Raw genomic sequence first — 203,427 nt, 5'->3', positions numbered from 1 at the left:
CTAAGCCTAAATATTCCCTGGTGACCGATAGCGGATAGTACCGTGAGGGAATGGTGAAAAGTACCGCGGGAGCGGAGTGAAATAGTACCTGAAACCGTGTGCCTACAAGCCGTGGGAGCGTCGGACATCAGCTTGCTGGTGTCTCGTGACTGCGTGCCTTTTGAAGAATGAGCCTGCGAGTTTGCGGTGTGTGGCGAGGTTAACCCGTGTGGGGTAGCCGTAGCGAAAGCGAGTCCGAATAGGGCGTTTGAGTCGCATGCCCAAGACCCGAAGCGGAGTGATCTAGCCATGGGCAGGTTGAAGCGTGGGTAAGACCGCGTGGAGGACCGAACCCACCAGGGTTGAAAACCTGGGGGATGACCTGTGGTTAGGGGTGAAAGGCCAATCAAACTCCGTGATAGCTGGTTCTCCCCGAAATGCATTTAGGTGCAGCGTCGTGTGTTTCTTGCCGGAGGTAGAGCACTGGATAGGCGATGGGCCCTACCGGGTTACTGACCTTAGCCAAACTCCGAATGCCGGTAAGTGAGAGCGCGGCAGTGAGACTGCGGGGGATAAGCTCCGTGGTCGAGAGGGAAACAGCCCAGAGCATCGACTAAGGCCCCTAAGCGTACGCTAAGTGGGAAAGGATGTGGAGTCGCACAGACAACCAGGAGGTTGGCTTAGAAGCAGCCACCCTTGAAAGAGTGCGTAATAGCTCACTGGTCAAGTGATTCCGCGCCGACAATGTAGCGGGGCTCAAGCGTACCGCCGAAGTCGTGTCATTGCAGCATTACTCCCAACGGAGGCTGTGATGGGTAGGGGAGCGTCGTGTGCCGGGTGAAGCGGCCCTGTAAGGGAGTCGTGGACGGTTCACGAGTGAGAATGCAGGCATGAGTAGCGATACAAGAGTGGGAAACTCTTGCGCCGATTGACTAAGGGTTCCTGGGTCAAGCTGATCTGCCCAGGGTAAGTCGGGACCTAAGGCGAGGCCGACAGGCGTAGTCGATGGACAACCGGTTGATATTCCGGTACCCGCTTTGAAGCGCCAGCGCTGAACCCTCTGATGCTAAGCCCGTGAAGCCGCCCTTGATCTCTTCGGAGTGATGGGGAGTGGTGGAGCCGGTGACCCGAGGTGGTAGTAGGTGAGCGATGGGGTGACGCAGGAAGGTAGTCCAGCCCGGGCGGTGGTTGTCCCGGGGTAAGGGTGTAGGCCGAGTGGTAGGCAAATCCGCCACTCATTGAGGCTGAGACCTGATGCCGAGCCGATTGTGGTGAAGTGGATGATCCTATGCTGTCGAGAAAAGCCTCTAGCGAGTTTCATGGCGGCCCGTACCCTAAACCGACTCAGGTGGTCAGGTAGAGAATACCGAGGCGTTCGGGTGAACTATGGTTAAGGAACTCGGCAAAATGCCCCCGTAACTTCGGGAGAAGGGGGGCCATTGCTGGTGAGGGGATTTACTTCCTGAGCTGGTGGTGGCCGCAGAGACCAGCGAGAAGCGACTGTTTACTAAAAACACAGGTCCGTGCGAAGCCGTAAGGCGATGTATACGGACTGACGCCTGCCCGGTGCTGGAACGTTAAGGGGACCGGTTAGCTCCATTTCGGTGGGGCGAAGCTGAGAACTTAAGCGCCAGTAAACGGCGGTGGTAACTATAACCATCCTAAGGTAGCGAAATTCCTTGTCGGGTAAGTTCCGACCTGCACGAATGGCGTAACGACTTCTCGACTGTCTCAACCATAGGCCCGGTGAAATTGCACTACGAGTAAAGATGCTCGTTTCGCGCAGCAGGACGGAAAGACCCCGGGACCTTTACTATAGCTTGATATTGGTGTTCGGTTCGGCTTGTGTAGGATAGGTGGGAGACTGTGAAGCGGTGGCGCCAGCCATTGTGGAGTCGTCGTTGAAATACCACTCTGGTCGTGCTGGATGTCTAACCTCGGTCCGTGATCCGGATCAGGGACAGTGTCTGGTGGGTAGTTTAACTGGGGCGGTTGCCTCCTAAAGAGTAACGGAGGCGCCCAAAGGTTCCCTCAGCCTGGTTGGCAATCAGGTGTTGAGTGTAAGTGCACAAGGGAGCTTGACTGTGAGACTGACGGGTCGAGCAGGTACGAAAGTAGGGACTAGTGATCCGGCGGTGGCTTGTGGAAGCGCCGTCGCTCAACGGATAAAAGGTACCCCGGGGATAACAGGCTGATCTTCCCCAAGAGTCCATATCGACGGGATGGTTTGGCACCTCGATGTCGGCTCGTCGCATCCTGGGGCTGGAGTCGGTCCCAAGGGTTGGGCTGTTCGCCCATTAAAGCGGTACGCGAGCTGGGTTTAGAACGTCGTGAGACAGTTCGGTCCCTATCCGCTGTGCGCGTAGGAGTCTTGAGAAGGGCTGTCCCTAGTACGAGAGGACCGGGACGGACGAACCTCTGGTGTGCCAGTTGTCCTGCCAAGGGCATGGCTGGTTGGCTACGTTCGGGAGGGATAACCGCTGAAAGCATCTAAGCGGGAAGCCTGCTTCGAGATGAGGACTCCCACCCCCTTGAGGGGTTAAGGCTCCCAGTAGACGACTGGGTTGATAGGCCGGATGTGGAAGCCCAGTAATGGGTGGAGCTGACCGGTACTAATAAGCCGAGGGCTTGTCCATAGGTTGCTCGCGTCCACTGTGTAGTTCTGAAACAACGAACCCCGGCCCCTGCTGTTTTGTGGGGTGGCTGGTGCCGGTTCGTACAGTTTCATAGTGTTTCGGTGGTCATAGCGTTAGGGAAACGCCCGGTTACATTTCGAACCCGGAAGCTAAGCCTTTCAGCGCCGATGGTACTGCAGGGGGGACCCTGTGGGAGAGTAGGACGCCGCCGAACAAATATTGAGAGCCGTGCCCCCGGACCCAGTCCGGGGGCACGGCTCTTTGTCGTATCCACACCCGTTGTTCATGTTCAGATCAGCAACGCATCACCCGCTGCGGTGATCCTTGCGGGAACCGGGTAAGTGGAGGTGGGCCTGATGCAGCAGTTCCTGGTCCAGGGTGCTGAAGTAGCCGCGCTGGAGGACGAGTTCTCGTCCGCGGCGGACGGACGCCATGCCGTCGCAGTGGACTCGGCGACCTCCGGGCTGCAACTGGCGCTGCTCTCGCTCGGCATCGGTGCCGGCGAGGAAGTGATCCTGCCGTCGTTCGCGCCCGTGGAGACCGCGGCCGCCGTGCGGCGGGCCGGTGCGGTGCCGGTCTTCGCGGACATCGACCCGCTGACGTTCTGCCTGGACCCGGAGGCCGTCGCCGCCGCGATCACGCCCCTCACGGTGGCGATCCTGCCGGTGCACCTCTTCGGGCACCCCGCGGCCGTCGACCAGATCACCGACATCGCCGCCCGGCACGGCCTGGCGATCGTCGAGGACGCCACCCAGGCCCAGGCGGCGACGCTGGCCGGCCGCCGGGTCGGCACCTACGGGGTGCTGAGCGTGTTCGCCGTCGAGGAGGGCGCCGTGGTGACCACGGAGCACCCCGAACTGGCCGGAGCCGTCAAGCGGCTTCGGGACACCGCCCATGCCGAGGCCCGGATGGCCGACCGCAAGGCGTCCGTGGGCCGCGGGGCGCTGGCGAAGCTGGCCGGTGCCGTGGCCCGGCAGCGGGCCAACTGCCGTTACCTGGACTCGGCCCTGACCGGCGTCCTGGTGCCCTACGTGGAGCCCGGTGCCCACCACGTGTACCACCGCTACACGGTGCGCATACCGGGGAACGGCCGTCCGGACCGGGACGCCTTCGCGATGGCCCTGGCCGCGCGGGGCGTGCAGGCGAACGTGAGCATCCCGACGCCCGTGCACCGGATGCCCGAGTACCGGTCGAGTTCGTTCCTGCCCAGGACCGAGAAGGCGGCCGGCGAGACGCTGTCGCTGCCCGTCCACCCGGGCCTGACCGAGAGGGAGTTGGAGCGGATGGCCGCGGCGTGCAACACGCTCGGCGGTCTTCTCTGATCCCGGGCTGTTCCGGTCGGGCCGTACGTCGCGCGGATTTCCGAACCGGGGCGGGCATGGGTTAAGATCCTTCACGTCGACACGCCCCAATAGCTCAGTCGGCAGAGCGTCTCCATGGTAAGGAGAAGGTCTACGGTTCGATTCCGTATTGGGGCTCTGATAACAGGAAAGGCCCCCGCCTCACGGCGGGGGCCTTTCCTGTTTTTCGGTGCCTTCGGCGAACTGCCCTCCGTCAGGCGGGCAGTTCCAGTTCCGGGACGCGCATCGTGAGGATGGCCATGTCGTCGGAGGGCGCGTCCGACGCGAAGCGCTCGACGGCCCGCTGGATACGGGCCGCGACGGCACCCGCGGTGAGGCCCGTGCAGGTGGCCAGGACGTCGGCGAGGCCGTCGTCGCCGAGCATGCGGGTGCCCTCGCGGCGTTCGGTGACGCCGTCGGTGACGCAGAGCAGGACGTCGCCGGGGTCGAGGGTGACCGTCTGCTCGACGAGTTCGAGGTCCTCGATGACGCCGAGGAGCGGCTGCGGTTCCGCGGCCGGTTCCACGGCACCGCTCTGCCGCAGTCGCAGCGGCAGCGGGTGTCCGGCGCAGACGACCTTCAGGACGGCGCTGCCGTCGTTCTGCGGCCACATCTCGCCGTAGAGGAGGGTGAGGAAGCGGCTGCGGGCCCCCTCGTCCAGGATGGCCGCGTTGAGCCGCTCCAGGACGGACGGGCCGCTGAAGCCCTCGCGCGCGAGCAGACGCAGCGCGTGCCGGGCGAGACCGGTCACGGCGGCGGCCTCGGGGCCCGTGCCGCACACGTCGCCGATGGCGAAGCCCCAGCAGCCGTCGCGGATCGGGAACACGTCGTAGAAGTCGCCGCCGACCTCGTTGCCCTCGCCGGCGGCGCGGTACACGACCTCGACCTCGACGCCGGGGATCACCGGCAGGCCGGGCGGCAGCAGGCTGCGCTGGAGGGACTGGCTGATGGCCGTTCGCTCGCTGTAGAGGCGGGCGTTGTCCAGGGCGAGGGCCGCCCGGCGCGACAGGTCCTCGGCGAGTTCCAGGATCTCCTGGCGGAAGCGCTCGTCGGCGGACTTGCCGAGGGTGAGCATGCCGATGACGCGGTTGCGGGCGACCAGCGGGAGGACGACCGTCTCGCCGCCGACGGCGGCGGCGGTCGCCAGGGCCGTGCCCGGGCCCGTCGCGGGCCGCCCGGCATCCCCGAGGCCCAGGCTGCGCAGGGAGGCGCGCAGGGCGCTGGAGTGGGCGGCGTCGGAGGGCGCCGTCCACGCGCGGGCGCCGGGGGTGGGGTCGGGGTCGGGCGGGGCGAGGCGGGAGAGCAGGGCCTTGATGCCGTCGATGCGGTCCTCGTCCTCGTGCAGGACGAAGGCGAGTTCGGGTTCCGAGGCCTGGTCGGCGATCGTGTAGACGGCGCACCAGTTGGCCAGGGTGGGCACGGTCATCTGGGCCATCAGGGCCAGCGTCTGGTCGCGTTCGAGGGTGCCCGCCAGCAGGTCGGAGGCCTCCACCAGGAAGGACAGCGAGCCTCGGCGCAGGCGCTCGAGCTCGGTGAGGCGGGCGCTCTCCACCGCCAGCGCGATGCGGTCGGCGGCGAACTGCAGCCGCAGCGCCTCCTCGTTGGTGTAGCGGCCGGGGCTCTCCGCGGCGACGCCGAGCGAACCGGTGAGGCGGCCCTCGACCTTGAGGGGGACGGTGACGACGGAGCGCATGCCGGTGCCGGCGAGCAGCGGGACGGCGCCGGGGACCGCCGTGAGGTCCTCGTGGACGGCGGGCATGCGGGCGCTGCCGTAGCGGCCGGTGCCGGCCTCGACGGGGACGCGCGCGAAGCGCTGCCGGGCGGAGGGGAGGCCGGTGGAGGCGCGCACCTCCAGCTCGGTCTCGTCGTCGGTGGCGAGCAGGAGGTAGGCGGCGTCGCCGTCGAGCATGTCGCGGGCGCGCTCCACGGTGCGCTGCAGCAGCCCGTCGAGGTCGTCGGGGGCGGGGGAGCCGATGAAGGACTCGAAGGGGTCCACGGCCTTGCCGCGTTCGGCGCCGCGCTCGACGGCGACCATGCCGCGGCCGGGGTTCTGCAGGACGGCGCGCTCGTCCTCGCGCACCAGCAGGCACACGGTGGACGGCTCGCCGGAGGTGTCGCGGACCCGCAGGTGCGTGCCGTAGACGGGAAGGATCCGCCCGTCGGCGTCGCGGACGCCGTAGCTGCCCTCCCAGCGGGACAGCCGCAGGGCCTCGGCGATGCCGTGGCCGGTGCCGGGGGTCTGCGGCCAGGCGGCGAAGTCGCCGAGCGGCTTGCCGGTCACCTGGTCGCCGGGGTGGCCGAAGAGCTCGGCGGCGTCCTGGTTCCAGCGGGTGATGATGCCGCCCCGGTCGACCTGGACGACGGCGACGCGGACCCGCTCGTCGGCCAGCGGCAGTGCCTGGACGGGCAGGGCCGGGCCCGCGGAACGGGTGCCCGCGGGACGCTGGGGGAGGTCGAGGCGGAACCAGACGTGCTTGTTGGCCGCGGTGTACTCCACGCCCCAGCGGCTGGCCAGCGCCGAGCACAGGAGCAGGCCGCGGCCGCCCTCGTGGTCGGGGTGGATCTGCTTCTTGGCGTCGTGGAGAGGAAGCTCACGTTCCGGGTAGCGGTCGGCGACCTCGATCCGTACGGCGGACTCGAAACGCAGGCACTGGACGTCCGCGGCGGTGCCGGCGTGGACGACGGCGTTGGTGACGAGTTCACTGGTCAGGACGACGGCGTCGTCGACCACCTCGGAGAAGCCCCAGCCCTGGAGCGTGTCGCGGACGAACGCGCGTGCGGTGGCGACCGAACGTCCCACGGGTTCGAAGGTGGCCGCTGCCCGCGCCGTGATCACAGATCTCCTTGTTTGTCCCGGGACGTCACCATTCGTCGTCCGCTGTACTGTCACCACCGGCCCCCACTTCGAGGTGTACGCCCGGCCCAAGGTGGGCAACCGCATGCCAGGTTACTTACCCCCGGCGACCGCGTGTGTGCCGGTTGGGGGTGTTCCTGCCCCGATCATGACGCCGGTCATATGCGATGCTGCCGAACTGTTATGGCCGGGCCCGGGCATGGTGAAACACTGGTCATGCCTGAACGAGGCACATGCAGGTCGGTCGACCCTCCGGGAGGGACACGGTGGAGTCTGGCGCATCGGCGCGAGGCGGCGCGGCATCCGCGGCGAGGCAGGGCGGTTCCGCACGGGTCAAGAACGTGCGGGCGCGTACGAGCGGGGCCGGTTCGGGGACCGTCGAGGTCGACTCGGCGGCCCTGCACAGGCTGCTGTCGGCGTTGGAGTCCATGCGGGACGGCAACTTCCGCAAGAGGCTGACGGTCACCGGCGACGGGGTCATGGCGGAGATCTCCGCGGTGTTCAACGAAGTCGCCGACCGCAACCAGCACCTCACCGGGGAGCTGGCGCGGGTGCGGCGGGTCGTGGGCCGGGAGGGCAAGCTCGCGGAGCGCCTGGAGACGGGGGCGTGCGAGGGCGCCTGGGCGGCGGCCATCGACGCATCCAACGCGCTCGTGGACGACCTCGTGCGCCCCATGTCCGAGGTCGGCCGGGTGCTGTCGGCGGTCGCGGAGGGCGACCTGGAGCAGCGGATGGACCTGCGCGCGCAGGGCGCCGACGGTTCCGGGCATCCGCTGCGCGGCGAGTTCCTCAAGGTGGGCCGCACCGTCAACGGGCTGGTCGACCAGCTGTCCACGTTCACCGACGAGGTGACCCGGGTGGCGAGCGAGGTCGGCACCGAGGGCAAGCTCGGCGGCCAGGCGCGGGTGCGCGGCATGTCCGGCTCGTGGAAGGACCTCACGGACTCGGTCAACACCATGGCGTCCCGTCTGACGGCCCAGGTGCGTGACATCGCCCTCGTCACGACGGCGGTCGCCAAGGGCGACCTGTCGCGCAAGGTCACCGTGCACGTGGCCGGCGAGATGCTGGAGCTGAAGAACACCGTCAACACGATGGTCGACCAGCTCTCCTCCTTCGCCGCCGAGGTGACCCGCGTCGCGCGCGAGGTGGGCACCGAGGGCCAGCTGGGCGGCCAGGCCAAGGTGGCCGGGGTCGACGGCGTGTGGAAGGACCTCACGGACTCCGTCAACCTGATGGCCGGCAATCTGACGGCCCAGGTGCGTGACATCGCCCAGGTGACCACCGCGGTCGCCAACGGCGACCTGTCGCAGAAGATCACCATCGGCGCGCGCGGCGAGGTCGCGCAGCTCGCCGAGACGGTCAACGCGATGACCGAGACGCTGCGCACCTTCGCCGACGAGGTGACCCGTGTCGCGGGCGAGGTCGGCGCGGACGGCCGGCTCGGCGGCCAGGCGCAGGTACCGGGCGCGGCGGGCATCTGGAAGGACCTCACCGACTCGGTGAACACCGCGTTCCGCAACCTGACCGGCCAGGTGCGGGACATCGCGCAGGTGACGACGGCGGTCGCCAACGGCGACCTGTCGCAGAAGGTGACGGTGGACGTCTCCGGCGAGATGCTGGAGCTGAAGAACACCGTCAACACGATGGTGGACCAGCTGTCGGCCTTCGGTGCCGAAGTGACCCGAGTGGCGCGTGAGGTCGGCGTCGAGGGAGAGCTGGGCGGCCAGGCGCAGGTACCGGGTGCGGCGGGTCTGTGGAAGGACCTGACGGATTCGGTGAACACCGCGTTCCGCAACCTGACCGGCCAGGTCCGCAACATCGCGCAGGTGACGACGGCGGTCGCCAACGGCGACCTGTCGCAGAAGGTCACGGTGGACGTCTCCGGCGAGATGCTGGAGCTGAAGAACACCGTGAACCGCATGGTGGACCAGCTGTCCTCGTTCGCCGGACAGGTCACGCGTATGGCCCGGGACGTGGGCACGGAGGGCCGCCTCGGCGGTCAGGCCCGCGTCGACGGCGTGAGCGGCGTGTGGAAGGAGCTGACGGACTCCGTCAACTTCATGGCGGGCAACCTCACCTCGCAGGTGCGCCAGATCGCGCAGGTGACGACGGCGGTGGCCCGCGGTGACCTCTCCCAGAAGGTCGACGTCGACGCGCGCGGCGAGATCCTTGAGCTGAAGAACACCATCAACACGATGGTCGACCAGCTCTCCTCCTTCGCCGAGCAGGTGACCCGGGTGGCCCGCGAGGTCGGCACCGAGGGACGGCTCGGCGGCCAGGCGCAGGTGCCCGGGGTGGCCGGCGTGTGGCGCGACCTGACCGACTCCGTGAACGGCATGGCGGGCAACCTGACCGCGCAGGTCCGCAACATCGCCCAGGTGGCCACCGCGGTGGCCCGCGGCGACCTCTCCCAGAAGATCGACGTCGACGCGCGCGGCGAGATCCTGGAACTGAAGAACGTCCTCAACACGATGGTCGACCAGCTCTCCTCCTTCGCCGAGCAGGTGACCCGGGTGGCCCGCGAGGTGGGCACCGAGGGCATCCTGGGCGGCCAGGCCGAGGTGAAGGGCGTGTCGGGCACCTGGAAGGACCTGACGCAGTCCGTCAACTTCATGGCGAACAACCTCACCATGCAGGTCCGCAACATCGCCGAGGTCACCACCGCGGTCGCCCAGGGCGACCTGTCCAAGAAGATCACCGTCGACGCCAAGGGCGAGATCCTCGCCCTGGTCACCACCGTGAACACGATGGTCGACCAGCTGTCCGCCTTCGGTGACGAGGTGACCCGGGTGGCCCGCGAGGTGGGCACCGAGGGCCAGCTGGGCGGCCAGGCGCGGGTGCGGGACGTCTCCGGCATCTGGAAGGACCTCACCGACAACGTCAACCTGATGGCCAACAACCTGACCAGCCAGGTGCGTTCGATCTCCTCCGTCGCCACCGCCGTCGCCAACGGCGACCTCACCAAGAAGATCACCGTCGAGGCGCGCGGCGAGGTCGCCCAGCTCGCCGAGACCATCAACACGATGGTCGACACGCTCTCCGCCTTCGGTGACGAGGTGACCCGGGTGGCCCGCGAGGTGGGCACCGACGGCATCCTCGGCGGTCAGGCGCGCGTGCCGGGTGTGTCCGGCTCGTGGAAGGACCTCACCGAGTCGGTCAACAACATGGCCTCCAACCTGACCGGCCAGGTCCGCAACATCGCCATGGTCACCACCGCGGTCGCCCGCGGAGACCTGTCCAAGAAGATCGACGTCGACGCGCACGGGGAGATCCTGGAGCTGAAGACGACCATCAACACGATGGTCGACCAGCTCTCCGCCTTCGGTGACCAGGTGACCCGGGTGGCCCGCGAGGTGGGCACCGAGGGCCGCCTGGGCGGCCAGGCGCGCGTGCCGGGAGTCTCCGGCATCTGGAAGGACCTCACCGAGTCGGTGAACCTGATGGCGAACAACCTGACCCGTCAGGTCCGCAACATCGCCCAGGTGGCCACCGCGGTGACCCGCGGCGACCTCAACATCCGCACGGACGTGGACGCGGCGGGCGAGATCCTGGAGCTCCAGGACTACATCAACACCATGATCGTCCGACTCCGCGAGACCACGCTCGCCAACAAGGAGCAGGACTGGCTCAAGGGCAACCTCGCCCGCATCTCCGGTCTGATGCAGGGCCGCCGCGACCTCAACGACGTGGCGGCGCTCATCATGAGCGAGCTGACCCCGGTGGTCTCCGCCCAGCACGGCGCCTTCTTCATCGCGGAGGAGCCGGCCGGCGGGGAGGAGATCGACGAAGGCTACGAGCTGCGGCTGAGCGGCTCGTACGGCTTCTCCAAGCGGACGATGCCGACGGTGTTCCTGCCCGGAGAGGGGCTGATCGGCACGGCCGCCGTCGAGAAGCGCTCGATCCTGGTGGAGGACGTGCCGCCGGGCTACCTGCGGATCTCCTCCGGTCTCGGCGAGGCGCCGCCGGCCCATGTCATCGTGCTGCCGGTGGTGTTCGAGGACCGGGTGCTCGGTGTCATGGAGCTGGCCTCCTTCCAGCCGCTCACCCAGATCCAGAAGGACTTCCTCGGCCAGATCACCGACATGATCGCGGTCAGCGTGAACACCATCAGCGTGAACACCAAGACCGAGTACCTGCTGGAGCAGTCGCAGGAGCTGACCGAGCAGCTGCGGGAGCGCTCGGCGGAGCTGGAGAACCGGCAGAAGCAGCTGGAGATGTCCAACACGGAGCTGGAGGAGAAGGCGGAGCTGCTGGCCCGCCAGAACCGGGACATCGAGGTGAAGAACACCGAGATCGAGGAGGCCCGGCAGGTCCTGGAGGAGCGCGCCGAGCAGTTGGCCGTCTCGATGCGCTACAAGTCCGAGTTCCTGGCCAACATGTCGCACGAGCTGCGCACCCCGCTCAACTCGCTGCTCATCCTGGCCAAGCTGCTCGCGGACAACGCCGAGGGCAATCTCTCCCCGAAGCAGGTCGAGTTCGCCGAGACGATCCACGGCGCCGGCTCGGACCTGCTGCAGCTCATCAACGACATCCTGGACCTGTCCAAGGTCGAGGCGGGCAAGATGGACGTCAGCCCGACCCGCATCGCCCTGGTCCAGCTGGTCGACTACGTGGAGGCGACCTTCCGGCCCCTCACGGCGGAGAAGGGCCTGGACTTCTCGGTACGGGTCTCCCCGGAGCTGCCCGCCACACTCCACACCGACGAGCAGCGGCTGCTGCAGGTGCTGCGCAACCTGCTGTCGAACGCGGTCAAGTTCACCGACAGCGGCTCGGTCGAACTGGTCATCCGCCCGGCCGGCCCCGACGTGCCGCAGGCGATCCGGGAGCAGTTGCTGGAGTCCGGCTCGCTGCGGGGCGCGGACGAGCCGCTGATCGCCTTCTCCGTGACCGACACCGGCATCGGCATCGCGGCGAGCAAGATGCGGGTCATCTTCGAGGCCTTCAAGCAGGCGGACGGCACCACCAGCCGCAAGTACGGCGGTACGGGCCTGGGCCTGTCCATCAGCCGGGAGATCGCCCGGCTGCTCGGCGGCGAGATCCACGCCGACAGCCAGCCCGGCCGCGGCTCGACCTTCACCCTCTACCTGCCGCTCAACACCACCGAACTGCCGCCCCAGGGCTACCTGCAGCTCCCCGGCGGCGAGGCCGCCGAACTCGAGGGAGCACCGGTCGAGCCGCTCCACGCCCCCGCGCACGGCCATGTGGCGGTGCGCGGCCGGGGCGCGGGCAGCAGCCTGGCCCGGCTGCGCCGGCGTTCGGCGGCAACCCCGCGGCCCGCGGCGGCCGCCGGGCCGGTGGAACGCGCCGCGCTGCCCGAGTCGTGGGTGGAGGGCGCGCACAGCGACGCCTACACCGGCTTCGCGGGCGGGTTCAGCGGTGAGAAGGTGCTCATCGTCGACGACGACATCCGCAACGTCTTCGCCCTCACCAGCGTGCTGGAGCAGCACGGGCTGACCGTGCTGTACGCGGAGAACGGCCGGGAGGGGATCGAGGTCCTGGAGCAGCACGACGACGTCGCCGTGGTGCTGATGGACATCATGATGCCCGAGATGGACGGTTACGCGACCACGGCCGCGATCCGCAGGATGCCCCAGTTCGCCGGGCTGCCGATCATCGCGCTGACGGCGAAGGCGATGAAGGGCGACCGGGAGAAGAGCATCGAGTCCGGGGCGTCCGACTACGTCGCCAAGCCGGTGGACACCGACCACCTGCTCGCGGTGATGGAGCAGTGGATGCAGTCCAGGTGACGCCGCGTCGGGCGCCACGTTGGGTGGTCCGGCGGGCAACGGACGGTGAACGTCCATGACTCGGCGTGTGTGAAGAGGTGTGAGAGTGCGGGAATCTGGGAACCTTCTGGTCTCCGCTTGCGTTTCCGCTACGTGCACAGTGACATGGCGGTGACAGGGTGTGGCGGACAGCGGGGTGCGGCTACCATGACCGGCACAAGGACGGGCGGCGCTCAGGAGTCGTCCGTGGGGGCGGCGACCGGTGCAGTGCCGGGGCGAGGAGGGCGGGCCATGGTGCAGAAGGCCAAGATCCTCCTGGTCGATGACCGGCCGGAGAATCTGCTGGCGCTGGAGGCCATCCTCTCCGCGCTCGATCAGACCCTGGTGCGGGCATCGTCCGGGGAGGAAGCGCTCAAGGCGCTGCTCACCGACGACTTCGCGGTGATCCTGCTCGACGTCCAGATGCCGGGCATGGACGGGTTCGAGACCGCGGCGCACATCAAGCGGCGCGAACGCACCCGCGACATCCCGATCATCTTCCTGACCGCCATCAACCACGGGCCGCACCACACCTTCCGCGGCTACGCGGCCGGTGCGGTGGACTACATCTCCAAGCCCTTCGACCCGTGGGTGCTGCGCGCCAAGGTCTCGGTCTTCGTCGAGCTCTACATGAAGAACTGCCAGTTGCGCGAGCAGGCCGCCCTGCTCCGGCTGCAGCTGGAACAGGGCGCCCGCTCCGGCGGCAACGGCTCCAAGGAGCCCGTGGGCCTGCTCGCCGAGCTCTCCGCGCGGCTCGCCGCCGTGGAGGAGCAGGCGGAGGCGCTGTCCAAGCAACTCGACGAGTCCGCGGACGCGGCGGCGGTGGCCACGGCCGCCCACCTGGAGCGCAAGCTGACCGGGCTGCGCCGCGCGCTGGACGCGCTGGAGCCCGGCACGGGCGGCGGCGACAAGAAGATTCCCCCGCAGGAGTGAAGCATGTGCGCCACTTGACGCAAAGTCATCCTTGGCGCACCAGGGTCACGACACGAATGGCGGTATGCGTGGCCACGCGTGTCGTGCGCGGGGCGGAACGGTAACCTCACCATCATGGCCTCACGTACGCCCGGCACCGCCAAGAAGGCTGCCGCCAAACCTGCGGCCAAGCCCGCGGCGAAGAAGGCCCCCACGAAGAAGGCGGCGGCCAAGAAGCCGCCCGCCAAGGCGGCGGCGGCCAAACCCGCGCCGAAGCCGGCGCCGTCCCCGACCGGGGGTGTCTACCGGCTCGCGCGAGCGGTCTGGCTCGGCCTGGCGCACACCGTGGGCGCGCTCTTCCGCGGCGTCGGGCGCGGCGCGCGCGGTCTCGACCCGGCGCACCGCAAGGACGGCCTGGCGCTGCTGCTGCTCGGCCTCGCGCTGGTCGTGGCCACCGGCACCTGGTCGGATCTGCGCGGGCCGGTGGGCGACCTGGTCGAGATCCTGATCACCGGGCTGTTCGGGCGGCTGGACCTGCTCGTGCCCTTCCTCGTCGGCGCCGTCGTCTGGCGGCTGATGCGCCATCCGCAGAAGTCCGACGCCAACGGGCGCATCGTCATCGGCCTGACCACCCTCAGCGTCGGCGTGCTGGGGCTGGTCCACATCGGCTGCGGTTCCCCCGGACGGGGCCAGGGCGCCGACGCGATCCGCGACGCGGGCGGGCTCATCGGCTGGGCGGCGTCCGCGCCGCTCGGCTACACCGTCGGCGCACCGCTCGCGGTGGCGCTGCTGGCGCTGCTCACCTTCTTCGGGCTGCTCGTCACCACCGCGACCCCGGTCAACGCCATTCCTCGGCGGCTGCGCGAACTCGGCATCCGGCTGGGCCTGGTGGAGGAGCAGGCCCCCGCCGGGGCCGAGGACGACGCCGTGCCCTTCAGCGACCTGCTGGAGGAAGCCGCCCCCCAGGACGGCGGGGAGAGGGCGCGCCGCCGCTCCAAGCGCCGTCAGGAGCCGACGGAACTGCCCGATCTCACGCCCGGCGACGGCCTGGACGCGGTCGGCCTCGCCTACGGCGTGGCCGCCGACCTCGACGGCGCCCTCACCTACGGTGTGCCCGGCTCCTCGGTCGTCGCGGACCTCGTCAGCCACTCCCTGCCGCCGGCCCGGGACACCGGGGAGGGCGGCGCCGACGAGGACGCGGGCCCGTCCGTGCCCGACCTCACCAAGGCCGCGGCGCACGGCGAGGGCACGGCGCTGCCGCCGCGCGCCGAACAGCTCCAGCTGTCGGGCGACATCACCTACGGCCTGCCGTCCCTGGACCTGCTGGAGCGCGGCGGTCCCGGACGCACCCGCAGCGCCGCCAACGACGCCGTGGTCGAGTCGCTGACGAGCGTCTTCTCGCAGTTCAAGGTCGACGCGCGGGTCACCGGGTTCACCCGCGGCCCGACGGTTACCCGCTACGAGGTGGAGCTCGGCCAGGCCGTCAAGGTCGAGCGGATCACGGCCCTCGCCAAGAACATCGCGTACGCCGTGGCCAGTCCGGACGTACGGATCATCAGCCCGATCCCCGGCAAGTCGGCGGTCGGCATCGAGATCCCCAACAGCGACCGGGAGATGGTCAACCTCGGCGACGTACTGCGCTCCGCGGACGCCGCCGGCGAGGAGCACCCGATGACGGTGGCCCTCGGCAAGGACGTCGAGGGCGGCTACGTCATGGCCAACCTCGCGCGGATGCCGCACATCCTCGTCGCGGGCGCCACCGGGTCCGGCAAGTCCTCCTGCATCAACTGCCTGATCACCTCGATCCTGGCGCGTGCCACACCCGACGAGGTGCGGATGGTGCTGGTCGACCCCAAGCGCGTCGAGCTGACCGCGTACGAGGGCATCCCACACCTCATCACCCCGATCATCACCAACCCCAAGCGGGCCGCCGAGGCGTTGCAGTGGGTCGTGCGCGAGATGGACCTGCGCTACGACGACCTGGCAGCCTACGGCTTCCGGCACATCGACGACTTCAACGCGGCCGTGCGCAGCGGCAAGGCGAAGCCGCCCGAGGGCAGCGAGCGGGAGCTCACGCCCTACCCCTACCTGCTGGTGATCGTGGACGAGCTCGCCGACCTGATGATGGTCGCGCCGAGGGACGTGGAGGATGCGATCGTCCGCATCACCCAGCTCGCCCGGGCCGCCGGCATCCACCTGGTGCTGGCCACCCAGCGGCCCAGCGTCGACGTCGTCACGGGTCTCATCAAGGCCAACGTGCCCTCCCGGCTGGCCTTCGCGACCTCCTCCCTGGCCGACAGCCGGGTCATCCTCGACCAGGCCGGCGCCGAGAAGCTGATCGGAAAGGGTGACGGGCTGTTCCTGCCGATGGGCGCGAACAAACCGGTCCGCATGCAGGGCGCCTTCGTCACCGAGGACGAGATCCACGCCGTCGTCACCCACTGCAAGGCGCAGTTGACCCCCGCCTACCGTGACGACGTGGTCGTCGGCTCGGGCCCGAAGAAGGAGATCGACGAGGAGATCGGCGACGATCTGGACCTGTTGTGCCAGGCCGCGGAACTGGTCGTCTCCACGCAATTCGGCTCGACTTCGATGCTCCAGCGCAAACTGCGTGTCGGCTTCGCGAAAGCGGGCAGGCTCATGGACCTGATGGAATCGCGCGGGATCGTCGGCCCCAGCGAGGGGTCGAAGGCCCGTGACGTACTGGTCAAGCCGGACGAGATGGACGGAGTACTCGCCGTACTCCGCGGCGATGCCGGTTCGTAGCCGTTCCGTGGCTCACTCGTAAGTGGACTGGACGCAACCGTTGCTACCGCCCGCACGTCAAGTTATTGCAGGGGGAAGGCGTATGGCCGACTGTCATCGGCGCCGGGAAAGACGGCAATCCTGATGGCGGACAAACAACGCCCGCCCGCTTGCCCGTCCTTTTGCACACCCCCCTAGACTGAGTCTCCAGCAGGTGGCTGCACGCTCGAAAGGCGCCCCCGTGTCCATCGGCAACCCGCCCCCCGACGACCGGATCCCGGTCGGTCGTGCCCTCGCCCAGGCCCGCGTCGCCGCGGGTCTGACCGTCGACGAGGTCAGTACCACAACGCGTGTGCGCGCGCCCATCGTGCACGCGATCGAGCAGGACGATTTCTCCCGCTGCGGCGGCGACGTGTACGCCCGCGGCCACATCCGGGCGATCGCACGCGCCGTGGGCCTCGATCCCGAGGCCCTGATCGAGCAGTTCTCGGCGGAGCACGGCAGTGCGCCCGCCCCCACCCCCGTGGCGCCGCTGTACGAGGCGGAGCGGATGCGCTCCGAACCGCGCCGCCCCAACTGGACCGCGGCCATGGTCGCGGCGATCGTCGCCGTCGTCGGCTTCGTCGGCTTCACCCTCTTCAGCGGTGGTGAGGACGGCGGCAAGGAGCCGGTGGCGGGCAAGCCGAGTGCGGCGAGCCCGGCGGCCAAGCCGTCCGGCAGCGCCACGAGCACCGCGCCGAGGCCCGAGGAGTCCGACAGCGCGATCGCCGCCGCTCCGGCCGACAAGGTCACCGTCAAGCTCACCGCCCCGAACGCCAAGAGCTGGATCCAGGCGGTGGACAGCAACGGAAGGCAGCTCTTCCAGGGCAGTCTGGAGCCGGGCGACTCCAAGACCTTCACCGACAAGAGCAAGATCAACCTCATCATCGGCAACGCGGGCGCGGTCAATCTCTTCGTCAACGGCAAGGACCTGGGACCCGCGGGTGACCCCGGCCAGGTCCAGCGCCTCACCTTCACCCCCGGCGACCCGGAAGCGGGGTGACGCCCGGCCTCTCGGGCGCTCACGGACACCGCGGCGCCCGGCGCGGGACAACCGTCCCGTCGCCGGGCGCCGCTGTGCGTCGGAGCCTCGTCGGGGACAAAGTAGGCTGAGCCTATGTCCGAACCCCGTACCGTCGCTCTTGTCACGCTCGGCTGCGCCCGTAACGAGGTGGATTCCGAGGAGCTCGCCGGCCGGCTGGCGGCGGACGGGTGGCAGCTCGTCGAGGACGCCGCCTCCGCCGACGTCGCCGTCGTGAACACCTGTGGCTTCGTCGAGGCCGCCAAGAAGGACTCCGTCGACGCCCTCCTGGAAGCCAACGACCTCAAGGGCCACGGTCGCACCCAGGCCGTGGTCGCGGTCGGCTGCATGGCCGAGCGCTACGGCAGCGAGCTGGCCGAGGCCCTGCCCGAGGCGGACGGCGTGCTCGGCTTCGACGACTACGCGAACATCTCCGACCGCCTGCAGACGATCCTCTCCGGCGGCGTCCACGCCTCGCACACCCCGCGCGACCGCCGCAAGCTGCTGCCGATCAGCCCCGCCGCCCGGCAGGCCGCCGGCGAGGTCGCGCTTCCCGGCCACGCGCAGACCGCCCAGGAGCCCGCCTCGGCCCCCGAGGACCTGCCCGAGGGCGTGGCGCCCGCCTCCGGGCCGCGCGCCCCGCTGCGCCGCCGTCTGGACAGCAGCCCGGTCGCCTCGGTGAAGCTGGCCTCCGGCTGCGACCGCCGCTGCTCGTTCTGCGCCATCCCGTCCTTCCGGGGTTCGTTCATCTCCCGCCGCCCCTCGGACGTGCTCGGCGAGACCCACTGGCTGGCCGAGCAGGGCGTCAAGGAGGTCATGCTGGTCAGCGAGAACAACACCTCGTACGGCAAGGACCTCGGCGACATCCGGCTGCTGGAGACGCTGCTGCCGGAGCTGGCGGCCGTCGACGGCATCGAGCGGATCCGGGTCAGCTACCTGCAGCCCGCCGAGATGCGCCCGGGCCTGATCGACGTGCTGACCTCCACGCCGAAGGTCGCGCCGTACTTCGACCTGTCCTTCCAGCACTCCGCCCCCGGGGTGCTGCGCGCGATGCGCCGCTTCGGCGACACCGAGCGCTTCCTGGAACTGCTGGCGACCATCCGCTCCAAGGCGCCGGAGGCCGGGGTCCGCTCCAACTTCATCGTCGGTTTCCCCGGCGAGTCGGAGGCGGACCTGGAGGAGCTGGAGCGCTTCCTGGGCGCCGCGAGACTGGACGCCATCGGCGTCTTCGGCTACTCCGACGAGGAGGGCACGGAGGCGGCCGGCTACGAGGGCAAGCTCGACGAGGACGTGGTCGCCGAGCGGCTGGCCCGGGTGTCCCGGCTGGCCGAGGAGCTGACCGCGCAGCGTGCCGAGGAACGGCTGGGCTCGACGGTGCACGTGCTGGTCGAGTCCGTCGACGAGGAGGAGGGGGCGGTCGGCCGCGGTGCCCACCAGGCGCCGGAGACCGACGGCCAGGTCCTCCTGACCTCCTCCGCGGGCCTGGTGCCCGGAACGTTCGTGGCGGCGAAGGTGGTGGACACCGAAGGCGTCGACCTCGTCGCGGAGCCGCTCGGCACGACGGAGGGGGCCGGCAGATGACGGGAGTCCCGGCGTCCGCGGCCGGCGACCACCGGTCCGCACCCGCCGTCCCGGCGGCAGCGGTCCGGGGGCCCTCGCTGTGGAACATCGCCAACGTCCTGACGATGGTGCGGCTGCTCCTGGTGCCGGGCTTCGTCATGCTGCTCGTGCACGACGACGGGCACGACCCGGCGTGGCGCTCCTTCGCGTGGGCGGCGTTCGCCATCGCGATGATCACCGATCTCTTCGACGGCGAGCTGGCCCGGCGCTACGGCCTGGTCACCGACTTCGGCAAGATCGCCGACCCGATCGCCGACAAGGCGATCATGGGCGCGGCGCTGATCGGGCTCTCCGCCCTCGGCGACCTGCCCTGGTGGGTCACCGCGGTGATCCTCTTCCGTGAGCTGGGCATCACGCTGATGCGGTTCTGGGTGATCCGCTGGGGCGTCATCCCGGCCAGCCGCGGCGGCAAGCTGAAGACGCTCACCCAGGGCGTCGCCGTCGGCATGTACATCCTGGTCCTCACCGGGCCGCTGGCGACGCTGCGGGCGGTGCTGATGGGCGCCGCGGTGGTGCTCACCGTCGTGACCGGCCTGGACTACGTGCGCCAGGCGGTCGTCATGCGCCGGGCCGGGCTCGCCGCGCAGCGCACGGCCGCCGCGCGCCGGGCGCGCGAGGGGGCCGACGAGCCGGAGGACGGGCTCGCGCAGGACGTCCCGCCGGCGCTCCCGAAGGAGCAGGGACAGGGCGTGTGAACGCCGCCGCCGAGGTCCTGGGGCTGCTGGAGGCGCGGCGGCAGTGGCTCGCCGTCGCCGAGTCGCTGACCGGGGGCCTGGTGGCGGCCGAGCTGACCTCGGTGCCGGGCGCCTCCCGGTCCTTCCGGGGCTCGGTCACCGCGTACGCCACCGAGCTGAAGCGGGACGTGCTGGGCGTGGACGGCGCGCTGCTGGCCGAACGCGGCGCGGTGGACCCCGACGTCGCGCGCGCGATGGCGGAGGGCGTGCGGCGCGTGCTGCGCGCCGACTGGGGGCTGGCCACCACCGGTGTCGCCGGCCCCGACCCGCAGGACGGGCAACCGGTCGGGACCGTCTACGTGGCGGTCGCCGGGCCGACCGGCTCGTGGTGCGAGAGACTGCAGTTGAACGGCGACCGTGCCGCGATCCGTACCACCACCGTGAACGCCGTTCTGACCCTCTTGCAGCAGACGCTTCTGACGGGCCGGGGAACACCCGACGAATCCCCGACGGCGAAGGGTAGGGAAGAGAGCGGGGGGCAGGGATGTTTGCAGCCCTGAGTGAACACGTCATCGCTCCCCGCACGGCCGGTGTCGGAGGCGGTACGGTGGGGCAAGAAGGTTGCGAATTCGCGGTCCGAGGAGGGAGCCACCGATGATTCTGCTCCGTCGCCTGCTCGGTGACGTGCTGCGTCGGCAGCGCCAGCGCCAGGGCCGCACCCTGCGTGAGGTCTCCTCATCCGCCCGGGTCTCCCTGGGCTATCTGTCGGAGGTCGAACGAGGGCAGAAGGAGGCTTCCTCCGAACTGCTCTCCGCGATCTGTGACGCCTTGGACGTCCCGATGTCCGAGGTGATGCGGGAGGTCAGCGACGATCTGGCGCTTGCCGAACTCGCCGAGTCGGCTGCTGTCGAGTCGGCAGCCGCGCCTATGCGGCCGCTGCTGGGCGCGGTTCCGTCCGTACCGTCCGGTCCGGACGAGCGAGTCACCATCAAGGCGCCGAAGGCGCCCACCGAGGCCGTGAACGTCGTCGCGGCCTGAGCGACACCAAGCAGTTCCGAACCGTGGCCCCGGCCGGTGGAGAACCGGACGGGGCTTCGGCGTGTCCGCGTGTGGTCCGCGGATCCGGGGAAGGCGCCCATGGGGCGGGTCCGCCGTGGAGGTGGTCCCGCGACGCCAGGTGATTCCCGAGGAGGAGCAGCATGACCGTCGTGAAGAGCACGCTGCCCGAGGCCGACCGCAAGATCGTCGGCGAGGCCCTGCAGCACACCCTCACCGACCTGATCGACCTGTCGCTCGTGGCCAAGCAGGTGCACTGGAACGTGATCGGGGCACGGTTCCGGTCGGTCCACCTCCAGCTCGACGACGTGGTGACCACCGCGCGGACCTACGCCGACACCGTCGCGGAGCGGGCGGCCGCGATCGGGGTGACGCCGGACGGGCGTGCGGGGACGGTGTCCAAGAGCAGCAGGATCGACGAGGTGCCGGACGGCTGGATCAAGGACGAGAAGGTGGTCGCGGTCATGATCGCGGCGCTGGACGCCGTCATCAGGCGGGTGCGCCAGGGGATCGGGACGACGGAGAAGCCCGATCCGGTGAGCCAGGACATCCTGATCGGCCTCTCCGCCGAGCTCGAGAAGCACCACTGGATGTTCCAGGCGGAGAACGTCTAGACCCGTCTGGACCCCGTCCCGGGCCGGCCGGGGAGTCGACGGGCGCCTCGGCGTCCGGTCGCCCTGGGTTGCCCTCGAGCGGGGGAATGTCGCAGGTAGTAGCCGTACATGTCCTCCTTCCGGGTGAACGTTGTGCGGCGTGGGGCGGCTGAGGTCTAGCGATCTTGCCGGAAGGGGATCGCACCTGTGTACGGGGAAAGCCCGGGATTGGATCCCAGGTGATTCCCGCCGCAACCTCGGGGCTCCGAAGGAGGCGGCCATGCACGTTCTCCGCCTGTTTCACGAGCTGTGGGCCCGGCGGCCGGTCCGCTGGGCGATCGCATTCGTCGCGGGTGTGGTGTGGTGGTGGGCCCTGCTGAGGCTCATCGTCCAGCCCGCGCAGGCAGGCTCCTTCGAGGGCCTGGTCGTCGCCGGTGGCTGGGGGCTCAGCATCGTCCCCCTGCACACGGCGAGGTGGTCACGGGGATCGTCATCGGCCGCCCGGGCGGCGGTCCGCGAGGTTGAGGGCCCGGCGCCGGGAGAGCTGCCGGGAAGACTCCCGGGACCCCGAAGTCAGTCACTACCAGGGCATGACGACGCCCCCGTTGGGGCGCAGGATCTGGCCGGTCGTGAAGGCTGAGGCGTCGGAGGCAAGGAAGAGCACGGTGTGCGCCACGTCCAAGGGGTCGCCCACGCGCCCCAGGGGCGCGGCGCGCACCAGGGCCTCCTCGGCGCGGGCCTGGGCCCGCTCGTCGAAGCGGCCGTCGGGGCCGATGCCGTAGTGGCTCGTCATCGGTGTGCGGACGAAGCCGGGCGCCACGGCATTGGCCCGTACTCCACGGGGCCCCAGCTCCGTGGCGAGGGTCCGGGTCAGCTGGACCACGGCGGCCTTGGAGACGCTGTAGCAGAGCAGCCCGCGGGCTCCGGTGTCGATGGCGCCGGAGGCCATGGTGACGATGCTGCCGGCACCACGTTCGGCCATCGGGCGGGCGGCCTCGCGGGCGCAGTGCAGGACCCCCTTGAAGTTCACCGACAGCACCCGGTCCAGGTCGGCGTCGTCGGTGTCCAGGACGGTGCTGGAGTGCATGACGCCCGCGATGGCCGCCAGCACGTCCAGCCGTCCGTGGGCGGCCACGGTGGCCGCGACGGCCTCCGCGACCTGCGCCCGGTCGGTGACGTCCACGGCGCGTGCCTCCGCCGCGCCGCCGGCTTTCACGGCCAGTTCGGCGGTGTGCCGGGCGCCGGGTCCGTCCACGTCCGCGCAGACGACGGTGGCCCCTGCCTGGGCGAGCAGCAGCGCCGAGGCCCGGCCGATGCCGCCGGCGGCACCGGTGACCAGGGCGGTGCGCCCGGTGAGGTCGTACGCCGGTACGGTCATGCGGCGACGGTACGACCGGATCTGACGGTCCGTCAATCAGTGTGCCCGCGACGCGGACGCGGGTGCGGTCGACGGCGCGGGACCGCGCTGGCAGCGCGGGCACCAGTACGTCACCCGGGTCTGGCCGGGAGGCCCCAGCTCGGCGACGCGGATCGCCGTCCCGCAGCGCAGGCAGTCGTGCCGGCCGCGGCCGTACACCCAGTGCGTCCGGCCGCGCCGGGTGTCGCCGGTGGTGATGTGGCCGTGCCGGGTCTTGTTGGCCTGCAGCAGCTTCCTGGCGAGCGCGACGACCCGTTCGGGCTCGGGAACCTCGCCGACCGGCATCCAGGGTGTGACGCCGCGCAGGAAGCACAACTCGCACTTGTACACGTTGCCTATGCCCGCGAGATTGCGCTGGTCCAGCAGCGCGTCGCCGACCGGCCGGGCCGGGTCGGCGGTCAGCCGGCGCACCGCCTCCTGCGGATCCCAGTCCGGGCCCAGCAGATCCGGGCCGAGATGGCCGACGGCCCGGTCCTCCTCGGTGGTGCGCAGCAGCTCCAGCACGGGCAGCCGGTAACCGACCGCGACCCGTTCGGCATTGGCGAGGACCGCGCGGACCTGGTGGTCGGGGCCGCCCCGCCAGCGCTCGCCGGGCGCGTACAACTGCCAGGAACCGTCCATGCGCAGGTGCGAGTGGAGGGTCAGCCCGCCCTCGACCCGGATCAGCAGGTGCTTGCCGCGGGCCACGACCTCCTCCACGTGGCGTCCCGACAGGTCGGTCGTCGCCAGCCGCGGCACGCGCAGGTCCGCGCGGAGCAGGACGTGCCCTGCCAGCGCCCAGTGCAGCCGGTGCGCGGCCAGCCAGATCGTGTCGCCCTCGGGCACGGATCCCCCTGTTCCCGTCGTTCCTGTTCAGGCCCGCAGCCGCAGACCGCGGGGTGTCGCGTGGAAGCCCGCCGCCTCCAGGGAGCGGCCCAGCACCGAGGTGAGGGCGGACTCGCCGTTGGTGCGTTCCACCGTGAGCCGGCCGAGCGCGCCGTCCCGCACGGCCAGGGCGAGCGCGTCGGCGGCCGCCTGCAACCGCTCCTCGTCCGCGCCGCCGCCTCCCCGGCCGTCGCCCTCCGCCGGGGAGGGGCCGGGCCAGGCCAGCAGTGTCTTGCCGCCGCGTTCCACGTACAGCGTGAGCTCTCCGTCGACCAGGACGACCAGGGCCCCCGCCTTGCGTCCCGGCCGGTGGCTCACCCCGGCGGGCTGCTCGGGCCACGGCAGGGCGGCACCGTAGGCGTTGGCCGGGTCGGCGGCGGCCAGCACCACGGTGCGGGCCTTTTCGTGCCGGGTGTCCTCGCGGTCCCGCGCGTTGCTGATGGCCCGCAGCCGGTCCACGGCTCCGTCCATGGCGAACTGGGCCGCGCCCAGCCCCTCCACGACATAACCGCGGCGTGCCTGGCCGGTCTCCTCGAAGGCCGATAGCACCCGGTACGCGGCCGAGAAGCCGCCCTCCACGCCCTCGGCGGCCACCGCGCCGCGGGTGACCACGCCGTGCCGGTCCAGCAAGGTGTGGGTGAGCGCGTGTGCCCGGTGCGTCGCGTCGGCCGCCGCGGCCGGCACCAGGGACCAGCGGCCCGCGGTCGTCGGCGGGCCGCCCCGAGAGGCCGTCATCCGGGGCACGGGCCGGCCGGTGCGGGCCGTGAACGCGCCGTAGCGGCCGCGGGGCACCGCGCGGGGCGCCCGATGGGCGGTGGAGCCCGCCGTACGGCCGGAGCCGAGCAGCGCGCGCAGCGGCGCGAGGGTGTCATTGGTCAGCCGGCCTGACCAGGCCAGCTCCCAGACCGCCTCGGCCAGTTCCGGATCGGACACCTCGTGCCCGGCGGCGCCGACCTGCTCGGAGATCTGCCGGAAGAACAGCCCGTAGCCGCCCGAGAGCCCGTCCAGGACCGCGCGGTGCACCGGGGAGAGCTCCAGGGGCTGCGGCTGCGGCAGCAACAATGGCGCGGTGTCGGCGAGGTACAGCGACACCCAGCCGTCCTTGCCCTGCAGGGCGCCGGCCCCCGCCCACACGACCTCGCCCGCGGAGGTGAGTTCGTCCAGCATCGCCGGGGTGTAGTCCGCCACCCGGGCGGGCAGGACGAGCTTCTCCAGGGCCGAGGCGGGGACCGCCGCGCCCTGGAGCTGCTCCACGGCCCGCACCAGGCCGTCGAGGCCGCGCAGGCTGTGCGTGCCCACGTGCTGCCACTGCGGCAGGAAGGTGGCCAGGGTGGTCGGCGGCACGGGTTCCAGTTCGTGCCGCAGCGCAGCCAGCGAGCGCCGCCGAAGCCGCCGCAGCACACCGGCGTCGCACCACTCGTGGCCCGCGCCGCCCGGCCGGAACTCGCCCTGCACGACCCGCCCGGACGCGGCGAGCCGGTGCAGGGTGCCGTCGGCGACGGCGGTGCCCAGGCCGAAGCGCCGGGCGGCCTCGGCCGAGGTGAACGGCCCGTGGGTACGGGCGTAGCGGGCCAGCAGATCGGCCAGTGGGTCCTTGACGGGCTCGGTGAAGGCCTCCGGCACACCGACCGGCAGCGCGGTCCCCAGGGCATCCCGCAGCCGCCCGGCGTCCTCCACGGCGGCCCAGTGCTCCACGCCCGCGACGCGGACCCTGATCGCCCGGCGCGCGCCCTCCAGTCCGGCCGCCCAGCCCGGCTCCGCTCCGCGGGCGGCCAACTCGGCGTCGTCCAGCGGGCCCAGCACCCGCAGCACGTCGGCGACGCCCTCGGGGCCCTTGATCCGCCGGTCCTCGGTGAGCCACTGCAGTTCCCGCTCCAGCTCCACCATGACGTCTGCGTCGAGCAGTTCGCGCAGCTCGGCCTGGCCCAGGAGCTCAGCCAGCAGCCGGGAGTCCAGCGAGAGCGCCGCGGCGCGCCGCTCGGCCAGGGGCGAGTCGCCCTCGTAGAGGAACTGGGCCACGTAGCCGAAGAGCAGCGACTTGGCGAACGGCGACGGCTCGGGCGTCGTCACCTCGACCAGCCGCACCTTGCGGGACTCGACGTCGCCCATCAGCTCGACCAGCCCGGGGACGTCGAAGACGTCCTGCAGGCACTCGCGGACGGCCTCCAGCACGATCGGGAACGAACCGAACTCTGAGGCCACCTGGAGCAGCTGGGCGGCCCGCTGGCGCTGCTGCCACAGCGGCGTGCGCCTGCCCGGGTCGCGGCGGGGCAGCAGCAGCGCCCGGGCCGCGCACTCCCGGAACCGGGACGCGAACAGCGCGGAACCGCCGACCTGGTCGGTGACGAGCTGCTCGACCTCGCCCTTGTCGAAGACGACGTCGGCTGCGCCGACCGGCGACTGGTCGGCGTCGTACTCGGTGCCCTGCTCGGCCGGGTCCGCGTCCAGCAGGTCCAGGCCCATCAGGTCCGCGTCCGGCAGGCGCAGCACGATCCCGTCGTCGGCGTGCATCACCTGTGCGTCGAAGCCGTACCGCTCACCGAGCCGGGCGCCCAGCGCGAGCGCCCACGGCGCGTGGACCTGGGCACCGAAGGGGGAGTGGACGACCACCCGCCAGTCGCCCAGCTCGTCCCGGAAGCGCTCCACCACGATGGTGCGGTCGTCGGGCACATGGCCGCACGCCTTGCGCTGCTCCTCCAGGTAGGCCAGCACATTGTCGACCGCCCACGGGTCCAGGCCCGCCGCGGCCAGCCGTGCCCGGCCCTTCTGCGGCTCCAGGGCGGCGACCTCGCGCAGGAAGGCGCCCAGGGCGCGGCCCAGTTCGAGGGGACGGCCGAGCTGGTCGCCCTTCCAGAACGGCAGCCGTCCCGGTACACCCGGGGCGGGCGAGACCAGCACCCGGTCGCGCGTGATGTCCTCGATCCGCCACGAGGTCGTGCCCAGGGTGAAGACGTCGCCCACCCTGGACTCGTAGACCATCTCCTCGTCCAGCTCGCCGACCCGGCCGCCTCCCTTCTTCGGGTCGGCGCCGGCCAGGAACACCCCGAACAGCCCGCGATCGGGGATGGTGCCGCCCGAGGTCACCGCCAGACGCTGCGCGCCCGGCCGGCCCGCCACCGTGTTGGCCACCCGGTCCCACACCACGCGCGGCCGCAGCTCGGCGAAGGCGTCCGACGGATAGCGCCCGGCCAGCATGTCCAGCACCGCGGTGAACGCCGAGTGCGGCAGCGCCGCGAAGGGCGCGGCCCGGCGCACCACCGCCAGCAGTTCGTCGACGTCCCACGTGTCCAGCGCCGTCATCGCGACCAGCTGCTGCGCCAGGACGTCCAGGGGGTTGGACGGGACGCGCAGCGCCTCGATCGCGCCCTCCCGCATCCGCTCGGTGACGACCGCCGACTGCACCAGGTCACCGCGGTACTTGGGGAAGACCACGCCCGTCGAGACCGCCCCCACCTGGTGACCGGCCCGGCCCACGCGCTGCAGCCCGGACGCCACCGAGGGCGGCGACTCCACCTGGACGACCAGGTCCACCGCGCCCATGTCGATGCCCAGCTCCAGGCTGGACGTGGCGACGACGGCCGGCAGCCGCCCGGCCTTGAGGTCCTCCTCCACCAGGGCGCGCTGCTCCTTGGAGACCGAGCCGTGGTGCGCCCTGGCCAGTAGCGGCGGCGCCCCGTGCGCCGCGCCGGACTGCGCCATGATCTCCGCGGGGGGCGCGCCCTCGGGCAGGGGCCCGCCCGTGGCCCGCTCGTACGCGATCTCGTTGAGCCGGTTGCACAGCCGCTCGGCCAGGCGGCGCGAGTTGGCGAAGACGATCGTGGACCGGTGGTCCTGCACGAGGTCGGCGATGCGCTCCTCGACGTGCGGCCAGATCGAGGGCCGCGGGTCGTCGCCCTCGGTGGCGGGAGAGCCGCCGAGCTCGCCCAGGTCCTCGACGGGGACCACCACCGACAGGTCGAACTCCTTCTGCGACGGGGGCTGGACGACCGTCACCTTGCGCTGGGGCGACAGGAAGCGCGCCACCTCGTCCACCGGGCGGACCGTCGCCGACAGGCCGATCCGCCGTGCGGGGCGCTCCAAGAGCTCGTCCAGCCGCTCCAGGGACAGCGCCAGGTGTGCGCCGCGCTTCGTCCCGGCGACGGCGTGCACCTCGTCCAGGATCACGGTCTCGATGCCGCGCAGCGACTCCCGGGTCGAGGAGGTCAGCATGAGGAACAGCGACTCGGGGGTCGTGATCAGGATGTCCGGCGGCCGGGTCGCCAGAGCGCGCCGCTCGGCGGCCGGGGTGTCGCCCGAGCGGATCCCCACCCGCACCTCCGGCTCCGGCAGCCCCAGCCGGACGGACTCGTGCCGCAGACCGGTCAGCGGACTGCGCAAATTGCGCTCCACGTCGACGGCGAGCGCCTTCAGCGGCGACACGTACAGCACACGGCAGCGGCGCTTGGCCTCGGCCGGCGGCGGCGTCGACGCCAGCCGGTCCAGGGCGGCCAGGAACGCCGCGAGCGTCTTGCCGGAGCCGGTGGGGGCCACCACGAGCACGTCGGACCCGCCGGCGATCGCCCGCCACGCCCCCGCCTGGGCGGCGGTGGGCGCGCTGAAGGCCCCCGTGAACCACGCGCGCGTGGCGGGGGCGAACGCGTCGAGGGCCCCCGCGGGATCCTGCTCCTCCGGGGTGCCCCCAGTGCTCCGTCGCGACATGCCATCCATCCTGCCTCGCCGCACTGACAAACCGCCCCCCCGGTGCCCGCACCGCGTTTCCCGGGTGGGCACGGCGCAGAATGGGGGGATGGGGTCGGACGAGCGGGCACGGCTGTGGAGGCATCCGGGGTTGCCGGACGTCGACCTCCTGCGGGCCCGGTACGTGCGCAAGACCTTCGTCCGGCACACGCACGAGTCCTTCGTGATCGCCGGCATCACCAAGGGCGTCGAGGCCTTCCACCACCACGGCACCATCGAGCGGGCGGGGCCGGGGGCGGTGGCGCTGATCAACCCCGACACCGCGCACACCGGGCACGCCGGCGTGCCCGAGGGGTGGACGTACAGCGTGCTCTACCCCGGGGCGGACATCGTGGCCTCCGTCGCGGCGGAGACCACGGCGATCCGCGGGACGGCGGGCTTCGCCGTGGCCGTCGCCGAGGACCCCTACGCCGTGCACCTGGTCACCCAGGTGCTGCGGGCGACCGACCAGGCCAACGCGCTCGCCGCCGACACCATGATGCGGCTCGCCATCGCCCGCCTGCTGCGCGCCCACGGGGGCACGCTGCCCCAGCGCACCCCGCTCACCGCGGGCGCCCGCAGCGCCGAGCGCGCCCGGCAGATCCTGGAGGCGCGCCTCACCGACCCGCCGCCGCTGGCCGAGCTCGCGGCAGAACTCGGCACCAGCCCCTTCGCGCTGCTGCGCGGCTTCCGCGACCTCTACGGCATGCCGCCGCACGCCTGGCTCACCGACGCCCGGGTCCGCCGCGCGCGGCGCCTGCTGGACGGCGGGACGGCTCCGGCCGCGGTCGCGATCGCGGTGGGCTTCACCGACCAGCCCCATCTGAACCGCCACTTCACGCGGATCGTGGGGGTGCCGCCGGGCGCGTACCGGCGGGAGCGCAAGAACGTACAAGACGGCGCCGAGGGCGCGGCCTAGCGTCGGAAGAGTGACCGCATCGCCCCTGGAAGCCGGACAGCACCGGCAGCAGCCCCCACCGACCTCCGCCAAACCGCGTTCCGCGGTCGTCCGCGACGCCCTGGGCGTGGGCGTCGCCGTAGGCCTGTCCGGGTTCGCCTTCGGAGTGACCGCGGCGGGGGCCGGGCTGAGCCTGCCGCAGAGCTGTGCGCTCAGCCTGCTGGTGTTCACCGGCGCCTCGCAGTTCGCGCTCGTGGGCGCCCTGGGCGCGGGCGGCAGCCCCCTGGCGGCCGCCGCCGGGGCGTTCTTCCTGGGGGTGCGCAACGCCTTCTACGGGCTGCGGCTTTCCGGACTGCTGCGCCTCCCGCGCGCGGTGCGCCCCTTCGCGGCGCAGTGGGTGATCGACGAGACTTCCGCCGTCGCCCTTGCGCAGCCCGACCGGGCGAGCGCCCGGCTGGGCTTCACGGTCACCGGCGCCAGCCTCTACGCGCTGTGGAACCTGACCACGTTCCTGGGCGGACTCGGCGCCGCCGCACTCGGCGACCCGGCCGACTGGGGCCTGGACGCGGCAGGTCCGGCGGTCTTCCTCGCGCTGCTCGCACCCATGCTGCGGGGCCGCAGCGAGCGGGCCACGGCGGCCCTGGCCGTACCGCTCGCCCTGGTCTGCCTGCCACTGCTCCCCGCCGGGGTGCCCGTCCTGGTCGCGGCACTGGCCGCGCCCCTCGTCCTGGCCGTGGCCCGCCGCAAGGAGGCCGACCGTTGAGCACATGGATCGCCGTGGGCGTCACGGCCCTCGGCTGCTACGGGGTGAAGCTGCTGGGCCTGTCCGTCCCCGCGGGCTTCCTGGAACGCCCCGTCGTACGGCGGCTGGCCGCGCTGCTGCCCATCGCCCTGCTGGCGGCCCTCACAGCGCTGCAGACCTTCGGGGACGGCCGCCGCCTGGTGCTCGACGCGCGCGCCGCGGGCCTGGCGGCGGCCGGCGTCGCCCTGCTGCTGCGCGCCCCTTTCCTGCTGGTCGTCGCCGTGGCGGTGGCGGTGACCGGAGGGCTGCGGGCCGTCACCGGGTGACGGGTTACTGTGATCCGTCACAAAGGACGCGCGAGTGAACGCGAGTGGAGGGGCGACGATGGCGGCCGACACCCTGCCGATCCTCTCCGACGCGGCCCGCGCCCTCGCGGCGCGCTGCGAGCACAAGGTGAACGAGATCGCCCGCACCATGACGACGCGCGCCTTCACCGACCTCCCCGGCTGCGCCGAACTGCCCGCCGACGTCAAGGAAGGGGAGCTCGCCGCCACCGCGCGCCACGGCCTGCGGCTCTTCCTGCGCCGGGTCGTCCACGGCACCCCCGCCGAGCGGCCGGAGCGGGGCGACTTCGACCGCTTCAGGGAACGCGCCGCCCAGCGCGCCGAGGAGGGGCTGCCCCTGCACCTGGTGCTGCGCAGCCATCTGCGCGGCACCGCCGTGCTGTGGCGGGCGCTGCGCGAGGTGGCCCGGCCGGGCGAGGAAGCCGCGCTCGCCGAACTCGCCGACGTCCTCATCGGCATCCAGGAGGGCATCGTCGGCGCCGTCTCCGAGACGTACCTGGACGAGCAGAGCACCCTCGCCGCCGAACGCCGTGAGGAGCGCCGCGCCCTGGTGCGGGCGCTGCTGGACGGATCCCTGCCGCCGGAGCTGCCCGCCGGGCGGCTGGGTCTGGCGGACGGCGCCCTGGTGCTCGCCCTCCACTTCCCGCCCGAGGCCGCCGCCGGCCGCCCCTCGGCCGCCGCGCACCGCAGGCCGCGTCGCGTCCAGGCCGCCCTCGACCGTGCCTTCGGCACCGAGGTGCCGGCCCTGCTCGACGACACCGGCGGCCACGCCGTCGTCCCGGGCCACCGGGTGCCGCCGGGCGGTGACGAGGGTCTGCTGGCCCCGCTGCGCCGCGCCTGCTGCCCCGACGTACGGCTGGCCGTCGTCACGGCCGCCGCCCCCCGGGACATCCCCGGCGCCGCCCGCACGGCGTCGGAGGTGCTGCGGGTGGCCCGCGCCGGCGGGCTGCCGCCCGGGCTGCACCGGCTCGACGACGTGCTGCTGGAGTACCACCTGTCACGGCGTGACGCGAGCAGTGAGCGCATAGCCGCTCTGCTCGACCCGATCGCGGACCGCCAGGACCTGGTCGAGACCCTGCGGACCTACCTCGGCAGCCGGCAGGAACGCCGCAGCACCGCACGCCAGTTGGGGCTGCACCCCAACACCGTCGACAACCGGCTCGCCCGGATCTGCGAACTCACCGGGCTCGACCTCGCCGCGCCGCACGGCACGGCCCTGGCGCTGGCCGCGCTGCTGCTGCGCGACGGCGCCGGGTGAGCCGGCTCAGACCAGGCGTCCGTAGGCCCGCAGGGTGAGCAGCGCGTCGAGGGTGACGAGGGGCCGCCGCTCCAACACCGTCCCGGGCGCCCAGGCGGGCCGCCGCGCGGGCCAGCCGCCGTCGTCCATCTGGCCGGCCGCCAGGAAGTCCAGCGCGCGGTCCATCTCCGCGTCCGTGAACCATTCCCGCGCCGGGGACTGCGGCGTGCGCGCGTAGTCGTACGCGAAACGGTGCTCGCCGTCGGGCGCTCCAGGCGGAGGGGCGTGCTCCGGGTCCCGGCCGGGGTCCAGCACGACGAGCCGCTGCTCGCGCACGATCCGCCCCAGGCGCGCCGCCGCCTCCCGGGCCCGCGCGCGGTCGGGCGCGTGGTCCAGGAACGCCATCGCGGCCACGGCCTCGCCGGGATGGGTCTTGTCGAGCGTCTCGATCGCCGACCAGCAGAAGTCCGTGGCCCGGAACAGCCAGGCGTGCCACACCTCGTTGCGGTGCAACGTGCCCACCACGGGCCCGGTGGCCAGCAGGTCGCCGGGCGGGCAATCCACCAGCGGCAGCCAGGGGGCGACCGGGAAGCCGCGCAGCGAGGGGTGGAGCGCGGGCAGCGCGCCCTCCGGGGTCGACACGGCCGTCACGTAGCGGCAGATCCGCTCCGCGCGCTGGCCGCCGCACCTGCCGATCTCGTCGAGCACGCCCAGCGCGTGGGCCACGTGCAGCGGCTGGCTGACCGTGCCGCGCAGATCGGGGTCGAGGGCGTGGCCGTAGCCGTCGTCGGCGTTGCGGTACGCGGACAGCGCGGTCTCCACCGCGTCCGCCGGGCCGTTCCGGAAGTGGTACGCGAACCTGCGCTGCTCGAGCACCCGTGCGGTCAGCCACACGAAATGCTCGGCGCGTTCTAGCGGGATTGCTGGCATGTGCGCACAGTAGGCCTCCGTAAGCGCTCTGCACACAGAAGTGCGCAGGGAGCACCCTGGCGTGCGACCACGCGCCCCCGGTACGGGTCATGAGCCGCGAGGAGTTGACGGCAGCCCCGGCGCACGCCGGGCTCGATGTGCCGGAAGACGTGGGGGAGGGGCGCGATGGCCGGCCCCTCGGTGACGGGCGGACGGTCGCCGAGGCCGGCGTCCGGTGGCGGCACGGCCCGACCGGGCCCGGTGACGATGCGCGCGCGGGTCCCGGGGGGGTTTGAATGGGAGGGGGACCCACGACATCGGACGACCGGGTGACTACACACACCGACCTGGACAACCTCGGCTCGCCGCATGACGGCGGCGGCGCCCTGCTCGTCGTCGACGCGCACGGCGACGTCCTCATGTGCACCGGGTCGGTGCACGAGCTCACCGGACGGCCCCCCGCCGAGGTGTGCGGACGTCCCGTCGCCGAACTCCTCACGGCCCCCGAGGCATGGGCACACCACCTCCACGCGCCCGGCGCCGCCGGCGCGGAGTGCGACGCCGAACTGCGGCACCGCGACGGCACCGCGGTCCCGGTGCGGCTGCGCGTGCAGCCGATGACCGCGGGCGGCGGGCCGCCCGGGGGCCTGGTCGTGACCGCCACACCCCGTGCGGTGGCCGAACGGCACAAGGAGGACGAGGCCCTGCTCAGGGCGCTGTTCCGGCAGCGGCACGTGGGCCTCGCGATCCACGACCTGGCACTGGAGACCACCCGCTTCAACCTCGTCCCCGGCATCGATCTGCCGTCGGAGGTCGGCCCCCGCGTCGATCCGGTGGAGTGGAGCGTCGAGGACGTGCTGCTCCCCAAGGACGCGGCGGCGCTCCGGGAGCAGTTGAGGCATGTGGCCGAGACCGGGGAACCGCTGGTCGACTGGGTGCACAGCGCCCGGCGCCGGGGAGCGGCGGACGTGAAGCGGCTGGCGTCCTTCTCCGCCTTCCGGCTGCACGGAGCGAACGACCGGCCCGTCGGGGTGGCCGTCATCTTCACCGACGTCACCCAGGAGTACGCCGCCCGCCAGCGCATGGAGTTGCTGCACGCCGCCGCGGAGCGGATCGGCCGCAGCCTGGACGTCGCCAGGGTCGCGCAGGAACTGGTGGACGTGCTGGTCTCCCACCGTTTCGCGGACCTGGCGGCGGTGGACCTGACCCACACCGTGCTGATCGGCCAGGAGCCCGGCGAGTTCCGGCTCGGCGCCCCCTTCCGCAGGGTCGCGGTGGCCTCCGCCGACGGCGTGTGGCCCCGCGAGATCCACCCCCGGGGCGCCGGCTTCCGCCTGCGCAGCCTCGAGAGCGACCACCTGCGCCGGGGCGCCGCCGTCTTCCGGTCGGACCTGACCTCCTGGCGCGAGGGACTGGCCGGCGACGTGGAACGCAGCCGGCTGCTGCTGCCCGACGCCGCCGCGTCCTTCCTGAGCGTGCCGCTGATCGCCCGCGGCCTGGTGCTCGGCGTCCTGGTGATGTGGCGGACGGCCGGTCTCCCGCCGTACGGCCTCGGCGACGCCGGCCTCGCGGAGGAACTGGCCTCACGGGCCTCCCTCGGCCTGGACAACGCCCGCCGCTACACGCGCGAGCACCGCACCGTCGAGGCACTCCAGCGCAGCCTGCTCCCGCCGTCGATCACCGAGACCAGCGGGGTGCTGACCGCGGGCAGCTATGTACCGGCGGGCACGACCGAGGCGGTCGGCGGCGCGTGGTTCGACGTGATCCCGCTGTCGTCCAGCCGGCTGGCGCTGGTCAGCGGCGACGTCACCGGACACGGCCTGAACGCGGCGGCCACCATGGGGAGGCTGCGCACCGCGGTGCAGACCCTGGCCGACCTCGACCTGCCGCCCGGTGAACTCCTCGCCCACATGGACGACCTCGTGGTCAGGCTCGGCGACGTCGCCCCGCCGCAGGGCGAGGAGGACGGCACCGCGCGCAGCAGCGCGGTCGGCGCCACCTGCCTCTACTGCGTCTACGACCCCGTCGAGGGCCGCTGCGAGATGGCGAGCGCCGGGCATCCCCCGCCGGTGTACGCCGCGCCGGGCGCCCCCGCCGAGGTCATCGGCCTCAAGCCCGGTCCGGCGCTGGGCGTGGACAGCATGCCCTTCGAGCCGGTCGGCTTCGAGGTCCCCCCGGGCAGCGTGCTCGCGTTCTTCAACGAACCGCTCATCTCCCATCCCGACGGCACCGCGCAGGAGCGGCTGGAGCGGCTGTGCTCGGTGCTGGCCACGGACCCCTCCGGGACGCGCACGCCCACCCGGACCGGCCGCGCGATCCTCGAGGAACTCCTCGCCGAGCCGCCCGGCGACGACGTCACGCTGCTGGTGGCCCGTCTGCGCCCGCTGCCGCCCGGATCCGTCGCCACCTGGGAGTTCCCCGCCGATCCCGCCGTCGTGGCGCGGGCCAGAACCGCGGTGGAGAGCCAGTTGCAGTCGTGGGACCTCAAGCACCTGGCGTTCACGACCGAACTCATCACCAGCGAGCTGGTCACCAACGCGATCCGCTACGGCGGCGCCCCGGTCGGGCTGCGCCTGATCCGCGACGACACCCTGGTCTGCGAGGTGTCCGACCCGAGCCAGACCCAGCCCCGGCTGCGGCGCGCCCGGCTGTCCGACGAGGGCGGTCGCGGACTGTTCCTCGTCGCCCAGCTCTCCAGCCGCTGGGGCAGCCGCTACACCGCGGGCGGGAAGACCATCTGGGCGGAGCAGCCGCTGTCCGAGTCCTGAGCCCGAGGCCCGCGTCAGGCGTCAGGCGTCCGGGCCGTCCGGGTCGCCGGTTCGGGTCGTTCGCACTAAACCTGGGAGGACGACCGTAGGCGGCGTCCGTCCGGTGCCCCACCGCGCGTGCGCCGACGGAGGTGGTTCCAGTGGCGCACGGCGGCCCGCCCGCTCCCATGGGCGACGCGGAGGCGGCGATCCTGCGCGCCCTGTTCACCCAGTCGCCGGTCGGGCTGCACGTCCTCGACCCGGACCTGCGCGTGGTCCGCGTCAACATGGGCACCCCCGCCATGCGCGGGGTGCGGTCGGAGGACGTCCTCGGGCGGTACTTCCGGGACGCCTACCCCGTCGTCCGCCCCGCCGACGTGGAAGGACGTGTGCGCCGGGTGCTGGAGACCGGTGTGCCGCTGATCGAGGACGTCGTGCGGACGCGTCCGACGGCCGGGGACGGCGCGGAGCACTCCTACTCGGTCTCCGGCTTCCGCCTGGAGGACCCGGACGGAAGGGTCCTGGGTGTCGCGCTCGCCGTGGTCGACGTGACCGAGCGGGAGAAGGGGCGTGCCCGGCTGCGCGTCCTGAACATGGTGCGCGACCGCGTGGGCCGCACCCTGGACGTGGTGGTGACCTGCGAGGAACTGGTCGGCGCCCTGGTGCCGGCCTTCGCCGACGTCGTCGTGGTGGAGGTCGTCGACGACGTGGTGCGCGGGGACGACCCGCCGCTGTCGCCGCTGCCCCGCGGGACCCCGCTGCGGCGGGCCGCGTTCGGCAGCAGCGGCGGCCCCGGTCAGCCCCAGGCCTACCCGGTCGGCGATGTGCGCAGCCTGCCCGACCCGACCCCGTACACCCAGGCGCTGTCCGACCTGCGGCCCCGGGTCCTGCGGCTGCACGCCGGGCTGCCCTGGCTGGGCACCGACCCCGCCCGCGCCCAGGCGATCCGTGCCTCGGGGGCGCAGACGCTGCTCACGGTGCCGCTGACGCTGCGCGGGGCGGTGCTCGGGTTGATCAGCCTCTACCGGACGAAGCGGATGGAGCCCTTCACGGAGGACGACGTCGAGATCGGCCTGCAGCTGGCCGACCACACCGCCCTGTGCGTCGACAACGCCCGCCGCTACACCCGGGAGCACACCGTCGCCGCGACGGTGCAGCGGCAACTGCTGCCCCGCCGCCCCGTGTCGCACACCGCGCTGGAGACCGCCTACCTGTCGACGGCCGGGGAGAGCGCGGCGGGGTCGTGGTACGACACCATCCCGCTGTCCAGCGCCCGCACCGCGCTGGTCGTCGGGGACGTCGCCGGACAGGGCATCCACGCGACCGCCGGCATGGGCCAGTTGCGCACGGTCATCCGCTCGCTGAGCGCGTTCGACCTCGGGCCCGACGAACTGCTGGCCCGGCTCGACGACATCACGACCCACCTCGCCACCGAGCGCGCCTCGCTGCCGCCCGCCGACCCGCTGCACCGGGAGGCACTCACCGCCGCGTGCCTGTACGCCGTGTACGACCCGCTGACCCGCACCTGCACGATGGCCCGCGCCGGACACCTGGCGCCGGTGATCGTACGGCCGGACGGCAGCGCGCAGATCGCGGAGATCCCGGACGGGCCCCGGCTGGGCACCGCCGGGTGCGCGCCGTTCGCCGCCGCCGAGCTCGACATCCCCGAGGGCAGTGTCCTGGCCTTCACCAGCTCCCCGGTGCTGTCCCTGCACCTGGCCGGTGGTTCCACCCCGCTCAAGGGCGCCCCGCCGGGGCGGGGCCGTCCGCTCCAGGAACTGTGCGACGAGATCATGTACACGCTTCCCGCCGGCGTCGACCGGGGTGTGCCCATGCTCCTGCTGGCCCGTACGCGCGCCTTTCCGCCGGACAGCGTCGCCGCCCGGCCGCTCGGGGACGACACCACGGCGGTCGCCACCGCGCGGGCCTTCGTCCGCGAGCGGCTCGCGGTGTGGGGCGCGGACGAGGACACCGCCTTCAACACCGAGTTGATCGTCAGCGAGCTGGTCACCAACGCCATCCGCTACGGCAGCCCCCCGATGCGGCTGCGGCTGATCAACGACCGCATGCTGACCTGCGAGGTCCGCGACACCAGTCCCGCCTCCCCGCACCTGTTGCACGCGCGCACCGTGGACGAGGGCGGCCGGGGGCTGTTCATCATCGCCCAGCTCGCCGACATGTGGGGCACGCGGTACGCGGAGGACGGCAAGACCATCTGGACCGAACAGGCCCTCCCCCCGTCCCCGGCATGACCGGCCTGCCTGTGCACGGGCGGCGACGCCCGTTCAGGCGAACGGACCCGGTCCGTTTGACGCACCGTCCGGGGCGGCGGAACGTGGCGTTATCCCCGCTCGTAGAAAGGCCGGACGGCGATGGCGGACACCCGGGCCAGGCGCATAGCGAAGTTCATCGAGCCGCTGCGTGTGGAGCCGGGGTCCACCGTGGACCTGGCCGGGGACTTCGACCCCCGGTACAAGGGCAGCCTGAAGAAGCGGGACGGTGTCGGACTGCTGAGCACGGGCGTGTCGCTGCTGGCCGAGTACCAGGCGCGGCTGGCCGCCCAGGACACCTACGGGGTGCTGCTCTGCCTCCAGGCGCTCGACGCCGGGGGCAAGGACGGCACCATCCGCCACGTCATGAGCGGGGTGAACCCGCAGGGCGTGCGGGTCAGCAGCTTCAAGGTGCCGTCCACGGAGGAGCTCGACCACGACTACCTGTGGCGCTACGCCCAGCGGCTGCCCTCGCGGGGCGAGATCGCGATCTTCAACCGCTCCCACTACGAGGAGGTCCTCGTCGTCCGGGTGCACCACGAGGTCCTCCGGCGGCAGAAGCTGCCGGAGCGGCCCAAGGGCGCGGGCATCTGGGAGCGCCGCTACCGGGAGATCAACAACTGGGAGCGTTACCTGACCGACAACGGCTTCAAGGTCGTGAAGGTCTTCCTCAACCTCTCCAAGGAGGAGCAGCGCACCCGGTTCCTGAAGCGGATCGACCTCCCGGAGAAGAACTGGAAGTTCTCCGCCGCCGACGTGCGCGAGCGCCGCCACTGGGACGAGTACCAGAAGGCGTTCTCCGAGATGCTGTCGGCCACCAGCACCAAGCACGCCCCCTGGTACGTCGTCCCGGCGGACCGGAAGTGGTTCGCGCGGATCTGCGCCGCGGCGGTGCTCGCCCACACGCTGATGGAGATCGACCCGCAGTACCCCATGCTTGGTGAGCAGGCCCGACGCGACCTGCTCACCGCCCGGGGGGAGTTGGAGGCCGAGGCCCCCGGCGGGGCGCCGGCCGACCCGTACGCGGCGCGGCGGCGGACGAAGGGCGCGCGGCGCCCCTGAGCCGGGGCCCGCCGCACGGCCGGACGCAGCGACCGGATCGGAGGCACGACCATGACGGTGCAGCCCACCCCGGAGGGGGAACGCCCCGCGTCCCCTGAAGTCTGGTACGCGCGGTCCCCGCAGGACGTCGCCGTGGCCTTCGAGGTCGACCCGGACACCGGCCTGCCGACGGCGCGCGTGACCGAACTGCTGGCCGCGTACGGTCCGAACGCGCTGCCCGAGGAGAAGCCGCCGCCCGCGTGGCGGCGCTTCATCGGCCAGTACCGCAGCTACATGCAGATCATCCTGGTCGCCGCGGCCGTCGTCTCCTTCCTGATCGCCCAGTGGACCACCGGCATCCTGCTCGTCCTGCTCACCCTGCTCAACGCCGTCGTCGGGCTCCGTCAGGAGGGCAAGGCCGAGAGCGCGATGAACGCCCTGAAGTCGATGATGAAGGCGACCGCCCGGGTGCGGCGCGACGGAACCGAGTCGGAGGTGCCGGCCGAGGGCGTCGTGGTGGGCGACGTCGTGCTCCTCGCCGCGGGCGACCAGGTCCCGGCCGACGGGCGGATCGTGCGGGCGAACGCCCTGCAGATCGACGAGTCCGCGCTGACCGGCGAGAGCGTCCCCGCCGCCAAGGACGCCGGGACCCTGCCCGCGGCCGCCGCCCCCGTCGGGCCCGGCGACCAGACCAACATGGCCTTCATGAACACCCCCGTCACGCACGGGAGCGGGGTCCTGATCGTCACCGGCACGGGCGCCGGCACAGAGCTGGGCAAGATCTCCGGGATGCTGTCGGCCACTCCCAAGGAACAGTCGCCGCTGACCAAGGAACTGGACGACCTCACCCTGTGGATCGCCGCGGCCGCGGGGCTGACGATGGTCGTGATGTTCGCCCTCGGCCGCGCCCGCGGCCAGGAGTGGGACGCGCTGTTCGTCAGCGCGGTCTCGCTGGCCATCGCCGCCATCCCCGAGGCGCTGCCCACGGTGACGCAGGTGATCCTCTCGGTCGGCAGCCTCAACCTCGCCCGGCGCAACGCGATCGTGAAGGAACTGCCCTCGGTCGAGACCCTCGGCTTCACCTCGGCCATCAACTCCGACAAGACCGGCACCCTGACGTTGAACCAGATGACGGCCGTCGAGGTGGTCAGCCCCACCGACCGCTACACCGTCTCCGGCACCGGCTACGGCCTGGAGGGCAGGATCCACCACGCCGCGGGTTCCTCCGCGGGCATCGAGGACGCGATCCTGCCGTACGTGGTGGCCAGCGACGCGAAACTGGTGGACGGCAAGGTGGTGGGCGACCCCACCGAGGGCGCGCTGCTCGTCCTCGGCCACAAGGCGGGGCTGGACATCGAGGCCACCCGGGAACGGCTGCCGCGGCTGGCCACCCTGCCCTTCGACCCCGACTACAAGCTGATGGCCACCTTCCACTCGGCCACCGACGCCTCGGGCCGCCCGGTCGTGAGGTGTTTCGTGAAAGGCGCGGCGCCGGCCGTGACGGCGCGGGCCGCGACCGCCCTGTCCGCCGGTACGACCGTCCCCTGGGACGACGACCTCAGCCGGCGCGCCCAGGGCGCCGCCGAGCGGATGGGCGGCGAGGGACGCCGCGTCATGGCCGCCGCCACCCGCGACCTGGACCCGGCCGGCTTCGACCCCGCCGGCGACCTCCTGTCCCTCGTCACCGACCTGCGGATGACCAGCCTCGTCGGCATGATCGACCCGCCCCGTGAGGAGTCCCGGGACGCCGTGGCCGACGCGCAGTCCGCCCACATCAGGGTCCGCATGGTCACCGGCGACGACGTCACCACCGGCGCCGCCATCGCCCGGCAGCTCGGCATCCCCGGCGAGGCGATGCTCGGCGCGGACTTCGCCGCGCTGCCGGAGGAGGAACGGCTCGCCCGCATCGACGACATCGGCGTGGTCGGACGGGTCGCGCCCGAGCACAAGGTGCTGCTCGCCGACACCCTGAAGAAGAAGGGCGAGGTCGTGGCGATGACCGGCGACGGCGTCAACGACGCCCCCGCCATCAAGGCCGCGGACATCGGCATCGCCATGGGCAGCGGCACCGACGTCGCCAAGAACGCCGGCCGCATGATCCTCTCCGACGACAACTTCGCCACGATCATCCACGCCGTGCAGGAGGGCAGGAAGCTCTACGACAACCTCACCAAGTACATCCGCTTCGTCCTGCTGCTGCTGGTCACCTTCGTCCTGACCTTCCTCGGCGCGACCCTGCTCAACATCGCCGCCGGTGAGCCCTTCACCCCCGCCCAGGTCCTGTGGGTGCACTTCGTCGTCAACGCCCCCTTCGGCTTCGCCCTGGGCTTCGACCAGGAGAGCCCCGGCCTGATGCGCCGCACTCCCCGGCCCCGGGGGCAGTCCGTGCTGACCAGGCCGGTGCTGATCACCGTGGGGCTGAGCGGGCTGGCGATCACCGTCATCCTGCTGGCCCTCATCAAGGTGGGGGAGAGCCACTTCCACAGCGCCGCCGTCGGCAACTCGATGGCCTTCACCGCCTTCGCGCTCTGCCTGATCGTCGCCGCGTTCGAGTGCCGCAGCGAGACCGCGTCCGTCCTCACCACGGCCACCTTCGACAGCAGGCAGATGAACTGGGCGGCGCTGTCGGAGTTCGCCCTCGCCGTGCTGGTGACCCAGATGGACGGCTTCCGCCGCATCCTGGGCACCACCGAGATCAACCTGCGGCAGTTCGGCTGGGCCCTGCTGTCCGCCGTCGTCCTGCTGCTCCTGTGGGAGCTCGGAAAGCTGGCGGCACGCCGGGCACGGGCGGCGGCCGCGGCGCGGGGCCGGGCGGCGCCGCTTCAGGTGCCCGCCGCGGGCAGTTCCAGCCTGAGTTCGTAGCCGCCGTCGGCCGTCGGGCCCGAGGTGACGGTGCCGCCGAGCAGCGCGGCGCGCTGCCGCAGCCCCACGAGGCCGTAGTGGGCGCTGGGCAGCGGGAGCGCGGGCCGGGTGGGGGCGGTGTTGGTGACCGTGACCCGGACTGTGCCGCCCTGGCGGTGGATCCGGACCCGCGCGGAGGCCCCGGGCGCGTGCTTGCGCACGTTGGTCAGTGCCTCCTGGACGGTGCGGTAGACCGCGCGCTGCACCGTCGGCGGCAGGCCGTCCGGCAGGTCCGGCTGCAGTTCGGCCTCGATGCCGCTGCCGCTCACCAGCCGTTCCAGCTCGGCGAGGGAGGGCTGCGGGGTCAGCTCCGTGGGGCGGCCGCCGGCGGCGCGCAGCACGCTGACCATGTGCCGCAGCTCGTCCAGGGTCTGCACGCTCAGCCGCCGGATCGTCGCCGCGGCCTCCTTGACCTCGGCGTCCCGTGTGCCGACCTGGAGCGCCCCGGCCCGCACCGCGATCAGGCTGACCTGGTGGGAGACCACGTCGTGCATCTCCCGGGCGAGCTGGGCGCGTTCCTTGGCCAGCACGGTCTGGGCGGTGAGCAGCCGCTCGTGGTCGCGGGCCTCCGAGATCTCGGCGAGCCGCAGCGACAGGTCCCGCCGGGCCTGCACGAGCTGGCCCAGGAAGACCGGCGCGGCGGCCGTCGCCGCCGTGTAGCTCAGGGTGATCAGGGTCGAGGGCTCGGACAGGTCGAACTTCGGCTCGGGCCACGGCGCCATGTCCGCGATCGTGAAGGCCAGCGCGCACCCCGCCAGCAGCCACCGGCGCCGGGTGAACGAGGCGAGGGTGTACAGCGCGGCCAGCGTCGCGAAGGCCGCGTCCGAGACCAGCACGGCGGGCAGCGCCAGCAGGAAGGTGACCAGCGGCAGTCGCCGGCGCAGCAGCAGGGCCACCGCGCCGCCGAGGGCACAGCCGAGGCGCACCGGCTCCGCGGGGTCGACGTTGACCCAGATGTCGAACAGCGCGACCGCGACGACGACGAGGTCCACCACCACGGGAGACGGACGCCGGAACCTCATCCGCCCTCACCGTCCTGCGGCCGCTTGAGCAGCCCCGCGCGCTCCGCGAGCAGCGCGGCCTGCACCCGGCTGCCCACCTGAAGCTTGGTCAGGATGGCGCTCACATGGTCCTTCACCGTGCCCGTCCCCAGGTGCATCCGCCCGGCGATGTCCGCGTTCGACAGGCCCTCGGCGACCAGGAGCAGCACGGTGCGCTCGCGGTCGGTCAGCCGGGCCACGCCGCGGGTCGCCGACTCCTGCGGGCCCGAGCCCAGGTAGCCGTCCACGACCGTCCGGGTGACCTTGGACGACAGCACGGCGCCGCCGTCGGCCAGGGTCCGCACCAGGAACGGCAGTTCCTCGGGGTCGGTGTCCTTCAGCAGGAAACCGGCCGCGCCCGAGCGGAGCGCCGTGGCCACGTACTCGTCCATGTCGAAGGTCGTCAGCATCGCCACCACCGGAGGCTGCGGCAGCCGCCGGAGCCCGGCCAGGACGGTGAGGCCGTCCACGTCGGGCATCCTGATGTCCAGCAGGACGACGTCGGGCTGGGACTCCTGCGCCGTACGGATCGCCTGCCCGCCGGGCACCGCAGCCACGACCTCGATGTCGTCCGCCGCGTCGAGGATGCGCTGGAAGCCCGTACGGATCAGGGCCTCGTCGTCGACCACCAATACCCGGATCACGCGTGCTCCACTCGCCACGGACCCCTGTCCGATTCCTACCACGCCGCGGGCCGTCCGGCGGGGAGCCGGGCCGCGTCCGGCCAGGTGACGGGGGAGCGGGGGTCGGAAGGCGGAGGCGGTTCCGGACGACTGCCGGGTGGGGCGCCGCGGGTGGTTTCCACAACCCTGGAGCCATGACCAACGTAACACCGGGTGCGCCGCGGGCAGCGGCGCGCGCGGTGGGGCAGGGCCCGTCGACGGGGCGCCTGGTGGGGCTCGACCTCGCCCGCGGACTGGCGGTGCTCGGCATGTACGCGTCCCACGTGGGACCCGACCCTCCCGGGGGCGGGCCGGTGGGCTGGGCGGCGGAGATGTCCCGCGGCCGCTCCTCGGCGCTGTTCGCGCTGCTCGCCGGGTTCACACTGGTCATCCTCACCGGCCGGCCCGAGCCGCGGACCGGGCGGGCGGGACGGCAGGCCGCCGGCCGGGTGCTGATCCGCTCCGCCGCCCTCGTGGCGCTGGGCGGGGCGCTCACCGCCCTCGACACCTCGGTCAACGTGATCCTCGCCTACTACGGCCTGGCTCTTGCCCTGGCGCTGCCGCTGCGCCGGCTGCGGGCCGCACGCGACCTGGCCCTCGTCGCGCTGGCGGGCGCGCTCGTCCTGCCCCAGGTGCTGTACCCGCTCCGTGCGGCGGCCTACGGCGGCGGCTGGGCCGACACCCTGGCCGACCACGATCCGCTGGCCCGGCTCAGCGGCGGCGAAGGCCTCCTCGACCTGCTGGTCACCGGTGACTACCCGGTGCTCACCTGGCTGCCGTTCATCGTCGCCGGGATGGCCGTGGCCCGGCTCGACCTCGGCCGCCCCGGCGCACGGGCCCGGTCGGCCGTCTGCGGCGCCGCCCTCGCCGCGGCCGGTTACGGCGGCTCCTGGCTCGCCCTGCACCTGGTGCCGGGTGCGCTCGGCGCGGTGAGCGCCGCCACGGACGGGGGCCCGGCCGCGGCCGCCTGGTGGTCCGACGCCGCCGGCTCCCCCGGGGACACCAACCCGGCCTGGCTGCTCGTGGCCGCCCCGCACAGCCAGACGACCTTCTCGATCCTGGGCAACACCGGCGTCGCCCTCCTCGTGCTCGCCGGCTGCCTCGCCGTCGTCGACCGCTCGGCGGGGCCGCGCCGCCTGGCGGCACCCGTCGCCGCCGTCGGCTCGGTCTCGCTGACCGCGTACGCCGGGCACATCGTCGCCCTGAGCGCGCTCGGCCTCGATGACGAGGACCGCTCCTACACCGGCGCCGTCACGCTCTGGCTCTGCTTCACGGGGACCGCCGTGCTCGCCGCCCTCCTGTGGACGCGCGTCTTCCGGCGCGGACCCCTGGAGTACGCGCTGCACTCCGTCACGCTGCCCGCCCGCCTGATCAATTGACGCCGCCGGCCGGGAAACGGGCGAGCGCGATGGTCACCCAGCGACGGACGGTCTCGTCGGCGTCGTCCGCGAGTCGCCGGATCGCCGGCAGGGTCTCCGGGCGCCGTGCGAAACCGAGGCTGCTCAGCGCCGAGATCCGCACGCGCGGCGAGGCGTCGGAGAGCAGCCCGGTCAGGACGACGACGGCCCGCGGATCGGTCCCGCAATGCCCGGTCAGCGCCCCCGCCACCGTGCGGCGGACGCCCTCGTCCGGGTCCGCGGCGGCCCGCACGAGCCGTTCGACGTCGGACGCGTGCCGCACGTGGTCGAGCAGCCAGAACGCCGTCCGCCGCAGTTCCGGGTCCGGATCGAGGGTCCAGGGCAGCAGCAGCGCGCGGGCGGAGGCGGGGTCCTCCTCGGCGAGGCACGTCAGCTCCGTCGTCAGGGAGTCCTGGTCGTCCCCGAGGTCACGGGCGTGCGCGCGCAGCAGGGCCGGCAGCGCGGCACGGCCCGCCGTGCGCACGAGGATCCGGGCGAGAACGGCGCGCGCGTACCAGCCCCGCGCCTCCGCCGCGGCTGCGAGGTGGGCCTCCAGAGCCGGGACGAGGGCCGCGTCGCGGGCGGCGAGCACCCGCGCCTCCAGCACGTCGAGGGCGTCGAGGTCCGCGTCGGGGTCCGCCAGCCCGGTGGCGAGGGCCTCGAGGTCGGCGACCACCGTCTCGTCCATGGGGCGTCCCTCCCGGTTCGTGCTTGCGGTACCGGGAGCCTACGGGCCCGGCACGACAGTGCCCCGGGGCGTCAGTGGTGGAGGGCCGCCTTCGCGCGCTCCAGCGCGCCGCGGACCCCGGCCGAGAGGCTCTCGATGTCGTACGCGCGGTAGTGACGGCGGCCGTTGATGAAGAACGTCGGGGTCCCCGACACATTGCTCAGGTCCGCGGACTCGGCGTCCTCGGCGACCCGGACCGCGACGGAGCGGGTCTCGACGTCGCGCCGGAAGCGCTCGATGTCGAGACCGATCGCCGTGGCCAGCCGTTCGAGTCCCCGCGAGTCGAGCGCCTGGGGGTGGGCGAAGATCTGGTCGTGCATCTCCCAGAAGCGGTCCTGCGCGGCGGCGGCCTCCGTGGCGCGGGCGGCCTGGACGGCGTGGGGGTGCACGTCGGCGAGCGGCAGGTGGCGCCACACGTAACGGACGTCGCCGAAGTCGGCGAGCAGGTCGCGGATGACGGGCTCCGCCTCGCCGCAGTAGGGGCACTCGAAGTCGCCGTACTCGACGACGGTGACCAGGGCGTCGTGCGGGCCGCGGACGTGGTCGCGCTCCGGGTCCACGGGGACGGCCAGGTCCTCCAGTTGCTGCGACTTGCCGAGCAGCGCCCGCCGGCGCACCGCCCGGGGCAGACGGTTCAGGAGGAGCGTCACGCACCAGGTGAGCAGGAAGGAGAGGACCACCGCGGCGAGGATGCCGATCTTCGCCTCGGCGAGCCGTCCGCCCTCGAACGCGCGGTCCGCGATGAGGAGGGCGATGGTGAAGCCGATGCCGGAGATGGCGCCGCCGGCCGTCACCGCTCCCCAGCCGACCGCCGGGCGCAGCCGGCCGCGGCTGAGCCGGGTGGTCAGCGCGGAGGCGCCCACGATCCCGAGCGGTTTGCCCACCACGTACGCGACGACGATGCCGAGGGTGACGGGGGAGGTGAACGCGGCCGCCAACTGCCGTGCGTCGATGGTGATGCCGGCGTTGGCCAGGGCGAAAGCGGGGACGATGAGATAGCTGGTCCAGGGCCGGAACAGCTCCTGCAGCCGGGAGTTGAGCGAGACCGACAGCGCCAGACCCCGCCGGGCGCTGCGCTCCAGTGCGGGTGTGGGCTGCTCCCTGAAACGCAGGTAGAGCGTGCTGGCCCGGCGCAGGTCGGCGCCGCGCGCCGGGTGGTCGCAGGCCATGAGACCGAGCGCCAGCCCCGTCACCACCGGGTCCACCCCGGAGCCGAGCAGGGCGAACCACACCGCCACGCCGGTCAGCGCGTAGGCGGCGCCGCGGAACTCGCCGCAGGTCCGCACGATGGAGTTGGCCGCCCCGATCCCGACGGCGAAGAGGCCGATGGCGACGAACAGTTCGGGCCACGAGATGCCGCTGGTGTACGCGAACGCGATGACGGCGAGCGCGATGAAGTCGTCGACGACGGACGCGGTCAGGATGAACGCCCGGGTGGCCGCGGGGAGTCTGCGGCCCAGCAGGGCGTACATCCCGAGGGCGAACGCGGTGTCGGTGGAGATCACGGTGCCCCAGCCGCGCGCTTGCGGGGTGCCGTGGGTGAAGGCGAGGTAGAGGGCGAGCGGCACGAGCATCCCGGCGAGTCCGGCCATGGTCGGCAGGGTGATCCGGGTCCGTTCGCGGAACTCGCCGAGGTCGAACTCCCGGCGGGCCTCCAGGCCGACGATGAAGAAGAACAGCGTCATCAGCCCGCTGTTGATCCACTCCCGCAGGTCGAGCGACACTCCCCGTGAACCCAGCGTGAGCGACAGATGGGTGTGCCACACCGACTCGTAGTTGCCCGGCGCCAGGTTGGCCCAGGCCAGGGCGACGACCGTGGCGCCCAGCAGGAAACCGGCGCCCGCCGTCTCGGTGCGCAGGAACCGCAGGCGCGGAGTGGTCACGCCGGGGCGGCGCGGAGTCTGCCGCGTTGCTTGCAGTGACGAGAACGCGCTCACCCGCACATCGTGGCACGAGCCCGCGACGGCGGCCTGTCGCACGGCCGTCCCGGGCATACCGGCGTTCCCGTCGGCGCCTGCGCGGAGCCCGCGCACGCTACGCACGGTGACCGCTCCGCCCGTCGCGGGCCCGGCGGTTGGCGCCCCGGCGCCGGACGTTCGAGACTGCAAGGAGACGACTTCTTCCCGTACGGCCGGACAAGCGCCCACGACCTCGTGGCAGCGGGCCGCTGGGCCGCGGATGGTCGTAGACCCTCAGGGGATCACATGGTGGACAAATCAGCCGAGGTCCGTGGGCGCGATCAGGATGAGGCCTCGACCACCGGGGATGATCGCGCCGGTCCCGGGACCGGCACGGAAAGGATCCTCGCGGAGACCCTGGCCGGCGTCGTCCACGCCGATCAGGTCCGCGTCGACAGCCACTTCTTCGACGACCTGGGCGCCGACTCGCTGGTCATGGCGCACTTCTGCGCACGGCTGAGGAAACGCCCGGACGCGCCGTCGGTGTCGATGAAGGAGATCTACCGCCATCCCACCGTCCGCAGCCTGGCCGCCGCCCTCGACGACGCCCCGCCGGCCGCCACCGCCGCCGCCCCCAAGACCGCGACCGCGACCGCGTCCGGTCCGGTACGGGCCGCGGCGCCGCGGTCGGTGGCGGGACCGCCGACCGGAACCCCCCGCTACGTGCTCTGCGCGGTGCTGCAACTCGCCTTCTTCGTGGCGTACTCCTTCGGGGCCGCCCTCGTCCTCACCAAGGGCGTGGACTGGATCGCCGGGGCCTCGGGCCTGGTCGACACCTACCTGCGGGCGATCGCCTTCGGCGGCGTGGCCTTCGCCGCGGTGTGCGTGCTCCCCGTCGTCGCCAAGTGGGTGCTCGTCGGCCGGTGGCGCCCCCGGCAGATCCGCATCTGGAGCATGGACTACCTGCGCTTCTGGTGCGTCAAGACCCTCGTCCGGTCGGATCCGCTGGTGTTCTTCCACGGGTCGCCGCTGTACACGCTCTACCTGCGGGCGCTGGGCGCGAAAATCGGGCGCCGGGTCACCGTCCTGTCACGCCGCGTACCGGTCTGCACCGACCTGCTCACCATTGGCGACGACACGGTGATCCGCAAGGACGTGTTCTTCTCCGGCTACCGCGCCGAGTCCGGGGTGATCCGGACCGGCCCCGTCACGCTCGGCAAGGACGTGCTCGTCGGCGAGGTGACGGTGATCGACATCGACACGGTCATGGGCGACGGGACCCAGCTGGGGCACGCCTCCTCGCTCCACGCCGGCCAGCGCGTGCCCGACGGCGAGCACTGGCACGGGTCCCCGGCCCAGCCCGCCGACGTCGACTACCGGGCCGTCGGACCGGCCCGCTGCGGCGCCGCGCGCAGGGCGGGCTACTCCCTCTCGCAACTGCTGGGAGCGGTCCTGGTCTACGTGCCGCTGGCCGTCGCCGGCTCGGTGCTGCTGTTCGCCGCCGTGCCGCAGTTCGCCTCGCTCCTGGAGCCGGGCCCCACGGCGCTGACGACCTGGGGGTTCTACGCGGACGCCCTGGTCACCTCGATCGCCCTGTTCTTCGGCGCGGTGGTGCTCGGCCTGCTGTTCACGGTGACGGTGCCGCGCGTACTGAACCTCGCCGTCAGACCGGACACGGTCTACCCCCTGTTCGGCTTCCGGTACGGAATGCACCGGACCATCGGCTTCCTGACCAACCGGCGTTTCTTCAAGACCCTGTTCGGCGACAGCTCGGCCATCGTCCACTACCTCGGCGGCCTGGGCTACCGGCTCCCGCACGTGGAGCAGACCGGGTCGAACTTCGGCACGATCATGAAGCAGGACAACCCGTTCCTCAGCTCCGTCGGCCGGGGGACGATGGTGGCCGACGGGCTGTCGATCGTCAACGCCGACTTCTCCAGCTCGTCCTTCTGCGTCTCGCGGGCCACCATCGGGCCGCACAACTTCGTCGGCAACTACGTCGCCTACCCGTCGCAGGGCAGGACGGGGGACAACTGCCTGCTGGCGACCAAGGTCATGGTCCCGGTGGACGGAAAGGTCAGGGAGGGCGTCGGCCTACTGGGCTCGCCCAGCTTCGAGATCCCGCGGTCCGTCCTGCGCGACAGCAAGTTCGACCACCTCAAGAACGGCGACACCTTCCGGCGCCGTCTGGCGGCCAAGAACCGGCACAACGTCTTCACCATGGCGCTGCACCTGCTCGCACGCTGGGTCTTCTTCTTCTGGGTGGCGCTCGTGGTGTCGGTGGCCGCGGACCTGTACTCCGCGCTCGGTCTGTCGGTGATCGCCCTCGCCAACGTCCTCACCCTCGCCTTCACCGTCGTCGACATGGTGCTCTCCGAACGCATCGCCACCGGATTCCGGGGGCTGCGGCCGCTGTACTGCTCGATCTACGAACGCCCCTTCTGGCGGCACGAGCGGTACTGGAAGGTGACCAGCGTGAGCGAGGCGATCATGGTCTTCAACGGCACGCCCTTCAAGAGCGTCATCTGGCGCTGGCTGGGCGTCCGGGTGGGCCGGCGGGTCTTCGACGACGGCTGCTACTTCCCGGAGCGCTCCCTCGTCGCCATCGGGGACGAGTGCGTGCTGAACGAGGGCAGCCGGATCCAGTGCCACTCGCAGGAGGACGGCACCTTCAAGTCCGACCACAGCGCCCTCGGGGCCGGCTGCACCGTCGGCGTCGGCGCCCTCGTCCACTACGGCGTGACGATGGGCGACGGGACGGTCCTCGCGCCCGACTCCTTCCTGATGAAGGGCGAGGAGATGCCGCAGGGCGCCCACTGGGCCGGCAACCCCGCCCGGGAGATGCCGGACGAGCTGCCGGTGCCCGCGGCCCACCGCGACGACGCGGCCACCGCCCGGAACAGGACCGGCCGAACGGCGGCGCCGGACCGCGCTCCGTGACCGTCCGCGCACTGCGGTGGCACGCGCGTCCGATCGGGCCAACACTGGTGGAGTACGGGCAAATCGACTACGGCGGGCGCCACTCAGCCGTTGTGGGCCCGCCGGACGGGTGGGCAAGGTGACCACTTCCCCCTTCGGGTCCGGCGACCCGTTCTCCGACCTCTTCAACCGCTTCTTCGGGATGAGCCCGGCGGCATCGCCACCCGCCGTCCAGCGCGTCCCCATCGGGCGTCTGCTCAGCGACTCCTCGAACCAACTGCTGGCGGCCGCCGCGAGCAGGGCGGCCGCGGACGGCGCCGACCTCGACACCGAGCACCTGCTGTGGGCGGCCACCCGCGTACCGGCGGGCCGGCAACTGCTGGAACAGGCGGGTGTGGACCCCGACCGGCTGGCCGAGGACGTGGCCGCGGTCCTGCCCTCGGGCACCGGCGGCGGGGAACCCGCGCTCACCCCGGCCGCGAAACGCGCCCTGCTCGCCGCCCACGCGCGCTCCCAGGCCACCGGCGCCTCCTACATCGGCCCGGAGCACATCCTCGCCGCGCTCGCCGACGACCCCCGTTCCGGCCTCGAGATGCGCTCCGAGGGCGCCGATCCCACGGCTCTGGCGGGCAAGGGCGGCGGCACCCGGTCCGCGCCGACCGACACCCCGACCCTGGACGAGTACGGCCGGGACCTCACCGAGGAGGCGCGCGGCGGGCGGCTGGACCCGGTGATCGGCCGCGGCGAGGAGATCGAGCAGACCGTCGAGGTGCTGTCCCGGCGGACCAAGAACAACCCCGTGCTCATCGGCGACCCCGGTGTCGGCAAGACCGCCATCGTCGAGGGCCTCGCCCAGCGGATCGTGGCCGGGGAGGTGCCCCGGGCCCTGCGGGACCGCCGGGTCGTCGGCCTGGACCTGGCCGGACTCGTGGCCGGCTCCAAGTACCGCGGGGAGTTCGAGGAACGCCTGAAGAAGGTGATCGACGAGGTCACCGCGGCGAAGAGCAGCGTCATCCTGTTCATCGACGAACTCCACACCGTCGTCGGCGCCGGGGCGGGCGGCGAGGGGGCCATGGACGCGGGGAACATCCTCAAACCCGCCCTGGCACGCGGCGATCTGAGCGTGGTCGGCGCCACCACCATCGACGAGTACCGCAGGTACATCGAGAAGGACGCGGCCCTCGAGCGCCGCTTCCAGCCGGTGATGGTGCCCGAGCCCTCCGTCGACGAGACGGTCGAGATCCTGCGCGGGCTCCGCGACTCCTACGAGGCTCACCACCAGGTGCGCTACACCGACGAGGCGCTGGACGCCGCGGCCGCCCTGTCCGACCGCTACATCAGCGACCGCTTCCTGCCCGACAAGGCCATCGACCTCATGGACCAGGCCGGCGCCCGCGTGGGCCTGCGCTCCCTGGGCGGCCCGGGCCCGTCCGACGAGTTGGAGGAGCGCCTGACCAAGCTCCGCCGCGAGAAGGACGAGGCCGTCAGCACCGAGGACTTCGAACGCGCCGGCGGCCTCAAGGAGCGGATCCGGGAGCTGGAGAACGAACTCGCCGCGGTCGCCGGGGAACGGGAGCAGACCCCCGCCGTCACCGCCGAGGACATCGCCGAAGTGCTGTCCGCGCGCACCGGCATCCCCGTCTCCCAGCTGACCGAGACCGAGCGCGAGCGGCTGATGAAGCTGGAGGAGGACCTCCACAGGCGGGTGATAGGCCAGGACGAGGCGGTCGACGCCGTCGCCCAGGCAGTGCGCCGCGGCCGCGCCGGCATGGGCGACCCCGACCGGCCCACCGGCAGCTTCCTGTTCCTCGGGCCGACCGGCGTCGGCAAGACGGAACTCGCCAAGGCGCTCGCCGAGCTGCTCTTCGGCGACCCCGAGCGCATGATCCGCTTCGACATGAGCGAGTTCCAGGAGAAGCACACCGTCTCCCGGCTCGTCGGCTCCCCGCCCGGCTACGTGGGGTACGACGAAGCGGGGCAGCTCACCGAGGCGGTGCGCCGCAAGCCGTACAGCGTCGTGCTGTTCGACGAGGTCGAGAAGGCCCATCCGGACGTCTTCAACCTGCTGCTGCAGGTGCTGGACGACGGGCGCCTCACCGACGCCCAGGGCCGCACGGTGGACTTCCGGAACACCGTGGTCATCATGACCAGCAACATCGCCTCCAAGCACATCCTCGACCACGAAGGGGCGATCGACGACATCAGGGACGACCTGATGGCCGAGCTCCAGGCGCACTTCCGGCCCGAGTTCCTCAACCGCATCGACGAGATCATCGTCTTCCACGCGCTGACCCGGTCGGACCTCGTGCAGATCGTCGACCTGCTGCTGGAGCGCAGCCGCCGCAGGCTGCACGCCCAGCAGATCGGTCTCGAGGTCACCCCGGCCGCCAAGGAGTGGCTGGCCGACCGGGGTTACCAACCGGAGTTCGGCGCACGTCCGTTGCGGCGCACCATCCAGACCGAACTCGACAACAGGCTCTCCAACATGCTGCTCGACGGCACCCTCAACCCCGGGGACACGGTCGTCGCCGACGTCGGGGACGGGCAGTTGACCCTCGGCCTCGAGGAGCGCGAAGCGCGGGATCCGGCCGAGGAGGCGGCGGCGTCGGACGGCTGACGCCGGCCCACCAGGCAGCTCACGGGCGGGCATCCGCCCCCGGGCCCGCGCCCTCCCCGGAACCGTACGGGGCGGGCGCCGGGAGGAGACGGAAAATGACCGGTCACATGTACCTCGCCTACGACTACCCGGTCCTGGGCGCGTTCTGGACGATGATGTGGATCTTCCTGTGGGTCATCTGGATCTTCCTCATCGTCCGCGTCGTGATGGACGTGTTCCGCGACGACGCCATGAACGGATGGGCCAAGGCGGCATGGCTGCTCTTCGTGCTCGTCCTCCCCTTCATCGGGATCCTCGCGTACCTCCTCTTCCGCGGCTCGGGCATGGGCAGGCGCGAGGCGGAGCAGATGCGCAACCGCCAGAAGGCGTTCGACGCGTACGTCCGCGAGACCGCCGGCGGCGGCACGGCGGCGGGCGGGGTCGACGCGCTCGCCAAGCTGTCGGAGCTCAAGGCGAAGGGCGACCTGACGGAGGAGGAGTTCCGGCGCTTCAAGGAGAAGGTCCTGCACTGAGCCGTCCTCGTCGCGCGGCGGCGTGCGACGCCGCGCGCAGCGCCGGGAGACACCATGAACGCACCGTACGGACACGCCACGACGCAGGGGCCGGCCGACCCCGACGAGGTGCTCGGCAAACTGGGCGGCTCCTGGGGGTGGTCCCTGGGCTTCGCGCTCGCGACGCTCGTGGCGGGGGTGATCGTGCTCGTCTGGCCGGACGGGACGCTGCACGTGCTGGCGGTCGTCATCGGCCTCTACCTGCTCGTCGCGGGTGTCTTCCGCTTCGTCACGGCGTTCTCCCGCCGGGACGGCGGCAGCAGGGTGACGGCGGTGATCGTCGCGGTGGTCGCCGTGCTCGCCGGCGTGCTGTGCCTGCGGCACCCGCTGCAGACCACCGCCGGGCTCTCCCTCGTCCTCGGCGCGTACTGGCTGGTGTCCGGGCTGCTCGTGGGGTTCATCGCCATCGCGGGACGGGACATGCCGCACCGCGGGATGGCGTTCGCGGTGGCCGCGCTCGGGGTCGTCGCCGGGATCGTGGTGCTCGCCTTCCCCGTGCAGTCGGCGGTCGCGCTGGCCCGGCTCGTCGGGTTGTGGCTCGTCCTGCTGGGCCTGGCCGAGGCGGCGGCGGCGCTCGCGCTGCGCTCCCTCGCGAAACGGCCGGCGCCGGCGCGTCCGCCCGGGTGATCAGGACCCGGCGTCGTCGGCGGTCTGCGCGGGCGCCGGGGGCTGCAGCGGCTGCTCGGCCCAGATGGTCTTGCCCTCGGCGTGGTAGCGGGTGCCCCACTGGTCGGCGCAGCGGGAGACGATGAACAGGCCGCGCCCGCTCTCGTCCAGGGTCCGGGCGTGCTTCAGGTGGGGCGCGCTGGCGCCCGCGTCGCTGACCTCGCAGGTCAGTGTGGCGTCCAGGACGAGCCGCAGTTGCAGGGGCGGGGCCCCGTACCGCACCGCGTTGCCCACCAGTTCGCTGACGATCAGCTCCGTGGTGAAGGCCGTCTCCTCGTCGATCCCCCACTGCGACAGCCGGCGCCGCGCCATCGACCGCGCGATGGGCGCCGCCTCCGCGTCGCTCGGCAGCGGGCAGGTCAGCACCCGGTCGCCGGGGAACCCCCGGGTGCGGGCGAGCAGCATGAGCAGGTCCCCGGGCTGACTGCCGTTCCTGATGGCGTACGCGAAGGCGTCGCTGAGCTCCTGCAGCGGGCCCCGGCCGTACCGCTCCAGCAGGCCGTGCAGCGTCCCGGAACGCGGGTGGAGCAGGTCCGTCAGCGCGGAGGTGCCGAACAGCAGGGTGGTGTGCTCGGGGAGGGCGACCGTCGTGGCCGAGAAGGGGGCGTTGCCGGTTTCCGCCAGCAGGGGCCCGGGGGAGACGGGCAGCGACTCGATCGCGCCGTCGGGGAAGACGGCGATCGGCTGCGGGCGGCCCGCGAGGGCGATCGTGCAGGTGAGGTCGAGCGGGTCGTAGACGGCGATGACGCACTCCGCGGCCAGTGGCTCGCGGTGCAGGGGGTCCCCGGCCGGCAGCGCCGCCCGCTCCTCGGCCAGCCGGGTCGCGGTGTCGCTCAGCCGTGCCAGCAGTTCCTCGGGCTGCAGGTCGAGAGCGGCGAGGGAGTGGATGACCGTCCGCAACTGCCCCATGGTGGTGGCGGCCTCGACGCCCCGCCCCTTGACGTCGCCGGCGACCAGGGCGGTGCGCGCCCCGGGCAGCGGGATCACGTCGAACCACGCCCCGCCGCCCTCCATGCCCGGCAGGTGGAGGTGGGACGTCTCCAGCGCGATCCGCGGCGCCGGCCGCTGCGGCAGCAGCCGACGCTGCACGGTGGCGGCGATGGTGCGCTCACGGGTGAAGCGCCGGGCGTTCTCGATGCACAGCGCCGCGTGGGTGCACACGTCGAGCGCCAGCCGCACGTCGTCCTCGTCGAAGAGGTCCTCGTCGTCGTGCCGGTAGAAGCTGACCAGGCCCAGTGCCTCACCGCGCACCGCCAGCGGCGCCACGATCAGCGAGTGCACGTTCTGCCGGCGGATCGCGTCGGCCCGCGCCGGGTCCGCCGCCAGCCACATGCTGTCCGCGTCCACGGGGACGAGCCGCGGCCGCAGATCGGCCATCACCCGGGCGAACGGGGTGCCGTAGGGCAGGTGCCGGACGTCCCCCACCGGGTACGCCGAGACCTTCCCGCGGTAGGCGGCCCTGCGCAGCGGCACGTCGCGGTCGACGGGGACCAGCGGCGGCACCTCGCCCCGTACGACGTCCTCCACCACCTCCACCACCACGATGCCGGCGAACGCCGGGACCACCGCCTCCGCCAGCTCCTCGCAGACCGCGACCACGTCCAGGCGCTGCCCCACCCGCTCGCGCACCGCGTCCAGGACGGTCATCCGCCGGCGGCTCGTCTGCCGCTCGGTGACGTCGGAGGCCGCGGCCACCAGCCCCAGCACCTCGCCGTGCGGGCCCTCCAGACGGAAGACGGAGGTGAGGTACATGCGCCTGTGCGGCCGGCCCTCGCCCAGCGCCCCGCGCACCAGCCGGTTCAGCACCGGCTCCCCGGTCTCCAGCACCCGCCGGGCGACCTCCTCCTCCGTCACCGGGTCGTCCAGCCGGAACACCTCCCCGAAGCGCCGCCCGGGGCTGAGCGGCTCGTCGTGCAGCGCCCGCGTCGCGCTGTTCATCCGTACCAGGCGCAGTTGGTCGTCGAGGACGTGAAGGCCCACCGGGGCCTGCGAGAACATCACCTTCAGCAGCGCCGCGTCCCGCGCGGCGAGGTTGTCGCCGCCCGCGCGCACCTCCCACAGCACGGAGGCACCGCGCAGGATCGGCCTGACCAGCAGCTCGCTTTGGCCCAGCGCGGATCCGGGGGCGCGCACGAGGTCGGCGAAGGGCCGTCCCACGGCCCCGTCGGCGGGCAGGCCGAACAGCTCCTCGGCCTTCGGCCACCATTCCTCCACCCGCCCGCCCTCGTCGACGAGCAGGAGCACGCCACCGCCACCCGCCATCCGCACGCACCTCCCACCTCACCCTCTCCCACCCCACCAGCCCCCGCACCCCGGCGTTTTCCCCCGGGGACGGCGCCCGTCGCCGCGTCCGCGTTCAGGAGGTGAGGAGCCGCTCGTCGGACGGTGCCGGGGAGGGCGAGGGGAAGCCGTCGCCGTACTGCACCGCGATCATGGCGATGTCGTCGTCGAGCTTGATGGCGCCGCCGCCCACGTGCAGGGAGAGCCCGTCGAGTACGTGCTGGAGCAATTCCTCCGGACGGGAGCCCGGCCAGGTGGCCACGTGCGCGCCCAGGTCGTAGAACTGGCCGTCGTCGTTGCGGGCCTCGATGGCCCCGTCGGTGTAGAGCAGCAGCGTCGCCTCGCGGCCGAAGGGGAAGGTGTCGACGACGTAGTCCCCGGCGTCCAGGCTGCCCAGGCCGAGCGGGGGAGAGGGCGTGGCGGGGGACAGCAAAAGGGTGCCGGACCGCCGTGCCATGTAGGGCGGCGGATGTCCGCAGTTGACGACGTGGATCTCGGCGCAGTCGTCGGGGACCTCGAGGACCAGCGCCGTGATGAACCGTTCCACGGCGTCGCTGTCGGTCCGGCCCGTCTCCTCGAAGTGGCCGCGTATCGAGTGCTCCAGGTCGGCCACCAGCTCCGGGAGCGAGCCGAACCTGCGGGCCGCCCCCCGGAACGCCCCGAGCAGGGCCTCCGCGTCCTCGACCGCCGGCAACCCCTTGCCCTTGACGTCCCCGATCAGGAAGCGCACCCCCGCCGCGCTCCTGGCCACCGCGTACAGGTCCCCGCCGATCTGCGCGTACGGATGGGAGGCGTGGTACGCCGCCCGCACGAGCAACGGCCCGATGCGGGGGGGCAGCGGGCGCAGCAGGACGCGCTGGATGGTGTCGGACACGATCCGCACCTCCATCAGCTCCCTGACGCTGCGGTCGCGGATGCTGCGGGAGGCGATGACGAAGGCCGAGACGAGGAGGATCTCCAGCTGGTGCACGGCGGGGATGGACGTGCCCAGCAGGTTGTCGTGCACGTCCAGCACGAAGGCCGCGACGCAGGACAGGGCGGCGCTCAGGGTCGTCGTCCCCGGCCCCGCCAGCACGGCCGTGGTGGCGGGGACCACCACCATCAGCGAGGCCAGGTGCTCGGTGGGCGGCAGTATGAAGCCGGTGACGACGATGGAGATGATCATGAACAGGGCCAGTGCCAGCGGCCCGTGGCCCTGGGTGAGCAGTGTCACCCAGGAGGGGCCGGGCCCTGAGCCGTGCGGCGCCGCCCGCCGCCCGGGCAGCCGCCGCAGGCGGTGCGTGAGGCTGTCCTTCATCGCGGCTCCGGGTCCCCGACGGGTCCGGGGGCCGAAGCACGAAGGCCGTCCTCCAGCGCTGGCGATCGCATACACCGAATGTACGCCCCGCAAACATTCCGGGTCATCACGGTGCTTAATGGCACCATTCGGGAAAAGCGGACGAATCGGGGAAGGGTGGGGGCGGTGCGCCCGGCCCCAAGGCCCAGTGGACGTCGGCCCGTGAACGTCAGCCCGTGAACGCCTCGACCAGGGTCCAGACGGCCAGGCCCGCCATGCAGACGCCACCGACGCGCTGGATGGTCTTCAGCGGGACCTTCTTGGCGATGAACCGGCCCACTACCAGCGCGAGGGCGGAGACCGACATCAGTGCCGCGGCCGAGCCGATCGCGGTCGGCAGCCAGCCGTTGGTGGCGGCGAGGTTGGCGGTGGTGATCTGCGTGAGGTCGCCCCACTCGCTGATGAACACGGCCGTGAACGCGGTGGAGTACACGGGCCAGAACCCGGTCACGGTCCTGCCGGCCTCGTCGTGGTCGTCGTCGCCCCCGTCCCGCAGCAGCACCACGGCGCCGAAGGCGAACAGGGCGGCGGAGACCAGCTTCACCGCCATGTTCGGCAGCATGCTGATCAGGCTGCCCGCGCCCACCGCGATGGCCACATGCAGGATGAAGGCGGTCGAGGTGCCGAACCAGACGTAGAGCGGGCGCATGCGCGTGCCCATCGCCAGCGAGGCGAACATCGTCTTGTCCGGGAGTTCGGCGAGGAAGATCAGCCCGAAGGCGGTGACGAGCGCCAGGGGGTCGAAGGTCATTCCGTTGCTTTCTGCTGGGTCCGGACCGCGGACTCGACGGCACCCAGAGGGCGACGGGAAGCGCCAACGGCCCGGCACGACGGAGCGGCCCGCACGGCGGTGCGGACCACGTCTTGCCTTGGCCGAAGGTCTCGTCCACCCCCGCACCCGGTGCGGCGGCCCGGTGGCCGGGACGTCCACGGACGTCCAGTGTGTCGACCAGCCGGTATTGCGGGACTACTCCCCTTCGCTTCACCCAGTGTACTCAATGCCCCGGTCGGCTCCGCCGCCCCGGGCGCCCCGGACGGCGGACGCGTGCGCCCTTGTGCGACGCCCGCCCGTTCGGTCGGCGGCGCGGGATACTGGGCGCATGAAGCTGACGGTGTTCTGGGAACGGATGCGCGTGCACTTCGGCGAGACGTACGCCGACTCGTTCGCGCGCGACCACGTGATGTCCGAGCTCGGCGGCCGGACCGTCCACCAGGCACTGGACGAGGGCTGGGAGACCAAGGACGTCTGGCGGGCGGTGTGCGCGGCCGTCGACGTCCCGGCCTCGCGCCGCTGAGCACGGGGCGGGACTGAGGGCGTGACGGGAAGCGACGAGACGATAGCCGGGGCGACCGGGGGTCCGCGGTCCCCGGGGGAGCCCGGGGAACCGGGACGCGGAACGGGTGCGGGGGAGGGTGCGGGGGGTTCGGCGATGCCGCGCTGGCTGCCGAGGGCGATGGTGCTGGCGATCGCGCTGCTGGCCGCCTTCCAGCTGGCGAACTGGGCGTTCCACCAGGTCATCGGATTGCTGGTGAACATCCTGCTGGCCTTCTTCGCCGCCCTGGCGATCGAGCCGGCGGTGGACTGGATGGCCGCGCGCGGGATGCGCAGGGGGTGGGCGACCGGGCTGGTGTTCCTGGTCGTGCTCGCCGCGGGCGGGATCTTCGTGGTGCTGCTCGGCTCGCTGCTGGTGGACCAGATCACCTCGATCGGCAGCAATCTGCCGGAGTACGTCGACGACGTGGTCGTGTGGGTCAACCAGACCTTCGGCACCGACCTGTCCGTCGGCAAGCTGCAGGAGAACGTGCTGCACTCCGACTGGCTGCGCACCTATGTGCAGCGGCAGGCGGGCAACGTGTGGGGGCTGTCGGCGACGGTCCTCGGCGGGGTCTTCCAGGTGCTGACGATCGGCCTGTTCACCTTCTACTTCGCCGCCGACGGGCCCCGGATGCGCCGTGCCGTCTGCTCGGTGCTGCCGCCGGCCCGGCAGGCCGAGGTGCTGCGGGCGTGGGAGATCGCGGTGGCCAAGACCGGCGGCTACCTGTACTCGCGGGCCCTGATGGCGCTGATCTCCGCCGTCGCCCACTACGTGCTGTTCGTGGTCATCGGGGTGCCGTACGCGCCTGCGCTGGCGGTCTGGGTCGGCGTCGTCTCGCAGTTCGTGCCGACGGTCGGCACGTACCTGGCGGGGGCGCTGCCGATGCTGATCGCGTTCACGCAGGACCCGTGGGACGCGCTGTGGGTGCTGGGCTTCGTCGTGGTCTACCAGCAGTTCGAGAACTACGTGCTGCAGCCGCGGATCACCGCGCGCACCGTCGACATCCACCCCGCGGTGGCCTTCGGATCGGTGATCGCCGGCACCGCGCTGCTGGGGGCGGTGGGCGCGCTGGTGGCGATCCCGGCGACGGCGACGCTCCAGGGCTTCCTCGGGGCATACGTGAAGCGGTACGCCGTCACGGACCCGCGGGCGCACGGGCCGCAGCGGCGCCCGCTGTTCCGGTGGCGGTCGCGCGGGGCCGGCCGGGGCGGGCCGGGCACCGGTTCCGAGGGGGCCTCCGGGGACGTGCGGGACCGGCGGGACGGCCGGGGCGGGGCGGACGACGGGGGCACCTGAGGTCCGCGGGTCGCTTGACACGAAAATCGAACATCCATTCTCATGGATGTCCCGGGCCCGGTTTCCCAAGGGTTTTCACGGACTCCCGTGGGTTGTCCACAGGCCGGGGGCGGCGTCGGGACGCGTTGTCAGTGGCAGGCAGTAGCGTCATGGACGTGAAGCGAACGACTCAGACACCCAGGGTGGAACCCATGGCAGGAACCGACCGCGACAAGGCGCTCGACGCCGCGCTCGCACAGATTGAACGGCAGTTCGGCAAGGGTGCCGTCATGCGCCTCGGCGATCGGCCGAACGAGCCCATCGAGGTCATCTCGACGGGATCCACCGCCCTGGACGTCGCCCTCGGCGTCGGCGGTCTCCCGCGCGGCCGCGTGGTGGAGGTCTACGGCCCGGAGTCCTCCGGCAAGACGACCCTGACCCTGCACGCGGTGGCCAACGCCCAGCGGGCCGGCGGCAAGGTCGCCTTCGTGGACGCCGAGCACGCCCTCGACCCCGACTACGCCAAGCGCCTCGGCGTGGACGTCGACTCCCTGCTGCTGTCCCAGCCGGACAACGGCGAGCAGGCCCTCGAGATCACCGACATGCTGATCCGCTCCGGCGCGCTGGACCTCATCGTGATCGACTCCGTGGCGGCCCTCGTGCCGCGGGCCGAGATCGAGGGTGAGATGGGTGACTCGCACGTGGGTCTGCAGGCCCGTCTGATGAGCCAGGCGCTGCGCAAGATCACCGGTGCGCTCCACCAGTCCAAGACCACCGCGATCTTCATCAACCAGCTCCGCGAGAAGGTCGGCGTGATGTTCGGCTCGCCGGAGACCACGACCGGTGGCCGCGCGCTGAAGTTCTACGCCTCCGTGCGGCTGGACATCCGGCGTATCGAGACCCTCAAGGACGGCACGGACGCGGTCGGCAACCGCACCCGCGTCAAGGTCGTCAAGAACAAGGTCGCGCCGCCCTTCAAGCAGGCCGAGTTCGACATCCTCTACGGCCAGGGCATCAGCCGTGAGGGCGGTCTGATCGACATGGGTGTGGACCACGGCTTCATCCGCAAGTCCGGTGCCTGGTACACCTACGAGGGCGACCAGCTCGGCCAGGGCAAGGAGAACGCGCGCAACTTCCTGCGCGACAACCCCGACCTCGCCGACGAGATCGAGAAGAAGATCAAGGAGAAGCTCGGCATCGGTGTCCGGCCGGAGGCCGCGGCCGATGAGGCCGGCGCCGACGCGACCGCTCCCGCCGCTGCAGCGGCCGACCCGGCCAAGGCCGACGCCGCGACCGTCCCGGCGCCCAAGGCCGTCAAGGCGACCAAGGCCGCGGCCGCCAAGGCCTGACGGTGGCATCCCGGCGCAAGGACCGTGGTGACTCCTTCTCCCCCTCCTTGCCCGCACTCGGGCAGGAGGGGCCCAGGGCGGAGCAAGAGCGCCCACTTGACCCTGTGGAGCAGGCGCGGGCGCTCTGTCTGCGCCTGCTCACCGGGACCCCCCGCACCCGAAAGCAACTTGCCGACGCCATGCGCCGCCGGGACATCCCGGAGGCGGCGGCGGAGCAGGTGCTGGAACGGTTCGAGGACGTCGGGCTCATCGACGACCAGGCGTTCGCCCACGCCTGGGTCGAGTCCCGGCACCGCGGCAGGGGCCTCGCCCGGCGTGCCCTCGCCCAGGAACTGCGCACCAAGGGGGTGGACGCCGAGGCGATCGGCCACGCCGTGGGGCAGCTCGACGCGGAGCAGGAGGAGGAGACGGCCCGCGCCCTCGTCGATCGCAAGCTCAGGGCCACCCGCGGTCTGGAGAAGGAGAAACGGATCCGCCGGCTCGCCGGGATGCTCGCCCGCAAGGGGTACGCGGAAGGGCTCGCCCTGAGGGTGGTCCGCCGTGCCCTGGAGGAGGAGGGTGAGGACCCGGAGGCGCTGGAGTACTACCTGCCCGACTGAACCTTCGCTGAGGTTCCTTGACCGTGCCTCTGAGTCGACTTAGCCTCACAACGGGTGAGGGATCGCGTCCTCAGAGATACGGGAGTTGGTGCCATGGGCATCGCGCTGGGGACCGAATCCGTGTTCACGGCCGTGGCTGTGGCCGTCACCGCGGGCGTCGCAGCCACCGCGGGCGTGCTGCTCCGACGGCTCCGCGCGGAACGCGAACAGCTCAGGGCGGCGGCCGAGCGTGAGGCCCGGGAGATCCGGGCCACCGCCAAGGAGGAAGCCCGCGAGATCCGGGCCGACTTGGAGCGGCGTGAGCAGCGGCTCGCCGACCGGGAGGCCCGTATCGACGCCGAGTCGGAGCAACTCCACCGGCGCCGCCGTGAAGTGGCGGAGGAACGCGAGGAACTGGAGCGCCGCCGCGCCGAGCTCAACCGGCTGGAGGACGAGCGGCGCGAGGTCCTGGAGCGCGTCGCCGCCTACACAGCCGTCGAGGCCCGCGCCGACCTCGTGCGCTCCGCAGAGCAACAGGCCAAGCGCGAGGCGGCGGTGATCGCCCGCGACATCGAGCGGGCCGCCCGCGACCGCGGTGAGGAACGCGCCCGGCGGATCGTCGCCGGGGCCATCCAGCGGGTGGCCACCGAGCAGACGGCCGAGTCCGTGGTGTCGGTGCTGCAACTGCCCGGCGACGAGATGAAGGGCCGGATCATCGGCCGCGAGGGCCGCAACATCCGTGCCTTCGAGGCCGTCACCGGAGTCAACCTCATCATCGACGACACGCCCGAGGCGGTGCTGCTCTCCTGCTTCGACCCGGTGCGACGCGAGGTCGCCCGGCTCGCCCTGGACGCACTCGTCACCGACGGCCGCATCCACCCGCACCGCATCGAAGAGGTCTACGAGCGCAAGCAGGCCGAGGTCGAGCAGCTGTGCGTGCGCCACGGAGAGGACGCGCTCACCGAGATCGGCATCACCGACATGCACCCCGAACTGGTCACGCTGCTGGGGCGGTTGCGCTACCGCACCTCCTACGGCCAGAACGTGCTCGGCCATCTCCTGGAGTCCTCGCACATCGCGGGCATGATGGCCGCCGAGCTCGGCGTCGACCCGGCCGTGGCGAAGCGCGGCACGTTGCTGCACGACATCGGCAAGGCCCTCACCCACGAGGTCGAGGGCAGCCACGCCCTCATCGGCGCGGACCTGGCGCGACGGCACGGCGAGTCCGAGGACGTCGTCCACTCCATCGAGGCCCACCACAACGAGGTCGCCCCCCGCACCGTCGAGGCGGTCCTCACCCAGGCCGCCGACGGCATCTCCGGCGGGCGTCCCGGCGCCCGGCGCGAGACCCTGGAGAGCTACGTCCGCCGGCTCAAGCGGCTGGAGCAGATCGCCGCCGCGCACACGGGCGTCTCCAAGGTCTTCGCCATGCAGGCCGGACGCGAGGTCCGGGTCATGGTGCGCCCGGAGGACGTGGACGACATCCAGGCGCAGGTCATCGCCCGCGACGTGGCCAAGCAGGTCGAGGAGGAACTCACCTACCCCGGCCAGATCCGCGTCACCGTCGTCCGGGAGTCCCGTGCCACGGAGTTCGCCCGCTGAACGGACCGGGCCCGTCGGCCGGGGCCCGGTCCGTTCAGCGGACCCCGGCCGGGCCCGGGCCGGGGTCCGTCAGTGGGGGACGCGGTCCTGGACGGCGCTCGGGGGCCCGCCGCGGGCGAGGTCGGCGTAGGCGTACAGCTCGGTCGGCCGGCAGCCGGTCATCACGGTCACCAGGTGGCCGTCCGGGCGGATCAGCAGCACGCTGTGCGCCGTCGACCCCGGATAGGCCTCCGTGACGAGCAGTTCCGCCCGGGTGGGCAGGGCCGCCACCGCCTTGGCCAGCCGGGGCATCAGGCCCGCGGTGAGCCAGTGCCGGCTCTCCCACACCCCGGTGCCCGGCGCGACCAGGACGACCAGCAGGTCACGCCCGAGACGCTCGTACAGGTGCGCGCGGGAGCCGTCGAGCGCCGTGACCGGGACGTCGACGACCGCGCCGCCCGGGGGAGTGGCGCAGGACACCAGCAGCGGCGACGGCGCGGCCGCCGAGGAGGCCGAGGCCGCGGCGCCCGCCCCGCGAGGGGCGGGCAGCGCGAGCGGTGAGCGGGCGTAGACCGGCGGGGCGCCGAGCGCGCCCCGGCCGAGGTGGCCGTCGGTGAGCAGTTCGGCGTACCGCCGGGCGGAGCCGGACAGCACGGAGCGCCGCACCGTGTGCCAGACACCGCTCGTCCGCAGCAGCGGCAGCACCTGGTCGGTGGCCCGCAGCCGGGCGCCCACCGCGCCGCGCCGTTCGGCCTGGTAGCTGTCGAGCAGGGTGTCCGACGCCCCGTGGTGCCAGGCCAGGGAGAGCTTCCAGGCGAGGTTGTCGGCGTCGCGCAGGCCCTCCTCCAGGCCCTGGGCGCCCAGTGCGCCCATGAGGTGCGCCGCGTCGCCGGCCAGGAAGACGCGTCCGGCGCGCCAGCGCCGGGCCAGCCGCTGGTGCACCGGGTACTCGGCGGAGCCCAGCAGTTCGTACGGAGGAACGCTTCCGCACCAGGCCGTCAGGGTGCCGCGGACGCGCGAGACGAGCTCGTCGGAGGTGAGCGGTTCTCCGCGCGCCGGCAGCAGCCAGTCCAGCCGCCACACCCCGTCCGGCAGCGGACGGGCCGTCACCTCCGGGCCCGCGCCCGGCCCCGGCGGCTCGCGGTGCAGCAGCGCCACGCCCTCGTCGGGCAGCGCGACCCGCAGGGCGGCCACGGCGTGCCGGTCGACGGCCGTACGGCCGGGGAAACGCACGCCCAGCAGCTTGCGCACGGTGGAGCGCGGGCCGTCGCAGCCGATCAGGTAACTGCCGCGCCACCAGGTGGCGTTGGCACCCCTGGTGCGGACGCTGACACCGCGTTCGTCCTGCTCGACCGCCTCGATGCGGGCTCCCGGCACGATCCGCGCCAGTGCCTGTTCGGCGAGGGCCCCGCGCAGCCCGCGCTCCAGGCGCTCCTGCCCGATGTGCAGCGGGGAGGGGCCCTGCCCACCGGAGGCACGGTCGCCGAACTCCACCCGGACGGTCTCCTGCCGGCGGCGCAGCGTCCGCCACGCGTCCCAGGTCGCGCCGGACTCGTACAGCCGGCGGTGGCCGAGCCGGACCAGCAGCCCGGCGGTCTCCGGGCTCAGTACGGCCGTGCGCTCCGGGGAGAGCGCGGGCGGGTGGTCGTGCTCGTCGAGGACGATGCTCGGCACGTCGTGCCGGGCCAGGCAGAGCGCGAGGGCGAGCCCGACCGGACCCGCCCCCGCGATGATCACCGGGTCCACGGCCGGGTCCCGGGAAGTTGTGCAGTCACATTGCGTATGCAACCTACTGCGCGTGCGTGCGTCAAGTGACCACACCTGCCGCGCGGTGGTACGCCTGGCGCACCGTCACTCCGCTGCGGCCTCCACCGCCTTGATGTCGCCGGCCTTGGGCGGCGCGCCCTTGCGGCTGCGGCGGCCGCGCCGCTCGATCCAGTTGGCCAGCGCGCTGAGCGCCAGGCACATCAGGATGTAGATCGGCGCCACGATGATGATCATCGGGATGAAGGGGAAACCCGCGCTGTTCTTGGCGATGAGGTTGCCGGTGTAGAGCAGCTCCTCGTAGGTGATGATGTAGCCGAGCGAGGTGTCCTTCAGGGTGACCACCAGCTGGCTGATGATCGACGGCAGCATCGCCCGGGTCGCCTGCGGGATCAGCACGAAGACCATGACCTGCGTCTTGCGCAGGCCGATCGCGTACGCGGCCTCGCGCTGGCCCTTCGGCACGGCGTTGATGCCGGCCCGGAAGATCTCCGCCTGCACCGAGCCGTTGTACAGGGTCAGGCCGATCACCAGCGCCCACAGCGGGGCGGAGGTGAAGACGCCCACGTACAGCGCGAAGATCATGATCAGCAGCGGCATCGCGCGGAAGAACTCCACGACGACGGTCGCCACCCAGCGCACCGGGGCGTGGTCCGACAGCCGGCCCGCCGCCAGCGCCGCGCCCAGCACCAGCGAGAAGACCGCGGCGAGCGCGAAGGCCTTCAGCGTGGCGACCAGACCGTCGACGATGCGCTGCTGGATGTCGGTGTACTGGAAGGGCTCCCAGAGGTACGAGGCGAACTGCCCCGAGTCGTCGAGCCGCCGGTAGACGAACCACAGCAGCGCCAGGATCGCCAGGGCGGCGAGTGCGCCGAAGACGCGGTTGCGGATCCTGGCCCGGGGGCCGGGCGCGTCGAAGAGGACGTTCGCGCTCATCGGGCCACCGCCAGCCGGTTCTCGAGCAGTCGGAAGACCGCGCTGATGAGGAGGGTGAGGACCAGGTAGGCGACCGCCACCCAGATGAAGGTCGCGAAGATGTCGTAGCCCTCCTCGCCGAGCGCCTTCTGCACGCTGAACAGCTCGGTGACGCTGAAGCCACCGGCGATCGCGGAGTTCTTGGTGAGCGCGATCAGCAGGCTGCCGATGGGCGGCAGCACGGTCCGGGTGGCCTGCGGCAGGATGATCAGCCGCAGGGTCTGGGTGAAGGTCATCCCGAGGCTGCGGGCGGCCTCGGCCTGTCCGAGCGGGACGGTGTTGATGCCCGAGCGCACGGCCTCGCAGATGAACGCCGAGGTGTAGCAACTCAGGGCGAGCACGGCGAGCCGGAAGAAGCTCCAGGTGTTCAGCCCCAGCCGGGGCAGTACCAGCACCGCGATGAAGAAGAGCAGGGTCAGCGGGGTGTTGCGCAGCAGGGTCACCCATGCCGTGCCGAAGGCGCGCAGGGGCGGCACCGGGGACACCCGGAACGCGGCCATGATCAGCCCGAGCACCAGGGCGATCGCCCCGCTCAGCGCGGTCAGCTCGACCGTGCCGAGGAACCCCTCGCGGAAGAGCGCGAAGTTGTCCAGCAGTACGTTCATCGATTCTCCGAAGGGGGTGCGCCGACGGCCGCTCCCGGCCGCCGGCGCATCAGGCTCGGGCTGTGCCGGGGAGGGGGGACGGGACCCGGCTCAGGCCGGGTCCCGGCCGTTTCAGGACTCCAGCTGGGGGATCTCGGCGCTCGCGCCGGACTTGCCGAGCGTGGCGTCGTACGCCTTCTTCCAGTCGCCGTTGTCCTCGTGGTTCTTCAGGGCGGCGGTGAGCGCCTCCTGGAGGACCTTGTCGTCCTTGAGCAGGCCCACGCCGTAGGGCTCCTCGGAGAACGGCTTGCCGACGACCTCGAGGTTGGCCGGGTCCTGGGCGGCGTAGCCCTTGAGGATGGCGTCGTCCGTGGTCACCGCGTCCACCTGGCCGGAGGCGAGGTTCTGCACGCACAGCGAGTACGAGTCGTACTCGACCGGCTCGGCGCCGTAGCCGCCGTCCTTGATGCGCTGGATGGAGGTGGAGCCGGTCGCCGAGCAGACCTTCTTGCCCTTGAGGTCGTCCGTGCTCTTGATGCCGCTGCCCTTCTTGACCAGGAGGTCCTGGCCCGCGACGAAGTACGGGCCGGCGAAGGAGACGGACTTCTTGCGCTCGTCGTTGATGGTGTACGTGCCGACGTAGTAGTCGACCTGGCCGCCGGAGAGGGCGGTCTCGCGGTTGGCCGACTGGATCGTCTTGAACTCGATCTTGCTCTCGTCGAAGCCGAGGTCGGCGGCGATCATCTTGGCGATCTCGATGTCGAAGCCGGAGTACTTCTTGCTGCCCGGGTCCTGGTAGCCCAGGTTCGGCTGGTCGGCCTTGACACCGACGACGAGCTTGCCGTTCTTCTTGATGCGGTCCCAGGTCTTGGAGCCGGCCAGGTCCACGCCGGTCTTGACGGTGTAGGTGGGCAGCTCGGCGGCGGCGGCGCTGCTGGAACCGCTCTTGTCAGGGGTGCCGGAGGAGGAGGGCGAGCCCTCCTTGCCGCACGCGGTGGCGGTGGCGGTCAGCGCCAGGACGGCCAGAGCGGCGGCGGCAGTGGTACGGAAGCTCATCGTGATCATCCTTAGGTCGGCGAACCGTCGGTGTCGCTCTCAGTGGTGAAGGATCTTCGAAAGGAAGTCCTTGGCCCGGTCGCTCCGGGGATTGCTGAAGAACTGGTCGGGCGTCGCCTGCTCGACGATCCGCCCGTCCGCCATGAAGACGACGCGGTTCGCGGCGGACCGGGCGAAGCCCATCTCATGGGTGACGACAACCATCGTCATCCCGTCGCGTGCGAGCTGCTGCATGACCTCCAGCACCTCATTGATCATCTCCGGATCGAGCGCCGAGGTCGGTTCGTCGAAGAGCATGACCTTCGGCTCCATCGCCAGCGCCCGGGCGATCGCCACGCGCTGCTGCTGGCCCCCGGAGAGCTGTGCGGGGTACTTGTCCGCCTGGCTGCCCACGCCCACCCGGTCCAGCAGGGAGCGGGCGCGGTCCTCGGCGGCCTTCTTGCCGGCCTTGCGCACCTTGACCTGGCCGAGCGTGACGTTCTCCAGGACCGTCTTGTGCGCGAAGAGGTTGAAGGACTGGAAGACCATGCCGACATCGGCGCGCAGCCGGGCCAGCTCCTTGCCCTCCTGGGGCAGCGGCTTCCCGTCGATCGTGATCAGACCCGAGTCGATCGTCTCCAGGCGGTTGACGGCCCGGCACAGCGTCGACTTGCCCGACCCCGAGGGGCCGATGACGACCACGACCTCGCCGCGGCCGATGCTGAGGTTGATGTCCTGGAGCACGTGCAGCGCGCCGAAGTGCTTGTTCACGTCCTTCAGTACGACCAGGTCGTCGGGCGCCGTCACGGCGTCCTTGGTCACCGGCACTTCGGTCATCGGCGTGTGCTCCATCCTCGTCGGTTGACCAGACCTTGGCGATCACCCTATTGACGCTTGGCGAACGGAGTCAGCACATCTGAGGGGAACTTGAGCATTACGATCCGGTCACCGGCTGGCACAAATCCGGCACTGTGGGTGAGCCCGGCCGGTTGTGCAGCGTACCGGCTCCGTAACAGTCGCCGCACAGGGCCGGGCTGCGCTTGACGCGCACGTGGCCGATCGGCGTGTATTCGGTGGTAGAGCATGATTGCGGGAGTGTGAAGGGCCGAGCCGCGGGAGGTGAACGGATGAGACTGCTGCTCGTGGAGGACGACCACCGGGTCGCCGCCGCGCTGGCGGCCGTGCTGGCCAAGCACGGACTGCAGGTCACCCACGCCCGCAGCGGCGAGGAGGCGCTGCACGCGCTGCTGCCGGACCACGGTCCGGGTTTCGACGTGGTCCTGCTCGACCTCGGCCTGCCCGACCAGGACGGCTTCGAGGTGTGCAGCCGCATCCGGCTGCGCACGGCCATCCCCGTGATCATGGTGACCGCCCGCGCCGACGTGCGGTCGCGCATCCACGGACTCAACCTCGGCGCCGACGACTACGTGGTGAAGCCGTACGACACCGGTGAGTTGCTCGCCCGTATCCACGCCGTCTGCCGCCGCAAGGCGCAGGAGGCGTCCGCGGGGCCCGAGGCGGAGGGTGCGCAGGCCCCCGACGTCATCGGGCTCGGCCCGGTCCAGGTGGAGCTGGCCACCCGCAAGGTCACCGTCGGCGACGAGCCGGTCGCGCTGACCCGCAAGGAGTTCGACCTGCTCGCGATGCTCGCGCAGCGGCCCGGAGTGGTCTTCCGCCGTGAGCAGATCATCAGCGAGGTGTGGCGGACGAGCTGGGAGGGGACCGGGCGCACCCTCGAGGTGCATGTGGCGTCCCTGCGCTCCAAGCTGCGCCTGCCCTCCCTGATCGAGACCGTGCGCGGGGTCGGCTACCGCCTCGTCGTGCCCTCCGGCTAGGGGGCCGTTCCTCCGTGCATGCCCGGCTGCTGCCGCTGCTCATCGTGCTGATGGCCGGTGTGCTGCTGGCGCTCGGCTTCCCGCTCGCCGCCAGCCTGGCCGCCACCCAGCAGCAGCGGGTCGTCGTGGACCGCATCGACGACACCGCGCGCTTCGCCGCGCTCGCGCAGTACGTCAGCACCGACGGCGCCGGGGAACGGGAGAGCACGCTGCGGGCGGAACTGCTGCAGTACCAGGAGGTCTACGGCATCAGGGCCGGCGTCTTCGACCGCGACGGCAAGCCGATCGCCTCGGCCCCGCCCGGCTGGACACTGCCCACCGGCGGCGAGGCCTTCACCGCGTACAGCGAGGCCCTCGCCGGGCGGCGCAGCCACGACCCCACCCAGATCTGGCCCTGGCAGCACCGCTCCCTGCCGGTCGCCTCCCCGGTCGTCCGGGACGGCGACGTCGTCGCGGTGGTGCTCACCGACTCGCCGACCGGCGCCATGCGCTCGCGCATCCTGCGCGGCTGGCTGCTGCTCGCGGCCGGTGAACTGGCCGCCATGATCGTGGCCGTCATGGCCGCCTTCCGTCTCACCGGCTGGGTGCTGCGCCCGGTCCGGGTGCTGGACCGGGTCACCCACGACATCGCCACCGGCCGGATGAAGTCCCGCGTGGCCGTGTCCGGGGGGCCGCCCGAACTGCGGCGCCTGGCCCGGTCGTTCAACGAGATGGCCGACAACGTCGAGGAGGTCCTCGACCAGCAGCGGGCCTTCGTCGCCGACGCCTCCCACCAGTTGCGCAACCCGCTGTCCGCGTTGCTGCTGAGGATCGAGCTGCTGGGTCTGGAACTGCCCGACGGGCACGAGGAGATCGCCTCGGTGCAGGAGGAGGGCAAGCGCCTGGCCTCGGTCCTGGACGACCTGCTGGGCCTCGCCACCGCCGAGCACGCGGAGGCCAACCTCGCCCTCACCGACATCGCCGCCCTCGCCGCGGAACGCGTCGAGGCGTGGCGGCCGGTCGCCGAGCGCGACGGCGTCGAACTCGGCTACGGCGGCGCCGCAGCGGTGACCGGCTGGGCGGACCCGGTGGCACTGTCCAGCGCCCTTGACGCAGTGATCGACAACGCCGTGAAGTTCACACCGAGCGGCGGGCGCGTACTGGTCACCACCGAACTGCGGGGACGCCCCGGAGTCATCGACGTGACCGTCGCCGACGGCGGCCCGGGGCTCACGGGGGACGAACTGGACCGCATCGGCGACCGCTTCTGGCGCAGCCCGCGCCACCAGAACGTGGACGGCTCGGGCCTGGGCCTGTCCATCGCGCGGGTGCTGCTCGCCCAGGGCGGCGGCGGCATCGCCTTCGCCCCGAACGAGCCGCACGGGCTGCGGGTCACCCTGACCGTGCCGCGAACGGCTCCCTGAGCCCGGGGCCGGCCTGGCGGGCCAGCGGGTTGGAGCCGATCGAGTTGTGGATGCTGAAGTTGACCGCGTCCGAGCGGTAGCGGTCGTCCGACCACTCCACAGGGCGGCCCTTCTGCGTGGTGGTCACCCGGCGTACGCGCAGCAGCGGGCTGCCGCGCCGCACGCCCAGCAGCGCGCTGTCCCGGGTGCCGGCCGAGACGGCGTCGATCAGGTGCTCCCCGTAGGCGAAGACCAGGCCCATGTCGTCGTACAACCGCTGGGTGACGGACTCGCAGTCCGGCTCTATGCGCAGCACCGCGGGGGCGATCCAGTCGGCGTAGACCGTGCGCTCCACCAGGACGCACTCACCGTCGAGACCGCGTACCCGCAGTACGTACAGCACGTCCGTGCCCGTGCGCAGGTGCAGGCGCGTGGCGTCCTCCGCCGTGGCCGGCCTGGTCTCGGCGCGGACCACGGTGCCTGAGGCGGCACGGCCCATGGCCCGCGCCCACTGGGCGAAGCTGCGCAGCTCCGCGAAGCTCTGACTGCGCCGGCTGGCCAGCACGACGCGGCGGGCGCCCTGGCGGGAGCCGATCAGCCCCTCCACGGTCAGCGCGGCGACGGCCTGGCGCACGGTCCCGCGGGAGACGCCGTACCGGGCGGCCAGTTCCGTCTCCGGGGGAAGCAGGGCACCGACCGTGTACTCCTCGTCGTCGATGGCCCGCCGGAGCTCCTCGGCGATCTCCTCGTGCCGTGCCGCCACCGCGCCCCCTTCCGTTCATGCATCGTCTGCGCGCAACACCGTTCAGCGTAGACGAGCTTGGCGCCGATCGCGCGCAGGGGTTCACGGCTCCTCGGGCCTGCCACCAGGTCCTTGGCCGAAAGGGGACGACTGCCCTCTGCGGGCTTGCCGAGGTTTTCCCGCCGTTTACGGAAAGGCCATTGACGCCCGGCCTACTGAAGGCCAACTTGTTCGGACAAGTTGAAGCGCTCCCCGACCTCCCTGCCCTTCAGGACCCGACTTCCCCTCCAGGAGACTTCCGTGCCCGCGTCCCTTCCGAAGGCGGCCGCTCTCGCCGCCGGCCTCGCCGTGACCGCGCTGGCCCTCAGCGCCTGCGGCTCGGCCCCCACCACGCAGACCTCCGCCGACGGCAAGAACGGCAAGAGCGCGGCCACCGCGACCTCCGCCGAGGAATTCGGCGGCATGGACGCCCTGATCGCCGCCGCGAAGAAGGAGGGCACGCTCAACGCGATCGCCCTGCCTCGCGACTGGGCGAACTACGGCGCGCTGATCGACGGCTTCACCAAGAAGTACGGCATCAAGATCCAGAACGAGACCCCGGACGCCGCCAGCCAGGACGAGATCAACGCCGTCACCTCCCGCAAGGGCCAGGACCGCGCCCCCGACGTCCTCGACCTCGGCGCGGCCTTCGCGATCAGCGGAGCGCAGCAGGGCCTGTTCGCCTCGTACAAGGTCGCTTCCTACGACGACATCCCGGCCGCCCAGAAGGACGCCCAGGCCCGCTGGTACAACGACTACGGCGGCTACGTCTCCATCGGCTGCGACGCCAAGCGCGTCAAGAACTGCCCCACCACCTTCGCCGACCTGCTCAAGCCCGAGTACAAGGGCCAGGTCGCGCTGAACGGCAACCCGACCAAGTCGGGCTCGGCCTTCGGCGGCGTCTACGCGGCGGCGCTGGCCAACGGCGGCTCCTTCGACGACATCCAGCCCGGTATCGACTTCTTCGGCAAGCTGAAGAAGAACGGCAACTACAACCCCGTCGAGTCCACCCCGGCCACGGTCGAGAAGGGCGAGACCCCGATCAGCATCGACTGGGACTACCTCAACGCCGGTTACGCCGAGGAGTTCGCCAGCAAGGGCGTGGACTGGAAGGTCTCCGTCCCCAGCGACGGCCAGTACGCCCAGTACTACGCGCAGGCGATCAACAAGGACGCCCCGCACCCGGCGGCCGCCCGCCTGTGGCAGGAGTACCTCTACAGCGCCGAGGGCCAGAACCTGTGGCTCGCCGGCTTCGCCCGCCCCGTCCTGATGCCCGCCATGGACAAGGCCGGCACCCTCGACAAGGCCGCCGCCGCCAAGCTCCCCCCGGTCACCGGCACCCCGTCCTTCCCGACCGACGACCAGCAGAACAAGGCCAAGGGCGTGCTGGCCCAGGGCTGGGGCAAGGCCGTCTCCGGATGACCGACCCGATGACCGCCACCGCGGCGCCCGTCGCCGCCGCTGCCGGGGCCACCGTCCCGGCGCGGCGGCGCTCGGCCGGCTGGCTCGCGGTGCTCCCGCTGCTCGTCTTCGTGGCGATCAGCTTCGGGGCCCCCGCGGTCGCCATGATCAACGGCGCCTTCACCGTCAAGGACCCCGCGAGCGGGGCCTCCTCGTACACCACGGCCAACCTGACCACCTCCCTGCAGGGCGCCTACCTGACCGCCCTGTGGGGCAGCGTGAAGCTGTCCGGGCTCTCCGCCGCCATCGGCGCGGTGCTCGGGCTGCTGCTCGCGCAGGCCGTGGTGACCTCGCGGTTCCGCGCCCTGCGTGAAGCCGTGCTGACCGCCTCCGGCGTGCTCGCCAATTTCGGCGGGGTGCCGCTGGCCTTCGCCTTCGTGGCGACCCTGGGCAACGCGGGCGTCCTCACCCGCCACCTGGGTCTCGCCGACCACGGCTGGAGCCTCTACAGCTTCTGGGGCCTGGTCATCGTCTACCTCTACTTCCTCATCCCCCTCATGGTGCTGACCGTGACCCCGGCGCTGGACGGGCTGCGCGTCCAGTGGCGGGAGGCCGCCCAGAACAACGGCGCCACCAACGGCCAGTACTGGCGGCACGTCGCCCTGCCGGTGCTGGCCCCCTCGCTCCTCGGCGGCCTGGTGCTGCTCTTCGGCAGCGCCTTCGCCGCCTACGCCACCGCCGCGGCGATGGTCGGCAGCTCCGTGCCGCTGATCACCCTGCAGATCGCCGACGCCATCTCCGGCAACGTCCTGGTCGGGCAGGAGAACGTGGCGCTGGCCCTGAGCCTCGACATGATCGTCGTCGCCGGCCTGGTCATGGCGGTCTACCTGCCCCTGCAACGACGGAGCGCGCGATGGCTGGTCTGACGGACACACGGATCCGGCCCTGGCGCGGCATCGTCCTCGCCGGCGCCGGCCTCTACTTCCTGGTGCCGCTGGCCGCCTCGGTGATCTTCACCGTGGACGTCCCCGGCCAGGGCATCACCTTCGACGCGTACGGGCAGATCCTCAAGGCGGAGGGCTTCACCTCCAGCCTGCTGCTCTCCCTGGAACTCGCGGCCGTCACCATCGCCGTCGTCCTGCTGCTGATGGTGCCCGCCATGGTGGCCCTGCGCCTGTCCGCGTCCCGGCTGCGCCCGCTGGTCGAGGTGATCTGCTCGCTGCCGCTGGTGGTGCCGCCGATCGCGCTGGTCGCCGGGGTCAGCAGCGTGCTGCGCTGGGGCCCCGAGCACCTGGCCAGCACACCGTTCTTCCAGACCTTCGTGGCCATCCAGAACCCGTCCTTCCCGGTCGTCCTGGTGCTCACCTACGTCGTGATGGCGCTGCCCTTCGTCTACCGGGCCCTGGACGCCGGACTGCGGGCGGTCGACGTCCGCACCCTCGTAGAGGCCGCCCGGTCCTGCGGCGCGAACTGGCCGGCCGCCCTGATCCGGGTCGTGCTTCCCAACCTGCGCGGGGCGCTGCTCAACGCCTCCTTCCTCACCCTCGCCCTGGTGCTCGGCGAGTTCACCGTCGCCCAGCTGCTGGGCTTCCAGCCCTTCGCGGTGTGGATCGTCACGGTCAGCGGCTCGCAGGCCCAGCTGTCGGTGGCCGTCTCGGTGCTCAGCCTGCTGGTCACCTGGGTGCTGCTGCTCGTCCTGGCCGCCGTCGGCGGACGCCGCCCCACCTCATCCGCCTCCCGGAAGTGACCGACAGATGACCGACACCTCCCCCGCCCCGGTCGCCGACGCCGTGACCGCCGCGAGCAGCGGCGCCACCGTCGAGTTCCGGGCCCTGCGCCGCTCCTTCGGAACCACCACCGCTCTCGACGGGCTGGACCTGACCGTCCGGCCCGGCGAACTCGTCGCGCTGCTCGGCCCGTCCGGCTGCGGCAAGACCACCGCGCTGCGCATGCTCGCCGGCTTCGAGCACCCCGACTCCGGCCAGGTCCTGGTCGACGGCGAGGACGTCACCAAGACCCCCGCGCACCGCCGCGACGCGGGCATGGTCTTCCAGTCCTACAGCCTCTTCCCGCACCTGAGCGCGGCCGACAACGTCGCCTTCGGGCTGCGCATGCGCAAGGTCGGCGCCGCCGAGCGGCGCACCCGCGCCGCCGAACTCCTGGAGCTCGTCGGCCTGCCGGACCACGGGGACCGCTACCCGCACCAGCTCTCCGGCGGCCAGCAGCAGCGCGTGGCCCTCGCCCGCGCCCTGGCGCTGCGCCCGCGCGTCCTGCTCCTGGACGAGCCGCTGAGCGCACTGGACGCCAAGGTGCGCACCACCCTCCGCGAGGAGATCCGCCGCCTCCAGCGCGAACTCGGCATCACCACACTGTTCGTGACGCACGACCAGGAGGAGGCGCTGTCCATGGCGGACCGCGTCGCCGTCATGAACGCCGGGCGGATGGAGCAGTGCGCCGCGCCCGCCGAACTGTACGACCGTCCCGCGACCGCCTTCGTCGCCGAGTTCGTCGGCACCAACAGCCGCCTGCAGGGCCGGCTCACCGACGGCGGCCTCGTCGAGGTCCTCGGCCGGCGGCTGCCCGCCCAGGGCGACGTGCCCGCCGGCACCGAGGTGGACGTCCTGGTCCGACCTGAAGCGGTGAGCGTGGACGCCGACCCCACCGGCGACGCGCGCGTCGTGGCGACCGCCTTCCTCGGCGCCGTCACCCGGGTGACCGTGCGACTGGCCGACGGCACCTCGGTCAAGGCCGACCTGGCCAGTTCCGAGGCCGCTGCCCTCCCGCCGGGCGCGACCGTCACCGTGTCCCTGCCCGACCGGCCCGTCCTGGTCACCGCCCGCGCCGTCTGATCCCGACCGCACCCCCCATCCCCCCACACCGCTGATGAAAGAGAGCCCCGTGACCCACCCACCGCACCACCCGCTCCAGGCCGTCCTGTTCGACATGGACGGCACCCTCGTCGAGACCGAGGAGCTGTGGTGGGAGGCGGTCGCCGAGGTGGCCGCCGGGCTGGGGCACGTGCTCGGCGACGCGGACGTGACCGAGGTCCTCGGCCGCGCCGTCGAGCACACCGCCGCCCACCTGGCGTCCACGACCGGTACGGCGACGGGCGCCGGCGAACTGGCCGCCGTCCTGCACCGGGAGTTCGCCGAGCGGGTCCGCGTCCGCACGGTGCCCCGCCCCGGCGCGCTGGAGCTGCTGGACGAACTCGCCCGGCACGACATCCCGATCGCCCTGGTCTCGGCGTCTCCGCGCGAGGTCGTGGACCTCGTGCTGGCGGTGCTCGGCCCCGAGCGCTTCGCGGTCTCCCTCACCGCCGACGACACCCCCCGCACCAAGCCCGCCCCCGACCCCTACCTCGCCGCCGCCCACGCCCTCGGCGTGGACCCCGGCGCGTGCGTGGCCGTCGAGGACACCCCGACCGGTGTCGCCTCCGCCGAGGCCGCCGGCTGCCGGGTGCTCGCCGTGCCGTCCCTGGCGCCGATCGCCCCCGGCGCGGGCCGCGCGGTGCTCGGCAGCCTGGAACGGGCCGGCGTCTCCCTGCTGCGGGCCCTGGTGGCGCAGCCGCCGTCCTTCCTCGTGCCCGCCTTCACCAGCCGCCGCACCCGTGTCGGCGAGCCGTTCCGGGCCACCGTCGCCGGGCTGCTGCGCGGCGCCCCCGTCACGTACGCCAAGGCCGCGGGCCCCGGCTGGGCGCGGGTGTCGGCCGACGGCACCGTCACCGGGACCCCCGACGCGCCCGGCGCCGCGGAGGTGGCCGTCTCCGCGACGGACGCCGACGGGCGCTCCGCCACCGTCACCGTGCGTGTGCCGGTCGTCGCGGCAGGCGAGCCGATGGTGCGGCACTTGCGCGTCATGAGCTGGAACCTGTGGCTCGGCGGCGCCCGCGTCGACGACCACCGCGACAAGCAGCTGCGTGTGCTGCTCGACGCCGACGTGGACGTCGTCGGCCTGCAGGAGACGCGGACCCACTCCGCGAAGGAACTCGCCGAGGCCCTGGGCTGGGAGCACCACCAGGCGGGCGACAACCTCGGCGTCATCAGCCGCTACCCGATCGTCTCCCGCCACGGCCTGCCCGCGAGCGCGTTCTACGGCGGCCTCGGCGCCACCGTCCGGCTCGACGAGGGCCACGACGTCACGCTGTGGAGCGCGCACCTCAACCACACCCCGTACGGCCCCTACGACGCCCTCCACGACCGGCAGCCGGTCGAGGTGCTCGCCCGGCACGAGGCCGCCTCGGGACGTCTGGACCAGATCCGGGACATCCTGCACGACATGGCAGGCGACCTCGCCGCCCGCGACACCGTCCCGGTCGTCCTCGTCGGCGACTTCAACGTCCCCTCCCACCTGGACTGGACCGCCGAGGCGGCGCCCCTGCGAGGCGGGTACGGACCCGTGCCCTGGCCTGTCACCCTCGCCACCGAGGCCGCCGGACTGCGCGACTCCTACCGCGAGGCCCACCCGGACCCCGTGCGCGACCCCGGCACCACCTGGTCACCGGTGAACCCCGAGCCCGAGCCGCAGGACCGGATCGACTACGTCCTGTACGCCGGGTCCGGCCTGAAGGTGCTGGACTCCGCGACCCTGGTCACCGGGGAGCCCCGCCCCGAGCCGCATGTCGCGGGCAACGCCTGGCCCTCCGACCACGCGGCCGTGGTCACCACGTTCGCTCTGCGGTGACGGCCGCCCCGCGCGGCCGTCCGGGCCGCGCGGGGCCTAACCGCACTCGGACATCTCGTCCGGTCTCGGCCGCTGGTCCGCGAGATTCTGCGAGGCCAGCGGCTTGAGGTGCTTGACGTACGACGCGCGCCAGGCGCCCGAGGAGATCTCGCGCTTGATGGCGTCGCATATGGCGTGCTTCAGCTCGGGCTCGTTCTTCTGCAGCCCGACGCCGTACTCCTCGGTGCCGAAGGGAACGCCCAGCAGGCGCAGTTGCTTGGTGTGCTGGGCGCGGTAGCCGGCGAGGATGATGTCGTCGGTGGACACGGCGTCGACCTTGCGCGCGAGCAGTTCGTCGACGCAGAGCCCGTACGAGGCCTGCTGCTCGGTCTTTATCTGCGGGTACTCCTTGCGGAGCCGATCCGCGGGCGTCGAGTCGGTGACGGTGCAGACCTCGCGGCCGAACAGGTCCTGCACGCTGTGCACGGGGGCGTCCTCACGGACGAGGAAGTCCTGTCCGGCCTGGTAGTAGGGACCGGCGAAGGCGACGTCCTTCTTGCGCGCCTCCGTGATCGAATAGCTGGCCACTATGTAATCGACGTAGCCGGCCCGCAGGAAGTACTCGCGGGACTGGGTGTCCACGACCGTGAACTGCACCTTCTTGAAGCCCAGATGCTCGGCGATGGCCCGCGCCAGATCGATGTCGAAGCCCTCGTAGCCGTCCTCGGCACCCCTGGTGGCCTCGCTGAGGCCCGGCTGGTCCTTCTTGACGCCGACGATGAGGTAACCGCGCTCGCGCGCCGTCCTGATGGTCGGGGAGTCGGACAGGTCCGGCCCGTCGTCCCGCAGCCGGTCGACGGCGAACCAGCCGGCCGCGGCCAGGACCGCGAGACCCACCCCGCCCGCGACGAGGGTGTACCAGCGGCGGCGCCACGTCCGGCCCCCGGGCTCGTGCACCGGCGGCGTACCGGCGCCGGGCTCGGTCGTGCGCGGCGAGGGCAGGGCGCCCGCGTCCGTCCGCGTGGCGTCCGGGTCGTAGTCCGGGTGGACGGCGACCGGGAACTGCGGGGTCTCCTGCGCCACGTGCTGCAGCAGTTGCTCGGCGCGCTCCGCGGACACCCGCCCCCCCGGCTCCTTGACCAGCAGCCCGTCGATCAGCGGGCGCAGCGGCCCCGCGTGCGCCGTCGGCGGCGGCTCGGCCGTGCGGACGGCCTCCAGCACCTCGTACGGCGTCGGGCCGCGGAAGGGGGCCCGGCCCTCGACCATCTCGTAGAGCGTGACGCCCAGCGACCACAGGTCGGCGGCGGGCGTGGGCGTCAGCCGGCTGGCCAGCTCCGGCGCCAGGTACTGGGGGGTGCCGACGGTCTCGTGGATCCGCGTCACCTGGGCGGCGCCCTCGAAGGTCGCGATCCCGAAGTCCATGAGCACCGCCCGCCCGTCCCGGCGGAAGAGGATGTTGTGCGGCTTCACATCCCGGTGCAGCACCCCGGCCGCGTGCACGGCGCGCAGCCCGCGCAGCACCTCCAGGCCGATCTGCGCCGCCTGGAGCGCGGGGATCCGGCCCTGCTCGCGCAACTGGTCGGCCAGCGAGTGCGGGTTGACCTGCTCCATGACGATCCAGACCTGGCCGTCGGCCTCGATCACGTCGTGCACCGCGACCACGTGCTCGTGCCCGATCCGGGCGATGGCCTGCGCCTCCCGGCGCGCCCGCTCCACCCACTGGGCCTGCGTCTCCGGGTCCAGCGCGCCCCGGAACAGCAGTTCCTTGACGGCGACCTGACGGCCGAGCCGGTTGTCGTACGCCTCCCACACCACGCCCATACCGCCGCGCCCCAGTTGGCGGCGCAGCTCGTAGCGGCCGTCGACGAGGGTGTGCGGCGTACCCCCAGAACTCATGCGTGTGCCCCCATCGGTACGTGGTCCGCTACAGGTTAGGGGGCTCTGACGGGGATGAACATCGCCCCCGGGGCGCGGAACGATCACATGTCGGGCGGAATGGTCCGTACCGGCGCCGATGGCACCTACGGCTTCACGGACCGGTAGTAGCGCTCGGCGCCCGCGTGCAGCCGCAGGGGGTCGGTGAAGACCGCCGTCCGCAGGTCCATCAGCTGGGCGGCGTGCACCTCCTGACCGATCCGGTCGCGGCTGTCGATCACGGTCCGGGTGAGGCGGTCCACCAGGCCGGTGTCCGTCCGGTCGGTGGTGATCAGCAGGTTGGCCACGGCGATCGTCTGCACCGCGCGGCCGCCCTGGACCATCGGGTAGGCGTCAGCCGGCATGACGGCCTGCCGGTAGTACGCCGACTCCTCGCTCTCGGCGTGCAGCCGGGCCACGAGGTCGCCGAGCTGGACCAGCTTCACGTCGGTGGTCTCCGCCAGGTTCGCGATGGTCTTGGTCGGCAGTCCGCCCGACCAGAAGAACGCGTCCAGCTTCCCCTCGCGCAGCATCTCCGGCGCCCGGTCGATGCCCACCGTCCGGCGCCGCACGTCGCCGGGCTCCCCGAGGTCCGCGGCCTCGAGCAGCCGCTGCGCTATCAGGTTCACCCCGGAGCTGGGCTGGCCGATCCCCACCCGCAGCCCGCGCAGGTCCTTCGCCGACCGCACGGGGGAGTCGGCGGGCACCACGAGCTGCATGTAGTCGTCGTACAGCCGCGCGCAGGCCCGCAGCCGCCCCGCGCCCGGGCCGTCGTAGTCCGCGACGGCGTCGGCCGCGGCGATCGCGAAATCGGCCTCGCCGGTCGCCACCCGCCGGACGTTGTCCACGGACCCCTCGGACCGCACCAGGCGCACCGGCACCCCGGGCAGGTCCGTGTGCAGATAGGGCTGGAGCCGCTTCCCGTACGTGTCGTACACGCCGTTGCGCACACCGGTGGCGAAGTCGACCCTGTCCTTCGGGTACGACGGCCCGTCGGAGGGCAGCACCCACCACAGCAGCAGCGCGACCGCCGCCGCCACCGCCAGCACGGCCTGCACGGCCCGGCGTCTGCCGATACGGGGGAGCTCCATCCCCGCGATAGTGCCAGGCCCGGCGCCGCACTGGCCAGCGCCGTCCCGCGGCCGGCGGCTCCCGGACGTTCAGGTCCGCCCCACGGGGAACACTCATCCCAGGGCGCGCCCCGCCGAAGGGAGGCCCGCATGGCACGCTCGGTGACCTGGACGGTGGGCGACCTCGTCGTGCACCGCGTCGACGAGACCACGCTGCCCCCGGGGACCGGACGGCGGCTGCTGCCCGCCGCCACCCCGCGGGTCGTGGCGGGGGCGCCGTGGCTGCGTCCGGACTTCGCCGCCGCCGACGGCACGCTCCGCCTGGCGACCCACACCTTCGCCGTGGCGGCCGGCGGCCTGCGCGTCCTGGTCGACACCGGGATCGGCAACGGCAAGACGCGGTCCGACCCCGCGTGGCACCGTCTCGCCACCGACTACCCGCGACGCCTGGCGGAGGCGGGTTTCCCGCCGGACTCCGTGGACCTGGTGATCCTCACCCACCTGCACACCGACCACGTCGGCTGGAACACCCGCGACGACGGCGGCACCTGGGTGCCCGCCTTCCCCCGCGCCCGCTACCTGGTCACCCGCGCCGAGTGGGACCACTGGGCGGGCACGGACCTGGACGACGACCACCGGCAGGTGTTCCGCGACTCGGTGCTGCCGGTCCGCGACGCCGGACTGCTCGACGTGGCCGACGTCACCGGCGCCCCCGTGGAGGCGGCCCCCGGGATCCGCCTCCTGCCGGTGCCCGGGCACACCCCGGGGCAGGTCGCGGTCGAGCTGCGCGGCACGGGCCGGTCGGCACTGGTGACCGGCGACAGCTTCCACCACCCCGTGCAGATCGCCGACCCGGCGATCACCAGCACCGCGGACTCCGACCCGGCTCTGGCCGTGCGTACCCGCCGCGCGCTGCTCGGCGGGTACGCGGGCACGGACACCCTGCTGCTGGGCACCCACTTCCCGCCTCCCACCGCGGGCACCGTCGTCCCGTGGGCGGACGGCCACCGCCTCCTCCCCGAGCCGCCCGCCACCTGACGCGGCGGGTGCCGCCCGGCGTCGCCCGGTGCCGTCCGGTGCCCGCCCGCACGGGGGCGGGCGCGGTCACGAGCGCGTGCGACGCGCCCCTTACCCTGGACGGGTGCAGCGTGAAGAGCAGGATGTTAAGAGCTACGAGATCCGCACCTACGGGTGCCAGATGAACGTCCACGACTCCGAGCGGCTGGCAGGCCTCCTGGAGGCGGCCGGCTACGTCCGCGCGCCCAAGGGCGAGGACGGCTCGGTGTCCGCAGATGTTGTCGTCTTCAACACCTGCGCGGTCCGGGAGAACGCCGACAACCGCCTCTACGGCAACCTCGGCCGCCTGGCGCCGCAGAAGGCCGCCCGGCCCGGCATGCAGATCGCCGTCGGCGGCTGCCTGGCGCAGAAGGACCGGGACACCATCGTCAAGAAGGCCCCCTGGGTCGACGTCGTCTTCGGTACCCACAACATCGGCAGCCTCCCGGTGCTGCTGGAGCGCGCGCGGATCGCCGAAGAGGCGCAGGTCGAGATCGCCGAGTCGCTGGAGACCTTCCCGTCCACGCTGCCGACCCGGCGCGAGTCGGCCTACGCGGCGTGGGTGTCGATCTCGGTCGGCTGCAACAACACCTGCACCTTCTGCATCGTCCCCGCGCTGCGCGGCAAGGAGAAGGACCGCCGTCCCGGCGACGTCCTCGCCGAGGTCGAGGCGCTGGTCGCCGAGGGCGTCATCGAGGTCACCCTGCTCGGCCAGAACGTCAACGCCTACGGCTCCGACATCGGCGACCGCGAGGCCTTCAGCAAGCTGCTGCGCGCCTGCGGGAAGATCGACGGCCTGGAGCGGGTCCGCTTCACCTCGCCCCACCCGCGCGACTTCACCGACGACGTGATCGCGGCCATGGCCGAGACCCCGAACGCGATGCACCAGCTGCACATGCCGCTGCAGTCCGGCTCCGACGCCGTACTGCGCGCGATGCGCCGCTCGTACCGGCAGGACCGTTACCTCGGCATCATCGAGAAGGTGCGCGCCGCGATGCCCGACGCCGCCATCTCCACCGACATCATCGTGGGCTTCCCCGGCGAGACCGAGGAGGACTTCGAGCAGACGCTGCACGTGGTGCGCGAGGCGCGCTTCGCGCAGGCCTACACCTTCCAGTACTCCAAGCGTCCGGGCACGCCCGCCGCCGAGATGGAGGGGCAGGTGCCGAAGGCGGTCGTCCAGGAGCGCTACGAGCGGCTGGTCGCGCTCCAGGAGGAGATCTCCTGGGCGGAGAACAAGAAGCAGGTCGGCCGCACCCTGGAGGTGCTGGTCGCCGAGGGCGAGGGCCGCAAGGACGACGCCACGCGGCGCCTGTCCGGCCGCGCCCCCGACAACCGCCTGGTGCACTTCGCGCCGCCCGCCGAGCCGGTCCGTCCCGGCGACGTGGTGATGGCGGAGATCAGCTACGCCGCACCGCACCACCTGCTCGCCGAGCACCCGGCGTTCGGCGTCCGCCGCACCGCGGCGGGCGACGCCTGGGAGCGGCGCACCTCGGCCGCGGCGGCCAAGCCCGCGGGTGTCATGCTGGGCCTGCCGACGATCGGCGCGCCCGTGCCGGCACCGGCGGCGGCCGCGCCGGGCTGCGGCTGCGACTGACGGAGCGGGGACCGCGGGGACGCGGGGACAGGGGGGGCACGGATGGCTCGTTGGGGGCTCTTCGCCGAGGAGACCGTGGGCAGCGGCGACGCCAGGCGCTGGGAGTTCGAGCTCCTCGGCCACGCCGACGGCACCCGCGAGGAGGCGCTGCGCAGGCTGGAGGAGGCCGCGCTTGCCTACCGGCCGAGCAAGCCGTTCACCGTGCGGCGCAGCTGGCTGTACCGCTCGGGGGAGGGCTTCGTCCAGGTCAACGAGGGTGTGACGACGACCTACATCTGCCGTTTCACGGTCGCCGAACTGGTCCGCGACAGCAAGGACCCGAAGGTCGCCGCCATGGCCGAACCCTTGGACCGCGTGCCCGAGGGCTTCTGAGACGGCGGACGGTAGGGTTCCGATCATGCTGGTCGCCGCCGCCGTCTGCCCCTGTCCGCCGCTGCTCGTGCCCGACGTCGCGTCGGGCGCGGCGCCGGAACTGGACCCGCTGCGCGCCGCCTGCGCGGACGCCCTGGGCGTGCTGGCCGCTGCGCGCCCCGATCTGCTCGTGGTGGTGGGCGCCGCGGACTCCGCGCACGTCTGGGAGGGCGGTGGCACGGGCTCACTGCGCCCCTACGGCGTGAACCTCGCGGTGCGGCTGGGCGACGGCAGCGACCCCGAGCCCCTGGCCCCGTCGCTGACACTCGCGGCCTGGCTCCTGACGCGGGCCGGCTCGACCGCGCCGCTGCACGCCGCCGGGGTGCCCGCGTCCGCGCCGGCGGCCAGGATGCTGGAGCTGGGGCAGGGCCTGGCGGAGCTGGCCGACCGGGTGGCGCTGCTCGTCATGGGCGACGGCAGCACCTGCCGTACGCTCAAGGCGCCCGGCTACCTCGACGAGCGCGCCGAGCCCTTCGACGCCTCCGTGGCGCGCGCCCTGGGCGCCGCGGACACCAAGGCGCTGGCAGCCCTGGACGCGCCGCTGGCGACCGAACTGGGTGCGGCCGGACGCGCCCCCTGGCAGGTGCTCGCCGGAGCGGCCGACGGCGCCGGGCTCAGCGGCGACCTGCTGTACTACCAGGCGCCGTACGGAGTCGGCTACTTCGTGGCGGCCTGGTCGTAGCAGGGGCGGGTCCCGGGGCCCGGACCGTCCTCAGGGCGTGTCCTTGGAGCCGCCGTCCTTCAGGTGCTCCATGGCGTCCTTCGTCTTGTCCACGCCCTTGTGGATCTTTCCGCTGTACTTGTGCTTGGTCTTCTCGTCGACCGTGTGCGCGACCTTGTCCAGCCGGGAGCCGATCGCCTCGCCGTGCTGCTCCACGAAGTCGCCGGCCTTGGCGCCGGCCCTGGCCCTGGCGTGCTCGGCCTTGGCCTTCAGCGTGTCCTTGAGGCTCATGCGTCACCGTCTCCCATGGATGCCTTTGTCGGAAATGACCCTTTTCCCGTAACGATCTTACTCGTCCACAGGTGAAACCGCGCCGCCGGAATTTGCGAAACTGTACACGTGAGAAACGACGTCCCCCACGTGATCGCCGTCGTCGGCCCCACCGCGGCCGGCAAGTCCGACCTCGGTGTCGCCCTTGCCCAGGCCCTCGGCGGAGAGGTGGTCAACGCGGATTCCATGCAGCTCTACCGGGGCATGGACATCGGCACCGCCAAGCTCACCGAGGGCGAGCGGCAGGACGTGCCGCACCACCTGCTCGACATATGGGACGTCACCCTGGCCGCCAGCGTCGCCGAGTACCAGCGCCTGGCCCGCGCCGAGATCGACCGGCTGCTGGCCGCCGGGCGCACCCCCGTGCTCGTCGGCGGCTCCGGGCTCTACGTGCGCGCCGCCATCGACGCCCTGGAGTTCCCCGGCACCGACCCGCAGGTGCGGGCCCGGCTGGAGGCGGAGCTCGACACGCTCGGCTCCGGCCTGCTGCACGCCCGCCTGGCGGCCGTGGACCCGGAGGCGGCCCGCGTGATCCTGCCCGGCAACGGCCGGCGGATCGTCCGCGCGCTGGAGGTCGTGGAGATCACCGGCCGCCCCTTCACCGCGAACCTGCCCGGTCCCGACTCCGTGTACGACACCGTCCAGATCGGCGTCGACGTCCCCCGCCCGGAACTCGACGAACGGATCACGCTGCGCGTCGACCGCATGTGGGAGGCCGGACTGATCGGCGAGGTGACCGCCCTGGAGAGGGCCGGCCTGCGCGAGGGGCGCACGGCCTCCCGGGCGCTCGGCTACCAGCAGGTGCTGGCCGCGCTGGCCGGGGAGTGCACCGAAGCGGAGGCGCGCGCCGAGACCGTGCGCGCCACCAAGCGCTTCGCACGCCGCCAGGATTCGTGGTTCCGCAGGGACCGCCGCGTCCAGTGGCTCAGCGGCCGCGGACAGGAACTGGTGACCCAGGCGCTCGCCCTTGTCGGCCCCGCCAGGTCGGGCGGTCACAGCCTGATCACGTGATGGCATCGGGACGCCTCAGCGGCACTTGACGCCTCTTCGCCCGTGCCATCATCGAGCATCGGAGCTACGGTGTCGGACTTCTTGGGAGGGCGCGTGGCGATGGAGGCCGGCCCTCGCAACGGACCACAGCCGGATCACACCGAGCGCGCCTCAGGCGAGGAGCTCGAGCCGCGCGACCGGCTCGTGGTCGACGGCCCCCTGGAGGACCCGCTGGACGAGCAGACCCTCGCTGAGGAGGAGCAGTCCTTCCGCGAGCTGCGTCCCGAGCGGCGCCTGCGCGCGTGGCAGATCGCCCCGATCGTCGCCCTCGGCGTGCTCGGCTCGCTCATGTTCGCCTTCCCGCTGGCCTTCGAGACCGGTGACGGCGGCGCCGTCGTCGCGATGCTCGGCCTCCTGCTGGGCTGCTGCTCCGCGGGCTGGGGGATCATGGCCGCCCGCCGGGTCGGCTACACCTGGCCGGGGCTGCCGGCCCGCGGTTCCGGCCGCCGTCCGGACTGGCGCTTCGTGGCGCTGTACGCGGCGATCACGGTGGTGCTGGCGCTGCTCGCCTTCTGGCGGGTCGCCCGTCTGCGCTGACCCGTAGACTCGGCGCATGACCAGCGCAGCACCGCAGGGCCTGCCCTTCCTCAAGGGGCACGGCACGGAGAACGACTTCGTGATCATCCCCGACCCCGACGGGGCGCTCGACCTGACCCCGGCGGCCGTCGCGCGCCTGTGCGACCGCCGCGCCGGGATCGGCGGCGACGGGGTGCTGCGGGTCGTGCGGTCGGCGAAGCACCCGGAGGCCGCCGCCGTGGCCGCCGAGGCCGAGTGGTTCATGGACTACCGCAACAGCGACGGCAGCATCGCGGAGATGTGCGGCAACGGCGTACGCGTCTTCGCCCACTACCTCCTGCGCGCCGGGCTCACCGGCGCGGGCGACCTCGCCGTGGCGACCCGCGCGGGCGTGCGCCGGGTGCACATCGACAAGGACGGCGACATCACCGTCGACATGGGCCGTGCCGCGCTCCCCACCGGCGGGGTGGAGGTCGCGGTCGGCGAGCGCAGCTGGCCCGCCCGCAACGTGAACATGGGCAACCCGCACGCCGTCGCCTTCGTCGACGACCTCGCCGACGCCGGCAAGCTGCTGGACGCACCGGCATGGGCGCCCGCCGCGGCCTACCCGGACGGCGTGAACGTGGAGTTCGTCGTCGACCGCGGCGACCGCCACGTCGCCATGCGGGTCCACGAGCGCGGCTCCGGCGAGACCCGCTCCTGCGGTACCGGGGCCTGCGCCGTCATGGTCGCCGCGGCCCGGCGCGACGGCCGCGACCCGGCCGTGACCGGCCGTCCCGAGACGTACCGGGTCGATCTGCCGGGCGGCACCCTGGTGATCACCGAACGTCCCGACGGGACGGTCGAGATGACCGGCCCCGCCGTCATCGTCGCCGAGGGCGTCATCGATCCGGCCTGGCTCGGCGACGGCGGCTGAGGATACCCGCTCCAAGGGCCCGGTATTCGCTCGAACGGGTGATGCCGATCACGCTGGGCGAGAGCGTGGCAGCGGCACGTGATGGGCTCGGTAGCATCAAGCACCGGCACGGAAGCCATCCCGCCGGTGGGTGACGCTGCCGGAGGTGCCGCATGAGACCGGACAACGCAGTGGAGACCGCCCCGGGCGCCGCAGGACGCAGGCGCATCCCCCGGGCCGCGGACCTGCGCCGGATGGGACGTGCGGCCCTGCTGGGCCCCGGCGGCCGCGCGGGCCGGCTCCCCGAGTCCATCGAGCACATCGCCAAGGTGCACCGCACCCGGCATCCCGGCGCGGACCTCGCCATCCTGCGCAAGGCGTACGTGCTCGCCGAGTCCTCGCACCGCGGGCAGATGCGCAAGAGCGGCGAGCCGTACATCACGCACCCGCTCGCCGTGACCCTGCTCCTGGCCGAACTCGGCGCGGAGACGACGACGTTGACCGCCTCACTGCTCCACGACACCGTCGAGGACACCGAGGTGACGCTCGATCAGGTACGGGAGGAGTTCGGCGAGGAGGTCCGCTTCCTCGTCGACGGCGTCACCAAACTGGAGAAGGTCGACTACGGCGCCGCCGCCGAGCCGGAGACCTTCCGCAAGATGCTCGTCGCCACCGGCAACGATGTCCGCGTCATGTCGATCAAGCTCGCCGACCGGCTGCACAACATGCGCACCCTCGGCGTCATGCGGCCCGAGAAGCAGGCCCGCATCGCCAAGGTCACCCGGGACGTGCTGATCCCGCTCGCCGAACGCCTCGGCGTCCAGGCGCTGAAGACCGAACTGGAGGACCTGGTCTTCGCCATCCTCCACCCCGAGGACTACCTCCGCACCACCGAACTGATCCTGGAGCACGCCGCCCTGCCCGATCCGCTGGGCGCCGTCGCCGAGGACGTCCGCAGGGTGCTCCGCGAGGCCGGCATCAGCTCCGAGGTCGAGGTGCGGCCCCGGCACGTGGTCTCCGTGCACCGGGTCCGGCTCAAGCGCGGCGGCGCGCTGCCCGGCGGCAGCGACTTCGGCCGGGTGCTGATCCAGGTCGCCGAGGACGCCGACTGCTACGCCGTCCTCGGCGAACTGCACACCTGTTTCACCCCCGTCATCGCGGAGTTCAAGGACTTCATCGCGGCGCCCAAGTTCAACCTCTACCAGTCGCTGCACACCGCCATCCGCGACGGCGACGGACGCGTGGCCGAAGTCCTCATCCGCACACGGCAGATGCACCACGTCGCCGAGGCCGGGGTCATCGCGCTCGGCAACCCGTACGCCACCGCCGAGACCGCGGAGTGCGACGAGGGCGAGCGCGTCGACCCCACGCGCCCCGGCTGGCTCGCCCGGCTGCTGGAGTGGCAGCGCGAGGCCCCCGACCCGGACTTCTTCTGGAGCACCCTGCGCGACGAACTCGCCCAGGACCGCGAGGTCACCGTCTTCTCCGCCGACGGCGGCACCGTGGGCCTGCCCGACGGCGCCACGTGCACCGACGCGGCGTACGCACTGCACGGCGAGGGCGCCCACGCCTGCGTCGGGGTGCGCGTCAACGGACGGCTCGCACCGCTCGGCACCGTGCTGCGGGACGGCGACACCGTCCAATTGCTGATGACCGAGGGCGCCGACGGGGACGCGGACGGATACGGGCCCTCGCCCGAGTGGCTGGAGCACGCCCGCACCCCGGCCGCCCGGATCGCCATCGCCCGCTGGCTGGAGGCCCATCCGGTGGCCACCGACGAGGAGGAGCCGGCCGCACCCGCCGTCCGCGCCGCCGCCACGGCCGCCCGCAGGGCCGCCGAACCGCTCGCGGACACCGACCCGCCCGGTGCCGCCGTGCGCATGGCCCGCTGCTGCACCCCCGTGCCGCCCGACGGGATCACCGGCTTCCCCATCCGCGGCGGCACCGTCGCCGTGCACCGCAGCGAGTGTCCCGTCGCCGCGCGCATGGCCGCCTCCGGCCGTGCCCAGGTCGCCGTCCAGTGGCGCTCCGACGCCCCCGTCACCGGTCACCGGGCCACCCTGTACGCCGAGGCGCTCGGCCGGCCCCGGCTGCTCGCCGACCTCACCGAGGTGATCGCCACCGAGGGCGTGGCCATCGTCTACGCCGCCGTGGAGCCGCCCCAGGAGCACCGCGTACGCCACACCTACACCGTCGAACTGCCCGACCCGGGAGCGCTGCCCGCCCTCATGCGCGCGATGCGCGCCGTGCCCGGTGTGTACGACGTGTACCGCGCCCAGGAGGCCGTGGCCGCCGCGCAGCCGTAGAGGAGTACCCGATCGGGTGGGGTGCCCACGCGTCGCCGCCCGGCGGGCACGGTGCGCTGATAGCCGTATCCCATGATCGGATCCTTTGCGCGCCGTGCCACCGTCACCGCGGCGGCCGTGGCGGCGCTCACCGCGGCCGGACTGCCCGGTGACACGACGCCCGTAGGGCTCGGTGACCGGCTCTACCCCGAACTCGGCAACCCCGGGTACGACGTCCACGACTACGACATCTCGTTCACCTACCGCGGCAACGACCGGCCGCTGGACGCCGTGACCCGGGTCGACGCCCTCGCCACGGACACCCTGAACCGCTTCCACCTCGACTTCCGCGGCGACGTCCGCTCCGTCGAGGTCAACGGTCGCCGGGCGGCGTTCCGCACCTGGCGCGAGGAACTGGTCGTCACCCCCGCCGTCCCCGTCCCCCGCGGCGACCGCCTGCGGGTGACCGTCGTCCACACCAGCGACCCCGCGGCCAAGGGCGACACCGGGTGGATCCGCACCAAGGACGGCCTGGCCATGGCCAACCAGGCCGCCGCGGCCCACACCGTCTTCCCCTGCAACGACCACCCCTCGGACAAGGCCCGCTTCGCCTTCCACGTCACCGCGCCGAACGACCTCACCGTCGTCGCCAACGGCCTGCCCGAGACGGCCGTCCGCAAGGGCCCCGTGACGACCTGGAACTACCGCACCGTCCACGTGATGGCCACCGAGCTCGCCCAGGTGTCCGTCGGCCGCTCCACCGTCCTGCGCCGCACCGGCCCTGGCGGCCTCCCGCTGCGGGACGTCGTCGGCACCGCCGACCCGGACCGGGCCAAGCTCGAGAAGCGCCTGGAGATGACCGCCGGGCAGATCGCGTGGATGGAGCAGCAGGTCGGCCCGTTCCCCCTCGAGACGTACGGCATCCTCAGCGCCGACACCGTCACCGGCTTCGAGTTGGAGACCCAGACCCTCTCGCTCTTCGAGCGGCGGGTGCTGCTGAGCCGGGAGGCCGACGCGGCGCCGGTGATGGTGCACGAGCTGGCCCACCAGTGGTTCGGCGACAGCGTCTCGCCCGCGACCTGGTCCGACCTGTGGCTCAACGAGGGGCACGCCACCTGGTACCAGTGGCGCTACGCCGCCGAGCACTACCGGGAGCTCACGCTGGAGCAGCTCGCCAAGGCCGCCTACGGCGCCGACGCGCGCCTGCGTCGCGACGGCGGCCCGGCCGCCGCCCCCAAGCCGCCCGGCAGCGACGGCAAGCTCGGCATCTTCCGCGGCAACGTCTACTTCGGCGGGGCGCTCGTGCTGTACGCCCTGCGCCAGGAGATGGGCGCCGACGCCTTCCAGCGGCTGGAGCGCGCCTGGGTGGCCCGCCACCGCGACGGGGTCGCCTCCACCCGTGACTTCATCGCTCTCGCCTCCGCCGTCGCCGGCCGCGACCTGGGCGGCTTCCTGCACGCCTGGCTCTACGGGCCCACCACGCCGCCGATGCCCGGCCACCCCGACTGGAAGCGCTCCGTGCCCGCCAAACCGGTGCACGGCCACGCGCACCGGCGTGAGGCGGGGAAAGTCGCGTGACCCGGCGGCGAGGGGCGTGCGACCATCTAACTACGGCGACGACGGCGCGCCCGGACCTGGGGAATCCTCCGGGCCCGCGGGACGTTGTCACCGTACGAGGGGCCGAGTGCTCCCCGTTCCCGTCGACCATCCGAGCAAAGGATCCAATGACCTCCTCTTCCTCCTCTTCTTCTGCTTCTCCTGCCCGCAGCCGCCAGCGCCTCCCCGAGAGCCTTCGGGCCGACGCCCTGATGGAAGAGGACGTCGCCTGGAGTCACGAGATCGACGGAGAGCGTGACGGCGACCAGTTCGACCGCTCCGACCGTGCGTCGCTGCGACGGGTCGTCGGCCTCTCCACCGAGCTCGAGGACATCACCGAGGTCGAGTACCGCCAGCTCCGCCTGGAGCGGGTCGTGCTCGTCGGGGTCTGGACGGACGGCACGGTGCAGGACGCCGAGAACTCCCTCGCGGAGCTCGCCGCCCTCGCCGAGACCGCCGGCGCCCTCGTTCTGGACGGTGTCATCCAGCGCCGCGACAAGCCGGACCCAGCGACCTACATCGGTTCCGGCAAGGCCCAGGAACTGCGCGACATCGTCATGGAGAGCGGTGCCGACACCGTCGTCTGCGACGGTGAGCTCAGCCCCGGCCAGCTCATCCACCTCGAGGACGTCGTCAAGGTCAAGGTCGTCGACCGCACCGCGCTGATCCTCGACATCTTCGCCCAGCACGCCAAGAGCCGTGAGGGCAAGGCCCAGGTCTCGCTCGCGCAGATGCAGTACATGCTGCCGCGGCTGCGCGGCTGGGGCCAGTCGCTCTCCCGGCAGATGGGTGGCGGTGGCTCCGGCTCCTCGGGCGGCGGCATGGCCACCCGCGGTCCCGGTGAGACCAAGATCGAGACCGACCGTCGGCGCATCCGCGAGAAGATGGCCAAGATGCGCCGGGAGATCGCGGAGATGAAGACCAGCCGCGACCTGAAGCGCCAGGAACGCAAGCGCCACAAGGTGCCCTCGGTCGCGATCGCCGGCTACACCAACGCCGGCAAGTCCTCGCTCCTCAACCGGCTCACCGGAGCGGGCGTCCTGGTGGAGAACGCGCTGTTCGCCACCCTCGACCCGACCGTGCGCCGGGCGGAGACCCCGAGCGGGCGGCTCTACACGCTGGCGGACACCGTCGGCTTTGTGCGGCACCTGCCGCACCACCTGGTCGAGGCGTTCCGCTCCACCATGGAGGAGGTCGCCGAGGCCGACCTCATCGTGCACGTGGTGGACGGCTCGCACCCCAACCCGGACGAGCAGCTCGCCGCGGTGCGCGAGGTCTTCCGCGACGTCGGCGCGCTCAACGTGCCGGAGATCGTGGTGATCAACAAGGCGGACGCCGCCGACCCGGTGCTGCTGCAGTCCCTGCTGCGCCGCGAGAAGCACTCCATCGCCGTCTCCGCCCGCACCGGGCGGGGCATCGCGGAGCTGCTCGGCATGATCGACGACGCGCTGCCGCGGCCCGCCGTCGAGATCGAGGCCCTGGTGCCGTACACGCGCGGTGAGCTCGTCGCCCGCGTCCATGCGGACGGCGAGGTGCTCTCCGAGGAGCACACCGGCGAGGGCACCCTGCTCAAGGCGCGGGTGCACGACGAGCTCGCGGCGGACCTCGAGCCGTTCGCGCTGGCCGCGCGCCGCTAGTCCGGTATCCCCGGTAGGTACCGGAAGGGCCCTCCCCCGCGCGGGGGGGGCCCTTCCGGCGTCCGGTGGCCGTGTCAGCCGCGGACGGCGTCGAACACCTCCTCGGCCTCGGAACCCAGGTGCGGTCCCGCCAGCCAGCGGGGGCCGTCCTGCGGACCGATCGAGGTGTTGCTGACCAGGGCCTGTTCTCCGCCGGGCTGCCGGGCGAACCAGCCGCCGCCGGACGAGCCCGCCGTCATGGTGCAGCCCAGCCAGTGCATCGTCGGCGCCGCCGAGTCCAGGGCGAGCCGGACCGGGTCGCCCGAGCAGTGGTACTGCTGGTAGCCGAAGCCGTCGAAGGGGGCCGCCGCCGGGTAGCCGCGGATGTCCATGGAGTCGATGCCGGCCGAGGTGGGCGCGTCGAACCAGACCGGCACCGAGGCCCCGACCGTCTCCTCCAGCGACTTGTCCGAGTCCGGGTTGGTCACCTTCAGCACCGCGAAGTCGTAGGGGTAGGCGGAACTCGTCTCCGAGGACTCCCCGCCCCCGTCGATCCACTGCTGGGAGGTCCCCGCCTTCGTCGCCCACCAGGTGCCGTAGGGAGCGAGCTGCTCCTTGCCGGCACTGCGCAGCGCGGCGCCGCTCAGGCCCGTGTCGTTGAAGGACGGCACGAAGACGATGTTGCGGTACCACCCGCCCTGGGCGCCCGCGTGCACGCAGTGGCCCGCCGTCCACACCAGGTCGCTGCGGCCCGGGTTCGCCGGGTCGCTCACCACCGTGGCCGAGCAGACCGCCTGGCCGTCGGGCATGTCGAAGAGCAGCTTGCCCGTGGCCGGGGAGGCCTCGTGGTACGGGGTCGCAAGGCGCTGCGCCCGGATCGCGGCGGGCTCCGGGTCGGTGGTGCCGTCGTCCGCCTGCCGCAGATCGGGTCGTTGCTCGTCATCCGGGGTCCCGTCGGCGTTGCGGAGCCGGTCGGCGTCCCAGAGGTCCTTGATGACGGGGTTGATGAAGTCGGCCGCGTCGCGCAGCCACTTGTCCTTGTCCCAGTTCTTCCAGCCGCCGTTCTTCAGCGCGTCGGCCCACTTGTCCAGGTCGTCGAGGCTGGTCGGGAGGGCGGTCGGCAGTTGGAGGCCGCCGTCGCCGGACGACGCGGTGGGCGTCGGGCTCGGCTTGGCGTCGGCGTTGTCGTCGGACGGGCCGCAGGCCGTCGCGGTCACGGCGAGCAGTGCCGCGGCGACGGCGGCCGCGGCCAACCGGCTTATCGGTGCCATGGGTTGTGGTCCCCCTGTTGTCAACACGTCGTCAACACGTCGTCTGCCCGCTCGAGGGCGATCCCTCACCGTGCCCTCGAGGAGAGGACGGCGGACGCCGCGCCGACGGTTCCTCGCCAGGATCTCGGCCCCAGGCAGTTGCCGGTAAGCGCGTGCCTCGTTGGTAGCTCCGGGAACGCAAGCGCCGACACCGAGGAGTGAGCACGTGGCCGCCATGCCGAGCGCGAGGTGCCGACCGGCGGCGCACGAGGGCGAGTCCGACGACACCGAGGGCATCCTGCGGCGCCAGTCCCAGCGCGAGTCCGCCGCCCGCACCTACGCCCGCTCGCTGCCCGTCGTCCCCGTGCGGGCCCGCGGCATGACCATCGAGGGCGCCGACGGCCGCCGCTACCTCGACTGCCTCTCCGGCGCCGGCACCCTGGCCCTCGGCCACAACCACCCCGTCGTCCTCGAGGCCATCCGCGCGGTCCTCGACTCCGGCGCCCCACTCCACGTCCTGGACCTCGCGACCCCGGTCAAGGACGCCTTCACCACCGCCCTCTTCGAGACGCTGCCGCCTCGACTCGCCCGGCACGGACGCATCCAGTTCTGCGGCCCGGCCGGCACCGACGCCGTCGAGGCCGCCCTCAAGCTCGTCCGCACCGCCACCGGCCGCGGCGGACTGCTCGCCTTCTCCGGGGGCTACCACGGCATGACCGCCGCCGCCCTCGCCGCCACGGGCGACACCGCCGTCCGCGGCGCGGCGGGGACCGCCGACGCGCGGGTCACCCGGCTCCCCTACCCGTACGACTACCGCTGCCCGTTCGGCATCGGCGGTGAAGACGGCGCCGAGCTCTCCGCCCGGCTGACTGAGAGCCTGCTCGACGACCCCAAGGGCGGCATCCAGCCCCCCGCGGGCATGCTCCTCGAACCCGTCCAGGGCGAGGGCGGTGTCATCCCCGCCCCCGACACCTGGCTGCGGCGGATGCGCGAACTGACCGCCGCCCGCGGCATCCCGCTCATCGCCGACGAGGTGCAGACCGGTGTGGGGCGCACCGGGACCTTCTGGGCCGTCGAGCACAGCGGCATCGTCCCCGACGTGATGGTCCTCTCCAAGGCGATCGGCGGCAGCCTCCCGCTCGCCGTCATCGTCTACCGCGAGGAACTCGACTGCTGGCAGCCCGGCGCCCACGCGGGCACCTTCCGCGGCAACCAGCTCGCCATGGCCGCGGGCACCGCCACCCTCGCCTATGTGCGGCGCAACGGCCTCGCCGAGCGTGCCGCCCTGCTCGGGGACCGTATGCTCGCCCGGCTGCGGGGCCTGGCCGCGGAGCACCCATGCGTCGGCGACGTCCGCGGCCGCGGCCTCATGCTCGGCGTCGAACTCGTCGACCCGGACGCGGCCACCGGACCCCGGGCCGTCCCCCCGACCGCGCCCCGCCTCGCGGCGGCCGTCCGCAGGGCCGCCCTCGACCGCGGGCTCATCGTCGAACTCGGCGGCCGCGACGGCAGCGTGATCCGGCTGCTGCCCCCGCTGACGATCACCGAAGAACAGTCAGAAGCCGTCCTGGACCGCCTCGCCGACGCCCTTGCCGCGGCGGCGGCGGTCCGGGCGTGACCTTGCGCCCACCGGCCCCGTTCCGGGGCGGATCCCACCGGACGCCGACCCCTCACGGAGCGAAGCGATGACCGTACGTCCCGGCGAAGAAGCCACCGTGGCCGTCCCCCAGCAGCGCGCCGCCGCGGCCGAACCGCAGGGCCGCACCGCGCTGCCGGGCCGTGCCGAACCGGCGGGCCACGCCGGGCCGCCGGCGCCGCCCGACCCGTCGCCCGGCGCCGACCCGCTGGAGCAGGCGGATCCGTGGGCCGCCGCCGACGCCGCGGGCACGGAGGCCCTGCTGCGCTGCTGGGTCCGTGAGACGGGGCTGCCTCCCGAGCCGGACGGCCGCACCCTGCGTGTGCCGCTCCCCGCGAGCGGCACCGAACTCCTCGTCCCGGTCCACCACCGGTCCGCCGTCGGCCACCACCGCTTCGGCGCCCCGCGGCCCGCCGCCGGAGGCGCCCCGCTGGACGCCGTCACCCTTGCCGCGCTGCTCGCCCGGGAGGCCGCCGCGACCGGCCCGGACGGTCCCGGCCTCGTCGCGCGCGTCGCCGACTCCGTACGCCAGACCGCCGCGTTCCTCGCCGCCCGCCGCGCCCGCCCCGCCGCCCCCCACGGCACCGACCCCTTCCTCGACGCAGAGCAGGCCCTCGTCCTGGGCCACCCGCTGCACCCCGCGCCCAAGGGCCGCGAAGGACTCACCGAGGCCGAGGCAGCGGTGTACGCCCCGGAGCTGCGCGGGGCCTTCGCCCTGCACTGGCTGTCCGTACACCGCTCCCTCCTGGCCACCGACTCCGCCTGGACCGAACGTGGCCGCCCCGTCCCCGCCGAGCACCTGCTGGCGGCCCTCGCCGGACCGGAACTCGTCCGGCGGCTCCCCGCGGGCACCGTGGCGCTCCCGCTCCACCCCTGGCAGGCCCGCGAGGTCGCCCACCGCCCCGGGGTGCGGGCACTGCTGGAGGCCGGACTCCTCCACGACCTCGGGGCCGCCGGCGACCCCTGGCACCCCACGTCCTCGCTGCGCACCGTGTACCGGCCCGGCGCCCCCGCGATGCTCAAGCTCTCGCTGGCCCTGCGGATCACCAACTCCCGCCGCGAGAACCTCCGCAAGGAGCTCCACCGCGGCGTCGAGGTGCACCGGCTGCTCCGGGCGGGCCTCGCCGCGCGCTGGCACGCCGCCCACCCCGGGTTCGACGTCGTCCGCGACCCCGCCTGGCTGGCCGTCGGCACCGCCGCCGGCGTCCCCGTACCCGGCCTCGACGTCGTCCTGCGGCACAACCCCTTCGGCCCCCGCGACGAGGTGCGCTGCCTCGCCGGCCTCACCGCCCCCCGCCCAGCCCCGGACGGCGGCGCCCTGCGGTCCCGGCTCGCCGAACTGCTGGCCCGGCTCGCGTCCCGTACCGGACGACCGGTGGCGGCCGTGGCCACCGAGTGGTTCCTGCGCTACCTCGACGCCGTGGTCCGTCCCGTCCTGTGGCTCGACGGCGAGGCGGGAATCGCCCTGGAGGCCCACCAGCAGAACACCCTGGTCGTCCTCGACGCCGACGGCTGGCCGTCCGGCGGCCGCTACCGCGACAACCAGGGCTACTACTTCCGCGAGTCCGCGCGCGCCGGCCTCACCGCCCTGCTGCCCGGAGCCGGCGACCGCAGCGACACCTTCGTGGCCGACGCCGTCGCGGACGAGCGCTTCGCCTACTACCTCGGCGTCAACAACGTCCTCGGCCTCGTCGGCGCCCTCGGCTCCCAGCGCCTCGCCGACGAACGGGTGCTCCTCGCCGCCCTCCGCCGCTTCCTGGCACAGGCCGCCCGCAGCGGCCGCTCCGGCCTGCCCGCGCGGCTGCTGGAGGAACCCCTGCTGCGCTGCAAGGCCAATCTCCTCACCCGGCTGCACGGGATCGACGAGCTGGTCGGCCCCGTCGACACCCAGTCCGTCTACGTCACCGTCCCCAACCCGCTCACCGCCTGACCAGAGGAGGCCGCGACCACCGTGGCGACCGCCGACCCCACCCGCGCCCCAGCCTCCCCGGCGGCGACCGCCGACCCCCGGGACCCCTGCGACGAGAACGCCGACGACACCCTCGACCTCGAACTGCCCCCCGAAGTCCGCGCCCTCTTCGACGAGGACGTCACCGCCGACGACCGCGCCGGCGGCGCGACCCCGCTCGACGACCTCCTCGACGGCGTCGCCGACTGGGGCCCGGTCGGCACCCCCGCGGGCACCTTCCAGCTCGTCCCCGTACGCCCCGAGCGCGACCTCCCCGTCATCGCCCGCTGGATGAACGACCCGGCCGTCGCGGAGTTCTGGGAGCTCGCGGGCCGGCCCGAGGTCGCCGAGCGGCACCTGCGCGCCCAGCTCGACGGCGACGGGCGCAGCATGCCCTGCGTCGGGGTCCTGGACGGGGTGCCCATGAGCTACTGGGAGGTCTACCGCGCCGACCTCGACCCGCTGGCCCGCTACTACCCGGCCCGCCCCCACGACACCGGGCTCCACCTGCTCATCGGGCCCGTCGCCGACCGGGCCCGCGGTCTCGGCGGCACCCTGCTGCGGGCCGTCGCCGACCACGCCCTGCGCCGGCGCCCCCGCTGCACCCGGGTGATCGCCGAGCCGGACCTGCGCAACACCCCGTCCGTGGCCGCCTTCCTCGCCGCGGGCTTCCGCTTCTCGGCGGAGGTCGAGCTGCCCGGCAAGCGGGCCGCGCTGCTGGTCCGCGACCGCGTACTGCGTCACGTCCTGTGACCCGCCGGTCCCGCGGGGGGACCGGCTCGTGGACGGTGGTGGCGACCGCGTTGTCGGTGCCGCCCCGTAGGCTGGACCCCCTATGACACAGCCCTCGAAGCCCGCCCTCACCGACCTCCTCCACGCCGCCGTCACCGCGGTCGGCGGGGTGGAGCGGCCCGGCCAGGTCGCCATGGCCGAAGCCGTCGCCGAAGCCGTGGACAACGGCTCCCACCTGCTCGTCCAGGCCGGCACCGGCACCGGCAAGTCGCTCGGCTACCTGGTGCCCGCGCTGGCCCATGGAGAGCGTGTGGTGGTCGCCACCGCGACCCTGGCCCTGCAGCGCCAGCTCGTCGAGCGCGACCTGCCGCGCACGGTCGACGCGCTGCAGCCGCTGCTGCGCCGCGAGCCGCAGTTCGCGATGCTCAAGGGCCGCTCCAACTACCTGTGCCTGCACCGGCTCCACGAGGGCGTGCCGCAGGACGAGGGCGACGGGCTCTTCGACCAGTTCGAGGCCGCCGCGCCGACCAGCAAGCTCGGCCAGGACCTGCTCCGGCTGCGCGACTGGTCGGACGAGACGGAGAACGGCGACCGCGACGACCTGACCCCCGGCGTCTCCGACCGCGCCTGGCAGCAGATCTCGGTGACCTCCCGCGAGTGCCTGGGGGCCTCGCGCTGCGCGTACGGCGCCGAGTGCTTCGCGGAGGCGGCGCGCGAGCGCGCCAAGCTCGCCGACGTCGTCGTCACCAACCACGCGCTGCTGGCCATCGACGCCCTCGAAGGTGCGCCCGTTCTGCCCTCCCACGAGGTGCTCGTCGTCGACGAGGCCCACGAACTGGTCTCCCGCGTCACCGGCGTCGCCACCGGCGAGCTCACCCCCGGCCGGGTCAACCGGACCGTGAAGCTCGCGGCGAAGCTGGTCAACGAGAAGGCCGCCGACGCCCTGATGAGCGCGTCGGAGGGCTTCGAGCGGCTCATGGAACTCGCCCTCCCCGGGCGTCTCGAGGAGCTGCCCGAGGATCTCCGCTACGCCCTGATGGCGCTGCGCGACGCCTGCCGCCAGGTCATCACCTCGCTCGGCGAGACCCGTGACCGCTCCGTGCAGGACGAGGACGCCGTGCGGAAGATGGCCCTCGCCGCCACGGAGAACGTCCACGAGGTCGCCGAGCGCATCGTCGAGGGCTCCGAGTACGACGTCGTCTGGTACGAGCGCCACGACCGCTTCGGCGCCTCGCTGCGGGTCGCCCCGCTCAGCGTCTCCGGGCTGCTGCGGGAGAAGCTGTTCACCGAGCGCTCCGTCGTCCTGACCTCCGCCACGCTCCGGCTGGGCGCCGACTTCAACGGGGTCGCGGCCTCGCTCGGGCTGGCCCCCGAGGGCACCGTGGTCGCCGAGGGTGAGGAGGAGCCGCCGGTCTGGAAGGGCCTCGACGTCGGCTCGCCCTTCGACTACCCCAAGCAGGGCATCCTCTACGTCGCCCGTCATCTGTCGCAGCCCGGCCGGGACAGCGGCCGCGAGGACATGCTTGACGAGCTCGCCGAACTGATCGAGGCCGCGGGCGGCCGCACACTCGGGCTGTTCTCGTCCATGCGTGCGGCCCAGGCCGCAGCCGAGGCGCTGCGCGGCCGTATCGACCACCCGATCCTGCTGCAGGGCGAGGAGACCCTGGGCGAGCTGATCCGCCGCTTCGCCTCGGACGCCCGCACCTGCCTGTTCGGCACCCTCTCGCTCTGGCAGGGCGTGGACGTGCCCGGTCCGAACTGCCAGTTGGTGGTCATGGACCGGATCCCGTTCCCCCGCCCCGACGACCCGCTGATGAGCGCACGGCAGAAGGCGGTGGAGGAGAAGGGCGGCAACGGCTTCATGGCGGTCGCCGCCACGCACGCGGCCCTGCTGATGGCCCAGGGTGCCGGCCGGCTGGTGCGGGCCTCCGGGGACCGCGGGGTCGTCGCAGTGCTCGACCCCCGGCTGGTCACGGCACGCTACGGCAGCTTCATCAAGGCCTCGATGCCGGACTTCTGGCAGACGACCGACCGCAACCAGGTCCGCCGCTCGCTGGCCGCCATCGACGCCGCCGCCCCGGCGGCCGAGTGACACCGCCGGGCACCCCGGCAGCACAGCAGGAGCAGCCCCCGGCACACAACGGGGCCCCGGAACCGGCGCAGAGGTCCCGGGGCCCGGTCACGGGCGGGTCCTGGGTCAGACCCGGCGCAGCACCGCCACCACCTTGCCGAGGATGGTCGCCTCGTCCCCAGGGATGGGCTGGTACGCGGCGTTGTGGGGCATCAGCCACACATGCCCGTCCTCGCGCTTGAAGCGCTTGACCGTGGCCTCTCCCTCGATCATCGCCGCGACGATGTCGCCGTTCTCCGCGACCGGCTGACGGCGCACGGTCACCCAGTCGCCGTCGCAGATGGCGGCCTCGATCATCGAATCGCCGACGACCTTCAGAACGAACAGCTCACCGTCGCCCACCAGCTGGCGGGGGAGCGGGAACACGTCCTCGACGGACTCCTCGGCGAGGATCGGGCCGCCGGCGGCGATCCGGCCCACCAGAGGGACGTACGACGCGGACGGCTTGCCCGCGGTGTCCGTGGGCTGCGCCTGCGTGGAGTCGGAGGCGCGCACCTCGTACGCCCGGGGGCGGTGCGGGTCGCGCCGGAGGAATCCCTTGCGCTCCAGGGCCATGAGCTGATGGGCGACCGACGAGGTGCTCGACAGCCCGACGGCCTGGCCGATCTCGCGCATGGACGGCGGGTATCCGCGCCGCTGGACGGAATCCCGGATCACCTCGATGACGCGCCTTTGGCGGTCGGTGAGTCCGGAGCTGTCCGCCCGGATTCCTGGAGGTCGTCCGGGTAGCGCTCGCGCGGGCTTTGGCGTCTCGTCGTTCATCGCTTCCATCGGGCGTACCCGGTCCTGGGGGCGGTCATGGGCGGTCAATGCGGCGCTGTCGGCGGTGGTGGTCACGGCGGCCCCTCTCGAGATGTTCTCCCTAGTAGGACAACGGTAGTTGCTTTCGAAAGGTTGCGCCAAACACACGTTCGAGTGAATTTGCATGGATCCACTGACGCGATCAAGGTGTAGATGGTATTGATCGAATGTAATTTCGAATTCGTTCGGCATTCGGGATCCTCGGGATCCGAACGCCGTTTCCCCGGGCCGGTATTGCGCCGGCGTCCCCGTCCCCTCGCCCGGTTCCATGATGCGCGAGCCGTGACGATCCGTACACCCAGTGTTCCACTCGCGCCCCGACTCTCCCGGGAGGCGCCGCGTCGCGTAGGCTCCCGTCCCGTCGGCGGGCCGCGACACGCGGTCCGTGTGATGGGCGCATATAGCCACCACGCCACCAGATCTAGTGGTTGGATGGTGTGCAGCCCCCACAAGTAGTGGTCCCCGGGTCATCAAGCCCTTCCGGATCGCCTATGCTTGTGGCTGCTTCGCGGGGCCGTCACCGGCCCCTCGGGCTCAGAAGTCGTGCGCTCACCGTGGGTGAGGGAGGGAGAGGGAAACGATGCACTGCCCCTTCTGCCGACACCCCGACAGTCGCGTCGTCGACAGCCGGACCACCGACGACGGCACCTCGATCCGCCGTCGCCGGCAGTGTCCCGACTGCGGCCGCCGTTTCACCACCGTGGAGACGGCCTCGCTGATGGTGATCAAGCGCAGCGGGGTCACCGAACCCTTCAGCCGCAACAAGGTCATCGCCGGGGTCCGCAAGGCCTGCCAGGGCCGGCCCGTCACCGAGGACGCCCTCGCCCAGCTCGGGCAGCGCGTCGAGGAGGCGGTACGAGCCACGGGCAGCGCCGAGCTGTCGACCCACGACGTCGGACTGGCCATACTCGGCCCGCTGAAGGACCTGGACCTGGTCGCCTACCTGCGGTTCGCCTCGGTCTACCGGGCCTTCGACTCGCTCGAGGACTTCGAGGCGGCGATCACCGAGCTGCGCGACCAGGGGCCGCCGGGCGACACCGGAGGGCGGGACCGGGACGGAGCCGTCCCCACCGCCACCGTCGCCGCGCCATAGCGGCGGCGCACCGGCACCAGACTTGCCGGGCACCTGGGGGTGTACCGGCCGTGAGAGACACAGACGCGGGAAGACCGCGGCGCTTCAGGGCGTTTTACCTGTAATGCCTGTAATGGGAGGCGGCACATGACAGAGACGACGAGCGGCCCGGCACGGGGTTCCCGAGCCAAGGCCGGCAAGGCGGCCGCGGCGGCCCCCGCCGCCAAGGGCCTGCGCATCGAGCGCATCCACACCACCCCGGGGACGCACCCCTACGACGAGGTGGTCTGGGAACGCCGTGACGTCGTCATGACCAACTGGCGCGACGGCTCGATCAACTTCGAGCAGCGCGGCGTGGAGTTCCCCGACTCCTGGTCGGTGAACGCGGTCAACATCGTCACCAGCAAGTACTTCCGCGGTGCCGTCGGCTCCCCGCAGCGTGAGAGCAGCCTCCGCCAGCTGATCGACCGCGTGGTCACGACGTACCGCAAGGCCGGCGAGGACCACGGCTACTTCGTGTCGCCCGCCGACGCGGAGATCTTCGAGCACGAGCTCACCTGGGCCCTGCTCCACCAGGTATTCAGCTTCAACTCGCCGGTCTGGTTCAACGTCGGCACCGCCCAGCCGCAGCAGGTCTCGGCGTGCTTCATCCTCTCGGTCGACGACTCCATGGAGTCCATCCTCGACTGGTACAAGGAAGAGGGGATGATCTTCAAGGGCGGCTCCGGCGCCGGCCTGAACCTCTCCCGCATCCGCTCCTCCAAGGAGCTGCTCTCCTCCGGCGGCAACGCCTCCGGCCCCGTCTCCTTCATGCGCGGCGCCGACGCCTCCGCCGGCACCATCAAGTCCGGCGGCGCCACCCGCCGGGCGGCCAAGATGGTCGTCCTGGACGTCGACCACCCGGACGTCGAGGCCTTCATCGAGACCAAGGTGAAGGAGGAGGAGAAGATCCGCGCCCTGCGCGACGCGGGCTTCGACATGGACCTGGGCGGCGACGACATCGCGTCCGTCCAGTACCAGAACGCCAACAACTCCGTCCGCGTGAACGAAGAGTTCATGAAGGCGTACGAGAACGGCGGCAAGTTCGGGCTGCGCGCCCGGATGACCGGCGAGGTCATCGAGGAGGTCGACGCCAAGGCCCTCTTCCGCAGGCTGGCCGAGGCCGCTTGGGCCTGCGCCGACCCCGGCATCCAGTACGACGACGTCATCAACCACTGGCACACCACGCCGGAGACCGGCCGCATCACCGCGTCCAACCCCTGCAGCGAGTACATGCACCTGGACAACTCGTCCTGCAACCTCGCCTCGCTCAACCTGATGAAGTTCCTCGACGACGACGGCAAGGGCAACCAGCGCTTCGACGCCGTGCGCTTCGCCAAGGTCGTCGAGCTCGTCATCACCGCGATGGACATCTCCATCTCCTTCGCGGACTTCCCGACCCAGAAGATCGGCGAGACCACCCGCGCCTTCCGCCAGCTGGGCGTCGGCTACGCCAACCTCGGCGCGCTGCTCATGGCGACCGGCCACGCCTACGACTCCGAGGGCGGCCGCGCGCTCGCCGGTGCCATCACCTCCCTGATGACCGGCACCTCCTACAAGCGTTCCGCGGAGCTCGCCGCGGTCGTCGGCCCGTACGACGGCTACGCCCGCAACGCCACGGCCCACAAGCGCGTCATGAAGCAGCACTCCGACGCCAACGCCGTCGCCACGCGGATGGACGACCTGGACAGCCCGGTCTGGGCCGCGGCCACCGAGGCCTGGCAGGACGTCCTGCGCCTCGGCGAGAAGAACGGATTCCGCAACGCCCAGGCCTCCCTGCTGGCCCCGACCGGCACCATCGGCCTGATGATGGACTGCGACACCACCGGGATCGAGCCCGACCTCGCCCTGGTCAAGTTCAAGAAGCTGGTCGGCGGCGGCTCCATGCAGATCGTGAACAACACGGTCCCGCAGGCCCTGCACCGCCTCGGCTACCAGCAGGAGCAGATCGAGGCGATCGTCGCCCACATCTCCGAGCACGGCAGCGTGATCGACGCGCCCAGCCTGAAGCCCGAGCACTACGAGGTCTTCGACTGCGCCATGGGCGAGCGCTCCATCGCGCCGATGGGCCACGTCCGGATGATGGCCGCGACCCAGCCGTTCCTGTCCGGCGCCATCTCCAAGACGGTCAACATGCCCGAGTCGGCGACCGTCGAGGAGATCGAGGAGATCTACTACCAGGGCTGGAAGCTCGACCTGAAGGCGCTCGCGATCTACCGCGACAACTGCAAGGTCGGCCAGCCGCTCTCCGCCAAGAAGAAGGATGACGAGAAGAAGGCCGAGCAGGCGCCGGCGACCGCCCCCGCCGCGGTCGAGAAGGTCGTCGAGTACCGCCCGGTCCGCCGCCGGCTCCCCAAGGGCCGCCCGGGGATCACCACCTCCTTCACGGTGGGCGGCGCCGAGGGCTACATGACCGCCAACTCCTACCCGGACGACGGTCTCGGCGAGGTCTTCCTGAAGATGTCCAAGCAGGGCTCGACCCTCGCGGGCATGATGGACGCCTTCTCCATCGCCGTCTCGGTGGGCCTGCAGTACGGCGTGCCGCTGGAGACCTACGTCTCGAAGTTCACCAACATGCGCTTCGAGCCGGCCGGTCTCACGGACGACCCGGACGTGCGGATGGCGCAGTCGATCGTCGACTACATCTTCCGCCGCCTGGCGCTGGACTTCCTGCCCTTCGAGACCCGCTCCGCCCTCGGCATCCACTCCGCCGGCGAGCGCCAGCGCCACCTCGACACGGGTTCCTACGAGCCCGCCGCCGAGGAGGTCGACGTCGAGGGTCTGGCGCAGTCCGCCCCGCGCCAGACGGAGGCGCCCAAGCCGGCCGCCGCGGCCACGCCCGAGGCCGAGCCCGCTGCGGTGACCCCGGTGCCGAAGACCGCCCACAACTCGACGGAGCTGCTGGAGATCCAGCTCGGCCTCAACGCCGACGCCCCGCTCTGCTTCTCCTGCGGCACGAAGATGCGCCGCGCGGGCAGCTGCTACCTGTGCGAGGGCTGCGGCTCCACCAGCGGCTGCAGCTGACGCCGGGGCCTGATCCGGCCGTCCCACGCGTGTCCCCCCGAAGCGCTCCGCTTCGGGGGGACGCGTGCGTGTCGGGGGCCGTGCGGGCGCGGCCGGACGACCGGCGGCCCCGTCCCGCCCCTCCGCGCACTGCGCCGGAACCCGGTGGCGCGGAAAACGGCACGTATTTTCTATTCGGGCCCGCGCGGACCCGAATAGGTTCGAGGCGACTGCTGCCGAATTCCCGTGACAGGGAGGCGTTTTCCCTCCTCCGGCGATCGGCGCCTTCTTCCCCGTACGCCAAGGAGCCCCCGTTGTCCCCCGACCCCATCGCCGACACCGTCGCATCGCTGATCCCGGCGGCGCGGAGCGAACTCGCGGAACTCGTCGGGTTCAGGTCGGTCGCGGACCCCGCTGTCGCGCCCCCCGAGGAATGCCACCAGGCCGCCGAGTGGGTCGCCGGCGCCCTGCGGGACGAAGGGTTCGGCGACGTACGCATCCTCGACATGCCCGACGGCCACCAGTCGGTGCTCGGTCACCTCGCGGGCCCGGCGGGAGCTCCCACGATCCTGCTGTACGCGCACTACGACGTCCAGCCGGCCGCGGACGAGCAGGCCTGGCGGACGCCGCCGTTCGAGCTGGCCGAACGTGACGGACGGTGGTACGGACGGGGCACCGCGGACTGCAAGGGCGCCGTGGTCATGCACCTCCTGGCCCTTCGCGCGCTCAAGGCGCACGGCGGCGTGCCGCTGAACGTCAAGGTGATCGTCGAGGGTTCCGAGGAGCAGGCGACGGGCGGCCTGGAACGGTATGCGCGGGCCCACCCGGAGGCGCTCGACGCTGACGTGATCCTCATCGGCGACGCGGGGAACTTCCGCCTCGGGACGCCGACCGTCACCGCCTCGCTGCGCGGCATCACGATGCTCCGGATCGGTGTCGAGACCCTCCGCGGCAACCTGCACTCGGGTCAGTTCGGCGGGGCCGCTCCCGACGCGATCACCGCGCTCGTCACGATCCTGGGCTCGCTGGTGGACGAGGACGGATCGCCCCGGGTCGACGGCCTGGAGGCCGACGGGGAGTGGCGCGGCCTGACGTACCCGGAGACCGACTTCCGGGTGGACGCAGGGGTGCTGGACGGGGTCGACCTCGTCGGTACCGGCTCCGTCGCGGACCGGCTCTGGGCGCGGCCGTCGGTGAGCGTGATGGGCATCGACTGCCCTCCCGTCGTGGGCGCCACGCCCTCGGTGCACGCGAGCGCGCGGGCGGCGATCAGCCTGCGCATCCCCCCGGGCGTCGATGCCGCACGGGCCACGGAACTGCTGACCGCCCACATCGAGAAGCACACCCCGTGGGGCGCGCGGGTGTCGGTGGAGCAGGTCGCCCAGGGCGAGCCGTTCCTCGCCGACACCTCGAGCCCCGCCTACACGGCCATGGCCGAGGCCATGCGCGCGGCCTACAGCGGTCGCGACCTGGACATCGCGGGGCTCGGCGGCGGGATCCCGCTGTGCAACACCCTCGCCTCCCTCTACCCCCGGGCCGAGATCCTCCTGATCGGTCTGTGCGAACCCGAGGCGCAGATCCACGCCGTGGACGAGAGCGTTTCCGTCGACGAACTGCGGCGCCTCGCCGTCGCCGAAGCCCATTTCATGCGCCTTTACGCAGGGAGAGGCGACCGCGCATAGCGGTCCGGAGTGGATCCTTGGAATTCGCGTGTCATTCCCGGAGGAAAGCGCGGCCGCTCTTACCGCGCGTCGTCCATTGGAGCACTCGGTGCGGAAAGCACTCCTGTCCGCCGTACTCGCCACCGCTGCTCTCGGCGTGTTCGTCGTCGCACAGCCGCGGGGGTCCGACGCGCACGGCGCGCCGGTCGACGCCGCCCCCGTGGCCGGTCTGCGGGTCGGCGCGGTCTGTTCGTCGGACATCGCGTACGCCACCGATGTCTCCTGCGGACTGCGCGACTTCGGGGACGTGCGCTTCCGGTGCCCCGCGGGCACCTCGGCCACGCCGTGCCCGCGGACCCGCACCGTCACCCTGGAGAACACCGGCCGTACGCCCCTGCGGCTCGTCGCCATCAGCGGCTCGGCGCCTGGCGAACGGCACGAGACCGTCTCCGGCCGCCTGCGCCCCGGGGCCCGCACGGCCCTGGGCCCCGGGGCCGGCGACACCTACCTCTACGACATCGTCCTGCGTTTCGACGCCGGCCCCGCCGAAGCGCGGGTCGTCGCCCTGTCCTGAGGCCGGCCGGCCGACGGGACCCGTCAACGGATGACCAAGGAGAATCGCGCGATGTCCGATCTCGGACGCCTGGTGGCCGGGAGGTACCGGCTGGTGGAGCGGATCGGTCGCGGTGGCATGGGCACGGTGTGGCGGGCCGAGGACGAGTTGCTGGGGCGTGCGGTGGCGGTCAAGCGGCTGCATCCGCCGCAGCCGCATCTGCAGGACGACGAGTTGGAGACGTTGTTCGAGCGGACGCGGCGGGAGGCGCGCAGTGCGGCGCGGATCAGTCATCCCAATGTGGTGGTGGTTCATGACGTGGTCGATGACGAGGGTCTGCCGGTCATCGTGATGGAGTATGTGCCGTCGACGACGTTGGGTGATCTGCTGAAGGAGCGGGGTCCGGTGGGGCCGGGGGAGGCGGCGCGGATCGGGCGGGGGATGGTGGCGGCGTTGCGGGCGGCGCATGCGGCGGGGGTGCTGCATCGGGATGTGAAGCCGGGCAATGTGCTGTTGTCGGAGTCGGGTCGGGTGGTGCTGACGGATTTCGGGATCGCGCAGGCTTCGGGGACGTCGACGTTGACGCGGACGGGTGAGTTGATCGGGTCGATCGATTTTCTGGCTCCGGAGCGGTTGACCGGTGGTGCGCCGGGGCCGGGGGCGGATCTGTGGGCGTTGGGGGCGACGTTGTTCCAAGCGGTGGAGGGGCGTTCGCCGTTCCGTCGGGACACGGCGATCGAGACGGCGTATGCGATCGCGACGGACGAGGTGCCGGTGGCGGGGCGTGCGGGGGCGTTGGGGCCGGTGATCGCGGGGTTGCTGGTGCGGGAGCCGGAGGGGCGTCTGTCGGCGGAGGAGGCCGAGCGGTTGCTGCGGGCCGGTGCCGCCGAGACCGAGACCGAGAGCGTCCCCCGCGACAGCCTCGCGTCCCGGGCCGGGCCGGCCCCTGCCGCGCGGCCGCGGACCGGCGGTCCCGTGACCGCTCCCGTTCCCGCCCCTCTCTCCCCGCCGCGCACCCGACCGCGCCGTGCCTCGTGGTGGACCGCCGTCCTCCTGGTGCCCGCCCTCGCCGGCGGCGGTTACTACGCGGTGCCGCTCCTCGGGGAGCAGCGCCACCGCGCTGCCGGCCCGTCCCCGTCCTCGTCCGGGGTGACCACGCCGGACACGCCTTCCGCCTCCGCCTCGGACGTGCCCTCCGTGTCGCCGACGCCCTCGTACACGCCGCCCCCGGTCCCCGACGGCTACCACCTCGCCGCGGTGCGGGACCGCGGCTTCTCCGTCCCCGTGCCGGACGGCTGGAAGCGCCAGGTGAGCGACGACGGGCGGCAGTTCGTCTACGTCGACCCGACGGGACTGGTGGGCCTGCGGGTCGCCGCGCTCGACTTCGCGGGACCCAGCCCGCTCCGGCACTTCGAGGACGTCGAGGCGCAGATGGTCCCGGACCTGGAGGGCTACGAGCGGCTGCGGATGCAGAGCACCCGCTGGCGTGATCGCCCGGCAGCCATATGGGAGTTCACCTTCCAGGGCAAGGCCCGCGACTTCCGGGCCATCGACCTCGGCTTCGGGCAGCCCGGGGAGCAGGAGTTCACGGTCTACCTCTCCGCTCCGTCGGACCGCTGGGGTTCCTACCGGGCGGTCTTCGACAACGCCGTCGCCGGGTTCCGGCCGGACGCACGCTGAGCCGTCACCCGTCGCGGGACCCGTCGTCGTACCCCGGGGCGACGCCGATCCGGTCCGCCGCGGACGGCACCGAGGGCACGGCGCCGTCCGCGGCGCGGACGCCCGGACGGCGATCGATGCGGACGTCCCCGGCGACGAGGGCGACCACGGCCGCAGAGCCCACGAGCTCCAGCAGGTCCTGGGAGGTGTCCACCAGGGTCTGCGCCACCGCGCCCACCGCGTACGCCCACAGCTCCGTGAACGCCGACGGCATCATGAACAGCGCCAGACCCACGGAGAACCCGGACGCGACGGGGCGACGCCGGGCGGCGAACAGCATCCCGGCCCCGCACAGCACCGTCAGGCAGGCCCACTGGTACGGCGCGGAGACGCCGAGGACCGCTCGGCCCGTGCCCCTGCCGACGAGCAGGTCGCCGAGTGTGCCGGGGCCCACCTGGAAGGCCGTCACCGCGTTCCTGCCGATGTAGAAGACGTTCAGCACCGCGAGGAGCAGCCCCGAGGCGGTCGCCGTGACCTTCACCGGGCGGGTCCCGCCGCCGGCCGTCGCCTCCGTGGCTTCTGCCTCGTACTCGATCCGCCGCGCCAGGAACAGCAGCGCCGCGAGGACGACGGCGAGCACCACCGCGAGGACGGCGGTGCCGCCGACGGCCTTCACCGAAGGTCCTTCGAGGGTGCCGAACCAGGGGTCGGAGGGGGAGTCGAGGAGGACGTACCAGACCGCGGGCAGGCGGAAACCGAGCGTCGCCGCACACGAGGCGAGAAGCAGTCCGCCGGCGCCACGGGTCCGGTGGAGCGCCGCCAGGCCGGCCGCGAGCTGCAGTGCCGCCAGGCCCAGGTCCAGGGAGGTCGTCGCCGCCAGGCCGGGTGCGTCACCGGTCGTCCACACCGACCACGCGCCGGGCAGACCGCGAGCGGCGATGTCGTACAGGAGCCAGGACGCCGTCTGGACGAACAGCGCGAGGCTGAGCACGGCCAGGGCGACGCGCACCCGGTGGATCGACACAGCCGGATTCATCGCGTGCTGTCCCCCTCGACGTCAATCTGAACCAGGCGCTGATGCAAGCATTCTGAGGGAGTCTCAGGCAAGTTCTGGCCGTGATTCCGCCGAATTGGCGCGCCCCTTCCATTCCGGGCACGGACTTTCCATTCCGGGGCGGGCGCCCCGGTTCCCGCATGTGCCGTCGGCCGCGGCATCCGCCGTCGGGCGTGGACCGAAGGTAATGGAATCCGGGTGCCGCCCTCGTCGCACGGGAGGGCCGGACCTGGCACGGCCGTACTATTTCGGGTGCATCGAATGGGCCATAATGTCGTGGGCCGCGCCTCGCCCCGACCGGGCCGCGGGCGCAGGTCCGTGCGCCTCGGGCGCGGCGATCGCGGTCGTGGGCGAACCTGGTGGGCAACGAGGCCCGACTGATTCGTCGACCGCGAGGGAACGTGGAATTTCATTCAGAATTTCGATGACCGACCGTGGGTGGTCCGCGTATTGCCCGATCCGGAACCGGATAACGTTGTCATCCCGGTTGCGGAAGCGGCGCGGACACCCGGCCGAGAGGGCGCAGGTGGAAGATCAGCGATTGGCGGGAACGGTGGACCGCGCGCAGCATCGCGAGGGTTCCATAGATTACCGGGCCGACCTGAGCTTGACCGCCGACCAGGCTCGGACCTCCGAACGGCACTTCCTGGACTGGGAGCGCGGCCCGTTCTCGCACCTCATTCGCCTTTCCGTCCCGCATTTCGCCGCCACCCGCGGATTCCGCTTCGTCGCGAGCGGCCACCTCATCGACGGACTGCTCTCCGCCCAGGTCTACTGCGATTCGCTGACCGGGGTGTCGGGGAACAACCTCGACCGCGACCCGATTGTCGCGGACCTGGTGACCTCGGGGTGGATCGATTTCCAGGACGGGAAGACGAGGCATTCCGTCGGGCCCGGGCAGATATGCATCCGCGACACGAAGGCGTCCTGGGAATTCTCGTGCGCGCCGGCGACGACCGCGCACGTCATCTCGATTCCCCGGCACCTCGTGATCCCACGGATCGGGTCGCCCAGGGCGCTGGGCCGGGCGTACGTGTCGGACGCCGAGGTTCCCGAGGTCCGCTTCTTCCTCAACTTCCTGGAGGCGATCAGAAGGAGCAGCGGCGAACTGGAGGGGTCGGCGGCCGCGCGGAAGATGGCCCGTGACGCCTGCGCGACGCTGTTCTCCCGCATCATCTCCGAACGGCCGGGTTCGGGGCTCGGCGACCATCCGCAGGCCGTCGTGGCCGCCGCCAGGAACGTCATAGAGCGGAACCTCGAAAGCGGCGAGCTGTCGCCCCCGATGGTCGCCCGCAGCGTCGGGGTGTCCCTGCGGACGCTGCACCGGTGCTTCTCGGCGTCGAACGACTCCGTCATGTCGTTCGCCAGGCGGCGCCGTCTGCAGCAGGCGCACGACGAACTCGTGGCCCGCGGCAGCACGGCCGGGATGTCCGAGGTCGCGGCACGATGGCACTTCTCGGACGCCAGCCACTTCATCAGGCACTTCAAATCCGTGTACGGGGCCACGCCGGCCGCCTACCTCAAGAACCCAAGGAAGGTCAGTTCCCCATGACCCGAGTGCACGACCCGCTGGGGCCGATCGCAACCGCCTACGCCGATCTCGTGGAAGGCCTGGCGACGGTCGCCACCGGACGCACCCGAAGGGGCCGGGGCGACGCCGTGCTGGCCGTCTCCGGGGCGCCGGTCGCATCGCTGAACGGCGTGTTCAGCCCCAGCCCCGAACCGCTCGCGGACGACATCGCCGCGCTGGCGGAGTCCGAGCGGTGGGACGTCCCGTGGAGCATCCAGGTCCGCGGGGTTCCGGGACGCGGCGTCACGGACGAGGCGGCACGGCGCGGTCTGACCCGCCTCGACCGCAGTCCGCTCATGGTCCGGCACTCCGACCGGGGAATGCCGGCGGAACCGGCCGGCGACTGCGTGAAGGCGCGCCCGGTGGGCCCCGCCGAACTCGGCCTGTACGCCGCGGTCATGGCGGAGGGCTTCGAGGTGCCGCACGAGGTGTTCGGGCTGTTCGCCGATCCGGCCATGGGCCGCCTGGACGGGGTCACGTTCTACGTGGCGGAGGCGGACGGCGTTCCGGTCGGGACGGGCATGACGGCGGTGCGCGGCGATCTCAACGGCATCTTCAACGTCTCCACGCTCCCCGGCCACCGGCGTCGCGGCTACGGGAGGGCGGTCACCATGGAGCTGGTCCGTGCGGGCCATGTCGCCGGCGCCCCCACGGCGTACCTCTACGCGAGCGCGATGGGCGAGCCCGTGTACGTGTCGGCCGGCTTCCGCACCGAGGAGTACCTGTCGGTGTTCTCGGCCCCGGCGCAGGAGTGACGGGCGGCGTTCGCTGCGGAGCCCGGTGAGGGGCGGGTCCGGCCGCCCGGCGTCAGGCCTGCGCAGGGGCGCCGGGCCCGTGCCGTGGTCGCAGTATCACCAGCGCGAGCACGAAGGCCACGGCCAGAAGGACCGCGCCGGTGCCGAAAGCGAGGCGGAAGCCGCCGGTGAGGGCGGAGGCGGCGTCGTGGCCGTCGGCGACGAGGGTGTGTGTGCGGGAGCCGGCGAGGGTGGACAGGACGGCGACGCCGAGGGCGCCGCCCACCTGCTGGGTGGTGGTGAACAGGCCCGAGGCGACGCCCGCGCCTGACATGCCGAGCACGGTCAGGGCCGAGACGGCGAGGCCGAAGCCGCCCGCCAGCAGCATCGTGGGCAGCAGGTCGGCGGCGTAGCCGGCGTGCACCGGCAGCCGGGTGAGCAGGCCGAGCGCGACCACCAGCAGGGCGAGCCCGCAGAGCAGGACGCGGCGCTCGCCGAAGCGCGCGCCCAGCCGGGCGGAGAGCAGCAGCGAGACGGTGCCGATGCTCAGCGCGGCGGGCAGCATCGCCAGTCCCGTCGCGGCGGCACCGTAGCCCCGGACGTTCTGCAGGTAGAGCGCCATGAGGATCTGGAAGCCGAAGAGGGCCGAGACCATCAGCACCTGGACGAGGTTGGCCCCGGAGACCTCGCGTGAGCGGAACATGCGCAGCGGCAGCAGCGGGGACACCGCGGTGGCCTGGCGGAGCACGAACGCCCCGAGGAGCGCCACGGCCAGGGCGGCGAGGACGAGGGTGCGTGCGGAGGCCCAGCCGTGGCCGCCCGTCTGGACGATCGTGTAGACGCCGGTCATCAGGCCGGTGGTGACCAGGAGCGCGCCGAGGGCGTCGGCGCCCCGGGCGGGGGGACGCGCCGGGTCGGGCTGCAGCACGCGGACGGCCAGGAGCACGGCCGCCATCCCGATGGGCAGGTTGATGAAGAAGATCCAGTGCCAGCTGACGGCCTGGGTGAGGATCCCGCCGAGCACCTGGCCGATCGAGGCCCCGGCGGCGCCGACGAAGCTGAACGCACCGATGGCCCGGCCGCGTTCGCGGGGTTCGGGGAAGAGCGTGACGAGCAGGCCGAGACTGACGGCGGAGGTCATCGCGCCGCCGACGCCCTGGAGGAAACGGGCGCCGATGAGCACGGCCTGGCCGGTGGCGACGCCGCAGAGGAGCGAGGCACCGGTGAAGACGGCCAGCCCGGCGACGAACATCCGCTTGCGCCCGAGAAGGTCGCCGAGGCGTCCGGACAGCAGGAGCAGCCCGCCGAAGGCGATCATGTACGCGTTGACGGTCCAGGTCAGGTCGGCGGGGGAGAAGTGCAGGTCACGCTGGATGGCGGGGAGCGCCACGGTGACGATGCTGCCGTCCAGGATGATCATCAGCATCCCGGCGCACAGGACGGCGAGGGCCGGCCCGCGGGAGCGGCGGCCGGGGGCGGCTCGCGTGGTCGCCGCCGTGGACGAGAGCTGCGGGTGCTGCGGGCGTAAGGACATGGCGTCGTCTCCTCGTCGTCGGGGAACCAGGTGAGACGCTAGCAGATAGTTTTGTTGAAGACTATTTGTTTCGGCCCTTCTTTCTGAGATCCGGTCAGTACGACCGGGGCTTCACGAGGCTGCTGCCCGGGGTGCGCGGATACGCGGTCCGCAGCCGGGGCCCCTTCGGGCCGGTCCTGGGGCCCGGTGAGGGCGGCCGCGCCGTGCGCGGGCAGGGCGCCGGTGCCGCTGGCGAAGTCCTCGACCAGCGGGCGCGGGGTCCGGGGCGCCTCCGTGGTGATCGATTGGTCTCCCGTTCAGGCGAGTTGGCCCTTCGATGGGGCGGAAGGCCCGCCGGCGGGCCATAGGATGGCGCGGTGCTGGTGAAGTGGATTCGCTGCGGAATCGTCGATCGCGCCGGATTCGAGCGTGGGCAGCGGAAATGGGTCAACGGGCTCATGGGGGAGCCCGGGTTCCGGGGGCAGGGCGGCGGCTGGAGCCGCAGCCAGCCGGGTGTCGCGCACCTCTTCGCGTTCTGGGAGGACCGCGACTACTACGACGCCTTCATGGCCGGCCCCCATGACCGCCTCGCGGCCGCCCAGGCCGGCACCTACGAGAGCCTCGGCGTCAAGCTCTTCGAGCACCGCCTCGACGTCAAGGTCGGCTTCCGGCCCCGCTTCGCCGACAGCGACCTGCTGCGCCTGGCGCACTGCAAGGTGCGGCCGGACCGCGTCGAGCACTTCGTGCTGATGCAGGAGAAGGTCTGGAACCCGGCCATGGCCGGCTCCCCGGGCATGCTGCGCGGGGTCTTCGCGCAGGGACCCGAGTCCGACTTCCTGGTGCTGTCGATATGGGACTCGGCCTCCGAGCACGCGAAATACCGGGACGGTTCCATCCTGCGGCTGTCCGAACGGGCAGAGCTCGACGCCGACGTGCTCACCGTCGCCGGTGACGTCGTCGACCTGGAACAGTCCTGGTCGATATGACGGCACGGCGACCGGGGCCTCCCGGGAGCCGTCCGCCTCAGCCCGTCGCGCCCTGTGCGGGACGGGTGATCACCGAGAAGTACGCGCCGTGCGGATCGTCGAGCACGGCGACCCGCCCGACGTGCTCGAGGTCGAACGGCGGCACGGAGACGCTGCCCCCGAGCTCGGTGGCCCGTGCGGCGGCCGCGTCGGTGTCGGCGACGGAGAAGTAGTGCATCCAGTGCTGGGGTATCTCCTGCGGCCAGGCGTCGTTCATCAGCAGGATGCCGCCGAACTTCCGGCCCGTCCCCTCCACCTCGAGCTCGGTGTAGGAGCTGTCCCCGGCGAACGGGTGGGTCTCGCCCGTCCAGCCGAAGACGTTCCGGTAGAAGGCGCGGGAGCCGTCCACGTCCCGGGTGTTGAGTTCGATCCAGCACAGCGCGCCCGGCTCGTCGAGCAGCCCCGCGCCGCTGAACCGGCCCGGCTGCCACGCGGCGAACTCCGCACCGTGCGGGTCCGTGAACTGAGCGAAGCTGCCCTGGTCGAAGACGGCCATCGGCGGCACGCACACCGAGCCGCCCGCCGCCTCGACCGCCTTGGCGGTGTCCGTCACGTCACTCGTGGCCATGTAGGTGATCCACCGGGGCCGGTCGCCCTCGGCCATCACCGGGCCGACGGCCGCCACCTGCTCGCCGCGCAGGCCGAAGAAGGTGTACCCGCCGGCCTCCGGAGGGCCCGCCTCGGAGTCCCAGCCGAACAGACCGCCGTAGAACGCGCGGGAGGCCTCGATGTCGGGACTGCTGAGATCGGTCCAGCAGGGTGTGCCGGGGACGAACGACGTGGTCTTCATGGCGGCCTCCAACCGTGGCGCGCGAAGGCGCCCCCCTCTTCATGCTGAGTCTGAGGTGCGCCACTGACAATCGGAGCAGGGGATGTCCGGCCTGTGGACGGAGCGGGCGCCCGCCGCGACCTCGCTCGCGCGCACGAATTACAGTGAGGCCATGGCCCGACCGCGTCGCATAGTGCTCATCAGGCACGGAGAGTCCCAGGGCAATGCCGACGACACGATCTACGAGCGGGTGCCCGACCATGCGCTGACCCTCACCGACAAAGGTGTGGAGCAGGCCCGCGAGGCCGGCCGGGAGCTGCGGGAGCTGTTCGGCGAGGAGCGGGTGCATGCCTTCGTCTCGCCGTATCGCCGGACGCATCAGACCTTCCACCTGCTCGGCCTCGAGCCCTGCCGTACCCGGGCCAAGGAGGAGCCCCGGCTGCGCGAGCAGGACTGGGGGAACTACCAGGACGCCGAGGACGTGCAGCGGCAGCGCAAGGCCAGGGACGCCTACGGTCACTTCTTCTACCGCTTCGCCCAGGGCGAGTCCGGGGCGGACGTCTACGACCGCGTCGGGTCCTTCCTGGAGACGCTCTACCGCGCCTTCGACAAGCCCGAGTTCCCGCCGAACGTGCTGCTGGTCACGCACGGGCTCACCATGCGGCTGTTCTGCATGCGGTGGTTCCACTGGACCGTCGACGAGTTCGAGTGCCTGTCGAACCCCGACAACGGCGAGACGCGGATGCTGCTCGCCGAGCCCGACGGCCGGTACCGGCTCGACCGGCCCTTCTCCCGCTGGCGGACCACCGACTCCGACCTGGCGAGATATCACGGGTGAGATTGCGCACAGGACGATTGACCCGGGTGGCACCGGATGTCAGAGTTCTCCCGCCATGACCGCTGACCCGCATGACCTTCCACGCCGCCGCGCACTGTCCAGCCTGCGCGGTCTCGCCCTGGGTGACGCCCTCGGCTCCCAGTTCTTCGTGCCGGCGCACTACCCGGCACTGCAGGGCCGCACGCTGCCACCGGGGACCTGGCAGTGGACGGACGACACCGAGATGGCGTGCTCGGTCGTCGCGGTCCTGGACTCGCACGGCACGATCGACCAGGACGCCCTGGCCGCCTCCTTCGCGGCGCACCACGACTTCGACCGCGGCTACGGCCCCGGCGTGAACCGGATGCTGCGGCTGATCCGGCAGGAGGGAGCCGACTGGCGCACCCTCGCGGCCGAGATGTTCAACGGCCAGGGTTCCTGGGGCAACGGCGCCGCGATGCGCGTGGCGCCCCTGGGCGCCTGGTACGCGGGCGAGCCGGAGAAGGCCGCCGAGCAGGCCGAACTGTCGGCGTACACCACCCACCAGCATCGCGAGGCCGTCGTCGGCGCGATGGCCGTCGCGGCCGCCGCCGCGCTCGCCGCGGACCCGGCGGGCCCCGGTGCCCCCGCGGACCTCGTCACCCGCGTCGTGGCGCTGCTGCCGCGCAGCGCCGTGCACGCCGGGCTGCGCCGCGCCGTGGACATGCTCGACTACGACGACGTCGCCACCGTCGCGGCCGTGCTCGGCAACGGCCGGCGCACCAGCGCCCACGACACCGTCCCCTTCGCCCTGTGGTCGGCCGCCAGGGGTCTCGGCGACTATGAGGGCGCCTTCTGGACCACCGCCCGCGCGGGCGGCGACGTGGACACCACCTGCGCCATCGTCGGCGGGATCATCGCCGCCGGGGCCGGCGGCGAGCCCCCGCGCGCGTGGCAGGAGCGCTGCGAGCCGCTGCCGGAATGGCTGCCCGGCCGCTGAGCCGCGCCCGCCGCCCCCCGCCGTGGGTCCGGCAATCCTCTGCATTGTCACGGCCCTGTCACAGACTGGGTCATCGGGCCCGCAGCACGTCCGCCCGGCCGGCCGGCGCGCCTAGCCTGTCGGCCACGCCGTCCGGCTGATCTTCGCCGGACGCGCAGTCGAGTACCGGTCCAGCGCGCAGCCCCCGGCCGCCGCACGACCGGCGGGGAGGGGTTCTCATGTCCGACACGCCGTCCGACGCCGCACCGGCGGCGCAGGCGCCAGCACAGGCACATCCGCAGACCCATCCGCAGGCGTCGCCGCGGAAGCACGGTCCACCCGTCCACCCGACAGCGCCGTATGCCCGTCCCTGGACGCCCCCGCCGCCGCCTCCACCGCCGGCGTGGGTGACCGCGAGCCGGCCGCGGACCCCGCGCACCGTGCGACCCGCCGTGCTGTGGACGGCGCTGCTCACCGGTGTGCTGACCTCGGCCCTGCTCCGCGGCGGCCTGGGGATCAACCTGCTGCTGGTCACCGTTCCCGCCGCGGCCGCGGCCGCGGCCGCCGCCCTCGACCACGGCCGGCGGCTCCGGCCCTGGTCGGCGGGCTGGGCGGTGGCCGGCCTGACGCTGCTGCTGATCCCGGCCCTGCGGGACGCGTGGTGGCCGTCGTTCCTGGCTGTCGTCGCCGCCGCCTTCCTGGGCTCGCTGGCCCTGCACGGCGGCCGCCGCTGGCCGGGCGTCCTGCTCGGCGGCGCGGGACTGTGGTTCGCTCCGGTGCCCGCGATCGGCTGGGCGCTGCGCGGGCTGCGCGACCGGGCCGGTCGCGACCGCAGCCGGTTGCTGCCGATGCTGAAGACCGTCGGCGTGACCGTCGTGCTCCTGGTCGTCTTCGGCGCGCTCTTCGCGGGGGCCGACGCGGCGTTCGCGGATCTGCTGGCCGACCTCATGCCCGACGTGACCGTCACCGACGCACCGCTGCGCGTCCTGCTCCTCGTCGTCGGGACGCTCTTCGCGCTCTGCGCGGCCTGGACCGCCGCGGCGCCGCGCCGCTGGGACCGGATCGAGGTGAAGCCGGGGCGCGCCCGCCGGCGCGCCGAGTGGGCGCTGCCGCTGGTCGTCCTCGCCGCGCTGTTCGCCGCCTTCAACGCCGTCCAGCTCGCGGTGCTGTTCGGCGGCTACGAGAAGGTGCTCGCCAAGACCGGGCTGACCTACGCGGAGTACGCCCGGCAGGGCTTCTGGCAGTTGCTCGTCGTCACCCTGCTCACCGTGGTGGTGATCGGCCTCGCCCTGCGGTGGGCGCCGCGCGGCACCGACCGGGACACGCTGCTCGTGCGCTCCGTCCTCGGCACGATCTGCGTGCTGACCCTGGTCGTGGTCGCCTCCGCGCTGCGCCGCATGGACCTGTACGTCGACGCGTACGGGCTGACCCGTCTGCGGATCTCGGTGGCGGGGGTGGAGCTGTGGCTCGGGCTGCTGATCGTCCTCATCATGGCGGCCGGGGTGTTCGGCGCGCGTTGGCTGCCGCGCGCGGTGGTGGTGAGCGCCGCGGCGTCCGTCCTCGCCTTCGGGCTGGTGTCGCCCGACGCGCTCATCGCCGACCAGCAGGTGAGCCGCTTCAAGAACACCGGCAAGATCGACCTGGCGTATCTGCGGAACCTCTCCGCGGACGCCGTCCCGGAGCTGGACCACCTGCCGGAGCCGCAGCGCTCCTGCGCCCTGGAGAAGATCGTGGAGCACCTCTACGAGGACGGCACCGAGGCCTGGTACACCACCAGCCTGGGTGAGGTCCGGGCCCGGTCCCTGCTCGACGGGCGCCCGCCGCAGACCGGCTACCGGCCGTGTGACGCGGCGGGGCTGGAGGGCTTCTACGACGAGTGGCGCGAACCCGTCTTCCCGTGACGTCTTCCCGTGCCGTCTTCCCATGACGCGAACGCCGTGTGCCGCCGTCCCGGCCTCCCCTCGGGCCGGGCGGCGGCGCCGGCGTCAGGCCGCGGGCGTGCCCGCGCTGCCGCTGAGCGCCTCCAGGTCGCTCTTGCGGACCCGGATCACGAACAACGCCGTGACCAGCGCCAGCGCGACCAGCCCCACGGCCGCGTAGAAGGCGGTCGAGATGCCGTGTGCCAGGACCTCGTGGCCCCATGGCGGCGGCAGTTCGTGGGTCCGCCGGAAGGCGGCCTGCTGCTCCGGCGTGGAGTGCGCGAGGAAGTCCGGGAGCAGACCGGTGGCCTTGTCGCGGCTCGCGGTGCCGAACACCGTCACCAGGATGGACAGTCCGAGCGAGCCGCCCACCTGCTGCATCGCGTTGAGCAGCCCGGAGGCGGCCCCGGCCTCGTGCTGGGCGACGCCGGAGACGGCCGTCAGGGTCAGCGTGACGAAGTTCAGGCCCATGCCGAAGCCGAAGAGCAGCATCGGGCCGAGGACGCCGCCCACGTAGCTGCTGCCGGGGTCGATCAGGGTCAGCCACGCCATCCCGGAACCGGTCAGCGCGGAGCCGGTGACGAGGAACGGCTTCGGTCCCAGCACCGGCAGGAAGCGGGTCGACAGCCCGGCGCCGGTCACGATCGCCGCGGTGACCGGCAGGAAGGCGAAGCCCGCCGCGATGGGGCTGTAACCCAGCACGTTCTGCACGAAGATGACGATGAAGAAGAACATGCCGAACATGGCCGCGGCCAGGCTCAGCATCATCACATAGGTGCCCGAGCGGTTGCGGTCGGCGAACATCCGCAGCGGGGTGATCGGCTCCCGGGCCCGCCGCTCGATGACCACGAAAGCGCCGAGCAGCACGATGGCGGCGGCGAACGAGGGCAGGGTCAGGGCGTCCCGCCACCCGGAGTGGGCGGCGCGGATGAAGCCGTAGACGAGCGAGGCCATGCCGAGCGTCGAGGTGACGGCTCCGGCGATGTCGAACCGTCCCGGGTGCCGTTGCGACTCGCTGATGAAGCGCGGCGCCAGGAAGGCGATCAGCAGGCCGATGGGCACGTTGACGAAGAACACCCAGCGCCAGTCGAGCCAGTCGGTGAGCATGCCGCCCGCCAGCAGACCCACGGCGCCGCCGCCCGCGGATACCGCGGCGAACACGCCGAAGGCCCGGTTGCGTTCCGGGCCCTCGGGGAAGTTGGTGGTGATGAGCGCGAGCGAGGTCGGCGAGGCTATCGCGCCGCCGACGCCTTGCAGGGAGCGCGCGGCGAGCAGTTGCCACGGCTCCTGGGCGAAGCCCCCCAGCAGGGAGGCGAGGGAGAACAGCAGGATGCCGAAGACGAACACCCTGCGCCGTCCCAGGATGTCGCCCGCGCGCCCGCCGAGCAGCAGCAGACCGCCGAAGGTGAGCGTGTAGGCGTTGAGCACCCAGGACAGGTCGGTGGTGGAGAAGGAGAGCGCGTCCTGGATGTGCGGGAGCGCGATGTTCACAATGGTGGCGTCCAGCACGACCATGAGCTGGCAGGCCGCGATCACCGCGAGTGCGATGCCCGGCCTGCCGTCGCGTCGCGCGGCTCCGGGCTTTCGTGGTGAGGTGAGTTGTCCGGTCGTCACGAGGTCCCCCAGTCGGTGACTTAGTGAACGGTGGCGTTCACTGTGTACGACACTAGGGTGATGGTTGTAGTGAACGCAAGCGTTCACTACAGAGTGAATGAGAAGGTGGCATGGCCATGTCGCAGGGAGCGGGCACCCGTCGTCGCGGGCCCGTTCTGGAGCGGGCGATCCTCGGGGCCGCCCTGGAACAGCTGAGCACGGTGGGCTGGCGGGGGCTGACCATGGAGGGCGTCGCCGCCGGCGCCCAGACCGGCAAGGCCGCCGTCTACCGCCGCTGGCCGTCCAAGCAGGCCCTCGTCGCGGACGCCCTGCAGACGGCCTTCCCCGAGGTCCCCGACGTCCCGGACTTGGGCGGGCTCCGGGAGGACCTCGTCTTCCTCGTCCTGCGGATGCGCGAGGCGATGTACTCGCGCGGCGGGCTCGCCCTGCGCTCGGTGATCGACGAGTGCGACCAGGAGGCCGCCCACTGCTTCGTGCGGCTGATCATGGAGGGGGTCGTCGAGCCCACCAAGCAGCGCATCCTGGACGTGGTCCGGCGCGGTATCGGACGCGGGGAGGTGCGGCCAGACGCCACCGGCGACATCGTCGCCGACGTCGTGCCCGCGCTGATGATGTACCGGTCGAAGATCGGCGGCAGGGAGATCACCGAGGAGGACCTGCTCGAGGTCGTCGACCAGGTGATGCTGCCCCTGCTGCGCCCCTGACGCGAGCACCGGGGCCGGCTCCCGGCCGTCACCGGCGCTGCCCCGCACCCGCTGCCCCGACCTGCTCCGGGGCGGCCCAACGCGGGAGCGTAGGCTAAGCCTTGCCATGGTCCACGAACCCCCAACCCACACCGTCGAGCGCTCGCTGCGCGCGACCCTCGGCGCCAAGGTCATCGCGGGCGTCGACGAGGTCGGACGGGGCGCCTGGGCCGGGCCCGTCACAGTGTGCGCCGCCGTCACCGGCCTGCGACGGCCCCCCGACGGCCTCACCGACTCCAAACTGCTCACCGTCAAGCGCCGCAACGAACTCGCCGGTGTGCTCACCGGATGGGTGAACTCCTTCGCGCTCGGCCACGCCTCCCCGGAGGAGATCGACGAGCTCGGGATGACCGCCGCGCTCCGGCTGGCCGCCACACGCGCCCTGGACGTCCTGCCCGTGCGGCCCGACGCGGTGATACTCGACGGCAAGCACGACTACCTCGGAGGTCCCTGGCGCGTGCGCACGGTCATCAAGGGCGACCGTTCCTGCGTGGCCGTGGCGGCCGCCTCCGTGATCGCCAAGGTTCGGCGGGACGCGATGATGGCGGAACTGGGCGTCGACTATGCTCCGTTCGGCTTCGAGGCCAATGCCGGGTACCCTTCGCCGGTGCACCGGGCGGCACTGGAGGAGCTGGGGCCCACCCCCCTCCACCGGCTGTCCTGGGCATATCTCGATACGCTGCCGCGTTGGCAGCACTTGAAGAAGGTCCGGGAGACCGTGGAGGCAGGGGAGACGGGTGAGCAACTCGGGTTCGATTTCTGAGCCGAGTTGTGACCTACCCGCCGCTGCGTTGTTCCGGCGCATTTGATAGACATCAGCACATGCCTCTCACCCCCGAGGAGCCTCAGATTCACGAGAGTGTCCCGGGTCCCCGCGTAGCCCCGGCCGCCGGCCGGCCCGCGCCGACCCCCCGCCCCGTACCGGGCTCCGGCCCCCGTCCCGCGCCTCCGCGTCCCGCGCCGCCGCGTGGCGCTCCGGCGGCGAACGCCCGCCCCGGCCGTCCTGGTCCGGCCCGCGGGTCCGTCGTACCCCCGCAGCAGCGTTCGCCGCGGGACTCCGAGGCCGAGGCCCCGGCCTCCGTCTCCGTCGACCCGTCGGCGCAGATCCAGCTCATCCCCGCTTCGGTGGACGGCGCCCTGGACGCTGCCGACGAGGCCGTCGACCTGCTGCTGGACAGCGGGCGCGCTCCCGGTGAGGTCCTGGTGCTCACCACCGGCGAGCAGCACCCCTGGGCGGCGCACGAGCTGAGCTTCGGCGAGGCGTCCTACTGGGCCCAGCACGACGCCGGCGACGATGTGTTCTACGCCGCCCACGATGCCGACCGTGCCACAGGCCGGCCCGTCGTGGTCGTGGCCGTCAACGGCGGCTCCGACGAGACCGTGGCGCGTGTCCTGCCCTCCGCGATGGCGAGGGCCGGCAAGCTGCTGGTCGTCTGCGGCGACCAGCAGCGGATCAACGGGCTGCTCGGCGTCAACGCCTGATCAGCGCGCCGCCGCGCGGCGCAGGGGCGGCGTCCCACTGGGACGCAGGCTCGCTGCGCCGCGGCTCGTGGCCGCCGACCAGGAGGTGGAGTTCGGGGTCCGTCCGGTACGGTCCTCGCCCTGTACCCGCCAGCCGTCGTCGGTCACGGTGATGTACGACCCGGGGCGCAGCCCGTACAGCGAGCAGGCGTCCCGCAGCCCCCACATCCAGGCGCCGTCCACCTCGGTCCAGCCCGCTCCGCCGTCGCGGCAGACGAGCAGGACCGCGGTGCGCACCGGTCTGCGCCGCCGCAGGTCGTCCGCCGTGATCCGGCGCAGGTGGACGAGGATGGCGTTGCGCCGCTCCCAGCCGTCGACGACGTGGGGGCGCTGCGCGAACGACGCGCTGGCCGTCAGCCGTTCGTCGGGGGAGTAGACCGCGACCACGGCGGTGCCGGGCGCCGGAAGGTGCCGCGTGTGGAGGTCCGTGACCACCTCGCGCGGGTTGATCAGCAGCGGGATGCCCGCGGCGGTCCATTCGGCAGGCTCGAGGGTGCGATGGCGTCCGGCGCGGCGGGAGGCATTCACGGATGCGGTTTCCGGAGCGAAGCCGATGGCCACGGTCCTCCCTTCGGGTATGCGTCCGCGACCGGGCGTGCGCGGGCATGCCGGTCGTGGGGCTCCAAGAGCCGATGCGGGGATCCAGACTCAATTGTTCCTGTCGCACACGCGGGCGGCAACGGTCATTTTGTCGACCTGTCTGTTATCTGGCCCTCCGCCGCTTAGATCCCTTCTCTGTCTCACATGGTGACTACCCATCAACCCTGCAACGCCAGGACCAGGGGAAACACTGCTGTAACCCCGGCACGGCGCAACAACCGCGCTGCTACGGCCACGGTCCACCCCGTCTCGGTGAAGTCGTCGACCAGCAGGACAGGTCCCGCGGCCGTGGCGAGGGCGTCGGAGAGGGCGGGCGGAAGGGTGAACGCCCCGTGCAGCGCCCGCAGTCGCTGTGCGCTGTTGCTGCGCGGTACCCGCGAGGGCTCCAGGTCACCGCTGTGCGCCACCTCCCCGAGCAGCGGCATGCGGCCGATCTCGGCGATGCGCGTGCCGAGTGACGCGATGAGCTGCGGCCGGGTGTGCGAGGCGATGGTGACGACGCCGGCCGGCCGCTGCGGGGCGTCGGGATCGCCGCTCGCCCAGCCGCCCGGGCCCCTCGCCCAGTCGGCCAGCACCTGCACCACCGCCTGCGCCACGTCGTCCGGCACGGGCCCGTCCGCCGCGTTCTCCGCGAACAGCGGGCGGAGCCGATTGCCCCAGCCGATGTCGGAGAGCCGCCCGAGCGCCCGTCCGGTCGCGGCCTGTTCGCCCGGCGGGATCTTCCCCTTCAGGTCGATGCCGATCGCGGGCAGACCCGTCGGCCACATCCGGCGGGGCTCGACCTCGACCCCGGGGCGTCCGAGGGCGGCCCGCGCCGCCTCCAGTGCCTCTCGGGAGACCTCCGCGGTGAAGCGGGACCCGGCGCAGTTGTCGCAGCGGCCGCAGGGGGCGGCCTCCTCGTCGTCGAGCTGACGGCGCAGGTACTCCATGCGGCACATCGAGGTCGTGGCGTACTCGCGCATCGCCTGCTGCTCGGTCTTGCGCTGCCGGTCGACCCACGCGTACCGCTCGGTGTCGTACGTCCAGGGCCGGCCTGTCGACGTCCAGCCACCCCGCACGCGGTGCACCGCGCCGTCCACGTCGAGGACCTTGAGCATGGTCTCCAGCCGGTTGCGGCGCAGGTCCACCCGGGTCTCGAGCGCGGGGACCGACATCGGGCCCCCGGCGGCGGCCAGGGTCTCCAGCGTGCGCCGCACCTGTTCCTCACGGGGGAAGGCGAGCGAGGCGAAGTAGCGCCAGATCGCCTCGTCCTCGGGCCCGGGGAGCAGCAGCACCTCCGCGTGGTCGACACCGCGCCCGGCGCGGCCCACCTGCTGGTAATAGGCGATGGGGGAGGAGGGCGAGCCCAGGTGCACCACGAAGCCCAGGTCCGGCTTGTCGAAGCCCATGCCGAGCGCCGAGGTGGCGACCAGTGCCTTGACCTCGTTGTTCAGCAGCGCGGCCTCGGCGGCCCGGCGGTCGGCGTCCTCGGTGCGCCCCGAGTAGGCGGCGACCCGGTGCCCGCGCTGCCGGAGGAAGGCGGTGACCTCCTCCGCGGCCGCCACCGTCAGGGTGTAGACGATGCCCGAGCCCGGGAGGTCGCTGATGTGGTCGGCGAGCCAGGCGAGCCGGTGGGCGGCGTCGGGCATGCGCAGGACCCCGAGCGACAGGCTCTCGCGCTCCAGCGGCCCGCGCAGCACCAGGGCGCCCTCATGGTCGCCGGTCCCCAGCTGCTCGGCGACGTCGGCCGTCACACGCGCGTTGGCGGTGGCGGTCGTGGCCAGCACGGGAACGCCCGGGGTGAGATCGGCGAGCATCGTCCGCAACCGGCGGTAGTCGGGCCGGAAGTCGTGGCCCCAGTCGGAGATGCAGTGGGCCTCGTCGACGACGAGCAGACCTGTGGTGGAGGCGAGCTTGGGCAGCACCTGGTCCCGGAAATCGGGGTTGTTGAGCCGCTCCGGACTCACCAGCAGGACGTCCACCTCTCCCGAGGCGACCTCGGCCTGCACCGTGTCCCATTCCTCGGGGTTGGCCGAGTTGATCGTACGGGCGCGGATGCCGGCGCGGTCGGCGGCGTCGATCTGGTTCCGCATCAGCGCCAGCAACGGGGAGACGATCACCGTGGGACCGCTGCCCCGCTCGCGGAGCAGCGCGGTGGCCACGAAGTACACGGCCGACTTGCCCCAGCCCGTGCGCTGGACCACCAGGGCCCGGCGGCCGTGTGCGACCAGCGCCTCGACGGCGCGCCACTGGTCCTCGCGCAGGCGTGCGGTGCCCGTCGGGTCCCCGACGAGCCGGCTGAGGATCGTGTCGGCGGCTGTGCGCAGTGCGGTGGTCATGCCCCCATGCAACCCGATGGCACCGACACCGCGCCAACCGCGCGGAGGCGGCCTGTGGATAACCCATCTCAAGTAATTGTGATGATATGCGCAAGTTATCCACAGGTTTTGGAGGGGTCTGGCGGAGATCCGCGGCGTACGGGACCTTCGGATCATGACTCAGCACACCGAATCCCCCCGCCCCTCGGACGACCCGAAGGTCACGCTGCGCAGCCCTGCCGAACTCGCCGCCGCGCTCCCGTACCTGTGCGGCTTCCACCCCGACGACAGCATTCTCATGATCGCGCTGCACGGCGAGCGCGGCCGTTTCGGCGGCCGGGCCCGGCTCGGCATCCCACGGGACGCGGGGGAGTGGCCCGGCGCCGCCCAGCAGTTGGCGGAGTGCCTGGTGAACGGCAGCGAGCAGCGCGGCGCACGGCCGGACGCGATCGTGCTCTTCCTCGTCCAGGAACCCGCCCCCGGCGAGAACCCGCACCAGGTCATGGAACGCCTGCGTCCCCTGGCGCAGCGCCTGAGGGTCGCCTGCGGCACGCTCGACGTCCCCGTCGTCGAGGCGCTGTGCGTCTCCTCCGGCCGCTGGTGGTCCTACTGCTGCCCGGATTCGGAGCGGTTCCCGCGCGAGGGCATCGGGATCACGCAGTCCGGCGATTCCGTGATGGCCGCGGCGGCCGCCTACGCGGGCCTGCGGATCACCGGCTCCCTCAAGGAGATGGAGGAGCGCCTCACCCCGCCGCCGCCCGGCGCACCGGCGTCCGCGGCCCGCGCGGACGCCCTGGACGCGGCGGCCGCCGCCCTCGTGCCGCGCATGCTGGAGCGGGACGATTCCGACGAGGTGCGGCGCACGACACTGCGCCTGCTACGGGAGGCGCTCGAGCGCTTCCGGGCCGTCACACCCGTGGGGGAGGGGCCGGAGGCCGACAGCGACGACGACGCGCTGCTGGACGACGACGAGGCCGCCTCGATGATCCTCGGGCTGCAGGACCGCGCCACCCGCGACGAGGCAGCCGAGTGGATGGACCCGCCGCACACCGACCCCGCGGTGCGCCTGTGGCGCGCGCTCGCCCGGCGCTGCGTCGAGCCGTACCACGAGCACGCCGCCGCGCCCCTGACCCTCGCCGGCTGGGTCGCCTGGTCCGCCGGGGACGAGGCGACGGCACGCGTGGCCTTCGGCCGAGCCCTGCACCTCGCCCCCGACTACACCTTCGCCCGGCTTCTCCACGCCGCCGTCAACAACGGCCTCTCGCCGGAGCCGCTCCGCCGCTACCTGCGCCGGCAGAGCGTCGCACGCGCCCGCCGGGCAGCGCTGCTCACAGCTCGCCGCGGGCCAGCCGGATCAGCCGGTCGAGGACCCGGCCGCCGCTCACCCGGAGTCCGTCGTGCTCGTACTCGTCGGTGACCCAGGTGCGCAGGCCGCGGACGGAGCGTGCGGTGGCGAGCGAATCGGCCGTGTCCACGTACATGTCGTCGTGGTAGACGGCCGCCGCCACCGGCACCTCGTTCCGCGCCAGCTGCCCCGGGTCGTACAGGTCGGGCCACTCCTCGTGCTGCGCCAGATGGTGCGCCGTCTCGCGCATCGGTGCCAGCGCCGGGTCCAGGGCGAACATCCAGGGGTAGATCATCTCGCCGGTCAGCAGCACCGGCGCGTCGTCCGCCAGCGGCTTGTCGACGTCGAACTGCGGGAACTCGGCCCGGACCGACTCGGCGGCCCAGCCGGTGGCCCGGGGCGAGACCGAGCGCTGGCCGTAGATCGACTCGTGGAGCACCGCGTAGAGCGGATTGCCCGCGAACGACAGATGCCCCTGGACCTCGGCGAGGAAGGAGTCGGAGAGCTGGAGGCCGGATCCCCCGGTCACGAAGGCGTCCTCGAGGAGGTAGTGCAGCGTGTGAGAGCCGGTGCCCGTGCCGAGGAGCATCCCGGTGACCTGGAAGGCCTCCGCGGTCAGCAGGCCGCCGCCCGGGAGCCTGACCTCGCGCTCGCGCAGGTGCCGCACGACCGCGCGGACCGTCTCGACGTCCTCGGGGTAACGCGCGTAGTGCGCTGCCGTCTTCCGCTCCACGCGGGGGTAGGCGGCCCGGTAGACGTCCTCGGCGGTGCTGCGCAGGCCGGCGAGCCCGCCGGTCACGAAGGCCTCGCGGACGCCCTCGGGGGCGAAGGACAGATAAGTGAGCGTGCAGAAGCCGCCGTAGCTCTGGCCGAGCAGGCTCCACCGGCCGTCCTCGCCGAGCAGTTCACGGCGGATGAGCTCGCAGTCGCGGACGATCGAGTCGGCCCGGAAGTGCTCCAGATACCGGGCTTGGGCCGAGGCGTCCCCGCGCAGCGGCAGGGTCTGCCGGTTCGCCGGGGTGGAACGGCCGGTGCCCCGCTGGTCGAGCAGCAGCACCCGGTAGTCGTCCAGGGCCCGGGTGAGCCAGCCGTCGCGGCCCAGCGGCCGCGGCGACCGGCCGCCCGGCCCGCCCTGCAGGAAGAGCAGCCAGGGCAGCGGATCTCGTTCCTTTCCGGCGGCCACGACCTCCCGTGCGTACACCTCGATCCGCTCACCGCCCGGGTCCGCGTGGTCGAGCGGCACCTGGAAGGTGTGGTCGGTGATGACGGTTCCCGGCTGGCGGTAGACGGCCATGGCTCTCTTTCCGGTGATACGGACAGCTTCCCGATCAGGAACGGTAGACGGCGCGTGACCCGAGTGCCCACACGGCCGTTCTCGTGGGTAGTGGCGCCAGCGCCCGAGCGACCGATTCGACGTGGAGGTGGCATGAGCCCGCAGCCGGTCAACCGGCCGCCCCGGCAGGACCGGGGGCCGCAGCCGGTGCACGACGCCGTGATGTGCGTCGCGGCCCCGGCCCTCGCGGTCTCGCCGGAGCACGGACAACTGAACGGAGGCGGCCTCGACGGCTTCTACCAGGGCGGCCGCCGGGTACTGGCCCGCTGCGAGCTGCGCATCGCGGGGACGCTTCCGGTCCCTGTGCAGGGCGGGCTCGTCACGGCGGGTCGGGCGCGGTTCACCTCCGTCGCCCGTGTCCCCGGCGACACGACACCCGACCCGGCCCTCACCGTCGAGAGGCTCCGGACCGCCGGGGGCACCGAGCGCATCACGGTCCACAACACCGGATCCCGCGCCCTGCGCATCCCGTTCGAGGTGGCCCTGGCGACCGACCTCGCCGAACTGGCGGCCATCGCGGCCGGATCCGCCGGGCCGGATCTGCAGCCCAGCGTGTGCGACGCGGGGCTGCTGTGGTCGTCGGAGGGCCTGCGGGCCCGGGTCACCGCCGTGCCGGCACCCGAGAGCGCCCTGGCCTCCGCCGGGTTGCTGTGCTGGGAGCTGGCACTGCCCGCCGGAGCATCGCGAACGATCGAGCTGCGCGCGACGCTGGAGCCCGCCGTGGCCGGTGTGAACGGCGGATCCGCCCCGGCGGTCCCCGTGCCCTGGTCGGCCCCGGAGATCCGCGGCGGCGACGGCCGGGCGGAGACACTGCTGCGGGCCGCCCTCGACGATCTGCGGGCGCTGCTGCTGCGCGACCCGGAGCACCCCCTGGACGTCCATGTGGCGGCCGGTGCCCCGTGGCGGCTCGGTCCCGCCCCGGCGGATGCCCTGTGGGCGGCCCGCATGCTGCTGCCGCTGGGCACCCGCCTGGCGGCCGGCACGCTGCGGGCGTTCGCCCGGCGCCAGGACCCGGAGACCGGCGGCCTGCCGGGCCCGCTGCGCCATGCCGGTCCGCATCTGCCGCCCACGTGCTCCGGAGTGGAGGCGGGGCTGCTCTTCGTCACGCTGCTCGCCGAGGCGCGCCGGTGGGGGCTTCCGGAGCGGGACACCGAACAACTGCTGCCGACCGTCGAGCGCAGTCTGTGGTGGCTGCGGTCCGTCGCGGGCGAGGGCGGATACGTCCCCGATCCGGCGCCGGGCGGCCCCCTGCGCTGTGACGTACAGGCCCACGCCCACCGGGCCATGCTGCACGGCGCCGATCTGCTCCAGGCCCACGGGCGCCCGGGCGCGGAGGAGTGGCGGGAGCGGGCCGAGGCGCTTCGCCGGAGGTTCCGGGAGGACTTCTGGCTGGACGACCCAGCCGGCGGGAGCCCGGCCGCCGCGCTGACCCCTGACGGCAGACCCGTGCCCCACCTGGGATCGGCCGCCGCTCATCTCCTCGACACCGGCTTGGTGGGCGGCTGCGAGTTCGCCCCCGGCCTGCTGGACAAGGTGCAGACGGAACAGCTCGCCCGTCTCCTCGCCGCTCCGGAGCTCGACTCGGGATGGGGGCTGCGAACCCTGTCCGCCAAGGCCCCCGGCTACAACCCCTTCGGCCACCGCGGCGGAGCGGTACGGGTCCACGAGACGGCCGTCGCGGTCGCCGGGCTGGCGGCGGCCGGCCACGAGCGCGAGGCCGTGGCGCTGCTGCTCGGCGTGCTGGACGCGGCAGGTGCGTTCGGACACCGGCTGCCCGAGATGTACGCGGGGGAGCAGCGGGAGGACTCCCGCCGTCCCGCCCCGCACCCGACGGCTTCACGGCCCGCCGCGGTGGCCGCCGCGGGCGCCGTCCACATGCTGCTGGCCCTCGCCGGGATCCGCCCCGACGCCCCCGAACGCATGGTGGCCGTGCACCCGCCGGCCGCCTCTCCGCTCGGAGATCTCGACCTTGCCGGGCTGCGGGTGGCCGAGGAGCCCTTCGCGCTGCGGATCGGCGCGTCCGGTACGGCGGTGATCGTGGAGGCGGCTCCCGGGCTCCAGCTCGGCGCCTGAACCGCCGGCCGGCAGCGGATGCCGGGCGGCGCCGTGACATCGAACAACAGGCCGACAGCGCGTTGCGTCATCCCGTCAACCTGCTGTTTATCGTCAGGCAGACGACTATGATCGCGGACATGGCGCCCTACGACCCGTCAGCTTTCCCGCCCTTCGCCGTCACTGTCGATCTCGTCGTGCTCACAGTGCGCAGCCACGCCCTGTGTGCCCTCGCGGTCCGCCGCGGTGAACCGCCCTACCAGGGCCGGTGGGCGCTGCCCGGCGGCTTCGTGCGGGGTGACGAGGACCTCTCAGGGGCGGCCGCCCGCGAACTGGAGGAGGAGACCGGACTGCGCGCGGGCAGCGGAGTCCACCTCGAGCAGCTGGCCACCTACGGCGACCCCGAGCGCGACCCGCGTATGCGGGTGGTGAGCGTCGCCCACCTCGTGCTCGCCCCGGACCTGCCCGCGCCCCGTGCCGGTGGCGATGCGCGCAGTGCCCGCTGGGCCCCGGTCGAGGAGCTGCTGCGCAACGGCGAGGAGGGCGCCCTCGCCTTCGACCACGCGCGCATCCTGGCCGACGGCGTGGAGCGTGCCCGTTCCAAGCTCGAGTACTCGGCGCTGGCCACGGCCTTCTGCCCGCCCGAGTTCACCGTCGGCGAGTTGCGCCGGGTCTACGAGGCGGTGTGGGGTGTGGCCCTGGACCCGCGCAACTTCCACCGCAAGGTGACGGGAACGGTCGGCTTCCTCGTCCCCACCGGTGGCACGACGACCCGTCAGGGCGGCCGTCCCGCACAGCTGTTCCGCGCGGGTGGTGCAACCATCCTGAATCCCCCCATGTTGCGACCGGAGGTGTAAATTCCGGGCCATTTGCGCGTTATGGTGCAAGGGTGATCCAGGCCATCGGATTGACCAGTGCGTCCCGGGGCGAAGAGCCCCCTGCCGTCGACGACCTCACCTTCGACGCCCGCCCCGGCGAGATCACGGTCCTGCTCGGTGACAGCGGCGCGGGCAAGTCCACCGTCCTGCGGATGATGCTCGAACTCGAACCGGGCCGCGGCATCACGCTCTTCGGCGGGCGCCCCCTGCACCGCCACACTCATCCCGCCAACGCGGTGGGCGTGCTCCTCGGCGACGTCCCCGGCCACCCCTCGCGGACGGCGCGCGGTCACCTGCGCATGCTCGCCGCCGCGGCCGGGGCTCCGGCCGAACGCGCCGACCAGGTCCTGGAGATCGTGGGCCTGCGCGAGACGGCGGGACGCCGTCTGTCGACCTTCTCCCTCGGCATGGACCGCCGCCTGGGCGTCGCCGCGGCGCTGCTCGGGGACCCGCCCGCGCTGCTCCTGGACGACCCCGCCCAGGGGCTTTCCCCGCACGACACCGCGTGGTTGTACGGCCTGCTGAAGGCGTACGCGGCGCGCGGCGGCGCCGTCGTGGTCACCTGCGCCGACCCCAAGGCGGCGGGCCGGCTCGGTGATCGCGTCGTCACCCTGGACAAGGGCAGGCTCGTCGCCGACCAGTCCGCCCACGAGTTCGGCCGGCGCCGTCTGCGCCCGTACGTGGCCGTCCAATCCCCCCAGGCCGAACGCCTGGGTCTGCTGCTCACCGACGACGGGACCGAGATCACCCACGAGAGCGGCAGCCGCATCCGCGTGCACGGCGCGACCACCGCCCAGGTCGGCGAAGCCGCCTTCCGGAACGGCATCCTCCTGCACCGCCTCGCGGACGAGGTCGCCGACACCGGTGTCCCGGAGGCCCCGCACGGCGAGCGGCCCACCGTGCCCCTGGCGGCCGAGCGCGCCGCCGTGCCGCCCGCCGGTCCCGCCCGGCCCGTCCGCTACGAACTGCGCCGCCTCACGGGCGTCCGCAGCCCCTGGCTGATCGCGCTCGTCTCCGTCCTGGTCTCGGGCCTGGCCACCCTGGTGCTGCTGCGCACCGGGCACCACGCCTTCTCCCTGCGCCTGCTGACCGGCTGGTCGCACTCCCTGCCCCTGCCGGCCGCCGCGTTGGGCGGCGGGCTCCTCGGCGCCCTCGCCTACGGTCAGGAGTTCCGCTACCCCGCGCTGGCCCCCGCCCACGCGCCCGTGCCCCGCCAGCTGCGTCTGCTGCTGGTCAAGCTCGTCGTCAACGGGGCCGCAGCGGTGCTGATCGCCCTCCTGGGGGCGGCTCTGGGCCTCGTCGCGCTGCGCCTCGAACTCGGGGCGGTCGGACTGCCCTCGCCGTTCGCGCTGGCCTCCACCGCGGCGGCGTCGGCCGCCCTCGCGCTCGTCTGCTGCTGGGCCGGGGTGCTGGCGGCCGGGGTCTTCCGCACCACGGCGCTCGGTCTGGCCGGCGTCCTCGCGGTTCCGCTGCTGGTGGCCCCGGTGGTGCGGCGTGCGGCTTCGGCCCCGGCGATCGACGTGGCCCGGCTGGCGACCCAACCGGTCCGCTATTCCTTCGTTTTGTCGCTCTTCGCTCTCTTGTGTGCCTATGTGGCAACGGTCTTGCGCCGGAGAAACCCCATTTCCTTCCGATAAAGCGTCAATTATCAGGTGATGAGTGCTCACCCTTTCGTGTGCTTTTCAGGAAAGCCCTCAAGGCCTCCCGCGCCATCGCCGACAAATGATGCGTGAGTACCCTTGCGCACACCATGATGACCGCGGCCCGCCCCGCCGACCCGAGCCTCGGCGGCGGGGACATCGACCGCTATCCGTACGCCGACGCACCCGTCGGCCTCGACCGCCCGGGCGGCGCACCGTCCTGGGACGGCGGCGACGCCGAACTGGGCCGGGTCGGCCGTCGCCCCGCCGGGAGCCGTGGCCGCGGGCTGCACGGCCAACTCGTCCAGCAACTCGGTCAGATGATCGTCTCCGGCGATCTCGGGGCCGACCGCCCGCTCGTCCCCGAGGAGATCGGCCAGCGTTTCGAGGTCTCCCGCACCGTCGTCCGCGAGTCGCTGCGGGTGCTGGAGGCCAAGGGCCTCGTCAGCGCCCGGCCCAACGTCGGCACCCGGGTCCGCCCGGTCAGCGACTGGAACCTGCTCGACCCCGACATCATCGAATGGCGGGCCTTCGGCCCGCAGCGCGACGACCAGCGTCGCGAGCTGTTCGAACTGCGCTGGACGATCGAGCCCCTCGCCGCCCGCCTCGCGGCGGGTCACGGCCGCGAGGACGTCCAGCAGCGGCTCATCGACATGACCGACATCATGACCCACGCCGTGGGCCAGGGTGACGGCCTCACCTTCTCCCGGGCGGACGCCGAGTTCCACGCCCTGCTGCTGCAGGTCGCGGGCAACCGGATGCTGGAGCACCTGTCCGGCATCGTCACCTCCGCCCTGCAGGTCTCCGGCGGCCCCGTCACCGGCTGCGAGCGCCCCGGTGAACACTCGGTGGCCCTGCACACGCGGGTCGTCGAGGCGCTGGCCGCCTCCGACGGTGCCGAGGCGGAGACCGCGATGCGTCAGCTCCTCGCCGTCCACGCCGACACCGGTCCCGGCGGCTCGCCGGACCACGTCGTCCCCGCCCCGCGCGAGCACTGACCGGTCCCGCACGGCGCGAGACGGCACCGACTTCCGCCGCCGGCCCACACCCTCCGGGCCCGGCGGCGGAGCCGTCCGCCATGTTTGACGCACGCTTCCGACCGGGCATGGTCGAGGCGTGCGCGGGGAGTGTCCCGCTATCGACGGTTTGGCGGCGATCCGGGGTGTGACTCGGACCACGTACGGACGGGCGTAACGCTCTCGGCGGCAGCGCGATGAGCATAGAGGTGGCGGCCGTGCGAGGAATATCCGCGACGAACATGACGCTGAGTTGCCGAGCGGGTCCCACCGTAGTCGTTTTCCATCGTTCCGAGAGGTTGTTCGTGTCGGCCAGCACATCCCGTACGCTCCCGCCGGAGATCGCCGAGTCCGAGTCTCTGATGGCGCTCATCGAGCGGGGTAAGGCTCAGGGTCAGATCGCCGGCGACGACGTGCGCCGAGCCTTCGAAGCGGACCAGATCCCGGCAACCCAGTGGAAGAACGTTCTGCGCAGCCTCAACCAGGTCCTCGACGAGGAGGGTGTGACGCTGATGGTGAGTGCCGCCGAGGCGCCCAAGCGCACCCGTAAGAGCGTCGCAGCCAAGAGCCCGGCGAAGCGTACTGCCACCAAGACCGTCGCCACCAAGGCCGCCCCGGTCAAGAAGACCGTCGCCGCCAAGGCCACCGCGGCCCCCGCCTCCACCGTGGCGGAGCCCGTGGCGGAGTCGGAGGACGAGGCCGTGGCACCCGCGAAGAAGGCCGTCGCCAAGAAGACTGCGGCGAAGAAGACCACCGCGACCGCCAAGAAGACCGCCGCCAAGAAGACCACCGCCGCCAAGGGCAAGGACGAACTCGCCGAGGGCGAGGAGGTCCTCGAGGACGCCGCGCCCGGCAAGGACGAGGACGGCCCCGCCGCCGAGACCGAGGCGGAGAGCTTTGTCCTGTCCGACGAGGACGAGGACGACGCGCCCGCGCAGCAGGTCGCCGCGGCCGGCGCCACCGCCGACCCGGTGAAGGACTACCTCAAGCAGATCGGCAAGGTCCCGCTGCTCAACGCCGAGCAGGAGGTGGAGCTCGCCAAGCGCATCGAGGCCGGTCTGTTCGCCGAGGACAAGCTGGCCCAGGCCGACAAGCTCGCCCCCAAGCTCAAGCGCGAGCTGGAGATCATCGCCGAGGACGGCCGCTGGGCCAAGAACCACCTTCTGGAGGCCAACCTCCGCCTGGTGGTCTCGCTGGCCAAGCGCTACACCGGCCGCGGCATGCTCTTCCTGGACCTGATCCAGGAGGGCAACCTCGGTCTGATCCGTGCCGTCGAGAAGTTCGACTACACCAAGGGCTTCAAGTTCTCGACGTACGCGACCTGGTGGATCCGCCAGGCGATCACCCGCGCGATGGCCGACCAGGCCCGCACCATCCGCATCCCGGTGCACATGGTCGAGGTCATCAACAAGCTGGCCCGCGTCCAGCGCCAGATGCTCCAGGACCTGGGCCGCGAGCCCACCCCGGAGGAGCTGGCCAAGGAACTCGACATGACCCCCGAGAAGGTCATCGAGGTCCAGAAGTACGGCCGCGAGCCCATCTCGCTGCACACCCCGCTCGGCGAGGACGGCGACAGCGAGTTCGGTGACCTCATCGAGGACTCCGAGGCGGTCGTGCCGGCCGACGCGGTCAGCTTCACGCTGCTGCAGGAGCAGCTGCACTCGGTGCTCGACACGCTCAGTGAGCGCGAGGCGGGCGTGGTCTCCATGCGCTTCGGCCTCACCGACGGCCAGCCGAAGACGCTGGACGAGATCGGCAAGGTGTACGGGGTCACCCGTGAGCGCATCCGCCAGATCGAGTCCAAGACCATGTCCAAGCTGCGTCATCCGTCGCGTTCCCAGGTGCTGCGCGACTACCTGGACTGATCGGCAGGACGCCCCGACGGGCCCGCGACCGCCACGGCGGCCGCGGGCCGTCGGCATTTCCGGACAGTTCTCCGGATGCGGCCCCGGGCCCGTCAGGTCACTGTGGGTGCTCAGGGCATTCCGGACGGTGAGGAGAATGCATGCGTTCCTCGATCCGCACGCTGGTCGGCGGGCTCATAGCCGGGTCCGCGCTAGCGCTGTCGCTACCGGCTTCCGCCACCGCCGCCGCGGTGGAGTACGCGCCCCGCGCCCCGGGCGCCGACAACGGTGTCATAGGCGGCACGCCGGTCACCACGGAGCAGCACCCGTGGGCGGTGGTCCTGTCGAGCCGGTCCCGCTACGGAATGGGCCGCTCGGGGCAGTTCTGCGGTGGAGCGCTGGTCGGGCCGAACACCGTGGTCAGCGCGGCGCACTGCTTCAGCCCGACCGCACTGGGCGGGGACTGGAACCAGGTGCCCGACCTGCGCATCATCGCCGGGCGAACGGACCTCGCCGGCTCCGCCGGCAGGGAAGTGGCGGTCCGCAAGGTCTGGGTCAACCCCGCGTACGACCCCACGACGAACAGCGGTGACGTGGCGGTCGTCACGACCGCGGAGCCGTTCCCCGCGGGAAGCGCGATACGCATGGCGACACCGGGGGACGTGAACTCCTACGAGGCGGGCACGCCGGCGCAGGTATTCGGCTGGGGGGACACGGCGGGCCTGGGGACCTACTCGAACGTCCTGATGGCCGCGAACGTCTCGGTGCTCGCCGACTCGGTCTGTGAACAGGCGTATCCGGGCAGTACGGAAGGCAAGTACCAGAAGAACGGCATGGTCTGTGCCGGCGACCTGGCCGGCGGGCACGACTCGTGCCAGGGGGACAGCGGCGGTCCGCTGGTGGCGGAGGGGCGGCTGATAGGGCTTGTGTCCTGGGGCGCGGGATGCGCCCAGGCGGGACATCCCGGTGTGTACACCCGGGTCTCGGCGGTGGCGGGACTGGTCGGCCAGCACGCTTCGTGACGCGCGGCGGACAAGCCGACGGGCGGCCTCCCTCGCGGGAGGCCGCCCGTCGTGAGCTCGTCGCAGTGCTACGCGTCAGCGTTCGTCATTGGCCGCGACGGTCGGGGTGGCGGTGAGCCGACCGGTCTCGTCCTGTATTTCCGCAGCGATCTTCTTCAATTCGGGCTCGAACTTACGCCCGTGGTGCGCGCAGAAGAGCAGCTCGCCGCCACTGATGAGTACGACGCGCAGGTAGGCCTGGGCGCCGCAACGGTCGCAGCGGTCCGCCGCCGTCAGCGGGCTCGCGGGGGTCAGAACTGTAGTCACGTCGCCTCTTCTCTAGCTCGACGAGCTGTCGTACCAGGGTCAACATCCAACCAGGCCCAAACTGTTCCCGCGCAGGTCTTTTCCTTGGAAACTGTCGTTGTAGCGGCCGGATGCTACCGATTGGCGGCGAATGATCCTCTGGCGTCTTATCTGTCGGCTTCGGGTCGTTCTGGCAGATCTGGTCAGATTGTTCGGTTGTGTCCCCCCGGCTTTGCGGCCGGTTGTTGAGGAGGACGTGCCCCGAGCCTAAATGGTTCATGCCTCCAGGGGAACGTGACATGTGTATCACTCAAACGAGGGATCGAACACGCCTTCGAAAACGGGCTAGCATGGTGCCCAACTCGGGTCGCGGCGAAACGGCCGTGCGTGACCTCGGTACCCTCTCACCGATACGGCTGAAGAACTTCATGAGGAGACGTTCGCGTGACCGCCGAAACATCCGTGCCGTCCACCGCGTTGCTGACCGGTGCAGATCGTGACGGCTCCAACTACACCGCGCGACACCTGCTCGTGCTCGAGGGCCTCGAAGCTGTCCGCAAGCGCCCCGGCATGTACATCGGTTCCACCGACAGCCGCGGCCTCATGCACTGCCTGTGGGAGATCATCGACAACTCGGTGGACGAGGCCCTGGGCGGGCACTGCGACCACATCGATGTCGTCCTCCACGCCGACGCCTCCGTCGAGGTGCGGGACAACGGCCGCGGCATCCCCGTCGACGTCGAGCCGAAGACCGGCCTGTCCGGCGTCGAGGTCGTCATGACCAAGCTGCACGCCGGCGGCAAGTTCGGCGGCGGCTCCTACGCGGCCTCCGGCGGTCTGCACGGCGTCGGCGCCTCCGTCGTCAACGCGCTCTCCGCCCGGCTGGACGTCGAGGTCGACCGCGGCGGCCACACGCACGCGATCAGCTTCCGCCGCGGCGTTCCCGGCAGCTTCGCCAAGGCCGGCGCCGAGGCGCCGTTCGAGCCGGGCAACGGGCTGGACAAGGTCAAGAAGGTGCCGCGGGCGCGCACCGGCACCCGCGTCCGCTACTGGGCGGACCGTCAGATCTTCCTCAAGGACGCCAAGCTCGCCCTGGAGACGCTGTACCAGCGCGCCCGCCAGACCGCGTTCCTGGTCCCCGGGCTCACGATCGTCGTCCGCGACGAGCGGCCCGACAACGGCTCCGAGGACGGGAAGCCGGTCGAGGAGACCTTCCACTTCGACGGCGGCATCAGCGAGTTCGCCGAGTACCTCACCCCGGACAAGCCGATCTGCGACGTGCTGCGGCTGACCGGCAGCGGCACCTTCAAGGAGACCGTCCCGGTCCTCGACGACCGGGGCCACATGACCCCCACCGAGGTCACCCGTGAGCTCGGTGTCGACGTCGCCCTGCGCTGGGGCACCGGCTACGACAGCACGCTGCGCTCCTTCGTGAACATCATCGCCACCCCCAAGGGCGGCACCCATGTGCGCGGCTTCGAGGGCGCCGTGACCAGGACGTTCAACGAGGTGCTGCGCGCCACCAAGCTGCTGCGCGTCGCCGAGGACGACATCGTCAAGGACGACGCCCTGGAGGGGCTGACGGCGGTCGTCACGGTCCGGCTCGCCGAACCGCAGTTCGAGGGCCAGACCAAGGAGGTGCTGGGCACCTCGGCGGCCAACCGCATCGTGGCCAACGTGGTGGCCCGCGAGCTCAAGGCGTTCCTCACCTCCACCAAGCGGGACGACAAGCAGCAGGCCCGCGCCGTCCTGGAGAAGGCCGTCGCCGCGGCCCGCACCCGGATCGCCGCCCGGCAGCACAAGGATGCGCAGCGCCGCAAGACCGCGCTGGAGTCCTCCTCACTGCCGGCCAAGCTGGCGGACTGCCGCAGCGACGACGTCGACCGCAGCGAGCTCTTCATCGTCGAGGGCGACTCGGCGCTGGGCACCGCGAAGCTCGCGCGCAACTCGGAGTTCCAGGCGCTGCTCCCGATCCGGGGCAAGATCCTCAACGTCCAGAAGTCCTCGGTCACGGACATGCTGAAGAACGCCGAGTGCGGCGCCATCATCCAGGTCATAGGAGCCGGCTCGGGTCGCACCTTCGACATCGACCAGGCCCGCTACGGCAAGATCATCATGATGACGGACGCCGACGTCGACGGCAGCCACATCCGCTGTCTGCTGCTGACGCTCTTCCAGCGCTACATGCGGCCCATGGTCGAGGCCGGCCGGGTCTTCGCCGCCGTGCCTCCGCTGCACCGGGTCGAGCTCAGCAACCCGCGCAAGGGCCAGGACAAGTACGTCTACACGTACTCCGACCGGGAGCTGCGCGAAACGCTGCTGGAGTTCGAGCGCAAGGGCATCCGCTACAAGGAGTCCATCCAGCGCTACAAGGGCCTCGGTGAGATGGACGCCGACCAGCTGGCCGAGACCACGATGGACCCGCGCCACCGCACCCTGCGCCGGATCAACATCAGCGACCTGGAGGGCGCGGAGCTCGCCTTCGACCTGCTGATGGGCAACGAGGTCGCGCCGCGCCGCGAGTTCATCGCCAACTCCGCCGCCACGCTCGACCGTTCGCGGATCGACGCCTGACGGACCGGACTCCCGCACCGGCGCCCTCCCGCGGTCTCACCCGCTCGTGGAGGGCGCCGGAGCTTCCCCACCCCCAGGAGTGGGGCACCATCACCCGATGAGGTGAAGGTTTCTGCTTGGAGGCTCCCGGATCTTCCCGCAATGTCCATGCTTGGGCGCACGGCCGATCGGCCCGTGAAGCGAGGAGAGTTCGTGAACGAGCACGACCAGGCGGAAACCGGAGGGCTGCGGGTGGACGACCCCTGGTACGACGTCCTGGCCGCGGGGGAGTGGGAGGGTCCCGAGCCACCGCCCGTCTCCCTCCCGTCGCAGGCCGGCCCGGCCGACGACCACGCCCGGGTCTACCGGGAGGTGCAGGCCAGCGGCCCCTTCCAGGAAGTGCGTTCCCGGTACCGGCGGTTCGTCTTCCCGGCGGCCGCCGCCTTCCTCGCCTGGTACCTGCTCTACGTCGTCCTGGCGACGGCCGCGCCGCGGCTGATGGCCCGGCCGCTGGTCGGCGAGCTCAACGTGGCCATGGCCCTCGGGCTCGCCCAGTTCGCCTCGACCTTCCTCCTGACCTGGGCCTACGCCCGGCACGCCCGGCTGCGCCGGGACCGGGCCGCCCTCGACCTGCGCTGGGACACCCAGGAGCGGATGCGGTGACCGGCAACCACCAGGGCCTGGCGCTGGTCCTCTTCACCGTCTTCGTCTCCGTCACCCTGGCGATCACCGCCTGGGCGGGCCGGCGGCGCAGCTCGTCCGTGGAGTTCTTCGCGGGCGGCCGTCTCTTCTCCCCCCTGGAAAACGGGTTCGCCATCGCCGGCGACTACATGTCCGCCGCCTCCTTCCTCGGCATCTCCGGGCTCATCGCGCTCTTCGGCTACGACGGCATGCTCTACTCCGTCGGCTTCCTCGTCGCCTGGCTCCTCGTGCTGCTGCTCGTCGCCGAACTGGTCCGCAACTGCGGCCGCTACACCCTCGCCGACGTCCTCACCGCGCGCATGCGCCAGCGCCCGGTCCGGATCGCGGCGGGCACCTCCTCGGTCATCGTCTCCGTGCTCTACCTCGTCGCGCAGATGGTCGGCGCCGGAAGCCTGGTCTCCCTCCTGCTGGGTGGCCAGGGATCGCCCGCGCGTACCTGGACCGTCATCGGCGTCGGCGCGCTCATGGTCTTCTACGTCGCCTTCGGCGGCATGCGCGCCACGACCTGGATCCAGATCGTCAAGACCGTGCTGCTCATGGGCGGCACGATCACCCTCACCGTGCTGGTGCTCGTCCGCTTCCACGGCGACCTCGGGGCACTGCTGCGCTCGGCTGCCGACGGCAGCGGCCACGGCCGCGAGTTCCTCGGCCCCGGCATCCTGTACGGGCAGAGCTGGACCGACCGGCTGGACTTCATCAGCCTCGGCCTGGCCCTCGTCCTGGGCACCGCCGGGCTGCCGCACATCCTGTCGCGCTTCTACACCGTCCCCACGGCGCGCTCGGCGCGGCGGTCGGTGGTCTGGGCGATCGGCCTCATCGGCGGCTTCTACCTGATGACGATCGTGCTCGGCTTCGGTGCGGCGGCGCTGGTCGGCTCCCACACCGTGCGCGCCTCCAACGCCGCCGGGAACACGGCGGTGCCGCTGCTCGCCCTCGATCTGGGCGGCGGAGCGGGCTCCACCGGTGGAACGGTTCTGTTCGCCGTCGTCGGGGCGGTCGCCTTCGCCACGATCCTGGCCGTCGTCGCCGGGATCACCCTCGCCTCGTCCGCCTCCGTCGCGCACGACCTCCACGCGACGCTGCGCCGTCGAAAGGCCGCACCGGGCGGTAAGCGACGGGAGAACCAGGACGTGCGGGTGGCCCGAGTGGCCGCGGTCTGCATCGGCGGCGTGGCCATCGCGCTGAGCCTGTTCGCGCAGGGCCAGAACGTGGCCTTCCTCGTCGGGCTCGCGTTCGCGGTGGCGGCCTCCGCCAACCTGCCCGCATTGCTCTTCACGCTGTTCTGGCGGAGGTTCACGACCCGCGGCACGGTGTGGGCGATCTACGGCGGCCTCGTCCCCGCAGTCGCGTTGGTGGTGCTGTCCCCGGTGGTATCGGGCAGCCCGCAGTCGCTCTTCCCGGGGATGGACTTCCAGTATTTCCCGCTGGAGAACCCGGGCCTGGTGTCCATCCCGCTGGGCTTCGCCGCGGGCTGGCTGGGTACGGTCCTGTCCCGCGAGCGCGCCGACGAGGACAAGTTCGCCGAGGTCGAGGTCCGCTCGCTCACCGGGGCCGGGGCGGTGTGACACCCGTTCCGCCTGGCGGAACGCTCTGATTGCCGCGGGCCCATGGCGCCTCCACGCTGTGCGGCATGCCATCCAGCCGTATGCGTTGGCTGCTGCGCGACGAGACGGGCGTGGCAGCGGTACTGGTCCTGCTGGTGCTCGTCGTGGGCATCGCCGAGCCCGACTTCCTGACCCGGTCGAACCTGACCGGGACCGCCCACAACGCCTGCTACGTGGGCCTGATGGCGGCCGGCATGGTCTTCGCCCTCGCCCTGCGCGAGGTCGACCTGTCGGTCGGCGGGGTCCACGCGCTCGGCGTGACCGTCGGCGCCGGCTCACCGCCGATCCCGGCATCAGCGGCTACGCGGCCGCCAAGCACGCCCAGGTCGGGCTGATGCGCGTCGCGGCACGCGAGTGCGCCGCCCGCGGCATCCGCGTCAACACCATCCACCCGGGCCCCACCGACACCCCGTTCATGCGGCGCATCGAGACCGTCGCCACCGGGCAGCCTTCCCAGCACGCGGCCGGGGCGTTCGACGCGATGATCCCCCTCGGCCGGCACGCGGCACCCGAGGAGATCGCCCGCACCGTGCTCCACCTCGCGGGCGACGACGCGAGCTTCACCACCGGAGCCACCGTCGCGGTCGACGGCGGCATGAGCGTATGAGAGGCGTCCCCGCCATGACGACCGCCCTGCGGGCCCTGCTGGAGATCCTCGCCGACGAGGGGGTCGACCGGGTCTTCGGCAACCCGGGCACCACCGAACTGCCCCTCATGGAGGCGCTGTCGGGACCGGGGGCCGTGCCCGAGTACGTCCTCGGCGTCCAGGAGGGCTCGGTCGTCGCCATGGCCGACGGCTACGCCCGGGCCACCCGCCGTCCCGCCTTCGCCAGTCTGCACATCGCCGCGGGCACCGCCAACGGCCTGATAGGGATGCTCAACGCCCGGCGCTCGCGCACCCCGCTGGTCGTCATGGCGGGCCAGCAGGACCGGCGCCACCTGCTCCAGGACCCCATGCTCGCCGGGGACCTGGTCGCCCTGGCCTCCGGGGCGGCCAAACGGGCCGAGGAGGTGCACCGCCCCGAGGACCTGCCGCTCGTGCTGCGCCGCGCCTTCGCGCTGGCCCGGCAGCCGCCGCGGGGGCCGGTGTTCGTCTCCGTGCCGATGGACGTCCTCGAGGACGCCGTGCCCGTGGAGGTCCCGGCGCGCTCGCCGCTCGCGCCGCCCGGACCGGCCGGCGGGCTCGACCGGGCGGCCGCCCTGCTCGCCGCCGCCGAACGGCCCGCGGTCGTCGCCGGTGACGGGGTCGGCAGGGACGGGGCGGTGGCGGCGCTGGTACGGGTCGCCGAGGCGCTCGGCGCGGTCACCTACCACCAGCCGATGAACGACCATCTGGACTTCCCCGGCTCCCACCCGCTGTACGCGGGGCCGCTGCCGCCCGTCAACGCCCGCATCCACGAGCGGCTGAAGGGCCACGACGCGCTGCTGATCGCCGGCTGTCGCGCCTTCACCCCGCACCACTACAGCCCCGGCCCGCCCGTGCCCGAACACCTGACGGTCGTGCAGATCGACACCGACCCCGCCGAGCCGGGCCGCAACTTCCCCGTCGCCCTGGGCCTCACCGGCGCGCTGGAGGCCTCACTGGCCGCACTCGCCGGCCGTCTGACCCGGCTCGTCCCCGAGGACACAGCACGCGAGCGGACACGGGAGGCCGGCGCACGGCACGCGGAGGCACGGGACCGGCTGGAGCTGCGGGCGCGGTCCGCCCGGGGCCGCGCCCCGCTCGACCCGCTCGCCGCCGCGCACGCCCTGGCCGGCGCGCTGCCGGAGGAGGCGGTGCTCGTCGAGGAGTCGATCACCGTGGGGGTGCACCTGCGCGGCGTGCTGCGCCGGGACCGGCCGGGCGGTTTCGTCCACACGGTCGGCGGGGGCCTCGGCTGGGGGATCGGCGCCGCCGTCGGCCACCGGCTCGGCGCGCCGGAACGCCCGGTGGTGGCCGTGCTGGGGGACGGCTGCGCGATGTTCGGGCTGCAGGGGCTGTGGAGCGCGGCGCACCACCGGGTGCCCGTCCTGTTCGTCGTGATGGCCAACGGCGAGTACCGCACCCTGAAGGACACCCTCGGCGCCCGGGGCGGCGGCCCTGTCGTCCCCCGTCCCGGCCTCGACCTCGGCGAGCTCGACTGGCGCCTTGCCGCCCGGTTCTTCGGCATCCCCGCGGTCCGCGTGGACGGCACGGAGGAACTGGCGCGGACCGTCGCGGCGGTACGTGGCCTCGACGGCCCGCTGCTCGTCGAGGTGCCCTTGCGGGGGCACCCGTGAGCGCCGAGGACGCCACCGCGACGGGCAGTCAGTCGATGCTGGCCCGCGGGGCCGCACTGCTCGGCGCCTTCGCCGCCGGCGAGGACGGGATCCCGCTCGGCGAACTCGCCGCCCGCACGGGCCTGCCCAAGTCGACCGTGCACCGGCTGCTCGCCGAACTGACCGCCGTCGGCCTCGTCGAGCGTGGGACGGACGGCTACCGGCTCGGCCTCGCCCTCTTCGAACTGGGCCAGCGGGTGCCGCACCGGCGGCTGCGCGAGGCGGCGCTGCCGTTCATGGAGGAGCTGTACGAGGCCACCCACGAGAACGTGCACCTCGCCGTCGTCGACGGCGTCGACACCGTCTTCCTGGAGAAGCTCACCGGCCGCCGCTCGATGCAGATCATCTCCCGGGTCGGCGGCCGCCTTCCCGCGTACTGCACCGCCACCGGCAAGGCGCTGCTCGCCTACGGGACCCCGCCCGGCCTGGCCGCGGTGCTCGGCGTGGGGCTGCGCCGCCGCACCCCGCGCACCATCGTCGTGCCGCGGCTGCTCCAGCAGGACCTCGTCCGCACCCGCGCCCGCGGCTACGCCGTGAACTGGGAGGAGGCCGAGGTCGGCGTGTCCGCCGTCGCCGCCCCCGTCTACGGGCCGCGGCTCGGCCCGCGCGCCCTCCCCGTCGCCGCCGTCTCCGTCACGGGGGCGACGCGGGGCCTGCGGCCGGATCGCGTCGCTCCCGTGGTGTGCGCGGCGGCACGGGCGCTGAGCCACGAACTCGCCCGCCGGTGAACGGGATCAGCCGCTCCGCGCCCACGCGTAGCGGTGCTCGGGGCGGCCGGTGTCGCCGTACTTGAGGGTGAGGCTGATCCGGCCCTCGCGCTCCAGGAACTTCAGGTAGCGCTGCGCGGTGGAGCGGCTGATGCCCGCCCGTTCGGCGACCTCGTGGGCGGAGAGCGGCCGCGCGGCCTCGGTGAGGACCGTGCGCACCAGGTCGGCGGTGGGCGCCGAGTGCCCCTTGGGCAGTTCCGCCGGCGCCGCACCGGCGGTGCGCAACGCGCCGAAGATGCGATCCACCTGCTCCTGGCCGGCCTCGCCGCGCCCGCCGACGCCGTCGAGCGTGCGGCGCAGCGCCGCGTAGGCGTCCAGCTTGCCCCGCAGTCCGGCGAAGCTGAACGGCTTGACCAGGTACTGCAGCGCGCCGAAGCGCATCGCCGCCTGTACGGTCGCCACGTCGCGGGCGGCCGTCACCATGATGACGTCCGCGGTGTGGCCGAGCTGGCGCATGCGCCGCACCAGGGTGAGGCCGGTCTCGTCCGGCAGGTAGTGGTCGAGCAGGACGAGGTCGACGTGCATGCGTTCCAGCGTCGCCAGCGCCTGGGCCGCGGTGTGGGCACGGGCGGTCACCCGGAATCCGGGGACCTTGGCGACGTACGCCGCGTTGATCTCGACGACGCGGAAATCGTCGTCCACGACCATGACGTCGATCATCGTGCTCCCCCCGCGGATGCCACGGATGCCTCGGACACCGCCGTGGTCAGTTCCGCCCCCGCCAGCGCCTCCGGCAGGACGACGGTGAAGACCGCGCCACCACCCGCGCGGGCGGTCACCCGGGCCATGCCGCCGTACCGTTCGGCGAGCCGCCGCACGAGCGCGAGACCGAGCCCGCGGCCGCGGTGCGCGGGGGACCGCTTCGTCGTCCAGCCCTCGGCGAAGATCCGCTCACGGGCCTCGGGCGGCACGCCGGGACCGTCGTCGGACACCCGCAGCACGACCGTCGTGCCCTCGGCGCGCAGCTCCACCTCGACGAGCGAACGGGCCGCGTCCAGGGCGTTGTCGATGAGGTTGCCGAGCACGGTGACCAGGTCGCGCGGGTCCACGACCCGGTCCGGCAGCAAGGTGGCCGGGGAGACCGACAGGCTCGCGCCCCGTTCCGCGGCGATCGCGGACTTGCCGACCAGCAGGGCGGACAACAGCGGGTCCCTGACCCGTTCCGCGACCTGTTCCGCGGAGGCCCGCTGGGCGTCGGCGACCTCGCCGACGAAGTCCACCGCCTCGTCGTACAGGCCGAGTTCGAGCAGCCCGAGCAGGGTGTGCAGCCGGTTGGCGTGCTCGTGGTCCTGGGCGCGCAGCGCGTCCAGCAGCCCGTGCGTGCTGTCGAGTTCGCGTCCCAGCCGTTCCAGTTCGGTGCGGTCCCGCAGGGTGGCCACCGCCCCGCCGTCCCCGGTGGGCATACGGTTGGCGACCAGCACCCGCGACCCGCTGACGGTGAGCAGGTCGGTGCCCGCCACGCGGCCGGCCAGCACGTCGGTCGTCCGCCCGGGCGGCAGCACCTCGTCCAGCGCGCGGCCCGAGGCGTCCGGGCCGAGGCCCAGCAGCCGTTGCGCCTCGTCGTTGAGCAGCCGCACCCTGCCCTGGGCGTCCAGGGCGATGACGCCCTCCCGGATGCCGTGCAGCATCGCCTCGCGCTCGTCGAGCAGCGCGGAGATGTCGGCGAAGGCGAGACCGTGTGTCCTGCGCTGCAGCCGCCGCGACACCAGGAGCGCCGCGACGACGCCGACCCCGAGCGCGGCGCCCGCGTACAGCAGCAGCACCGGCACCGTGGCCAGCAGCCGCTCCCGCACGCTGTCGTACGCGATGCCCACCGACACGGCGCCCACGATCCTGCCGCCGGCCCCGTGCAGCGGCACCTTGGCACGCGCGGAGCGCCCGAGGGTGCCCCGGTCGATCTGCATGATCTCGCGCCCCGAAAGGGCCACGCTGGGGTCGGTGGAGACGTGCCGGCCGATCTGGGTGACGTCCGTGTGCGACCAGCGGACGCCGCGGGTGTCCATGACGACGATGTAGAGGGCGCCGGTGGCACGGCGGATCCGCTCGGCCTCCTCCTGCACCGGGCCGGTGACGCTCGGCCGGGTGCTGACCAGGTCGTGGGCGAGCCCCGGCGTCGCGGCGGTGGTCTGGGCGATCGACAGCGCCTGCCGCATCGCCTGCTGGTCGAGCTGGGAGCTGAGCGGGGCGAGGAACAGCCCGGTCGCCAGGGTGATCACGCCGGTGGTGAGGGCGACCTGGACGAGCAGCACCTGGGCGAAGACACGGCGGGGCCAGCGGATCCGCATCGACGTCACCCCTGCCCTTCCCGGTGTTCCGCGCCCTTGCGGAATTCGCTCGTCCGTTTGCCCTGCTGTGAACGCAACGTAAACGCGGCCGGGGCCCGCTGCCCAGCCCCCGTGGCCCTTTCGTTGCTGTAGCGCGAGCAAAACGAGCAGAACAGCCGGTTGTGGGCACAAGGCGGAGTTGTGACCGCAAGGCTGCCGCCGTGACCCGGGCCGCACCTACCGTCCCGGCGCATGAGCACACACACCAGCCCCGCCATCGAACTGCGGGGTGCGAGCAAAGCGTTCCGGACCCCGTCCGGGGCCCTCCACACGGCCGTCCGCGACCTCGACCTGACCATCGGGCGCGGGGAGTTCGTGGCCGTCGTGGGCCCGACCGGCTGCGGCAAGTCCACGACGCTGACCCTGGTCAGCGGGCTGGAGGAGCCCACCGAGGGCGAGGTGCTGGTCGCCGGCGAGCCGGTGCGCGGCATCGGCGACAAGGTCGGCTTCGTCTTCCAGCAGGACGCCGTCTTCCCCTGGCGGACCGTGCTGTCCAACGTCATGGCCGGCCCCCGCTTCCGCGGCGTGCCCAAGACCGAGGCCAGGGAGCGGGCCCGCGAGTGGCTCACCCGCGTCGGCCTGTCCGCCTTCGAGGACCGCTATCCGCACCAGCTGTCGGGCGGCCAGCGCAAGCGCGTCGCCCTCGCCGCCACCTTCGTCAACGACCCCGAGATCCTGCTCATGGACGAGCCCTTCTCCGCGCTCGACGTGCAGACCCGCGCGCTGATGTCGGACGAGCTGCTGGAACTGTGGTCCGGCACGGGCGCCTCGGTCGTCTTCGTCACCCACGACCTGGAGGAGTCCATCGCGCTCGCCGACAAGGTCGTCGTCATGACCGCCGGGCCGGCCACGGTCAAGGAGGTCTTCGAGATCGACCTGCCGCGCCCGCGCCGGGTCGAGTCCGTGCGGCTGGAGCCGCGGTTCATCGAGATCTACAGGGAGATCTGGGCCTCGCTCGGCGAAGAGGTCCGCATCACCCGCGAGAGGAGCGCGGCCGATGTCGCCTGAGACCGTGGCGGCCTCCTCGGCCACCGTCGCCAAGGACCCCGCGGGCACCGACCGCTCGCGCTCCCGCGCCCGCGCCGCCCGCAACCGGAGCCACCTCGTCCACGGCAGCCGCGTGCTGCTCCTGGTCGCCGTGCTCGGGCTGTGGGAGTGGCTGGCCAGGGCCGGGGCCGTCGACCCCTTCCACTTCTCGATGCCGTCGAGGATCTGGGAGCAGATCCGCACCTGGGCCGTGGACGGCACCGCGCAGGGCACCCTGTGGGAGCAGATCTGGTACACGCTCTACGAGGCCCTGCTCGGCTGGGTCATCGGCGTCGTCGCGGGTGTGGTGCTCGGCATCGCCCTCGAGCGGATCCGCTTCCTCGCCGATGTGCTCGGCCCGTACATCAAGGTGCTCAACGCACTGCCGCGGATCGTGCTCGCGCCGATCTTCCTGATCTGGTTCGGACTCGGTCCGGCCTCCAAGGTGGCCTCCGCCGTCGTCCTCGTCTTCTTCCCGGTCTTCTTCAACGCCTTCCAGGGCGCCCGCGAGGTCGACCGCAACCTGGTCGCCAACTCCCGCATCCTGGGCGCCCGCGACCGGCAGGTCACTTTCCAGGTGGTCATCCCCTCGGCCACCTCCTGGATCTTCACCAGCCTCCACGTGAGCTTCGGCTTCGCCCTCATCGGCGCCATCGTCGGCGAGTACATCGGCGCCACCAAGGGCCTCGGCCTGCTGGTCGCCGCCTCGCAGGGCACCTTCAACTCCGCCGGCGTGTACGCCGCGATGGCGATCCTCGCGGTCGTCGCGCTGCTCGCCGAGGGCCTGCTGACCTTCCTGGAGAAGCGGCTCTTCCGCTGGAAACCGGCCGAGGCCGGTTCCGACCGCTGACTCCCACCGACTTTCTCCCACCCCCTTCACAAGGACGTGAACCACATGCGCACGCCCCTCAAGGCCGCAGCCGCGGTCGCCGCCTCCGCCCTCGCCCTCACCACGCTCACCGCCTGCGGCGGGGACTCCGCCTCCGGCTCGGGCGGCGACAAGGTCAAGATCATGGTCGGCGGCCTGGACAAGGTCATCTACCTGCCCGCGATGCTCACCGAGCGGCTCGGCTACTTCAAGGCCGAGGGCCTGGACGTCGAACTGCTCACCGAGCCGGCCGGCGTGCAGGCCGAGACCGCGCTCGTCTCCGGCGACGTGCAGGGCACCGTGGGCTTCTACGACCACACGCTCGACCTGCAGGTGAAGGGCAAGCAGGTGGAGTCCGTGGTGCAGTTCTCGCAGGCGCCCGGCGAGGTGGAGATCGTCTCCGACGAGGCGGCCGGGGACCTCACGAGTGCCGAGGACTTCAAGGGCAGGAAGCTGGGCGTGACCGGCATCGGCTCGTCCACGGACTTCCTCACCAAGTACCTCGCCGTCAGCAACGGCGTGAAGACCAGCGAGTTCACCCCGGTCGCGGTCGGCGCCGGCCAGACCTTCATCTCCGCGATGGAGCAGGGCTCGATCCAGGGCGGCATGACCACGGACCCGACCGTGGCCACGATCCTCGACAAGGGGCTCGGCAAGGTGCTCATCGACATGCGCACCCCGGAGGGCTCCAAGCAGGCGCTCGGCGGGCTGTACCCGTCCTCCAGCCTCTACATGCGGACGGAGTGGGTGAACGGCCACAAGGAGACGGTGCAGAAGCTCGCCAACGCCTTCGTGAAGACGCTGCGCTGGATGTCCACGCACAGCGCCGCGGAGATCGCCGCGAAGATGCCCTCCGACTACGCGCAGGGCGGCGGGCAGGAGCTCTACGTCAAGGCGATCGAGAGCACGCTGCCGATGTTCACGAAGGACGGAGTGATGCCCGAGGGCGGCCCCGAGACGGTGGAGCGGGTCCTCAAGGCGTTCAACCCCAACCTGCAGAACGCCGAGGTGGACCTGGGCAAGACCTACACGACGGAGTTCGTCAAGAGCGCCGGCTGAATGCCGCTGATCTCCATCCGCAGCGGCGCCCCCAGGGCCGCCCCGCAGCTCTCGGGCCGGGGCGGCTCCGCCGCGACCGGTGTCACCTCGACGTCCCAGGTCCGGCCGTCGAGGTGCCGCACGCGGGTGCCGTGCTCGCCGTCCACGGTCAGCGCCTCGGCGCGCACCTCGCCGGTCAGCCGCCGCACGGCCAGTTCGGCGGCCTGGCCCGGACGCTCCCACGCGGAACGCCCGCGGCAGCCCTCCAGCACCATGTCGCCCTCGCGGGCGGCCGCCAGCACCTGGCGGGCCAGCCCGGCGTCGACCCGGCCGTAGGCGTAGCCGTACGGCAGTACCAGCATCGTCGGCGAGAAACGGTGCCCGCCCAGGTGGGTCACCTCCCACACCTCGCCGAGCCCCGAGGCGGCCAGCTCCGCGGCGAGCGGCCGGCCCTTGAGGGCGCAGCAGCGGTCCCGCTTGCCGTTGGTGCAGACGAGGGCGAGCGGGTCGCCCTCGTACGGCATCCCGAAACCGCGGTGGTCGCCGCGGCCCAGCGCCTCGAAGTCGAGGCCCAGCAGAGCGCCCGGGTCCTCGACGACCGCCTCCCGCACCCACGTACCGCCCGGCACGGTGTGCGCCACGTACGCCGTGCGCCGCCGTACGTCGTGCCGGTCCGCATGCCTCCCGGGCCGGCGGATCAGCCCGACCCGTACCCCGGTCCGGTCCGCGGCGTGTTCCAGCGCGCGGCCCACCCGCGGATCCAGATGGCTCCCGGTCAGCGCCTTGGGGCCCCACGGCCCCGGCTGCTCCAGCAGCAGCCAGGTCCGCGCGGTGGCCGCCGTCGCGGCGACGGGCTCCGCCAGGGAGCTGGACGCGGAGGTGCAGGTGCTCATGAAGGTAAGCCTAACCTTCCGCACCACCCGCGGCCCTCCTGCCCCTCCCGTACTGCCCGAGGCGCGGTGTGGTGGCCGTCCGAGGCCCTGCCGCGTCGGGCCGCACCTGGTTCTCTCGGCACGGTGGCGGTGGCGGCGTGCGACGGGGTGCGGGTGCCCGGTCGCGGCTCAGTGCTGCGGTGCCAGGGTGCGCAGGACGTCGAACTCGTTGCCCTCGGGGTCCGCCATGACCACCCAGTTCCGGTCCGGGCCCTGCCCGACGTCCGTCCTGGTGGCGCCCAGGCCGAGCAATCTGGTGACCTCGTCCTCGGTGCTGCCGTCGATCGGGCTGACGTCGAGGTGAAGGCGGTTCTTCACGGCCTTGCCCTCGGGCACCTGGACGAACAGCAAGGTCGGCGGCATCTGGCGGGCCCGGACCTCCTCGACGGTCGGCACCCAGGAGCCGATCTCGACCTTGCCCTCGCTCCGGTCGATGACCTCGAAGTCCAGGACCTCGCACCAGAAGGCCGCGAGCCTCTCCGGATCGTGGCAGTCGACGGTGAGCTCCGTGAACCTACTTGTCATGACTCTCCCAGAACGTTCGGACGAGACACAGAGTATGGGCCACCGCCGAGGCCCTCAGGGAGCCGCCGGCAGAGCGATGTGACGGCTCGTGGCCCGCGAAGTCCATCTCCGGGCACACGGTCCAACCGCGCATGGATCCGGGCGAGTTCGCGGCGTGCCGGCGCCACCTGTCCCAAGGGTGCGGCCGAGTCCCGGCCGGAGCCCGGGGGCGATCACGAGGCCCGGCTCCACGGCGCCGACGGCCGAGGGCACGAGGTCGGCGTTGCCCCCGATGACCAGTAAGGCTGCGCTTCCGCCCCGCCCGTACCGGCGGCAGGCCGCGTCCCCCGCGTCTCGATGGACTTGCGCAAGAGCGCAAACCACTTGCATGTCATGTCGTATGCTTGCGCTCATGACGCGACGGCTTGCCGAAGTAGCGAAGAAGGTCGGGGTCAGTGAGGCCACCGTCAGCCGTGTGCTGAACGGGAAGCCGGGGGTGTCCGAGGGCACCCGGCAGGCGGTGCTCACGGCGCTCGACGTGCTGGGGTACGAGCGTCCGACGCAGTTGCGGGGGAACCGCGCCCGGCTGGTCGGGCTGGTGCTGCCGGAGCTGCAGAACCCGATCTTCCCGGCCTTCGCCGACATCGTGGGGGCGGCCCTCGCCCAGCAGGGGCTGACGCCGGTGCTGTGCACCCAGACCGCGGGCGGGGTGTCGGAGGCGGACTATGTCTCGCTCCTGCTCCAGCAGCACGTCTCCGGCGTGGTCTTCGCCGGCGGCCTGTACGCGCAGGCGGACGCGCCGCACGACCACTACCGCCTGCTGGCGGAGCGGAACCTGCCGGTGGTGCTGATCAACGCCGCCATCGAGGACCTCGGCTTCCCGAGGGTGTCGTGCGACGACGCGGTCGCCGTCGAGCAGGCCTGGCGGCACCTGTCCTCGCTCGGCCACGAGCGGATCGGGCTGCTGCTCGGGCCCTCCGACCACATGCCGTCGCGGCGCAAGCTGATCGCGGCGCGGGCGGCCGCCGCGGCGGGCGGCGGGTCGCTGCCGGACGAGCACGTGGGGCGGGCGATGTTCACCCTGGAGGGCGGCCAGGCCGCGGCCGCCAAGCTCTGGGAACGCGGGGTCACCGGGATCATCTGCGCCAACGACCCGATGGCGCTGGGCGCCGTGCGGGCGGCGCGCCGGCTGGGGCTGTCCGTCCCCGGTGACGTGTCCGTGGTCGGCTACGACGACTCGGCGTTCATGACCTGCACCGACCCGCCGCTGACCACGGTGCGGCAGCCGATCGAGGCGATGGGCCGTACCGCCGTCGAGCTGCTCGCGCTGAAGATCGCGGGCAAGCAGGTGGCCTCCGACGAGCTGCTCTACGAGCCGGAGTTGGTCGTCCGCGGGACGACGGGGCCCGTGCGCGGCTGAGGGGTCGCCGCGTCCGGCGGACCGGGCGGTTCCGACATCGTCGGAACCGCCCGGTCCGCGTTTGCGGCCTCGGGGTTCCCGCCCCGTGCCCGGTGTTCGCGGCCTTCGTTGGCGAGCTGCGCAAGGCGGTCAATGTTTTGCGAAATCTGCGCGAGATATTGCGGACATCTGTTTGTGGTGCTTGAGTGTGCGACGCCCCCGCTGCGTGTGGTCGGGGGCTTCCACGCTCATGCCCGAAGGGGACCACCGATGAGAAGCTCCTGGTTCCGCCCCGCCCGCCGTGCCACCGCGGCCGCGCTCGTCTCCGCGCTGGCCCTGGCCGCCCTGACCGCCTGCGGTACCAGCAGCAGCGCGGACAACGACAACAACGCGGGCGGCGGTTCGTCCGACCCCACCGCCCCGCTGGACCCGAAGGCCAAGGTCACGCTGACCATCGACTGCATGCCGCCGGCCGCGAAGAAGGCGGAGCTCAAGGAGTGGAAGGAGGACGTCGCCACCTTCAACAAGAAATACCCGAACGTGACGATCGACGGTAAGTCGACGCCCGGTCAGTGCGAGGAGCCGGCCCGGTTCACGGCCGCGCTGAAGGCCAAGTCGCAACCGGACGTGTTCTACACGTACTTCACCGACCTGCAGCAGGTGCTCGACAACGACGGCGCCGCGGACATCAGCGCGTACGTCACCGACAAGACCGTCCCGGCGCTGGCGGACATCGACTCCAACGTGCTCGACGTGCTGAAGAAGGACGGCAAGCTCTACGGCCTGCCCACCAGCAACTACCGCATGGGCCTGCTCGTCAACCGCAAGCTCTTCACCCAGGCCGGCCTCGACCCCAACAAGCCCCCGGCCACGTGGGACGAGGTGCGCAGCGCGGCCAAGGCCGTCGCGGGCCTCGGCAAGGGCGTGTCCGGCTACGGCGAGTACAGCGCGCAGAACACCGGCGGCTGGCACTACACCGCGACGATGTACGGCATGGGCGGCGAGGTCGTGTCCGCCGACGGCACCAAGGCGGCCTTCAACACCGACCTCGGCAAGGAGATCGTGCAGAACCTGCACGACATGCGCTGGACCGACAACAGCATGGGCCAGACCCAGCTGCTGAAGTGGGGCGACCTGCAGAAGCAGATGGCCGCCGACAAGCTGGGCATGTTCCTGGCCGCGCCCGACGACATCACGTACATGGTCCAGCAACTCGGTGCCGACTACGCCAACTTCGGCATGGGCCCGATCCCCGGCGGCAAGGCCACCCTCTTCGGCGGCAACGACTACATGATCAAGAAGGGCAGCTCGCCCGACAAGATCAAGGCCGCCATCGCCTGGCTGAACTTCAAGACCCTCACCCCCGGCAAGGGCCAGTTCGACTACGCCCGCAGCAAGGCGGACGGCCTCCCCGTCGGTCTGCCCCAGCCGGCCTTCTTCACCGGTGCCAGCAAGACCGAGGACGACCAGCTGAAGGCCGCCAGCGCCACGATGCCGGTCGAGAACTTCCGCGCCTTCATGGACAACCCGGTCCCCGGCAAGGCCGAGCCGCCGAAGGCCCAGGAGATCTACAAGGTCCTGGACAACGTGATGTCCGGCGTCCTGACCAACAAGAACGCGGACGCCGCCAAGCTGCTGTCCACCGCGGAGACCCAGGTCAACCAGGTCCTCGCCAACCAGTAGCCCAGGCCCCCTCGGCCCCCGGCACCCAGGAGCGACGATGTCGGCCCCCAGCGCCCCCACCCTGCCCGCCAGCACTCCCGCGAAGAGCCGGTCGCGCCGTACGGTGCGCCGCCCCGCCCCGGACGGCCGCCGTCCGGGGCGGGCCGGCCGCGCCCTGCGCCGCAACCTCACCGCGCACGCGTTCCTGATCGGCGCCGTGCTGTGCTTCGCGTTCTTCTCCTGGTACCCGATGGTGCGGGAGTTCCTGCTGGCCTTCCAGAAGACCGAGGGCGGGCAGACCACCTGGGTCGGCTGGTCCAACCTGAACTACGTCTTCCACGACCCCGCGTTCTGGCAGGCCTGGCGCAACACCCTGCTCTTCACCGGCCTGGCCCTGCTGCTCGGCTTCGCGGTGCCCTTCTTCGTGGCGCTGCTGCTCAACGAGATGCGGCACACGCGGGGTTATCTGCGGCTGCTGGTGTACCTGCCGGTCATGCTGCCGCCGGTCGCCTCGGTGCTGCTCTTCAAGAACCTCTACAACCCCGAGTACGGCCTGTTCAACCGCATCCTGGAGACGCTGCACCTGCCCACCCAGCAGTGGCTGCAGTCCACCGACACCGCCATGCTCTCGGTGGTCATCGCCTCCACCTGGATGAACATGGGCGGCGCCACCCTGATCTACCTGGCCGCCCTCCAGGGCATCCCCGGCGAGCTGTACGAGGCCGCCGAACTCGACGGCGCCGGACTGCTGCGCAAGATCTGGCACGTGACCGTCCCGCAGACCCGGCTCATTCTGTCGCTGATGCTGCTGATGCAGATCATCGCCACGATGCAGGTCTTCACCGAACCCTTCCTGCTGACCGGCGGCTCCGGCCCGGAGGGGTCCACGACCACCGTCGTCTACCTGATCTACCAGTACGCCTTCAGCTTCAACAACTACGGCGGTGCCGCGGCGCTCGGCCTGGTGCTGCTCGTACTGCTGGCGATCTTCTCCGCCGGCTACGTGCGGCTCAGCCGCGCCGCGGACGAGTAGGACGGGACACACCGATGAGCAGCACGAGAACGCTGATATCGCCGACGCAGCTGGCGAGCCGGCGCGGCCGGATCCTCTACCGGACCGTCCTCACCCTGGTGGTCACCACCTTCACGCTGGTCTTCCTCGGCCCGCTGTACTGGATGGCCTCCAACGGCCTGAAGAGCACCGAGGAGTTCGCGCGGATCCCGCCCACCACCTTCCCGCAGGCCCTGCACCCGGAGAACTACACGAGCGCCTGGGAGGTGATGGACCTGTCCCACCTCCTGCTCAACACCCTCTGGTACGCCTTCGGGGCGCTCGCCTTCCAGCTGGTCCTCGATGTCGCCGCCGCCTACTCGCTGTCCAAGCTGCGCCCGGTGTTCGGCAAGGCGATCCTCGGGATGATGCTGGCCACGCTGATGATCCCGGCGACGGTCCTGGTCGTACCGCAGTACCTGACCGTCCTGGACGTGCCGATCTTCCAGCGCAACCTGCTCAACTCGCCCTGGGTGATCTGGCTCCCCTCGGTCACCAACGCCTTCAACATCTTCCTGCTCAAGCGGTTCTTCGACTCGGTGCCGCAGGAACTGCTCGACGCCTCCGCGATCGACGGGGCCTCGCAGATGCGGACCCTGTGGTCGGTGGTCCTGCCGATCTCCCGGCCGATCCTCGGAGTGGTCTCCATCTTCGCGGTGGTCGGGGTCTGGAAGGACTTCCTCTGGCCGATGCTCACCCTGAACGACCCGACCAAGCAGACCCTCAACGTCGGCATCTACTCCCTCGCCAGCGGGGTGCCGGAGAACTGGCTCCTCGCGGCCATCGCGATGGCCTCCGTCCCCACCCTGCTGATCTTCCTCGTCTTCCAGCGCAACATCATGAGCGGCCTGACCGCCGGCGGCCTGAAGGGCTGAGGCCCGGCCCCGACGGCCTCCGGCCGCACCCGTCCAGTACCACGCCGCCCGCCACGGGGCGGGCGGCGCGGTCCCAGCTGCCCGAAAGGACCAGTCACGTGGCAGACACCCACCCGGCCGAGGCCACCGACGCGTGGTGGCGCGGCGCCGCCATCTACCAGGTGTACGCACGCAGCTTCGCCGACGGAGACGCGGACGGCACCGGCGACCTCGCCGGGGTGCGGTCCAGACTGCCGTACCTGGCCGCGCTGGGCGTGGACGCGCTCTGGTTCAGCCCCTGGTACCCCTCGCCGATGGCCGACGGCGGCTACGACGTCGCCGACTACCGCGCCATCGACCCGGCGTTCGGCACCCTGGCCGACGCCGAGAAGCTGATCGCCGAGGCGCGCGCCCTGGGCATCCGCACCATCGTCGACATCGTCCCCAACCACGTCTCCGACCGGCACGTCTGGTTCCGGGCGGCCCTCGAGGCAGGGCCGGGCAGCGCCGAGCGGAAGCTGTTCCACTTCCGCACCGGTCGCGGCGAGGACGGTGAACTGCCGCCCAACGGCTGGCGTTCCCAATTCGGCGGCTCCGCCTGGACCCGGCTCCCGGACGGCGACTGGTACCTGCACCTGTTCGCCCCGGAGCAGCCCGACCTCAACTGGTCCCACCCCGCCGTGCGGCAGGAGCACGAGGACGTGCTGCGCTTCTGGTTCGACCGCGGCGTGGCGGGAGTGCGCATCGACTCCGCCGCCATGGTCGCCAAGGATCCGGACCTGCCCGACTTCGTGGAGGGCACCGACCCGCACCCCTACATCGACCGTGACGAACTGCACGACATCTACCGCTCGTGGCGGTCCGTCGCCGACCCCTACGACGGCGTGCTGATCGGCGAGGTGTGGCTGCCGGACACCGAGCGCTTCGCCCGCTACCTGCGTCCCGACGAGCTGCACACCGCCTTCAACTTCGACTTCCTGGCCTGCCCCTGGGAACCGGAGCGGCTGCGCGCCTCCATCGACGGGACCCTCGCCGCGCACGCCCCGGTCGGCGCGCCGGCCACCTGGGTGCTGGCCAACCACGACGTCACCAGGACCGTCACCCGCTACGGACGCCGCGACACCGGCTTCGCCTTCGCCGCCAAGGCCCACGGCATCCCCACGGACCTGGAGCTCGGCACCCGGCGCGCCCGCGCCGCCGCCCTGCTGACCCTGGCCCTGCCCGGTTCGGTCTACCTCTTCCAGGGCGAGGAACTGGGGCTGCCCGAGGTCGAGGACATCCCGGCCGAACTGCTCCAGGACCCGATGTACTTCCGCTCCGGCGGCACCGACCCGGGCCGTGACGGCTGCCGGGTGCCGCTGCCCTGGTCGGGGGAGGCACCGCCGTACGGCTTCGGGGGCGACCGTCCCTGGCTGCCGCAGCCGGCGGACTGGGCGCGCTACACCGCCGAGGCGCAGGAGACGGACCCCGGCTCCATGCTGAGCCTGTACCGGACGGCGCTGGAGCTCCGCCGCGCCGAACCCGGCCTCGGCGAGGGCCCGATGGACTGGCTCGACGGTCCCGGGGACGTGCTCGCCTTCCGTCGTGAGGGCGGCTTCGCCTGCGTGCTCAACCTGTCCGCGGACCACGTCGGGCTCCCCGCGCACCGACGGCTCCTGCTGGCCAGCGGCCCGCTCGCCGAGGACGGCCGGCTGCCCCAGGACACCTGTGTGTGGCTGCGCCTGGACGACCCGGCCTGATCCGGCGGGACGGAGGCGTACGCGTCCTGACACCGCGTACACCGAGGGGCGCGGCACCCGCACCGGGTGCCGCGCCCCTCATCGCTGTGGGCCCGCCGGTCACACCGGCCCGGCGACCACCGAGACCCGCTTGGTGAGGGCCACGCCCGAGCCGTCCCGGCGCGGGTCCTTCGGCGGGAGGTCGGCCGGCGCACCCGTCGAGGTGGCGGCGCGTGCGGGGGTGCCACCGGCCCAGGCGAGCAGCAGCATGTCCTCGCCCTTCAGGAAGCGCTGGCAGCGCACACCGCCGGTCGCCCGTCCCTTGCGCGGGTACTGGTCGAACGGCGTGAGCTTGGCCGTGCCCTCCTCGGCCCCGGCGAGCGTCTCCCGGGTCCCGGCGAGGGTGAACACCACGGCGTCGGCCGACGGGTCGACCGCGGTGAAGGAGATCACCTTCGCGCCGTCCGTCAGCTTGACGCCGGCCATACCGCCCGCCGGGCGGCCCTGCGGGCGCACCTGGCCCGCCGGGTAGCGCAGCAGCTGGGCGTCGTCGGTGATGAAGACCAGGTCCTCCTCACCGGTGCGCAGCTCGACGGCGCCGACGATGCGGTCGCCCTCCCTGAGCGCGATGACCTCCAGGTCGTCCTTGTTCGCCGGGTAGTCCGGCACGACGCGCTTGACCACGCCCTGCTCGGTGCCGAGTGCCAGGCCCGGGGAGGACTCGTCGAGCGTGGTCAGGCAGAGCACCTGCTCGTCCGGCTCCAGCGTCATGAACTCCGCGAGCGGCGCACCGCCCGCAAGGTTCGGCGCGCCGGAGGCCTCCGGCAGGATCGGCAGGTCGATGACGGCGATCCGCAGCAGGCGCCCGGTCGAGGTGACCAGGCCGACGTCGGCCCGTGCCGTCGTCGGGACGGCCGAGACGATCACGTCGTGCTTGACCCGCTTGCCGTCGCCCGGGGCCAGGGCCTCGCCGTTCGCCGTACGGGCCAGCAGCCCGGTCGAGGAGATCAGCACGCGGCACGGGTCGTCGGCGACCTCCAGCGGCACGGCCGCGACGGGCGTCACGCCCGGCTCCATCAGCAGGGTGCGGCGCTCGGTGGCGTACTTCTTGGCGACCGTCGCCAGCTCGGCGCTGACCAGCTTGCGCAGCTCGGCGTCGGACTCCAGGATCTGCGTCAGCTCCTCGATCTCCGCGGTCAGCCGGTCCCGCTCGGACTCCAGTTCAATCCGGTCGAAGCGGGTCAGCCGGCGCAGCGGGGTGTCGAGGATGTACTGGGTCTGGATCTCCGACAGCGTGAAGCGCTCGATGAGCCGCTCCTTGGCCTGGGCGGCGTTGTCGCTGGAGCGGATGATCGAGATGACCTCGTCGATGTCGACCAGGGCGACCAGCAGGCCCTCCACCAGGTGGAGACGGTCCCGGCGCTTGCCGCGGCGGAACTCGCTGCGCCGCCGGACGACCTCGAAACGGTGGTCGAGGTAGACCTCCAGCAGCTCCTTGAGGCCCAGCGTGAGCGGCTGGCCGTCGACCAGCGCCACGTTGTTGATGCCGAAGGACTCCTCCATGGGGGTCAGCTTGTAGAGCTGCTCCAGGACGGCCTCGGGGTGGAAGCCGTTCTTCACCTCGATGACCAGCCGCAGCCCGTGCTCGCGGTCGGTCAGGTCCTTGACGTCCGCGATGCCCTGCAGCTTCTTCGAGCCGACCAGGTCCTTGATCTTGGAGATGACCTTCTCCGGGCCGACCGTGAACGGCAGCTCGGTCACCACCAGGCCCTTGCGGCGGGCCGTGACGTCCTCCACGGACACCGTGGCGCGGATCTTGAAGGTGCCGCGGCCGGTCTCGTACGCGTCCCGGACGCCGTCCATGCCCACGATCCGGCCGCCGGTCGGCAGGTCCGGGCCGGGGACGTGGCGCATCAGCGTCTCGAGGTCCGCGTTCGGGTACCGGATCAGGTGGCGGGCGGCGGAGATGACCTCGCCGAGGTTGTGCGGCGGCATATTGGTGGCCATGCCGACCGCGATGCCGGAGGCGCCGTTGACCAGCAGGTTCGGGTAGGCGGCCGGCAGGGCCACCGGCTCCCGCTCCTGGCCGTCGTAGTTCGGCGTGAAGTCGACGGTGTCCTCGTCGATCGACTCGACCATCAGCGCCGCGGCGGGGGTGGTGCGGCACTCCGTGTAACGCATCGCGGCCGGAGGGTCGTCGTTGCCGAGCGAACCGAAGTTGCCGTGGCCGTCGACCAGCGGCACACGCATCGAGAACGGCTGGGCCATGCGCACCAGCGCGTCGTAGATCGAGGCGTCGCCGTGCGGGTGGAGCTTGCCCATCACCTCGCCGACGACGCGGGCGCACTTCACGAAGCCGCGCTCGGGGCGCAGCCCCATCTCGTTCATCTGGTACACGATCCGGCGGTGCACCGGCTTGAGCCCGTCGCGGGCGTCCGGGAGCGCGCGCGAGTAGATGACCGAGTAGGCGTACTCGAGGAAGGACCCCTGCATCTCGTCGACGACGTCGATGTCGAGGATGCGCTCCTCGAAATCGTCCGGCGGCGGGGTCTTCGTGGTGCGGCGGGCCATCAGGGCGCTGCTCCTTCGGCTGGACCTCATCGGATAAGGACACGGGACTGACGCGGACCATTGTGGACCGCCCCACCGACAGCCCGGACCACCCCCCCGGCTCATACGTGGCGGTGACGGGAACTTCGCGGGCCGTTTGTCCGCTGCCTAGAGTGGCAGGTCTCAGCACAAAACAACGAGTACGCGACCGGAAGGACAGCTTGCCCATGGGTCACACGGCCACGCCGGAGGCAGAACCCGGCGGCCTCACCGCGACCGAGCACCGCCTGGCCAACGGCCTGCGCGTCGTGCTCTCCGAGGACCACCTCACCCCGGTCGCCGCGGTCTGCCTCTGGTACGACGTCGGTTCCCGCCACGAGGTGAAGGGCCGTACCGGACTCGCCCACCTCTTCGAGCACTTGATGTTCCAGGGTTCCGCGAACGTCACGGGCAACGGCCACTTCGAACTGGTCCAGTCCGCCGGCGGCTCCCTCAACGGCACCACCAGCTTCGAGCGCACCAACTACTTCGAGACCATGCCGACCCACCAGTTGGAGCTCGCGCTCTGGCTCGAGGCCGACCGCATGGGCAGTCTGCTGTCCGCGCTGGACCTGCAGAGCCTGGACAACCAGCGCGACGTGGTCAAGAACGAGCGCCGCCAGCGGTACGACAACGTCCCCTACGGCACCGCCTTCGAGCGCCTGACGGCGATGGCGTACCCGGACGGCCACCCGTACCACCACACCCCCATCGGCTCGATGGCGGACCTCGACGCCGCCTCTCTGGAGGACGCCCGGGCCTTCTTCCGGACGTACTACGCGCCGAACAACGCCGTCCTCGCGGTCGTCGGCGACATCGACCCGGAACAGACCCTGGCCTGGATCGAGAAGTACTTCGGGACCATCCCGGCCCACGACGGCAAGCCGGCGCCCCGTGACGGTTCACTCCCCGGGGTGATGGGCGGGCAGCTCCGCGAGGTCGTCGAGGAGGACGTCCCCTCGCGCGCGCTGATGGCCGCCTACCGGCTGCCGCACGACGGCACCCGCGAGGCCGACGCCGCGGACCTGGCGCTGACCGTGCTCGGCGGCGGGGAGTCCTCGCGGCTGCACAACCGCCTGGTGCGCCGGGACCGCAGCGCCGTCGCTGCCGGCTTCGGCCTGCTGCGGCTGGCCGGGGCGCCGTCGCTCGGCTGGCTCGACGTGAAGACGTCCAGCGGCGTCGAGGTGCCCGCCGTCGAGGAGGCCGTCGACGAGGAACTGTCCCGCTTCGCCGAGGAGGGCCCGACCCCGGAGGAGATGGAGCGGGCCCAGGCCCAGCTCGAGCGCGAATGGCTGGACCGGCTCGCCACCGTCGGCGGCCGCGCCGACGAACTGTGCCGGTACGCCGTGCTGTTCGGCGACCCGCAGCTGGCCCTGACCGCAGTCAAGCGCATCCTGGACATCACCGCCGACGAGGTGCGCGCCGTCGCGGCGGCCACCCTGCGGCCCGACAACCGCGCCGCACTGGTCTACGAGCCCACCGGCTCGCCGGCCTCGGCCGGCGAGGACTCCGACGAGGACGAGGAGGGCGCGGACCAGTGACCGACGTCCACACCACCATGACGTTCCACCCCCAGCCGCGGCCGGGGCAGCCCAAGCCCTGGGACTTCCCGGCCCCCGAGCGGTCCACCCTGCCCAACGGGCTGACGGTGCTGCGCAGCCGGCGGCCCGGGCAGAAGGTCGTCGCCGTCGAGGTGCTGCTCGCGGCGCCGCTCGACGCCGAGCCCGAGGGCCTGGACGGCGTCGCCACGATGATGGCGCGGGCCCTGTCCGAGGGCACCGACAAGCACAGTGCCGAGGAGTTCGCCGCCGAGCTGGAGCGTTGCGGGGCCACCCTCGACGCCCACGCCGACCATGCCGGAGTCCGGGTCTCCCTGGAGGTCCCCGTCTCCCGGCTCGACAAGGGCCTCGGCCTGCTCGCCGACGCGCTGCGCGCCCCGGCGTTCCCGGACGGCGAGGTCGAGCGGCTGGTGCGCAACCGCCTCGACGAGATCCCGCACGAGCTGGCCAACCCCGCGCGGCGTGCCGCCATGGCGCTGTCCAAGGAGCTCTTCGCCGCCGACCTGCGCTGCTCCCGGCCGCGCCAGGGCACCGAGGAGACGGTCGCGCGCATCGACGCGGCCGCCGTCCGGGCCTTCTACGACACCCACGTACGGCCCTCCACCTCGACGGTCGTCGTGGTCGGCGACCTCGCCGGGATCGACCTGGAGGCGCTGCTGGAGAGCACGCTGGGGGAGTGGAGCGGCAAGCCCGCCGAGCGCCGCCCGCTGCCGGCGATCACCGCGGACGACACCGGACGCGTCGTGATCGTCGACCGGCCCGGGTCCGTCCAGACCCAGGTGCTCATCGGCCGTGCCGGCGCGGACCGCCACGATCCCGTCTGGGCCGCCCAGGTGCTCGGCACGTACTGCCTCGGCGGCACGCTGACCTCGCGCCTGGACCGCGTCCTGCGCGAGGAGAAGGGCTACACCTACGGCGTGCGGGCCTTCGGGCAGGTGCTGCTCTCCACTCCGGAGGGCACCGGCGTCTCCCTGCTCGGGATCAGCGGTTCCGTGGCGACCGACGTCACCGCGCCCGCGCTGGCCGACACCTGGCAGGTGCTGCGCACCCTGGCGGCGGAGGGGCTCACCGACGACGAGCGCGACGCCGCCGTACAGAACCTCGTGGGCGTCGCCCCGCTGCGCTACGAGACGGCCTCGGCGGTGGCCGGGACCTTCGCCGACCAGGTCGAGCAGTCCCTGCCGGACGACTTCCAGGCCAGGCTCTACGAGCGGCTGGCCGTCACCGGCACGATCGAGGCGACGGCCGCTGCCGTCAACGCCTTCCCCCTGGACCGGCTCGTGGTCGTCCTCGTCGGCGACGCCTCCGTCATCGCGGACCCGATCCGCGAGCTGGGCATCGGCCCGGTGGAGGTCGTCACAGGCGGCTGACCGGTACCGCCCACCGCGGCCCCGGGTGCCCTCGCGGCGCCCGGGGCCGCGGTGCGCCTGCGTCCGTGCAGCCGCCGAGGCGGGGGCCGCCGCCGGGTGGATCAGCAGGCCGCACGGAGGCCGTCCGCAGGCCGCGCCGGGGCCTTCCCGCAGGGGCGCGCACCGCCGGGGAGCTGCGGTGTCGCGGTATTGCGGACGGTTGCGACCGGTTGGCGGTGGGTGTGGCATCCCGCACATATTGCCGGATTTTTTTGGAGCCGGGAGCAACGCGCGGTTAGCGTCCTCGGGTTGCCCGGCGGAATCAGCCGCCACCCGCGGCACCGGAGCAACGATCGCCGAGTCCCCGTCGGGCGTGAGCCTGGGGAGCCGGGGACCCACCTGAGATGTCCCTGGGGTGAATCGGGCGGCGTGCCGCCGCCCGTAGGAGACCTTCCTGCTCCGAACCCGTCAGCTAACCCGGTAGGCGAGAAGGAAGGAAAGGATCTCCGCCTGCCCATGGCGTCGTTCTCCATACGCTCCACCCTGGCCGGAGCCGCCGCGCTGACCACCGTCACCACCGGCGCGTTCGTCGTGCCCGCCGCGGCCGCCGACGCCCGGACCGAGGGTTCCGCCTTCGCCCGCTGCGCCGCTGTCGCCGGGGACCTGGCCACGCACCTCGCCGACCAGGCGTCCGCCCAGCACCGGGCCGCCGTCATCGCCCGCAAGCACCACGCCGCCCACGTCGCGCGGGCCGAGCGCGCCGCGCGTGAGCGCGCCGCCGAGGAGGCCGCGGCCAAGGCCGCCAAGGCCAAGGCGGCCCGGGAGAGCGGTACCGCGCACGCGTCGCGCAGCGCCGCGGCCGGCCGCGCCACGCTCGGCGGCTGGGTGCTGCCCGTCGCCGGCTCGATCGGCACGCCCTACCGCGCGACCAGCAGCCTGTGGTCCTCCGGCTACCACACAGGTGTGGACTTCGTGGCCTCCGTCGGCACCCCGGTGCACGCCGCCGGCGCGGGCACCGTCGTCGAGGCGGGCTGGGGCGGCTCGTACGGCAACAACATCGTGATCCGCCACGCGGACGGCATGTACACCCAGTACGGCCACCTGTCCTCCCTGGGCGTGTCCGTGGGCCAGACCGTCTCCGCGGGTCAGCAGATCGGCCTGTCGGGCGCCACCGGCAACGTGACCGGGCCGCATCTGCACTTCGAGGCCCGTACGGCCCCGTCCTACGGCAGCGACGTGGACCCGCTGGGGTACCTGCGCTCCAAGGGCGTCCGCATCTGAGCCCGCATCCGAGCCATTTCCCTCCCCCCACACGAAGGCCCCGGTTCCCCCGCCGGGGCCTTCGGCATGCCGGCGCTTCCCGGCCGCGGGTGTGTCCAAAAATGCTCCATGAATTCAGGGCGGCCGTCGGAATCGGAGCCGTGCTGGAATAGAGTCGCGCCAGAAACGCCGGCTCCTCCGTTGCACGGGGATGAAAGGGTGGCCGTCGGCGCGCACCGAAAGGAACCTGCGATGTGGGGTCGGACGTGAACGGGACCGGCGGCGCGGGCCGGCGGATTTCGGCCCGGGCGGTGTGCGCGGCGATCCGCGACGACATCGTCAGCGGGTTCTTCGCGCCGGGGAGCCGGCTGACCGAGGAGCAGCTGGCCAAGCGCTACGGGGTGTCGCGGGTCCCGGTGCGCGAGGCGCTGCGCACCCTGGAGTCCGAGGGCTTCGTGCAGACCCGCCGGCACGCCGGGGCGTCCGTCGCGGAGCCCACCGAGCAGGAGGCCGCCGACCTGCTGGACATCCGGGCCCTGCTGGAGCCGCTGGGCGCCGCGCGGGCGGCGCAGCGGCGTACCGAGGCCCATGTGAAGGTGCTGCGCGGGCTCGTCCGGCTGGGCCAGGAGCGTTCCCTGCGCCGCCAGTTGTCGGACCTGCCCGCGCTGGACGGCTGGTTCCACGAGACGCTGGCCCAGGCCTCCGGCAGTCCGACCCTGGTGGCGCAGCTGACGCAGCTGCGGCACAAGATCGCCTGGGTGTACGCGGTGGACACCCCGGGGCGGGCCGTGGAGTCCTGGGAGGAGCACGGCGCGGTCGTGGACGCGGTGGCGCGCGGTGACGCGGAGCGGGCGCGGCGGCTGATGGCGGCCCATGTGGAGCGGGCGACGGCGGTGCACCGGCTGCGCCGACCGGAGAGCACGGGGCGCGGCGCCGCGGCGCGGTGAGGAAACGGAAACACGCCGTACACAATTCGAGTGGCCGGGCGCAACAAAAGGGCCGTATACAAAGTGGGGAATTGTGTGCGGAGGTATTTCCGCGCTTCATCGCGCTGCGCGCTGCCCGGAAATGGTGTGGAAATGGGGAAGGGACGGGCCCGCGAAATCCGGCCGGATTTCGTTTCGGGCCCGCCCCTTTTGCCGTAGGGCGGTTGTGCGCGGCGTCAGACGGTCTCGGGGAGCTCGTCCAGCCCCTCGGAGACGAGCTTGGCCAGGCTGTCCAGAGCGGCGTCCACACCGTCGGCGTCGGAAGCGAGCACGACCTCCTCGCCGCCGGCCACGCCCAGGCTCAGCACGGCGAGCATCGAGGCGGCGTTGACGGGGGCGCCGTCCACCTTGGCGATGGTGACGGGGACGCCCAAGGCGGTGGCGGCGCGGACGAAGATCGAAGCGGGACGTGCGTGCAGGCCCTCGGCCCAGCCGATGGTGACGCGGCGCTCAGCCATGGTGTTGCCCTTCGGGTCGTTCCTAAGAGGTCTAGACCAGTCTGCCATGCCTCGGACACCGGTCCGTCCCCACATCGTCGCACCGGTCCCGCGGCGGCCGGGTGCCCGTACGCTTGGGCCATGACGACGCCGTCCGACGCAAAGCGTGACTACCCGGTCCACTGGGAGGCGGACGTGGTCCTGCGCGACGGGGGGATCGCCCATGTCCGGCCCATCGCGCCGGACGACGCGGGACGGCTGGTGAGTTTCTACGAGAAGGTCTCCGACGAGTCCAAGTACTACCGCTTCTTCGCGCCCTACCCCCGGCTCTCCGACCGGGACGTGCACCGCTTCACCCACCACGACTACCACGACCGCGTCGGCCTGGCGGCCCTGGTCGGCGGCGAGTTCATCGCGACCGTGCGCTACGACCGCACCGACGACGGCGAGGCCGAGGTCGCCTTCCTCGTCCAGGACGCGCACCAGGGCCGCGGCGTGGCCTCCGCCCTGATGGAGCACATCGCCGCCGTGGCGCAGGAGCGGGGCATCCGCCGCTTCATCGCCGAGGTGCTGCCCGCCAACCGCAAGATGATCAAGGTCTTCACCGACGCGGGCTACACCCAGCAGCGCAGCTTCACCGACGGCGTAGTCCGGCTCGAGTTCGACCTGGAGCCCACCGAGCAGTCCCTCGCCGTCATGCGCGCCCGCGAGCAGCGCGCCGAGGCCCGCTCCGTGCAGCGGCTGCTCGCCCCCGCCTCGGTGGCCGTCATCGGCGCCGGCCGCCGGCCGGGCGGCGTCGGCCGCGGGGTGCTCCGGAACATCGTCGCGGGCGGCTACACCGGCCGCGTCCACGCCGTGAACCGCTCCTTCCCCGAGGACCTGCGCACCCTCGAACCCGAAGGCGTCCCCGCCCACCGCTCCGTCGCCGAGATCCCCGACACCGTCGACCTCGCCGTGATCGCCGTGCCCGCCGACGACGTCGCCGAGGCCGTCGACGCATGCGGCCGGCACGGTGTCCTCGGCCTGCTGGTGATCTCCTCCGGCTACGCGGAGTCCGGCGCCGAGGGCCGCCGCAGGCAGCGCGCCCTGGTACGGCAGGCCCTCACGTACGGCATGCGCGTCATCGGCCCCAACGCGTTCGGCATCCTCAACTCCGCGGACGACGTCCGGCTCAACGCCTCCCTGTCGCCCGAGACCCCTGACGCCGGACGGCTCGGGCTGTTCACCCAGTCCGGAGCCATCGGCATCGCCCTGCTGTCCGGACTGCGGCGGCGCGGCGCCGGGCTGTCCTCCTTCGTCTCCGCGGGCAACCGGGCGGACGTCTCGGGCAACGACATCCTGCAGTTCTGGTACGACGACCCGGCCACCGACGTCGCCCTGCTCTACCTCGAAACCCTGGGCAACCCGCGGAAGTTCTACCGCCTGGCCCGGCGCACCGCCGCCGTCAAGCCGGTCGTCGCGGTCAAGGGCGCCCGGCACTCGGCGGCCGCCCCGCCCGGACACGCGGTACCCCCCGCCCGCATCCCCGACAGCACCGTCTCCGCCCTGCTGCAGCAGGCCGGCGTCATCCGCACCGACACCGTCACCGAGCTCCTCGACACCGGACTGCTGCTGTCGTGCCGGCCGCTGCCCGCGGGACCGCGCGTCGCGATCCTCGGCAACTCCGAGTCCCTCGGGCTGCTCACCTACGACGCCTGCCTCACCGCGGGGCTGGAACCCGGCCTCCCGCTCGACCTCACCACCGCCGCCGGCCCGGAGGACTTCCGGGCCGCCCTCGCCACGGCCCTCGCCGACCCGGCCCACGACGCCGTCGTGGTCACGGCCATCCCGCGCGTGGGCTCGGAAGTCGACGAGGCCCCCGCGAGCAGCGACGACCCCGCGCTGGCCGAAGCCCTCCACGCCGGCGCGGACGAGGCCGGATCCGGCAAGCCCGTCGTGGTCGTCCACACCGCCCTGGAGGCCATGGCCACCCGCCTCGCGGCCGTCCGCATCCCCGCCTACGGCGCCGCCGATCGCGCCGTGAAGGCACTGGCCCGCGCCGCCGCCTACGCCCGGTGGCGCAGGGACGCCCAGGTGCCGGGCAGGGTGCCGGAATTCGAGGACGTCGACGAGGCGGGCGCCTGCCAGGACGTCACCCGGCTGCTCGACGAGGCGGGGGAGCCCGCCGTCGTCACCCACGGCGTCACCCTCGACGACCCGGCGGCCGCCGACCTGCTGGCCCGCTACGGCATCACGGTGCGCCCCGCGCTGCCGGCCCCCGGGGTCGACGCGGCCCTGGAGGCCGCCCGCCGGCTCGGCTACCCAGTCGCCCTCAAGACCACCGCACCGCATCTGCGCCACCGCGCCGACCTCGGCGGCGTACGCCTGGACATCGCCGACCCCGACGACCTCAGCCGCGCCTTCGGGGAGCTGACCGCCCGGCTGGGCAAGCCCGAGGAGCTGCACCTGGTCGTGCAGGCGATGGCACCGCGCGGGGTCGACACGGTCGTACGCGCCACCGTCGACCCGGCCGCGGGCGCCGTGCTCTCCTTCGGCATCGCCGGCGCCCCCTCCGAACTGCTCGACGACATGGCGCACCGGCTGGTCCCGGCCACCGACCGGGACGTCGCCCAGCTGGTCCGCTCCATCAAGGCGGCCCCGCTGCTGTTCGGCTGGCGCGGCGCGGAGCCGGTGGACACCGGCGCCCTGGAGGAGCTGCTGCTGCGGGTGTCGCTGCTGGTCGACGACCTGCCCGAGGTGGTCTCCGTCGACCTCGAACCGGTGGTCGTATCCGCCGCCGGCCTCACCGTGCTCGGCGCCTCCGTGCGCCTCGCGCGGCCCCCGGCCCGCACGGACCTCGGGCCTCGGGCACTGTCGTCCTTCTGAACACATGCTCCGCACTAGGATGGTCGCCATGGCGAAGACCGGTACGACGACCCAGGGGCTGCGCGCGGCGATCGAGCGCAGCGGCTACTACCCCGCCCTCGTGGCCGAGGCCGTGGAGGCCTCCGTCGGTGGGGAGCCGGTCGCGTCGTACCTGGTCCACCAGGAGACCACCTTCGACGCCAACGAGGTCCGCCGGCACGTCACCGTCCTGGTCCTGACCGGCACCCGCTTCATCGTCAGCCACACCGACGAGCAGAGCGCCGACGACACCTCCCCGAGCCCCTACGCCACCACCTCCACCGAGTCCGTCAAGCTCGAGCGGATCTCGTCGGTCGTGATGAGCCGGGTGGTCGCCAACCCCGAGTCGTACACCCCGGGCACCCTGCCCCGGGAGGTCGTGCTGACCATCGGCTGGGGCGCGGTCAGCCGCATCGACCTGGAGCCCGCCGCGTGCGGCGACCCCAACTGCGACGCCGACCACGGCTACACCGGCTCCTCCAGTGCCGACGACCTCAGCCTGCGGGTCAGCGAGGCGGGCGACGGCCCCGAGACCGTCCGCCAGGCCCTCGCCTTCGCGCAGGCGCTCTCCGAGGCGACCGCGGGCGCGGCCTCCTGATGGTCCATCCCGCCCCGTCCTACGAACCGCTCGATCCGTACGCCGCGCCCGCCCCCCGCTACGGCACCGGCGCGCTGAGCGACCTGCTGCCCGCGGTCGCCGCGGGGCTCGGCATCGCCGGCGTCCCGCCGACGGCGCTCGACCTCGCCCCGGCCGACCGGGTCTGCGTGTTCCTCGTCGACGGCATGGGCTGGGAGCTGATCCGCCGGCACCCCGACGAGGCGCCGTTCCTCACCTCCCTGATGGCCGGCTCGGCCACCGGCGGCGGCCGGCCGATCACCGCGGGCTTCCCCTCCACCACCGCGACCTCGCTCGCCTCGGTCGGCACCGGGCTGCCGCCCGGCGTGCACGGCCTGGCCGGCTACACCGTGCTGAACCCGGACACCGGCGAGCTGATGAACCAGCTGCGCTGGCAGCCGTGGACCTCCCCGACCGACTGGCAGCCGTATCCCACCGTCTTCCGGCTCGCCCAGGAGGCCGGGATCGAGACCTGCCAGGTCACCTCGCCCACCTTCCAGCACACCCCGCTGACCAAGATCGCCCTCAGCGGCGGCACCTTCCTCGGGCGGCTCACCGGCGAGGAGCGCATGGACCTCACCGCCGAGCGGCTCGCCGCGTCCGACCGCGCGCTGGTCTACACGTACTACAGCGAGCTGGACTCCATGGGCCACCGGCACGGTGTCGACTCCGACGCCTGGCGCGGCCAGCTGATGATGGCCGACCGGCTCGCCCAGCGGCTCGCCGAACAGCTCCCGCCGCGCAGCGCGCTCTACGTCACCGCCGACCACGGCATGATCGACATCCCCTTCGACCCGGAGTCCCGGATCGACTTCGACGAGGACTGGGAGCTGCGTGCCGGCGTCGCCGTCCTCGGCGGCGAGGCCCGGGCCCGCCACGTCTACGCCGTGCCGGGCGCCGCAGCCGACGTCTACGCGGTGTGGAGCGAGGTGCTCGGTGAGCAGATGTGGGTGGCCTCCCGCGAAGAGGCGATCGCCGCGGGCTGGTTCGGCCCCGTCGTGGAGGACCGGGTGCGCGGCCGCATCGGCGATGTCGTCGCCGTCGCCCGGGACGACATCGCGATCGTCGCCACGCGCACCGAGCCGGGGGAGTCCACCATGGTCGGCCTGCACGGCTCGATGACCCCCGTCGAGCAGCTGGTGCCGCTGCTCGAAGTCCGCACCTGACGCACCGCTGCCACCTCCCCCACCGCACCGCCCTCCGCCCCGCCCCGAAAGGCCGCCGCCTCCTCATGCCTGAGCTCGTGTTCTTCTCCGGAACGATGGACTGCGGGAAGAGCACCCTCGCCCTGCAGATCGAGCACAACCGCTCGGCACGCGGCCTGGAGGGCCTGATCTTCACCCGCAACGACCGGGCCGGAGAGGGCGTCCTGTCCTCCCGGCTCGGCCTGGAGACCAAGGCCGTCGAGGCCGCCGACGACTTCGACTTCTACGGCTACCTCGTCACACACCTGTCGGGCGGCGCCCGCGCCGACTACGTCATCGTCGACGAGGCCCAGTTCTTCACGCCCGACCAGATCGACCAGCTCGCGCGCATCGTCGACGACCTGCGGCTGGACGTCTTCGCCTTCGGGATCACCACCGACTTCCGCACCAGGCTCTTCCCCGGCTCCCGGCGGCTGGTGGAGATGGCCGACCGGATAGAGGTGCTCCAGGTCGAGGCCCTGTGCTGGTGCGGTGCCCGGGCCACGCACAACGCCCGTACGGTGGACGGGAAGATGGTCGTCGAGGGCGAGCAGGTCGTCGTCGGCGACGTCAACCGTCCCGGCACGGCGATCGGCTACGAGGTGCTCTGCCGCCGCCACCACATCCGGCGGATGACCGCGGCCGCGGCCCGTGCGGCGGCTATCTCGCCGGACGTCCTGCCGGTCGACTGACCGCCGTTACTGCGTGCCGCCGACCGGCTGCGGTCGGGAGTGGATCACGGTGAAGACGGCGCCCTCGGGGTCCGCCACGGTCGCCAGCCGGCCGTACTCGGACTCGCGCGGCGTGCGGATGACGCTGCCGCCCAGCTCCAGCACCTGGCGGGCGGCGGCGTCGGTGTCGGAGACCTCGAAGTACGTCATCCAGTGCGCCCCGCGGTCGCGCGGCAGGGCCCGGCCGACGCCGTGGATGCCGCCGACCGGGCGGCCGGCGAGGTGGAGCGTGACGTAGTCGATGTCGGTGGAGACGACGGCTTCGGCCTCCAGCCCGAAGACCACCGAGTAGAACGTGCCGACCAGCGAGGTGTCGCGGGTGATCAGCTCGTTCCACACGGGCGCGCCCGGCTCGCCGCAGACCTCGGTCCCGCGGTGGTGCCGGGCCTGCCACACCCCGAACACCGCCCCCATCGGGTCCGAGGCGACGGCCAGCCGTCCCGCGTCGTCCGCGTCCAGGGGGCCGACGCCCACCGTGCCGCCGCAGATCCGGATCAGCTCGGCGGTCTTGTCGGCGTCGTCGGCGGCGAAGTAGGTCGTCCAGGCGATCGGCAGGTGCCGGTCGCCGGGCAGCTCGCCGATGCCCGCCACGCTCTTGCCGCCCAGCGTGGCGCGTACGTACGGGCCCAGCGCATGCGGACCGGGGTGGAACTCCCAGCCGAACAGTTGGCTGTAGAACTCCTGCGTGGCCTCGACGCTGTGAGCCAGCAGGCTGACCCAGCACGGGGTGCCGTGCGGGTGGCGGTTCCCTACCTCGGTCATCAATTCTCTCCTGGGGAGCAGCGCTCGGGCTTGCAGGGGAAGTGCCACAGCGATGCTCGCACCACCGGGTGTGCCGTGGACCGGGGGCCGCGCCGCAGATTTTCCGTGCCGGGTGACCACAATGGGCTTATGCATCCTGTCATTACCGTAACCGAATTGGCCGCATTGCCGAAGGGCGTCCCCGGAGGCGCCGCACTTCTGGACGTGCGCTGGCAACTGGGCGGTCCGCCCGGCCGACCCGTCTACGAGGCCGGCCACCTGCCCGGCGCGCACTACGTCGACCTGGACACCGAACTCGCCGGGCCGCCCGGGGCGGAGGGGCGCCATCCCCTCCCGGACCTCGCGGTGTTCACCGCCGCCATGCGCCGCGCGGGCGTCGGCCCGGACCGCGAGGTGGTGGTCTACGACGGCGGTCTCGGCTGGGGCGCGGCGCGCGCGTGGTGGCTGCTGCGGTGGGCCGGGCACGAGCGGGTGCGTGTCCTGGACGGCGGGCTGGCCGCGTGGACGGCGGCGGGGCTGCCCCTCGCCACGGACGTCCCCGCCGACGAGGAGGGCGAGTTCACCGCCGCTCCGGGCGCGCTCGGCGTGCTCACCGCCGACGAGGCGGCGGCGCTGGCCCGCCGCGGTGTCCTCCTGGACGCCCGGGCCGCGGAGCGCTACCGGGGCGACACCGAGCCCATCGACCCGGTCGCCGGTCACATCCCCGGCGCGGTCAACGCCCCGACCACGGAGAACGTCGTCCCGGAGACCGGCCTCCTCCTCGCCGCCGACGAACTGGCGGAGCGCTTCGGCAAGGCCGGCGCCACGCCCGGGACCGAGGTCGGCGTCTACTGCGGCTCCGGCGTCTCGGGCGCCCACGAGGTGCTGGCACTGGCGGTCGCCGGTATTCCCGCGGCGCTCTACGTCGGCTCCTGGAGCGAGTGGTCCGCGGCGGGCCGCGACGTGGCGACCGGGCCGCAACCGGGCTGACGCGGCGCCGGCTCCCGGAGCCCGGCCCACGCGGAGGACCGCACGGGGGAGGACACCGGGGCACCCCTGAGGGGCTGTGCCCCGGTCAGTCCTGCTTCTTGCGCCGGCTCCCGAAGACGATCTCGTCCCAGCTCGGCACCGTCGCCCGCCGTCCCGGGCGGACCCCGTCCGCCTCGGCCTGGCGGTCGGTGGACCCGACCAGCCGGTCGCGGTGGGCGCCGACCGAACGCGGCATCAGGACGTCGGCGTACGCGGAGCCCGCGCCGGCGCTCGCGGCGGGCGGTGCCTCCTCCTCCGCCACGGGCACTTCGGGACCGTCCTCGGTGACCGCTGCCGCGGCAGGCGTGTCGGGCGTGGTGGAGGGCGGCCCCGCCTGGGCCGGCACCACCATGTCGCCGCGGAAGCTGGGGACCGCCTCCAATAGGCTGGTCAGGGAGTCGCGCTCCTCCTCCGCCCGCTCCTCGGCCGTGCGTTCCGCCCGCTCGGCGCGGTCGGGCCGCTCCAGCGCCCGGTCGCGCGGGAGCCGGGCGATCCGGGGCACAAAGGGGTAGCTCGGCTCCTGCGCCGCCTCCTGGGTCGTCTCCCCGATGAGCGCGCGCGCCTCGTCGTCCACGGCCTGGACCAGGCGGCGCGGCGGGTCGTACGTCCAGCTCGCCGAATGCGGCTCACCGGCCACGCGGTAGACGAGGAGGACCTCCCAGGTGCCGTCGTCGCGGCGCCAGGAGTCCCACAGGACGGTGTCCTTCTCGGCGCCGCGCAGCAGCAGGCGCTCGGCGACCGCCTCACCGAGCTGCGGGCCGGTGCTCTCGCCCTGGCGCCGCACCGCGGTCTTGCGGGCCCGCTCGGCCATGAAGGCACGCTCCGCCAGCACGGGGCCCTCGAAACGCCGGACGCGCTCCACCGGGATCCCGGCGAGCTGCGCGACCTCCTCCGCGGTGGCACCGGCTCGTATCCGCGCCTGGATGTCGCGCGGGCGCAGATGGCTCTCGACCTCGATCTCGATCTGGCCCAGCCGCGCGCGGTCGTTGCGGATGGCGGCACGCAGGCGTTCGTCGATCGGAAGCGTGTACTCGGTGCTGTCGGCAGCCTTGAGAACCAGTCGTGTGCCGTCGTTGCTGACAGCCACGACACGCAGTTCGGGCACGGTTACCTCCCGGGTGGTGCCTGCCGACGTCACGTGCGTCGCTGCTCCCGATGGACGAGTGTGACCTGCCCGGGTGCAGCCTGCCACAACCTTGCTGAGTTTCCCGGCGTGTCGGGCATGTGCCGTGACACGCCGTTATGGCACGGTTACCTATTCGCAACGCTGAGTGACCAAACGCGCCACTCGGCGTCAAGTGTCTCCGGTTCGATCGACGGCACCCCGGGACGAGTGCGCCGTCTCCCCCCCGGAGCCAGGATTTGTCACAGTACTCCATTTGGGCCACGTCGGTGGGGCGCCGCGCCGTCGAACTTCGCGCGCGCCAAGGGAGTTGGGGCAGGATCTTCACAAAAACCCCACAAGTGGAACTATTCCCCGAGCACCCGCCGCAGGTAGTCGTTCCGGAACAGCCGGTCCGGGTCGAGCCGGTCGCGCAGGGCGGTGAACTCCGCGAAGCGGGGGTAGGCCTTGGCGAGGTAGTCGGCGTCCCGGGTGTGGATCTTGCCCCAGTGGGGGCGGCCCTGATGGGCGGTCATGATCTGTTCGACCGCGGTGAAGTACTCCTGGTACCGGCTGCCCCGGTACATGTGCACCGCGACGTAGGCGGTGTCCCGGCCCGAGGCCGTCGACAGCGCGATGTCGTCCGCCGGGGCGATCCGCACCTCCACGGGGAAGCTGATCCTGAACTCCGACGACTCGACCATGGACTTCAGTTCGCGCAGCACCCCCACCGCGGCCTCGCGCGGCACCGCGTACTCCATCTCCACGAAACGCACACGGCGTGGGTGGGTGAACACCCTGTACGGGATGTCGGTGTAGGTGCGGGCCGACAGCGCCCGGCTGGAGACCTGGGCGATGCCCGGGATGAGGGAGGGCGCCGCCCGGCCCACGGAGCAGGCCGCCTGGAAGACCCCGTTGGACAGGAGCTCGTCGTCGATCCATCCCCGCAGCCCTGGGACCGGGGCGGCGGGACCCTGGCTGCGGTTGTTCCGTTTGGTGTTGCAGCCGTCGGTGTGCGGGAACCAGTAGAACTCGAAGTGCTCGTTCTCCTCGACCAGTTGGTCGAACTCCGCGACCACCCGGTCGAAACGCATGGGCTCCTCGCGGGCGGTGAGCAGGAAGAGCGGCTCCACCGCGAAGGTGATCGCGCCGACCACGCCGAGCGCGCCCAGCCCGATCCGGGCGGCGGCGAAGACCTCGGCGTTCTCCTGCGCCGAGCAGGTGAGCACCGACCCGTCGGCGAGCACGAGTTCCAGCGCCTTGATCTGGGCGGCTATGGAGCCCGAGTCGCGGCCCGTGCCGTGGGTACCGGTGCTGGTCGCACCGGCCACGGTCTGCTCCATGATGTCGCCCATGTTCGTGAGGGACAGGCCCTCGGCGGCGAGCATCGCGTTGAGGTGCTTGAGCTGGACTCCCGCCTCCACCGTGATCGTGCCGGCCTCGCGGTCGATGCCCCGCACGGCGGTCATCCGCTCGGGCCGGATCAGGACGCCCGAGGTCGCCGCCGTCGAGGTGAAGGAGTGCCCGGTGCCCACGGCCTTGGCCGGGAGGCCGTCCGCCGCCGCCTTGCGGACCACGGCCGCCAGTTCGTCCGTCGAGGCGGGCGACTCGGTCCGCGCGGGCAGGGCCCGTACGTTGCCCGCCCAGTTACGCCATGTGGCCTTCCCGGCGGTCCTGCTCGTCGTAGCCATGCGCACGCGTCCCCTCCAAGTCCGGCGCCGGCTCCAGCCGGCGGTACCCCAGGAACGCCGCCACCACGGCGAGCGCCGCGGCGGAGGCGGGCACCACGAACGCGGCCCGGGCCCCCGCCGCGTCGATGACCCACCCGGCCAGAGAGGCGCCGAGCGCCACACCGACCGCGAGACCCGTGCTCGTCCAGGTCATGCCCTCGGTCAGCTTCGCGCGCGGTACCAACTGCTCGACGAGCGCCATGGTGGTGACCATCGTCGGTGCGATGGACAGGCCCGCGACGAACAGCGCCACGGCCAGGAACGGCAAGTTCCCGACCAGTAGTGGCGGGATCATACTCACGCCCATGGCCGCCACGCCCAGCAGGAAGCGGCGGGAGGCCGTTCCCCTCGGCTTCATCAGGCCGAAAAGCACCCCCGCGAGGCAGGATCCCGCCGCGTACACCGCCAGCACCACGCTCGCCGCGGCCTTGTGGCCCTGCTCCTCGGCGAAGGCCACGGTGTTCACGTCCACGGCTCCGAAGATCGCCCCGGTCGCGACGAAGGTCAGCACCAGCACCTGCAGCCCGCGGGAGCGCAGCGCGGACCCCGGGGTGTGCTGCTCGCGCGGGTGCGGCGGCGGCTCGGTGGCGCGCTGCGCGGTCAGCAGCACCACCCCGGCCGCCAGGAAGAGCACCGCCAGCAGCGGCCCCGCCTCCGGGAACCAGATCGTGCACAGCCCGATCGACAGGATCGGGCCCACGATGAAGCAGACCTCGTCGACGACGGACTCGAAGGAGTAGGCGGTGTGCAGGAGCGCGGGCGACCCCCGGTGGATCATCGTCCAGCGCGCCCGCACCATGGCGCCCAGGCTCGGAGTCGCCCCCGCCAGCGCGACGCACGCGAAGAGCGTCCAGTCCGGGGCGCCGGTCCGTACGCACACCAGCAGGCCGGCCACCGCCAGCACCGTGATCCCGGCGGCCGGGCGCAGCACCCTGCGCTGGCCGTACCGGTCGACCAGTCGGGAGACCTGCGGGCCCAGCGCCGCCGCGGCCAGCGCCAGGGTGGCCGCGAGCCCGCCCGCGATCCCGTAGCGGCCGGTGACCTGGGACATCATCGTCACGATGCCGATGCCGAGCATGGACAGCGGCATCCGGCCGATGAAACCCGCCGCCGAGAAACCCCTGGTCCCCGGGGTGGAGAAGATCGCGCGATAGGGACTGGACACAGGCGCTCCACGGCTTCGTCGCCGACGTCTCAAGGGGCTGAAGTAAGGAATGTGACTGCGTCACACAGCTTACAAAGGGAGCGCAAGCGATTTTCGCCGGTTCCTCGGCCGTCACCGCCGGGTGGCAGGATCGGAACATGTCCGATCACACCGAGGCCGGCACCGCCGCTCCGTACGACGCACTGCTCCTGCTGTCCTTCGGGGGGCCCGAGGGGCCCGACGACGTCGTCCCCTTCCTGGAGAACGTCACGCGCGGCCGCGGCATCCCCCGTGAGCGCCTGAAGGAGGTGGGGCAGCACTACTTCCTCTTCGGCGGGGTCAGCCCCATCAACGCGCAGAACCGGGAACTGCTGGAGGCGCTGCGCAAGGACTTCGCCGAGCACGGCCTCGATCTGCCCGTCTACTGGGGCAACCGCAACTGGGCGCCCCACCTGACGGACACCCTCCGCGAGCTGACCGAGGACGGCCACCGCCGCGTGCTGGTCCTGGCCACCAGCGCGTACGCCTCCTACTCCGGCTGCCGGCAGTACCGCGAGAACCTCGCCGACTCCCTGGCCGCCCTGGAGGCCGAGGGCCGCACCGTCCCCCGCGTGGACAAGCTGCGGCACTACTTCAACCACCCCGGCTTCGTCCGGCCCATGGCCGACGCGGTGCTGACCGCGCTCGCCACGCTGCCCGAGGACGTCCGCGGCGGGGCGCACCTGGCGTTCACCACCCACTCGATCCCCACGGCGGCCGCCGACACCTCCGGCCGGCCCGAGGCGCACACCGAGGACGGAGCCGGCGGCGCGTACGTCGCCGAGCACCTGGACACCGCCCGGGTGATCGCCGACGCGGTGCGCGAGGCCACCGGCACCGACCGCCCGTGGAAGCTCGTCTACCAGTCCCGCAGCGGCGCCCCCCACATCCCGTGGCTGGAGCCCGACATCTGCGACCACCTGGAGGAGCTGCACGCCTCCGGCGTTCCCGCCGCCGTCATGGTGCCGATCGGCTTCGTCTCCGACCACATGGAGGTCAAGTACGACCTCGACACCGAGGCGACCGCCAAGGCCGCCGAACTCGGCCTGCCCGTCGCCCGCGTCGCCACCGTGGGCGCGGACCCGCGCTTCGCCGCAGCCGTCCGCGAGCTGGTGCTGGAGCGCGCCGCCACCGAGCGGGGCCTGGCCCCCGAGCGGTGCGCGCTGGGCGCGCTCGGGCCCAGCCACGACGTGTGCCCGGTGGGCTGCTGCCCGGCACGCAGCCCCCGCCCGGCAGCCGCGGGCGCCGAGTGACCGAGATACCCGAACGCACGAGGAGTGCCATGACCGACCACCTCAAGGACGAACTCCTGGCCGTGGCCCTCGAGGCCGCCCGCAGGGCGGGCGAGCTGCTGCGCGACGGCCGCCCGGCCGACCTCGGCGTGGCCGCCACCAAGAGCAGCCCGATCGACGTCGTCACCGAGATGGACATCGCCGCCGAGAAGCTGATCGCCTCCTTCATCACCGAGCGCCGCCCCGACGACGGGCTCCTGGGCGAGGAGGGCGCCAGCATCCCGGGCAGCAGCGGGGTGCGGTGGGTGATCGACCCGCTGGACGGCACCGTGAACTACCTCTACGGCCTGCCGTCGTGGGCCGTGAGCATCGCGGCCGAGCTGGACGGCGAGACGCTCGTCGGGGTCGTCGAGGCCCCGATGCGGGGCGAGAGCTACCGCGCGGTGCTGGGCCGGGGCGCGTGGGTCAACGAGCGGGAGGCGGCCGTCCGCCCGGCGCCGCCGCTGGACCAGGCGCTGATCGGCACCGGCTTCGGCTACCTGAAGGAGCGCCGCGAGGGGCAGGCGAGGGTGCTGCGCGAGCTGGTGCCGCAGGTGCGGGACATACGCCGCGGGGGATCCGCCGCCATCGACCTGTGCGACGTGGGCTGCGGCCGCCTCAACGCCTACTACGAGCGCGGCCTCAACCCCTGGGACTACACGGCGGGCGCCCTGTTCGCCCGTGAGGCCGGCGCCCTGACCGGGGGCCGGCCGGGAGTGCCGGAGTCCACGGAGCTCACCGTCGCGGCCCCGCAGGGGCTGTTCGAGCCCCTGCAGCGGCTGCTCGACGAACTCGGCGCCTGGCACGACTGAGGCCGTCAGCGCCGCCGCCACCGCCACCGACGCGAAGGCCCGTCGCCCGGTGCGGAACCGGCGGCGGGCACGCGAACGCCCCGGCACCTGTCCAGGTGTCCGGGGCGCGGCGTTCGGCTGTGCCGCCCTGGGCGATCTCAGGCGATCTTGGGCAGCACCTGGACGCCGTGCTCGGCGGCGAGGCGGCGAAGGTCGGCCAGTTCGGCCTCCTCGACCTCGGCCAGGAACTCGTCCCCGTCCTCGCGGGCGCGCAGAAGGTCGGATTCGGTGCTGTGTATGCGCTGCAGGATTCCAGTGGTGAATGCGTCCATCAGGTGGCGCCCCCTCGTCGTCGTGGGTTGACACAGGGATATTCCAGGTCGTGCGATGTGCGGGGTCGTTCACAGGTCTTGTCGGGGGACCCCTCGAACCGCACAGCGGCTACTGCCACGGGAGTTGCGGACGCCCTGCGGGCGTGATCGGGGGTGTGCAGTCGTCCTCCCCAGGCCCACCGGAGGGGAAACCTCCGGGACGCGAGGAATTCGGCGCCGAGTCCTCTTACCCCTGTTTTACGGCCGTCCGGTGCAGGATGGAGGGGCGTTCGGCCTGCACAGGCGGGCTGGGCGCGGCTCTTTGAGAAGTGCCTAGGGAAGGAACAGCGCCTTGCGCGTACTGGTCGTCGAGGACGAGCAACTGCTCGCCGATGCGGTAGCCACCGGACTGCGCCGTGAGGCCATGGCCGTCGACGTCGTCTACGACGGCGGTGCCGCCCTGGAGCGGATCGGGGTGAACGACTACGACGTCGTCGTCCTCGACCGCGACCTGCCGGTCGTCCACGGGGACGACGTGTGCCGCAAACTGGTGGAACTGGGCCTGCCGACCCGCGTGCTGATGCTGACCGCCGCCGGCGACGTCAGCGACCGCGTCGAGGGTCTGGAGCTGGGCGCCGACGATTACCTCCCCAAGCCCTTCGCCTTCACCGAGCTCACCGCGCGCGTACGGGCGCTCGGCCGCCGTACGACAGCGCCCTTGCCGCCCGTGCTGGAGCGCGCCGGGATCAAGCTCGACCCCAACCGCCGCGAGGTGACCAGGGAGGGCCGGCAGGTCCAGCTGGCCCCCAAGGAGTTCGCGGTGCTGGAGGTGCTGCTGCGCAGCGAGGGCGCCGTGGTGTCCGCGGAGCAGCTGCTGGAGAAGGCCTGGGACGAGAACACCGACCCCTTCACCAACGTCGTGCGGGTCACGGTCATGACCCTGCGCCGCAAGCTCGGGGAGCCCGCGGTGATCGTCACCGTCCCCGGCTCCGGATACCGGATCTGATCCGCCGTGCCCGCACCCTCGTCCTCGCCGACGACCCCGCCCGCGTCGCAGACCGTGCCGCCCAAGCCCACCTGGGACCCGAAGCCCTCCGCCCGGCCGATGCCGCTGCTGCGCCCCACGATCCGGATAAGGCTCACCCTGCTCTACGGCGGCATGTTCCTGATCGCCGGGGTGATACTGCTGTGGATCATCTACATGCTGGCGGCCCAGGCCATCCGCCAGGGCACCGAGGCGCAGTTCCACGTCGAGGCGGGCCGGCTCTCGCTCACCGGGCTGTGCCCCGAGCTGCCCACCGGCCCGACCAACCCGGACGCCTTCAACAAGGCCTACGTCCACTGCCTGGCCGTGCAGCGCGAGACCGCCCTGAACGTCCTGCTCAAGCGCTCGCTCTTCGCGCTCGTCGGCCTCGCCGTGCTCGCCTTCGCCTTCGGTTACCTCCTGGCCGGCCGTGTGCTGGCGCCGCTGGGCCGGATCACCCGCACCGCGCGCGGCGTGGCGAGCTCCGACCTGACCCAGCGGATCCACCTGACCGGCCCGGACGACGAGCTCAAGGAGCTGGCCGACACCTTCGACGACATGCTGGAGCGCCTGGAGCGGTCCTTCGACGCCCAGCGCCGCTTCGTCTCCAACGCCTCCCACGAGCTGAGAACGCCGCTGGCGATCACCCGCACGCTGCTGGAGGTCCAGCTCGCCGATCCGAACGCCTCCCCGGACATGCAGCAGCTGGGCAAGAACCTGCTCGTCACCAACACGCGCAGCGAGCAACTGGTGGAGGGCCTGCTGCTGCTCGCCCGCAGCGACAACGAGATCGTCGACCGCAAGCCGGTGGACCTCGCGGAGGCGGCCACGCAGGCGCTGGAGCAGACCCGCAGCGAGGCCGACGCCAAGGGCGTGGAGCTGCGTGCCGCGCTGGGCGAGGCCGTCGTGCAGGGCAACGGGGTGCTGCTGGAGCGCATCGCGCTGAACCTGGCGCAGAACGCCGTCCGGTACAACGTCGCGGAGGCGGGCTGGGTCGAGGTCACCACGGGCCTGGAGCCGGGGTCCGCCGTCCTGACGGTCACCAATACGGGGCCTGTCGTCCCCGCGTACGAGATCGACAACCTGTTCGAACCCTTCCGGCGGCTGGGGACCGAGCGCACGGGCAGCGACAAGGGTGCGGGCCTGGGGCTCTCCATCGCCAAGTCCGTCGCCCGGGCCCACGGCGGCACGATCTCCGCGGTCCCCCGCGAGGGAGGTGGCCTGGTCATGCGGGTTGTCATCCCCGTGTGACCTATCACACGACACCCCCGGAGGCGTGTTCGCTTTGCGCTGAATTTTGCGGTCTGCGCGCCTCCGGGGCATGCTGTGAGCGATCACACATACGATTCCGGCACCGTGTACTCTCCGTGATTGCGACCTCCGGGAAAAGAGCGGAAAAATCCATGTTTCCGCAGGTCATGATCACGGGAAGTACACGTGGAGGCGCGAGCAAGGTGCGACAAGCGGGCCGTTTCCGGTCATCACCGGCAGCGGGTGCGATCACCTCTTCGGGGGTGCGGTTGGGTGTCGATTGAGTAACGGCACTTGATGTAAGGCAAAATCTCCGCTTCGGGCCGGGCACAAGACCGGCCTCCCGTGCGTTACGTGCGCTGGAGACACCGCAGACACCCAGAGGGGGAGAGCGATACATGGCTACTGATTACGACACCCCACGCAAGACAGACGATGACGTCAACGAGGACAGCATCGAAGAACTGAAGGCCAGGCGGAACGACAAGTCGACTTCTACGGTCGACGTTGACGAGTTCGACCAGGCCGAGTCCCTCGAGCTGCCCGGAGCCGACCTCTCCAACGAGGAGCTGTCGGTCCGGGTCCTGCCCCGGCAGGCGGACGAGTTCACCTGCATGAGCTGCTTCCTCGTGCACCACCGCAGCCAGCTGGCGACGGAGAAGAACGGCAACCCGATCTGCCGCGACTGCGCGGCCTGACGGAGAGCCGGACCGTGGCGAGCGACGACGAGCGAGGCCACGAGGCCTCGCTCGCGGGCGCAACGGAGGGGCCGGCGGGCGAGCTCGTCCCGTCCCGTCCCCCCGGCCGTGCCGCACGGGCACGGGCACGCGCCAAGGCGGCGCTGAACACCTTCGTCGACGGGCTCGTCGAGACGGCCCCGAGGGTCCCCGTCAGGGACCTGGAGACGCTTCGCCGCCAGTTCCCCGGGCTCGGGCCCGAGGAGCTGGCCGACAAGCTGGTGGGCGCCGCGACGATGGGCACCGCGACGGTCGGCGCCGGCATCGGCGCCGCCGCCATGCTGCCCACCCCGCCGGCCATGCCGGCGGAGCTGGCCTCGGAGACCCTCGGGGTCGCCCTGGTCGAGTACAAGCTCATCGCCGAGCTGCACGAGGTCTACGGGCTGCGCGCCCCGGGCACGCTGCGGCAGCGGTCGGCGATGTACCTCGCCGAGTGGACGGAGCGGCGCGGCATCGACTTCTCCAAGCCGTCCACGCTGAACATCGCCCTCGGCGGCAGGATGAAGCGCGAGCTGCGCCAGCAGCTGATGAAGCGCACCATGCGCAACCTGCCGACGCTGACCCCGTTCATGGTCGGCGCGGCCGTCGGCGCCGTGATGAACCGGCGGGACACCAAGAAGCTCGCGGAGCAGATCCGCAAGGACCTGCGCGCCCGGCAGGTGCCCTGGGGGCTGCTGTCCGCCGAGGAGGAGCCCCCGCCCGCACTCGGGCCCGGCGGGTGACCGGCCAGGCCCCGGGCGCCCCCTGGCGGGGCGCCGGCCCGCTCAGACGCGTACGTCCCGCAGGGCCGCGGCGAGGCGCTCGGGCGAGCGCGTCGACAGGTACAGGTACGGCGTCGGGTCCTCCGGGTCGGTGACCTCGATCTTGAGCGCGGTCGGCACGTAGGCGCGCAGCAGCATGAAGGCGCGCGGATCGGCCTTGTACGACCGCCAGGCCAGGGCCTCGTCCCGGTCCAGCACCGTGGCCTCGCCGAGCGCCGCGACCGGGATCTTCGCGTCCCCGGCCACCAGCGAGCCGGCGACCACCCGCAGCCGCGGCGAACCGTACGCACTGACCAGGGCCGCTCCCGCGGCCGTGCCGCCCACCAGCCCGGCGAGCAGGGCCAGGGGCCCCAAGGGCAGCAGGATCAGCGCCAGCGAGACGCCCGCGCCGACGGCGAGGCCCCACCAGGAACGCGGCGCGGTCAGCCGCTCCTCATAGCTCATGACGGTCATGACACCAAGCTTGTCATGCGGCACCGTCAGCGCCCGCCCCGGGACCGCAGCCTGCTCAGCGCGTGCGCGGCCCGAGGGGGGCGCCGCAGCCCCGTGGCGACCTGCTTGGCCCAGTCGGTCGCGGCGGTCGGCAGGGCGGCGTCCAGGACGGCGGAGGACCGCGCGTCGGTGCCCACCAGGTAGCGGGGGAGCGGCCGGGGCGCCGTGAGCGCCTTCAGGACGGTACGCGCCACCGGCCGCGGCGAGGGCAGCTCCCGCTTGATCAACTCCTCGGCGGCCTCGTACTGGTGCCGGTAGGCCGAGTTGCGGCGCTGCGGCAGCCGGCTCGCGCCGCGCTGCCAGATGTCCGTGCCGTACGGGCCGGGCTCCACCAGCACGACCCTGACCCCGAACGGGGCCGCCTCCATCCGCAGCGCGTCCGTCATCGCCTCCAGGCCCTGCTTGCTGGCGCAGTACCAGCCGAGCAGCGGCATCGACACCCGCCCGGAGATCGACGAGATGTTGACGATCCGCCCCGCCCGCCGGGCCCGCATCGTCGGCAGCACCAGGCGGGCGATGCGCGCCGGGGCCACCAGATTGGTCTCCAGCTGCTGCCGCACCTGCTCGTCGTCGACGTCCTCGATCGCACCCGGCTGGGCGATCCCCGCGTTGTTCACCACCGCCCACGGGCCGCCGTCCGTCATCGTGGCGATCTCGGTGAACGCCCGGACGGAGGACGTGGCGTCCGCGACGTCCAGGAGCACGGTGCGCACCGATACGCCGGTGCGGTCCACCGCCTCCCGCAGCGCCTCCGCCTTCTCCTCGCTCCGTACCGTCCCGATGACGTCGAAGCCGGCGTGAGCCAGTTCGAGGGTGGTGGCGAGGCCGATCCCGCACCCGGCTCCTGTGACGACGACGGACCTGGGGGTCATGTGGTGCTCCAAGGGAAGGTGCTCCGGTGATGGGCGGGCCGCGGGGCCGGAAGGACAACGGCCGGGCGGCGGGAATCGATCCCGCAGGAGGGTAGGGTCTCCCGCGTGAGTGGAGCTACAACCGACGCCGGCCCGGACCGCCCGGGCCTGACACCGCCGCGCGACGCCGTCGCGCCGGAGCGGCACCCCGACGCCCCCGCTCCCGGCGAACCGCTGGGCGCGCACTACGACCACTGCTTCGGCTGTGGCGGGGCGCAGCCGCACGGCCTGCACCTGGAGGCCACGGCGGGTGAGGGCGTCAGCGTGACCGCCGAGTTCACGGTCCAGCCGGCCCACCAGGGCGCCCCGGGCCTGGCGCACGGCGGTGTGCTGGCGACGGCGCTCGACGAGACGCTCGGCTCCCTCGCCTGGCTGCTGCGCACCATCGCCGTGACCGGCCGCCTGGAGACCGACTTCGTGCAGCCCGTGCCGGTCGGAGCCATCCTCCACCTGGAGGCCCGCTGCACCGCTGTGGCCGGGCGCAAGATCTACTCCACCGCGGTCGGCCGGATCGGCGGCCCGGACGGCCCGGTCGCGGTCCGCGCGGACGCGCTGTTCATCGAGGTCAAGCTGGAGCACTTCACCGACAACGGCCGCCCCGAGGAGATCCGCGCCGCGATGTCCGACCCCGACCAGGTCAAGGTCGCGCGCGCCTTCGAGGTGAACCCGTGACCGGCGGTCCTCGCCCCCCGGTCGACGTCCTCATCCACCGTTTGCACGAGGACGTCCCGATTCCTTCGTACGGGCACCCGGGCGACGCCGGAGCCGACCTCGTCACCACCGAGACGGCCGAACTGGCCCCCGGCGAGCGCGCCGTACTGCCCACGGGGGTGTCGATCGCGCTGCCGGAGGGCTACGCGGCCTTCGTGCACCCGCGCTCGGGCCTCGCCGCGAGGTGCGGAGTGGCCCTCGTGAATGCCCCGGGAACGGTTGATGCCGGGTACCGTGGGGAGATCAAGGTGATCGTGGTCAACCTGGACCCGCGCGAGAGCGTACGGTTCGCAGCAGGTGACCGGATCGCCCAACTGGTCGTCCAGCAGGTCGAGCGGGTCCGCTTCCACGAGGTGGCGGAACTGCCCGGTTCGGCACGGGCGGCAGGGGGCTTCGGCTCCACGGGGGGTCATGCCGCGGTGGATGGCTCGCCGGTCGGTCCGTCCGGCAATGGATACGCATCGGTCATCGCTGACCGGGAAGGACAGTGACGTGTTCCGTCGTCGTCGCAAGGAGCGCGGAGACGCCCTCGACGAGCTCGCGGCCGAAGGCCCTGACGAGCTGGCCGAAGACGCCGAGGAGTCGGACGACTCCATGGAGTCCCGTCGGTACAACCTTCCGCCCGCCCCGAGGCCGGACGGCCCGTGGGACGTGAGTGAGGTCAGGGACCCGGCTGAGGGCAGGGTCGACCTGGGCGGCATCTTCGTGCCCGGTGTACAGGGCATGGAACTGCGCGTCGAGGTGGCCGGGGAGTCCATCGTCGCCGCGACCGTGGTGCTCCGGGAGAGCGCCGTCCAGCTGCAGGGCTTCGCCGCCCCCAAGTCGGAGGGCATCTGGGGCGAGGTCCGCGACGAGATCGCCTCCGGCATCACCAAGCAGGGCGGCATCGTCGACGAGGTCGAGGGTCCGCTGGGCTGGGAGCTGCGCGCCCAGGTGCCGGTGCAGCTGCCCAACGGCGCCAACGGCGTCCAGGTCGTGCGCTTCGTCGGCTGTGACGGCCCGCGCTGGTTCCTGCGGGGCGTCATCTCCGGGCAGGGCGCCGTCCAGCCCGAGACCGCCGGCCTGCTCGAGCAGATCTTCCGCGACACCGTCGTCGTCCGTGGCGAGTCGCCGATGGCCCCGCGCGACCCGATCGTGCTGAAGCTGCCCAACGATGCCCAGATGGTGCCCGAGGGCATCGCCCAGGACGAGGGCGGCCGCTTCTCCGACGGCATCGACCCGATGCGCCGCGGACCGGAGATCACCGAGGTGCACTGAAGCCGCGGGCCCAGCGCCCCGGCCGCCCGACGCCCGTGGGCCGACCTGTGAGAACAGGTCGGCCCACGGGCGTTTTCCCAGCTCACAGCCGGTGAACGTCAAAGGCCCGTCAAGGCGCCACCAGGGCCCGTATGGAAGCCGTCAACGGGGTCCGCGCACGGCGGGAACGGAGGTTCCCTGGCCTGGTCAACGTGTCGTCCAGAGCTGGGAGCACACGATGGCCGACCTCGTCTTCGTCGTCACCACGATCGCCGTCTTCGCGCTGGTCGCCCTCATCGCCAAGGGGGTGTCCAAGCTGTGAGCGCCGAGAACATCGCCGGCCTCGTCGTCGCCGCCGCCCTGCTGGTCTACCTGATCGCGGCGCTCGTCCGGCCCGAGAGGTTCTGAGGTCCGGACATGGGCCCCGTCACCGCTGACGTGCTCCAGGTCACCGCGCTCGTCGTGGCGCTGGCCCTGGTGTACCGCCCCTTCGGCGACTACATGGCCGCCGTCTACAGCTCCGACCGGCACCTGCGGGTCGAGCGGCTGGTCTACCGCTGCCTCGGCGCCGACCCGGACGCCCGGATGCGCTGGCCGTCCTACCTCAGGGCGGTACTGGCCTTCTCCCTCGTGGGCGTGCTGTTCCTGTACCTGTTCCTGCGGGTCCAGAACCACCTCCCGCTCTCGCTGGGCTTCGCCGCCATCCCGCCCGGCCAGGCGTTCAACACGGCGGCCTCGTTCGTGACCAACACGAACTGGCAGTCGTACATGGGCGAGAACGCCATGGGCCACGCCGCCCAGACCGCCGGCCTCGCCGTGCAGAACTTCGTCTCGGCGGCGGTCGGCATGGCCGTGGCCATGGCGCTCGTCCGCGGCTTCGTCCGCTCCCGCACCGGCGAGCTCGGCAACTTCTGGGCCGACATGGTCCGCGGCACCATCCGCATCCTGCTGCCCGTGGCGTTCGTCGCCGCGATCGTGCTGGTGGGCTTCGGGGCGATCCAGAACTTCGCCGGGTGGCACGAGATCACCACCCTCGCGGGCGGCCACCAGACGCTGACCGGCGGCGCGGTTGCGTCCCAGGAGGCCATCAAGGAGCTCGGCACCAACGGCGGCGGCTTCTACAACGCCAACTCCGCGCACCCCTTCGAGAACCCGGACGCCTTCACCAACCTCTTCGAGATCTTCCTGATCCTGGTGATCCCGTTCTCGCTGACCCGCACCTTCGGGAAGATGGCCGGCAACCTCCGGCAGGGCTACGCGATCCTCTCCGCGATGGGCCTGATCTGGATCGGCTTCGTGACGCTGATGACCTGGGTCGAGACCGCGCACCCCGGCTCGGCGAACCAGATCGCGGGCGCCGCCCTGGAGGGGAAGGAACAGCGTTTCGGTGTCGGCGCCTCGTCGTTGTTCGCGGTGAGCACCACCCTGACGTCGACCGGCGCGGTGGACTCCTTCCACTCCTCCTTCACCGGCCTCGGCGGAGGCATCGCCCTGCTGGGCATGATGCTGGGCGAGATCGCCCCGGGCGGCGTCGGTTCCGGTCTCTACGGCATCCTGATCATGGCGATCATCGCGGTGTTCATCGCCGGCCTGATGGTCGGCCGCACGCCGGAGTACCTGGGCAAGAAGATCGGCACCCGCGAGATCAAGCTCGCCGCCCTGTACATCCTGGTCACCCCGGCCGTCGTGCTGGTCTTCACCGCCTTGGCCATGGCCCTGCCGACCCCGCCGCACTCCATGCTCAACAGCGGGCCGCACGGCTTCTCCGAGGTCCTGTACGCCTACACCTCGGCGGGCAACAACAACGGCTCCGCCTTCGCCGGCCTGAACGCGGACACGCAGTGGTACAACACCACGCTCGGCCTCGCGATGCTCCTCGGCCGCTTCGTGCCGATGGTCTTCGTCCTGGCCCTGGCCGGCTCGCTCGCGCGGCAGAGGCCGGTGCCCGCCACCACGGGCACCCTGCGCACCGAGAAGCCGCTCTTCGCCGGTCTGCTCGTCGGCGCGATCCTGATCATCACCGCCCTGACCTACTTCCCGGCGCTCGCCCTCGGCCCGCTCGCGGAGGGCCTGTCATGAGCCGCACGACCACCCCCACCCCCGCGGAGGAAACCATGTCCACCGACACGCCGGTGCGCGCCTCCGAGCGAGGACCGGCACCGCGCACCCCCGACGCGGGCCACGGCGCCCGCATCTCGGGCGGGCTCTTCGACCCGGCCCAGCTGCTGCGGTCCCTCCCGGACGCGCTGCGCAAGCTCGACCCCCGGGTGATGGTCAGGTCGCCCGTCATGTTCGTCGTCCTGATCGGCTCGGTGCTCACCACCGTGCTGGCGGTGCTCTCCCCGGCCGACTGGTTCGGCTGGGCGATCACCGCGTGGCTCTGGCTCACCGTGATCTTCGCCAACCTGGCGGAAGCCGTCGCCGAGGGCCGCGGCAAGGCGCAGGCCGACACCCTGCGCCGGGCCAAGACCGACACCGTCGCCCGCCGGCTCGAGGACGGCGCCGAGCAGCGCGTTCCCGGGACCGGACTGCGCGTCGGCGATCTGGTGGTCTGTGAGGCCGGTGACGTCGTCCCGGGTGACGGTGACGTCGTGGAGGGCGTCGCGTCGGTCGACGAGTCGGCGATCACGGGTGAGTCGGCTCCGGTCATCCGGGAGTCCGGTGGCGACCGTTCCGCGGTGACGGGCGGCACGAAGGTGCTGTCGGACCGGATCGTCGTGCGCATCACGACCAGGCCGGGTGAGACGTTCATCGACCGGATGATCGCGCTCGTGGAGGGCGCGGCCCGGCAGAAGACGCCCAACGAGATCGCGCTGAACATCCTGCTGGCGTCGCTGACCATCGTCTTCCTGCTGGCGGTCGTCACCCTGCAGCCGTTCGCGATCTACGCGGGCGCCGAGCAGTCGATGATCGTCCTGGTGGCGCTGCTGGTCTGCCTCATCCCGACGACGATCGGTGCGCTGCTGTCGGCGATCGGCATCGCCGGCATGGACCGCCTGGTGCAGCGCAACGTGCTCGCCATGTCCGGCCGCGCCGTCGAGGCCGCCGGCGACGTGTCCACCCTGCTGCTCGACAAGACCGGAACCATCACCCTCGGCAACCGCCAGGCCGCGGAGTTCGTGCCCGTGGCGGGCGCGGACCCGGCGGGGCTGGCCGATGCCGCGCAGTTGTCGTCGCTGGCGGACGAGACGCCCGAGGGGCGTTCCGTCGTCGTCCTGGCGAAGGAGAAGTACGGGCTGCGCGAGCGGCACGAAGGCGAGCTCGGTCACGCCGAGTTCGTGCCCTTCACCGCGCAGACCCGCATGTCCGGCGTCGACGTCGACGGCCGCCAGGTCCGCAAGGGCGCCGCCGGCGCGATCGCGGCCTGGGTCACCGGCAACGGCGGCACCGTCGCCCCCGACGCACAGCGCACCGTCGACGCCATCTCCGCCGCCGGCGGCACCCCGCTGCTCGTCGCGGTCAAGGACGTCGAGGGCGCGCGGGTGCTCGGCGTGATCCACCTCAAGGACGTCGTCAAGCACGGCATGCGGGAGCGGTTCGACGAGCTGCGGAGGATGGGCATCCGCACGGTCATGATCACGGGTGACAACCCGCTGACGGCCAAGGCGATCGCCGACGAGGCGGGTGTGGACGACTTCCTCGCGGAGGCCACGCCCGAGGACAAGATGGCGCTGATCAAGCGCGAGCAGGCGGGCGGCAAGCTCGTCGCCATGACCGGCGACGGCACCAACGACGCCCCCGCGCTCGCCCAGGCCGACGTGGGCGTGGCCATGAACACCGGCACCTCGGCCGCCAAGGAGGCCGGGAACATGGTGGACCTGGACTCCGACCCCACCAAGCTGATCGAGATCGTCGAGATCGGCAAGCAGCTGCTCATCACCCGCGGCGCGCTGACCACCTTCTCCATCGCCAACGACGTCGCGAAGTACTTCGCGATCATCCCCGCGATGTTCGCGGTCGCCTACCCGGGCCTGGACAAGCTCAACGTCATGCAGCTGTCCTCGCCGCAGTCCGCGATCCTCTCGGCGGTCGTCTTCAACGCGCTGATCATCATCGCCCTGGTGCCGCTCGCCCTGCGCGGCGTGCGGTACCGGCCGACCGGCGCCGACCGGATGCTCCGCCGCAACCTCGGGATCTACGGACTCGGAGGCCTGGTCGCCCCGTTCGCCGGCATCAAGCTGATCGACATGCTCATCTCCCTGATCCCAGGAATCCACTGACGGGAGGCGTGCAGCCAGTCATGAACACTTCCGTACGCAACTCCGCCCGGCTGGTCTGGAGCGCCCTGCGCGCCCTGCTGGTGCTGACCGTCGTGCTCGGCGTCGTCTACCCGCTCGCCGTGTGGGGGGTGGCCCAGACGGCCTTCCGCGGCCAGGCCGACGGCTCCGAGGTGAGGGCCGGCGGCAAGATCGTCGGCTCGGCGTTGATCGGCCAGAACTTCACCACCGGCAAGGACTTCGCCCCGGACCCCAAGTGGTTCCAGCCGCGCCCCTCGGCCGCCGACGCGGGCGCCGGAGCGGGGCCGTACGACCCGACCCACACCGGCGCCTCCAACCTGGCGGTCACCGGCAAGCCCCTCACCGACCTGGTGAAGGAGCGCAAGAAGGAGGTCGCCGCCTTCAACCACGTCCCGGAGTCCGAGGTCCCCGCCGACGCGGTCCAGGCGTCCGGATCCGGCCTGGACCCGGACATCTCCCCGGCGTACGCGGACATCCAGACCGCACGCGTCGCCAAGGCCAACGGGCTGAGCACCGCCCAGGTCGCCCGGCTGGTCGTGGAGCACACGGACGGACGGCAGTTCGGCATCCTCGGCGAGCCGACCGTCAACGTCCTGGAACTCAACATCGCGCTGAGGCAACTGGCCGGCTGACCCGCCGCCGGAGCTCCGCCCGGTGCCCGCGACGAGCCCTGCCCCCTCCAGGACCTCCGTGCGCCGCCGCGGGGGCCCCGGGACGGGCCGCGTCAGGAAGGCGTCAAGCACGGGGGGCTCGCCGTCAGGGGACCGCCAACGGAGGGCTCGGGACGGGGCCGGCGGGGAGAGAGTGGAGGCACGGAGGGAGGCCTGCGCAGGCCGCTCGGCGGTGCGGAGGGGGCGGCGGAATGGCGCACACCGTCACCGCAGCGGCGGCAGGTGCCACCCCGGTCCGGATCCGGACGGCGGTGGGGATCCGGGCCAGGGAGACGGCACCGCGTTTCCGCGAAGGCCTCCCTTCCGTGGGGGATCGCCGGGCCGGCCGCGTCGCGCGTTGACGGTGTCGCTGCGCGGCCGCCCCGGCGCCCCTGGCGCTCGGCGACGGCCGGCATCAGCACCGCGCGGAACCCGGCGCTCGGCGACATGGACGCAGGTCGCCGACCGGCTTCCGCCCCCGCAGCGGCGACGCCGCCCGGATGCCTGACCGGCGCCGTACCCGGGCCGCGGGAGACCCCGCTGCCGCTCCGCGAGCGATCCGGTCGGCGCCCGTCGCCCGGCCCCTCGACGCCTGCCGCGCCGATCCCGAGGACCCGCGCCCCACCGGCGTCGCCGCCGGGGGCAGGAGGCGGTCGGCCCGGCCGGGGCATCGGCGGGAAGGGCGTCAAGGACGCGTCAACGTGTTCCCCCGAGGAACATCACGCCCGATTTGTCCACTGCTGGGACCATAGGATTCTTAGTGTCGGACGCGCCCGGAAGGGGCACGCCACGAGGCGGAACGTGGAGCCATGGCACGCGGGACTTTGCGGATGTACCTGGGGGCGGCCCCGGGAGTGGGCAAGACCTACGCGATGCTCTCCGAGGCCCACCGGCGCATGGAGCGCGGCACCGACGTCGTCGTCGCCTTCGTCGAGCACCACGACCGCGCCCGCACCGAGGTCATGCTGCACGGCCTGGAGGCCGTGCGGCGCAAGGAGATCGAGTACCGGGACACCGTCTTCACCGAGATGGACGTCGACGCGGTGCTCGCGCGCCGGCCCGAGGTCGCCCTCGTCGACGAGATGGCACACACCAACATCCCCGGCAGCCGCAACGAGAAGCGCTGGCAGGACATCGAGGAACTGCTCCAGGCCGGTATCAACGTCATATCGACGGTGAACATCCAGCACCTGGAGTCGCTCGGCGACGTCGTCGAGTCGATCACCGGCGTGCGCCAGCGCGAGACCGTGCCCGACGAGGCGGTCCGGCGGGCCGACCAGATCGAACTGGTCGACATGTCGCCGCAGGCGCTGCGCCGCCGTATGGCGCACGGCAACATCTACGCCTCCGACAAGGTCGACGCGGCCCTGTCCAACTACTTCCGGCCCGGCAACCTCACCGCGCTGCGCGAGCTCGCCCTGCTGTGGGTGGCCGACCGGGCCGACGAATACCTGCGGCAGTACCGCACCGACCACCGGATCTCCGCCACCTGGCAGGCCCGTGAGCGCATCGTGGTCGGCCTCACCGGTGGCCCCGAGGGGCGGACGCTGATACGGCGCGCCGCACGGATGGCCGCCAAGGGCGCGGGCGGGGAGATCCTCGCCGTCCACATCGCGCGCAGCGACGGCCTGACGGCCGGCTCGCCGAAGGAACTCGCCGTCCAGCGGACCCTCGTCGAGGACCTCGGGGGCTCCTTCCACCACGTCGTCGGCGACGACGTCCCCGGCGCCCTGCTGGACTTCGCCCGCGGCGTCAACGCCACCCAGGTCGTGCTCGGCACCAGCCGCCGGCCCGCGTGGCAGTACGTCTTCGGGCCGGGCGTCGGCGCGACCGTGGCCCGCGAGTCCGGGCCCGACCTCGACGTGCACATCGTCACCCACGAGCACGCCGCCAAGGGCCGTGGACTGCCCGTGGCGCGCGGCGCCCAGCTCGGCCGCTCGCGGGTGATCGCCGGCTGGCTGACCGGGGTGCTCGGCCCCGTGCTGCTCTGCCTGTTGCTCACCCAGCTGCACCCGGCCCTGGGCATCGCCACCGACATGCTGCTGTTCATGACCCTGACGGTCGCTGCGGCCCTCGCAGGCGGTCTCTACCCGGCACTGGTCTCGGCGGTCGGCGGTTCGCTGATGCTGAACTACTTCTTCGCCCCGCCCCTGCACACCTTTTCGATCGCCCAGCCCGAGAACCTGATCGCCATCGTGATCTTCGTGGTGGTCGGCGTCGCGGTGGCCTCCGTGGTGGACCTGGCGGCGCGCCGCACCCACCAGGCCGCCAGACTCCAGTCCGAGGCCGAGATCCTGTCGTACCTGGCCGGCAGCGTGCTGCGCGGCGAACACTCCCTCGACGCCCTGCTGGAGCGGGTCCGGGAGACCTTCGGCATGGAGGCCGTGTCACTGCTGGAGCGGGCCGGCGAGCACGACGCGTGGACCTGCGCCGCCGGCGTCGGCAGCCGGCAGTGCCTGCGGCCCGAGGACGCGGACGTGGAGGTGCCGGTCAGCGACAACCTCTCCCTCGCCCTCGTCGGCCGGGTGCTGCCCGCCTCCGACCGCCGGGTGCTCTCCGCCTTCGCGGCCCAGGCCGCCGGCGTCCTGGACCGGCAGCGGCTGGAGGACGAGGCCGCCAGGGCCCACAAGCTCGCCGAGGGCAACCGCATCCGCACCGCCCTGCTCGCCGCCGTCTCGCACGACCTGCGCACCCCCCTCGCCGCCATCAAGGCGGCCGTCAGCTCGCTGCGCTCCGACGACGTCGCCTGGTCCGAGGAGGACGAGGCCGAGCTGCTGGAGGGCATCGAGGAGGGCGCGGACCGGCTCGACAACCTGGTCGGCAACCTCCTCGACATGTCGCGCCTGCAGACCGGCACCGTCACCCCGCTGATCCGCGAGGTGGACCTCGACGAGGTCGTCCCCAAGGCCCTGCGCGGCGTCCCCGAGGGCAGCGTCGCCCTGGACGTCCCCGAGACCCTCCCCATGGTCTCCGTCGACCCCGGCCTCCTGGAGCGCAGCGTCGCCAACATCGTCGAGAACGCCGTCAAGTACAGCCCGGCCGGCACCCAGGTGCTGGTCGCCGCGAGCGCCCTCGGCGGCCACGTCGACCTGCGCGTCGTCGACCGCGGGCCCGGCGTCCCCGACGCCGCCAAGGAACGGATCTTCGAGCCGTTCCAGCGGTACGGCGACGCCCCCCGCGGCAACGGCGTGGGCCTCGGCCTCGCGGTGGCCCGCGGCTTCGCCGACGCCATGGGCGCCACCCTGCAGCCCGAGGACACCCCGGGAGGCGGCCTGACGATGGTGCTCACCCTCCCGGCCGCGCCCGGCAGCATCCCCGCCGCCCCGGACCTCCCGGCCGAGGCGACGACCTGACCGTGCCCGCACCGCACCCCCGCTCCACCCCCCCACTCACCGTGAAGGAAAGGCAGGCTCCATGAACCGGGTGCTCGTGGTCGACGACGAGCCGCAGATCGTGCGCGCTCTCGTGATCAACCTGCGGGCCCGCAAGTACGAGGTCGACGCCGCCCACGACGGCGCGACCGCGCTGCAGCTCGCCGCCGCCCGTCACCCCGACGTCATCGTGCTCGACCTCGGCCTGCCCGACATGGACGGCGTCGAGGTGATCCGGGGACTGCGCGGCTGGACCCGGGTGCCGATCATCGTGCTCTCCGCCCGCCAGGCCTCCGACGAGAAGGTCGAGGCCCTCGACGCGGGCGCCGACGACTACGTCACCAAGCCCTTCGGCATGGACGAGCTGCTGGCGCGGCTGCGCGCCGCCGTGCGCCGCGCCACGCCCGGCGGCCCCGAGGACGGCGCCGCGACCGTGGAGACCGAGTCCTTCACCGTCGACCTGGCGGCCAAGAAGGTCAACCGCGACGGCGCCGACGTCCGGCTCACCCCCACCGAGTGGCACCTGCTGGAGGTCCTGGTCCGCAACACCGGCCGCCTGGTCAGCCAGAAGCAGCTGCTCCAGGAGGTCTGGGGGCCGTCCTACGGCACCGAGAGCAACTACCTGCGGGTCTACATGGCCCAGTTGCGGCGCAAGCTCGAGACGGACCCCGCGCATCCACGGCACTTCATCACCGAGCCGGGTATGGGCTACCGCTTCGAGACGTGATCGGTGAACCGTTCGCCCGGGCCCGGTACCCTTCGAAGTATGAGTGGTACCACCCGTTCGGACCGGCCGGCCGGCCGCTTCCGCAGGATGCTCGACCGACTGTCCAGTTCCCAGGAGGAACTGCACTCCGACGAGCTGCGGCAGGACACCGCGGACGTCGGGTGCACCCGGATCTGCGACTGTGCCGACCGCGACATAGTGACCGTGACCGGTACACTACGCGCTGTCACTCTGCGGCCGCGGGCCGGCGTGCCCGCCCTGGAGGCCGAGCTGTTCGACGGTTCCGCACCGCTGGACGTGGTGTGGCTGGGCCGGCGCAGCATCGTCGGCATCGAGCCGGGCCGAAGGATCATCGCGTCGGGGCGGATCGCCATGAACCGCGGCCGTCCGGTGCTGTTCAATCCCAAGTACGAGTTGCGTCCGGTCGGACAGGAGTAGTTGGTGGCGTCGATCGACAAGCGGACCGGGGCACAGCCCACGACCGGGCCCGAGCAGGGTCCGGAGCACGACGCGGCCGCCTCGAAGGCGGCCGCCGACCACGCCCTCCTGGAGGCCTTCGGCGGCGTCTGGGGCATGATCGACACGACGGTGCCCGGGCTCGTGTTCGTCCTGATCTACACGATCAACCGGGACATCCACACCGCGGCCATCGCCGCGCTGGGCCTCTCCCTGGTGCTGGCACTGGCCCGCCTGGTGCGCAGGCAGACCCTCAAGCACGCCTTCAGCGGCGTCTTCGGCGTGGCCTTCGGCGCGGTGTTCGCGATGATGTCCGGCGACGCGAAGAACTTCTACCTGCCGGGCATGCTCTACACCCTCGGGCTCGCGGTCGCCTACGTGATCTCCGCGCTGGCGAAGTACCCGCTGATCGGGCTGCTGCTCGGCCCGATCCTCAAGGAGAACCTGTCCTGGCGGACGCGGAACCCGGGCCGGCTCGTCGCGTACACCAAGGCCACCTGGGCCTGGGGCATCATCCTGCTCGTCAAGTCGGCGATCCTCTTCCCGCTCTACTTCTGGGGGAACGCCACCCAGCTCGGCTGGGTCAAGGTCGCCCTCGGCATCCCGCCGTTCCTGCTCTGCGTCTACCTGACCTGGATCTTCCTGGCCAAGGCGCCGCCGCCGATCGACGTGATCGCGGAGATGGAGGAGGCCGAGCGCGCCGAGAAGGCCGAGCGCGCCGCCAGGGAGTCCGCCAACAACTGACCCGGCGCCCCGCGCCGGCGGTGAACGCACGAGGGGCGGCCGGAACCCACGGGTTCCGGCCGCCCCTCGTCGTACGTCCCGCGGAGTGCTACGCCCCGGCCTCGTCGTTGCGCACCGAGAGCAGGTCCTCCAGCTGCTCCTCGCGGTGCGGGGCCGCGACGAACAGCAGCTCATCGCCCGCCTCGAGCGCGTCGTCCTTGGAGGGGGTCAGCACACGGTGGCCGCGGATGATCGTCACCAGCGAGGTGTCCTCCGGCCAGGCGACCTCGCCGACCCGGGTGCCCACCAGCGCGGCCTCCTCCGGGAGAGTCAGCTCGACCAGGTTCGCGTCGCCCTGGCTGAAGCGCATCAGCCGGACGAGGTCGCCGACGCTCACCGCCTCCTCCACCAGCGCCGACATCAGGCGCGGGGTGGAGACGGCCACGTCCACGCCCCACGCCTCGTTGAACAGCCACTCGTTCTTGGGGTTGTTCACCCGGGCGACGACCCGCGGAACGCCGTACTCCGTCTTGGCGAGCAGCGAGACGACCAGATTGACCTTGTCGTCACCCGTGGCGGCGATCACCACGTTGCAGCGCTGCAACGCGGCCTCGTCCAAGGACGTGATCTCGCAGGCGTCGGCCAGCAGCCACTCCGCCTGGGGGACCCGCTCCACCGAGATCGAGGTCGGGTTCTTGTCGATCAGCAGGACCTCGTGGCCGTTCTCCAGCAGCTCGCCCGCGATGGAGCGGCCGACCGCCCCGGCCCCGGCAATGGCGACCCTCATCGGTGCGCCTCCTCAGGGCCCTTCGCGAACGCGGCCTCGACCTGTTCGACCTCGCCCGTGCGCATCATCACGTGCACCAGGTCGCCTTCCTGCAGGACCGTCTCCGAGGTGGGGAGCATGGCCTCGCCCAGCCGGGTGAGGAACGCCACGCGCACCCCCGTCTCCTCCTGGAGTCTGCTGATCTTGTGCCCCACCCAGGCGGTGTCCGTGTGCACCTCGGCGAGCTGCACACCCCCGCTCGGGTCGCGCCACAGCGGCTCCGCGCCGGACGGCAGCAGACGGCGCAGCATCTGGTCGGCCGTCCAGCGGACGGTGGCGACGGTGGGGATGCCAAGACGCTGGTACACCTCCGCACGCCGGGGGTCGTAGATCCGGGCGGCGACGTTCTCGATCCCGAACATCTCCCGGGCGACCCGGGCCGCGATGATGTTGGAATTGTCACCACTGCTGACGGCCGCGAACGCGCCCGCCTCCTCGATGCCGGCCTCGCGCAGCGTGTCCTGGTCGAACCCGACCCCGGTCACGCGGCGTCCGCTGAACCCGGAGCCCAGGCGGCGGAACGCCGTCGGGTCCTGGTCGACCACGGCCACTGTATGACCTTGCTGCTCAAGGGAGTGCGCGAGAGTGGAACCCACTCGCCCACACCCCATAATCACGACGTGCACGACCGTCCTTCCGGCTGCCAACAATTCCGGCCGATCCCCCTCAGGGTCTCAGACCGCGCCCAAAGCTACACACGCACGTAACCCCTCGATAGGTGGGCGGGGGATCGGAAATCTTGACGATCCTCTAACATCGCGGGGTGTCCAAACTGACCGACCTTCCGAAACGGATCCTGATCGGGCGGGCGCTCCGCAGCGACAGGCTCGGAGAGACGCTCCTCCCCAAGAGGCTGGCGCTCCCCGTCTTCGCCTCCGACCCGCTGTCCTCCGTGGCGTACGCGCCCGGAGAGGTGCTTCTCGTCCTGTCGATCGCGGGAGTGTCGGCCTACCACTTCAGCCCCTGGATCGCGGTCGCGGTCGTCGTGCTGATGTTCACCGTTGTCGCCTCGTACCGGCAGAACGTGCACGCCTACCCCTCCGGCGGAGGCGACTACGAGGTCGCGACGACCAACCTCGGCCCGCGCGCCGGGCTCACCGTGGCCAGCGCCCTGCTGGTCGACTACGTCCTCACCGTGGCCGTGTCGGTCGCCTCCGGCGTGGAGAACCTGGGCTCGGCCGTGCCGTTCTTCGTCGAGCACAAGGTGCTGGGCGCCATCGGCATGATCGTCCTGCTCATGCTGATGAACCTGCGCGGCGTGCGCGAGTCGGGCACGATCTTCGCCATCCCCACCTACGCCTTCGTCTTCGGCGTCTTCTGCATGCTGGCCTGGGGGATCTTCCGGATCGCGATGGGCGACGAGATGCACGCGCCGACCGCGGGCTACACCATCAAGGCCGAGCACACCGGACTCGCGAGCTTCGCGCTCGTCTTCCTCCTGCTGCGGGCCTTCTCCTCCGGGTGTGCCGCGCTCACCGGCGTCGAGGCGATCAGCAACGGTGTTCCCGCCTTCCGCAAGCCGAAGTCCAAGAACGCGGCGACGACCCTGGCGCTGATGGGCGTCCTGGCCGTCACCATGTTCTGCGGCATCATCGCGCTCGCCCTCAACACCAATGTGCGCATGGCCGAGAACCCGGCCGCCGACCTGCTGGTGAACGGCAAACCGGTCGGCGCCGGCTACACCCAGGACCCAGTGATCGCCCAGGTCGCCTCCGCGGTCTTCGGCGACGGGTCGATCCCGTTCATCTTCCTTGCCGGTGCCACCGCGCTGGTGCTGTTCCTGGCCGCCAACACCGCGTACAACGGCTTCCCGGTGCTCGGCTCGATCCTCGCCCAGGACCGCTACCTGCCGCGCCAGCTGCACACCCGCGGCGACCGGCTCGCCTTCAGCAACGGCATCGTGCTGCTCGCCGCCTTCGCCTGCGTGCTGGTCTACATCTACGGTGCCGACTCGACCCGGCTGATCCAGCTGTACATCGTCGGCGTCTTCGTCTCCTTCACCCTCAGCCAGATCGGCATGGTCCGGCACTGGAACCGGCACCTGGCCACCGAGACCGACCCCGCCGCGCGCCGCCGCATGATCCGCGCGCGGGCGATCAACACCTTCGGCGCCTTCTTCACCGGGCTCGTGCTCGTCGTCGTCCTGCTCACCAAGTTCACGCACGGCGCCTGGGTCGCCGTCCTGGGCATGGTCGTCTTCTACGGCGTGATGACGGCCATCCGGCGCCACTACGACCGCGTCTCCAGCGAGCTCGCGGCCGCCGAGGAGCGCAGCGAGGAGGAGGTCAAGCCCTCCCGCGTGCACTCCATCGTCCTGGTCTCCAAGGTGCACAAGCCCACGCTGCGGGCCCTGTCGTACGCCAGGCTCTTCCGGTCGGACACGCTGGAGGCGCTCAGCATCAACGTGGACCCGGCCGACACCAAGGCCCTGCAGGCCGAGTGGCACCGGCGCGGCATCGACGTACCGCTGAAGGTGCTGGACTCGCCGTACCGCGAGATCACCCGGCCGATCATCGACTACGTCAAGAGCCTGCGCCGCAGCAGCCCGCGCGACGTCGTGTCGATCTTCATCCCGGAGTACGTGGTCGGGCACTGGTACGAGCACCTGCTGCACAACCAGAGCGCGCTGCGGCTCAAGGGCCGGCTGCTGTTCACCCCCGGCGTCATGGTCACCTCCGTGCCCTGGCAGCTGGAGTCCTCGGAGCGTGCCAAGCTGCGGGCCCGCAAGGGCGCCGAGTGGAACGCGCCGGGCTCCGTGCGGCGCGGCGAGGTGGGGCCGGCCAAGCGGCGCCGGGAGCCCAGCGGGCGGGTGTGAACCGGGGACGGCGACGGGCCGTAGACTGGTCAGCTGCTCGTTCTTCGCCGTCCCCGTTCCCCTCGTGAACCAGGAGCCCGTCCTGCCATGCAGCACCGTTCGAAGGCCCCCGAGGCCGACGCCCTCGTCGGCGAGCGCTACGAGGTCGAGGTCGGCCCGGTCGCGCACGGCGGCCACTGCATCGCGCGGACGGTCCTGCCGGGCCACGACCGCCCGCAGGTGATCTTCGTCCGGCACGCGCTGCCCGGTGAGCGGGTCGTCGCCGAGATCACCGAGGGCGGCCCGGACTCGCGCTTCCTGCGTGCCGACGCCGTGGAGGTCCTCGAGGCCTCCCCGGACCGCGTCGAGGCACCCTGCCCGTTCTCCGGCCCCGGCAAGTGCGGCGGCTGCGACTGGCAGCACGCCGCCCCCGGCGCGCAGCGGCGGCTCAAGGTGCAGGTGATCACCGAGCAGTTGGAGCGCCTCGCCCACCTCACCCCCGAGGAGGCCGGCTGGGACGGCACCGTCGAACCCGCTCCCGGCGACAAGGTCGCCAAGGGCGAGGTCCCGGCCTGGCGCACCCGCGTCCAGTACGCCGTCGACGCCGAGGGCCACGCGGGCCTGCGCCGCCACCGCTCGCACGAGGTCGAGCGCGTCGACCGCTGCCTGATCGCCGCCCCCGGCGTCTCCGAGCTGGGCGTCGAATCCCGTGACTGGTCCGGTATCGCCTCGGTCGAGGCCATCGCCGCCACCGGCTCCTCCGACCGCCAGGTGATCCTCACCCCCCGCCCCGGTGCCCGGCTGCCCATCGTGGAGCTCGACCGTCCCGTCTCCGTCCTGCGCGTCGACGAGCAGGGCGGCATCCACCGCGTGCACGGCCGCGGCTTTGTGCGCGAGCGGGCGATCGACCGCACCTGGCGCGTCGGTTCCGGCGGCTTCTGGCAGGTCCACCCCATGGCCGCCGGGCTCCTCGTCGAGGCCGTCATGCAGGGACTCATGCCGCGCAAGGGCGAGACCGCGCTCGACCTCTACTGCGGCGTGGGCCTGTTCGCGGGCGCCCTGGCCGAGAGGGTCGGCGAGACCGGCGCCGTCCTCGGCATCGAGTCCGGCAAGCGAGCCGTGGAGGACGCCCGGCACAACCTGGGCGACTTCGACCGCGTCCGCATCGAGCAGGGCAAGGTCGAGTCCGCGCTGCCCCGCACCGGGATCACCGAGGCCGACCTCGTCGTCCTCGACCCGCCCCGCACCGGCGCCGGCCGCGCCACCGTGGAGCACGTCGCCTCCCTCGGCCCCCGCCGCATCGCCTACGTCGCCTGCGACCCCGCCGCCCTCGCCCGCGACCTCGGCTACTTCGCCGCGGCCGGGTACGCCCCGCGGCGGTTGCGCGCGTTCGACCTCTTCCCGATGACGCACCACGTGGAGTGCGTGGCGATCCTGGAGCCGGCGACGAAGGAGGGCTGACTTGGGGTCAAGTCACCGGCACGACACGGCCTAGAGAAACGCCGTGA

General features: G+C 72.4%; 160 protein-coding genes, 1 tRNA gene, 2 rRNA genes, 1 pseudogene and 1 riboswitch (2 of these 165 only partly in view). Of the genes and pseudogenes, 117 read left to right on the top strand and 47 right to left on the bottom strand.

Annotation, left to right across the window (positions count from 1 at the left end; translation table 11 throughout):
* From OIE69_RS13020 to OIE69_RS13005, 4 genes are all read left to right on the top strand, one after another.
* Positions 1–2,615: ribosomal RNA gene (locus OIE69_RS13020) — 23S ribosomal RNA — on the top strand (it extends 507 nt beyond the left edge of the window).
* Positions 2,616–2,712: 97 nt separating this feature from the next.
* Positions 2,713–2,829, top strand: a 5S ribosomal RNA gene (gene rrf / locus OIE69_RS13015).
* Positions 2,830–2,971: 142 nt separating this feature from the next.
* Positions 2,972–3,937: a DegT/DnrJ/EryC1/StrS family aminotransferase gene (locus OIE69_RS13010; RefSeq protein ID WP_326572146.1), complete on the top strand. Its 966-nt coding sequence runs from the start codon at positions 2,972–2,974 to the stop codon at positions 3,935–3,937.
* An 83-nt stretch (positions 3,938–4,020) separates the two neighbouring features.
* Positions 4,021–4,093: transfer RNA gene (locus OIE69_RS13005), tRNA-Thr, on the top strand.
* 76 nt (positions 4,094–4,169) lie between these two features.
* Here OIE69_RS13005 and OIE69_RS13000 read toward each other — a convergent pair.
* Positions 4,170–6,791 carry a SpoIIE family protein phosphatase gene (locus OIE69_RS13000; protein WP_326572145.1) on the bottom strand — a complete coding sequence of 874 codons (2,622 nt, stop codon included), beginning with the start codon at positions 6,789–6,791 and terminating at the stop codon, positions 4,170–4,172.
* A 284-nt stretch (positions 6,792–7,075) separates the two neighbouring features.
* Between OIE69_RS13000 and OIE69_RS12995 the strand changes: the two genes are divergently transcribed.
* From OIE69_RS12995 to OIE69_RS12955, 9 genes are all read left to right on the top strand, one after another.
* A complete protein-coding gene (locus OIE69_RS12995) occupies positions 7,076–12,556 on the top strand; it encodes a HAMP domain-containing protein (RefSeq protein WP_392567496.1) in 5,481 nt (1,826 codons plus the stop codon).
* Positions 12,557–12,826: 270 nt separating this feature from the next.
* Entirely contained in the window at positions 12,827–13,507 is a 681-nt protein-coding gene (locus OIE69_RS12990; RefSeq protein WP_326572144.1) for a response regulator, read from the top strand.
* Between the two features lie 114 nt (positions 13,508–13,621).
* A complete protein-coding gene (locus tag OIE69_RS12985; protein WP_326572143.1) occupies positions 13,622–16,252 on the top strand; it encodes a DNA translocase FtsK in 2,631 nt (876 codons plus the stop codon).
* Positions 16,253–16,472: 220 nt separating this feature from the next.
* A complete protein-coding gene (locus OIE69_RS12980) occupies positions 16,473–17,273 on the top strand; it encodes a helix-turn-helix domain-containing protein (RefSeq protein ID WP_326572142.1) in 801 nt (266 codons plus the stop codon).
* Between the two features lie 114 nt (positions 17,274–17,387).
* Complete coding sequence (rimO, locus tag OIE69_RS12975; protein WP_326572141.1) at positions 17,388–18,872, top strand: 30S ribosomal protein S12 methylthiotransferase RimO; 1,485 nt, start codon at positions 17,388–17,390, stop codon at positions 18,870–18,872.
* Positions 18,869–19,606 carry a CDP-diacylglycerol--glycerol-3-phosphate 3-phosphatidyltransferase gene (gene pgsA, locus OIE69_RS12970; RefSeq protein WP_326572140.1) on the top strand — a complete coding sequence of 246 codons (738 nt, stop codon included), beginning with the start codon at positions 18,869–18,871 and terminating at the stop codon, positions 19,604–19,606. The genes rimO and pgsA overlap by 4 nt, the downstream gene beginning before the upstream one ends.
* Complete coding sequence (locus OIE69_RS12965) at positions 19,603–20,145, top strand: CinA family protein (RefSeq protein ID WP_326572139.1); 543 nt, start codon at positions 19,603–19,605, stop codon at positions 20,143–20,145. Before pgsA ends, OIE69_RS12965 begins: the two co-directional genes overlap by 4 nt.
* A gap of 94 nt (positions 20,146–20,239) precedes the next feature.
* Positions 20,240–20,623, top strand: a complete 384-nt coding sequence (locus OIE69_RS12960; RefSeq protein WP_326572138.1) for a helix-turn-helix domain-containing protein — start codon at positions 20,240–20,242, stop codon at positions 20,621–20,623.
* Between the two features lie 161 nt (positions 20,624–20,784).
* The gene (locus OIE69_RS12955) at positions 20,785–21,255 is read left to right on the top strand and encodes a Dps family protein (protein ID WP_326572137.1); all 471 of its coding nucleotides are present in this window, start codon (positions 20,785–20,787) and stop codon (positions 21,253–21,255) included.
* A 559-nt stretch (positions 21,256–21,814) separates the two neighbouring features.
* Here OIE69_RS12955 and OIE69_RS12950 read toward each other — a convergent pair.
* From OIE69_RS12950 to OIE69_RS12940, 3 genes are read right to left on the bottom strand one after another with little or no spacing between them, the layout of a single operon-like run.
* A complete protein-coding gene (locus tag OIE69_RS12950; RefSeq protein WP_326572136.1) occupies positions 21,815–22,612 on the bottom strand; it encodes an SDR family NAD(P)-dependent oxidoreductase in 798 nt (265 codons plus the stop codon).
* Positions 22,613–22,648: 36 nt separating this feature from the next.
* Positions 22,649–23,476, bottom strand: coding sequence for a DNA-formamidopyrimidine glycosylase family protein (locus OIE69_RS12945; protein WP_326572135.1), 828 nt, complete (start codon positions 23,474–23,476; stop codon positions 22,649–22,651).
* Between the two features lie 27 nt (positions 23,477–23,503).
* Positions 23,504–28,213: an ATP-dependent helicase gene (locus OIE69_RS12940; RefSeq protein ID WP_326572134.1), complete on the bottom strand. Its 4,710-nt coding sequence runs from the start codon at positions 28,211–28,213 to the stop codon at positions 23,504–23,506.
* An 88-nt stretch (positions 28,214–28,301) separates the two neighbouring features.
* On the opposite strand from OIE69_RS12940, the gene OIE69_RS12935 reads away from it, so the two are divergent.
* Genes OIE69_RS12935 through OIE69_RS12920 form a run of 4 tightly spaced genes read left to right on the top strand, consistent with a single transcriptional unit; the run spans position 28,302 to position 31,473 of the window.
* The gene (locus OIE69_RS12935) at positions 28,302–29,150 is read left to right on the top strand and encodes an AraC family transcriptional regulator (RefSeq protein ID WP_326572133.1); all 849 of its coding nucleotides are present in this window, start codon (positions 28,302–28,304) and stop codon (positions 29,148–29,150) included.
* Between the two features lie 25 nt (positions 29,151–29,175).
* On the top strand, positions 29,176–29,892 hold the full coding sequence (locus OIE69_RS12930) for an AzlC family ABC transporter permease (protein ID WP_326581112.1): 717 nt from the start codon (positions 29,176–29,178) through the stop codon (positions 29,890–29,892).
* The gene (locus OIE69_RS12925) at positions 29,889–30,197 is read left to right on the top strand and encodes an AzlD domain-containing protein (RefSeq protein ID WP_326572132.1); all 309 of its coding nucleotides are present in this window, start codon (positions 29,889–29,891) and stop codon (positions 30,195–30,197) included. The genes OIE69_RS12930 and OIE69_RS12925 overlap by 4 nt, the downstream gene beginning before the upstream one ends.
* Before the next feature lie 34 nt (positions 30,198–30,231).
* Positions 30,232–31,473 carry a PucR family transcriptional regulator gene (locus OIE69_RS12920; RefSeq protein ID WP_326572131.1) on the top strand — a complete coding sequence of 414 codons (1,242 nt, stop codon included), beginning with the start codon at positions 30,232–30,234 and terminating at the stop codon, positions 31,471–31,473.
* A gap of 6 nt (positions 31,474–31,479) precedes the next feature.
* Here OIE69_RS12920 and OIE69_RS12915 read toward each other — a convergent pair whose 3' ends face one another.
* Complete coding sequence (locus tag OIE69_RS12915; protein ID WP_326572130.1) at positions 31,480–32,382, bottom strand: hypothetical protein; 903 nt, start codon at positions 32,380–32,382, stop codon at positions 31,480–31,482.
* A gap of 308 nt (positions 32,383–32,690) precedes the next feature.
* Here OIE69_RS12915 and OIE69_RS12910 point away from each other — a divergent pair, with 308 nt between their 5' ends.
* The 4 genes from OIE69_RS12910 to OIE69_RS12895 all read left to right on the top strand — a co-directional run bounded on the left by OIE69_RS12910 (position 32,691) and on the right by OIE69_RS12895 (position 41,281).
* Entirely contained in the window at positions 32,691–35,129 is a 2,439-nt protein-coding gene (locus OIE69_RS12910) for an ATP-binding SpoIIE family protein phosphatase (RefSeq protein WP_326572129.1), read from the top strand.
* A gap of 140 nt (positions 35,130–35,269) precedes the next feature.
* Positions 35,270–37,360: a SpoIIE family protein phosphatase gene (locus tag OIE69_RS12905; protein WP_326572128.1), complete on the top strand. Its 2,091-nt coding sequence runs from the start codon at positions 35,270–35,272 to the stop codon at positions 37,358–37,360.
* A 120-nt stretch (positions 37,361–37,480) separates the two neighbouring features.
* Positions 37,481–38,440 carry a polyphosphate kinase 2 family protein gene (locus OIE69_RS12900; protein WP_326572127.1) on the top strand — a complete coding sequence of 320 codons (960 nt, stop codon included), beginning with the start codon at positions 37,481–37,483 and terminating at the stop codon, positions 38,438–38,440.
* A 51-nt stretch (positions 38,441–38,491) separates the two neighbouring features.
* On the top strand, positions 38,492–41,281 hold the full coding sequence (locus OIE69_RS12895) for a cation-translocating P-type ATPase (RefSeq protein ID WP_326572126.1): 2,790 nt from the start codon (positions 38,492–38,494) through the stop codon (positions 41,279–41,281).
* Here OIE69_RS12895 and OIE69_RS12890 read toward each other — a convergent pair.
* Together OIE69_RS12890 and OIE69_RS12885 are read right to left on the bottom strand one after the other, a co-directional pair.
* Positions 41,242–42,342: a sensor histidine kinase gene (locus OIE69_RS12890; RefSeq protein ID WP_326572125.1), complete on the bottom strand. Its 1,101-nt coding sequence runs from the start codon at positions 42,340–42,342 to the stop codon at positions 41,242–41,244. The genes OIE69_RS12895 and OIE69_RS12890 overlap by 40 nt on opposite strands.
* Positions 42,339–43,004 (bottom strand): response regulator transcription factor, encoded by a 666-nt coding sequence (locus OIE69_RS12885; RefSeq protein ID WP_326572124.1) that lies wholly within the window; start codon positions 43,002–43,004, stop codon positions 42,339–42,341. Before OIE69_RS12885 ends, OIE69_RS12890 begins: the two co-directional genes overlap by 4 nt.
* 173 nt (positions 43,005–43,177) lie before the next feature.
* On the opposite strand from OIE69_RS12885, the gene OIE69_RS12880 reads away from it, so the two are divergent.
* Positions 43,178–44,401 carry a DUF418 domain-containing protein gene (locus tag OIE69_RS12880; RefSeq protein ID WP_326572123.1) on the top strand — a complete coding sequence of 408 codons (1,224 nt, stop codon included), beginning with the start codon at positions 43,178–43,180 and terminating at the stop codon, positions 44,399–44,401.
* Here OIE69_RS12880 and OIE69_RS12875 read toward each other — a convergent pair.
* The gene (locus OIE69_RS12875) at positions 44,394–45,107 is read right to left on the bottom strand and encodes a HEAT repeat domain-containing protein (RefSeq protein WP_326572122.1); all 714 of its coding nucleotides are present in this window, start codon (positions 45,105–45,107) and stop codon (positions 44,394–44,396) included. The genes OIE69_RS12880 and OIE69_RS12875 overlap by 8 nt on opposite strands.
* A gap of 71 nt (positions 45,108–45,178) precedes the next feature.
* Positions 45,179–47,029, bottom strand: a complete 1,851-nt coding sequence (locus OIE69_RS12870; RefSeq protein WP_326581110.1) for a Na+/H+ antiporter NhaA — start codon at positions 47,027–47,029, stop codon at positions 45,179–45,181.
* A gap of 321 nt (positions 47,030–47,350) precedes the next feature.
* Here OIE69_RS12870 and OIE69_RS12865 point away from each other — a divergent pair, with 321 nt between their 5' ends.
* From OIE69_RS12865 to OIE69_RS12850, 4 genes are all read left to right on the top strand, one after another.
* The gene (locus OIE69_RS12865) at positions 47,351–49,984 is read left to right on the top strand and encodes a Pls/PosA family non-ribosomal peptide synthetase (RefSeq protein WP_326572121.1); all 2,634 of its coding nucleotides are present in this window, start codon (positions 47,351–47,353) and stop codon (positions 49,982–49,984) included.
* A 118-nt stretch (positions 49,985–50,102) separates the two neighbouring features.
* Positions 50,103–52,580 (top strand): ATP-dependent Clp protease ATP-binding subunit, encoded by a 2,478-nt coding sequence (locus OIE69_RS12860; protein ID WP_326572120.1) that lies wholly within the window; start codon positions 50,103–50,105, stop codon positions 52,578–52,580.
* A gap of 95 nt (positions 52,581–52,675) precedes the next feature.
* Complete coding sequence (locus OIE69_RS12855; RefSeq protein WP_326572119.1) at positions 52,676–53,092, top strand: SHOCT domain-containing protein; 417 nt, start codon at positions 52,676–52,678, stop codon at positions 53,090–53,092.
* A 54-nt stretch (positions 53,093–53,146) separates the two neighbouring features.
* Positions 53,147–53,758, top strand: coding sequence for an HdeD family acid-resistance protein (locus OIE69_RS12850; RefSeq protein ID WP_326572118.1), 612 nt, complete (start codon positions 53,147–53,149; stop codon positions 53,756–53,758).
* Here OIE69_RS12850 and OIE69_RS12845 read toward each other — a convergent pair whose 3' ends face one another.
* The 3 genes from OIE69_RS12845 to OIE69_RS12835 all read right to left on the bottom strand — a co-directional run bounded on the left by OIE69_RS12845 (position 53,759) and on the right by OIE69_RS12835 (position 58,164).
* Positions 53,759–56,059 carry a SpoIIE family protein phosphatase gene (locus OIE69_RS12845; protein ID WP_326572117.1) on the bottom strand — a complete coding sequence of 767 codons (2,301 nt, stop codon included), beginning with the start codon at positions 56,057–56,059 and terminating at the stop codon, positions 53,759–53,761.
* A 94-nt stretch (positions 56,060–56,153) separates the two neighbouring features.
* Positions 56,154–57,374, bottom strand: coding sequence for a PP2C family protein-serine/threonine phosphatase (locus OIE69_RS12840; RefSeq protein ID WP_326572116.1), 1,221 nt, complete (start codon positions 57,372–57,374; stop codon positions 56,154–56,156).
* Positions 57,375–57,582: 208 nt separating this feature from the next.
* A complete protein-coding gene (locus OIE69_RS12835) occupies positions 57,583–58,164 on the bottom strand; it encodes a TMEM165/GDT1 family protein (protein WP_326572115.1) in 582 nt (193 codons plus the stop codon).
* A 349-nt stretch (positions 58,165–58,513) separates the two neighbouring features.
* Here OIE69_RS12835 and OIE69_RS12830 point away from each other — a divergent pair, with 349 nt between their 5' ends.
* From OIE69_RS12830 to rny, 5 genes and pseudogenes are all read left to right on the top strand, one after another.
* Complete coding sequence (locus OIE69_RS12830) at positions 58,514–58,708, top strand: DUF3046 domain-containing protein (RefSeq protein ID WP_018561797.1); 195 nt, start codon at positions 58,514–58,516, stop codon at positions 58,706–58,708.
* A 135-nt stretch (positions 58,709–58,843) separates the two neighbouring features.
* Positions 58,844–60,025: an AI-2E family transporter gene (locus OIE69_RS12825; protein WP_326572114.1), complete on the top strand. Its 1,182-nt coding sequence runs from the start codon at positions 58,844–58,846 to the stop codon at positions 60,023–60,025.
* A 191-nt stretch (positions 60,026–60,216) separates the two neighbouring features.
* On the top strand, positions 60,217–61,353 hold the full coding sequence (gene recA, locus OIE69_RS12820) for a recombinase RecA (RefSeq protein ID WP_326572113.1): 1,137 nt from the start codon (positions 60,217–60,219) through the stop codon (positions 61,351–61,353).
* Positions 61,302–61,952: pseudogene (gene recX, locus OIE69_RS12815) on the top strand (recombination regulator RecX); the annotation flags it as partial. The gene recA and the pseudogene recX, both read left to right, overlap by 52 nt.
* A 93-nt stretch (positions 61,953–62,045) precedes the next feature.
* A complete protein-coding gene (gene rny, locus OIE69_RS12810; RefSeq protein WP_326572112.1) occupies positions 62,046–63,533 on the top strand; it encodes a ribonuclease Y in 1,488 nt (495 codons plus the stop codon).
* A gap of 69 nt (positions 63,534–63,602) precedes the next feature.
* Here the strand turns inward: rny and OIE69_RS12805 are convergent, their stop codons facing one another.
* The 5 genes from OIE69_RS12805 to OIE69_RS12785 all read right to left on the bottom strand — a co-directional run bounded on the left by OIE69_RS12805 (position 63,603) and on the right by OIE69_RS12785 (position 68,707).
* Positions 63,603–65,258 carry an FAD-dependent monooxygenase gene (locus OIE69_RS12805; RefSeq protein WP_326572111.1) on the bottom strand — a complete coding sequence of 552 codons (1,656 nt, stop codon included), beginning with the start codon at positions 65,256–65,258 and terminating at the stop codon, positions 63,603–63,605.
* A 105-nt stretch (positions 65,259–65,363) separates the two neighbouring features.
* Entirely contained in the window at positions 65,364–66,212 is an 849-nt protein-coding gene (locus tag OIE69_RS12800) for an amino acid ABC transporter permease (RefSeq protein WP_326572110.1), read from the bottom strand.
* Entirely contained in the window at positions 66,209–66,856 is a 648-nt protein-coding gene (locus OIE69_RS12795) for an amino acid ABC transporter permease (RefSeq protein ID WP_326572109.1), read from the bottom strand. The genes OIE69_RS12800 and OIE69_RS12795 overlap by 4 nt, the downstream gene beginning before the upstream one ends.
* A 111-nt stretch (positions 66,857–66,967) precedes the next feature.
* Positions 66,968–67,891 (bottom strand): glutamate ABC transporter substrate-binding protein, encoded by a 924-nt coding sequence (locus OIE69_RS12790; RefSeq protein WP_326572108.1) that lies wholly within the window; start codon positions 67,889–67,891, stop codon positions 66,968–66,970.
* 39 nt (positions 67,892–67,930) lie between these two features.
* A complete protein-coding gene (locus OIE69_RS12785) occupies positions 67,931–68,707 on the bottom strand; it encodes an amino acid ABC transporter ATP-binding protein (protein ID WP_326572107.1) in 777 nt (258 codons plus the stop codon).
* A 290-nt stretch (positions 68,708–68,997) separates the two neighbouring features.
* On the opposite strand from OIE69_RS12785, the gene OIE69_RS12780 reads away from it, so the two are divergent.
* Entirely contained in the window at positions 68,998–69,705 is a 708-nt protein-coding gene (locus OIE69_RS12780; RefSeq protein ID WP_326572106.1) for a response regulator transcription factor, read from the top strand.
* 14 nt (positions 69,706–69,719) lie between these two features.
* The gene (locus tag OIE69_RS12775) at positions 69,720–71,108 is read left to right on the top strand and encodes a sensor histidine kinase (RefSeq protein ID WP_326572105.1); all 1,389 of its coding nucleotides are present in this window, start codon (positions 69,720–69,722) and stop codon (positions 71,106–71,108) included.
* Here OIE69_RS12775 and OIE69_RS12770 read toward each other — a convergent pair.
* Positions 71,077–71,850, bottom strand: coding sequence for a GntR family transcriptional regulator (locus tag OIE69_RS12770; RefSeq protein WP_326572104.1), 774 nt, complete (start codon positions 71,848–71,850; stop codon positions 71,077–71,079). The two genes, OIE69_RS12775 and OIE69_RS12770, sit on opposite strands and share 32 nt — an antisense overlap.
* Before the next feature lie 279 nt (positions 71,851–72,129).
* Between OIE69_RS12770 and OIE69_RS12765 the strand changes: the two genes are divergently transcribed.
* Genes OIE69_RS12765 through OIE69_RS12745 form a run of 5 tightly spaced genes read left to right on the top strand, consistent with a single transcriptional unit; the run spans position 72,130 to position 77,949 of the window.
* Positions 72,130–73,290, top strand: a complete 1,161-nt coding sequence (locus OIE69_RS12765) for an ABC transporter substrate-binding protein (RefSeq protein ID WP_326572103.1) — start codon at positions 72,130–72,132, stop codon at positions 73,288–73,290.
* Positions 73,291–73,298: 8 nt separating this feature from the next.
* Positions 73,299–74,195 (top strand): ABC transporter permease, encoded by an 897-nt coding sequence (locus tag OIE69_RS12760; protein ID WP_326581108.1) that lies wholly within the window; start codon positions 73,299–73,301, stop codon positions 74,193–74,195.
* Positions 74,183–75,016, top strand: a complete 834-nt coding sequence (locus OIE69_RS12755) for an ABC transporter permease (protein WP_326572102.1) — start codon at positions 74,183–74,185, stop codon at positions 75,014–75,016. The genes OIE69_RS12760 and OIE69_RS12755 overlap by 13 nt, the downstream gene beginning before the upstream one ends.
* 7 nt (positions 75,017–75,023) lie before the next feature.
* Positions 75,024–76,118 (top strand): ABC transporter ATP-binding protein, encoded by a 1,095-nt coding sequence (locus tag OIE69_RS12750; protein WP_326572101.1) that lies wholly within the window; start codon positions 75,024–75,026, stop codon positions 76,116–76,118.
* Positions 76,119–76,167: 49 nt separating this feature from the next.
* Positions 76,168–77,949 (top strand): HAD-IA family hydrolase, encoded by a 1,782-nt coding sequence (locus OIE69_RS12745; RefSeq protein ID WP_326572100.1) that lies wholly within the window; start codon positions 76,168–76,170, stop codon positions 77,947–77,949.
* 36 nt (positions 77,950–77,985) lie between these two features.
* Here OIE69_RS12745 and OIE69_RS12740 read toward each other — a convergent pair whose 3' ends face one another.
* Positions 77,986–79,824: a bifunctional serine/threonine-protein kinase/glutamate ABC transporter substrate-binding protein gene (locus OIE69_RS12740; protein ID WP_326572099.1), complete on the bottom strand. Its 1,839-nt coding sequence runs from the start codon at positions 79,822–79,824 to the stop codon at positions 77,986–77,988.
* A gap of 125 nt (positions 79,825–79,949) precedes the next feature.
* Positions 79,950–80,933, bottom strand: coding sequence for a TAXI family TRAP transporter solute-binding subunit (locus OIE69_RS12735; protein ID WP_326572098.1), 984 nt, complete (start codon positions 80,931–80,933; stop codon positions 79,950–79,952).
* A 129-nt stretch (positions 80,934–81,062) separates the two neighbouring features.
* Here OIE69_RS12735 and OIE69_RS12730 point away from each other — a divergent pair, with 129 nt between their 5' ends.
* From OIE69_RS12730 to OIE69_RS12715, 4 genes are all read left to right on the top strand, one after another.
* The gene (locus tag OIE69_RS12730; protein WP_326572097.1) at positions 81,063–81,950 is read left to right on the top strand and encodes an MBL fold metallo-hydrolase; all 888 of its coding nucleotides are present in this window, start codon (positions 81,063–81,065) and stop codon (positions 81,948–81,950) included.
* A gap of 103 nt (positions 81,951–82,053) precedes the next feature.
* Positions 82,054–83,565, top strand: a complete 1,512-nt coding sequence (gene miaB, locus OIE69_RS12725) for a tRNA (N6-isopentenyl adenosine(37)-C2)-methylthiotransferase MiaB (RefSeq protein ID WP_326572096.1) — start codon at positions 82,054–82,056, stop codon at positions 83,563–83,565.
* Positions 83,566–83,607: 42 nt separating this feature from the next.
* Positions 83,608–83,937: a hypothetical protein gene (locus tag OIE69_RS12720; protein ID WP_326572095.1), complete on the top strand. Its 330-nt coding sequence runs from the start codon at positions 83,608–83,610 to the stop codon at positions 83,935–83,937.
* Between the two features lie 25 nt (positions 83,938–83,962).
* Positions 83,963–84,658, top strand: coding sequence for a class III extradiol dioxygenase subunit B-like domain-containing protein (locus tag OIE69_RS12715; protein ID WP_326572094.1), 696 nt, complete (start codon positions 83,963–83,965; stop codon positions 84,656–84,658).
* 30 nt (positions 84,659–84,688) lie between these two features.
* On the opposite strand, the gene OIE69_RS12710 is transcribed toward OIE69_RS12715, so the two are convergent.
* Complete coding sequence (locus OIE69_RS12710) at positions 84,689–84,928, bottom strand: antitoxin (protein WP_326572093.1); 240 nt, start codon at positions 84,926–84,928, stop codon at positions 84,689–84,691.
* 108 nt (positions 84,929–85,036) lie between these two features.
* Between OIE69_RS12710 and miaA the strand changes: the two genes are divergently transcribed.
* The 6 genes from miaA to hflX all read left to right on the top strand — a co-directional run bounded on the left by miaA (position 85,037) and on the right by hflX (position 92,946).
* A complete protein-coding gene (gene miaA / locus OIE69_RS12705) occupies positions 85,037–85,978 on the top strand; it encodes a tRNA (adenosine(37)-N6)-dimethylallyltransferase MiaA (protein WP_326572092.1) in 942 nt (313 codons plus the stop codon).
* Between the two features lie 99 nt (positions 85,979–86,077).
* Positions 86,078–86,554: a hypothetical protein gene (locus tag OIE69_RS12700; RefSeq protein ID WP_179280130.1), complete on the top strand. Its 477-nt coding sequence runs from the start codon at positions 86,078–86,080 to the stop codon at positions 86,552–86,554.
* Positions 86,555–86,570: 16 nt separating this feature from the next.
* On the top strand, positions 86,571–87,449 hold the full coding sequence (gene dapF / locus OIE69_RS12695) for a diaminopimelate epimerase (protein WP_326572091.1): 879 nt from the start codon (positions 86,571–86,573) through the stop codon (positions 87,447–87,449).
* Positions 87,450–87,601: 152 nt separating this feature from the next.
* Entirely contained in the window at positions 87,602–89,734 is a 2,133-nt protein-coding gene (locus tag OIE69_RS12690) for a RelA/SpoT family protein (RefSeq protein WP_326572090.1), read from the top strand.
* A gap of 72 nt (positions 89,735–89,806) precedes the next feature.
* Entirely contained in the window at positions 89,807–91,291 is a 1,485-nt protein-coding gene (locus OIE69_RS12685) for a M1 family metallopeptidase (RefSeq protein WP_326572089.1), read from the top strand.
* A gap of 146 nt (positions 91,292–91,437) precedes the next feature.
* Positions 91,438–92,946, top strand: a complete 1,509-nt coding sequence (gene hflX, locus OIE69_RS12680) for a GTPase HflX (RefSeq protein ID WP_326572088.1) — start codon at positions 91,438–91,440, stop codon at positions 92,944–92,946.
* A gap of 74 nt (positions 92,947–93,020) precedes the next feature.
* On the opposite strand, the gene OIE69_RS12675 is transcribed toward hflX, so the two are convergent.
* Entirely contained in the window at positions 93,021–94,196 is a 1,176-nt protein-coding gene (locus OIE69_RS12675; RefSeq protein ID WP_326572087.1) for a trypsin-like serine peptidase, read from the bottom strand.
* 214 nt (positions 94,197–94,410) lie between these two features.
* Between OIE69_RS12675 and OIE69_RS12670 the strand changes: the two genes are divergently transcribed.
* From OIE69_RS12670 to OIE69_RS12655, 4 genes are all read left to right on the top strand, one after another.
* A complete protein-coding gene (locus tag OIE69_RS12670) occupies positions 94,411–95,793 on the top strand; it encodes a diaminobutyrate--2-oxoglutarate transaminase family protein (RefSeq protein ID WP_326581104.1) in 1,383 nt (460 codons plus the stop codon).
* A gap of 67 nt (positions 95,794–95,860) precedes the next feature.
* Positions 95,861–97,741 (top strand): IucA/IucC family protein, encoded by a 1,881-nt coding sequence (locus OIE69_RS12665; protein WP_326572086.1) that lies wholly within the window; start codon positions 95,861–95,863, stop codon positions 97,739–97,741.
* Between the two features lie 21 nt (positions 97,742–97,762).
* Positions 97,763–98,512: a GNAT family N-acetyltransferase gene (locus tag OIE69_RS12660; protein ID WP_326572085.1), complete on the top strand. Its 750-nt coding sequence runs from the start codon at positions 97,763–97,765 to the stop codon at positions 98,510–98,512.
* Positions 98,513–98,594: 82 nt separating this feature from the next.
* Positions 98,595–100,583, top strand: a complete 1,989-nt coding sequence (locus OIE69_RS12655) for an ATP-dependent DNA helicase (protein WP_326572084.1) — start codon at positions 98,595–98,597, stop codon at positions 100,581–100,583.
* Between the two features lie 105 nt (positions 100,584–100,688).
* On the opposite strand, the gene lexA is transcribed toward OIE69_RS12655, so the two are convergent.
* Complete coding sequence (lexA, locus tag OIE69_RS12650) at positions 100,689–101,459, bottom strand: transcriptional repressor LexA (protein WP_026251503.1); 771 nt, start codon at positions 101,457–101,459, stop codon at positions 100,689–100,691.
* Positions 101,460–102,003: 544 nt separating this feature from the next.
* Here lexA and nrdR point away from each other — a divergent pair.
* From nrdR to OIE69_RS12625, 5 genes are all read left to right on the top strand, one after another.
* On the top strand, positions 102,004–102,516 hold the full coding sequence (nrdR, locus tag OIE69_RS12645; RefSeq protein WP_326572083.1) for a transcriptional regulator NrdR: 513 nt from the start codon (positions 102,004–102,006) through the stop codon (positions 102,514–102,516).
* 126 nt (positions 102,517–102,642) lie between these two features.
* Positions 102,643–105,558, top strand: coding sequence for a vitamin B12-dependent ribonucleotide reductase (locus OIE69_RS12640; RefSeq protein ID WP_326572082.1), 2,916 nt, complete (start codon positions 102,643–102,645; stop codon positions 105,556–105,558).
* A 293-nt stretch (positions 105,559–105,851) separates the two neighbouring features.
* On the top strand, positions 105,852–107,219 hold the full coding sequence (locus OIE69_RS12635; protein ID WP_326572081.1) for a dipeptidase: 1,368 nt from the start codon (positions 105,852–105,854) through the stop codon (positions 107,217–107,219).
* 88 nt (positions 107,220–107,307) lie between these two features.
* Positions 107,308–107,772 (top strand): hypothetical protein, encoded by a 465-nt coding sequence (locus OIE69_RS12630; RefSeq protein WP_326572080.1) that lies wholly within the window; start codon positions 107,308–107,310, stop codon positions 107,770–107,772.
* Between the two features lie 51 nt (positions 107,773–107,823).
* Positions 107,824–109,431, top strand: a complete 1,608-nt coding sequence (locus OIE69_RS12625) for a serine/threonine-protein kinase (RefSeq protein WP_326572079.1) — start codon at positions 107,824–107,826, stop codon at positions 109,429–109,431.
* 4 nt (positions 109,432–109,435) lie between these two features.
* Here the strand turns inward: OIE69_RS12625 and OIE69_RS12620 are convergent, their stop codons facing one another.
* A complete protein-coding gene (locus OIE69_RS12620; RefSeq protein ID WP_326572078.1) occupies positions 109,436–110,446 on the bottom strand; it encodes a hypothetical protein in 1,011 nt (336 codons plus the stop codon).
* 544 nt (positions 110,447–110,990) lie between these two features.
* Between OIE69_RS12620 and OIE69_RS12615 the strand changes: the two genes are divergently transcribed.
* Positions 110,991–112,016 (top strand): helix-turn-helix transcriptional regulator, encoded by a 1,026-nt coding sequence (locus OIE69_RS12615; protein ID WP_326572077.1) that lies wholly within the window; start codon positions 110,991–110,993, stop codon positions 112,014–112,016.
* Complete coding sequence (locus tag OIE69_RS12610) at positions 112,013–112,789, top strand: GNAT family N-acetyltransferase (RefSeq protein ID WP_326572076.1); 777 nt, start codon at positions 112,013–112,015, stop codon at positions 112,787–112,789. The genes OIE69_RS12615 and OIE69_RS12610 overlap by 4 nt, the downstream gene beginning before the upstream one ends.
* Positions 112,790–112,841: 52 nt before the next feature.
* Here the strand turns inward: OIE69_RS12610 and OIE69_RS12605 are convergent, their stop codons facing one another.
* Complete coding sequence (locus OIE69_RS12605) at positions 112,842–114,302, bottom strand: MFS transporter (RefSeq protein WP_326572075.1); 1,461 nt, start codon at positions 114,300–114,302, stop codon at positions 112,842–112,844.
* A 356-nt stretch (positions 114,303–114,658) separates the two neighbouring features.
* On the opposite strand from OIE69_RS12605, the gene OIE69_RS12600 reads away from it, so the two are divergent.
* Complete coding sequence (locus OIE69_RS12600; RefSeq protein ID WP_326572074.1) at positions 114,659–115,267, top strand: YdbC family protein; 609 nt, start codon at positions 114,659–114,661, stop codon at positions 115,265–115,267.
* A 37-nt stretch (positions 115,268–115,304) separates the two neighbouring features.
* On the opposite strand, the gene OIE69_RS12595 is transcribed toward OIE69_RS12600, so the two are convergent.
* Complete coding sequence (locus OIE69_RS12595) at positions 115,305–116,096, bottom strand: VOC family protein (RefSeq protein WP_326572073.1); 792 nt, start codon at positions 116,094–116,096, stop codon at positions 115,305–115,307.
* Between the two features lie 151 nt (positions 116,097–116,247).
* On the opposite strand from OIE69_RS12595, the gene OIE69_RS12590 reads away from it, so the two are divergent.
* The 3 genes from OIE69_RS12590 to OIE69_RS12580 all read left to right on the top strand — a co-directional run bounded on the left by OIE69_RS12590 (position 116,248) and on the right by OIE69_RS12580 (position 119,751).
* On the top strand, positions 116,248–116,913 hold the full coding sequence (locus OIE69_RS12590) for a phosphoglycerate mutase family protein (protein WP_326572072.1): 666 nt from the start codon (positions 116,248–116,250) through the stop codon (positions 116,911–116,913).
* 55 nt (positions 116,914–116,968) lie between these two features.
* Positions 116,969–117,871, top strand: a complete 903-nt coding sequence (locus OIE69_RS12585; protein WP_089223100.1) for an ADP-ribosylglycohydrolase family protein — start codon at positions 116,969–116,971, stop codon at positions 117,869–117,871.
* 419 nt (positions 117,872–118,290) lie between these two features.
* Positions 118,291–119,751: a DUF4153 domain-containing protein gene (locus OIE69_RS12580; RefSeq protein WP_326572071.1), complete on the top strand. Its 1,461-nt coding sequence runs from the start codon at positions 118,291–118,293 to the stop codon at positions 119,749–119,751.
* Positions 119,752–119,835: 84 nt separating this feature from the next.
* Here OIE69_RS12580 and OIE69_RS12575 read toward each other — a convergent pair whose 3' ends face one another.
* Entirely contained in the window at positions 119,836–121,383 is a 1,548-nt protein-coding gene (locus OIE69_RS12575; protein WP_326572070.1) for an MFS transporter, read from the bottom strand.
* Between the two features lie 110 nt (positions 121,384–121,493).
* On the opposite strand from OIE69_RS12575, the gene OIE69_RS12570 reads away from it, so the two are divergent.
* The 3 genes from OIE69_RS12570 to OIE69_RS12560 all read left to right on the top strand — a co-directional run bounded on the left by OIE69_RS12570 (position 121,494) and on the right by OIE69_RS12560 (position 123,608).
* A complete protein-coding gene (locus tag OIE69_RS12570; protein ID WP_326572069.1) occupies positions 121,494–122,087 on the top strand; it encodes a TetR/AcrR family transcriptional regulator in 594 nt (197 codons plus the stop codon).
* A 106-nt stretch (positions 122,088–122,193) separates the two neighbouring features.
* Positions 122,194–122,889, top strand: a complete 696-nt coding sequence (locus tag OIE69_RS12565; protein WP_326572068.1) for a ribonuclease HII — start codon at positions 122,194–122,196, stop codon at positions 122,887–122,889.
* Between the two features lie 59 nt (positions 122,890–122,948).
* Positions 122,949–123,608 (top strand): hypothetical protein, encoded by a 660-nt coding sequence (locus OIE69_RS12560; protein ID WP_326572067.1) that lies wholly within the window; start codon positions 122,949–122,951, stop codon positions 123,606–123,608.
* Here OIE69_RS12560 and OIE69_RS12555 read toward each other — a convergent pair whose 3' ends face one another.
* Both OIE69_RS12555 and OIE69_RS12550 read right to left on the bottom strand, forming a co-directional pair.
* Positions 123,609–124,208: a hypothetical protein gene (locus OIE69_RS12555; protein WP_326572066.1), complete on the bottom strand. Its 600-nt coding sequence runs from the start codon at positions 124,206–124,208 to the stop codon at positions 123,609–123,611.
* Positions 124,209–124,405: 197 nt separating this feature from the next.
* On the bottom strand, positions 124,406–126,565 hold the full coding sequence (locus tag OIE69_RS12550; RefSeq protein WP_326572065.1) for a RecQ family ATP-dependent DNA helicase: 2,160 nt from the start codon (positions 126,563–126,565) through the stop codon (positions 124,406–124,408).
* Between the two features lie 154 nt (positions 126,566–126,719).
* Here OIE69_RS12550 and OIE69_RS12545 point away from each other — a divergent pair, with 154 nt between their 5' ends.
* The gene (locus tag OIE69_RS12545) at positions 126,720–127,961 is read left to right on the top strand and encodes a DUF4192 domain-containing protein (RefSeq protein WP_326572064.1); all 1,242 of its coding nucleotides are present in this window, start codon (positions 126,720–126,722) and stop codon (positions 127,959–127,961) included.
* On the opposite strand, the gene OIE69_RS12540 is transcribed toward OIE69_RS12545, so the two are convergent.
* Positions 127,873–129,183 carry an alpha/beta fold hydrolase gene (locus tag OIE69_RS12540; RefSeq protein ID WP_326572063.1) on the bottom strand — a complete coding sequence of 437 codons (1,311 nt, stop codon included), beginning with the start codon at positions 129,181–129,183 and terminating at the stop codon, positions 127,873–127,875. The genes OIE69_RS12545 and OIE69_RS12540 overlap by 89 nt on opposite strands.
* Before the next feature lie 132 nt (positions 129,184–129,315).
* Between OIE69_RS12540 and OIE69_RS12535 the strand changes: the two genes are divergently transcribed.
* The 6 genes from OIE69_RS12535 to OIE69_RS12510 all read left to right on the top strand — a co-directional run bounded on the left by OIE69_RS12535 (position 129,316) and on the right by OIE69_RS12510 (position 137,674).
* Positions 129,316–131,295, top strand: coding sequence for a glycogen debranching N-terminal domain-containing protein (locus OIE69_RS12535; protein ID WP_326572062.1), 1,980 nt, complete (start codon positions 129,316–129,318; stop codon positions 131,293–131,295).
* A 107-nt stretch (positions 131,296–131,402) separates the two neighbouring features.
* On the top strand, positions 131,403–132,131 hold the full coding sequence (locus OIE69_RS12530; protein WP_326572061.1) for an NUDIX hydrolase: 729 nt from the start codon (positions 131,403–131,405) through the stop codon (positions 132,129–132,131).
* 32 nt (positions 132,132–132,163) lie between these two features.
* Positions 132,164–133,789, top strand: a complete 1,626-nt coding sequence (locus OIE69_RS12525; protein ID WP_326572060.1) for an ABC transporter ATP-binding protein — start codon at positions 132,164–132,166, stop codon at positions 133,787–133,789.
* 92 nt (positions 133,790–133,881) lie between these two features.
* Entirely contained in the window at positions 133,882–134,790 is a 909-nt protein-coding gene (locus OIE69_RS12520; protein WP_326572059.1) for a FadR/GntR family transcriptional regulator, read from the top strand.
* Positions 134,791–135,113: 323 nt separating this feature from the next.
* The gene (locus OIE69_RS12515; RefSeq protein WP_326572058.1) at positions 135,114–136,673 is read left to right on the top strand and encodes an RNA polymerase sigma factor; all 1,560 of its coding nucleotides are present in this window, start codon (positions 135,114–135,116) and stop codon (positions 136,671–136,673) included.
* Positions 136,674–136,813: 140 nt separating this feature from the next.
* A complete protein-coding gene (locus OIE69_RS12510) occupies positions 136,814–137,674 on the top strand; it encodes a S1 family peptidase (RefSeq protein WP_326572057.1) in 861 nt (286 codons plus the stop codon).
* Between the two features lie 75 nt (positions 137,675–137,749).
* Here the strand turns inward: OIE69_RS12510 and OIE69_RS12505 are convergent, their stop codons facing one another.
* Positions 137,750–137,980 (bottom strand): DUF7455 domain-containing protein, encoded by a 231-nt coding sequence (locus OIE69_RS12505; protein WP_326572056.1) that lies wholly within the window; start codon positions 137,978–137,980, stop codon positions 137,750–137,752.
* A gap of 423 nt (positions 137,981–138,403) precedes the next feature.
* Between OIE69_RS12505 and OIE69_RS12500 the strand changes: the two genes are divergently transcribed.
* The 7 genes from OIE69_RS12500 to OIE69_RS12470 all read left to right on the top strand — a co-directional run bounded on the left by OIE69_RS12500 (position 138,404) and on the right by OIE69_RS12470 (position 145,844).
* Positions 138,404–140,533 (top strand): DNA gyrase/topoisomerase IV subunit B, encoded by a 2,130-nt coding sequence (locus OIE69_RS12500; protein WP_326572055.1) that lies wholly within the window; start codon positions 138,404–138,406, stop codon positions 140,531–140,533.
* Positions 140,534–140,725: 192 nt separating this feature from the next.
* Positions 140,726–141,175, top strand: a complete 450-nt coding sequence (locus tag OIE69_RS12495; RefSeq protein ID WP_326572054.1) for a DUF485 domain-containing protein — start codon at positions 140,726–140,728, stop codon at positions 141,173–141,175.
* The gene (locus OIE69_RS12490; RefSeq protein WP_326572053.1) at positions 141,172–142,779 is read left to right on the top strand and encodes a solute symporter family protein; all 1,608 of its coding nucleotides are present in this window, start codon (positions 141,172–141,174) and stop codon (positions 142,777–142,779) included. Before OIE69_RS12495 ends, OIE69_RS12490 begins: the two co-directional genes overlap by 4 nt.
* A 65-nt stretch (positions 142,780–142,844) precedes the next feature.
* The gene (locus OIE69_RS12485; protein ID WP_326572052.1) at positions 142,845–143,153 is read left to right on the top strand and encodes a hypothetical protein; all 309 of its coding nucleotides are present in this window, start codon (positions 142,845–142,847) and stop codon (positions 143,151–143,153) included.
* A complete protein-coding gene (locus OIE69_RS12480; protein WP_326572051.1) occupies positions 143,153–143,425 on the top strand; it encodes an SDR family NAD(P)-dependent oxidoreductase in 273 nt (90 codons plus the stop codon). The genes OIE69_RS12485 and OIE69_RS12480 overlap by 1 nt, the downstream gene beginning before the upstream one ends.
* A gap of 14 nt (positions 143,426–143,439) precedes the next feature.
* Positions 143,440–145,077 (top strand): thiamine pyrophosphate-binding protein, encoded by a 1,638-nt coding sequence (locus OIE69_RS12475; RefSeq protein ID WP_326572050.1) that lies wholly within the window; start codon positions 143,440–143,442, stop codon positions 145,075–145,077.
* Positions 145,074–145,844: an IclR family transcriptional regulator gene (locus OIE69_RS12470; protein WP_326572049.1), complete on the top strand. Its 771-nt coding sequence runs from the start codon at positions 145,074–145,076 to the stop codon at positions 145,842–145,844. Before OIE69_RS12475 ends, OIE69_RS12470 begins: the two co-directional genes overlap by 4 nt.
* 6 nt (positions 145,845–145,850) lie before the next feature.
* Here the strand turns inward: OIE69_RS12470 and OIE69_RS12465 are convergent, their stop codons facing one another.
* Both OIE69_RS12465 and OIE69_RS12460 read right to left on the bottom strand, forming a co-directional pair.
* Positions 145,851–146,543, bottom strand: coding sequence for a response regulator (locus OIE69_RS12465; RefSeq protein WP_326572048.1), 693 nt, complete (start codon positions 146,541–146,543; stop codon positions 145,851–145,853).
* Complete coding sequence (locus OIE69_RS12460; RefSeq protein ID WP_326572047.1) at positions 146,540–148,168, bottom strand: sensor histidine kinase; 1,629 nt, start codon at positions 148,166–148,168, stop codon at positions 146,540–146,542. The genes OIE69_RS12465 and OIE69_RS12460 overlap by 4 nt, the downstream gene beginning before the upstream one ends.
* Before the next feature lie 231 nt (positions 148,169–148,399).
* Here OIE69_RS12460 and OIE69_RS12455 point away from each other — a divergent pair, with 231 nt between their 5' ends.
* The 3 genes from OIE69_RS12455 to OIE69_RS12445 are packed head-to-tail and all read left to right on the top strand — an operon-like array spanning position 148,400 to position 151,160.
* On the top strand, positions 148,400–149,215 hold the full coding sequence (locus OIE69_RS12455) for an ABC transporter ATP-binding protein (protein ID WP_326572046.1): 816 nt from the start codon (positions 148,400–148,402) through the stop codon (positions 149,213–149,215).
* Positions 149,205–150,083 carry an ABC transporter permease gene (locus tag OIE69_RS12450; protein WP_326572045.1) on the top strand — a complete coding sequence of 293 codons (879 nt, stop codon included), beginning with the start codon at positions 149,205–149,207 and terminating at the stop codon, positions 150,081–150,083. The genes OIE69_RS12455 and OIE69_RS12450 overlap by 11 nt, the downstream gene beginning before the upstream one ends.
* Positions 150,084–150,128: 45 nt before the next feature.
* Entirely contained in the window at positions 150,129–151,160 is a 1,032-nt protein-coding gene (locus OIE69_RS12445; protein WP_326572044.1) for an ABC transporter substrate-binding protein, read from the top strand.
* Here OIE69_RS12445 and OIE69_RS12440 read toward each other — a convergent pair.
* Both OIE69_RS12440 and OIE69_RS12435 read right to left on the bottom strand, forming a co-directional pair.
* A complete protein-coding gene (locus tag OIE69_RS12440) occupies positions 151,127–152,032 on the bottom strand; it encodes a sucrase ferredoxin (RefSeq protein ID WP_326572043.1) in 906 nt (301 codons plus the stop codon). The genes OIE69_RS12445 and OIE69_RS12440 overlap by 34 nt on opposite strands.
* Positions 152,033–152,200: 168 nt before the next feature.
* Positions 152,201–152,596, bottom strand: coding sequence for a VOC family protein (locus OIE69_RS12435; protein ID WP_326572042.1), 396 nt, complete (start codon positions 152,594–152,596; stop codon positions 152,201–152,203).
* 391 nt (positions 152,597–152,987) lie between these two features.
* Between OIE69_RS12435 and OIE69_RS12430 the strand changes: the two genes are divergently transcribed.
* From OIE69_RS12430 to OIE69_RS12410, 5 genes are all read left to right on the top strand, one after another.
* On the top strand, positions 152,988–153,995 hold the full coding sequence (locus OIE69_RS12430; protein ID WP_326572041.1) for a LacI family DNA-binding transcriptional regulator: 1,008 nt from the start codon (positions 152,988–152,990) through the stop codon (positions 153,993–153,995).
* Between the two features lie 249 nt (positions 153,996–154,244).
* Positions 154,245–155,657 (top strand): extracellular solute-binding protein, encoded by a 1,413-nt coding sequence (locus tag OIE69_RS12425; protein ID WP_326572040.1) that lies wholly within the window; start codon positions 154,245–154,247, stop codon positions 155,655–155,657.
* Positions 155,658–155,694: 37 nt separating this feature from the next.
* Positions 155,695–156,669 carry a carbohydrate ABC transporter permease gene (locus OIE69_RS12420; RefSeq protein ID WP_326572039.1) on the top strand — a complete coding sequence of 325 codons (975 nt, stop codon included), beginning with the start codon at positions 155,695–155,697 and terminating at the stop codon, positions 156,667–156,669.
* Positions 156,670–156,683: 14 nt separating this feature from the next.
* Positions 156,684–157,562 carry a carbohydrate ABC transporter permease gene (locus OIE69_RS12415; RefSeq protein WP_326572038.1) on the top strand — a complete coding sequence of 293 codons (879 nt, stop codon included), beginning with the start codon at positions 156,684–156,686 and terminating at the stop codon, positions 157,560–157,562.
* Positions 157,563–157,660: 98 nt separating this feature from the next.
* Entirely contained in the window at positions 157,661–159,280 is a 1,620-nt protein-coding gene (locus tag OIE69_RS12410) for a glycoside hydrolase family 13 protein (protein WP_326572037.1), read from the top strand.
* A 99-nt stretch (positions 159,281–159,379) separates the two neighbouring features.
* Here the strand turns inward: OIE69_RS12410 and OIE69_RS12405 are convergent, their stop codons facing one another.
* The gene (locus OIE69_RS12405) at positions 159,380–161,830 is read right to left on the bottom strand and encodes a DNA gyrase/topoisomerase IV subunit A (RefSeq protein WP_326572036.1); all 2,451 of its coding nucleotides are present in this window, start codon (positions 161,828–161,830) and stop codon (positions 159,380–159,382) included.
* Between the two features lie 206 nt (positions 161,831–162,036).
* On the opposite strand from OIE69_RS12405, the gene OIE69_RS12400 reads away from it, so the two are divergent.
* From OIE69_RS12400 to OIE69_RS12385, 4 genes are all read left to right on the top strand, one after another.
* Entirely contained in the window at positions 162,037–163,389 is a 1,353-nt protein-coding gene (locus OIE69_RS12400) for a M16 family metallopeptidase (protein ID WP_326572035.1), read from the top strand.
* Positions 163,390–163,406: 17 nt separating this feature from the next.
* Entirely contained in the window at positions 163,407–164,777 is a 1,371-nt protein-coding gene (locus OIE69_RS12395; RefSeq protein WP_392567657.1) for a M16 family metallopeptidase, read from the top strand.
* A gap of 323 nt (positions 164,778–165,100) precedes the next feature.
* Positions 165,101–165,257, top strand: a riboswitch (cyclic di-AMP (ydaO/yuaA leader).
* Between the two features lie 15 nt (positions 165,258–165,272).
* On the top strand, positions 165,273–166,037 hold the full coding sequence (locus OIE69_RS12390; RefSeq protein ID WP_326572033.1) for a M23 family metallopeptidase: 765 nt from the start codon (positions 165,273–165,275) through the stop codon (positions 166,035–166,037).
* A 233-nt stretch (positions 166,038–166,270) separates the two neighbouring features.
* The gene (locus OIE69_RS12385; RefSeq protein ID WP_326572032.1) at positions 166,271–166,963 is read left to right on the top strand and encodes a GntR family transcriptional regulator; all 693 of its coding nucleotides are present in this window, start codon (positions 166,271–166,273) and stop codon (positions 166,961–166,963) included.
* Positions 166,964–167,178: 215 nt separating this feature from the next.
* Here the strand turns inward: OIE69_RS12385 and OIE69_RS12380 are convergent, their stop codons facing one another.
* Entirely contained in the window at positions 167,179–167,460 is a 282-nt protein-coding gene (locus OIE69_RS12380) for an HPr family phosphocarrier protein (protein WP_326572031.1), read from the bottom strand.
* Positions 167,461–167,580: 120 nt separating this feature from the next.
* Here OIE69_RS12380 and OIE69_RS12375 point away from each other — a divergent pair, with 120 nt between their 5' ends.
* From OIE69_RS12375 to OIE69_RS12360, 4 genes are all read left to right on the top strand, one after another.
* Positions 167,581–170,304, top strand: a complete 2,724-nt coding sequence (locus OIE69_RS12375) for a bifunctional acetate--CoA ligase family protein/GNAT family N-acetyltransferase (RefSeq protein WP_326572030.1) — start codon at positions 167,581–167,583, stop codon at positions 170,302–170,304.
* A gap of 28 nt (positions 170,305–170,332) precedes the next feature.
* Positions 170,333–170,920 carry a DUF5998 family protein gene (locus tag OIE69_RS12370; RefSeq protein WP_089223061.1) on the top strand — a complete coding sequence of 196 codons (588 nt, stop codon included), beginning with the start codon at positions 170,333–170,335 and terminating at the stop codon, positions 170,918–170,920.
* Entirely contained in the window at positions 170,920–172,104 is a 1,185-nt protein-coding gene (locus tag OIE69_RS12365; RefSeq protein WP_326572029.1) for an alkaline phosphatase family protein, read from the top strand. Before OIE69_RS12370 ends, OIE69_RS12365 begins: the two co-directional genes overlap by 1 nt.
* Positions 172,105–172,169: 65 nt before the next feature.
* A complete protein-coding gene (locus OIE69_RS12360; RefSeq protein WP_018561859.1) occupies positions 172,170–172,814 on the top strand; it encodes a thymidine kinase in 645 nt (214 codons plus the stop codon).
* Positions 172,815–172,820: 6 nt separating this feature from the next.
* Here the strand turns inward: OIE69_RS12360 and OIE69_RS12355 are convergent, their stop codons facing one another.
* A complete protein-coding gene (locus OIE69_RS12355; protein WP_326572028.1) occupies positions 172,821–173,615 on the bottom strand; it encodes a VOC family protein in 795 nt (264 codons plus the stop codon).
* A 129-nt stretch (positions 173,616–173,744) separates the two neighbouring features.
* Here OIE69_RS12355 and OIE69_RS12350 point away from each other — a divergent pair, with 129 nt between their 5' ends.
* Positions 173,745–174,584, top strand: coding sequence for a sulfurtransferase (locus tag OIE69_RS12350; RefSeq protein ID WP_326572027.1), 840 nt, complete (start codon positions 173,745–173,747; stop codon positions 174,582–174,584).
* Between the two features lie 85 nt (positions 174,585–174,669).
* On the opposite strand, the gene sepH is transcribed toward OIE69_RS12350, so the two are convergent.
* From sepH to OIE69_RS12335, 3 genes are all read right to left on the bottom strand, one after another.
* Positions 174,670–175,761 (bottom strand): septation protein SepH, encoded by a 1,092-nt coding sequence (gene sepH, locus OIE69_RS12345; protein WP_326572026.1) that lies wholly within the window; start codon positions 175,759–175,761, stop codon positions 174,670–174,672.
* Between the two features lie 332 nt (positions 175,762–176,093).
* On the bottom strand, positions 176,094–177,416 hold the full coding sequence (locus OIE69_RS12340) for a D-arabinono-1,4-lactone oxidase (protein ID WP_326572025.1): 1,323 nt from the start codon (positions 177,414–177,416) through the stop codon (positions 176,094–176,096).
* A complete protein-coding gene (locus tag OIE69_RS12335; RefSeq protein ID WP_326572024.1) occupies positions 177,373–178,620 on the bottom strand; it encodes an MFS transporter in 1,248 nt (415 codons plus the stop codon). Before OIE69_RS12335 ends, OIE69_RS12340 begins: the two co-directional genes overlap by 44 nt.
* 137 nt (positions 178,621–178,757) lie before the next feature.
* Here OIE69_RS12335 and OIE69_RS12330 point away from each other — a divergent pair, with 137 nt between their 5' ends.
* Positions 178,758–179,891, top strand: coding sequence for a ferrochelatase (locus tag OIE69_RS12330; protein WP_326572023.1), 1,134 nt, complete (start codon positions 178,758–178,760; stop codon positions 179,889–179,891).
* A 29-nt stretch (positions 179,892–179,920) separates the two neighbouring features.
* On the top strand, positions 179,921–180,721 hold the full coding sequence (locus tag OIE69_RS12325) for an inositol monophosphatase family protein (protein ID WP_326572022.1): 801 nt from the start codon (positions 179,921–179,923) through the stop codon (positions 180,719–180,721).
* Positions 180,722–180,858: 137 nt separating this feature from the next.
* On the opposite strand, the gene OIE69_RS12320 is transcribed toward OIE69_RS12325, so the two are convergent.
* Positions 180,859–181,032: a hypothetical protein gene (locus tag OIE69_RS12320; RefSeq protein ID WP_018561851.1), complete on the bottom strand. Its 174-nt coding sequence runs from the start codon at positions 181,030–181,032 to the stop codon at positions 180,859–180,861.
* Positions 181,033–181,363: 331 nt separating this feature from the next.
* On the opposite strand from OIE69_RS12320, the gene OIE69_RS12315 reads away from it, so the two are divergent.
* The 4 genes from OIE69_RS12315 (at position 181,364) to OIE69_RS12300 (ending at position 184,745) form a co-directional block, all read left to right on the top strand.
* The gene (locus tag OIE69_RS12315) at positions 181,364–182,017 is read left to right on the top strand and encodes a response regulator transcription factor (protein ID WP_018561850.1); all 654 of its coding nucleotides are present in this window, start codon (positions 181,364–181,366) and stop codon (positions 182,015–182,017) included.
* A 6-nt stretch (positions 182,018–182,023) separates the two neighbouring features.
* Complete coding sequence (locus OIE69_RS12310) at positions 182,024–183,286, top strand: sensor histidine kinase (protein ID WP_326572021.1); 1,263 nt, start codon at positions 182,024–182,026, stop codon at positions 183,284–183,286.
* Positions 183,287–183,684: 398 nt separating this feature from the next.
* Positions 183,685–183,984, top strand: a complete 300-nt coding sequence (locus OIE69_RS12305; RefSeq protein ID WP_018561848.1) for a DUF4193 domain-containing protein — start codon at positions 183,685–183,687, stop codon at positions 183,982–183,984.
* Complete coding sequence (locus OIE69_RS12300; protein ID WP_405772301.1) at positions 183,897–184,745, top strand: hypothetical protein; 849 nt, start codon at positions 183,897–183,899, stop codon at positions 184,743–184,745. The genes OIE69_RS12305 and OIE69_RS12300 overlap by 88 nt, the downstream gene beginning before the upstream one ends.
* A 42-nt stretch (positions 184,746–184,787) precedes the next feature.
* Here OIE69_RS12300 and OIE69_RS12295 read toward each other — a convergent pair whose 3' ends face one another.
* Positions 184,788–185,237: a DUF3093 domain-containing protein gene (locus OIE69_RS12295; RefSeq protein ID WP_326572020.1), complete on the bottom strand. Its 450-nt coding sequence runs from the start codon at positions 185,235–185,237 to the stop codon at positions 184,788–184,790.
* Positions 185,238–185,263: 26 nt separating this feature from the next.
* Positions 185,264–186,148, bottom strand: a complete 885-nt coding sequence (locus OIE69_RS12290; protein WP_326572019.1) for an SDR family oxidoreductase — start codon at positions 186,146–186,148, stop codon at positions 185,264–185,266.
* A gap of 105 nt (positions 186,149–186,253) precedes the next feature.
* Here OIE69_RS12290 and OIE69_RS12285 point away from each other — a divergent pair, with 105 nt between their 5' ends.
* From OIE69_RS12285 to OIE69_RS12230, 12 genes are all read left to right on the top strand, one after another.
* The gene (locus tag OIE69_RS12285; RefSeq protein WP_326572018.1) at positions 186,254–186,859 is read left to right on the top strand and encodes a PaaI family thioesterase; all 606 of its coding nucleotides are present in this window, start codon (positions 186,254–186,256) and stop codon (positions 186,857–186,859) included.
* Positions 186,856–187,389: a dUTP diphosphatase gene (dut, locus tag OIE69_RS12280; protein WP_326572017.1), complete on the top strand. Its 534-nt coding sequence runs from the start codon at positions 186,856–186,858 to the stop codon at positions 187,387–187,389. The genes OIE69_RS12285 and dut overlap by 4 nt, the downstream gene beginning before the upstream one ends.
* Positions 187,349–188,155 (top strand): DUF3710 domain-containing protein, encoded by an 807-nt coding sequence (locus OIE69_RS12275; protein ID WP_089223046.1) that lies wholly within the window; start codon positions 187,349–187,351, stop codon positions 188,153–188,155. Before dut ends, OIE69_RS12275 begins: the two co-directional genes overlap by 41 nt.
* 91 nt (positions 188,156–188,246) lie before the next feature.
* Positions 188,247–188,456 carry a hypothetical protein gene (locus tag OIE69_RS12270; protein ID WP_326572016.1) on the top strand — a complete coding sequence of 70 codons (210 nt, stop codon included), beginning with the start codon at positions 188,247–188,249 and terminating at the stop codon, positions 188,454–188,456.
* A complete protein-coding gene (gene kdpF / locus OIE69_RS12265) occupies positions 188,453–188,542 on the top strand; it encodes a K(+)-transporting ATPase subunit F (protein ID WP_018561840.1) in 90 nt (29 codons plus the stop codon). Before OIE69_RS12270 ends, kdpF begins: the two co-directional genes overlap by 4 nt.
* 9 nt (positions 188,543–188,551) lie before the next feature.
* Complete coding sequence (gene kdpA, locus OIE69_RS12260) at positions 188,552–190,213, top strand: potassium-transporting ATPase subunit KdpA (RefSeq protein WP_326572015.1); 1,662 nt, start codon at positions 188,552–188,554, stop codon at positions 190,211–190,213.
* A gap of 35 nt (positions 190,214–190,248) precedes the next feature.
* Positions 190,249–192,354 carry a potassium-transporting ATPase subunit KdpB gene (kdpB, locus tag OIE69_RS12255; protein WP_326581100.1) on the top strand — a complete coding sequence of 702 codons (2,106 nt, stop codon included), beginning with the start codon at positions 190,249–190,251 and terminating at the stop codon, positions 192,352–192,354.
* Between the two features lie 20 nt (positions 192,355–192,374).
* Positions 192,375–193,004 (top strand): potassium-transporting ATPase subunit KdpC, encoded by a 630-nt coding sequence (kdpC, locus tag OIE69_RS12250; protein WP_326572014.1) that lies wholly within the window; start codon positions 192,375–192,377, stop codon positions 193,002–193,004.
* 827 nt (positions 193,005–193,831) lie between these two features.
* Positions 193,832–196,375: a sensor histidine kinase gene (locus OIE69_RS12245; protein WP_326572013.1), complete on the top strand. Its 2,544-nt coding sequence runs from the start codon at positions 193,832–193,834 to the stop codon at positions 196,373–196,375.
* Between the two features lie 61 nt (positions 196,376–196,436).
* Positions 196,437–197,120, top strand: a complete 684-nt coding sequence (locus OIE69_RS12240; protein ID WP_326572012.1) for a response regulator — start codon at positions 196,437–196,439, stop codon at positions 197,118–197,120.
* A gap of 39 nt (positions 197,121–197,159) precedes the next feature.
* Positions 197,160–197,558: an OB-fold nucleic acid binding domain-containing protein gene (locus OIE69_RS12235; protein WP_326572011.1), complete on the top strand. Its 399-nt coding sequence runs from the start codon at positions 197,160–197,162 to the stop codon at positions 197,556–197,558.
* A 3-nt stretch (positions 197,559–197,561) separates the two neighbouring features.
* Positions 197,562–198,320, top strand: a complete 759-nt coding sequence (locus tag OIE69_RS12230) for a DUF3159 domain-containing protein (RefSeq protein WP_326572010.1) — start codon at positions 197,562–197,564, stop codon at positions 198,318–198,320.
* 88 nt (positions 198,321–198,408) lie between these two features.
* Here OIE69_RS12230 and OIE69_RS12225 read toward each other — a convergent pair whose 3' ends face one another.
* On the bottom strand, positions 198,409–199,086 hold the full coding sequence (locus tag OIE69_RS12225; RefSeq protein ID WP_326572009.1) for a potassium channel family protein: 678 nt from the start codon (positions 199,084–199,086) through the stop codon (positions 198,409–198,411).
* Positions 199,083–199,751 carry a potassium channel family protein gene (locus tag OIE69_RS12220; RefSeq protein ID WP_326572008.1) on the bottom strand — a complete coding sequence of 223 codons (669 nt, stop codon included), beginning with the start codon at positions 199,749–199,751 and terminating at the stop codon, positions 199,083–199,085. The genes OIE69_RS12225 and OIE69_RS12220 overlap by 4 nt, the downstream gene beginning before the upstream one ends.
* A gap of 137 nt (positions 199,752–199,888) precedes the next feature.
* Here OIE69_RS12220 and OIE69_RS12215 point away from each other — a divergent pair, with 137 nt between their 5' ends.
* Together OIE69_RS12215 and OIE69_RS12210 are read left to right on the top strand one after the other, a co-directional pair.
* Complete coding sequence (locus OIE69_RS12215) at positions 199,889–201,940, top strand: APC family permease (protein WP_326572007.1); 2,052 nt, start codon at positions 199,889–199,891, stop codon at positions 201,938–201,940.
* An 87-nt stretch (positions 201,941–202,027) separates the two neighbouring features.
* Positions 202,028–203,380: a class I SAM-dependent RNA methyltransferase gene (locus tag OIE69_RS12210; protein ID WP_326572006.1), complete on the top strand. Its 1,353-nt coding sequence runs from the start codon at positions 202,028–202,030 to the stop codon at positions 203,378–203,380.
* Positions 203,381–203,410: 30 nt separating this feature from the next.
* Here OIE69_RS12210 and OIE69_RS12205 read toward each other — a convergent pair whose 3' ends face one another.
* A protein-coding gene (locus OIE69_RS12205; RefSeq protein WP_326572005.1) for a DUF4241 domain-containing protein crosses the window boundary here: on the bottom strand, positions 203,411–203,427 show its end. 1,210 nt of this gene lie beyond the right edge of the window; the window shows 17 of its 1,227 coding nt (coding positions 1,211–1,227); its start codon lies beyond the right edge, outside the window; the stop codon is at positions 203,411–203,413.

The sequence above is a fragment of the Actinacidiphila glaucinigra genome, from assembly GCF_035918135.1.
Taxonomy (GTDB): Bacteria; Actinomycetota; Actinomycetes; order Streptomycetales; family Streptomycetaceae; genus Actinacidiphila; species Actinacidiphila glaucinigra.
This window is presented reverse-complemented; position numbering and strand designations above follow the sequence as displayed.

Coding starts and splice junctions, on each gene's coding strand:
- OIE69_RS12275 (WP_089223046.1), top strand. CDS start 187,349: ATGGATACGCATCGGTCATCGCTGACCGGGAAGGACAGTGACGTGTTC.
- OIE69_RS12380 (WP_326572031.1), bottom strand. CDS start 167,460: ATGGCTGAGCGCCGCGTCACCATCGGCTGGGCCGAGGGCCTGCACGCA.
- OIE69_RS12800 (WP_326572110.1), bottom strand. CDS start 66,212: ATGAGCGCGAACGTCCTCTTCGACGCGCCCGGCCCCCGGGCCAGGATC.
- OIE69_RS12640 (WP_326572082.1), top strand. CDS start 102,643: ATGACAGAGACGACGAGCGGCCCGGCACGGGGTTCCCGAGCCAAGGCC.
- OIE69_RS12900 (WP_326572127.1), top strand. CDS start 37,481: ATGGCGGACACCCGGGCCAGGCGCATAGCGAAGTTCATCGAGCCGCTG.
- OIE69_RS12350 (WP_326572027.1), top strand. CDS start 173,745: ATGCATCCTGTCATTACCGTAACCGAATTGGCCGCATTGCCGAAGGGC.
- rny (WP_326572112.1), top strand. CDS start 62,046: ATGGGCATCGCGCTGGGGACCGAATCCGTGTTCACGGCCGTGGCTGTG.
- OIE69_RS12355 (WP_326572028.1), bottom strand. CDS start 173,615: ATGACCGAGGTAGGGAACCGCCACCCGCACGGCACCCCGTGCTGGGTC.
- OIE69_RS12985 (WP_326572143.1), top strand. CDS start 13,622: ATGGCCTCACGTACGCCCGGCACCGCCAAGAAGGCTGCCGCCAAACCT.
- OIE69_RS12865 (WP_326572121.1), top strand. CDS start 47,351: ATGGTGGACAAATCAGCCGAGGTCCGTGGGCGCGATCAGGATGAGGCC.
- OIE69_RS12700 (WP_179280130.1), top strand. CDS start 86,078: ATGGAGGCCGGCCCTCGCAACGGACCACAGCCGGATCACACCGAGCGC.
- OIE69_RS12330 (WP_326572023.1), top strand. CDS start 178,758: ATGTCCGATCACACCGAGGCCGGCACCGCCGCTCCGTACGACGCACTG.
- OIE69_RS12445 (WP_326572044.1), top strand. CDS start 150,129: ATGCGCACGCCCCTCAAGGCCGCAGCCGCGGTCGCCGCCTCCGCCCTC.
- OIE69_RS12935 (WP_326572133.1), top strand. CDS start 28,302: ATGGGGTCGGACGAGCGGGCACGGCTGTGGAGGCATCCGGGGTTGCCG.
- OIE69_RS12950 (WP_326572136.1), bottom strand. CDS start 22,612: ATGACCGTACCGGCGTACGACCTCACCGGGCGCACCGCCCTGGTCACC.
- rimO (WP_326572141.1), top strand. CDS start 17,388: ATGTCCGAACCCCGTACCGTCGCTCTTGTCACGCTCGGCTGCGCCCGT.
- OIE69_RS12390 (WP_326572033.1), top strand. CDS start 165,273: ATGGCGTCGTTCTCCATACGCTCCACCCTGGCCGGAGCCGCCGCGCTG.
- OIE69_RS12845 (WP_326572117.1), bottom strand. CDS start 56,059: ATGGCGGGTGGCGGTGGCGTGCTCCTGCTCGTCGACGAGGGCGGGCGG.
- OIE69_RS12895 (WP_326572126.1), top strand. CDS start 38,492: ATGACGGTGCAGCCCACCCCGGAGGGGGAACGCCCCGCGTCCCCTGAA.
- OIE69_RS12960 (WP_326572138.1), top strand. CDS start 20,240: ATGATTCTGCTCCGTCGCCTGCTCGGTGACGTGCTGCGTCGGCAGCGC.
- dapF (WP_326572091.1), top strand. CDS start 86,571: ATGACCAGCGCAGCACCGCAGGGCCTGCCCTTCCTCAAGGGGCACGGC.
- OIE69_RS12735 (WP_326572098.1), bottom strand. CDS start 80,933: ATGGAGCTCCCCCGTATCGGCAGACGCCGGGCCGTGCAGGCCGTGCTG.
- OIE69_RS12690 (WP_326572090.1), top strand. CDS start 87,602: ATGAGACCGGACAACGCAGTGGAGACCGCCCCGGGCGCCGCAGGACGC.
- OIE69_RS12545 (WP_326572064.1), top strand. CDS start 126,720: ATGACTCAGCACACCGAATCCCCCCGCCCCTCGGACGACCCGAAGGTC.
- OIE69_RS12710 (WP_326572093.1), bottom strand. CDS start 84,928: ATGAGCCTCAAGGACACGCTGAAGGCCAAGGCCGAGCACGCCAGGGCC.
- OIE69_RS12395 (WP_392567657.1), top strand. CDS start 163,407: ATGACGTTCCACCCCCAGCCGCGGCCGGGGCAGCCCAAGCCCTGGGAC.
- OIE69_RS12760 (WP_326581108.1), top strand. CDS start 73,299: ATGACCGCCACCGCGGCGCCCGTCGCCGCCGCTGCCGGGGCCACCGTC.
- OIE69_RS12565 (WP_326572068.1), top strand. CDS start 122,194: ATGGTCCACGAACCCCCAACCCACACCGTCGAGCGCTCGCTGCGCGCG.
- kdpB (WP_326581100.1), top strand. CDS start 190,249: ATGTCCACCGACACGCCGGTGCGCGCCTCCGAGCGAGGACCGGCACCG.
- OIE69_RS12850 (WP_326572118.1), top strand. CDS start 53,147: ATGAACGCACCGTACGGACACGCCACGACGCAGGGGCCGGCCGACCCC.
- OIE69_RS12880 (WP_326572123.1), top strand. CDS start 43,178: ATGACCAACGTAACACCGGGTGCGCCGCGGGCAGCGGCGCGCGCGGTG.
- OIE69_RS12685 (WP_326572089.1), top strand. CDS start 89,807: ATGATCGGATCCTTTGCGCGCCGTGCCACCGTCACCGCGGCGGCCGTG.
- OIE69_RS12715 (WP_326572094.1), top strand. CDS start 83,963: ATGCTGGTCGCCGCCGCCGTCTGCCCCTGTCCGCCGCTGCTCGTGCCC.
- OIE69_RS12590 (WP_326572072.1), top strand. CDS start 116,248: ATGGCCCGACCGCGTCGCATAGTGCTCATCAGGCACGGAGAGTCCCAG.
- OIE69_RS12750 (WP_326572101.1), top strand. CDS start 75,024: ATGACCGACACCTCCCCCGCCCCGGTCGCCGACGCCGTGACCGCCGCG.
- OIE69_RS12465 (WP_326572048.1), bottom strand. CDS start 146,543: ATGATCGACGTCATGGTCGTGGACGACGATTTCCGCGTCGTCGAGATC.
- OIE69_RS12755 (WP_326572102.1), top strand. CDS start 74,183: ATGGCTGGTCTGACGGACACACGGATCCGGCCCTGGCGCGGCATCGTC.
- OIE69_RS12795 (WP_326572109.1), bottom strand. CDS start 66,856: ATGAACGTACTGCTGGACAACTTCGCGCTCTTCCGCGAGGGGTTCCTC.
- OIE69_RS12290 (WP_326572019.1), bottom strand. CDS start 186,148: ATGACCCCCAGGTCCGTCGTCGTCACAGGAGCCGGGTGCGGGATCGGC.
- OIE69_RS12670 (WP_326581104.1), top strand. CDS start 94,411: ATGCCGAGCGCGAGGTGCCGACCGGCGGCGCACGAGGGCGAGTCCGAC.
- OIE69_RS13010 (WP_326572146.1), top strand. CDS start 2,972: ATGCAGCAGTTCCTGGTCCAGGGTGCTGAAGTAGCCGCGCTGGAGGAC.
- OIE69_RS12365 (WP_326572029.1), top strand. CDS start 170,920: ATGGTCCATCCCGCCCCGTCCTACGAACCGCTCGATCCGTACGCCGCG.
- OIE69_RS12375 (WP_326572030.1), top strand. CDS start 167,581: ATGACGACGCCGTCCGACGCAAAGCGTGACTACCCGGTCCACTGGGAG.
- OIE69_RS12460 (WP_326572047.1), bottom strand. CDS start 148,168: ATGCGGATCCGCTGGCCCCGCCGTGTCTTCGCCCAGGTGCTGCTCGTC.
- OIE69_RS12400 (WP_326572035.1), top strand. CDS start 162,037: ATGGGTCACACGGCCACGCCGGAGGCAGAACCCGGCGGCCTCACCGCG.
- OIE69_RS12595 (WP_326572073.1), bottom strand. CDS start 116,096: ATGAAGACCACGTCGTTCGTCCCCGGCACACCCTGCTGGACCGATCTC.
- OIE69_RS12320 (WP_018561851.1), bottom strand. CDS start 181,032: ATGGACGCATTCACCACTGGAATCCTGCAGCGCATACACAGCACCGAA.
- OIE69_RS12915 (WP_326572130.1), bottom strand. CDS start 32,382: ATGCCAGCAATCCCGCTAGAACGCGCCGAGCATTTCGTGTGGCTGACC.
- OIE69_RS12675 (WP_326572087.1), bottom strand. CDS start 94,196: ATGGCACCGATAAGCCGGTTGGCCGCGGCCGCCGTCGCCGCGGCACTG.
- OIE69_RS12835 (WP_326572115.1), bottom strand. CDS start 58,164: ATGACCTTCGACCCCCTGGCGCTCGTCACCGCCTTCGGGCTGATCTTC.
- OIE69_RS12610 (WP_326572076.1), top strand. CDS start 112,013: ATGACCCGAGTGCACGACCCGCTGGGGCCGATCGCAACCGCCTACGCC.
- OIE69_RS12875 (WP_326572122.1), bottom strand. CDS start 45,107: ATGGACGAGACGGTGGTCGCCGACCTCGAGGCCCTCGCCACCGGGCTG.
- OIE69_RS12450 (WP_326572045.1), top strand. CDS start 149,205: ATGTCGCCTGAGACCGTGGCGGCCTCCTCGGCCACCGTCGCCAAGGAC.
- OIE69_RS12430 (WP_326572041.1), top strand. CDS start 152,988: ATGACGCGACGGCTTGCCGAAGTAGCGAAGAAGGTCGGGGTCAGTGAG.
- OIE69_RS12560 (WP_326572067.1), top strand. CDS start 122,949: ATGCCTCTCACCCCCGAGGAGCCTCAGATTCACGAGAGTGTCCCGGGT.
- OIE69_RS12510 (WP_326572057.1), top strand. CDS start 136,814: ATGCGTTCCTCGATCCGCACGCTGGTCGGCGGGCTCATAGCCGGGTCC.
- OIE69_RS12605 (WP_326572075.1), bottom strand. CDS start 114,302: ATGTCCTTACGCCCGCAGCACCCGCAGCTCTCGTCCACGGCGGCGACC.
- OIE69_RS12740 (WP_326572099.1), bottom strand. CDS start 79,824: ATGAGTTCTGGGGGTACGCCGCACACCCTCGTCGACGGCCGCTACGAG.
- OIE69_RS12855 (WP_326572119.1), top strand. CDS start 52,676: ATGACCGGTCACATGTACCTCGCCTACGACTACCCGGTCCTGGGCGCG.
- OIE69_RS12780 (WP_326572106.1), top strand. CDS start 68,998: ATGAGACTGCTGCTCGTGGAGGACGACCACCGGGTCGCCGCCGCGCTG.
- OIE69_RS12720 (WP_326572095.1), top strand. CDS start 83,608: ATGGCTCGTTGGGGGCTCTTCGCCGAGGAGACCGTGGGCAGCGGCGAC.
- OIE69_RS12485 (WP_326572052.1), top strand. CDS start 142,845: ATGCCATCCAGCCGTATGCGTTGGCTGCTGCGCGACGAGACGGGCGTG.
- OIE69_RS12625 (WP_326572079.1), top strand. CDS start 107,824: ATGTCCGATCTCGGACGCCTGGTGGCCGGGAGGTACCGGCTGGTGGAG.
- OIE69_RS12990 (WP_326572144.1), top strand. CDS start 12,827: ATGGTGCAGAAGGCCAAGATCCTCCTGGTCGATGACCGGCCGGAGAAT.
- OIE69_RS12585 (WP_089223100.1), top strand. CDS start 116,969: ATGACCGCTGACCCGCATGACCTTCCACGCCGCCGCGCACTGTCCAGC.
- OIE69_RS12550 (WP_326572065.1), bottom strand. CDS start 126,565: ATGACCACCGCACTGCGCACAGCCGCCGACACGATCCTCAGCCGGCTC.
- OIE69_RS12325 (WP_326572022.1), top strand. CDS start 179,921: ATGACCGACCACCTCAAGGACGAACTCCTGGCCGTGGCCCTCGAGGCC.
- OIE69_RS12890 (WP_326572125.1), bottom strand. CDS start 42,342: ATGAGGTTCCGGCGTCCGTCTCCCGTGGTGGTGGACCTCGTCGTCGTC.
- OIE69_RS12785 (WP_326572107.1), bottom strand. CDS start 68,707: ATGACCGAAGTGCCGGTGACCAAGGACGCCGTGACGGCGCCCGACGAC.
- kdpA (WP_326572015.1), top strand. CDS start 188,552: ATGGGCCCCGTCACCGCTGACGTGCTCCAGGTCACCGCGCTCGTCGTG.
- OIE69_RS12225 (WP_326572009.1), bottom strand. CDS start 199,086: ATGAGGGTCGCCATTGCCGGGGCCGGGGCGGTCGGCCGCTCCATCGCG.
- OIE69_RS12425 (WP_326572040.1), top strand. CDS start 154,245: ATGAGAAGCTCCTGGTTCCGCCCCGCCCGCCGTGCCACCGCGGCCGCG.
- OIE69_RS12480 (WP_326572051.1), top strand. CDS start 143,153: ATGCGCGTCGCGGCACGCGAGTGCGCCGCCCGCGGCATCCGCGTCAAC.
- OIE69_RS12305 (WP_018561848.1), top strand. CDS start 183,685: ATGGCTACTGATTACGACACCCCACGCAAGACAGACGATGACGTCAAC.
- OIE69_RS12370 (WP_089223061.1), top strand. CDS start 170,333: ATGGCGAAGACCGGTACGACGACCCAGGGGCTGCGCGCGGCGATCGAG.
- OIE69_RS12420 (WP_326572039.1), top strand. CDS start 155,695: ATGTCGGCCCCCAGCGCCCCCACCCTGCCCGCCAGCACTCCCGCGAAG.
- kdpC (WP_326572014.1), top strand. CDS start 192,375: ATGAACACTTCCGTACGCAACTCCGCCCGGCTGGTCTGGAGCGCCCTG.
- OIE69_RS12830 (WP_018561797.1), top strand. CDS start 58,514: ATGAAGCTGACGGTGTTCTGGGAACGGATGCGCGTGCACTTCGGCGAG.
- OIE69_RS12210 (WP_326572006.1), top strand. CDS start 202,028: ATGCAGCACCGTTCGAAGGCCCCCGAGGCCGACGCCCTCGTCGGCGAG.
- OIE69_RS12440 (WP_326572043.1), bottom strand. CDS start 152,032: ATGAGCACCTGCACCTCCGCGTCCAGCTCCCTGGCGGAGCCCGTCGCC.
- OIE69_RS12790 (WP_326572108.1), bottom strand. CDS start 67,891: ATGAGCTTCCGTACCACTGCCGCCGCCGCTCTGGCCGTCCTGGCGCTG.
- OIE69_RS12245 (WP_326572013.1), top strand. CDS start 193,832: ATGGCACGCGGGACTTTGCGGATGTACCTGGGGGCGGCCCCGGGAGTG.
- OIE69_RS12825 (WP_326572114.1), top strand. CDS start 58,844: ATGCCGCGCTGGCTGCCGAGGGCGATGGTGCTGGCGATCGCGCTGCTG.
- OIE69_RS12340 (WP_326572025.1), bottom strand. CDS start 177,416: ATGGCTACGACGAGCAGGACCGCCGGGAAGGCCACATGGCGTAACTGG.
- OIE69_RS12620 (WP_326572078.1), bottom strand. CDS start 110,446: ATGAATCCGGCTGTGTCGATCCACCGGGTGCGCGTCGCCCTGGCCGTG.
- OIE69_RS12730 (WP_326572097.1), top strand. CDS start 81,063: ATGGCACGCTCGGTGACCTGGACGGTGGGCGACCTCGTCGTGCACCGC.
- nrdR (WP_326572083.1), top strand. CDS start 102,004: ATGCACTGCCCCTTCTGCCGACACCCCGACAGTCGCGTCGTCGACAGC.
- OIE69_RS12540 (WP_326572063.1), bottom strand. CDS start 129,183: ATGGCCGTCTACCGCCAGCCGGGAACCGTCATCACCGACCACACCTTC.
- OIE69_RS12955 (WP_326572137.1), top strand. CDS start 20,785: ATGACCGTCGTGAAGAGCACGCTGCCCGAGGCCGACCGCAAGATCGTC.
- OIE69_RS12570 (WP_326572069.1), top strand. CDS start 121,494: ATGGCCATGTCGCAGGGAGCGGGCACCCGTCGTCGCGGGCCCGTTCTG.
- OIE69_RS12535 (WP_326572062.1), top strand. CDS start 129,316: ATGAGCCCGCAGCCGGTCAACCGGCCGCCCCGGCAGGACCGGGGGCCG.
- OIE69_RS12240 (WP_326572012.1), top strand. CDS start 196,437: ATGAACCGGGTGCTCGTGGTCGACGACGAGCCGCAGATCGTGCGCGCT.
- OIE69_RS12235 (WP_326572011.1), top strand. CDS start 197,160: ATGAGTGGTACCACCCGTTCGGACCGGCCGGCCGGCCGCTTCCGCAGG.
- OIE69_RS12940 (WP_326572134.1), bottom strand. CDS start 28,213: ATGTCGCGACGGAGCACTGGGGGCACCCCGGAGGAGCAGGATCCCGCG.
- OIE69_RS12435 (WP_326572042.1), bottom strand. CDS start 152,596: ATGACAAGTAGGTTCACGGAGCTCACCGTCGACTGCCACGATCCGGAG.
- OIE69_RS12455 (WP_326572046.1), top strand. CDS start 148,400: ATGAGCACACACACCAGCCCCGCCATCGAACTGCGGGGTGCGAGCAAA.
- hflX (WP_326572088.1), top strand. CDS start 91,438: ATGACCTCCTCTTCCTCCTCTTCTTCTGCTTCTCCTGCCCGCAGCCGC.
- OIE69_RS12530 (WP_326572061.1), top strand. CDS start 131,403: ATGATCGCGGACATGGCGCCCTACGACCCGTCAGCTTTCCCGCCCTTC.
- OIE69_RS12665 (WP_326572086.1), top strand. CDS start 95,861: ATGACCGTACGTCCCGGCGAAGAAGCCACCGTGGCCGTCCCCCAGCAG.
- recA (WP_326572113.1), top strand. CDS start 60,217: ATGGCAGGAACCGACCGCGACAAGGCGCTCGACGCCGCGCTCGCACAG.
- OIE69_RS12360 (WP_018561859.1), top strand. CDS start 172,170: ATGCCTGAGCTCGTGTTCTTCTCCGGAACGATGGACTGCGGGAAGAGC.
- OIE69_RS12475 (WP_326572050.1), top strand. CDS start 143,440: ATGACGACCGCCCTGCGGGCCCTGCTGGAGATCCTCGCCGACGAGGGG.
- OIE69_RS12655 (WP_326572084.1), top strand. CDS start 98,595: ATGACACAGCCCTCGAAGCCCGCCCTCACCGACCTCCTCCACGCCGCC.
- pgsA (WP_326572140.1), top strand. CDS start 18,869: ATGACGGGAGTCCCGGCGTCCGCGGCCGGCGACCACCGGTCCGCACCC.
- OIE69_RS12415 (WP_326572038.1), top strand. CDS start 156,684: ATGAGCAGCACGAGAACGCTGATATCGCCGACGCAGCTGGCGAGCCGG.
- OIE69_RS12840 (WP_326572116.1), bottom strand. CDS start 57,374: ATGAAGGACAGCCTCACGCACCGCCTGCGGCGGCTGCCCGGGCGGCGG.
- OIE69_RS12405 (WP_326572036.1), bottom strand. CDS start 161,830: ATGGCCCGCCGCACCACGAAGACCCCGCCGCCGGACGATTTCGAGGAG.
- OIE69_RS12295 (WP_326572020.1), bottom strand. CDS start 185,237: ATGACCGTCATGAGCTATGAGGAGCGGCTGACCGCGCCGCGTTCCTGG.